Here is a 230,686-nt window from a genome sequence, read left to right on the forward strand (position 1 = left end):
TACGTGAAATTGGCCAAGTACTCGATGTGAGTGAATCTCGAGTAAGCCAAATTCACAGTCAAGCGATGCACCGATTAAAAGCGCGGATGCAATCTTGGCAAAATTAAGAATTGAATTAGTAAAAAACAAACTCTTTCGGAGGGTGCCTTGGATAAAAATATGAAAGTACTTGTTGTTGATGACTTTTCAACAATGAGACGTATTGTAAAAAACTTATTACGTGATTTAGGCTTTACCAATATTCAAGAAGCTGATGACGGCTCAACTGCATTACCTATGCTACAAGGTGGTGACTTTGATTTCGTCGTTACCGATTGGAACATGCCTGGTATGCAGGGTATCGACTTGCTTCGCGCTATTCGCGCAGACGAGAAGCTAGCACATATTCCAGTACTGATGGTGACAGCTGAGGCGAAAAAAGAGCAAATCGTGATGGCGGCGCAAGCTGGTGTCAATGGATACATTGTGAAGCCTTTTACTGCAGCGACGTTAAAAACTAAGCTAGACAAGATTTTTGAGCGCTTAGCGTAATAAACACGACTGAATGTTGGTTAACCTTAGGAGTGTTTAAATGAGCGCTTTAATATCGTTAGAGCAGGCAAAGCAACTTGTTGCCTACTTAGAAGCTGGTCAAAATGACGAAGCGGATAAGCTTATTGCTGATGTTCAAACACCAATCAATACAGAGCTATTTGAAGAGATCGGAAAGCTGACTCGTCAGTTGCATGACTCATTAATGAACTTTCAAATTGATACTCGTCTTAATGATTTAGCAACAGCAGATATCCCCGATGCTAAAGAACGACTAAACTACGTAATAGAGCGCACCGAAGAAGCAGCCAATAAGACCATGGATGCTGTTGAATCGATTTTTCCTGTGCTTGATAAGGTTCAGTCACAGGTAAACACTGTTAAACCTCAATGGCAAAAGTTGATGAAAAACCAGCTAGAACTGGAAGGGTTCAAATCTTTATGCCATGAAATTGACGCTTTATTGGTGACAACCGACAAAGAAGCTGAGCACATTCACGCCTTGATGACGGATGTGTTAATGGCGCAAGACTTTCAAGATTTAACAGGCCAAGTTATTCGTAAAGTCATTGATCTTGTTAGGGAAGTAGAAGATAGTTTAATCAACATGTTAACCATGTTCGGCGTTAATAAAATTGAAGGTCAAGATACTGTCGCTAAACCAAAGGTTGGTGAAAATCTCGTGGAAGGACCTATAGTTAATACTGAAACACGAGATGATGTGGTTTCAGGCCAAGATGATGTTGATGATCTATTATCAAGCTTAGGATTCTAAGGGGAAGTTCGAATTATGTCCTTCGAAGCAGATGAAGAAATACTACAGGACTTTTTAATTGAAGCCGGTGAAATTCTTGAATTGCTCTCCGAGCAACTGGTTGAATTAGAAAACGATCCTGATAATGCGGATTTGCTCAATGCAATTTTCCGTGGTTTTCATACCGTAAAAGGTGGCGCAGGATTTCTGTCGCTAACTAACTTAGTTGATGCCTGTCACGGTGCTGAAAACGTGTTCGATATTTTGCGAACAGGTCAGCGCAAAGTAACCCCTGAATTAATGGACATCATTCTTCAAGCACTTGACACCATCAATGAAATGTTTGCTCAAGTACAAAACCGTGAAGAAATCGATCCAGCTGACCCTGTTTTACTCGAAGAATTACATCGTTTGAGCGCCCCAGAAGGCGCAGAACCAGAAGTTGTCGTTGAAGCAACACCAGAGCCTGAACCAGAGCCAGAACCAGCAGTAAGTGAAGGCTCTTCATCTGATGAAATGACAGAAGATGAGTTTGAAGCGCTTTTGGACCAATTACATGGCTCAGGTGGTGCACCTAAGCCGTCAGATACTGCACCAGCACCATCAGATAGCAGTGTTCAACCATCAGATGAAATTACTGACGATGAATTTGAATCACTACTGGATGAATTACACGGCCAAGGAGCTTTTTCAGCCTCTAATTCGAGTAAGCCTTCAACATCTGCATCGACAAATTCAGATGAAATAAACGATGATGAATTCGAAGCATTACTCGATGAACTGCACGGCAAAGGCCAAGGCCCGAAAGCTGGAGCAACGCCTGTAGCTTCTGCTCCTGTGACTCCGCCACCTGCTGCGGCTAAACCGCAACCGGTAGCCAAGCCTCAGCCGGCAGCAAAACCAGTGGCAGCGCCAGCAGCGCAAAAAGCAGCGGCCCCGGCTAAAGCTGCAGATAAAAAGCCGACGCAAAGCGCCGGCACACAAGGTGAAACAACCGTTAGGGTTGATACTAAGCGACTTGACCAAATTATGAACATGGTGGGTGAGCTAGTATTAGTGCGTAACCGTTTAACCAGCTTAGGTCTTACTAAAGAAGATGAAGAACTCACCAAAGCCGTTTCAAATTTAGACGCTGTTACTACCGACCTTCAAGGTGCGGTAATGAAAACCCGAATGCAGCCGATCAAGAAAGTGTTTGGTCGTTTCCCGCGCGTTGTTCGAGACCTTGCTCGTAGCTTGAAGAAAGAAATTAAGCTTATCTTAGAAGGTGAAGAAACAGATTTAGATAAAAACCTTGTAGAAGCACTAGCTGACCCGCTAGTTCACTTGGTGCGTAACTCTGTTGATCACGGTATTGAAGAGCCTGATAAACGTGAAGCCAATGGCAAACCACGTGAAGGTACCGTTATTTTATCGGCGTCACAAGAGGGTGATCATATTTTGTTAACCATTAAAGACGATGGTGCAGGTATGAATGCTGATAAGCTTAAGGATATCGCGATTGAGCGAGGTGTATTAGATGCTGATGCAGCCGCTCGTATGTCAGAAAAAGAAGCCTTTAACCTGATTTTTGCACCGGGCTTTTCGACGAAAACTGAAATCTCTGAAGTTTCCGGTCGTGGCGTGGGCATGGATGTAGTTAAAACCAAGATCACGCAGCTTAACGGTACCGTTAATATTGATTCTGAACTTGGTAAGGGTACGGTTCTTGAAATCAAAGTACCACTAACACTAGCTATTTTACCGACCTTAATGGTTGTCGTTGGTGAACAAACTTTTGCGTTACCATTAGCCGGCGTTAACGAAATATTCCACTTGGATTTAACCAATACCAATTTGGTCGATGGCCAACTGACGATCATCGTTCGTGAAAAGGCTATCCCGCTGTTCTACTTAGATCAATGGCTAGTTAAAGATATTCAAGACAAACCAAGAGACAAAGGGCACGTTGTTATTGTTCAGCTTGGAACACAGCAGATTGGTTTCGTTGTCGATAGTTTGATTGGTCAAGAGGAAGTGGTCATTAAGCCGCTAGATCGCCTATTACACGGTACACCTGGTATGGCTGGTGCAACGATTACAAGTGATGGTGGTATTGCACTCATCCTTGATGTACCGAATATGCTCAAGTACTACGCGAAAAAGTCACATATTAATAAAAAGCTAGGCGCATAAGTAGAGATAATAAATGGCTTATAAGGTATTAGTCGTTGATGATTCGAGTTTTTTTCGTCGACGGGTGTCAGATATTCTAAATAGTGAAGCAAATTTAGAAGTTATTGATGTCGCTGTAAACGGTAAGGAAGCTGTTGAAAAGGCTAGTACCTTAAAACCAGATGTTATCACTATGGACATTGAAATGCCGGTGCTTAATGGCATTGAAGCTGTTAAGCAAATCATGGCGCAATCACCTACACCTATTTTAATGTTCTCCTCGTTAACACACCAAGGTGCCAAGGCAACACTTGATGCGTTAGACGCGGGCGCATTAGATTTTCTTCCTAAGAAATTTAATGAGATAGCGGCAAATAATGATGATGCTGGTGCTTTATTGCGTCAACGTGTGCAACAGTTAGCTCGTCGTCGTGTCAGTATGCGCCGTACGACAGCACCTGGGATTGTTACAAGAAAATCACAAGCCCAGCAAACACCGCAATCACAATTTGCAACGGCGTCAAAATCTCGACCAATGTCGAATTTGTCCCCAGCCAATCACCGGGTTAAAAGCGATAAAAATTACAAATTGCTTGCCATCGGCACTTCTACTGGTGGCCCGATAGCATTACAAACGATTTTAACAAAACTACCTAAAGACTATCCTTTACCTATTATTCTCGTTCAGCATATGCCGGCAGCCTTCACTGCAGCCTTTGCTAACCGCTTGAATAACCTTTGCCAAATCAGTATCAAAGAAGCAGAAGATGGCGATTTACTCACACCAGGTTGTGCTTATTTAGCGCCAGGTGGTAAACAAATGGTAATCACTGGTACGGAAAATGCTAAGAAACTGAGGATACTAGAAGATGACAGCGAACGGCTGACATACAAACCTAGTGTTGATATTAGTTTCGGCTCGGCCGCAAAAGTTTACCAAGGTGATGTATTAGCGGTAATTTTAACCGGGATGGGCCATGATGGAAGGGAAGGTTCACGTATGTTAAAAAGTAAAGGCGCGACAATTTGGGCGCAAGACGAAGAGTCTTGTGTCGTCTACGGTATGCCACAAGCGGTAACCGCTGCTGGAATATCTGAATTATCATTACCACTGAATGAATTTGCATCAGCAATACTAAAGGAAACAGGCAATGGATAAACTCAGTATTGCTGGGCTTATCATTGCGGTTGTTGCTATATATCTTGGTTTTGCGATTGATGGTGGTTCAATAGCCTCTCTGTTTCAGCTCCCGGCATTTATTATTGTAGTGGGCGGCACGCTCGGTGCTGTTATGTTACAGTCTTCAAAAACAGAATTTGTTCATGCAATAGCCCTACTTAAATGGGTGTTTAAGCCACCAAAATTTGATGTTGACCAAGGGGTCCAAGATATTGTTTCTTGGTCAATTATGTCAAGAGAGTCGGGCTATTTAGCACTTGAAAATATTGCGCTTGATGAAGTTGATCCTTTTGTTAATAAAGGCTTAAACCTGTTGGTTGACGGTGTCGAAGTCGATAACTTCAAAGAGTCATTAGCGCTTGATTTAGATTTGTATCGAGAGCATAACTTACGTGCGGCAAACGTCTTTGAATCGATGGGCGGATACAGTCCTACCATTGGTATTTTGGGTGCTGTACTTGGCTTGATTCATGCGATGTCTAATTTAAGTAATCCTGATTTACTCGGTCACGGTATTGCAACAGCCTTTGTTGCAACCATCTATGGGGTTGGTTTTGCCAACCTAATCTATCTGCCTGTTGCTAACAAACTACGGTCAATTATTCATCAGGAAACCTTGTATCGCGAAATGGTGCTCGAAGGCTTAACCGCGATAGTTTTAGGCGAAAACCCCCATGCTATAGAAAATAAATTGTCAGCATTTAGGTTAGTAAAATGAGACGGTTTCACAGTGAGCGACATGAAGTTAACCACGACAATGTCCATCGCTGGTTGATTTCTTATGCCGATTACATGACGCTATTGTTTGCGTTATTTGTTGTCTTATATGCCATGGCGATTATTCATGAAGAGCCTTTTGAAACGATGACTGACTCTATCGGTCGTGTTTTCCAATCGGAAGACGAAAAGACAAAAAACCGAGGGCAAGGCGAAGATATTTTACCTGTTAATTCGCGAAAATCAGAAACACAGTTATATGGTGATGGTATATTAGAAGAGGCTGGTCCTGAGCTAACTGATGGTGAAAATGAGCTATCAAATATAGAGAAAAGTGAAGTGGGTACCAACTTAGAGTCACTAGAAGATGAGCTTCATACGGCGCTGTACGAGTTGGTCGAAAATGGTTATGCAGAGCTCGAGATCGATGGCGATTGGTTAGAAATAGAATTGAGTAGCGGTTTGTTGTTCCCCAGTGGTAGTGCATCAGCAACCAATAATGCTGAGGTAATACTCTCGGCTATCACCCCATTAATCAAAGATGTGACAAATTATATTCGCATCCGTGGTTATACCGATAATCAACCGATAAATACTGAAATATTTGAATCAAACTGGGAGCTGTCAGTTGCCAGAGCCGTTGCTATACTTAGATTATTAGAAGAACAAGAAATTATTCCTCAACGAATGGCTATTGAGGGCTATGGTCAGTATTCACCTAAAGTAGCCAATGATACAGATGATGGAAGATTACAAAACCGTCGGGTTGTCATAGCAATCTCTAAATATGGTCTTGAGAGAGAAAATGTCTTAGATACGCCTTCGATTAGCGTTAAGGATATTGAAACGATCAAACAAGAAGTTGATTCTGGCAAACAAGGCAATAAAATTAGAATTATTGAATTAGAAAACGGGGGGATTCGCATTACCACCCGTGATGATGAAAATCAGAATAATTAGATACTAGGAACACTTTTGGTCGTCTGGACAGTTGCAAATCAAAAAGGTGGCGTAGGTAAAACCACAACAACCATTACCTTAGGCGGATTATTGGCGTCTATGGGGTACAAGGTGCTGTTGGTAGATACCGATCCTCATGCGTCACTTAGTTATTATTTTGGCATTGAATCTGAAGACTTAGACTTGAGTGTTTATGATTTATTTGTTCAAGACTCAACGAAAGAACAAATCTTACAAAGCCTTTGCCCTACTCAGTATAGTAATATCGATATTTTGCCTGCGACCATGGGCCTTGCGACACTCGATAGAGCCTTGGGAGCTAAAGGTGGAATGGGGCTCGTATTGAAAAAAGCCTTGGCAAAAATATCAACCGAATATGACTTTGTGTTGATGGATTGTCCGCCGATATTAGGGGTTTTGATGGTTAATGCCTTAGCAGCTTCTGAGCGTATTATTGTGCCAGTACAAACCGAGTTTTTGGCATTAAAAGGTTTAGACCGAATGATGCGAACGTTAGAGATGATGGAATCCGAGAAAGAGTCATCCTTCACCTATACCATAGTACCAACCATGTTCGACAAACGTACTAAAGCGTCTATTTTATCTTACAAAAAATTACAAGAAACTTATCCCAATAGTGTCTGGCAAGGGGTGATACCAATAGATACAAACTTTAGAAATGCTAGTCTGGCACAAAAGGTACCGTCAGATTACGCGATGACTAGTCGCGGTGTCCATGCTTATAAAACGCTTTTAAACTACCTTCTGAAACAGACAACAGTGAAGTCATCATGAGTAAATCATTATCTGCTAGTAATAAAATAATGAAGAATTATTTGTCTGAGCTATTAACTGACGTCGCAGAAGAGCAAGCCAGTGTTCAGGCACTTGAGAAACAAGCAAAAGACAAACAGCTCGAATCTTTGCTCGACAAAGTAAACCTAGCAAAGCAAGAAAACGCTGCTATGCCGCTATCACGTCACCCCCATGATGATCGTGAGCCGGAGCCAATAGATGAGCTCCAAATTGCACCAGTAAAAACGCGAAAAAGCAGAGCGGCAGGTCAAACTCATACTAAATCGGTCAACCGAGAGAGTTTCCAAGCAATGTTTTTCGAAGTGGCGGGGCTTACCGTTGCAGTGCCATTGATTGAGCTTGGCGGTATTCATCACATTGAGAAAACCAATACCTTAATGGGTAAACCTAAGTGGTATAAAGGCGTTATGGTACATCGTGAACAAAACATTAATGTTGTTGATACAGCATTATGGGTGATGCCTGAAAAGTGTAATCAAGAACTATTAGATAGTATTAAATATCAATATGTTATCATGCTTAATGATAGTGATTGGGGCTTAGCTGCTGAACATTTAGTTGATACGGTTACACTCCAACACGATGACGTTAAATGGTTAGATAATCCAGCAAAACGCAAATGGCTTGCTGGCCTGGTAAAGGATAAAATGTGCGCCTTACTCGATGTAGATTCATTAATTGAACTACTAGAAAATGGCGTAAATATTAATCATGACTAAACTATAATACATTGATAGAATATCTTTGATGTATAAGACAAATTTTAATTGAGGACGGGTAGTATGTCTGACGAACGACGCACTTCTAATGACGCTGTTGATAACGATGAAGTACTCCAATGGGTAACCTTTAAGTTAGACAGCGAAACTTACGGTATCAATGTGATGCAAGTACAGGAGGTTTTACGCCACACTGAGATTGCCCCCGTGCCAGGCGCTCCGGGTTATGTACTCGGCATTATCAACTTGCGTGGTAACGTGGTCACCGTCATTGATACTCGAGCGAGGTTTGGCCTTGTTGCCGGTGAAGTGACTGATAATACGCGTATCGTGATCATCGAAGCAGAAAAACAGGTTATCGGTATTATGGTTGATAGCGTTGCTGAAGTTGTATACCTCAAAGCCTCAGAGATTGATATTGCGCCAAACGTCGGTAACGACGAGAGTGCTAAGTTTATCCAAGGTGTATCAAATCGAGATGGTGAACTACTTATTTTAGTCGACTTGAATAAACTGCTAACTGATGATGAGTGGGACGAGTTAAAACAGTTCTAATCATTCGTTAGCTTAGATGTTGATAAGAGAGCCGAAAGTAAGAACGTGATGTCTTATGTTATCTATTGAACTCACCTCAATTGCGACACTTGCAGTTCTTTTGGTGCTGCTTTTTGTTTTATTAGTTCGACAAAAAGCAGTTCAGGCAACTATCCAAGATAAACTTAGTGTACAAGAGTCTTTAATTACTCAACAAAGCCAAACAATAGCTGCGCAAGAAATATCTTTGCGTCAATTAGCCGAACTAGAAGCTGAACACTTCAGTGAGAATAGCCAAGTAACTAAGCAGTTAGAACACCGTATTGCAACGCTAAAACAACAGCTTACTGAGCTAGAAAGTCTGTGCCAGTCACTTAACCAACAATCAACAGAAGATAAGTTTTACTCAAGAGCATTAAAGTTAGCGCAAAAGGGCGCTGATGTTGATGAAATTGTCGCGGAGTGTGAAATTCCCCGAGCCGAGGCAGAAATGCTACTCGCGGTCCATCAGAAAAAATCATAGCTCGCTTTAATACCATTTATTTCACTCGGTATTACATGTTAGACTTGCTCGTCATCAAATTACTCGGACGTTAACATGACTAAATTTGAGGCTTTTGTTAAGCGCTCTTTTTCCATTAGTTTTATCATCGCTATATCGTTAGTTAATATCGGTTGTTCTAGTACGCCTGAGCAAAGCAAGCGCATGCCGGCCGCACAAATAAATGATCCATTAGAGTCGATCAACCGGCCTCTTTGGGTCTTTACGTGGGAATATGCCGACAAGTATGTAACAAGACCTGTGACGAATGCATATGTCGCTATTATGCCAGATTTTTTGCGGGCAGGTTTGCTCAATATGGCACAAAACCTCAACGAGCCGTCATCGATGATCAATAACCTACTACAAGGTAAGTTTAAAGCTGCGGGCAATGATGCTGGTCGCTTCGTACTTAATTCAACTGTAGGTTTATTAGGTTTTTATGATCCAGCCAGTGATTTTGACATGATGAGAAGCCAAGAGGAGTTTGGTGAAGTACTTGCAACTTACGGTGTTGGTGACGGTGCTTACTTGATGATCCCTGTTCTCGGCCCATCCTCTATTCGTGAGGAAGTCGGTGATTTTATTGATCACAGCTACTTCCCTATCGGTGATTTCGCGTTTTGGCCAGGTATTTTTAGGCGAGCGATTATCGGCTTAGAAGCTCGAGCAGATTTCGGCGAGCGAGAGCAGATTATTGATAACTCGGTTGATTCATACCAATTTGTCAAAACGAGTTATTACCAAAATATGTTATACCGCGTTTATGACGGTAATCCTCCAATTTTGGTAGATGAGAAAGCCGAAGAAGAGCTTGATGAATATCTAGACTTACTGGAAGAAATCGACGAACAAGACTAATACTAATTGAAATAACTATTTAATTCATTTGGTATAAGAAAAAAAGGTAAGGCCATGGCCTTACCTTTTTTATATTATTATCCGCTGACTAAAAACCACATTGGCGGTTTTGGTTTTTCTCTTTTAACCAAGTATGTAAAGGTGCAAAGTAATCTAGAATAGCTGTTGCGTCCATTTGCTCGCTACCTGTAACTACTTTATAGGCCTCTTGCCACGGTCGACTAGAGCCCATCTCAAGCATTGAATTCAACTTTTCACCTGCTTCTTTACTTTGGTAAATAGAGCAACGGTGAATCGCTTCTGTGTTGCCTGCTAACTCACACAACGAGCGGTGGAACTCAAACTGTTGAATATGAGCAAGGAAGTAACGCGAGTAAGGCGTGTTCGCTGGTACATGATATTTAGCACCGGGATCGAAAGCGTCAGCATCGCGGGCAATTGGCGCACTAACACCTTGATATTTTTCTCTTAATTCCCACCACGCTTGGTTGTAATTTTCCGGTGTTACTTCACCTGAAAATACCTTCCAACGCCATTGATCAACTAATAATCCAAAAGGAATGAAGGCCACTTTGTCTAGTGCCATCTTCATTAATAAGCCAATATCTTTTGATTCATCAGGAATGCTATCAATAAGACCTATTTCCTTTAAGTATTTAGGTGTTACAGATAATGCGATGGTGTCACCAATTGCTTCGTGAAACCCGTCATTAGCACTATTTTGGAATAATACTGACTGGTTTTTGTAAGCGCGTTGATAAAAGTTGTGACCAAGTTCATGGTGAATGGTAGAGAAGTCTTCACCTGTTTTTTGGATACACATTTTAATGCGAATATCGTCTTGGGTATCTAAACTCCAAGCTGATGCATGACACATAACATCTCGATCAGCCGGCTTAGTAAATAGTGAACGAGTCCAGAATGTTTCTGGAAGTGGTTCAAATCCCAACGAAGTAAAGAAGTTCTCTGCTCCTTTAACCATTTTGATTTCGTCGTAATTGTGCTTGGCTAATTGAGTGGTCACATCATAACCCGGATCTGCGTTTTCAGGGGCAACCAGATCGTAAATGTTCCCCCATTGCTGTGCCCACATGTTACCTAATAGGTGAGCGGGAATAGGTCCGTCTTGTGGTACTTTGTCTTCGCCATATTCTTTGCCTAGTTCAGCGCGAACATAACAGTGTAAGTCATCGTAAAGTGGCTTTACTTGTCCCCATAATCTATCGAGCTCATTGGCAAAATCGTCTGGCGTCATATCGTAGTTAGAGCGCCACATTGCACCTAAATCTTTATAGCCTAGGCCTTCAGCACCTTCGTTTGCCAACACCACCTGGCGGCTATATAAAGGTTTCATTGCAGGGCTAACTGTGCGCCAACCTTGCCAAAGTTCCAATAATTCATCGTAATCACGTGAACTGGCCATTTTGGCCGACATATCAACCAAGCTTAATTTTTCACCTGACTTTGTCGTGTAAGTCCCTTTGCCATAAATACTGCCCATATCTGCTGCTAACTTGGCAAGTTCCGCTGATTTTTCAGAATCTTGCGGGGCAGGGATGACAAGGCTCTGTTTTAGGATGTTAAGCTTTCTTCGCTGCTCGTCTGTCACTTCAACATTGTCAAACTTAGCCGCTTCCATTGCGTATTTTACACCAGCTTCAGTGTATTTTTGGTTCTGCTCTGATGCCAATGCACTGGTATCTTCAGTGATAAAGTTTTGATAGATCCATTCAGCGCGTGAGGCATCAATTACCAATGCCGTCATTTGTTTTTCTACTTCAGTTAAAAAAGCTTGCGCATCTTGCTGACTTAATTGTTGATTTGCTACTTGGTTAGCAGTGGCTTTTTTTGGGGGAGTTGTATCGTTACAACCCGAAATAGTGAGTAATAGCGCAGTCGCTATCGCTGAGAGTTTTATTGTTTTTTTCATGGGCTTTCATCTAGTTATTATCGTATCCGCTAGCAGTATAACGCAATGTATTAACTAGCTCTAGCATGAAGATCCCCATAAAAATGAGGTAAAAAAAAGCTCATCAAAGTAGATGAGCTGTCAATAAGGGAGAGTATAACAAAAATTTCTTAAAAGGCGTCGACCTCAATAAGATGACTTCATTGTATTTAAGCTCGCTGTTTTTTACTGTTGTCAATCCGTTAAAAATTGTAATGCTAGAGAAATAGATAAAAAAAAGCTCATCAAAGTTGATGAGCTGTCAATAAGGGAGAGTATAACAAAAATTTCTTAAAAGGCGTCGACCTCAATAAGATGACTTCATAGTATCTAAGCTCGCTGTTTTTTACTGTTGTCAATCAGTTAAAAATTGTAATGCTGGAGAAATAGCTAAAAAAAAGCTCATCAAAGTAGATGAGCCGTTAATAAGGGGAGTATCACAAAAAATCTTCAAAAAGGCTTTGCCTAAATAAGATGGTTTTATCTTAACGATTAAGTATGTTTATTACTGTTGGTAATTGGTTATCAAATGTAATTAATCATTTTGATCTACGTCAGGCAGGCAAAAAAAAAGCTCGAATTAATCGAGCTTCAAAATAAGGGAGTATAACAAGGTATGAAAGTCAAAATTTAAGCGAGGATAAATTAGCTTTCATAACAGTGAAGCGAAAATCTTTAATGCTGATTGACAGATCAGGCATCATAAGGAATACATTCACTGTAAACTAAGAGTGTTACTGTTTTATAAAGTTCAAAATAAATATAAAAAATATTTTTGTTATCCTTTTACTCGACTTTATAACCATATTGTAATAACTAAAACATCTGTTTAAACTAGATGTTTAAAACGCAGTATTATGATTAGAGTAGTTGATGAGTACCAAAGAAAAAATATTGGATGCAGCGGAAAAGCTTTTTTCCGACAATGGTTTCAATGGCACGTCTTTAAGAGAGATAACAAGCCTTGCAGAAGTGAATTTAGCTGCGGTCAATTATCATTTTGGCTCTAAGAAAGAGTTGATTAAAGCGGTAATGTCAAGATACATGAACGAACTTTCACCTCGCTTAATGACCACGTTGAATAGTGTTCAGGCCAAAGACAAGCCAACGTTAATTGAAGTTTTCTCTGCGTTTGTTGAACCTTTACTTGCACTTAATTTATTTAGAGAAAATGGTACTGCAACGTTTCTACAATTACTTGGCCGAGGCTATACTGACTCTCAAGGCTTCTTGCGTTGGTTTCTTACGACTAAATATCCACAGGTTATTGAAAATTTCATTGCCGCTGTCCAAAAAGCATATCCGGAACTCGATGCTGAAGAAATTTTCTGGCGATTACACTTCACCATGGGGACCGTGGTCTTTACCATGTCTTCGAGCGATGCGTTAATAGATATTGCTCAAAGTGATTACAATAATCAAGTTGGGATTGAAGACGTAATCGCCAAGCTAATTCCATATGTAGCAGCAGGTGTTGGAGCACCTATTCAACAGGTTCAATAATATCTGTTTATTTACGCCGTTGATTTAGGCAAAATGCAGTCTTATCAAATTATCCTAAATAGGATAAATTTACTTGAAAGCGATAATGGGTATTGTCGCTTTTTTTTCGTCAAATAATAATAGGAAGGGCCACAATGGGACCTTTAATGATCGATGTGCAGGGCACCCAATTATCTGGTGAAGATAAAGAGCTACTGAAACATCCTTTAGTCGGCGGCATAATTTTGTTTAGCCGAAACTATGAGTCACCTCAACAAGTATCACAGTTAACACAAGCAATCCGTCAAGCGGCGGGACAACCTTTATTAATCGCTGTTGATCACGAAGGCGGCAGAGTTCAGCGTTTTCGCGATCAGTTTACCGCGATTCCGGCGATGTATGACTTGTGGCGTTCAAGTGGTGAATCTTTAGCGACAAGCCAACAATATGCATACGCTTGTGGTTATGTTATGGCGATAGAAGTTATTGCAGTTGGCATTGATATTAGTTTTGCACCAGTACTTGATATTAACAATATTAGTGAGGTCATAGGTAACCGAGCGTTTCATCATGAGCCAACGGCTGTTGCTGATATTGCTAAGTATTTTATCAAAGGTATGCATGATGCTGGAATGAAAGCGACGGGTAAGCATTTTCCAGGGCATGGTAGTGTAAAAGAGGACTCGCATGTCGCCTTACCCATTGATAAAAGGGAGCGTTCAACGATTTTTCAGCATGATATGCTGCCATTTAAACAACTAATCGCTGATGGTAACCTTGATGCGATAATGCCTGCACATGTTATCTACCCAGATGTTGATAAAGATGCTGTTGGTTTTTCTCGGTATTGGCTACATGAAGTTCTGCGCAAATCTTTAGGATTTAATGGCGTTGTTTTTAGCGATGATTTAACTATGGCAGGCGCTCACTACATTGGTGGCTATGTTGAACGAGCAGAAGCGGCACAGCAGGCGGGATGCGATATGTTACTGGTGTGTAATAGCCGCTCAGCAAGTATTGAAATTATCGATAATGCCAATCTCAATATTGATCCGTTATCGCAAACACGATTAGCTAAACTCATTGCAACACAGCAACATCAGTGGACAAAAATGACGACTAATCAAAACTGGCAGCAATATGTTGAAGTGGTGAATCGCGTTCATGAACTTACTCAAAAGTAACAACTTCTATCTTATTTTTGCGCCGTTTGCTGCACTTGGTTTTTATTTTGCGCTAACCTTTGCTGGTTTAGACAGTAAACCAGCAATTGCAGCAAGTATCTCTTTATTAACCGTGATACTTTGGATCAGCGAAGCTATCCCCATCCCGGCAACCTCACTTATCCCATTTGCTTTATTACCACTATTTGGCATTGTTGATCATCGCGCAGTCGCGTCGTCATTAGGTAGCCATGTTATTTTGCTTTTAATGGGGGCATTTATGCTCTCAAAAGCACTTGAGAAAAGTAATGTTCACGAGCGACTGGCTATTTATATGATCAAGCTTGTTGGCTTATCAAGTGGTAAACGCTTGGTGTTTGCATTTATGCTAGCCGCGGCAATTTTGAGTATGTGGATTTCCAATACAGCGACAACCTTGATTATGTTACCTATTGCTTTGGCTATTTTGCGCAATGTTGAAGATCACCGATTGTCGATAGCGTTAGTGCTAGGTATTGCATACGCAGCAAGTTTAGGCGGTGTGGCGACGCCTATAGGTACACCACCCAATGTTATTTTTATGGCGTTATATCAAGAAACTACCGGTCTCGATATGAGCTTTTTATCATGGATGAAGGTAGGTGTACCTGTTGTTGTGATAGCCTTGCCATTAATGGCTTGGTGGTTGACTCGTCATGTTAAAAGTCAGCTGAGCTTGTCTTTACCTGCGTTAAAAGCATGGACTATTGCTGAGCGCAGAGTACTCATTGTTTTTGGCTTAACTGCACTTGCATGGATCACGCGACAAGAGCCGTTTGGTGGTTGGACTGCATTATTTGGCCTTTCGGGTATTGGTGATAGTACGGTCGCCTTAGCTGCTGTGGTTATTATGTTTATCGTACCCGATGGCAAAAAGGGGCGATTGTTAGACTGGCAAACGGCTCAGCAAATTCCTTGGGGAATGCTATTGCTCTTTGCCGGCGGTATTGCCATTGCCAAAGGTTTTGTTGCGTCTGGATTGAGTGACATTCTCGGCAACTGGCTAACATCCTTTGCTGATATCAATGTCTTTCTGTTGATTGTGGTCATTTGTTTAGTGATTACCTATTTGACTGAAATCACCAGTAATACCGCAACAGCCACACTATTACTGCCAATTTTAGGCGTAACGGCAACGTCGATGGGGCATGACCCGTTATTACTGATGGTACCGGCGACCATTTGTGCAAGTTGCGCTTTTATGCTGCCGGTAGCAACTGCGCCTAATGCCATCGTTTACGGCACAGGCAAAGTGAGAATCAAAGAAATGGTCAGAGAAGGCTTTGTCTTGAGTTTAATTACCGTTGCCGTGGTTTCTACGGTCAGTTATTTAATGTTGACTTAAATTTGCTGTTTGGCATTTGCCAATCAAACTCAAATTGATAAAAAAGCACGTTAAGCGTGCTTTTTTATTTTGATTTGTCGCTTATAGCTTTCGATGGATTTTAATCGTACTGGCGGTTACTGTTAACCAAAGTACGCTATAAACTGCAAATACTACCACCATCCATTGTGGCATTGAGTAACCTAAGAACTGCCAACTAATTTTTCCGCAGTCACCGGTTGCAGCAAAAATACTTGGCAACCACTCATGTAAAGGCGCCCAGCTTGGGAAGTTAGGAACAACTTCACAACTAAACAAAAATGACATCGTTGAAGTTTGCATTTCGACGTGCTCGAGCGCAATGATAAGACCCCATATCGCACTCACGCCCCAAGTTGCAAACGCTAGCGTACGGGCAATAATATTATCGCTACCGATGAAGCCTAGGATACCGGCAAACAAAATACCCAATACAGCTACGCGTTGATAAATACACATGATGCATGGCTCTAAATTCAAAATGTACTGAAAGTAAAGTGCGCAACCTTCAAACACTAAGGCGCTAAAAGCGAGTAATAACCAAGCTTGAGGATTGTTATGTAAGTTAGCAAAGAATTTCACGGATCTTCCTGTTGTTCTTGTTGTCGTGAAAAAAGCGCCTATAGCGGCGCTTTTTTGTTTGGTTTGATACTAGTGACCGCTAGGGACTTTATCTACCGCTTCTTCAACGGTGTGGTGATGTATCCACCCTCGTTCATAAAAAGCATTTGTTTCTGACTCTAAAAAGCCAGATGAAATAGTTAATAGCCCAACGATAGTTAATACGATGGTATAAGGGAATGCCATAATCACCATACGACCGTAGGATAACCTAATAAGTGGAGCCAAAGCTGATGTTAGCAAGAATAAAAACGCAGCCTGACCATTTGGCGTGGCAACACTCGGTAAGTTAGTACCTGTATTGATAGCAACAGCAAGTAAGTCGAATTGGTCGCGTGTAATTTGCCCCGCTAGTAACGCTTTCTTCACCTCTGTTATATAAACAGTGCCGACAAATACATTGTCGCTGACCATTGAGAGGAAACCATTGGCAAGGTAGAACATCACCAATTGCATGTTACCTTCAAAGCCAAGTACCCAAGTTATCACTGGTGTAAACAACTTTTGGTCAATAATGACGGCAACCACGGCAAAGAACACAGCAAGTAGTGCTGTAAATGGCAGCGCCTCTTCAAATGCGTGACCAATTTGATGTTCTTCTGTAACGCCAGTAAATGAAGTCGCAAGAATAATAACCGTTAAACCAATTAAGCCAACAGCAGCTAAATGAAGTGCTAATGCAATAATCAACCAAATACCAACGATACCTTGCATAACAAGTTTCACCTTGTCTTGTTTAGTACGGTTTTTTGATTGTTGTCTGTCGTATTGTTTTAATACTTTTAATACATTTTTTGGGATCTCAACACCGTAACCAAACCATTTGAACTTCTCTAAGGCAAAACAAGTAATTAAACCAGCAATGAGAACAGGGAAGGTTACTGGTGCCATACGAATCGCAAATTCAACAAATTGCCAACCCGCTTGGTGGCCAATAATTAAGTTTTGTGGTTCACCAACAATAGTACAAACACCACCTAATGCAGTACCGACACCAGCGTGCATCATAATATTGCGAAGGAAAGCGCGAAACTGTTCTAAATCTTCACGAGAGTACTCTGTTACTTCTTCATCATGGGTGTGATCGTGATCGTGGTGTTGCTGTTTACCCGATGCAACTTTGTGATAAACCGAATAGAAACCAACAGCAACACTGATGATAACGGCAATAACCGTTAATGCGTCCAAGAAAGCCGATAAGAATGCGCTGGCGAAACAAAACAGTAGGGCAACGACTTTTTTCGATCTGACTCTGGTGATAATTTTAGTAAACAAGAACAGCAGCAAGTCTTTCATGAAATAAATGCCTGCTACCATGAATATTAAGAGTAATAATACTTCAATATTTATTTGTATTTCATGCATGACCTGATATGGCGACGTCATACCAATAACAACGGCCTCAAGGGCTAGCAAGCCACCAGGTAGCAATGGGTAACATTTTAATGCCATTGCTAAGGTAAAAATAAATTCTAGCACTAATGCCCAGCCGGCAATGTAAGGGCTGACATAGAAGTAAAGAATAGGGTTTAGGATTAAAAAGAAAATGATCGCGTTTTTATACCAATCTGGCGAGTTGCCAAGAAAGTTTTTGTATAACGCACTCATAAATGATTGCTGCATGTTAGACCTTTATTTATTAGTGTTAGTGCAAACTCAAATTTAAGTCTGACTTTATTATTAAATATATCATACTATTTTCTGCAATATTAATAGTATAAGTAGGAAACAACCTACCACAATTGCAAAATAAGGTTAATAAATTTTATCAAACTTGTTTGAAAGTAATCTTCTGGTACAATCAGTTGAATTGTTAAAGTTATAAGGGTTTGAAATACCGCATGGTAATTAAAGCACAAAGTCCTGCAGGTTTTGCTGAGCAGTGGATAGTTGAATCTATTTGGAATGGGGGCTTCCCGCCAGGTTCTATTTTACCGGCGGAACGAGAATTGTCAGAATTGATCGGTGTAACCCGTACAACACTGCGCGAAGTTTTACAAAGGTTAGCAAGAGATGGTTGGCTAACAATAAAACACGGGAAACCAACAAAAGTTAACGATTTCTGGGAAACATCTAGCCTTAATATATTAGAAACGCTTGCTCAACTCGACCAAGAGGGGATCCCAGACTTGGTTGATAATTTAATGTCGGCTCGTACCAATATCAGTGCGATTTATGTTCGCGGCGCGATTAAGAACAACCCTGAAAAAACTATCGAGCTGCTGAAGTCGTATCAAGATGTTGCCGATGACGGTGAAGCGTTTGCTGAATTTGATTTTCGATTAAATAAAGAGCTCGCTAGTGCTTCAGGTAATCCTATTTATTTACTCATTCTTAATGGTTTTGCAGGATTGTATTCTCGCCTTGGTGGCTTGTACTTTGAAAATCCGAAAGGGCGTGATATTTCACGTAAGTATTATCAAAAATTAATGGAATTAGCAGAAAAAGGTGAATATGACGAAGCCGTATTTGCTGTGCGTAAATATGGTATCGAGTCAGGTCGATTATGGCTTGAATTAAAAGATGACGTGTTAAAAGAGTTATCTGAGTAACCGTACTGTTAGAAAAAAGCGAGCATTAGCTCGCTTTTTTTGTCTCTTTTTCAGGCCATTGTGATAACAGCTGCGGTTCATCGTCGCCATTATCTTCAACGAGTTTGACATCAAATTTCCACAAGTAGTGCAGGTGCTTAAGCACTTCTTGATGTCCGCTAGCAAGTGGCACCTCGTTTTGTGGTATGTAACACAAGGTTAAAGAGCGATCGCCGTTGATATCAGCTTCTGTGATCTGGATATTAGACTCAAGTATACTGAGGTTGTATTGTTGTGATAGTTTACTGCGAATTTCTTTGTAACCGGCTTCATTGTGAATAGCACTTATCTCCACATAACTATTTTGCTGATCATCGTGGATATTAAATAACTTCATATCACGCATCAACTTCGGTGATAAATACTGCAAGATAAAACTTTCATCTTTAAAGTTTTCCATTGCAAAGTGCAGGGTTTTCAACCAGTCGCTACCGGCAATGTCAGGAAACCAGTGCTTGTCTTCGTCTGTCGGCTCTTGGCAAATGCGCTTTATATCCATGAACATATTAAAACCTAGCGCATAAGGGTTGATACCCGAGTAAAATTTGCTGTTGTAACTTGGCTGAGCCACGACGTTAGTATGATTGTGCAGAAATTCCATCATAAATTTGTCGGTGAGTTTTCCTTCGTCGTATAAGTGATTTAATATGGTGTAATGCCAAAAACAAGCCCAGCCCTCATTCATCACTTGAGTCTGCTTTTGTGGATAAAAGTATTGTGATATTTTGCGAACAATACGCACTAATTCGCGTTGCCACGGAGCCAGTAAAGGGGCATTTTTTTCAATAAAATACAAAATGTTTTCTTGTGGCTCACGCGGGAATTTATCAGCCTTTTTTACTTTGCTTTTTTGTTGTTCTGGCAGTGTTCGCCAAAGCAAATTGACTTGGGATTGTAAATATTCTGCTCGTGCTTCCTGCTGCTTTAATTCTTCATCGAGCGAGAGTTTTTGTGGCCGTTTATAGCGGTCTACACCGTGGTTCATTAACGCGTGACAAGCATCAAGGCAAGTTTCTACGTCATCGATACCATATTTTTGTTCGCACTTTGCGACATAACTTTTGGCAAACAGTAAATAGTCTATTATCGAGCTTGCATCTGTCCATGACTTAAATAAGTAGTTATTTTTAAAAAAAGAATTGTGACCATAACAAGCATGTGCCATCACCAGAGCTTGCATGGTCATTGAATTCTCTTCCATTAAGTAGGCAATACAAGGATCTGAATTGATGACTATTTCATAGGCTAGGCCCATAAAACCTCGTTTGTAAGTTTGTTGAGTTTCAATAAACTTTTTGCCAAAGGTCCAATGATTGTAGCCAATTGGCATACCGATACTGGCGTAAGCATCCATCATTTGTTCAGCTGTTATCACCTCTATTTGATTTGGATAGGTACTCAGTTGGTAGTGTTTAGCGACCCGTTCAATTTCATCTTGATATATTTTAAGTAATGGGAAGGTCCAGTCTGGGCCATCATCTAGTGGTATTTGCTTAGCCATGATCAGTCCCCTTAAGCTGCTTGAGCTGATTTTTTGCTAAATAACTCTCTGAAAACCGGGTAGATATCTTCAACCGACTTGATGTGCGCCATGGCAAAGTGTGGCGTTGATTTTTTAACGAGTTCATACTGTTGCCACAACGTTTGATGAGCGCGTTTGGTAATTTCTATGTAACTAAAGTAACGGCATTTAGGCATGAGCTGTTTTTCCATCAACTGACGACAATATGGCGAGTCGTCGGCCCAGTTATCACCATCTGAGGCTTGTGCGCCGTAGATATTCCACTTTGAATCGCTATAGCGCTGTTCAATGATTTGATTCATTAACTCTAAGGCGCTTGATGCAATGGTGCCGCCTGTTTCCTGTGAGTAGAAGAATTCTTGTTCATCAACTTCTTTAGCTTGGGTGTGATGGCGGATGTAAACAACATCGATTGATTGGTATGTTTTAGTCAAAAATAAATAAAGTAAGATATAAAATCGTTTCGCAATATCTTTAGTCGCTTGATCCATTGAACCCGATACGTCCATCAAGCAAAACATAACGGCTTTTGAAGTAGGAACCGCTTGTCTAGCGTAGTTTCGGTAACGTAGATCAAAACTGTCGATAAAAGGCACTTTAGCGATTTTGGCTTTCAACTCGTCAATTTCTTTAATAAGTCGCTGTTTTTCGGCTGTATTATCTATCGGAGACTCAGTGAGTTTGGCGAGTGCGTGTTGTAATTCCGTTAATTTTCGTCGCTTACTGCTGGTCATTGCAATCCTGCGAGCAATAGAACCCTGTAGTGATTTGACAATATCGATATTGGCAGGCACACCTTCAGCACAATAGCCGCTTCTCACGGTTTTAAATTCAACTAATTTATCGAGCTGACTTTTTTCAAGATTGGGTAATTCCAAGTCTTCAAATAAGATATTGAGGTACTCATCTTTAGATATTGAAAAGACAAAATCGTCGTTGCCTTCGCCATCTTTACTTGCGTTACCTTCACCAGCACCCTGACCTTGGCCTCCTTGAGGGCGTGGTATCTTATCTCCAGGGCTGAACTGATCATTGCCCGGGTGAACTTGGTCTCTGACACCGCCCTTACCACGGTGAAATATTGGCTCAGATAAGTCTTTTTTGGTGATTGAGACATCTTCACCAGAGCTTATATCAGTAACACCGCGCTTGTTAATCGCACCTTCAACCGATTGCTTTATCTGATGCTTATAACGTCTAATAAAGCGCTGTCTGTTAACGGTACTTTTGTTTTTGGCATTGAGTCGTCGATCAATAAAATTAGCCATAGCACCTCCTCGCTCTAGGTCGACTTCCGCACCCTTAAATACCACTCAGACAATAGTCTAACTTGTTTTTGGGTATAGCCTTTGTCCATCATCCGCTCAACAAAATTGTCATGTTTTTTCTGATCTTCAGACGAGGTCTTGGTGTTGAAGGAAATAACAGGCAAGAGGTCTTCTGTATTAGAGAACATTTTCTTCTCAATGACCGACTTGAGTTTTTCGTAACTTGTCCAGTTGGGATTTTGACCGTTGTTATTGGCTTTCGCTCGCAAGACAAAATTAACGATTTCATTTCGAAAATCTTTCGGGTTGCTAATACCAGCAGGTTTCTCTATTTTCTCAAGTTCGTTGTTTAAGGCTGCACGGTCAAATAACTGGCCTGTTTCCGTGTCGCGATACTCTTGATCTTGGATCCAAAAGTCAGCGTAAGTGACATAACGGTCGAAAATATTTTGTCCATACTCGGAATACGACTCTAAATATGCCGTTTGGATTTCTTTACCGATAAAGTCAATGTATTCGGGAATTAAGAACTCTTTGATAAAATTTAAATACTTTTCAGCGGTTTCTTGGGGTAATTGTTCACGTTCTATTTGTTGTTCAAGCACATAGAATAAGTGGACAGGATTAGCTGCTACCTCCATATGGTCAAAGTTAAATACACGCGAAAGGATCTTAAACGCAAACCGAGTCGATAAGCCAGACATGCCTTCATCAACCCCTGCAAAATCACGGTACTCTTGATATGACTTAGCCTTAGGATCTGTATCTTTTAAGCTCTCGCCGTCATACACCCGCATCTTAGAATAGATACTTGAGTTTTCTGGTGTTTTTAATCGAGATAAAACACTAAACTTTGCCAATGTTTCAAGTGTATCAGGCGCGCATTGCGCTTGGTTAAGTTCACTGTTTTCAATCAGCTTTTTGTAGATTTTGACCTCTTCGGTGACGCGCATACAATACGGTACTTTGACGATGTAAACGCGGTCGAGGAAGGCTTCGTTGTTCTTGTTGTTGCGAAACGTTTGCCATTCTGATTCGTTTGAGTGAGCGAGAATAATACCGTCAAATGGCAGTGCAGAAAGCCCTTCTGTTGGGTTGTAGTTGCCTTCTTGGGTTGCGGTTAACAAGGGGTGCAGTACTTTAATCGGCGCTTTAAACATTTCGACAAACTCCATCAACCCTTGGTTTGCTCGGCAAAGCGCGCCAGAGTAACTGTAAGCATCGGCATCGTTTTGCGCAAAGTGTTCGAGTTGACGAATGTCAACTTTACCGACTAATGAAGAAATGTCTTGGTTGTTGTCATCCCCTGGCTCGGTTTTGGCGATAGCAATTTGATCGAGGATAGAAGGGTAGACTTTAACCACTTCAAATTGAGCGATATCACCCTTGAATTCGTGTAAACGCTTAGCTGCCCATGGCGACATAATCGTTTTTAAATATCGCTTAGGTACCTTGTACTCTTCCTGCAGTATTTTGCCGTCAGCATCAGCATCGAATAGGCAAAACGGGTGGTCGTTTAACGGACTGCACACGCCATTAGCACTGAGCACGTATATTGGTTCTTGCTGCATCAGGGCTTTTAGCTTTTCAGCCAAAGACGACTTACCACCACCTACTGGGCCGAGCAAATAGAGGATTTGTTTTTGCTCTTCCAAGCCTTGTGAGGCGTGAGTAAGATAAGAAACAATTTGCTCAATTGCCTCCTCCATACCGTAAAACTCAGAGAATGCGGGGTATCTAGCAATGACGCGATTTGAGAAAATTCGACTCAAGCGAGCATCAGTTGAGGTGTCAATCATTTCTGGCTCACCGATGGCGTGCAATAATCGCTGCGCCGCACTCGCATAAGCCATTGGGTTATCGCTACATATATCTAGAAATTGTTGAATGCTGTAACGCTCTTCAAGCGCCTCGTCGTAACGCGTTTTAAAATGTTGAAAAATAGACATATCCCCTCCAACGTTTTTAGCAAAATAGGTTTGACCGTAGCGAGTCGACATGATTACCGCTATCGCGCTAACTATATTTTGCTTAACCCTGGCAACTCATCGTCAGTGACTTATTGAGAAACTAGTGAAAGCTAAACACGCTCTGCTCAACCTAGAAAACAAGAGACCTAATTTAAGCCTAGTTGGTTTAGTCAATTTTTCGAGTGCTTTTGTGAAAATGTTACAAAAGCTTCTGTGAGTTGTTGCACTAGATTAGTAGATAAGTCATTGCGAATTATTGCCATTTACATCATTAACGATCGCTTAACGCTATGTTGTTTAGCGTATTTCACAAAGGCAGTAGAGGATATTTTGATGGCGTGATTTACCACTTTATGCCGTTTATGTGTTTTGAAATATTCTTGACTTTGCAAAGGGCAAGGCCAGTTATTCCATTATTTTTATTAAACTGTCCTATAGTTGTATAAAAAATAAGGCATTTTTTGAGATGTTTCCTAAACTTAAGAAAACATAACTATTTAGCTACCAGGTGAGAAGATAACTTATGAATTGGTTTAGTTCATTATCGATACAAATAAAAATACTCGTCATACCGGTTGTTGGAGCCATCGGGTTTTGTATTTATTTAATGACCAGTTTAGTGACAATGTCACAAACTCAGTCGTTATTGACCAATGCCTACAAGGTCGAGTTTCGGTTGCTAACTGCAGCAGAATCTGCGTTGGTCGGCTTAGATAAGATCAAAGAAACGCTCGCCAATGCTGCGACTATGGGGGAATCAGAGCTCGTTGATAAGGCGCAAGAAACAGCAACCGAAATCAATGATGAGTTGTTAGCCGTCGCGTCACTGGATCCTGACAGTGGACGTTTTGTTAGAGCTTGGTTAGCTGATTTTGACGATTATCTTAAGCAAGCGAGTCAATTGAGTAATCAAATGATTAATGGCACGGCCGATTTTGACAAGTTAGCCGATAATGCTGCGAAAATTAACAACCAATTTGAATCAGTTAAACAAGATGTCAAAAACTTTCAATCTGCGCGTTTGGCATCTTTTAATCAAGCTTTTGAGTCGGTAGTTGATAAAACTGAGTCGACAGCTCAAACGGGGATCGTTATCGGTATTGTCACGATTGCGGTCTTGTTCGCGGTGGCAATCCCTATCTCGTTAATTACCAAGCGTAGTCTAGCTGAACTGATTGCTTCGATGAAAGATATTGCCCAAGAAAATGGCGATCTAACGGTTCGAATAAAAACGCAAAGCCAAGATGAAATTGGCGAACTCGTGCATTGGTTTAATAGCTTCATTGAGAAGTTACAGAAAGTCATCAAGAATGTCGTTGATACAGCTGGTCCAGTTGCCGACACCGCACATCGCATTCAAGGTTTATCAAACCAAACCATAGCATCGTTCGAAAAGCAAAGTAGTGCCGTTGTTCAGTCTCGTCAATCTGTACAGGAAATGAGCCATTCAGTAGCTGATATTACGCGCAATGCTGCAGATGCCGCTGATGCTGCTAACAACGCAAATAACGAGGCGGAACAGGGCCGTGAAGTTGTCCAGCAAACTGTTGATGGTATTAAAGATTTAGAAACTACGGTAACAAGTGCCGCAGAGACTATTAATCAACTCCAAGAAGATACCAACCGCGTAAATGTGGTACTTGACGTGATCAAAGGGATTGCCGAGCAAACTAACTTACTTGCGTTAAACGCCGCGATTGAGGCTGCACGTGCCGGTGAGCAGGGCAGAGGCTTTGCCGTTGTTGCTGATGAAGTTCGCAACTTGGCCTCGAGAACACAAGAGTCAACCGAAGAAATCAACCAAATGCTTGAACAGTTGCAATCTGCAGCGGGTAAAGCAGTAGAAATGATGGATAGCTCACGCTCACGCGTTGAAGCATCTGTTGAAAGTGCGAATCAAGCCGGTGATCGCCTCACCGTGATCACAAGCACGGTTAATACTATTTCAGATATGAACGGTGCAATTGCTGTTGCAACAGAGCAACAAAACACCGTTGCTGGTTTGATGGTTGAACAAGTTGAAGACATTCAACACTGCGCCGACGAAGCGTCGACAGCATCAAATGAAATAGCTTCGGTGTCTAATCAATTAAACGAGCTAGCCGCAGAGTTAGCAGATGTGACCTCTAAATTTAAAGTATAAACTCAATTACATGAAATAACGCCAATTATGGCGGGGAGAGCAAGTATGAAAACAAAATTAAGTGCGCTAGCAATAGCAACACTTATATCGACATCCGCAAATGCTGTCGACATTAATTGGAATGGTTTTGCCTCTATTGTCGCAGGCCAAACCTTATCGAGTGGCGATTCAGTTTACGGTTTTGATGATGATATAAGTTTTGATAAAGGCTCGTTGATTGCATTACAAGCCAGTGCCGATTTAGGTAGTGGCTTAGGGGTAACCGCGCAATTACTAGCAAAAGGTGATAATGATTGGGATCCTGATTTTGCTTGGGCCTATTTAAGTTATGATTTCAATGATAACTTACGTATGTTAGTTGGGCGCCAAAGGGCACCATTTTACATGTATTCAGACTTTTTAGATGTATCTTATGCTTACCCTTGGATTACACCACCAGAAGGCGTTTATAGCTTGCCATTTGATACCTTTGATGGCGTTGGTTTTATCTACACGGCTGCTTTAGGTAGTTTTGATACGACAACTCACTTTACTTATGGCTCCAATGATAATGAAGCTGTTATTGCAGGTGATGTTGTTAAACCTAACTTCGATGACATTGCAGCATTGTCTTTTACTGCTTCAAGAGACTGGTTTACCTTTCGGGTGGCATATGCTGTTGCTACATCGACAATCCCTGTAGCTGGAGTAGATGCATTAGCAGCAGGCTGGAGTCAAACGCCGTTTGCCAGCATTGGCGATCTGTTAAAAGTAGAGAATGACGATGGTAAGTTCTTAGAGGTAGGTTTTCAGATCGATTACAACGACTGGTTAGTTAATGCTGAATATACAGAGATTGATGCTGGCGATAACTTCCTAAATAATAATGACTCATATTACGTTATGCTAGGTAAACGCGTTAATAGCGTGACTTATCACTTTACTGTTGGTAAAGATAATAACGATGGGGTTATTTTAACAAATGATGTTCCTGTTGGGGTTGATCCTACACTCGACTTTTTAATCGCCAATACCAATGGCGCTACGCAGTCGCAAAAAGAAGATACCATGTTCTATACACTTGGAGCTAGATGGGATTTTCACGATTCAGCTGCGTTGAAGTTTGAGTATACAGACTTTTCTGATGATCTTGACTCAAATGGTGATGCGAGCTTATTGCGTATGGCCTTAGTCACGGTATTTTAGGAGGAAGTTATGAATAAATTATTCTCGAGTTTAATCGCTGTTACGCTTGTTTTTTCCTCTAATGTGCTTGCCGAAGTAGCGGTAATTGTTGGCGCATCTAATGGCAATAGCGTTGCTGCAGATGACGTATCTCGGATATTCCTTGGTAAGATGAAAAAATTTGGTGACGGCAGTTCAATTACACCGGTTAACCTTGCTGCTGGCTCAGCAACACGTGATGCCTTTGAAAGCAATGCATTAGGTAAAAGCGCAAGCCAAGTAAAGGCATATTGGTCTAAACAGGTGTTTTCTGGTAAAGGCAAGCCGCCACAAGAGTTAGGCTCTGATGCGGATGTTGTTAGTTTTGTCAGTAGTACACCGGGTGCTATAGGCTATGTTGATGCCGGCAGTGTCGATGGCAGTGTCAAGGTAGTCGCGACTTTCTAAATCACTGCGATTTATCGTTAAAACTAAAACGGGGTTAAAGCGTTGCGCTTTAACCCCGTTTTTACATAGTTATTGGGAAATTAACCTGCGAAGTTTTGCTCAGCAAAATCCCAGTTAGCTAATGCCCAGAATGCTTCCATGTAGCTTGGACGTAGGTTGCGGTAATCGATGTAGTATGCGTGTTCCCATAAATCAACGGTGATTAATGGCGTAACGCCTTCTTCAGTTAATGGCGTAGCAGCGTTTGAAGTATTCACAATCGCTAGGCTACCGTCAGCATTTTTCACTAACCATGTCCAGCTTGAACCAAAGTTGTTGACAGCACTGTCGTTGAATTTAGCTTTGAATTCATCAAAAGAGCCAAACTGCGCATTGATTGCATCAGCTAAAGCACCTTTTGGCTCGCCACCAGCATTTGGTGCTAATGAGTTCCAGTAGAATGTGTGGTTCCAAATTTGAGCAGCATTGTTGAATACGCCACCTTCAGAAGTTTTTACGATGTCTTCTAAAGATTTGCCTGCGAAATCTGTACCTTCGATTAAGCCGTTAAGCTTTACCACGTAGGTGTTGTGGTGCTTACCGTAGTGGTACTCCAAAGTTTCTTTTGAAATGTGTGGCTCAAGTGCATCTTGAGCGTATGGTAACGCTGGTAATTCAATTGCCATTTTTCTCTCCAGGAATGGTTTATGTAATTTTGATCTTGAACAAAAGCAAAGAAACGGTTTGCTTTTGTTAAAAACCTAGTAAAATACTCAAGTTTTTAAAGATAAGCTTATTTTACTCATATTTGTGGGGTTTACCACAGGTTTTATCAAGACTGATTTGTTTTTTTATAGAAGATAAAAAAAATGATCTCGACTTGAAATTACACCGTAGCGTCACGATAACTTAATAAGCTAAACGATAGAGGTTATTATGGATACGATTGAACGTATTAAAGAACAGATTTCTCAAAACGCAATTTTATTGTACATGAAAGGCTCACCAAAATTACCGAGTTGTGGCTTTTCAGCTCAAGCTGCTCAGGCAATGATGTCTATCGGTGAAAAGTTTGCATACGTAGATATTTTACAAAACCCAGATATCCGTGCTGAGTTACCAAAATATGCTGACTGGCCAACGTTTCCACAGTTGTGGATCAACGGTGAATTAATCGGCGGCTGTGATATTATTTTGGAAATGTACCAACAAGGTGAGTTACAAGAGTTGGTGAAAGAAGCGGCTCAAGCCGATAGTGAAAACGCATAAAAATTTACATTGCTGTAGAATTTATTTTTTTAATCCGCATCTTAATGGATAGCTGGTTATTTAACAGTTTACTTTACACATAATATTTAAAAAAATATTGGAGAATAAAATGAGTGTATTAGTTGGTCGTCCTGCACCAGATTTTACCGCTGCTGCAGTGCTAGGTACTGGTGAAATCGTTGATTCGTTTACCCTAAGTGAAGCTATTAAAGGTAAAAAAGCGGTTGTATTTTTCTACCCGTTAGACTTCACTTTCGTTTGTCCTTCAGAGTTACTTGCTTTCGATCACCGCATGGAAGAATTCCAAGCTCGTGGTGTTGAAGTAATTGGTGTTTCTATCGATTCACAATTCTCTCACAATGCATGGCGCAATACGCCAGTTAACGAAGGTGGTATTGGTCCAGTTAAATACACTTTAGTTGCTGACGTTAAACACGAAATCTGTCAAGCATACGATGTTGAGCACCCAGAAGCAGGCGTTGCTTTCCGTGGTTCTTTCCTAATCGACGAAGAAGGCAATGTCCGTCACCAAGTCGTTAACGATTTACCATTAGGTCGTAACGTTGACGAAATGATCCGTATGGTTGACGCACTTCAATTCCACCAAGAGCACGGTGAAGTATGTCCTGCTGGTTGGAACAAAGGTGACGATGGTATGACTGCATCGCCTGAAGGTGTAGCATCTTACTTATCAGACAACGCTGACAAATTATAATTAATAAACATATAACGTAGTTTTTAATTAAAAAATTGTCTAATAAAAAGCCAGCATTATGCTGGCTTTTTTGTTTATTCGACCTAGACTTTTTGTTCGAAATCATACCAATTCATTATTTGAGAAGTTTCAAGATTGAATTGGTATTAAATGGAAGTCTCTTTGATTAAGGAATGATCATGAAATACTTACCAATTATATCTTTTGGTTTTTGTCTTTGGGCGGTGATAACTAACGCTCAAGCTATTGTGCTATTGCTTGCGGTTTTACTTTATTGTTGGGCGAGTGTTACAACAGTAAAGTACCACCTTTTTTATCGAACAAAACACCCGTTTGGCAAGCGCACAGTAAAAGCGCATTTACCCCACCTAATGTACGAATATCTGCCATTTTTTTATGGTTTTGTTGCTTTGACTTTAATTTATATCAGCCAACATGTTGCGATCACGCTATCAGCGATTGGCTTGATCGTGATTGGGTTGCGACATTTGCTATGTCGATTTCACAACCGGGTATTTCAACCCTCGAGGTTTTAGTCGCTGTTTGTGCCGCTGTTTGTTTCGTTGAGGGCATCGGGCATTGGCCAGCCTCCTAAGGCTTGCCACTTGTTAACTATGAAGCAGAAAAGCTCTGCGGTTCGTTCGGTATCATACAGCGCGCTGTGGGCTTCTTTGTTACAAAACTCAATATTTGCGATTTGACAAGCTTTAGCTAACACAGTGTGACCTAAAGCGAGTCCGGCAAGTGTTGCAGTATCAAAGCTGACAAACGGGTGAAATGGACTGCGTTTGATTTTAGTTCTTTCGGTGGCGGCATTGACAAAGCCTAAATCGAATGACGCATTGTGAGCGACCATGATCGCGCGTTGGCAACCTGCTAATTTCATCTTTTTGCGAATTAGCTTAAAAATGGTTTTAAGTGCCTCTGATTCTTCGACATTACCACGTAGTGGGTGGGTTGGGTCAATGCCGGTAAAAGCTAGGGCGGCGGGTTCAAGGTTGGCACCTTCAAACGGCTCTACATTAAAGCTAATACTCTCATCGAGCGACAACTCTCCCGTATCTTCATCCATTGATAAGGTGGTTGCTGCGATTTCTAATAAAGCGTCCGTTTGGGCGTTAAAGCCAGCAGTTTCAACATCGACAACGACCGGAAAATAGCCACGAAAGCGCTGAGCCAATAAAGACTTTGCTTTTTTATGACTGTCAGCATTTGAATCTGTATGATTTTCCGAGTGGGTGCTAGCTTGTGACATGAACTTGAGATAATGCAATAAAATAAAGGTACAATTATCTCAGAAAATTGGCCTGAAGCTAAGGCTTATTTCTATTTTTAAATAAAATTATATTAAAGTTAATGCGCTCTAAGCCGATATAATGACTGACGATTAACGATAGTGACTTGATGATGAAAATATTACCTTTTGCAGTAAGCGCACTAGTAACGGCTTTTTCTAGTCAGGCCATGGTGCGCCATTATGAGGCAGATCTTAACGACTCTAGCTGGCAACTCGCTGAAAATTCAAGGTTAAAATGCACGCTATCACACCAGATCCCAAATTATGGTGAAGCCGTTTTTTCTTCGGTTGCAAACCGACAAATGAATATGCAGTTTGAGCTTGATATGTTGCGTTTACCCGATACATATGGTGTAGCAGAGGTGCGTTCGTTACCACCGCGATGGAAGCCTGGGCATCGAGGTCGAGTGATTGCTCAAATGGATTTACACAAGCAGTTTTCACCGAGTTTAGAGAAGAAAGTTGCTTGGACCATGCTAAGTGAACTTGAGCAAGGCATGAATCCCAAAGTGTTCTATCAAGACTGGTATAACGACAATAACAAAGTAGCGGTTGGTTTATCACCAGCGCGCTTTTCAAAAGCCTATCAAGATTTTGTCGGCTGTCTTGGTAACCTGCTCAATTACAGCTTTGAAGATATAGCCTACACAGTGCTTAATTATGAACTTAACACTGACGAGTTAACGAAACCATCGAAAAAGCGCATTGCGATGATCACTGAGTATTTAGCGCTTGATCCCGAACTCGAGCTAGTGTTAATCGATGCATTTACTGATAGTTACGGTGGTCGTTGGCCAAACTTAAAGCTCGCAGAACGCCGCGCGGCAAAAATCCAGCAGTATTTTGTTGAGGCTGGCATCGACGTCGATCGAATTACTGCAACGGGGTATGGTGAAAAACGTCACATCGCTTCAAACCAAAGCGTCATTGGCCGAGAGCAAAATAGACGTGTAGTCATTAGAATGGATAAACCCTAGATACCTAGAAACACAAAGAATAAACCATAAATCTATTGAACAGGTCTAAAGGTTGTGACAACCTTTAGACCTTTTTATTTGTCGGAGAAAAATCTTGTCTGTTACAAGAATGTTAGTTTTAGTGAGCTTATTGGTCTCTAGTTTAAGTTGGGCACAAGAAGATGCCTATACTTATGCCAATTATCAACAGGTCAAAGTGTCTCACTTATATTTAGATTTGATGGTTGATTTCGACAATAAGCAACTTGATGGATTTGCTGAGTTGTCACTGAATTGGTCAACCAATACCACTAAGGTAATCACCTTGGATACTCGAGATCTAGTGATCAAACATGCGATGGCTAAAACAGCAAATGGTCAATGGCAGTCTGTACCTTTTAGTCTAGGCGAATACGATGATGTTTTAGGGCAAAAGCTAACGCTAACGCCTAGCTTTCAAGCTAAAACAGTACGCATTTACTATCACTCAACCCCAAAAGCTTCAGGGTTACAATGGCTAACCCCTGCACAAACTGCGGGTAAACAGCAGCCGTTTATGTTTAGCCAGTCTCAGGCAATTCACGCACGTTCTTGGATGCCTATTCAAGATACGCCAAGCGTTCGCATGACTTACGACGCTCGCATTCAAACGCCAAAGCACCTATTGGCCGTGATGAGCGCAAATAATGAGCCAAGTACAGAGCGTGACGGTGATTATTATTTCAAAATGCCACAGGCTATCCCGCCTTATTTAATTGCCATTGCTGCCGGTGACTTAACGTTTAAAGCGATGAGTGAGCAAACCGGTATTTATGCCGAGCCAAGCGTTGTTGATTCGGCTGTGGCTGAGTTTGATGACACTCAACAGATGATTGATGAAACTGAGAAGTTATTTGGCAAATATCGTTGGGGTCGCTACGACTTGTTAATTTTACCGCCGAGCTTTCCTTTTGGTGGCATGGAAAATCCAAGACTATCATTTATTACGCCAACGGTGATCGCCGGTGATAAGAGTCTAGTTAACTTAATTGCTCATGAATTAGCCCATTCTTGGTCGGGTAATCTTGTGACCAATGAAACGTGGCGTGATTTGTGGTTAAATGAAGGATTCACAAGTTACGTTGAAAACCGCATTATGGAACAAGTATTTGGCCGTAAGCGGGCTATTATGGAGCAGTCGTTAGACACGCAAAGTTTAGGCTACGAATTAGCTGAACTTGCTCCAGGTGATACTCAGCTCTACATAGACTTAGCTGGACGAGATCCCGACGATGCCTTCTCTGGTGTTCCGTATATTAAAGGCCAACAATTTTTGGTTTATCTAGAGCAGCAATACGGCCGAGAAAAGTTCGACCAGTTTATTAAGCAGTATTTTGATGATCACGCATTTCAAAGTTTAGGTACTAAAGCTTTTGAACAATATCTCCTGAAAAACCTGATCAATAAATACCCAGGCGTGGTGACACAAAAGCAAGTTCACGAATGGATTTATGAACAAGGCCTGCCAGCATTTGCGCAAAAACCAACGAGTGACGCGTTTACCACAATCGATAAACAAATTTTCGATTTACTGAGCAATAAAATGACGCTTGAGCAGCTACCGACTCAAAACTGGACTGTTCATGAGTGGTTGCACTTTATCAATAATCTACCTTTAGACTTATCACTTGATTGGATGACTAAGCTAGATAACACCTATCAGTTAACGACCAGTAGTAACGCAGAGATAGCTCATGCTTGGTATTTGTTGTCTCTACGCGTTGGTTATCAGGAAATTTATCCTGCGATGGAAAACTACCTGATTGGTATTGGTCGCAGAAAACTCATTGTGCCGCTATATAAAACCTTAGCGCAAACACCAGAAGGTAAAGCGTGGGCTGCTAGCGTTTATCAAGTTGCACGACCTGGTTATCACCCGCTAGCCCAAGGTACGGTTGATAGCATATTGAAGTAGGGTTATACCAAGCGTATTAAATAGTAAAAAGCTCAACATCACGTTGAGCTTTTTTATGAGATATGGCCTAGTTTTAAATGCTGGCTCATCATTAACATTTTCGTGTACTTGTGCTTGGGTTTGCTAAATACTTCTTGTGTTGGGCCTTGTTCAACAACTTTCCCATCTTTAAGTACAATCAAATGATCACTGGCGTGGCGGACAATGCCGAGGTTTTGTGAAATCAAGACAAAAGCTAGGCCCATTTGTTGTTGTAAATCGAGCAACAAATTGAGCATTTGTGAGCGCAGCGATGGATCGAGCGCAGCAAGCGCTTCGTCTAAAATTAAGACTTCTGGCTGTAAAATGATAGCTCGTGCTAGTGAAATACGTTGTTTTTGACCACCAGAAAACATGTGCGGATAAAAGTGTAAATGCTCGGGTAACATACCGACTTTTTTTAACGTCTCACGCATCAACTCTGCACGCGCTAGCTCATCGAGTTCGGTATTGAGCTTCAAAGGTTCATCGAGAATTTGTTGAACCGTTAAACTGGGATTTAACGTCGTTCCCGAATCTTGGAAGATCATTCTAATTTTTTGGCAGCGCTGACTAAAATCACCGCTGTGGAGCTCCTCTCCATCGAGATCTATCTTACCCGTGCTTGGGTATTCTGCGCCAACGAGTAGTTTGGCTAACGTTGACTTACCGGAGCCAACCTCACCAACGACAGCCAAGGTTTGATTACTATCGAGGGTGAAGCTGATAGGATCGAGTGCGGTAAAGGTCTTTTTGTTTAACCAATAGCCTGGCAATTTGTAGGTTTTACTTAAATCAGTAACACGTAATAAACGGCTCATTAAGCATTCTCTTTATAGTTAAAGTGACAACTCACCACATGGCCATGATAATTTTTTGCTTTTGGCGCAGTTACGCATTTGCGCTGAGCTTTAGGGCAACGCGGGCCTAGGCGACAGCCGATCGGTAAATGTTGTAAAGCAGGAATACTGCCAGGTAATGCCTTCAATCGTGATTTTGGCGGTAAATCAATATTGGCTGCTGGGCTGCTGTCAACGAGAGCACGAGTATAAGGATGAAGCGGGGTGGTGAAAATTTGTTTTGTCGTGCCAGCTTCTACAAATTGGCCACTGTACATGACGGTAATTGTGTTGGTCCAGTGCGTGACATTTTCTAAGTCGTGGCTGATTAGCAATATCGACATGTTTTTTAGCTGATTTAAACTAGCCAGTAAACGAAATATTTGCCCTTGGTTTCTACTTTCCATTGCTGCCGTAGGCTCATCAGCAATCAATAGCGTTGGCTTTTTCGCAAGGGCTATTGCAATCATTACGCGTTGGCAAAGGGCTTCTGTTAACTCATGAGGATAGCTTGACGTGCAGACTTCGTGGTGTTTAATACCCACTTTGTGCAGAAGGCGAATGGCTTCGGCTTTTCGCGCTTGTCTTCTACGCCAAAATGACACGCCGAGTGCGGCACTATCGATCGCTTCTTCTACTTGTTCACCTATGGTAGTGGTGGGGTCAAGGCTCGACATCGGCTCTTGGAAAATCATCGCAACGTCTTTGGCTATGATCGCTTTACGCTCGTGAGGCGTTAAGTTCATTAAATCTTGGCCTCGCCAATGAAACCTGTCTGCGGTGACCGTCCATTTACTATCTAACACCCCCATAATTGCATGTGCAAGCAGTGATTTCCCCGATCCTGATTCACCCACTAGGCCGCGAACTTCACCTTCTTTCATCGACAGTGATACGCGATCAACTGCTAATATATCTGTGTCGTGAGATTTAAGTGAAATTGATAAATTTCTGATATCAAACAGGTTCATTATTTTTCTTTAACCTCTTTGATTGCATGACGAATGCCTTCACCGACTAAGTTGGTGATTAATACGGCAATAAAAATAGCCATCCCAGGAAAGTAAATTGTCCATGGTGCAATGTAGAATAAGTCGATACCGTCTGACAACATTGCGCCCCACTCAGGCATAGGAATTGGTGCACCTAAGCCTAAGAAACCAAGTGCCGCAATATCGACAATCGCCGCAGACTGGGCAAATGTCGCTTGAGTGACAATCTTTTCTAGAATATTAGGGAAAATCGAGTAAGTGAGAATTCGAACGTTATTTGCGCCATCAAGCTTGGAGGCAAGCACATAATCCTTCTTGTATTCTTCTTTTATTGCATTGCGGGTGACGTGGACAAATTGAGGAATCAATACAATGACAATAGCCCACAACGTATTTTCAATGCCTGGCCCAAGTAATGCGACAATAATGATTGCCAGTAATAATGACGGGATCGATAAAACAACGTCGAGTATATGGTTTAGCAGGCTCGATTTAACACCCTCGGTTAGCGCGGAAAAAGAGCCTATGATAACGCCTATAACCAGTGAAATAACAACCACCACAAAGCTTAATCCGAAGGTCAGTGATGTGCCGTGTAACAATCGAGACAAGATATCACGACCGAGCTGATCAGTGCCTAATAGAAAACTAACATCGCCATTCTTATCCCATGAAGGTGGCATTAATAAACTATCGATATGGCTTTCTGTTGGCGAATAAGGTGCGAGTATTGCAGAGAAAATCGCGATAAACACTAAAATGAGGAAGCTAATAAATGCCACATTAACAATCGACTGCTTTCGAAATTCTAACCAGAATTGAACGACCGGTGATGGGAATTCTTCTTCGATATAAATTTTATCACGAGCCATATTTTTTACCTCGTGCTAATGGATTAAGTGCTGCATATAAAAAGTCAGATAAAATATGTACGACAAAAATAAAGCTCGATAATACCAATAACCCCACTTGAATCGCCGTATAATCGCGTTGATAAATGCTTTCAATTAGCCAACGGCCTATGCCAGGCCAGCTAAAAATCACTTCGGTGATCATGGCAATAGTTATCAAATTTGCAAACTGTAAACCAATGTGGCGAACGATCATGATCAGAGCATTTCGAATGGCATGTGAATAGACTACTTGGGCAAAGCTTAGACCTTTAGCTTTGGCTGCGCGTATATAAGGCGTTTCTAATACTTCTAACATAGCGGTGCGAGCTAAGCGCACAAAAATAGTCGCTGGTGCCAGTGCAACAACACTTGCGGGTAAAATTAAATGCAGTGTGGCGTCTGAAAATGCCTGCCACTTGTAAGTACTTTCACTAAGTAAAATATCAATGATTAAAATGCCATACCGCGACTCAATTTCATATACTGGACTGATTTGGCCTGCTGATGGAAACCAACCCAATTCAATTGAAAAGAGTTGAATGGCCATTAATCCGACCCAGAAAACAGGTAAAGAGTAGCCAACCATGGCGATTGATAAAATCACATTGTCACTATTTTTTCGATGCTTGATCGCCGCGATAAAGCCAAGTGGAATACCAAAGACCATTGCGATAAATAATGCAACCAAGCTCAGTTCGATGGTCGCAGGTAAAAGGCTTAATATGGTGTCCAACAATGAGAGATCGGTCACCATAGAAACGCCAAATTCGCCACTGAAAATATTGCCAATATAAGTAAAGTATTGCGATATTAATCCTTGATCTTTACTGTAAATTTCAGCTAGTTCAGCTAACCGTGTCGGTGTTGGGTTTACCTCTCCGCTAATATTGACCAAGGGATCGCCAGGAAACATAAACGATAAACTAAAGGATAATACGGTTAACAAAAATAGGGTAAAAACGAATAGGTTTAGGCGCCTTAAGGTGAACACTAACATTATTGTTCACCCACTATTTGCTTGTTGACTCGGCTTAAATTAACGCCACCAAAGGCGTCTAGGCTTTTGCCTGTTATATAATTAGCTTTTGCCTGATAACGTTTGGAGTGAGCAATTGGTAATAGTGGGATTTCATCCTTCACGATTGCCATCGCTTGACGGTAAAAGGCTTTGCGTTGATTTGGGTTCGTTGTCGATAATGCCTCACTGAGAATTTCATCAAATGCTTGATTGCACCAAAAGGCACGGTTTGAGCCCGTTTCTGCCGAGGCGCAACTCAACAGCGGCGAGAAAAAATTATCGGGATCAGGGTGATCAGCTGACCATCCTAATAATACGCTTTGATGTTCGCCACGAGACAATTTACGCAAGAAAGTTACCCACTCATAACTGACAATATTCACAGTGATACCGATTTGTTGTAAGTCTGATTGGATCAGCTTTGCCATAGTTAACGCGTCTGGGTTATAGGCGCGTTGCACAGGCATAGCCCACACATCTATGGTTAATCCATCGGGGTAGCCAGCGTCAATTAACAGAGCGCGAGCAAGTGCGGGATCGTATTCGTGTTCAGTTAAGGTTTTGTCGTAAGCCCAAGATGATTGTGGCAGTACAGACTTAGCTTGCTCTGCTCGACCAAAATAAACGGCGTCAATAATCGCTTGTTTGTTAACTGCATGGGCGACTGCCTGCCTGACTTTTTTATCATTAAATGGTGGTTTTGCCGTATTAAAGCCTAAGTAAGCTACGTTCAGCGCAGTAACGGACTCCAGCATAACGTCAGGGAATTCTTGAATTTTCTTGTGTGCTATAGGATAAGCCACGATGTCACATTCACCTGCTAGTAGCTTAGCTAAACGGCCTGAGTTATTCGTGGTGATATCAAATACCACTTGTGTCGCATTATTCGTTTTTTGCCAATAGTGCTCGTGTTGATAATAACGAATTAATGAGCCTGTGCGGTATTCTTTAAATTTATAGGGGCCAGTGCCTATAGGTAATTGGTCGATGAGTTTTTCATCGCCCGTGCGGCTTAGTTGATCGGCATATTCTTTTGATAAAATAACCGAATAAGTTGATGCAAGGTGCGCTAAAAAAGAGGCGTCAGGATAATTAAGACTTATTCTTACGGTGTAGTCGTTGATCTTTTCTATATTTTCAACCAAGCCAGTGAAGTTGACGTTTTGAAAGTAGGGAAAATTACCAGACACGACCTGATGATATGGATTTTTCGGATCCAATATACGATTGAAGCTAAATAACACGTCGTCGGCATTTAAGTTTCGTGTAGGTGTGAAATAATCGGTGTGGTGAAAACGAATGTCTTTACGCAAGTAAAAGGTGACTTTCTTACCGTCGCGAGTTACGTGCCATGATTTAGCTATTGCCGGGATAATTGAGTTGTCTTCGCTATTGAAGGTAATTAAACGATTGTAGAGTTGATTCGCGATCGCGTCTATCGTTGTGCCAGAGGTTACCGTTTGCGGGTTAAAGCTTTCAGGGCTACCCTCGGAGCAGTATATAATACTCTTTTCGCGCAGTGAAACATCTTCATCATTACTACAGCCAGCCATAAGTAGTGTCATTGCCGATACTAAACCGGCAAAATAGCGTTGTAATGTGAATAACTGTTTAGTCTTCTTCATTCATATTACCATCGAGTAAATTGTATTTTTTTAAATACCCTCGAAGTTGATGATAAGTTAGCTCAAGTGCCTCTGCGGTTTTCTTTTGATTAAACTGATTAGCTGCCAATGCCGCATTAATCAATTGTATTTCGTGCTCTTGAGATAGTTTTTTTAATGATACTGGAAACTTATAATCTTGTGGAGCACTTTGTGTAACTTGCACATTTACTGGCTCTACTGGCGTTGGCTCGGTGGTAATAGCCACTGGCTCTGGTGAGTGACTCACTCTGTCATGAGTTTTTACTCGTGATTTCGGGCGATAAGGTGACTCGAACGGATCGATAACTAATTCGTGTACTGGCAAATGTGGGTTATTACAACGATAGACACTGCGTTCTACTACGTTTTTTAATTCGCGAATATTACCCGGCCAATCGTAATCCAACATGGTGCGACGCGCTTTTTCGGTGAAGCCACTAAACAGCTCAAACTCTAATTCACGTGCCATGTTAATAGCAAAGTGTTCAGCTAACACCATAATATCATCCGGCCGCTCTCTTAGCGGCGGTAGGGTAATAACATCGAAGGCAAGGCGATCGAGTAAATCAGCTCTAAACTCACCTTTGTCAGCTAAAGTTGGTAAATCTTCATTGGTTGCGGCGATTAATCGACAATCGGTTTTAATGGTTCTTGAGCCGCCTACGCGTTCAAATTCACCATATTCAACAACTCTTAAGAGTTTTTCTTGGATGAGGCCTGAAGTGTTAGCTATTTCATCGAGAAATAAAGTACCTTGGTGCGCGCGTTCAAAGCGACCTTCATGACGTTTGTTAGCACCGGTAAATGCGCCACTTTCATAGCCGAATAATTCACTTTCTAATAAATTTTCGTTCAGTGCCGCGCAATTGAGCTTGAGGTAAGTCTGCTCCCATCGCTGAGACAAGTAATGCAAACGCGCCGCAATTAGCTCTTTACCAGTACCTCGTTCCCCGATGATCAAGACAGGTTTACTCAGTGGCGCTATCTGTGAAATTTGCTCTAAAACTTCGAGAAAACTATTTGATTGGCCAATTAAATTATCTTGTTGTTGAAAGCGTGCCATCCTAGAACCTAATTATTGGTTTATTTTACTAACAAGTAGTCTATTTGATTAAGTGTTGATAATGAAGAGTTTTTTAATATAAAGTTAAAGTCTAGCAATATCAATGATTTATAGTATTGGTTAATCTTGGCGCAAAATCTGTATAGTAAGTAGCAAGCAAAAATTTAAAAGTTGAAAAGTAGAGGAAGTCGTTATGGGTATTTTTTCACGTTTTACCGATATCATAAATGCTAATATCAATAATTTATTAGATAAGGCAGAAGATCCTGCAAAAATGGTACGTCTGATCATTCAAGAAATGGAAGACACCTTAGTTGAAGTAAGATCATCTTCGGCAAAAACACTTGCTGACAAGAAAGATCTTCAGCGTCAAATTTCTCGCTTCCAGCGAGATGCCGAGCAATGGCAAGAAAAAGCGGAGCTAGCACTAAGCAAAGATAGAGAAGATTTAGCGCGTGCTGCTCTAGTTGAGAAGAATAAATGTAATGATGCAGCTCAAGCGATGACTGATGAGTTAACACACGTTGATGAACACATGGCCAAGTTGCAAGGTGAAATCACGCAATTACAAGAGAAACTCGCCGATGCTAAAGCGCGCCAAAAAGCGATTATCATGCGCGAGAAAACAGCAAGTTCACGCTTGAAAGTGAAAAGTAAAATTGACAGCGATAAAGTCAACGACGCATTAAGCCGCTTTGATCGCTACGAGCGTAAAATTGATGATATTGAAGCACAAGTTGAATCATACGATTTAGGGGCAAAATCATTAGCAGATGAAATTGCTGAATTAGAAACTAGTGAACAGGTTGATGATGAATTAGCACAATTAAAAGCTAAAATGAAATCATCTAAAAAATCTTAATTAATACGCAGATAAGGAGAGCACCATGGAAGAGATCATTATGGCCCCAGTAATCATCTTCATGATTGTCGTGGCACCGATTTGGTTAATTCTACATTATCGCAGTAAGCGTCAAATGAGTCAGGGATTAAGCGAAGAGGAATACCAACAGTTACGCGAACTTTCGGAAATGGCAGATAGTATGGCAGAGCGCATCCATACGCTTGAAGCGATACTAGATGCTGAAACACCAGAGTGGAGAAATAAACATGGCAAATAATCGTCGAGGTGAACTATTTCGTGACCCTAAAAACGGTAAAGTTGCAGGTGTTTGTGCAGGTCTTGCAGATTACTTTGGCTGGGAAACTTGGTTAGTTCGAATTTTCGCAGTGTCAGGTGTTTTGTTAGGTGCGGGTTGGATTATTTTAATCTATGTTGCAGGTTGGTTTATTTTAGATAAAAAGCCAGTTGGCCATGTCAGCAAAACAGTTGGGACCGGTGCTAGTGATAAGCTTCAAGAAGCAAACAAGGAAGACGACATCTTAGATGAGTCAATTAAAGTGAAAACGCGTATTTGGCAAGCTGGCGAGCCGCCTAAGCAAGCATTCTATGATATACGTCGTAAGTACACTAAGCTAGAAGGGCAATTGAGAACCATAGAAGAGTATGTTACTTCACCACAATTTACCGTGAGTAGAGAGATTAATAAGCTCTAATAGCTCTCTTCCCAAAGAAAGCGACTTAGGTCGCTTTCTTTTTTTATCTGTGCACGAACACCACTATCTTCAAGCGCGAAAACTAGCTAGTATGGAGTGCATGTAGATCATTAAATTTGTTAATGAAAATCACCAGCAATGAACAAAGAATCAATCGAAAAAAAGCTGTTAAAAATAAAGGGAAAAGCAGGTGCTATTCTCAATCGAACCTTAGATCAACAGGTCAATATAGCGGTAACGGGATTGAGCCAGTCTGGTAAAACAGCCTTTATTACCTCATTAGTCAACCAACTCATTAGTGAAAATCATCAATCCGAGCTCGCTTTCTTCACACCGATTGTTGAGCAACGATTTATTGCCGCTAAACGCGTACCTCAACAGCACGACTTAGTGCCGCGATTTACCTATGACGAAGGCATCGAAAGACTGAGCCAAAATCCTCCGTGCTTTCCAAAGCCGACTAAGCGAATTAGTGAATTGCGCCTAGCTATTCGATATCAACCCAAAAGTTCACTGCTAAAATTAGCCACCGATGTAGTTACCTTAAATGTAGACTTTATTGACTACCCAGGTGAGTGGTTACTTGACTTACCCATGCTCAATCAAACTTTTGAGGAATGGTCACAGCAGACGATGAAGTTATTGACCCAAGAGCCAAGGTTAAGTGCTGCAACTGATTTTATTGATCAGGTTAACCAACTTGACCCATTTGCCGTGATGGACGAGCAACAGCTTGCCGATATAGCGCAGCAATACACTGAGTTGTTACATACCTTTAGAAATGATCTCGGCCTGTCGGTTATTCAACCGGGACGCTTTATATTACCTGGCGATATGTCCGGCGCGCCCATTTTACAGTTTTTTCCGTTTACCCGTTTCGATTCGTTAGATAAAAATGACTATCAAAATGCCGACGACAATACCATTATTGGCACACTGCGAGCACGCTATATCGCTTATAAAGCCAATGTGGTGAGAAAATTCTATAAGCAGTATTTTGTCAATTTCGACCGACAAATCGTGTTGTGTGATTGTTTATCGGCGCTCAATCACGGCAAAGCGAGTTTTGATGATTTACAATTGGCTATTGCAATGATTCTAGAAAGTTTTGATTACGGTAAATCAAGTTTATTGAAGCGACTATTTTCACCTAAAATAGACAAGTTGCTATTTGCCGCTACTAAAGCGGATCACGTCACCCCTGAACAACATGCTAATTTGGTTAAGCTACTGAATAAAATGGTCTACCAAAAACGCCATGAGTTGCATTATCAATCGGTTGAAGTAAAGACCTTAGCACTGGCGTCAATACGAACCACGCAAGTGGGTAAAAGTCGCTATAAAAATCAACAGATTAATGTTGTAAAGGGCAAGCGAGTTAACGACGATAAAGTGATCACGGTATTCCCGGGCAGTGTGCCAAGTGATGTACCCACAGATAGCACATGGCAAGAAAGCCCATTTAACTTTATACAATTCGCGCCACAACACCCGCTCAAAGCGCACCAAGCATTACCGCACATAAGAATGGATCAAGCGCTAGAATTCTTATTAGGAGATAAAATGCGATGAGCACTGAAAAAGAACAATTTCAACAGCAGATCTTATTTGATGAACAAAACACTGAAGAAGTATACGTTGAGCCATCGTTGACGGATGTACCTGTACAGCAAGTGTATTTCGATAATGATGACTGGCACGCAACAGAAAGTGAGTTGCAAGACATTGAACAACAAATCGAAAGGCGCAGTGAGACAAGCTGGGGTATTCGGTTGGCGATTGTCGTGTTTATGCTGATCGTCGGTATCGAAGCATTCGATTTCTTTAGTACAGGCTTTATTGAGTCACCATTTATTACGTCACTATACGCCATTTTATTTGGTGTGATCACGGCAACAGTAGGTACCTCATTTCTCAAAGAAGTCGCTGGTTTGTCACAGCTGAAAAAACAAATAAAAGTACAGCAAAAAATTGTCGAGCTTAATCAGGGCTATGCTGAAGGCGAAGCTGTTGATGTCTGTAAGAGAATTGCTAAAAAACTGCCATGTGATACCGCTTTACCTGAAGATGATGCTTGGCTAACTAAAGAATACAAACACCTTAGCGATGCTGAAATTATTCAGTTGTTTAATAAGCAAGTGATGCGTGTTGTTGATCAAAAAGCGATGAACGAAATTGCGAAACACGCTAGCGAAACCATGATGATGGTGGCGATTAGTCCGATAGCCTTTATCGATATGTTGATTGTTTTTTGGCGTAATATTGCCATGGTTGACAAAGTCGCTGGTTTGTATGGTATCAAGCTGGGGTACTGGAGTCGGATTAAATTGATCAGAGAAGTGCTGAAAAATATGGTGTTTGCCGGCGCAACAGAAATCATTGCTGATGTTGGCACCGAAATGATTGGCGCAGACTTACTCGGTAAACTGTCGGGGCGGGCAGCGCAAGGCTTAGCTTCCGGTATGCTGACGGCGAGGTTAGGTATCAAAACAGTGCATTTGTGTCGTCCTTTGCCGTTTAATCAAGATACACCAAGCATCAATTCAGTCAGGCAAGTGCTGATTGGCAAGTTAAAACAGTTAGTGCTTAAAAAGCCCTAAGTCTTGATTTTATTGGTCTGTAAATAAGCGATGTAATTAAAAATTTACATTTATTTTGTCTGTTGGAAATTTAACCTTTTTGCAAGGGGTGACCTTATTTAGAGCCTTAGCATAATATTAGGGCAACTAAAGTGGCTTGCCACACAAGATACTTACTGTGAAAGTGAGTACGAAATAATACAAGGTTACAACATGTCAAAGGCAACGAAGTATGTCTCTAAAGCAGCCGATGAAAATGGTTTTATTCATTGGACTGACGAAGAGAACAGTATTTGGCAGGCATTAATTACGCGTCAATTACCACTCATGGTTGGACGCGCCTGTGATGAATTTATTCTTGGCTTAGAGAAACTCAATCTGCCAACCGATCGCGTCCCTCAGTTAGCAGAGGTTAACGAGGTACTATTGGCAACTACCGGTTGGCAATGTGAGCAAGTGCCGGCGTTGATTGGTTTCGAAAAGTTTTTCAGCCTGCTATCGCAAAAGAAATTTCCAGTAGCGACCTTTATTCGCAGTAAGGAAGAGTTTGATTATTTGCAAGAGCCAGACATCTTTCATGAATTGTTTGGCCACTGTGCAATGTTAACTAATCCCGCATTTGCTAACTTTACTCAAGCCTATGGCGAAATTGGTTTAGCAGCGAGTAAAGAAGATCGCGTATTTTTAGCTCGCTTGTACTGGTTTACTGTCGAGTTTGGTTTAATGAAAACTAAAGACGGTTTGAGAATCTACGGTGGTGGAATTTTATCGTCACCAGGTGAAACTAAATACGCATTAGAAGAAGGTAATGCACAGCGCCGCTTTTTAACCAATGAAGAACAGGTTATTGACGTTCTGCGCACGCCTTATCGCATTGATATTATGCAACCTATCTACTTTATGATAGAAAAAATGAGTGATCTAGATGCGATCCGCAATCTAGACTTAATGAGCTTAGTAGCACAAGCGAAAGCACTGGGTTTACACGAGCCTAAATTTCCACCAAAAGAAAAAATAGCCAGTTAAGGAAATACCATGAATTCAACTTTATCAACCCAGCAATGTGAAGCGTGTCACGTTGATGCACCAAAAGTTACCGACGAAGAATTAGCGCAATTTATGTCACAGTTACCAGATTGGGTACCTGAAGTACGCGATGGCGTTATGATGTTAGAGCGAGTGTACAAATTTAAAAACTACAAACAAGCATGGGCTTTCGCCAACAAAGTTTCAGAGCTTGCCGAAGAAGAGTTTCATCACCCAGCTATTTTATTGGAATGGGGTAAAGTGACGGTAACTTGGTGGACTCATGCCATTCGCGGTCTACACAAGAATGACTTTATCTGCGCGGCGAAAACAGACGCCCTTATGTAAAATAAAGCGCTAAATTTTCACTTTTCAGTATTGTAAAATGAAAATTTTCAAAGCCTCCTACACAGGGGGCTTTTTTATTGCGTACAAGATAGTTTACAATAGCGTTAACTAACTATTTAGAGTCCGACATTGATGCGTTTAAAAATCACTTGTGAAGATAGGCTAGGCATTGCACAGCAAGTGCTTGGTGTGTTTGTTGAACACAATATTAATATTAAAGGTATTGATACTGCGAGCGTTGCAGGGCCAATATTTGTCCATATTCCAGATTTAGATTTTTCTGAATTACAAAGCTTTATGCCGCAATTGCGCTTAATAGAAGGGGTTGTCGATGTTCAAACTACCCCGTTTATGCCCTCAGAGCTGGAGCGTAATGAATTATCTACGTTAGTGAAAACTTTTCCCGATCCCTTTATTTCAATTGACTCGCGCGGCAATATCCGAATTTTAAACGATGTTGCTAAAAGCTTATTAAACACCAAAGAACAAAAAGTTATCGGTGAAGGTGTCAGTCATTTTGTCAAAGGTTTTAATTTTTCCAAATGGCTTGAAGGGAAAGAAGTACTTGCTCAAACTCGCCGCTTAAAGATCAGTGATGAGGATTTTGTCGCCGATATATTGCCGATTCATGTTGATGATAGTGAGGGTAATTCGGTGTTAGCTGGTGCGGTTTTAATTTTGAAATCTGAAGCGCGGTTAGGTCAGCAAATGAGTGCCTTCAAGCAATCTGCAGAAAATAGTTTTGCCGGTATTCAAGCCACTAGCGGAAGTATGCGTAAAGTTGTTCGTGAAGCCAAGCGAATGGCGGTTTTAGATTCAACGATGTTAATTTGTGGCGAAACCGGAACGGGTAAAGAGCTGCTTGCGCGATCTTGCCACCAAGCGAGTGAGCGCAGTGAACATCCGTTTATGACGTTAAATTGCGCATCATTACCTGATGAAGCCGCTGAAACTGAGCTTTTTGGCATTGGTGCATCAAAAGCTGAACAAACGAAAAAAGGCCTGTTTGAACGAGTTAATGGCGGCACCTTATTTCTCGATGAAGTAGGTGAAATGTCGCCTAAACTGCAAACTAAACTGCTTCGCGTGATCCAAGATGGTAGTTTTAGACGAGTCGATGATGAAGATGAAATTAAAGTCGATGTTCGTATCATCAGCTCGACCAACAAAGATTTACTCAATATGGTGTCATGTGGCCAATTTCGCGAAGATCTTTACTATCGCATTAACGTATTAGGGCTAAATGTGCCATCACTTAGAGAGCGCCGTAGCGATATTATTCCATTAGCAGAGCACTTTATTGCTAAAGCCAGCTATAACATTGGTCGTTTAAATGTTCGATTATCTGATGATTGTCGTGAATTTATCGAGCACTACCCATGGCCAGGCAATGTTCGTCAGCTCGAAAATGTTTTAATTCGCGCAGTTTCACTAATGGAAGGCGATTTAGTGCAAACCGAGCATTTAGAATTGCCTGCGTACACCAGAGAATACGGCTATTTAGAGCAAGAATTTGAAGGAACGCTCGACGGCGCGGTGAAAAACTTTGAGGCAGATTTATTGCGAAAACTTTATCCTGCCTATCCAAGTACCCGTCAATTAGCCAAGAAACTCGGCTTGAGCCACACCGCGATTGCCAATAAATTACGCGAGTATGGTATCAACAAAAAAACAGTAAAAATTTAACCTAGTCAATTATCGTTACAAGGGTGTAAAGAATTAATAACACAAGCTCTGTGCTTTACACCCTAACGAATCCTCATCGCATACTAGTATTTGTCTTAATAAGTCGTAGAATCAGCTTCAACTATTCGTATTAATAAAAAGATTATTAGGACAGAGCATGAAATTAGCCTCGTTAAAAAATAATACCCGTGACGGTCAATTAGTTGTAGTAAGTAAAGATTTAACTAAAGCAGTAGCTGTGCCGCAAATCGCGATGACAATGCAAGTTGCGATTGATGACTGGGCTAATATTGCGCCGCAACTCGACGAAGTTTACCAAGCGTTAAATACTGGCGATGTTGAAGGCCAAATGGCATTTGATCAAGCCGCTTGTGAGTCGCCGTTACCACGTGCATACCAGTGGGCTGATGGCAGTGCTTATGTCAATCACGTTGAACTTGTCCGCAAAGCGCGTAACGCAGAAATGCCAGAAACGTTCTGGACTGATCCGTTAATGTACCAAGGCGGTTCAGACTCATTTATTGGCCCAAAAGATAACATTGAAGTTATTTCTGAAGATTTTGGTATCGACTTTGAATCAGAAGTAGCGGTTATTACTTCTGACGTCCCTATGGGCGCAACCCCTGAGCAAGCTCAACAGCACATCAAATTATTGATGTTGGTTAATGACGTTTCACTGCGTAACCTCATCCCGGGTGAATTAGCCAAAGGTTTCGGCTTTTTCTGTAGTAAGCCTTCGAGCGCGTTTTCGCCAGTGGCAGTAACGCCAGACGAGCTAGGTCAAGCGTGGGATGGTAAAAAACTACACTTACCACTGACGACTCACCTAAATGAAGAGCTATTTGGTGAGCCAAACTGCGGTGTTGATATGACCTTTGATTTTCCAACAATTGTTGCCCATGCAGCGAAAACGAGACCATTAGGCGCTGGTTGTATCGTTGGTTCAGGTACTATCTCAAACTATGATCGCTCGGCAGGTTCAAGCTGTTTAGCTGAAAAACGCATGCTTGAGATCATTGCTGATGGCAAACCTTCAACTTCATTCATGAAGTTTGGTGATCGCGTACGTATTGAAATGTTTAACGATGCTGGTGAGTCTATTTTTGGTTCAATCGATCAGGTTGTCGTTGAGTACCCTGGAGCGTAATCATGAAGCTTTACGGTTATTGGCGTTCTTCGGCAGCATATCGCGTTCGTATTGCGTTAAACCTTTTGTCGATTGATTGCGAGCTCCTTTCTGTCCATTTATTGAAAAATGGCGGCGAGCAGCATTTTGATGAATACAAGCAAAAGAACCCTCATGAGTTAGTGCCGTGTTTAGTTGACGGTGAGGTTTGCTTAAACCAGTCACTCGCGATTATTGACTATCTCGTGGCGAAAGCGCCTTCAGTTGCTTTATTGCCAAACGACATTGCACAACAGTGTCAGGTTAAAGCGTTTGCTTATGATATCGCGTGTGAAATTCATCCGTTAAATAATTTACGCGTACAGCAGTATTTGGCGAATGAGCTTAAAGTGACTGAAGAGCAGAAAATGCAATGGGTCCACGATTGGATGCATACCGGCTTTAAAGCCATTGAAATTAAACTGCAAACACATGCTGGCAAGTATTGTTTTGGTGATGAGATAACCTTAGCAGACTTGTGTTTAATTCCTCAGGTATACAACGCGTTGCGCTTTAAGGTTGATATGGCTAATTATCCTTTAATTATGTCAGTTTATCAGCAATGTAACACGCATCCTGCGTTTATTAAGGCACAGCCAGAAAATCAAGCTGACGCTCAATAGTCGATAGCTCATAATAATCAATAATGCCAGTTAGGAGTAATACTTCGCTGGCATTATTTGTTTTTATAGCTAGATAAACTGAACTATCAGCTAGTCTTTAGCTCTAAAAGACGAAACACTTAAGATATCAAATACATATTCGATCAAAGAAAAGTGTAAAACACTGTCTGTTTGATTGAATATCTTCAAGTTAACCCATATATTGTAAGTAGTTAATCCTGTTGTGGTAGGACAAATGAGCGAAACAACTAACACTGAAAATTCGACACCCTGGGTAGTGATATTTGTCATTCTTGTGGCAATTTTTGCAGGCGTTGGCTATTGGTTTTTATCGCAAGATAAAGAGCAACACGAACCTGTGGAAACTCCAGAGGAGATCACAGTTACGCCTCAACCTGAAGTTATGCCGGAGCCGCCGGTAGAGAAAGTATCGCCAACGACATTACCTGAAATGCCTGACATTATGGATGTCCCTGAGCCAGAACTTGAGCCAGTTGAAAGCCAAAGCCCGCTTCCTCGACTAGATGAAAGCGACGATTATTTAAAAGCTTCACTACCCGATTTAACTTGGCGTAAAGAGCTTTTAAAATTAGTGATTACTGACGACCTGATTCGTCGTGTTGTGGTTTTCACCGATAACTTTGCTCAAGGTGTACTTGCCTATGAGCACGCACCATTTGTTCAACCGAATGTTAAATTTTCTGCCAAAGAGCAGCTCGATCAAAATGGTGTCTCTACAGGGCAGTGGCAGTGGGATGAAAGTGCAGCTCGTCGCTTTGCGCTTTATGTCGATTTATTGCGTTCTATTGATAGTGAGTCATTAGTTGAACTTTACATCGAAGTAAAACCATTAGTTAATGAAGCCTATGCCGAACTTGGTTATGCCGATCAAGACTTCACTGAAGTGTTACAAGACGCCATTATCAAAGTACTTGATATGGAATTACCAGAGCAAGACATGACGCTTGTTCGCCCGAGTGTCATGTACCAGTTTGAAAACGAAGCGTTAGAAAGCTTACCTGAATCTGATAAATTGTTGTTGCGCATAGGGCGTGAGAATTTGCTCGTGCTAAAATCGGTTTTATTGGAATTTAGTGACAAGCTGGCAAAAGCTGAAGAAAAGTAAAAAAGTCTGATTGTTTAAAATATCAACGAACGGTGCATTGAAACAAAGTATTACTTGCAAGACACAGAAGGATTAGTAATAATCCTTCGCGCCTGATGGCATCATTATGGTGACCCTTTTGGTTCCCTCGCAATGATACTCTGTGAACTCGGCCAGGTCCGGAAGGAAGCAACCGCAGCAGACGACTCATGTGCCGAGGTGTTGGCTGAAAGGGTTGCCACCCAAATCCTCATCGGTAACGTTTACGCTTTACCTTGTGACTCCATAAATTCAAGCGCTTTTTTGATCGCAATATCTACCTTGTTTTCCATCTCAAACCTATCTGAAGCAGGCAAATAGAACGCCATATCAACCTCGTGACGAATATAACGAGCGGGTAGTTGATTCAAAACTACACAGGTTAGATCGGCAATAAAATCTTGATCGTATTTTTCTTCGACCTTTAACAGGCCAAACTGTTGAATGACTAGTTTTTCGTAATAGTTATGAATATCGTCAGAAATTTTCATTCGCGTTCCTTTGTCACCTATACCATTGATCTAATATTCGGATGAAATTGAAAATTTATCAACAAATTAAATAGCATTCACATCAAAAAATACGTTATAACAGTTACGGGATAATAATAACGAAAATAAAATGAACAAACCTATTGAACCTTGCTATTACGGCGACTACTTAAAGCTTGACCAATTTCTCGATGCACAAAAACCCGTTAGCGGAAAGTATGGTGAGCAAGCACATGACGAAACCTTATTTATCATTGTTCACCAAGCTTATGAGCTTTGGTTTAAGCAAATTCTTCACGAGTTATCTTCAGTTATCGATATTTTCAAACAAAAGCATGTCGCTGAACAAGACTTAACTACTGTCGTTCACCGCTTGAAGCGAGTCGTTAAAATTCAGCATCTGATCAATGACCAAATTGATATTATCGAAACCATGACACCTCAGGATTTTCTCGACTTTAGAAACTACCTGGTACCTGCGTCAGGGTTTCAAAGTATTCAGTTTAAAGTGTTGGAAATTAGTCTGGGACTCAAGTCAAAACAGCGCATCGATTTTGATAAGCAGTCTTTCTATAATCGTTTGACCGATGAACACCGCAAATTTCTCGAGGAATTAGAAGGACAAGCTAGTCTATTTGAAGTTGTCGAGCAGTGGTTAGAGCGATTGCCTTTCCTTAACTTCGGTGAATTTAATTTTTGGCAAAACTACCAAGACGCGACACAAGCTATGCTTGATGAAGAAAAGCAAATTATCGAAACAAACGCGATATTAACAGAGCTCGAAAAGCGTCACCAACTCAAAGAGCACGAAAACACCAGAGCAAACTTTAATGCGTTACTCGATGCTAAACGCTACCAAGAAGCTCAAGCAAACGGACGAGTGCGTTTAAGCCAACAAGCGACACTTTCGGCACTGTTTATCTCAATGTATCGCGAGCAGCCATTGATGAATTTGCCGTTTCAATTTCTTACTTTGTTAACTGAAATTGATGAGGCGTTGACCTTATGGCGCTACAAACACATGATGATGGTACAGCGAATGTTGGGCACTAAAATCGGTACTGGTGGTTCATCAGGCCATGATTATTTACGCCGAACAACCGAAAACAATCGGGTGTTCACTGATTTTTATAACCTTGCAACGTTTCTACTACCAAAAACGAAAATGCCAGCGTTGCCAGAGTCAGTGAAAAAAGCCTTGAGTTTTAGCTATTAGGTTTCTCGACTAGTTCGATTTGACGTTCTACTTGAGATATTGCCTTGCGGCAACGCCCCAAACGCTGGTGAAGTGCTAGCACTTCTTCGTTGAGTTGCTGTGATTGGCCTTGGTTGAGCATGCGCTCATTGATCATCTCTTGTAGGCGTCGTTCAAATTCGTGATATTGAGCTAAGGTTTGGTAGAGCTCGTGCGAGCTTTGCATCATCTTTTTTGCCGCTTTTTTAGCAAAGTGCTGTTTGCGGGCATCAACTTTTATCTGCGCTTCATGATGTATTTCACTGTTGGCTTTCAGCGCGTTGGTAAGTGCGTTTATTTGCTGTTCAACGGTGTGTAAAATGTCGTTAGCGAGTTGATGGCTGTTGTGCTGTAACATCGCATTGACCGTGTTTAGCTTCGCCTGTGTTTCAAGCACATAAGGTAAATATTTATCACTATAACTTGAAAACAGATCAGCAGAAAACAAACGTCTATCACTGACATAACGGTGAGCAGGTGTGTCAGCGTTGATGTTATCAAGGCGCTGAGCTTTAATTTTGAGATCTTCGATGATTGGCTTTAGCCTGTCGACAATATTCATTTTACTACCAAGCCCGATACGCTAAGTACAACGACATACCAATAACGACAGTTAAAAATATGGGCTTGATAAATTTATTACCATATTTAATCGCCGAGTGGGCGCCAACCCATGATCCGAACATAATAAATACCCCCATGGTAATACCCAAGGTAAAGTTCACTTGAGCTAAATAGATAAAAGTCGCGAGGGAACATATATTACTGACAAAATTGGTTGATCGTGCAAGGCCACTACTTAACAGGATATTGAGTTTGTATAGCGCGGTACTTGATACGGTCCAAAATGCGCCAGTGCCCGGACCAGCAACGCCATCATAAAAACCCAGTGTAAGACCTTGCAAGCATTGTTTCTTTTTAACCGTTTTATCTTTTTTAGGCAGGTTCCCTTCACTGTTAATCATGTGTTTGTTAAACAAGGTGTAAATAGCAATAACGAAAATAATTATCGGTAACAGTTTTTCGAGCCACTGGGTGTTAATCGTGCTAACAACTAATGTACCCATGATTGCCCCTATTGCCGTAAAGGCAATTGAACGCCACCAAAAAATTGGGTCAAACAAGCGTTTTCGATAGAAAGTCAATGAGGCGGTAAAAGAGCCAAACGAGGCGGCTAGTTTGTTTGTTCCTAGCGCAATATGTGGCGGCAAGCCCGTCGCTAGTAGAGTAGGGATAGTTAATAAACCACCACCACCGGCAATAGCGTCGATAAAGCCCGCAATAAATCCTACTACGGAAAGCAGACCAAGTAGTTCAATGTCAATCATAGAGGTAGGATGAAAACCAAAGTATTGATACTTTAACATATTCATCGATTAAAAGATGAATAAAAAATAGTTGATTTTGCTAGGTATCAAAAATATAACGCTTGTCACTTTTTCTTTACATGATTTAGCCATGCGACGTTTTGTCAATAAAAGTATTTGTTAAAGGATTTATTAAACAAGTCCTGTCTTTTGCTGATGTTGTAAAGTTCTGTTTTTATTGGTTTTATGTTTACTGGTGTGGTGGTGGTGTTAACTGGTGTTTTTTTGGGCTTTCCGACCTTTCAACAAGCTTCAAGCTGTTAATTTAGTTTGTTTTTTATGCGTTGAGCTGCGCTTAGTGGTATCGGTAACCAGATAAGAATGTAAAATTTATCGATAATTTGTAAAGATCTTGGTTGACCCTAGGAGCGAAATGCGTTTACTATCCTATGCGACAGATCAGGTCTAATCGACCCGTATAACAAAAAAGACAACATAGTCTTGAATTTAAAACACTAGTATCACGGAAGTGATCCAGGGAGTACATAATGTATCAAAGTAATAAGCTTAGTAGAGCTGTAAAGCTTGCTATTGCGGCTGGTGCAACAGCAACAGCAATGGCAGCACCAAATGTTTACGCATTTGCAGATGAAGCAAACGCTGAAGAAAGCGTAGAGCGTATTCAAGTAACAGGTTCACGTATCAAACGCCAAGAACTTACAGCTGTAACACCTATTATCGAAGTTGACGCTCAAGAATTCGCAATTTCAGGTAACTTAAACGTTGAGCAAAAGCTTGCTGAATTACCTTCAACGCTTCCAGCGTTTGGTCCTAGCTCAAACAACCCAGGTGACGGTACTGCAACAGTTAACTTACGTGGTTTAGGTACTTCACGTACGTTAGTTATGGTTAACGGTCGTCGTTGGGTTCCTGCTGGTCAAGACGGTGTTGTTGACTTAAACACTATCCCAGCTTCTTTAATTGAAAATGTTGAAATCATCACTGGTGGTGCATCTGCGGTATACGGTTCAGACGCATTAGGTGGTGTTGTTAACTTCAGCATGAAAGACGACTTCGAAGGCGTTGAATTCTCAACTCTTTACGACGTAACTGACCACAACGATGCTGAAAAATTCAACATCGATATGACTATGGGTGGCAACTTCGCTGATGACCGTGGTAATGCTGTACTTTACTTAGGTTACTCAAAGCGTGAAGCGTTATACCAAGGCGACCGCTCATTCTCTAACGTTGCTTTAACTGAAAGTGGCGACCAATTAGTTCCTGGTGGTTCATCAGGTGTTCCTGGTACTCGTTTATTCGCAAGCGACGTAGTTAAAGCTGATGGCACTGTTGTTGGTACTTTTGGTCCAAACGGTGACGGTCAAGCATGGGTTGAGCCTTCAAGCCGTTTCAACTACGCTCCTGATAACTTCTTACAGTTACCACAAGAGCGTTATTCAGCAAGTGCTTTCTCACACTTCTACATTAACGATGAGCACCGTATTTACTCTGAAGTTTCTTTCATCCGTAACTACGTTCCACAAGAGTTAGCACCAACACCAGCATTCACTACTGTTGAAATTAACCCTAACTCTGTATTCTTCGATGCTGCTACACAGCAAGCATTCTTGAACAGCGGTTCATTAAACGACGATGGTAACTACGTTGGTTTCATCGGTCGTCGTATGGTTGAGAATGGTTCACGTCAATCTTTAGATACGCGTGACGCATTCCGCTTAATGGTTGGTATCGACGGTTACATCAATGACGACTGGTCATACGATGTATACTACAGCCGCGCGATGTTAGACCAAACTAACTTATTAAACAACGACGTAGCTGCGTCACGTTTCCGTCAAGCAGTTTTAACAACTGATGATGGTACTGCGTGTCAAGACACTTCTGGTGGCTGTGTTCCAATCAACATCTGGGGTGCTGGTAACATCTCTCAAGAAGCTGTTGATTTCGTAAACGTAGGTGCTGCTAACGTAACTAGCATCACACAAGAAGTATTCATGGCTAACGTTGCGGGTACTACTACATGGCAATTACCAAGTGCTGACGAAGCTGTTGGCTTAGTATTTGGTTACGAGAAGCGTCAAGACGAATCTTCATTCCGTCCAGATGAGTTCTTAGCGGGTGGTGACGTATTAGGTTTCAACGCTGGTGAAGCAACTGTTGGTAAGTACTCTTCAGACGAGATCTTCATGGAAATTAACGTTCCATTAGTATCTGGTGCTGAGTGGGCTGAAGACTTGACGTTCTGGGGTGCGGCACGTTTTGCTGATTACTCTAACATTGGTAACGTTGAATCATTCGCAACGGCATTAAACTGGACGCCATCAGACATGATTTCTGCGCGTTTAGGTTTCCAACAAGCGGTTCGTGCGCCAAACGTAGCTGAGTTATTCCAAGGTTCTGCAAACGGCTTCCCAGGTGCGGTTGATCCATGTTCTGCAGGTGGTTTCGTAGCAGGTACTACTGATGTTGCACTTTGTGAAGCAACAGGTGTTCCAGCTGGTTTAGTTGGTGTATTCGAGCAAGCTAACTCACAAATCGAAGGTTCTTTCGGTGGTAACGAAAACTTAACAGAAGAAACTTCTGATACGTTAACCGTTGGTTTAGTTGTTCAACCAATGGAAGGCTTAGACTTCACTATCGATTACTTCTCAATCGAAATTGAAGATGCAATCGCTTCTTACGGTGTAAACAACACATTAGACGTATGTTACAACGTAGCTAAAGACATCAACGACGTAACGTGTCAAAACATTACACGTCGTGCAGACGGTAACGTTTCTTTAGTTAAGTCATTAAACGAAAACATTGGTTTAATCGAAACAGCGGGTGTTGACTTCAACATCACTTACAACACAGATTTTGACAATGGTTCAAGCTTAAACATTCAGTTCCGTTCTACTTGGTTAGACAAGTTCAACGTAACACCAATTGCAGCGTTACCACAGAATGTTAACGAGTGTGCTGGTTACTTCGGTAACACATGTGGTACTCCACGTGCTGAGTTCCAATCTAATACTCGTATTAACTGGACTAAAGACGACTTAACATTATCTGCATTAATCCGTCACATTGGTTCAACTGAAGATGACCAAATCATGACTGGTTCTGCAACTGCTGATGAGTTAGTTGTTCCTGAGTTAGACACTAAGTTCTACTTAGACGTTTCTGCTAGCTACAACGTAACAGATGCGTTCAAAGTAACTGGTGGTGTTAAGAACATCTTAGATGAAGAACCACAAGCGTTAGGTGATTCACAGCAACAAGCTAACACTTTCCCTGAGTTATACGATGCAATCGGTCCACGTTTATTCGTGAGCGCGACTTACACGTTTAACTAATCGAAAGTTAACGAGTTAATCAAATGGCCAACATGAGTTGGCCATTTTTTTTGCCGTATTTTTTACAAGAATTTTGATATTTGTCATGTTGAAGTGATGGATAAAATGTTACTTTAAAGGGGATGGTTTATCTCGCATTAAGCATGTATTAGCAAAACAATAACAACAAAAACAAATGAATTTAAATTTGCAAAATCAAGTAGCGTCGCTCGCTAATCTACTTAACCAAAAAAATTACCAGCAGGTTATCTCCTCAGCTGATGCTTTATTAAAACAGCACCCTAAAGCGGATGTGTTATTCCATCTTAAAGCGCTAGCGTTAAAAAACAGCGGGAGCCTGGAAGCTGCGGTCTTGAGCTTTCAACAATGCCTTGAATTAAACCCTAAGCAACCGGAGGTATTAAATAACCTAGGTAATACTTATAAATTATTACAGCAATACGATTTAGCTATTGCTAACTATGAGCAAGCGCTTAAGGTTAACCCTAACTTTGTCGAAGCAAAGCGCAACTTGGTTTTGGCCTACCAAGAAGATAATCAATTAATCAAAGCGCTGGCGATTGCTGAAGAAATATTGGCGAGTAACCCGCAAGATGTTTCAGCGCTAACATCAAAAGCAAATTTACTTAAAGCATTAGATCGATATCAAGAAGCGATTAATGTTTATCAGCAAGTACTGACGCTCAACCCTCGCTATGTTAATGCACTACATAATCTAGGCTTAACCTATAAGTTGCTTGAAGATCATCAATCGGCACTTGCCTGTTTTAAACAAGCGAGCCAACTCGCACCACAAGTTGCGGAAATTGACTTTAGTTTGGCAAATACTTACTTCGAGATTAATCAATATCCATTAGCAGAACAAAGCTATTGGGCAGCTATTAATAAAAAACCATTATATGTCGACGTGCACTCAACCTTAAATGAGTTCTATTGGCAATTAGGTAAGCATCAAGAATTCGGTAAAAGTTACCAACTGGTACTCGACAAAATGCCTAACTCACCTGAATTAGTTACTGCATATGTTCAACAGCTGTTTGCCGCCGGTGCTGATCAGCAAGCAAAAGCGGTATTAGCCAAAGCGAGTGACCAAGGCAAGCATTACCAACTAACGGCGCTAGCGGCAAAAGTTGCCATTGTTGATGGCAACGCAGGATTGGCTGCTGATCATTATAAGCATTCGTTAGCACTTAAATTTGATGTCGATAACGCGCTTGATTTTGCAGAATTTCTTATTAAGCAGGGTGAGTATTATCAAGCGCTTGAAATGATTGAGAAGGTCGAGTTAATTCAGCCTTATCATCAACTCAATCTTGGTTTTAAGTCATTGTGTTGGCGTTTACTTGGCGATGAGCGTTACCACTGGTTGTGTGATTATCAACGCTTTATCAAGCCATATCAATTACCGGTACCTCAAGGATATGACAACTTGCCCCAATACTTGGCCGTACTAGAAAACACTTTGTTGTCGATGCACGATAAAGTCCATGAACCTTTAAAGCAAACCTTGAAAAATGGTACTCAAACACCGGGGCGTTTATTACACAAACCGGTGCAGGTTATTCAAGAGCTGAAGCACTCTCTAACTCAGGTAGTTCATCAGTACGTGAGTGAATTGCCTGATGATCCAAACCACCCGTTGTTGAAACGAAAATCAAACAATATCCAATTTAGCGGTTCTTGGTCAGTGAAGCTAAGACCTAATGGCTTTCATGTAAACCACGTTCACCCCGATGGTTGGCTCAGTTCAGCGTTTTATATCAAGGTGCCTGATTTTAGCCAATTCCCGCAAAAGAGTGAGCACGCAGGTGCGATTAAGTTTGGCGAGTCGGGTATCGCACTTGGCGAGCGAGAGGTCGTTGAGCGAATCATTTCCCCTAAAGCAGGACAACTCGTGCTATTTCCATCTTATGTTTGGCACGGTACCTATGGTTTTAATGGTGACGACAGCATCTTTAGAATGACATCACCGTTTGATGTGATTCCGGTATAGGGGGAAATATGAGTAATGCTAATTCATGGACCCATTACTGGCAGCAGGGGCACCTAGAAAGCTGTATCGACAATCAATCACCAGATAACAACGAAATAACGGCATTATGGCAAGTGTTTGCTAACAACTTACGCAAAGATGCAGTCGTTGTTGACCTAGCTACGGGGAATGGCAGTGTCATCAAAAAACTACACGCAATAGTGCCAAATTGCCACTACGTTGGTATTGATTACGCAACAATAGCCCCCCGCTGGGCAGAGCAATACCAACACATTGAATTTATCGGTAATACATCCATTGATAACATACCATTTGAAACGCAATCAGTAGATGCTATTACTAGTCAATTTGGCTTTGAGTACGGTCTTTCACAGCAGAGTATTAGTGAGCTCGCTAGAATCTTAAAACCTAAAGGCTTGCTGCAACTCGTCGTCCATCACAGTGAAAGTGAAATTGTCGAGCCGGCAAAGCTTCGGCTCCAAGAGATCGAGTGGCTTATCGCGCCAAATTCAATAGTAGACAGCCTTGGCGGGTTTGTTGCCGAAACTATTTCAATAGCGGAGCTTGAAGGTATTGGTAAAGCCTATTTAGCCGAGCACGAGAATAAGCTAACGCAATCAATTAGCGGCCAATGTTTTAGTGTGATTAATCAAGTTATTCAGTTAGTTGAAAATGGCATGGCGACATCGGCAGCTGAACTCTTTGAGCGATTGTCAGCGAGTATGCAGCAAGAACAAAAACGTTTGTCACAACTTATCTCGGTTGCGCAGACGGCTCATGCCATCACTGAGTTCGTTGCATCATTAAATGATGCTCAACTGAGTGTAGAAAGTCAGGTGATACGCAGCAATCAAGGAAATCCGCTTGCGTGGTTGATCAAAGGATACAAGCATGGATAAAAATGCCTTATTAAAAGCAGCGGATATAAACTTTGCCAATGCAAATTACCAACAAGCACTCGATAAACTTAGGCAATATTGCCAACTCATGCCAAATGATATTGAGCAATGGTTCAGGTTAGCCACTAGCGAGGAACAAGTCGGCAGTAAACAAGCATGCCAAGAGGCGTACCAGCATTGTATTGAAATCGGCTCGAATTCTGCTCGTTTGTACTTATTTGCCGGGATGTTTTTTCTCAATCAGCAACAACAGCAAAAAGGTTTAGCGTTATTATCACTTGGCTGCGATCTCGACCAAACCATGTTGTATTGGTTTCAAGATGAAAATTTGGACGACCAAATTAGAGGGCGCTCTTATTATGCAGGACTTGCATTACGCAACCATTTTACTGAGTTGTCGAAAATAAAATTAGCTGATAAATCGCAAAATAGTGGCAAGTGTAACGGCGCATTATGGCCACAAACGCATAATGAACCTTGGCAATATAAAACGGACAATCAAAAGCCTCACCTTTTCTATCTGCCTGAATTAACCGCACAGGCCTTTTGGCCCAACCAAGACTTTAGTTGGACTGATAAGTTTCGTGAACAGTTTGATGAACTAAAGCAAGAGTTTGATGCGGTAGCAGATGATATCGAGGTACAAGGTGCTCCTTACGTTGATGCTAATTTTGCCGATAAGAGTTTTGATAAGCTAGCGGGATCAAAAAATTGGACAGCGTTGCACTTGTACCAAAATGGGATTAAGAACGAAGCCTTGGTTGAGCGCTTACCAAAACTACATAAATTATTAATGTCTATTGATCTCTATGGCTTAAACGAACATCCCTACGAAGTGTTTTTCTCACTGTTGAAAGCTGGGCAACATATCGTACCGCACTACGGTTTGTCTAATCACAGTCTTACCGTACACATTCCATTTATTGTCGGTAATAGCGGGGCGTTAACTGTCAACCATATCGCAAAACCATGGCAATGCGGTGAATCGTTAATTTTTGATGACTCTTTTGAGCACGAGGCGATTAACTCTTCTGAGCAAGATCGCATTGTGCTCATTTTTTCTATTTGGCACCCTGAGCTATCTAAGCAAGAGCGACAAGCGATTCAGCAAAGCTTTCAAGCCAGACAAAACTGGCTAGATAGTCGAGAGCAACTGGCTAAGGCTTAATACCAATTGAAATATTTAATTCACTTGCCATAACTCAAGCAGTCATCAGTTAGCTGCGCTCAATGAGCTCGCTATATGTTCGATTAAATTGATTTAATTGAGTTTCGTAGTGTTTGGCAAAACCTATCTTGCTGCGGTTAACAGGTTGTCTTACTTGAGTTTCACTAAAAGTATAACTGGCAACATTTTGCCGATAAAACTCTAGATAGCTTGATTGCCAAGCGATACCCAAGCGCTCAAAGAGTTCAGCGAAGCTCTCTTGTGGTGTTTGAGCCAAATCTTCATAGTTGACATCGATAACTTGCTCAGGGAAAAGTTTTACCCAATGGTCCATTAAGTTATTGGCATGGTAAATAGCGTGAGCAATATCTTCTAAGTCACATGAATAATTATGCTGAGCGTTAAAAAATTGCGAGTAAATCGATAAGGCTAAATCAGTTGGATTACGACGCATTTGAATCACTTTAGCTTGTGGAAATGTAGAGATAATCGCACCGACAAAGCGAAAGTTATGTGGCATTTTATCAACAATCGCGCCTATGGGCATTTTATTAAACTTGCGATAAAAGTCACAGTGCTGTTGCGCATTTTTCTCAAGCCAATTAGCGATATCTTCTACCTTGTTCTTAGTTTTGTATAAGCTGTTTTGGAATAGCGTTGCTACAGCGTTACTCTCACCACAACTCTGCGTATTTTCGAGCTGGCTAAGCACTCGATTGACTAGGGTAGTGCCTGAGCGCGGCATGCCGACAATAAAAAAGTTCTCGGTGTTTTCGCTATTTAGTTGGCATATCGGATAGTTAATTGATTTGATGTAATTGAATGTTTTGCTTTGCGCTTGGCTATCATAAACATTTCCTTGGCTTTGAAACTGCTGTGCTTGCAAGGCGTTTGCCTTGTTAAAAGACTGAAATGCTGCATCGAAATATTGAGCTTTTTGCTGTGCTTTAGCTAAGGTGTATAAATTGTGCTGAAGATCGTAACTGTAGACTTGATTACCTCTTGTAAGCGCTGACAAATCCTCAATACATCGTTGGTTATCTTGAGCGTTACCTAAGTCGTGCAATACTTGCCAAGCAAACTCGGCCTCTGGCTTCAATTCGAGTGCCTTATTGGCGGCAATTAGCGCATTTTCTTTATCGTTTTCTAAACGACATACTTTACACTCAATCTCAAAACGCATTAACGTGCTATCGTTTAATGATATCGCGATATCTAATTGCTCTCGTGCTTTAATTAACTGTTTAGCCATTAAAAATAAATCAGCATATTTTAAGTGTAGCTGACTATTTTGCGTTGAGGCATCGACTACTTTGCCATACGCTTCGATCGCCTCATCGTATTTATCTAGCTTTGCCGCGCAGATTGAAAAAGCTTGTAACAGGGGGACATGTTCAGGGTAACGTTGACACAAGGGTTTTGCCACGCTATAGCCTTCTAAGTACTGCTCTAATGCAATAAAAGCGTTGGCACGGGTTAGTTTACCTTGCGCGGATTCATCAGGTGTAATGGCTAAACAAAGTTCACTAAGGCCAAGTTGTAAGGCGAATTGACCTAGCTGCGTGTTTATATTGATATCATCTGGCGCTAACGCGACGGTGAGCTCAAGTTGACTTGTTGCGCGCTTGTGATCGTGACAAGCAAGTAGGGATAATAAATAGTTGTAATTTATGTCAAATGCATTCGGCTCTTGTGTCAGCGCTTGTTCAAACAATGGTAAGGCTTGATTGTACACTCCTTGTTGGTGATACAAGGTCGCCAAGCCGTAGAGCGCATCAGTATGGGGAGCTTGAGCGAGTACTTGCTGATAAAGTGTTTGCGCTTGATTTAACTGACCTTGTTGATGAGCTAACTCAGCTTGTGCAATTAATTGAGACAACGACATAGAAAAGAATACGACAACGTTTTGATCTATTTTTTTAGATGATACTATAAGGTAACAACTTTATTAATGTTTAATCGTTAAACATTTTACTCTGATAAAAATAAGAACATATGTCATCGTTATCTCTCGAAAAAACAAAGCCATCAACTGACTTAGTAGAATCGTTTAAAGCCAATGGTTTTATTAAAGTAAAGCAGGCATTAACACAAGAGACAGCCCAACTGATTTATCAACAGATAGCTGAGCAACCGCTGTGGAATTTGGTTTTCGATGCCAATGGCAAACACCAAGATCTCAATAGCCAAGAAGTTGCAAAGTGGTCTGAACAACAAAAAGATGATTTACAGCGTATTATTTATCAGCAGGCCCAAAGCGGTTTTCAGTATCATTACGAAACCATCCCTTTGTATGATATTTATCAAAATAATTTAATGCCGGGGCACTTTTTTAACCAAATCATTGAGTTTATCAACCAAGAATCGAGCCTCGATTTTTTTCGCGAACTCTTATCTGCACCTGACATCGCTTTCGCTGATGGTCAAATCACACGATTTAGTGCCGGCCATTTTCTCAACGTCCATAATGATGACGTTGAAAATAAAAACCGCATTGCTGCTTATGTCATTAATTTAACGCCTGAATGGCAAGCAAATTGGGGAGGCGCGTTACATCTACTCGATGACAATGGTGCGATCAAGCAAAGCTTTTTGCCCACATTCAACGAAATCAATATCTTTAAGATCCCTGTTGATCACTATGTTGGGTACGTCAGCCCATTTGCAACTAAACCTCGACTTTCAATCACCGGCTGGTTACGCCGACAATAATCATTGAGAAGTATTCTATGCATATTAATATCGAGACCTTTAATAAAGCCGCTTTAACCAAGCAATTTTCTGAGCGCGGCTTCGTTCGCATTGATAATTTTCTTTCGCTCGATGATGCTGAGCAATTAGCAAAGTACTATCAAAATGAATTGAAATTTACTAATGCGTTTTACACCGACAACCACAACCGAGAAGCAACAGATGAACAAATTGGCGCATTGCCACTTGAAGAAAAGCGTCGCTTGTTTCAGGCTATCCAAAATAATGCGGCTCAAGGTGTTGGTTTTCTCTACGGCAGAAAAAAAGTCGAACTAACCGATGCTGACTTAACAGCGAAATTACTCAAGGCAATGAATAGTGAAGCATTAATTAAGTTGGTCAGTGAAATCACCAGTAAGCCAGAACTTAAGTACGCTGATGGTCAAGCAACAAAATATCGAGTAGGTGATTTTTTAACACGACATATCGACAATTTAGCTGGCGAAACACGACAAATTGCTTATGTTGTTGGTTTAACTAAGCAGTGGCACCCTGACTGGGGCGGACTACTGCAGTTTTTTGAGCCTAGCGGTGAGCCAACCAATAGCCTTGCACCAAGCTTTAATAGCTTAACGTTATTTGATGTTAATAAAGTGCATTCAGTCACGTCTGTGGCTAATTTTGCACCGCGTCAAAGGTTTTCTTTAACAGGCTGGTATCGAAAATAAAATTGTATTATAAATAGTCACTTGAGTGAAAAACATTATATTACATTTGACTTACTACGAAGTAATTAGTAAAACATACAAACGCAAAAATTAGGTTAATGGGAATAGTCGCACGATTTAGTTACTCTAAAATAGAATGTATTGGCTGATAATTAATCACATCAGTTGAATATCTAAACACAAAAAAGCTTGAATTTACTTTTTTTTAGTAAATTAGGCTATCTTTTAATATCTCATATTGACACTTTGCGTGTCGTTTGGGACTATTGCGTGGTTTTATTCTAGAGAAACTAAAACTTAAGGCAGATTATTCTATTTGCATTAACAAAATATTTGTTATCAAAACTAAATAACAATTGGTTGGGAACTATGTCCAAATTAAGTAAAAAAAGCCTTATCGCTTCAACGATAGCTGGCGCGTTAGCACTTACAGTAAGCAACTTTGCTGCTGCAGATGCTCTTAAAGATCTTCAAAAAGCAGAAGAACAAATTGTAAAATCTTCAGCTAAATCTCAAAACAAAATCAACGGCATTTACGAACAGACGCAAGAATTACTTGCTGAGTACCGTAACGTTGTAGACCAAGCAGACGTATTAGAAGGTTATAACGACCACGTACAGCGCATGGTTGACGATCAAAATGCAAACATTGCCTCTTTAGAGCGTCAAATCGCTGGTATCGATAAAATCAAACAAGGCGTTGTTCCTTTAATGTACAAAATGATTGATACATTAGAGAAATTCGTTGAATTGGATGTTCCAGTAAACCTTGAACCACGCAAAGAGCGCATTGCAGGTTTACGTGACGTAATGTCAGATTCAAACGTAACAACATCAGAGCAGTTTCGTTTAGTTTTAGAAGCTTACGAAATTGAAGCTGCATACGGCACTATCTTCGATGCTTACCAAGCTGAGTTAGATTTAGGCGACAAAACGATTACTGCTGACTTTGTTCACATGGGTCGCGTTGCATTAATCGCACAGTCTTTAGACTACAAAAACTCTTGGGTTTGGAATAACCAGTCGCGTTCTTGGGAAGCTTTAGGTGAAGAGTACAACAAAGGTATCACTGATACTATTCGTATGGCTCGTCAACAGTTACCTATGGACTTAACTAAGTTACCAGTTTACGCAGCAGGAGCACAATAATGAAAAAAGTAATGAATTTCGTATTACTTGCTGCATCTTTGTCAGCAGGTTTCACCGCTGTTTCACAAGCAAACGAACTTGACGATTTATTAAAGCAAGTTAAAGCGGACCGCATCTCTGAAGCTAAGCTAGACAAACAACGCGAAGCAGAATTCTTATCTGCGCGTGCTGACAAGCAAGCGTTATTAAAGAAAGCAAAAACGCGTTTAGCAAACGAGCAAGCTCGCAACACTCGTTTAACTAAAGAATACGCTGCTAACGAAATTACGTTAGCGCAAAAAGAAGTTGAATTAGACAACGCACAAGGCACATTAGGTGAAATGTTCGGTGTGAGCCGTGCAGCTGCAGCTGACGCTTACGGTCAAATCACAACTTCAATCGTTAGTGCACAATTCCCAGGTCGCGGTGAAACATTAGATCGCATCGCAAACGCTAAAGAAATTCCAGCGTTAGAAGACTTAGAAGAATTATGGTTTGCATTACAAACTGAAATGACTGAATCAGGTAAAGTGGCTAAGTTCACTGCTGAAGTTGTTCAGTTAGACGGTACTAAAACAACTGAAGAAGTAACGCGTATTGGTAACTTCAACATTGTTTCAGCCAATGGTTTCTTAAACTATAACGATGAAGTTGGTCAAATCCAACCATTAGCTAAGCAACCTGCAGGTTACATTTCTGCAACTGCTTCTAAGTTTTTCAACACAAACTCAGGTTACGCAGGCGTATATCTTGACCCTTCACGTGGCGCAATCTTAGCACTAGAAACTCGTAAGCGTACGCTTATGGAATTCTACCACCAAGGTGACATCGTTGGTTACGGTATTACGGTACTATTAGTTATCGGCCTATTAATTGCTTTAGAGCGTATGATTGTTCTTGGTTCAATGACTTCGAAGATCAAAGCTCAAGAGAAGAACTTAGATACGCCTAATGACAACAACCCACTTGGTCGTTTATTGAAAGTTTACCAAGAAAACAAAGGTGTTGATGCTGAGACATTAGAACTTAAACTTGATGAAGCTATCTTGCGTGAAACGCCTCGCGTTGACCGTGGTATCAACTTAATCAAGATGTTTGCGGCTATCGCTCCTCTTATGGGTCTATTAGGTACAGTTATCGGTATGATCATGACGTTCCAAACAATTACGTTATTCGGTACTGGTGACCCTAAAATCATGGCGGGTAACATCTCATTAGCACTTGTTACTACTGCACTAGGTCTAATTGCGGCACTTCCTCTAATCTTAGTTCACTCAATCGTAGCGGGTAAGAGCAAGTCGGTATTACACAAGTTAGACGAACAATCTGCTGGTTTAATTGCTTCAATCGCAGAGAAGGAGTCTAAATAATGCTTTTCCTGATAGAGTTATTAGATTCTGTCAGGGGCTTTATTGCGCAGGGCGGTAATGTACTTTACATCGTCGCCTTTGCACTCTTTTTGATGTGGATCTTAATGATCGAGAAGTACTGGTATTTAGCCTCTGTATATCCTAAAAAGCGCGATGAAATCATCAAGCGTTGGGATGCACGTACAGATACTACTTCTTGGTATGCACATCGAATCAGAGATAAATGGATCTCCGAAGCGACAGAAGAACTTGAGAGTCGTATGATTACGATTAAAACGTTAGTGGCAATGTGCCCACTAATCGGTCTACTAGGTACAGTGACGGGCATGATTGGCGTTTTCGAAGTTATGGCTCAGCAAGGTACTGGTAATCCACGTCTAATGGCCGCAGGTATCTCTATGGCAACAATCCCGACAATGGCGGGTATGGTTGCAGCGTTATCTGGCGTGTTCTTTAGCTCAAGATTAGATGCAAAAGTTAACTTAGCGAAAGCTAAATTAATTGATAGCTTACCTCACCACTAGAGAGAGATTGGAATGGCACGTAAACGTATTCGTGAAGAGGAAGAAGCAGCGATTGATATGACACCGATGCTAGACATCGTGTTTATCATGCTTATCTTCTTCATCGTTACCACCTCTTTCGTGAAAGAGGCAGGTATCGAAGTAAACAAACCAACGGCTGTAAACCAAACAAAGCATAAAAATGCTAACGTTTTTATCGCGGTAAATGGCAATGGTGAAGTTTGGTTGGATAAGAAAAAAATTGATATCGAACGTGTGACGGCGAAACTTGAAAAGTTATTAGCTGAACAACCAACAGATGTTATTTTCATCCAAGCCGATAAAGAAGCTACTCATAGCAATGTTGTTAAAGTAATGGATGCAATTAAAGCAGCTGGTGTTGACCAGATTTCAATTGCAGCAGCTAAGGGGTAATTATGGTTCGCTTTTTAGTATCAATTATATTTGGCGCAGCAATTACTTTTGGCTTATTTTCATTCATGGCTTTCTTAGTGCAATCGGGTGATCGTGCTGAAGAAGAAGTTCAAGAAAACATTGTTGTTGAAGTTAACAGTACGCCACCGAAGTCGGATGCGCAAACTCGTCAAAGGGTTCCGCCGCCACCGCCGCCGCCGCCTAAAGCTCCACCTAAGCCACAAGCGCCGGAGCCAGAGTCAAGTACTAACAACGCCGGTATGTCATTTGAAATGCCAGCAGTTAATCTTGGCGGTGCCGATACTGGTATGGCAGCACCAGGTGCAGGTTTTGCCCGTGACGGTGATGCAACACCAATCGTTCGTATCGAGCCTAAGTACCCAGTACAAGCAGCTCGTGACGGTAAAGAAGGTTGGGTACGTCTATCGTTCACAATCAACGAGATTGGCGGTGTAGAAGACGTAGAAGTTATCGAAGCAGAGCCCAAGCGTATTTTCGATAAAGAAGCGAAACGCGCACTACGCAAGTGGAAGTACAAGCCAAAAGTTGTTGATGGTAAGCCTCAAAAACAATTTGGTTTAACAGTTCAATTAGACTTTAAAATGGATGGAGGTCAATAATGTTTAAGAAGTTATCAACCTCTTTAGTATTAGCGGCATCAGTTGTCGCTATACAATTACCGATGATCTCTGACGCAACAGCAGCAACTGCCGCTGAAGTGGCAGAGCAGAAAAAAAAGCGTCCAACTAACTTAGTTGGTCCTAATATCGGTAAAAAAATCCAGAAGGCGTTTGAGTTGTACTCAGCAGATGACATCGATGGCTCGATAGCTATCTTGAATGAGATAAGTGCTAAGAAGCCTTATGATGTCGCTTATGTTAACCGCTTTTTAGGTATGATGTACGCATCAAAAGGTGATCATGAGAAAGAATCAATTGATTACCTTAAGAAAGCAGCTGAGCCTGACGTACTTAACTGGGCTGACCAAGCACAAACGTTAAAAACGATCGGCGATTTACAAATGTCTATTCAAGATTATAAAGGTGCGATTTCGCATTATTATGCTTGGATGGAATTTACTGCTGAAGAAGATGCTGATGTTTGGACAAAAATTGCTAATGCTCATTACTCGTTAAAGCAACTTGATAAAGTTATCATGCCTGCTGATAAAGCGATTGCGGCATACGGTGACAAGCACAACCAAAACCCATACGTTTTGAAAGTGACGTCATTCTACGAACGCAAAATGTACCCAGAAGCAGTTGATGTACTTGAAACTGTGATTCAGATTTTCCCTGAAAACAAGCAGTGGTGGACACAGCTAGGTATGTTCTACTTATTAGTAGAAGACTACGCGAAAGCACTTTACACGTTAGATTTAGCTTACAAAAAAGGTTTCTTAGAAAAAGAAGCTCAAATTAAGACGCTAGCGAATTTATTCCAATCTAACGGTGTGCCCTACAAAGCGGCAAAGCTGTTAGAAAAGCATATGAATTCGGGTTTAGTTACTCGTGACGATAAAAATCTTATCGCCCTGGCTAACGCTTACCATGCAGCTCAAGACATTGATGATGCGGCTAAGATTTACAAATGACTAACGATGCGAAGCACTACCGCAAGCAAGGTATGTTGTTAAAGCAAGACGAACAGTTTAAAAATGCGATTGTAGCTTTAAACAAAGCGTTAGAGTTAGGTGTATCAGACAAAGGTCGTGTTCAAATGAGCATTGCTGAGTCTCACTTCTACCTCGAAGACTACAAAAATGCCTACAAAGCGATTAAGTTAGCAATGCAAGATTCTAAGACGCGTAAATCAGCGAAAAGCTGGGAGAGCTTCATTAAGGATACTGCTACCCGCAAAGGTGTAAAAATTTAGTAAAACACTAAATTGAAATATCAAAAAACCAGCCATTGGCTGGTTTTTTTATGCCCGAAATATAGTCAATACTAGTTGTCTGCAATGTCTAGATATCTGTCTAAACACCTCAAAATATCATTGGTATCGTGTAGGTATTTTAATTCGTCAAAAAGTTGTTGGGCGATAGGGTATTGTAGACGAACATATTTGAGCCACTGCTTTAGCCTGCTCGATAAATAATGCGTTTTAACACCTTGGGGTACGTTATGGCAAAAATTGATGATAAATTCGACTAACGCTTTGTTTGATAACGGCGGCTCATTATATTTGATAACATTGGCGAGATTAGGCGTTGCCAATGCGCCTCGACCAAGCATCAAACTCGATGTGTTAGACGCAGTCATGCAACTCAATGCATCACTGCGCTGCCAAATCTCACCGTTGGCTATAACTGGGATAGCAAGGCGTTGACTTGCTTGGCGTATATAGTGCCAGTGAGCAGGTGCTTTATAGCCTTGTTTTTTTGTTCGCGCATGAATCGCCAAGCTACTGGCATTGGCCGAAGCAACAGCATCAATAATTTCCTCAAATTGACTAGTATCTTCCCAGCCTAACCTAATTTTTGCACTGACAGGCAAATCATCAGGTACAGCTTCGCGACATGTCGCAATAATTTGGTAAATAGTTTCAGGTGTCTTTAGCAGCATAGCGCCGCCTTTGCTCTTATTAACCGTTGGTGCTGGACAGCCAAAGTTTAAATCAATACCTGGTGAACCGAGTTCGATAGCGCGTACTGCATTTTCAGCAAGCCATTGTGGATGCTGCCCTAATAGCTGGACTCTTACCGGCGTACCGCTTGCTGTTTTACCATCAGTTAATAGTTCAGGGCATATTCGCTTGTACATGTGTTTGGGAATAAGGCCTTTAACTACACGGACAAATTCTGTTACACAATGATCGTAGTCATTGATTTCAGTTAATAACTCTCGCATGAAGGCATCAATAACACCTTCCATAGGGGCGAGAATGATAGGGTTTTCTTGCAGTATCATTAAGTTAGCAGTAAATTTAAAAGTAGCTGTAGATAAATTTTTGATTGAGATTGAAATTTTATCATAGATACTAAGGTCAATTTAAAGACTATTATTAAAATAGGTAAAACCTAATAAGTTCATTAAGGAAATTTCAATGAGTATTTCGAAGAAATCGTTGGTAAGTGTTGTCTTGTCGTCGTTAGCAATTGCTATGTTATTTACTACGCCAGCTAAAGCTGAGTCTAATCCTTTTGCTGATCAAAGTTTGGTCCAAGTTACTGCGCCTGATGGTCATGCCAATGGTAAGTGTGGTGAAGGCAAATGTGGCGAGTCTAAGGGTAAAGCTAAAGGCAAGTGTGGTGAAGGAAAGTGCGGCGAGTCAAAAGGTAAAGCCTTAGCTAAAGGTAAATGTGGCGAAGGTAAATGTGGTGAAGGAAAGTGTGGCGAAGCCAAAGCTAAAGCAATGGCTAAGGGCAAATGTGGTGAAGGTAAGTGCGGCGAAGGTAAATGCGGTGAAGCCAAAGCCAAATCTATGGCCAAAGGAAAGTGTGGTGAAGGCAAGTGTGGCGAAGCTAAAGCTAAAGGCAAGTGCGGTGAAGGCAAATGCGGCGAGTCAAAGAAAAAAGCTAAAGGTAAATGTGGCGAAGGTAAATGCGGCCAATAGTTAGCTTGATTTTATGAGTTAAAAAAAGTGGCTTATGCCACTTTTTTTGATGACAAAATGAAAAAGTTTAATTGATCTAGATCAAAAAACTGTTCATCTAATGAACATTGCGATAGAATGCGCGCCTGAATTTGCAGTAAGGAAGTAGTACAATGTCGCACAACGAAAATTTCACAGAACAAAGTTCAAAACGTCACCTAGCTTTAGCAATCGTAGCATTAGTTTCTATGCCATTGTTACCTATGCTTATGGGTTGGTACACGTTTTTAGCTTAATCACATTTTTATGCTAAATGTATTAGTTATCGATGATAAAAAGCCCATCATCGACATGATAGAGCGCTTGTTAAGCGCTCATCACATCAATGTAATTTCTGCCAATAATGGTTTAGCAGCGACAGAGCTACTCCATCACCACAGTGTTGAACTGATTATTTGTGATCATTTAATGCCGATCATGAATGGTTTAAAGTTCGTCGAAAATTATTTTTCTCATAATCCCTCGCCTAAACCTGTTATCTTTATGACAACGCAAGATATCAAAGCGGTGGGTCAGCTACCAGAACTCAAGCTCGTTACCGATATTTTTGCCAAACCACTCGATCTTGAGCATCTTGAAATGCGTGTTAAAGAGATTTTATCGTTAAATACAGCCGTTAAAGTGCTATAAAAATAGCGCAAAATCCATTATTCTACGGGTTTTGAAATTTTGACAATCGAACCCATGACTGACAAAAAAATTGCAGTAATCAAGCAAGCTATCCACACAATAGAAAACTATCCTATCGAAGGCGTGATGTTTCGCGACATTACCGGTATTTTAGAAAATGCTGAGGCCTTCAAAACAACCATTGAATTGCTTAAAGAAAAATTTTCTGATCAAGGTTTTACCAAAATTGTCGGTACCGAAGCTCGTGGCTTTTTGTTTGGTGCGCCCCTAGCTATTGAAATGGGGATTGGCTTTGTTCCTGTTCGTAAACCCGGTAAGTTGCCGCGTGCAACGTTTGCTCAAACTTACGATTTAGAGTATGGCCAAGATACCTTAGAGATTCATCAAGACGCCTTATCTGCTGATGACAAAGTGCTAATTATTGACGACTTACTAGCAACGGGTGGCACAATTGAAGCGACAACGAAGTTAATTCGCCAAGTTGGTGCTACAGCTGATTCTGCAGCTTTTGTTATTTCATTACCTGAACTTGGTGGTGAAGAAAAACTTTCTCAATTAGGTTTAAATGTTTATTCTATTCTTCAATACGAAGGTGAGTAGCATTTAATGAGTTATCAAGTTTTAGCGAGAAAATGGCGACCTAAAGACTTTTCACAGTTAATGGGTCAAGAGCATGTTGTAAGTGTACTTTACAATGCGCTTGAGCAAGAGCGATTACATCACGCTTACTTGTTTACTGGCACACGTGGTGTAGGTAAAACAACCATAGCTCGAATTTTCGCTAAAAGCTTGAACTGTGAGCAAGGTATCTCGGCGAATCCTTGTGGTCAATGTGATACCTGTCTCGACATCGATAGTGGCCGCTATATTGATTTATTAGAAATTGACGCAGCCTCGAAAACCAAAGTAGACGACACCCGGGAGATTCTCGATAACGTACAGTATGCGCCTTCTCGCGGACGCTTTAAGGTTTATTTAATCGATGAAGTACACATGCTTTCTCGAAACAGTTTCAACGCCTTATTGAAAACGCTAGAAGAGCCACCTGAGCACGTAAAATTTATTTTAGCGACAACGGATCCCCAAAAACTGCCAATCACCGTGTTATCGCGTTGTTTGCAATTTCATTTAAAAGCGCTAACCGTTGAACAAATAAAACAACAGTTAGCGACAGTATTAGACGCGGAGAATGTTCCTGTAGAGCCAATGGCACTAACGGCTTTAGCTAAAGCTGCGCGTGGCAGTATGCGCGACTGTTTGAGTTTAACCGATCAGGCTATTGCTCAGGGGCGTGGCGCAATAAGCTTTGACAATGTTCAAGCGATGCTTGGTGGTGTCGATCATCAATGGGCGTTTAATATTTTAACTTGTTTGATCAAACAAGATGGACAGGCATTAATGGCGTTATCTCAAGAAATAGCGACCTATGCCCCAAACTACAGCCAAGTGCTGGTCCAGCTTATTCAGTTACTGCATCAAATAGCACTAGCGCAAGTCGTTGGTAATCATTTTGATTATACTGACGAACAAGGTGTATTGTTCGAGAAACTCTGTCAATTGATGAGTGCGGAAGATGTTCAGCTGTTTTATCAAATAGCTTTACAAGGCCGTAAAGACCTATCATTAAGCTTAGATGAGCAAGCTGGTTTTGATATGGTGTTGTTGCGCATGTTAGCGTTTCAACCAATGGCCCGGCCAACGGCTCAGCCTCAAGCCCAACCTATTGATAGTCAAGCTGATATAGCATCATTAAACATGCTAGCAACTCAGGTAGCCAAACCTAATAGCCCTGTACCTCAAGCAACAGCTGAACAGCCAATTGTCGAGCAGGCTGCTTTTGATCAGAAAAGTGTTGAACAAGTAAACAGTGAACAACCTGTAACCGAGTCGTCGGTTGCTAATTCAGATGTAACAGAAAAAGTCGCTACATTAAATTCTGAACAAGCTGAAATACTACAACAGGCAGCGCAACAAGGCTTTGATAGCCAAGTTGAGCAAACTGCCGTTGCAGAAGATCCTGCGCTACAAATACAAAGCGATGAGCCCGCACCATTGGAGAGCGCTCTAGTCACACCAAGCGAATTTACTGATCACGCCGAACAAAGTTTTGAACCAAATAAAGCGCAAAACCAAGAGCCTTCGGAGCTATCAGTATCAGCTCAAAGTACAGCACCTGATACTAATTTATCAGCGGTCACTAGCGAGATCCTTGCGACCCGTAATATGCTACGCAGTCGTAAGAAGGGGTTAGATAAGCCTGAAAAAAAGCTTGATGACGCCAATGAGCGTCAACCAATCCCTGCATTAAATGCGAGTACTGATTTACCTGATGAATCAGCGTTACCTGAGCAGCCTTATTCGCCAGAAATTATTGACCCCGCAACCATTAAAAAAGCTAATCAAGTTGATAAATGGGCTTTTATGATTGATGCGATGGGCTTAAATGGGCGTATCAGGCAGTTGGCAATCAACGCAGTTATCTCTGATAAGTCAGACGATGATAATTTACATTTATTGCTCGATCAAAACACCAAGCATTTACAGAGCGAGTCGGCTCATGAGCAGTTGCAAAGTTTTATCTCTCAGTACTTGAAAAAGCCAGTGACTGTTCATATAGAAGTAATAGAACAAACACAAACTGCGCCGTTTAATATACAAACGGATATTAATGAAAAGCGATTAGACTACGCAATTGAAATCATTAAAAGTGATGAAGTCGTACAACGCTTAACTACAGAATTTCAAGCTCAATTGGATGAAGCGTCAATTCAACCGCGCTAGTTGAGCAATCAATTTTTAAACACAGCGATGCTGTGTCGCTATTTTGGAGAAAGAAAATGATGAAAGGCGGAATGGGCAATTTAATGAAGCAAGCCCAGCAAATGCAAGCGAAGATGCAAAAGGCACAGGAAGAAATTGCTAACATGGAAGTCACTGGTGAAGCTGGTGCCGGTATGGTTAAAGTCACGATGACAGGTAGTCACAGCGTTCGTCGTGTAGAAATTGATGAAAGCCTGATGGAAGACGATAAAGACATGGTTGAAGATCTAGTCGCTGCAGCCTTTAACGACGCTGTTCGCCGTGTTGAAGAAGCCAATAAAGAGAAGATGGGCGCGTTAACGGGCGGTATGCAAATGCCACCTGGTTTTAAAATGCCGTTCTAACTTGTAGTTATATGAAAAAGCCGACTTCTTAGTCGGTTTTTTGTTTTCATTATCTCTTATTCATGAGCAAACGCCGTTTTTAAGTCGCCACTTTTTAAATCTTATTTTCTTATTACTTCATAGCCATAGCGACTAACACGTCGTTAGATCCTCAACGATCCTTGCATGATAAAACACCTGTATATATACTGTACGTGTATACAGGTATTTTATCATGCAACATTTAATAGAAACACTACAAAATAAACAATTGATTTGGCAAGGCAATGCCAAACAAAGCAAGCGCGGTTGTCATTCAACAGGCCATAGTGAGCTCGATAAACAGCTCAATGGCGGCTTTCCTGAATCAGGGATTATTGAGGTTTTATCAGACATTGCTATAGGTGAATTGCGTTTACTCTTACCTACATTAACCGATCAAAGTAACCGGTTATTAGTATTTATAGCGCCACCTGGTGGAGTTAATGGGCACTTTTTATTAAACCAAGGCATAGATCTTAATAAAGTGATTGTCATTTACCCTGAAGATCAAACCAGTGCACTGTGGTCAGCAGAGCAGTGTTTGAAGAGTGGCGCTTGTTATAGTGTGGTCATGTGGGCATATGAAAGCTTAGCGATTCATCAAGTAAAGCGCTTAAAGCTGGCAAGTGAAAAAGGGCAATGCCGACAATTTATGATGCGCCGGCAACGCTGTGAAAGCCTGTCGTTACCGGTTGACTTAAGCATTAGTTTAACTGCTGCTGATAACGGCTTAAATGTTCGAGTAAACAAACAAAAGTTTGCGTGGCCGAGCGCGCTTTTTTCTCTTAGTATGCGGGCAAAGTGGCCCAAGCTTACGAAAACACAGCTTGCCGATAACGTTATTGTCTTTCCTCATACGAAGGTGGGTTAACGTGTATGTCACTGTGGCTTTATTTACATTTTCCTGCGCTACAGCTTGATAGCTTATTTGGCGATGAAACGTTACCGGTAGCGATTGTTGATAGTAAAGCGAGTACGGTTGTTCAATGTAATGTGCTGGCAGTACGCTCTGGTATTAAGTTAGGCATGGGATTAGGTGTTGCGGCGACTCTGTGTCATCAATTACAGGTCCACCCATATCAAGAGCAATATGAGCGAGATAAGTTAAAGCAAATAGCGAACTGGCTGTATTTAGTGACGGCTGATATTAGCTTGTTCGAGCCTGATGGCTTGTTGATAAAAGTGAGCGATATGTTGAGTTTATATCCGAATCTAACAACCTATTGGCAAGCGGTTCAGGAGCATTTAAATAAGCTAGGTGTTCGTTATTATTACGCTAGTGCTTATTCTGTTTATGGTGCTCGTTTATTGGCACGAGCGCATGAAAATAACATCCTAGACGATAAGCAACAGCTAGCTCAGAGTATAGGCAGCTATAGCCTTGAAGCGACTGATTTACCGAGTAAAACGGTCATTAACTTACGGCGAGTTGGCATACAAACAATTGCTGATCTACAGCGTTTAGCGCTAGCTGATATTGGTAAGCGATTTGGTCTAGATATCGTCACTTATATCGGTAAATTAACAGGACAATTAAAGCACCCGGTTGAATATTATCACCCACCTGAGCAGTTCCTGCATTATCTTGAATTACTCTATGAAATGAGTAACCTCGATTGGCTTAAAAAGCCGTTATCGAAAGTGTATAGCTTACTTGAAACTTTTCTGCGTATGCGCAATAAGCACGCAAGAGAGCTTATTGTTACCTTGCATCTACGCGATAAAGCCGACCAAAGCCTTACTGTGGCAGCAGGGCAGGGTGAATATAAAGCGGATAAATGGCTAACCTTAACCTTGTTAAGGTTTGAATCACTAACACTACAAGCCCCAGTTGTTGGTATTACGGTTCAAGCTAAGCACCTGATCCATAGTGTGGTTGAAAAAAATGATTTATTTGTTGGTCGGCAAGGCGAGTTATCAGCTAACGAACTCATCGCTATGCTGCAAGCAAAACTGGGTAACAATCAAGTTCAGGGGGTTAAAGCGATTTATGATCATCGGCCAGAGTATGCCACCAAGCCCTGTCAGCCATTACAAACAAATCGGCCAATTGAGCCTCAATCAGTAGGTGTTCAACCCGGCTTTATTCTACCAACGCCACTGCCTTTACAAGAAAAAGTCGTTATTGAGCATGGGCCATCGCGTATTGCTGCTGGTTGGTGGGACGATAACGAAGTGATCAGAGATTATTTTATTGCCCGTACGGAAAGTGGTCGGTGGCTTTGGGTTTTTCGGACACCAGAGCAGCACTGGTTTGTTCATGGCTTATTTAGTTGAGTTTGGCTGATGAGCTACGCAGAATTATTTTGCCAAAGTAATTTCTCTTTTTTGACCGGCGCTTCGCATCCTGAAGAGTTGATCCATCAAGCCGAGTTCTTGGGTTATCAAGCATTAGCAATTACCGATGAATGCTCGGTTGCTGGCGTAGTAAGAGCTCACAGCGCGATTAAAGAACACCAACTCGGTATTAAACTGATTGTCGGTAGTATGTTTTGGCTAACTGATGAATTACAAGTGGTGCTGTTGTGTCCATCTCGTCATGCTTATGGTGAATTGTGCCGTATTATTACCAATGCTAGGCGACGCAGTGCAAAAGGTCAGTATCAATTAGCCGAGTGGGATTTAATGAGTATTAAACACTGTTTCGTACTTTGGTTACCTCAAGGTCATAAAAAAGATCACGATTGGGGCGAATGGCTTAGACAATATCACAGCAATCGTTTATGGCTTGGTTATCAGCGTCATTTACTCGCTTGTGATGATGATTATTTACAGCATTGTTTGATATTAGCTAAACGCTTTGAAATAGCGATGTGTGCTTGTGGCGGCGTATTGATGCACAACGCAACTCGGCTCCCATTACAACATACGTTAACGGCAATTGCTCAAGGTCGGCCAGTGGCTAAATTAGGCTGTGAATTACTTGCTAATAGTGAGCGTTCACTCCGCTCAATTGGTAAGCTTAATAGGTTGTTTAATGCTACATGGTTAAAAGAAACGGTGAGGATTGCTCAGTGTTGTCAGTTTAATTTGGATGAATTGAAGTACGAATATCCATCTGAACTAGTACCGAAGGGGCAAACAGCTATGGGCTATTTAAAAGCTTTAGTTGCTAAAGGTATTAAAAAGCGTTTTCCCGAAGGTGTTAAGCCGTCTATTCAAGCAACAATAGAAAAAGAACTATCGCTCATTGAAGCGTTAAATTACCCCTATTATTTTTTGACCATTCACGATGTTGTGATGTTTGCTAAAAGCCAAGGGATTTTATTTCAAGGTCGAGGCTCTGCGGCAAACTCTATTGTTTGCTATTGCTTGGAAATCACCTCCGTTGACCCTCGGCAAATTTCAGTGTTATTTGAGCGCTTTATTAGTAAGGAACGCGATGAGCCCCCTGATATTGATGTTGATTTTGAGCATGAACGACGCGAAGAAGTCATTCAATATATCTACCAAAAATATGGCCGTGAACGCACAGCACTTGCCGCTACCGTCATCCGCTATCGATTAAAAAGTGCGATAAGGGAAGTGGGTAAAGCATTGGGTATTGAAGAAACTCAACTCGCTTTCTTTATCAAAAATATAAATCGGCGTGATAAAACATTAAATTGGCAAAGCCAAATTGTCGAGCTAGGACTAGATCCTGAGTCTAAGCAAGGTCAACATTTCATTACCTTAGTCCATGATATTTTAGGGTTCCCACGCCATTTATCGCAGCATGTTGGTGGCTTTGTTATTTCATCAGGCCCTTTATATGAATTAGTCCCCGTTGAAAATGCAGCAATGGCTGAACGAACGGTGATCCAGTGGGATAAAGACGATCTAGAGTCTTTAGGCTTACTCAAAATCGATATACTAGCCCTTGGTATGCTAAGTGCCATTCGCAAATGTTTTGCCTTAGTTGAGCAACATTATCAACGGCAACTCTCTATTGCTCAGATCACTGCGATGCCTGATGATCAAGCGGTATATCAAATGATCCAACAAGCAGATACTGTTGGGGTTTTTCAAATTGAATCGCGCGCGCAAATGAGTATGTTACCGCGCTTAAAGCCTAAGACATATTACGATTTAGTGATCCAAATAGCGATTGTGAGACCTGGCCCAATTCAAGGAGATATGGTTCACCCTTTTTTGAAAAGGCGTAATGGCGAGGAAAGCATTGATTACCCATCTGAGGAAGTTAAGTCGGTACTTGAACGTACGTTAGGCGTGCCAATTTTTCAGGAGCAGGTGATCAAGCTTGCCATGGTGGCTGCCGGCTTTACAGGTGGCGAGGCCGATCAACTACGGCGTGCAATGGCGACCTGGAAGAAAAACGGCGAGCTGATAAAGTTTAAAACCAAATTAACCCAAGGAATGCTAGCACGCGGTTATACAATCGATTTTGCCGAGCGTATTTTTCAACAAATTTGTGGCTTTGGTGAATATGGTTTTCCCGAAAGTCACTCGGCATCGTTTGCCGTACTAGCGTATGTATCTGCTTGGTTGAAATATTATTATCCCGTCGCATTTTATACATCGCTACTCAATAGTTTACCTATGGGTTTTTACAGTGCTTCGCAACTTATTCAAGATGCGAAACGCCACGGTATTGAAGTGTTACCCATTTGCCTTAATCATTCACACCACGATCATATCCTTGAAGATATTCAAACAACTAAAGCACTTAGACTCGGCTTTCGATTAGTAAAAGGCTTATCTGAGCAAGGCATTAAAACCTTAATAGCGCATCGCCCTCAACAAGGTTACTCAAGCATTGGCCAGTTACAGCAACTCAATATCAATGCCCGAGATATGCAGTTGTTGGCCAGTGCCGATGTGCTGAAAGTATTAACCGGTAACCGCTATCAAAGTCGGTGGGCATTAATGACTAATGAAAGTGAGTTACCCCTGTTTGCCAATTTACCCCAAGTGAACGAGCCTAAACAGCAATATTTATTTGCGCCTTCAGACTACGACACATTAATTGAAGACTATGCGGCAACGGGCTTAACCTTAAATCAACATCCTATTAGTTTATTAGACTGTGCAAACCAGTTACCTAGGTTTAGTCGTATGCAAGCACTAACTTCACTGTCGCATAAGTCCTTTGTTACTGTTATTGGTGTTGTTACAGGTAAGCAATCACCGGGAACCGCATCGGGGGTGACCTTTGTTACGCTTGAAGACGATACTGGTAATATCAATGTTGTTGTTTGGGCAGGAACAGCAAGAGCACAAAAAACACCGTTTATGTCGGCGAAGATACTGATGGTTAAAGGGATTTTAGAGCGAGAAGGGGAGGTGGTTCACGTCATTGCTGGCCAGTTAACCGATCTAACCGATAAGCTGGCTAATTTAGCATCACAGTCACGAGAGTTTAAGTAAGTTTTGAGTGTTTAGCGAAGCAATGCTTAACAGTGCTATAGGCAATGAATATTTGCGGGGAAGTGGCGACTGAAATAGGTGAAAACGAGCTAATAACGATTAGCTCGCTCGGGAGAAAGTACTAAAACTATTAGGTGATTAGAACTTATAGGCAACGCCAATTGTAGGGCCTTTTGTTACGGTATCATACTGAAAGTAACCCGGTTCCGAAATTGTTGAGCTATTTTCATAATCAACCCATGTCGCTTTGTAACCAAAGTTTACGTGGACAGCGTCAGTAGCTTGCCATTCAAAGCCTGTGTATAAGGTCGATGTAAAATCACTTTGTAGACCTAAACCACCAATATCAGCTCGGGCGTGGAAGCGCCAATCAGGAGCAAAGCTATACCAGTATCTAGCACCAATAACGGCATCAACCCAGTCTTCCTTGTGCTTAACGCTTGGGTCACTCGGTAGATTGTCTAAGTGCAAACGGGCTGAGATATCGTTATCCCACCAACGGATACCACCAAAGTAATCAATGGTGTGGTTATCAAACTCTTGGCGTTTAAAAGCAAGCCCTTCTAAAACACCTTGGCGAGTGCGAACAGACGCAACACGACCCAGAATCGGTGTTTCAGTTTTGTCGCGTAAATCCATGTAAGCGTAGTCAAGAATGAAACCCCATTGTGTTGCTTTGTTATACGCTTCAAAGTGCACCATTAAAGCGTTATCAAGCTTATCTAAAATATCATCGAACTTGACGTCAACAGGTAAGTCATTCGCTCGGCCAACACCAGCATCGCCTGAAATTGATGTCCCTTGAACATAAAGTTCACCTGTAAACTCCCAGTCAGAGTCTGTTTTATTTGCTTGAGCTTGTGCCGGTAAAGCTAAAACGGTAGAAATCAGGGCTAATGTAGATAGCTGTTTAAGCATGATTACTCCTTCAAATGCTATTTTATTTAAGTAAAATTTTGCATGTAAAGCTAAAAGATGCGTAAAGGATATGTTATCTGGAAGCGATAATCTTAAGATAAGTGTTACTTAAATGAATGAAAGTGTAACGTGTAAGGGTAGCCCACTGTCTTAAATCAATAAGCTACCCATGGGGTTGAGTTATTTTGAGTGGTATTAGAACTGCCATTTTAAGCCTGTGCGTATTAGATCTGTGTAGATTTTACGTTGACGTTTCGTGCTTCGTCCCTTTAAACCACCAACATCGATTAATTGCTTTCGCATCTCTAGCCATTGTGGTGTTCCCCAGAGGTAAGCATTCGCCTTCAATTGATCAAACGCACTGACAAGATCGGCTCTTAACTCATCACCAGCAAAGAAAAAGCCCATTTCGTTATTGTATAAACGAGAGCGATAATCTAGGTTGGTTGTGCCGATAAAACCAATACTATCAGAAAACATAAATTTAGCATGGAGTTTTCCGTAAACACTTTCACCGCCTAAAATATCAGAATCAAGCTTGCCAATTTGGTAAATCTTTATCCTGGGATTACTGATTGCATCTAGGTATGCTTGGCTGTTAATAAAATCAGCATTAAATTCACCTTTGTTCCAGTCATCTTGCCAAACTTTTACCATGTCAGGTGTCATTAATAATCGCGGCGCCATATCTTGGTCAATCATTGCTTGAGTAAAGAAATTATCACTGGTTAATACCGAGTTTGTAATAATTTCAATGGTTCGCTCGGGATCTTCGTCAAGCCAGCGGTATAAATCTTCTCGCTCATCCATAATCACTTTACCGGTTGGCGTTTTATATTCAGCGAGAAATAGATACGGCGACACTATTTTGAGGTGTTTAACTTGCTCACTTTCTTTATCGTTGCGCTTAAGTAATGCGACAATTGAATTGGGATTTGAATTGAGGTTCTCAACGCGATTTTCTACAACATCTGTTGATTCTAAATTGCCGAGTTCATGAGCAAGTCTGACTTGTGCTGGTTTAAAATCTTGCTTGATAAATTCAGGCATTGTTTGATAGTACTTATCAAACAGCTCAAAGCCCTTTAGTTTGCTCAAGGCGTTTTGTGCTTTTATTTGCTCAGCGTAGTAAGGCAGTACTGAGGTTATTTGCTTATTGCCACGATTTAAGTACAAAATGCTCATGTATGCTTGAGATACCGCGCCCAAAGAACTCAAGTCGCTCGGTTTGTAATCGCCAGTTTTAAGTAGTATTTCGAGGTCTTTAAACGTGTCTTTGTTAACTTTTCCGTCAGTTGTTATGCCATAGTAATCAAGTGATACATTACGTCCACCTGTTATAACCATAGCCTTGTCAGGAAACGCGGCATCAACAACCAACATCTTGTCATGCGAGCGACGGTTAACATTGACGAAAACTTTAGATAGTGCGTTGAAAATGACAATCTGAACTCTTGCTTTACGGGTAGTTAACTCGCCATTGCTATTCTTCATATAACCCGCTGACTGTTCACAATTTTTAAGCGCTTTTAATTCGCCATGATTAATCCCGTATGAGCCAATCGAATCAACCATTAAGCGAACATCAACACCGCGTTTAACCGCATTACAAAAAGCACCTAACATAGCATTGCCAATAAGATCTCTTGCGAATATGTAGTAGGTTGCATCGATGGTGTGTTCGGCATTTTCTATCATCCAAATTTTAGTGGCGATTGAGCGAATACTATCTTCGGTTGTCAGGCCTAAAATTTTAGCTTGTGCACTGTTGACTGGTGTTTTTGAATCTAGCGCAAGCTTGATTGGATCAATGCCGCTCTTTTTTAGCTTACTTTGAGAAAAAATGGTACGAACGTAATATAGATCGTCTATTTCAGGTGCGCTGACACTTGGTTCAACTACACACTGTTTACTAGAGGCATCATCTTCACATGTCGACGTTGTACTGCATCCCCCTAATAAAATGCTCAATAATAACGTAAATAAAAATACCTGCTTATTCATGCTTGCACCGCCTTATGCAACGGAAGTTTTTAAAGTTATCGTGGAACGCCGACCATCGTATTTTTGTAGCAGTATTTAACTGTTGTTAGCTTAAATGCCGCTTTAATTTGACTCTTTAATCGACAATAAAACGTCAATTATCGCTTCCTACCGTTAAATTGATCTTGTTGTATGGCAGGTGACAACACGTATCGGCTGACAAGTTACTGTTAACATTGCCATTATCATCTTAGAAAAATCTCTTTATTTTCAATATGTAGATTAGCAGGTAATGCTTTAATTTGTAAATGACTAGGCCTGTGATAGCAGGATCACCAAGGCAAAGACTAAAAACTTTTCAACAATTCATCGTGTTTCGTTAAATAGGTCCAGTGCGTGAGTGGCACCGCTAACCTAAAACAATCGACTTATAAAACACGTTTTTACCGTTTTTAACCTCACTAAAACAACGCTTCATTGGAATTACATATTTACACAATATTAAACACAACAGTCCTATTTTTAATTGGCCATTAATTTAAACTTTACTCAGCTTTAATGAAATGTGAATAAATTGATAATTTGTTGATTTATTTAATATGTTTTACAGATTAACCGACCGTGCAGGTAGGTAACAAATGAAGGAAAATAACCATGGCTTTATTCGGACATGACGAGAAACAAGATCTTAGACTTGATTCGCTAGAGCAACACGTACGCGGTTTGTCACAGCTTGTACAACAAACTCAAATGGATATCGCAAGTTTAAATTTAACAGTAATGAGTATTCAAACTCAGCTAGCTGACAAATTATCAGCGAAGGAACTAGATCCAGCCTTTGAAACACTTAACAACGAGATTAAATCAGCGCGCGTTGAACTTGATCGTGTTAGTGAAGCGGCTTCAGATACTTGGCAACCTCTTCAAGCAGGCGTGAGTGAATCGTTATCGCGTTTACGAGAGCAAGTTGAGCAACTAAAGGCAGACAAGTAAATAACCCCGGAGGCTTATAGCATGACAAAAGATGCATCATTAAGTGAGTTAGAGAAACTACGCGAAGAAGTGGCTGAACTCAAGGCTACGAAACAAGCTGTTGAGCAGTCGCTTGTGCAAGATGCTCCAATAGCTGATGAAGCCGAGCCACCTGTTCAAGCTATGGCACAAGACGCCGTTGAATCACCAACCGAAGAACACAAGGTTACAGACGATAGTGAAAAAGCCGAGCAGCAAGTTACTTCAGATCAGGCACAACTTGAAGAGTTAAAAGCGCTATTAGCGAAAGAGATCAAAGACTTGCCAACGGTAACCACACTAGCTGTGTTTTCTTTAGGGATTTTAATGGGGCGCTACTTGCGCTAGTTAGGAGATAGATATGAACGAACTACTTATGAAAGTAAAAATATTATTTCGCTCTGAAATGATGCTACTGAAGTCTGAGAGCAACCGTCGTGTTAACACGGTGCTATTAAGCGCAATTTCAATTGGTGCGCTATTGATTGGTGTTGTCTTCTTTAACATAGGTCTCTTTTTTAAATTCACTGAGCAAGAGGTGTATTCCTCATCAGCGTTTTGGTTAGCGCTATTAAACTTAGTTATTGCTGCCATTCCTTTATTAATTGCTAAGCAAATTAAGCCGGGTGCACAAGATCAAATGATCGAAGACATTCGAAATATGGCGATGGATGAGCTAACTCAAGATTTTAATAAGGTTAACCAAGAAGTTGAAGAAGTTGGTCAGAGTATTAAAAACGTAAAGTCGAGCATTTCAAATATTGGCTCGGGAAGTTTAACTGGTATGGGTCCATTGCTTGGTTTAGCAATTGATCTTTTGAAGAAAAAGTAATTTAACGGAGAATTTATTATGGCATTTTTATCTGATAGTGTAAGAGCTTCAGGGCAACTTGGAACAGGGTTTGGTATTAGTATTGTAATACTGGGCATTATTTGTTTGATAGCCCCTTTTGTGACAGGCCTAGCAACCACTGCGATGCTTTCTGTACTTATTCTAGCTGCAGGTATTACAACACTTGCCTATGTGTTTAATGCAAAGTCATTTGGTGCAGGTGCATTACAGTTTGTTAGTGGCGCACTAATCACTGCATTGGGTAGTTACATGCTAGCAAACCCAACTGAAAGCTTAGGGGCGTTTACCATTGCCGTTATTGCTTATTTACTTATCGATGGTATTTTAACAGTTGTTACGAGCTTTAAGTTAAAACCAATTAGTGGTTGGGGTTGGACATTAGCAAGCGGTTTAAGTAGCTTATTGCTTGGTGGTTTACTATGGTACCAATGGCCATTGTCAGGTGCTTTTGCCATCGGTATTTTAGTTGGTGTTCGCTTGATTTTTGCAGGCTGGTCGTATGTGATGTTAGGTGCTGTCACTAATCAAGTAGGCAATGAAATCGAAAAAGAAATCGAAAAAGAAATCGATAACGAAACTGAAAAAGCAATAGGCGTGTAAACGCCTGTAAGGATATAAAATGACTGGTTTGGATTATTTTGCTTGGGTTGTGTTTATCACCATTATTGTTGCAGCTTTAGCGATAGTGGTGGCACTGTGTAAAATCCCTGGAAAGATTGCAAAAGATAATAATCACCCACAAGCTGAAGCGATCAATGTTGCTGGTTGGCTTGGGTTGTTACTTTCTTTTGGAGTGATTTGGGTAATCGCGATTATTTGGGCAAAAACCAAGCCAGTAACAACTAATGTCCCTTCGGAAATTGAAGATATCAAAGCATCGATTGCTCAACTTCAAAAGCAGTTGGAAGCAAAACAAGGAGATGATGCATGTTAGTTTTTTGTACGATAATATTTATAGCACTGTTATTTGTCTTAATTAAAATTAATGTACTACCTAATTCATCAAAGACTTGGGCGCTTCTGGTTCCATTTGAGTTCTTCTTGATCCTAGGGTTTTTCATCCCTTTGCAATGGGGCGCACCAGCAGCTGATGTGAGAGCACTAGCCTATACTGTACCAATTACGCCGAACGTTGCCGGTCAAGTAACTGAAGTTTTGGTTGAACCTAATGTTGAAATTCAAAAAGGCCAACCGCTGTTTACTATTGATCCGACGCAGTACGAAGCGGCGCTTGAAGGTTTACAAGCACAGCTTGCCCTAGCTAAGACGCGTTTAAAGCAATCTGAAGAGCTAGCCAAGCAAGACGCGGGCTCAATTTATGAGTTACAAGCTTATCAAGCACAAGTTCAAGGCCTTGAAGCGCAGATCAAAAACGCTCAATGGAACTTAGACGAAACGGTTGTTAAAGCGCCAACCGATGGCATAGTAACAAACTTAGCCTTACGTCCGGGTCAGCGTGTAGTCAATGCACCTAATTATATGGCGATGTCGTTTACTGATACCTCAGAGATTATTCTAGGCTCACAAGTATTGCAAAACTTTAGCCGTAATATTAAGCCCGGCAATATTGTTGAAGTTACCTTCAAAGCTTATCCAGGCAAGGTTTATGCAGGTGAAGTTGTTCATATGATTCCAGCAACAGCTCAAGGTCAATTTGCTAATACAGGGATGAATATTACGCCACAAAGTAATCAAGCAGGCCCGTTCTTTGTTAAGATTAAACTTGACGACGAAGCTTTTCAAAATGAGTTAATACCTGGTTCAATGGGCACGGCTGCTATATATACCGAGAACGTGCAAATGGCACATGTCATCCGCAAGGTGATGATCCGTATGGATGCTATCATGAACTTTGTTAAACCATAAGTTAACGGAGTAGCTGATGAAACTTAACTATATTGTGGCCGTGTTTGCGACCATGTCATTACTTGGCTGTGAGGTTAATCAACCGCCAGTTAAGGAAGATATGTACAAGCAAGTCATGCCTGAAACCAATCAAGCGCCGGCGAGTCAATACAGTGAAATTGCCAATGCCGCGATTGGTGAAGTCCAGGACGGCTGGTTGAAAAACTTTAATGATCCCAAGTTAGAAGCAATTGTTGAAGAGGCTATTCGCAATAACTTAAATTTGCAAGCTGCTGTAGCCAAACTTGATGCCGCTTCGGCTATCGCTGTGCAAGCGGGCGCTGAGTTAAAACCTGTAGTAGGTATTGGTGGTCAATTTGGCAATGATCAACTGTTTTCAAACAGTGGTTACCAAATAGAAAATGACGCAATCGCGTTATCGATGTCGTGGGAATTAGATTTATGGGGGCGTATTCGCTCGCAAAAAGCAGCCGGAGAAGCTGCCTTTGAAGCTACTCAATATCAAGTGATGTGGGCGTATCAGTCGATTGCTGCGCAAACGGCGAAAATCTATTATTTGCTAACCGAAGCGCAAATGCAGCAAGGCTTAGCACAAGAAGCGGTTGAGCTCTACGAAAAAACCTATGACATCGTTGCCGCTAAATTTAAACAAGGGCAAGTTACTCAACGCGAAGTCTCCTTAGCTAGTGCAAATGTTGCGTCAGGTAAAGCGACAGTGCGCAAAGCACAGAGTGCTTTATTACAAGCTTCTCGGGCATTGGAAATTATGTTGGGTCGTTACCCTGCTGCGGAAATGGCTGGTGCAAAAGATCTTAGCGCGAGTTTACCGCCGATCCCTGTGGGTTTGCCATCTGAACTGCTCGAGCGTCGCCCAGATATTAGAGCTGCAGAAAGAGCTGCTGCTGCTCAGTTTTATCAGATTCAGAAAGCTGAGGCGGCCAAATTACCTAAAGTATCACTAACTGCAGGGGTTGGTTCAGTTTCAAATGATTTAACTCAGATCATTTCGTTGGGCAACAACTTTTGGTCAATTGGGACAAATTTCGTTGCCCCAATCTTCACTGGTGGTGCACTAGAGGCTCAAGTTGATATTGAATCTGCAGGGTATCGACAAGCCATGGCCAATTACGGTTTAACCGCGCTTAAAGCATTTAGTGAAGTTGAACAAGGTTTAGCAAATGAAACACTATTGCGTGAGCAACAAGAGTACTTGATGCAAGTGGTTGCAGACTCTAAAGAAGCATTGCGTGTTACCAATACTCAGTTTAATGTCGGTAAAGTTGATTTGCTTTCCGTTATTCAGCAGCAAGGTCAGTTAATTGGCGCCAAAGTCAACTTACTCAATATTAGAGACGCGCGTTTACTGCAGCGTATCGATTTACATCTTGCATTAGGTGGTGACTTTCAAAATACACCTAAAGTAGTGCCAGAGTAAGCCTTACTTAGTTAAAAAAACTAATATAAAACAAAAGCCTTTCCAAAAATAGGAAGGGCTTTTTTATTTCTATAACGGCAAACCTCTCGCTATTAATTTCACGTTTGCTTTTTAACTGACGAAATCCACAATTGGTCGAGAATATTATGATTTACGCTATTCATTGGCTATATTGTCAAGCACATAATAAAAATTATTGGTGTTCACCGAGCATGAAAATTCATGCTTTCAATAGGGAATATATATGTCATTTAAAAAACCTTTAATCGCGATGGCGATTGCCGCTTGTGCAATCTCAAGCCATGCCTTCGCGACAATTGATACCAGTTTATTGGCGGGTTTAAAAGCTCGAAATGTGGGGCCTGCTGCAACTAGTGGCCGTATTTCTGATGTTGAAGCCGTAGTCTCAAACCCTAATATTATCTATGCGGCGGCAGCGTCGGGTGGCATTTGGAAGTCGGTCAATGCGGGCTTAAATTGGCAGCCTATTTTTGATGAACAAGATTATGCATCGATTGGCGCAATTGCCATTAATCAAGCCATTCCAGATATTGTTTGGGTCGGTACTGGCGAGGGTAATGTTCGCAACTCGGTTTCTATCGGTGGTGGCATATATAAAACGCTCGATGGCGGGAAAAACTGGCAAAAACTTGGTTTAGAAAAAACCGAACGGATTAATCGCATTGTGTTACACCCAACCAACCCAGATATTGCTTATGCAGCGGCAATGGGGCAGTTATGGGGTGAAAATGAAGAGCGCGGCATCTACAAAACGATTGATGGCGGGAAAAGCTGGCAAAAGATTTTGTATGTTAACGAAAAAACCGGTGCCACCGATATTCGCATCGATCCAACTAACCCAAATAAGCTGTACGCCTCAATGTGGCAGTACCGTCGTTGGCCATATCGCTTTGAATCGGGCGGTGAAGGCTCTGGCCTCTATATTTCAAACGATGGCGGTGAAACTTGGCAGGAAAAAACAGCCGCAGATGGTTTACCAACAGGTGACTTAGGGCGTATTACGATTGAAGTTGCGCCGAGCCAGCCAAGCACTGTTTACGCATTAGTCGAAGCTGAAAAAAGTGCCTTGTTGCGCTCTGACGATGGCGGTGATAGCTGGCGTACAGTCAACGATGATGTTGGCGTAAGCGACAGACCATTTTACTACGCGGAAATTGAAGTTGATCCAAACGATCCCGATACCATCTATAACATCGCGACATTTTTGCGCCGCTCTATTGATGGCGGTAAAACCTTTACGAAGTTAGATAAGATTGATTGTTGTGCCGCCGGTAATACTATTCACATTGATAATCACTCGGTGTGGATCAACCCTGAGAACTCAAAACACATTATTTTAGGCAATGACGGTGGTGTCCAAATTACCCAAGACAAAGGCGATAGTTGGCGTTTTGTGCAAAATTTGCCTATTTCACAGTTTTATCACGTTCGTGTTGATAACGGTCATCCTTACAATATTTACGGTGGTTTGCAAGACAATGGCTCTTGGCGAGGCCCTGCTGAAATCTGGCAAACAGGCGGTATTCGCAATGTTCACTGGCAAGAAATTGGCTTTGGTGACGGCTTTGATGCGATGGCGTTTCCTGATGATATCACACAAGGCTACAGCCAATCTCAAGGTGGTTACTTGAGCCGTTGGAATTTAACGACAGGTGAAGAAAAGCTGATTCGTCCTAATTCGCCGAGCCCTGATGTAGAGTTACGCTTCAATTGGAATGCCGGTTTAGCACAAGATCCGTTTAATAACGACACGATTTATTACGGCAGCCAGTTTGTTCACAAATCAACAGATCGCGGTGAAACTTGGCAGGTTATTTCTGATGATTTAACGACCAACAAGAAAGAATGGCAGCGATACAAGGATTCAGGCGGTTTAACCCCCGATGTTACTGCTGCGGAAAATTATACGGCGATTATAACGATTGCACCGAGCCCAATTAAACAAGGTGTGATTTGGGTAGGTACCGATGATGGTCGTATTCACGTGACGCAAGACGGTGGTAAATCATGGCAAAGCGTTGAGTCTAAAGCACGTAAAGCACCTGAACATGCCTTTATTCCGCATATTCAGCCATCTAAGCACAAAGCTGATGAAGCCTTTATCGTCTTTGATAATCACCGTAGTGGTGATATGAGACCCTATATTTTTAAAGCGTCTAAGTTTGGTAAAAAGTTCACCGATTTAACCACTAAAAATATTAAAGGCTATGCCTTATCAGTCGTGCAAGATCACGTTGATGAAAATCTATTGTTCTTAGGGACTGAACTGGGTTTATACGCGACCACTAACGGTGGTGATGCTTGGTTCAAATGGACACAAGGCGTGCCAACGGTGTCAGTGATGGATTTAGCCATTCAAGAGCGTGAAAATGATCTTGTTGTCGCCACCCATGGCCGTTCAATTTACGTGATTGATGACTACAGCGCACTGCGTGGCATGAATGACAAAACCTTAACACAAGCGTTGGCATTATTGAGTGTCACCGATGGTCAACAATATGTTGCTAATCGCGCGCCATCAACCCGTTTTTGGGGTGACGCTGCCTATGTTGGCGAAAATGAAGCTTATGGTGTTGTCTTGACAGTCAATGCCGCTGGTGATCACTTACCACATCCAGATAAAGCGCAAGAAAAGGCGCGCTTGGATCGTTTAGCTAAAACTAAAGCCGCTAAAGATAGCGATAAAAAATCAGCAGAAGCGACGGTTGTCGTTACTAATAGGCAAGGTAACGTGGTTCGTACTTTTAGAACGAACCTTCACCAAGGGGTGAATCGTATCGTTTGGGGCATGGAATCTGACGGTGCTAAAGCGATGCCTGGTAGTCCGGCAAGTGATATTCTTAGCCCTGGCCCACAAGTACCACCGGGTGAATATAACTTTACAGTGACGTTAAACGATCAAACGATAACGGCTAAAGCGAACGCGTTAATCGATCCGCGTTTCGATGTGAGTGTGGCTGATCTTGAAGATAACTACCAACAGCAACATCAAGTTGTTGATATGTTATCGCTAGTGGCAACGGCTGCACACAAGCTAGCGGATAGTAAAAAGGACATTGAGCTTATCCAAGCGGTCGCGAATAAGGCACTTAGCGAAGTAAAAGAAAATAAAGAAGAGCACATAGCCAGTAAGTTAAATGAAACCGCTGATAAGTTACTCAAGCAAATTGGCGAGCTTGATAAAGGCTTGCGCTCATTGCCAAATACCAATGGTATTGTTGATGAAAGCTATAAGGTAACGTCGAAAATATATACCGCTTGGGGCTATGTCGGCAGCACTTATGGCAAGCCTTCACCCACGGCGGCGTTCTTTATTGAAGAGGCGAAATTAAGCCTGACGCAAAACGTTGATAAGATAAATCAGTTCTTAACAACAGATCTAGCGACTTTCAAAGCAGATTTTGAAAAATCAGGTATTCAGTTACTGTCAAACAGCGAGGCTATCTCGCTAAATTAACGTAAAAAACGCCCAGCATTGCCTGGGCTTTTTTCTACAAGGATGCAGATTAATTGTGAGCTCTTATGGATAAGCTATTTCACACGTTTATATGTTTAAAATATAAGGTCAAAATAATGAAAAAAGTCCTGCCATTTATTGCCACGGCACTTGCCCTAGCCATTTCTCAAAATAGCGCTATCGCAAAAGACGGCGCGAATGATGCAAGTATTTATGCCAATATTCCAATGCGTAATTTGGGCCCAGGCGTTACCGGCGGTCGCGTAAGTGATTTTGCCGTTAACCCTAACAATTATAGTGAGTATTACGTTGCTACTTCATCGGGTGGGTTGTGGAAAACAACCAATGCCGGTACAACGTGGAGCCCGATTTTTGATAGTCAGGCGAGTTACTCGTTAGGCGATGTGACACTAGATCCCAATAACGCAAATGTTGTTTGGGTCGGTACAGGTGAAAACAATTCACAGCGCTCAGTTGCTTATGGTGACGGGATCTACAAGTCAGTAGATGGCGGAAAAAGCTGGCAAAACATGGGGCTTAAAAACTCAGAGCATATCAGTGAGATTTTAGTCGATCCACGTAATTCAGATGTTGTTTACGCGGCTTCACAAGGCCCGCTGTGGAGTAAAGGTGGTGATCGCGGCTTGTTTAAAACAACTGACGGCGGGCAAACATGGCAAAATGTTTTAAATATTAGTGAACATACAGGGGTTAGTGATATTGCTTTTGACCCACAAAATCCTGATGTTATTTACGCAACCAGTTATCAACGTCGTCGCCATGTCTGGACATTAATTAACGGTGGCCCAGAATCAGCCATTCACAAATCAACCGATGGCGGTAAAACTTGGCAAAAAATTACCAACGGCCTACCAAGTGGTGATTTAGGCCGCATCGGCATAGATGTTGCGCCAAGCTCGCCTAATATTATTTACGCGATTGTTGAGTTGCCAAACGATAAAGGTGGTTTTTATCGCTCAACCGATTATGGTGCAAGTTGGCATAAGCAAAGTAGTTACGTTTCTGGTTCACCACAATATTATCAAGAAATCGTGGTCGATCCGAAAAATCCAAATCGCGTTTATTCGCTCGACACCTACATGATGGTAACCGAAGATGGCGGTAAAACCTTTACCCGTGCGGGTGAAGCGCATAAACACGTTGATAACCACGCACTGTGGATCAACCCCAATAATACTAATCATCTTATTGTCGGCAGTGATGGCGGCGTTTACGAGTCGTTTGACCGAGCGAAAAATTGGCGCTTTTTCGACAATATGCCATTAACTCAGTTTTACCGAGTGACCGTAGATTACGATTTACCGTTTTATAATGTTTTTGGTGGTACGCAAGATAACGCATCGTTAGGCGCGCCGCACAGAACAACGAACACGTCAGGTATTAGAAACTCAGATTGGTTATATACCCAGTTTGGTGACGGCTTTAAAACCGTGATTGATCCAAGCGATCCAAACATTATTTATTCACAATACCAATACGGTGGTCTAGCGCGCTTTGATAAACGCTCGGGTGAGCGCGTGCAAATGCAGCCCGTATCACCAGATGTTAATGAAGCGCAGCGCTTTAACTGGAATTCACCATTATTAATTAGCCCGCATAATAATGAGCGTTTATATTACGCCTCACAGCGAGTGTTTAGCACTAACGATCGCGGTGATACTTGGCAAGCTATTAGCCCCGATTTATCGCGTAATTTAGATCGCAATAAACTCGAGGTGATGGACAAAATTTGGGGAGTGGACACTGTCGCGAAAAACAAGTCGACGTCGTTTTACGGCTCGGTGGTATCACTGACCGAATCACCAGTAAAAGAAGGCGTATTGTTTGCAGGTACTGATGATGGCTTAATTCAAGTGACCGAAAATGGCGGTGAAACTTGGGCTAAAACGAAATGGCCGAAAAAAGTGCCGGAAAATTCATATGTGAGTGACTTAGAAGCATCACTATTTAATGCGTCTACGGTATTTGCTACCTTTGATAATCACAAAAAAGGTGACTTTGCGCCATATGTTTATCGCTCAGACAACTTGGGTAAGAGCTGGAAAAATATCACCGGTAATTTACCTAAGCGCGGCAGCGTTTACACCATTGTGCAAGACCATGTAAATAAAGACTTATTATTTGTGGGTACTGAATTTGGTGTGTTCTTTAGCCAAACCGGTGGTGAAAACTGGACACAATTAAAAGGTAACATGCCAACCATCGCAATTCGCGATTTAGAAATCCAGCGCCGAGAAAACGACTTAGCAATGGCATCTTTTGGTCGCGGTTTCTTTATCTTTGACGATTACACGCCACTTCGTCAATCGGCTAAAGAAGTAAAAGCATCACCAGCAACGTTATTCCCTGTCCGTAAAGCCATTCAGTTTGTTGAATCTGATCCTATGGGCTTGCCGGGTAAATCAATGCAAGGCGCTGATTTCTATTTCGCTGAAAACCCCGCTTATGGCGCGGTATTTAGCTACTACGTCAGTGATGATTTCACAACGTTAAAAGCTAAACGCCAGAAAAAAGAAGCGCAATTACGCAAAGACGATAAGCCGGTTTACTACCCAACTTGGGAAGAGTTAAAAGCAGAAGATCTTGAGCAAGCGGCAAAGTTAGTGTTCACAGTAAAAGATATGGACGGCAATGTCGTTCGTCGTTTAACGGCGCCAGCGCGTAGTGGCTTTAACCGTATTGCGTGGGACTTACGATACCCAGGCTTTGGTGTTATCTCGAAAAACGTCGATAAAGACAGCGGCCCATTTGTTGTACCAGGTACATATCAAGTCTCGTTGTCGAAAGTGGTTAATGGCATAGATACCCCTTATGAGGGTAGCCAAAGCTTTGAAGTTGTTGCCTATGAGAATCGCACCTTCAAGAGTAATGATCGCAATGCCGATTTAGCCTTTGATATGAAAGCAGGTCTACTAGCTTCGGCGATTAACGGTGTTCAAGCACAAGTTAAAGCATTAGCAACGCGCATTGACAATATTGGCTATAGTGCAACTCAAACGCTAAATGCGTCACAAGATATGCACTCTAATGTTGCGCAAATGAAACGCGAATTGGCTGAAATCAAATACCAACTTAACGGCAATAGTGTAATCGCTATGCGCGCAGAGCCAACGCCAACCTCGGTCCAAGGGTACATCGGCTACTTGTTATGGAGCAGAAGTGAAAGTACAGGTCCGGTTTCGGGCCAGCAAAAACTACGTTATAACCGAGCTGCTGAAGGTTTTGATGTGGTTTATCAACGCACTAAAGCACTGACAGAGTTAGTTGAAACACTTGAAGGCCAATTAAAGCAAAGTGGCAGTAATTTTTTACCCAATTCACGCTTTTAACGGCTAAACCAAACTGTGGGGTCAGAGTCAATTGACTCTGACCCCATTTATTTTATACTTAGCCAAATTTTCAAATCTTCCTATGACGACAGCATGAAGTTTAGTCCTCTCGTTCAAGAACTTATCGACTCGTTAAAATGTTTACCAGGTGTTGGCGCTAAAACTGCACAACGCATGGCTTTTCAATTACTTGAACGCAATCGCAGCGGTGGTGAGAAACTTGCGCATTCGCTAGCAAAAGCGATGACTGACGTAGGGCATTGCCAGCAGTGTCGAAATTTCACCGAAAGTGATCTTTGTGAGATTTGTGCAAGCCCGAAACGCCAATTGGCGACTCAACTCTGTATCGTAGAAAGTCCGGCAGATGTTATCGCAATTGAACAAACCGCTGAATTTCAGGGGCGCTATTTTGTTTTGATGGGGCACTTATCACCACTTGATGGTATTGGGCCGAACGATCTTGGCTTAGATATCTTGGAAAACGAGTTGTTAAAGGGACAAATTACCGAGCTTATTTTAGCAACAAATCCAACCGTAGAAGGTGAAGCAACCGCTCATTACATTGCAGAAATGGCAAAGCACTACCAAATCACAATATCTAGAATTGCTCATGGAGTACCGGTTGGTGGCGAGCTTGAATATGTCGACGGCAACACCTTATCACATGCGCTTTCGGGCAGAAAAAATTACAATATCTAGTTCAAACAGATGCAGTTAACATCACTGTCATAGACCGCTGTGTTGTTAAAACGACAAAAATTAAGTTGATTGCCTCAGCCAGTTTATTGATCAGATAAAATTTTCATTTCACTCCTTGAATTGCTTTTTGCTATCCCCATATATTTTTTAACTGTGGTGATATAGCTCACCCAACCTTTTCAATTTACCGATATGCGGTTTAGTTAAGTAATACCAAAGGAGATGTTTCAGATGTCTGAGACGAATAATCAAGAAGTTCATGGCTTTCAAACCGAAGTAAAGCAACTGCTTCAATTAATGATCCACTCTTTATATTCGAACAAAGAAATTTTCTTACGTGAGCTTGTCTCGAACGCTGCAGATGCTGCAGATAAGCTGCGTTTTAAAGCGTTATCTGACGCAAGCCTTTTTGAAGGCGACGGTGAATTGCGTGTGCGAGTGAGTGCCGATAAAGAAGCAAATACCGTGACTATCTCGGATAATGGTATCGGTATGACTAAAGACGAAATCATTACCCATTTAGGTACGATTGCTAAATCAGGTACAGCTGATTTCTTTTCGAAATTATCAGGTGATCAAGCAGCAGACTCGCAATTAATTGGTCAATTCGGTGTTGGTTTTTACTCAGCGTTTATTGTCGCCGATAAAGTCACTGTCCGCTCTCGCGCCGCTGGTGTATCAGCTAGTGAAGGTGTTGAATGGACATCTGCCGGTGAAGGTGAATTCACTACGGCAACCATTGAAAAAGCAAATCGCGGTACTGACATTATCTTGCATTTAAAAGAAGACGAGTCTGAATTTGCCGACGAATGGCGCTTAAAGTCAATTGTGACAAAGTACTCAGATCACATTTCTGTTTCGGTTGAAATGTTAACGCCAGAAGTACCTGCCGTTGAAGCAAAAGAAGAAGTTAAAGACGATGAAGGTAATGTCATCTCACCAGCGGTTGAAGCTCGTGACGCAATCCCTGCAAAATGGGAAGCTGTGAATAAAGCTACCGCTTTGTGGACGAGAGAAAAAGCCGATGTTTCAGAAGACGAATACAAAGAGTTCTACAAGCACGTATCTCATGACTTTGCCGATCCATTGTTATGGGAACACAATAAGGTAGAGGGTAAAACCGAATACACCTCATTATTGTACATTCCGTCAAAAGCACCCTTTGATTTATACAATCGTGAAAAGCAACACGGCTTAAAATTATACGTTCAGCGCGTTTTCATTATGGACGATGCAGAGCAATTCATGCCGACATACTTGCGTTTCGTCAAAGGTTTATTAGATTCAAACGACTTACCACTAAATGTTTCTCGTGAAATTTTACAAGATAACAAGGTGACTCAAGCGATTCGCAAAGGTTGTACTAAACGCGTGCTTAAAATGTTAGAGCGTTTAGGTACGAAAGACGCAGAAAAATACCAAACGTTTTGGAATGAATTTGGCCAAGTCTTAAAAGAAGGGCCTTCTGAAGACATGGCGAACAAAGATGCCATCGCTAAATTATTACGTTTTGCTTCAACTGAAAACGATAGCGATATTCAAAACGTGTCATTAGCGCAGTACATTGAGCGCATGAAAGAAGGTCAGGACAAGATCTACTACGTTGTAGCTGATAGCTATGAAGCTGCTAAGAATAGCCCACACTTAGAGGTATTCCGCAAGAAAGGTATTGAAGTCTTATTGCTCTCTGATCGTATCGATGAGTGGCTGATGTCACACTTAACAGAGTTCGACGAAAAGCAATTGCAGTCAGTAGCTCGCGGAGGTTTAGACTTAAGCAACTTAGATGACGAAGAAACAAAAGAAGCACAAGAAAAGCTTGAAAAAGAATTCGATGATGTTGTTAAGCGCATTAAAGATGCATTAGGTGATCAAGTAAAAGATGTGCGTATCTCAAATCGATTAACCGATTCACCAGCGGTAATCGTAACAGACGATCACGACATGAGCGCGCAGATGATTAAGTTGATGGAGTCTGTTGGTCAAGCAGTTCCTGAAACAAAACCTATTTTTGAAATTAATGCTGAACACGAACTTGTTCGTCACGTTTCTGATGAAAGTGACGAAGATAAATTCAAGCAATGGACGCAAGTGCTATTCGATCAAGCCATGCTAGCAGAACGTGGCAGCTTGAAAGATCCTGCAACTTACGTCGCTAGACTAAACAAGTTAATGCTAAGTTTAACCAAATAGGTTGTCTGAACTCATTGGTTTGCTAAGCGATGTGCGTTAACGTGAGTTATACGTCGCTAATGACACGTTATTAATGTGATAGAGCGCAAAGGTTAATCGTCTAGCGCTCTATAAAGACAACAACTTTATTACGTAAGTCGATCGTGTTAGCGAGAATATTTTTAAAAACCAACAGTGAAATGTTGGTTTTTTGTTCTAAACTAAACTTTAAACCCTATATTTGATTGTTTTTTGTTCGAACAAACATTTATTTAAAAAAAGGTGTTGACTCTTTTTTTAAGATCTCTAAAATGCGCTCTCGTTGTCACGGGGCACTGCTTCGAACAACGCAAAGCGGTCTAACAACGAATGCGATTGTTAGCTCGCGCCGAACAAAACGTTCATCCATGAACGGTTCGGCATACCTACTTCGTGTAGGCATCTTTAACAAATAGTTATCATGCAATTTGTGTGGGCACTCACATTAATAAATTCATATAAAGACCTGACGTTTCGTTAGGCAAATTTATCAATGTTGATGTTCACATAAAAAACTTACATATAAAGTTTTTATGTTTTTGTTTTGCTTTTATTAAAAAGCGATTCAAGAGCAATGTACAACAGAATTCATTGAGCCGTATCGACAGATACACAAACGATTTTAATTGAAGAGTTTGATCATGGCTCAGATTGAACGCTGGCGGCAGGCTTAACACATGCAAGTCGAGCGGAAACGAGAAGTGCTTGCACTTCGGCGTCGAGCGGCGGACGGGTGAGTAATGCTTGGGAATATGCCTTTAGGTGGGGGACAACAGTTGGAAACGACTGCTAATACCGCATAATGTCTACGGACCAAAGGAGGGGATCTTCGGACCTTTCGCCTAGAGATTAGCCCAAGTGAGATTAGCTAGATGGTGGGGTAAAGGCCTACCATGGCGACGATCTCTAGCTGGTTTGAGAGGATGATCAGCCACACTGGGACTGAGACACGGCCCAGACTCCTACGGGAGGCAGCAGTGGGGAATATTGCACAATGGGGGAAACCCTGATGCAGCCATGCCGCGTGTGTGAAGAAGGCCTTCGGGTTGTAAAGCACTTTCAGTCGTGAGGAAAGGGTAGTCGCTAATATCGGCTATCTGTGACGTTAGCGACAGAAGAAGCACCGGCTAACTCCGTGCCAGCAGCCGCGGTAATACGGAGGGTGCGAGCGTTAATCGGAATTACTGGGCGTAAAGCGTGCGTAGGCGGATTGTTAAGCGAGATGTGAAATCCCGGGGCTCAACCTCGGAACTGCATTTCGAACTGGCAGTCTAGAGTATTGTAGAGGGTGGTGGAATTTCCAGTGTAGCGGTGAAATGCGTAGAGATTGGAAGGAACATCAGTGGCGAAGGCGGCCACCTGGACAAATACTGACGCTGAGGCACGAAAGCGTGGGGAGCGAACAGGATTAGATACCCTGGTAGTCCACGCCGTAAACGATGTCAACTAGCTGTCTGTGAACTTGATTCGTGGGTAGCGTAGCTAACGCGCTAAGTTGACCGCCTGGGGAGTACGGCCGCAAGGTTAAAACTCAAATGAATTGACGGGGGCCCGCACAAGCGGTGGAGCATGTGGTTTAATTCGATGCAACGCGAAGAACCTTACCATCCCTTGACATCCAGAGAATTTTCTAGAGATAGAATAGTGCCTTCGGGAACTCTGAGACAGGTGCTGCATGGCTGTCGTCAGCTCGTGTTGTGAAATGTTGGGTTAAGTCCCGCAACGAGCGCAACCCCTATCCTTACTTGCCAGCGGATGATGCCGGGAACTTTAAGGAGACTGCCGGTGATAAACCGGAGGAAGGTGGGGACGACGTCAAGTCATCATGGCCCTTACGGGATGGGCTACACACGTGCTACAATGGCGTATACAGAGGGCAGCGAGACCGCGAGGTGGAGCGAATCCCAGAAAGTACGTCGTAGTCCGGATTGGAGTCTGCAACTCGACTCCATGAAGTCGGAATCGCTAGTAATCGTGAATCAGAATGTCACGGTGAATACGTTCCCGGGCCTTGTACACACCGCCCGTCACACCATGGGAGTGGGTTGCAAAAGAAGTGGCTAGTTTAACCTTCGGGAGGACGGTCACCACTTTGTGATTCATGACTGGGGTGAAGTCGTAACAAGGTAACCCTAGGGGAACCTGGGGTTGGATCACCTCCTTATCTTGAAGAGTTTATCGTGTTGAGTGTTCACACAAATTGCATTGATAACGAAAGTGTTTAAGATGAAGCCTTTGGGGCTATAGCTCAGCTGGGAGAGCGCCTGCCTTGCACGCAGGAGGTCAGCAGTTCGATCCTGCTTAGCTCCACCACTTACTTCGTTGAGAAATTAAACATAAAAACTTAAGCGTAAGCTTTTATGTTTAGTTTCTGCTAAAGAAACACTGCTCTTTAACAATTTGGAAAGCTGATATATATCCTTAAACAAGAAATTGTTTAAAACCTCTTAATTAAGTGTCGCGCTTAATTAAGAATTCTAATTCAAGATACTCTATTGAGTACGTGAAAATGTCAGATACAACTTAAGTTGTTGCTTGAAAGCTGTAAAGCTTTAAGGCGATAACGCTACATCAAGTTTGTCACGCGGTGTAGTTAAGTGTTTTACGTTAACGCCTTATGGCCTTAACGCTTAAGACTTCTTGGGGTTGTATGGTTAAGTGACTAAGCGTATGTGGTGGATGCCTTGGCAGTTAGAGGCGATGAAAGACGTGTTAATCTGCGATAAGTCTAGGTAAGGTGATAAAAACCGTTATAGCCTAGAATCTCTGAATGGGGAAACCCAGTGCCATAAGGCACTATCTTTACCTGAATACATAGGGTAAAGAGGCGAACCGGGAGAACTGAAACATCTAAGTACCCCGAGGAAAAGAAATCAACCGAGATTTCGTTAGTAGCGGCGAGCGAACGCGAATTAGCCCTTAAGCTTGTGGGCGTTAGTGGAATGTTCTGGAAAGGACAACGATACAGGGTGATAGTCCCGTACACGAAGACAAACACAAGTGAAATCGAGTAGGTCGGCACACGTGAAATGTTGACTGAATATGGGGGGACCATCCTCCAAGGCTAAATACTCCTAACTGACCGATAGTGAACCAGTACCGTGAGGGAAAGGCGAAAAGAACCCCTGTGAGGGGAGTGAAATAGAACCTGAAACCGCATACGTACAAGCAGTGGAAGCCTTCGGGTGACTGCGTACCTTTTGTATAATGGGTCAGCGACTTATATTTAGTAGCAAGGTTAACCGATTAGGGGAGCCGTAGCGAAAGCGAGTGTTAACTGCGCGTTCAGTTGCTAGGTATAGACCCGAAACCCGGCGATCTACCCATGGGCAGGTTGAAGGTTGAGTAACATCAACTGGAGGACCGAACACACGTATGTTGAAAAATGCGGTGATGACTTGTGGGTCGGAGTGAAAGGCTAATCAAGCCGGGAGATAGCTGGTTCTCCCCGAAATCTATTTAGGTAGAGCCTCGGACGAACACCACTGGGGGTAGAGCACTGTTAAGGCTAGGGGGTCATCCCGACTTACCAACCCTTTGCAAACTCCGAATACCAGTGAGTGATATCCGGGAGACACACTATGGGTGCTAACGTCCGTAGTGAAGAGGGAAACAACCCAGACCGCCAGCTAAGGTCCCAAAGTACTAGTTAAGTGGGAAACGATGTGGGAAGGCTTAGACAGCTAGGAGGTTGGCTTAGAAGCAGCCACCCTTTAAAGAAAGCGTAATAGCTCACTAGTCGAGTCGGCCTGCGCGGAAGATGTAACGGGGCTAAACTAGTCACCGAAGCTGCGGATTCACACTATGTGTGAGTGGTAGGGGAGCGTTCTGTAAGCCGTTGAAGGTGTGTTGTAAAGCATGCTGGAGGTATCAGAAGTGCGAATGCTGACATGAGTAACGATAAAGGGGGTGAAAAACCCCCTCGCCGAAAGACCAAGGTTTCCTGTCCCATGTTAATCAGGGCAGGGTAAGTCGGCCCCTAAGGTGAGACCGAAAGGTGTAATCGATGGGAAACAGATTAATATTTCTGTACTTCTATATAATGCGATGGAGGGACGGAGCAGGCTAGGCAAGCATGGCGTTGGTTGTCCATGTGAAAGTAAGTAGGCTGAGAACTTAGGCAAATCCGGGTTCTTAAGGCTGAGATACGAGACGATGCTCTACGGAGCAGAAGTTGTTGATGCCATACTTCCAGGAAAATCTTCTAAGCTTCAGTTATATAGGAACCGTACCCCAAACCGACACAGGTGGTTAGGTAGAGAATACTAAGGCGCTTGAGAGAACTCGGGTGAAGGAACTAGGCAAAATAGTACCGTAACTTCGGGAGAAGGTACGCTCTCTAATGTGAATGACTTGCTCAGTAAGCATAGGAGAGTCGAAGTAACCAGGTGGCTGGAACTGTTTATTAAAAACACAGCACTGTGCAAAATCGAAAGATGACGTATACGGTGTGACGCCTGCCCGGTGCCGGAAGGTTAATTGATTGGGTTAGCATTTGCGAAGCTCATGATCGAAGCCCCGGTAAACGGCGGCCGTAACTATAACGGTCCTAAGGTAGCGAAATTCCTTGTCGGGTAAGTTCCGACCTGCACGAATGGCGTAATCATGGCCACACTGTCTCCACCCGAGACTCAGTGAAATTGAAATTGCGGTTAAGATGCCGTATACCCGCGGCTAGACGGAAAGACCCCGTGAACCTTTACTATAGCTTGACAGTGAACATTGCTCCTACATGTGTAGGATAGGTGGGAGGCTTTGAAGCATGCACGCCAGTGTGTGTGGAGCCATCCTTGAAATACCACCCTTGTATGCGTGATGTTCTAACCTAGGGCCCTTAGCGGGCTTGGGGACACTGTCTGGTGGGTAGTTTGACTGGGGCGGTCTCCTCCCAAAGCGTAACGGAGGAGCACGAAGGTTGGCTAAGTACGGTCGGACATCGTACGGTTAGTGCAATGGCATAAGCCAGCTTAACTGCGAGACAGACACGTCGAGCAGGTGCGAAAGCAGGTCATAGTGATCCGGTGGTTCTGTATGGAAGGGCCATCGCTCAACGGATAAAAGGTACTCCGGGGATAACAGGCTGATACCGCCCAAGAGTTCATATCGACGGCGGTGTTTGGCACCTCGATGTCGGCTCATCACATCCTGGGGCTGAAGTCGGTCCCAAGGGTATGGCTGTTCGCCATTTAAAGTGGTACGCGAGCTGGGTTTAGAACGTCGTGAGACAGTTCGGTCCCTATCTGCCGTGGGCGTTTGAGAATTGAAGAGGGCTGCTCCTAGTACGAGAGGACCGGAGTGGACGAACCTCTGGTGTTCCGGTTGTTATGCCAATAGCATTGCCGGGTAGCTACGTTCGGAACTGATAACCGCTGAAAGCATCTAAGCGGGAAGCAGGCTTTAAGATGAGTTCTCACTGGAGATTTAATCTCCCTAAAGGGTCGTTGGAGACTACAACGTTGATAGGCTGGGTGTGGAAGCGCTGTGAGGCGTTGAGCTAACCAGTACTAATTGCCCGTGAGGCTTAACCATACAACACCCAAGTGGTTTTACACCATGTTGTATGAAGACAAGTCACGTACTCAGAACTTGAATAGAATTAGATATCAGATTTCCAGATTGTAACGTTTTTAGTCTAGCGACAATAGCGTTGTGGTACCACCTGATCCCATGCCGAACTCAGAAGTGAAACGCAACTGCGCCGATGGTAGTGTGGGAGGTCCCATGTGAGAGTAGGTCATTGCTAGACACCTATTAAAAGAAAGGACCCAGCTACGGCTGGGTTTTTTCGTTTAACAGCATTGAATATACATGACCTACTCTCGAGTAGAGGAAAAACGGAAATTATCAAAGACAACAATTTGTCTTTGTACCGTTTTTTCACAGTAAGCTCTGCGCACTGTTAGCCAATTGCTAGACACCCATTCCAAAAACCCGCTTAATGAGCGGGTTTTTTCGTTATTGAGATTTGAACTTTTAGGTGAGCGACAATAGTGTTGTGATATCACCTGATCCCATGCGCTCATACCAAAGAAAAGCAGAAGTGGCCGTTCCTTGCCATCCCTGGCTCCACGGCATTAGTGCATCCATGCACGTCAAACGCAACTGCGCCGATGGTAGTGTGGGAGGTCCCATGTGACTAAATTGTCTGGAACAATTTAGAACGCGAAGCGACCCAAAGGGTGGAGTACAGGACGTACGGAATAAAGTAGGTCACCGAAAACTGCGTCCATGCGTTTTCGGCATTAACCACATCCATGTGGCTTATTGCTAGACACCTATTAAAAGAAAGAACCCAGCTACGGCTGGGTTTTTTCGTTTAACAGCATTTAATATACATGACCTACTCTCGAGTAGAGGAAAAACGGAAATTATCAAAGACAACAATTTGTCTTTGTACCGTTTTTTCACAGTAAGCTCTGCGCACTGTCAGCCAATTGCTAGACATCCAATCAGAAAACCCGCTCTTTGAGCGAGCTTTTTTCGTTTTGCTTATTTGTTTTGGGTACAGAGTCCATTACTCTGAACCACTTTCAGTGTTGTAATAAAAAAGGTCAGCAATTGCTGACCTTTGTTCTTTAGGTTGTTTTTTAGCGTCTACCAGCTAGGCTTTTTTAGCGTTAATGTATTCGTTAACTAGCTCTTCCAAAACGTTTAACGGTACAGGACCGTTTTTGAGTATTACGTCGTGGTATTCGCGAATATCAAACTGATCACCTAATGCTTTTTTGGCATGTTCGCGCAGTTCAATAATCTTTATCATGCCGATTTTGTATGCGGTTGCTTGAGAAGGCATGACGATATGGCGTTCTACCATTTTAACTGCATCGGAAATGGCATTTGGTGTGTTTGATGAATAGTATTCGATACCTTGCTCACGCGTCCACTTTTTCGCATGAATACCTGTATCAACGACTAAACGACAAGCTCGCCATAATTCCATTGCTAAACGGCCAAAGTCTGAGTATGGGTCTTGGTATAAACCAATCTCCTTTGGAATTAACTCAGAGTATAACCCCCAGCCTTCGGTATGAGCCGTGTAGCCACCAAATTTACGGAATAATGGAATACCTTCAAGCTCTTGCTTAATGGCAATTTGCATATGGTGACCTGGGATACCTTCGTGGTAAGCAAGTGCTGCCATTTGGTAAGTTGGCATGGCTTCCATTTTGTATAGGTTTGCATAGTAAATGCCCGGACGAGAACCATCTGGCGCTGGCTGCTGATAGAATGCTTTACCTGCTGATTTTTCACGGAAAGCTTCAACGCGCTTAACGATCATATCGGCTTTAGGCTTCGTTAAGAATAACGAGTCTAAACGGCCTTTCATATCATCGATTAACGCAACCGCTTCATCTATGTACTGCTGACGTCCTTCTTCGGTGTCGTCGTAGTAGAATTGTTTGTCGTTGCGCATAAACTCGAAGAATTCAGCCAAGGTACCTTCAAACTCAACCTGTTTCATGATTTCGCGCATTTCATTGTGAATACGCGCGACTTCACTCAACCCAATTTCGTGGATTTCGTCGGCTGTTAGGTCGGTAGTTGTTGTGCGTTTTAATGCGTTGTTGAAGAACGCTTCGCCATCAGGGAATTTCCAAGCGCCATCTTTAGTATCAGCCTTAGTCTCCAATTGAGTTAAGTATGCAACTAAACTGTCGTAAGCTGGTTTTAGGTGTGATACAAGCACTCCTTCAAGTTCTGAGATTAATGCGTTCTTTTGGTCTTCAGAGATATCAAGTTTACTAACCTTACCAGTGAAATCTGCCAGTAACGTGCTGTCTTCACCTTCAGCAAATGGAGCACCAACTAGGATGTTTTTTGAGTCGCGAATAACGTGCGGAAAAACGAATTTAGGCGCAATAATGCCTTTAGCTTCACGTAACTTCAATTCTTCAACAAGTTGACCAATTAATATTTCACTGCCTTTAACACGAGAAATATACGCTTGTGCTTCTACAACATTGCTAATTGAATGTTGGTTAATTAAAAAGGCCGGTACTTGAGAGTGAATACCGAACATTTGGTTAACCGGGTAATTGTGGAATCGCCATTGGTAATCAGCAATTTCATTTTCTAAGCGCTGTACTAACAGACGATGACTAATAGCTGTTTGATAATCTAACTTACTTACGTCAATAGCTTTTATTTTTGCTAAATTGGCTTTACTAATTTCAAGTTCTTTTGCTTTGTTGGCCTGTGAGATATCATCCCACTTATCGTAGTCTGTTTTCATCCCCAAATAGGTTTGCATCATTGGACTGCGTTTTACGCCTTCATTGAAAAGCTGATCAAATAATTGATTTGCTTTGTCAGACTCAGACATAGCGACAGTTTCGTTAGCTTGTTTGACGGGTTCAGCTGGTTTTGTCGTTTGCGCTTCTTTATTACACGCGCTCAGCAAGGTTGTGCTGATGGCTATCGCCAATAGAGATTTCTTGAAAGACATGTTACTTCCTATGTTAGTATTTTAATGCAGTCTCACTAATTACAGTGATATTTGCAAATTTAGCAAGACCAATGGGTTTAATTCTACGATTAACGGCGGCTTTATTAAGGTATTTATTTTGACTCAGTTGTTATCTCTTCGTAAAGCGTTGCCAACAGATAGACGTTTTCTACTTAATTTAAGAAAAGTAACCATGACTGAGCACTTAGCCAAAGCAGGCATTGTCATGGACGATGTACGCCATTTGGCACGTATCGACGAGTTTTTTAGCGACTCAATGATCATTGAATATAAAAACGTATCGATTGGTGTTATTAAGCTTGGTAAGTTTTCCGATCGCTTGCATATTCGCCAGTTACAAATTATGCCGAAATATCAAGGCAAAGGCGTTGGGGCTAAAGTAATCCAACAAGTGATAAAACGGGCTGTTGCACTAAACTTACCGGTCAGTTTATACGTACTAAAACAAAACCCAGCTAAACGTCTTTATCAACGGTTAGGCTTTGTCATTGAGAGTGAAACAGATCTTGAATATTTCATGAAGTTATCAATCGACTGTTGACAACTTGAGATAAACATCAAAAAATAGTTTGGCATGGAGGCAGTTACACAAATAAGGAGATAGCGTGACATCGGCATTCATCGAGGCAAAACAATTAACGCTTGCCTTAAATCGCATTCCACAAAACACTAGCGTTACTCTGACAGTGTTAGCCAAATGTCGGGCGATTGCCAGTTACCAAGAAAACCCGATTGCGACAAGTGGTACACAAGCACTCGATCTGTTTGTTAATTCACTAACGCCGCTTCTCAAGGACGTTAATGCGAAATTACTTTATCAGTCGAGCCATTGTTTAAACATCAGCGGTGATGAACACACTAATTGGGATTATCAATTTATTATTACCTTTGATAATATTTCAGCCGTTACCTCACTTCTTAGCCTTGAAGCACTGCACCAAATTTTGCCTCATTTTTATGCCAGCTGTTCCACTTATGAAACGGTTATTAGTTATTAGCGAGTCTAAAATTGAAATTCGATATAACAATGAGTAATGCTTGAGATAAGTTATAACAATAAGCCTTTATAACTTTACGTGATACTATTTGTTTAGTTGATTTTTCTTATTTATTTTGGAAGTTTGTCGCCATGTCTTTTCAATCTTTTATTCCACCACAGCGCACATTAATGGGGCCAGGGCCATCTGATGTTAGCCCTCGTGTACTAAACGCGTTATCGAGACCAACCGTTGGTCATTTAGATCCAACATTTATTGGCATGATGGATGAGGTTAAGCAATTACTGCAATATGCCTTTCAAACGGAAAACAAATTTACTATTGCACTTTCTGCTCCTGGTTCAGCGGGTATGGAAGCGTGTTTTGTTAATTTAGTTGAGCCACAAGATACTGTCATTGTTTGTCGCAATGGTGTGTTTGGTCAGCGTATGCTCGAAAATGTTAACCGCCTAGGTGCGAAGGCTGTTGTCGTTGATTCACCATGGGGCCGAGCGGTTGAAATCGAAAAAGTAGAAGCTGCATTAAAGGCGCATCCCGAAGCAAAATTTGTCGCTTTTGTTCATGCAGAAACCTCAACTGGCGCGGTATCAGATGCTAAGGCGCTATGTGCGTTAGCAAAGGCTCACAATTGTTTAACCATTGTGGATGCAGTGACCTCATTAGGCGGCATCGAACTCAAGGTGGATGAATGGCAAATTGATGCAATTTATTCAGGTAGCCAGAAGTGTTTATCTTGTGTACCGGGGTTATCGCCAATTAGCTTTAGTGGCAATGCACTCAAGGTAATTGAAAGCCGCTCAAGCGCTATTCCAAGTTGGTTTTTAGATCAGTCACTTGTCGTCAACTATTGGTCGGGTGAAGGCAAGCGAGCCTATCATCACACCGCTCCGGTAAATTCACTATATGCATTGCACGAATCGCTCGTTATGTTGCATAGCGAAGGGATTGAAAATAGCTGGCAACGTCATCGCGACATGCATAAGAAATTAGCCCTAGGGTTAGCCGAGCTTGGTTTAGCGTTTATTGTGCCGGAAAATGAGCGATTGCCGCAATTAAATACTGTGAAAATTCCAGACGGTGTTGATGACGCTCAAGTACGCAATTATCTACTCGAGCAGTACAATTTGGAAATTGGCGCTGGCTTAGGTGATTTTGCCGGTAAGGCATGGCGTATTGGTTTAATGGGCTATGCCGCTCGTAATGAGAATGTTGCTCTCTGTTTAGCTGCACTTAAAGACGCTTTAGCTAAATTTACCAAATAGGCATTAACGTAAAAGGCCAGCATTGTTTATGCGCTGGCCTTTGCTTTAGTGTCAATCTAACGATTTAAGTTCACCAAGAGCCGGTATTTTCCATACTTGCCCAAGGCTCTTGCGGTTCAAGTTGACCGTCTTGCAGTAATTCAATTGAAATGCCATCTGGCGATAATACAAACGCCATATGGCCATCTCTTGGTGGACGGTTAATAACAACTCCAGCATCCATTAATTTTTGGCAAGTATCGTAAATATTTTCAACGCGAAATGCTAAATGGCCAAAGTTAGTGCCATTCGAATATGGCTCGCATTGCTCCCAGTTATGGGTTAGCTCTACTTCTGGCTCACCTTCTTCAGTAGCGAGATAAATTAAAGAGAACTTACCTTGTGGATAGTCTTTTCTTCTTATTTCCTTGAGGCCGAGTAAATCGCAGTAAAAGTGCATAGAGGCGTCGAGATCAATAACTCGAACCATAGCGTGTAAATATTTCATGAAAATCTCAATGACTAGTTAGCTTTTAGATGTAGGCAAATTATAGCCATAAATAAGCTGGAAAAACCAGTGATGCAAATTTGTTGTCACTAAATAGAGTAGCGATTTTACTGCTTTTTTCGAGTTGTCTTCTAATCGCTTTTAACGCTTCTTTTAATCGCATTTAACAATTTTCGTATCTCAAATAATTCAACTAAGCTTAATGCAAGTTTAGTTAAGTAATATGGTTAACTTTGTTACAGCGTTGGTGTTAATTGATATAAGTCAATTACCACCAACTTATTGTTTTATTTTTATTTACTTTAACTATGGCGAGATAGTAATAATAAATTTTTTCTAATATGGAGTGTGAAATGACAACAGGTAAATGCCCAGTAATGCATGGCAGCTCAACGCAAAGTGGTACATCAAATACAAGCTGGTGGCCAAAGTCACTTAACTTAGATATTTTGCATCAACACGATAGTAAAACGAACCCAATGGCAAGTGATTTTGACTACCAAGAGGCGGTAAAAACGCTTGATTTTGCGGCGTTAAAAAAAGATCTTATTGCATTAATGACAGATAGCCAATCATGGTGGCCAGCTGACTGGGGACATTACGGTGGCTTAATGATTCGTATGTCATGGCATGCAGCTGGAACCTATCGAACCGCAGATGGCCGCGGCGGTGCCGGTACCGGTAATTTGCGCTTTGCGCCCCTTAATTCATGGCCTGATAACGCCAACTTAGATAAAGCTCGCCGTCTACTTTGGCCAATCAAGAAGAAATATGGCAACAAACTGAGTTGGGCCGATTTACTCGCTTATGCAGGAACTATCGCTTATGAATCCATGGGCTTAAAAACTTTTGGTTTCGGTTTTGGTCGTGAAGATATTTGGCACCCCGAAAAAGACACCTATTGGGGCTCTGAAAAAGAGTGGTTAGCACCAACAGGTAGTGAGGGGAGTCGTTATTCAGGTGAACGTGATTTGGCAAACCCGCTAGCCGCAGTAATGATGGGTTTAATTTACGTTAACCCTGAAGGCGTTGATGGTAAGCCTGATCCGATAAAAACAGCTCATGATGTTCGAGTTACGTTCGAACGCATGGCGATGAATGATGAAGAAACCGTTGCCCTTACCGCCGGTGGTCATACCGTAGGTAAGTGTCATGGTAATGGTGATGCTAGTCTACTTGGGCCTGAGCCTGAAGGCGGAGATCTTGAAGATCAAGGTTTTGGCTGGTTGAATAAAACCAAGCGTGGTGTTGGTAAAGATGCGGTAACGAGTGGTCTTGAAGGGGCTTGGACCACTAACCCAACGCAGTGGGATAACGGGTATTTCCAATTACTGCTTAATTACGATTGGGAGTTAAAGAAAAGTCCAGCTGGTGCATGGCAATGGGAACCGATCGACATTAAAGAAGAAGACAAGCCTGTTGATGTTGAAGATCCGTCGGTGCGTCATAACCCAGTGATGACAGATGCTGACATGGCGATGAAAATGGATCCTCAGTACCGTAAAATCTCTGAGCGCTTTTATAATGATCCGGCCTACTTCTCAGAAGTATTTGCCAGAGCTTGGTTCAAGTTAACTCACCGAGATATGGGGCCAAAAGCTCGTTATATTGGGCCAGAAGTGCCACAAGAAGATTTAATTTGGCAAGATCCTGTGCCAGCAGGTAATACCGATTACAATGTTGATGCTGTAAAAGAGAAAATTATCGCAAGTGGTTTATCAGTTAGCGACTTGGTAACAACGGCATGGAACAGTGCTCGAACATATCGAGACTCAGATAAGCGCGGTGGTGCGAATGGTGCGAGAATTCGTCTAGCGCCACAAAAAGACTGGGCAGGCAATGAACCTAAGCGGATAGCAAAAATATTGCCCGTACTTGAAAGTATAGCTGAACAAACCGGCGCAAGTGTAGCTGATGTTATTGTATTAGCGGGTAATGTCGGTATTGAGCAAGCAGCACAAGCTGCAGGTGTTACTGTAAGTGTACCGTTTTCAGCAGGTAGAGGCGATGCCACAGCTGATATGACAGATGAAAATTCGTTTGAAGTGCTAGAGCCGTTACACGATGGTTTTAGAAATTGGCTGAAAGAAAAATATGCTGTTAGTCCTGAAGAAATGCTGCTAGATCGCGCTCAATTAATGAACTTAACTGCGCATGAAATGACGGTATTACTTGGCGGGATGCGAGTTATTGGCGCCAATTATGGCGATAGTAAACACGGTGTTTTCACCGATAATGAAGGCGCGTTAACTAACGACTTTTTTGTTAATTTAACCGATATGCAGTACAGCTGGGATCCGGTTGCAGACAATTTATATGAAATCCGCGAACGCGAAACCGGTCAGGTGAAATGGACAGCGACACGCGTTGATTTAGTGTTTGGCTCAAACTCTATTTTGCGTGCTTATGCTGAAGTGTACGCGCAAGATGATAATAAAGAGAAGTTTGTTCACGACTTTGTTACTGCTTGGACAAAAGTGATGAATGCCGATAGGTTTTAATCGCCAGTAAAACTGATAAAAAAGCGCTTTACTTAGAGTAAAGCGCTTTTTGTAACTACAGGGTAGTCGCCTTGATACTGTCCCAACACAGACTTACTTTTTCTTCTTTTTAGCTTGTTCTTTTAGCACTTCATTGATAAAGCTTTTCCGACCGAATTGACGGGTAATAATACATTTATTCAAATCAAAGCCGCGAGCAGGGCAGTATTCTCTGCCGTAATAAATAATTTGTAAGTGCAAGTCATTCCAACGCTCTTTGGGAAATAGTCGTTTTCCGTCGCGCTCTGTTTGTTCAACGCTTTTACCATTTGAAAGGCCCCAGCGATACATCAATCGATGAATGTGAGTATCAACGGGAAAGGCCGGTACATTGAACGCTTGTGCCATAACCACCGATGCTGTTTTATGGCCGACACCTGGCATCGCTTCTAACGCTTCAAAATCTTGCGGCACTTCACCATTGTGTTGGTTGATGATCATCTCAGATAAATGCCAAATGCCTTTTGATTTCATTGGTGATAAGCCGCAGGGTTTGATGATCGCTTGAATTTCTTCAATCGTCATTTTAACCATGTCATATGGGTTATCGGCGCGCGCAAAAAGCTTTGGCGTAATTTGGTTTACGCGCTCATCAGTACATTGAGCCGAGAGTAATACAGCAACTAATAGGGTGTAGGGGTCTTTGTGATCTAACGGGATGGGCACTTCAGGGTATAGTTCATCAAGAATTTCAATGATGCGTGCTACTTTTGCTTTTTTGGTAATTTGCTCAGTCATAGTTGTTATTATCTTAGGCGAAATTTTTATTGTATTAGTAGTGCTCAAGTATGTAATTAGCTATCAAAGTTTACCCGAACGCGTTCAATACTCTCTTTTGCTGGCGCGTTTTGTTGTTGCTTTTGTTTTTGTTTTTCATCTATTGCATTTTTTATCGCGATCAAAAAGCCCATCGCGATAAATGCGCCTGGCGGCAGGATTGCCAGCAAGAATTTATTATCTAAATGCAATACATCAATGCGTAAGCTACTAGCCCATTCACCTAAGAGTAATTCAGCACCATCAAAAAGTGTTCCCTGACCAAGCACTTCTCTGATTGCACCTAACACAATCAGTACTAATGCAAAGCCTAAGCCCATCATCAAACCATCAAAGGCCGCTTGTTTTACCGGGTTTTTGCTTGCATAAGCCTCTGCTCGGCCAATAATCGCGCAGTTGGTCACGATTAGTGGTAAGAAAATCCCCAGTGATTGATAAATTCCATAGGTAAAGGCATTCATTAATAGTTGAATAGCGGTCACAAACGCGGCAATGATCAAAACAAACACCGGAATGCGAATTTCTTTTGGTACCCATTGGCGAATTAACGACACAGTGACGTTAGAGCCAATTAACACTAATAAGGTCGCTAAACCTAAGCCAAGCGCATTAGTGACAGTTGCCGTTACTGCGAGAAGCGGACACAAGCCCAATAGCTGGACTAGGCCGGGATTGTTCTTCCACAACCCTTGAACGGCGAGCTCTTTATATTCTTCGTTGAATTTCATCACTAACCTCGACAAGATGTTGCGCTATTAAACAAAGCGTCTTTGTTGGCATTAAAATACAGGTTGGTATTTTTCACTGCTTTTACCACAGCACGTGGCGTGATTGTTGCGCCGGTAAATTGATCGAACATACCGCCATCTTTTTTTACGTTCCAACGAGAGTCTGATGCTTTTTCGATGCGTTTGCCATCAAAGCTCTTGATCCAGTCACTGCGCTTTAATTCGATTTTGTCGCCTAAACCGGGAGTTTCATTGTGTTTAAGTGTTCTAACGCCAGTGATTTTTCCATCGTAGCTAAAACCAACTAATAAAAAGATTTTACCGTTATAGCCATCTGGTGCTGTAGTTGTGATTGCCGCGGCAATCGGCTTGTTATCAAAGCGTCCTAAATAAGCCGTTTGACTCTTACCGCTGCCAAGTAGTGGATCACTAATAACCGTGCAATCTTGATACAAGTCATTGTTAATCGCACTTTCGTCGATAATTGCGTGTAGTGTTTTGAGTAGTTGTGCTTGTTCTTGTTTGGCGATTGTCGGCTTAGTTAGCTCACTAATAAGGCCAACAACCAAAGTACAAACAATGGCAAATAAAGCGAGTAACTGCGCGTTTTTATTGATGGCTTGTTTCATGCTATTTACCTACCTGATGCCCGTAAGTTCTCGGGCGCGTATACTGATCGATAAGCGGCGCCGCCATATTGCAAAGTAACACTGCAAAGGCAACTCCGTCAGGGTAACCGCCAAATTGACGAATAATAAAGACTAGAAATCCAGCGAGAGCGGCGTACACAATTCGGCCTTTGACACTAGTCGCACTTGATACGGGATCCGTTAATATAAAGAAAGCTCCTAGCATGGTTGCGCCGCTAAGCCAGTGAAACATAGTTGACGACGAGCTATCTGGCGATACGACATAAGCGATAAAGCTACAGATTAATAAACTTACTAAAAAGCTAACCGGTGTTACCCAAGGAATGGCCTTTTTGTAAATTAAGATGGTGCCACCGATTAAAAAACCAAGGTTTATCCATTCCCAACCCAATGCAAAGTGCTGACCAAAAACAACTTCTTGGCTACTCTCAACCACGGTTTTACCGAGTGTTAAGTTAGTTTTTAGCGTATCTAACGGCGTAGCCATGGTATACCCGTCGATATGGGTGCGCAGTTGCTCAATCGAGAAACCATCGGGTGTAAAACCTGTAAATATTACGCTCAAGGTTTGAGAAAAGTTAAGGCTAAATTGCATTAACTCTAATGGTGGTTGCCACGATGTCATTTGTAGTGGAAATGATACCAATAGCATCACGTAAGCGGCCATCGCCGGGTTAAATGGATTGTGGCCAATACCGCCGTATAATTGCTTGACGATAACGATGGCAAATGCCGCGCCAATCACACTAATCCACCAAGGTGCAATCGCTGGCAGACTTATACCGATAAGTACGGCGGTTAATATCCCACTACTATCGAGTAGCTCGGGTTTGATTTCGCGCTTGCGCATCGACAAAACACAAAATTCGCAGACCATGGCAGTAGCGATGGCGATAGCGATATGAATGAGGTTACCCCAGCCAAAGAAATACCATTGAGCAAAAATGCCCGGTAAGGTGGCAAGTATTACCAAGCGCATCAAAGCGCCGGTGCTTGATTGCGTGTGGTTATGTGGAGAACTGGCGATCCAATAGGTCATAGGTTATTTATTTTCTGCTTGTTGTTTCTTGGCTTTTGCTTTGGCAATCGCGGCGGCAATACGGGCTTTTTTATCGTCAGCCGGCGTAGCTGACACTTGACTATCTTGCTCATTAACTTGCTGTTTAGGCGCTGGAATACTCTCACTGGTTTGGCTTTGTTGCGCGAGCTTTTTCGCTTTTGCTTTCGCAATTGCTGCGGCAACTCTTGCTTTTTTATCGTCTTGTGTCGTGTTTGTTTCTGGCGCTTGAGCTGGCTTTACAGCTTCTTCAACCTTAGTTTCAGAGGCTTGCGCATCAATGCTTTTTACATCAACTTTTGCATCAGCGGTGGTTGTCTCAGCTTTTTGAACTGTTGATTCGGCAGCGAGCTTCTTAGCTTTTGCTTTGGCAACTGCCGCTGCAACCCTAGATTTTTTATCGTCTGCTGGTGCTTTATTGGGTTCATCGACTGCTTGTTCGGCTTGTTCTTTGGCAAGCTTTTTCGCCTTAGCACGCGCTACAGCATCAGCTACAAGGGCTTTATCGTCAGCTTTGTTCTGTACTGAATCAGTTGTCGTCGTTTCAGCTTGCTGTGCTTGTTGGGCCGCCTTTTTTGCTTTTGCTCTTGCAACTGCTGCCGCTACGGCTGATTTTTGTTCGGTTTTAGCCGTGTTGCTGTCATCAACTACTGTGCCTGCTTTTTTAGCTTTTACTCGTGCTAACGCGGCTGCTACGGCTGACTTTGCATTACTAGCTTCTTCTGTATTGGCATTCATTTTCGCACGGCGAGCTTCCGCAGCTTTGCGGTGTTTTTCTTCTCGCGCAATTTTCTCACGCTCAAGGCGTTGTTTTCGCGCTTCAAAACGAGATTTAGCTTTTTCCGCTTTGAGCTCTTGTACTTGTTGAAAGCGGATTTCAGCCTTGGCAACGCGATAGTATTGAACGAGTGGAATTTGGCTTGGGCAGACAAAAGCACAGGCACCACAATCAATACAATCAAACAGATTTAACTTTTTGAGTTGATCGTAATCTTTGGCTTTTGCGCTCCATTGCAATTCTTGTGGCAATAGTTGGCTTGGGCAAACTTCCGCACATTGACCGCAACGAATACACTCTTGCTCTTGTTGTGCGATCGGAATTTCGGTATTACTCGGTGCTAAAATACAGTTTGAGGTTTTAATGATCGGCACTTGTGGTGAAGGCATGGTAAAGCCCATCATAGGCCCACCCATGATCAACATACTGTTGTCATTGGCTTGATAACCACATTGTTCAAGCAGAAACTCAACAGGCGTGCCTAACAATGCCCAAACGTTTTGTGGTTTCTCTAGGCTTTGGCCGGTTACGGTAACAACGCGTTTGATCAGTGGCGTATCGTTAATCACGGCATCTGCAATCGCGTAACAGGTTGCGACGTTTTGCATCACAATGCCCATTTGACCGGGAATAACCCCCGATGGTACTTCTTTACCGGTTAATGCTTTTATTAACTGTTTTTCACCACCGGTTGGATACTTGGTTGGCAATACGCAAATTTTGACTTTATCAAAGCCTTGGGTCGCTGTTTCCAGCGCTTTGATCGCCTCGGGCTTGTTATCTTCAATACCAATCAGAATGTGCTCAGGTAGGAGTAAGTGATCGAGAATTTTAATACCGTCAACAATACTCGGGCTGTGCTCGCGCATCAGTAAATCATCAGAGGTGATATATGGCTCACATTCTGCAGCGTTGATGATCAGAAAATCAATAACAGGCTTGTTATTTACTTTAATGTGAGTAGGGAAGCCTGCTCCACCCATGCCGGCAATACCTGCATTGGCTATTTTGGCGATAATATGCTCGCGCGAAAGCGCGTAAAAATCGTCACATACTTCACGCTTAATCCATTGGTCTTTACCGTCGGGTTTGAGAAAAATACACGGCTCTTGCATCGCCGATGGATGTGGAATGGTCGCGCGTTCAATTTTCTCGATAGTACCGCTTGTTGGTGCGTGTATTGGCACCGCCATAGGATTGTGATTTTGCGTTAATGGCTGACCTTTTAAAACGTAATCGCCAGATTCGACGATAGCTTTTGCCGGCACACCGATATGTTGCTGCATTGGAATACACAGCATATCAGGTAAATCTAATGGGCGGATTGGTTTGTCATTTGACAGCCATTTTTGCTCCGGCGGATGAATACCGCCATGAAATTGCCAAAATTTTCCGCTACTAATTCTTTCGATAATGGATTCCACGATAACCTCGACTACTCAACTTGGGTGACGGGAATGTTATTAAGGTCCCAACGCCAATTTTGCGGCGTTTCTTCAATAGGACGCATTTCAATACAGTCGACAGGACATGGAGCAACACATAAATCACAGCCGGTACACTCATCGGCGATAATCGTATGCATTTGTTTTGCCGCACCGATAATGGCATCAACTGGGCAGGCTTGGATACACTTGGTACAGCCAATGCAGTCTTCTTCAATAATAAATGCGACTTTTGGCGTGTTGTCGGTTGCATGGCTCTCATCCATGGCTATAGGTTCAACACCCATTAAATCAGCGATTTTTTTAATTGTGTCTTCACCACCTGGTGCACATTTATTGATGGCTTCACCATTGGCAACCGCTTCTGCGTAGGGTTTACAGCCTGGGTAGCCACATTGACCACACTGAGTTTGTGGTAATAACGCGTCAAGTTGATCAACTAATGGATCACCTTCTACTTTGAATTTCACCGAGGCAAAACCAAGTAAGCCGCCAAAAAACGCAGCTAAGGCACCGATGACTAAAATAGCGATTAGGGTCGTCATATTATTTTACTAACCCCGTAAAACCAAGGAAGGCTAATGACATCAGGCCGGCGGTAATCATAGCTATTGCTGAACCTTTAAATGGCGCAGGTACGTCGGCATTGGCTAAGCGTTCACGCATCGCCGAAAACATGATTAATACCGCTGAAAAACCAAGTGCTGCGCCAAAGCCGTAGATAACTGATTCGAAAAAGTTGTGTTGCTCGTAAATGTTGAGCAGGGCAACGCCAAGCACGGCACAGTTGGTTGTGATCAAGGGTAAGAAAATACCGAGTAAACGATACAAATTTGCGCTGGTTTTATGTACCACCATCTCAGTAAATTGAACGACCACAGCGATAACTAAAATAAACGCCATAGTCTCGAGAAACTCAAGTGAAAGCGGCACTAATATATAGGCATTAATTAGGTAACTAAGTGTCGACGCCAGCGTCATCACGAAAGTGGTGGCAAATGACATACCGATGGCCGTTTCGGTTTTTGAAGACACGCCCATAAAAGGACACAGCCCTAGAAACTTGACTAGAACAAAGTTGTTTACCAGTACTGTGCTTACTAAAAGAAGAAAATATTCGGTCATTCTAGCTGTTTAGATCGAAAAAATTGGCTCTATTATCCTTGTTTATCGAAGAGATAACAACCGGATAACAATTATGGCTTTTAATTTAATACGCTGATTTTAATTAACTCGATCCAAATAAGCAAAATGGCGCCTGAGCGCCATTTTTTTACTGTGGAAATTTCAGCTTACATCTGTTCCGGTTTGCCTATGTAAAAGCCTTGGCAACCATCGACAAAAAGTTTTTCTAGTGTGTGCTTTTCTTCTTGGGTTTCAACATTTTCTGCTAACACATTAATGCTTAAACGATGGGCTAAATCGACCATTACCCGCAAGAAGTACTGGTTGTTTTTATCTTCATCGATATCTCGCGTGTAGGTACTGTCCATTTTTATATAGTCAGGTTTAAGCTCTTTAAAGAACTTAAACGAGGTTAGGCCAACCCCAAATCGCTCGACGGTAACACGTGAGCCAACGCGATGGATCATATCGATAAATCGCTTACTGGTTTGTACGTTTTGCTGTAAACCATATTCGGTAATTTCAAAAATAAGATTAGGTGCAATCGAGCTTTCTCTTAATAATCTGCGCTCTAGCCAAATTAAGAAATGTTCATCGTGAATACTGCGCGAGCTAATGTTAATGCCGAACTGACTACCTTGCAGGTTTTTCTGGCTGATTTCGGTGAGCGCTTGCTCGATGATCATTCGATCAACAGCAACAATTTTATCGAGTTTTTCTGCCATTGCGATAAATGATGCTGTCGGCAAGGTTTCGTTTTTAGCGTTTTTAAAGCGCGCTAAAATTTCACCGTACATCTTAGTGTTTTTAGTCGATGGTTTGATTGGTTGGATTAACAATGCAACGCGTTGTGCAGCGAGCACGCTATCAATTTCTTGACGCCAATTTTGGTTGCCATAATGGTTCGATGGGCTATTAGTGTCACCTTCTTTTTGTGCATACCAACCATTGATGCTCTGTGTTTGGGCAACGCTAATTGCGGTATCTGCAAGCGCTAAAATTTCACCTAACGGCTCGGCATCGGTAAAGGCAACAACGCCTGAGTAAGCGACTGAATCTAAATCAGCAGATTGTTGGTATTGATTGAATTTATCCGTCAGTGCTTGCGCATATTTCTCCGCTTCTTTCATCGTAACGTTAGGTAAAATGGTTGAGAAATCAGAACTGTTAAGCCTAAATAGCTGGCCGCCTTGATACTTTTCAATCTCGCTTTTTAAAATGTCGGATACTTTACAGATATAATTGTCACCCTCTTTGTAACCACTAATCTGGTTAATCGTTTGTAGCTCACTACACCGAGTGATTAACAGCACGCCAAATTTAATTTCATGTAATTCTGTTACTTTGCTTTCGAAATATTGAACAAAGCGGTTGCGGTTAGGGAGCTGAGTTAACGTCTCTGTGTAGGCTTCTTTTTCCAACTGATTGGAATTCGCTTTTTGGTTTTCAATCAGCGATTGTAAACTCGTTAAGCCTTTTCGTAGCTCTGGCAATTCCACCGTAGCTTTCGTCTTGTAATGAATCTCGTCGTCAGCGGAGGGCATAAACGAAGTAATTTCATTGCGAATTTGTTCGTTAATGGTATTAAAAAATGCGCGATACGATTTTAAACTGACAATACTCGAAATAATCACAAACGCCGCTGTAGATAAAACAATAGCCAGATAAATGTTAATGAGTTTGTCGATAAAGATATCGTCAGCTAGGGCATAGGTGACTTTTAAACTATGGCTATTGAGCCAAACCTCTTGGTTAGCTGGTGCAATAAATTTAGAAATTAGATGTTGTTGGCTACCTTGATGCTTCATTAAGTTTTTATTTTCATCATTAGTGATGAGCAGTAATCGATAGTCGTTTGCACCTTTAATTGTTTTAACAATGGTCTGAATACTTGCTTGTTGATCAAGCGCACCGGCCATAGCGATTAATGAACCTTCAAATTTTTCGTGGCGCTCTTGCAGCAAGGTTTGACCAAACCAAGTGCACAGGGCAATTAAACCAACGCTAAAAATTAATCCCATCAGAGTATTTCGCGCTATTAACTGACTAAATGTATACATAGAGTGTCGTTTTTTACTATTGTTATGGTTGTTAATATTGCTCTTATAACATGAAAGTATTCAACTTTCTAACTCATCGGTGAGTGCAAAGCGATTTGTATTCAACAAAAATTTGCCCGGTTAAATCATTTCCAGATTATTTCGTTTAAATATTGATTAGCTCTTGCTTAAAGCGTGGGGTGAGGATATAATTTCGCCGTCTGAAATACATAGCGCTTTTACTGACGAATCTAGCTTGGATTAAAGAGCTTAGGTTGGAGCGAGTGTATGAATTGAACGTACAGACTTAAGTTCGATTCGAGATATGGGTTCAGTGGTAAAGGCCCCAATGTTGGGGTTTTTTTATAGTTGAATTTAACGCAACTATAATAACAGCATGACTTTATTCGCTGGGCTATATGCCCTTTTTTTGTTTTTGGAGAATGTGATTGGCTAAATTTGAACATCAACTAACTGAAATGTTACGCCCTGCGGTTGAAGAAACTGGCAAAGAATTATTGGGGCTAGAGTTTATCTCGGCTGGTAACAACTCTGTCTTACGTCTGTTTATTGATCATGAAAAAGGTATCGATGTAGATGACTGCGCGGAAGTTAGCCGACAAGTTAGCGCTATTCTTGATGTAGAAGATCCAATTAGCAGTGAATACAACCTTGAAGTGTCGTCACCTGGCGTAGATCGCCCACTATTTGAGCTTGCGCATTACCAAGCGGTGATCGGTGAGACCATTCAAGTCAAGTTAGCAATTCCTTTAAATGGACGTCGTAAATTTAAGGGGATTTTAGAAAGTATTGAAAACGACACATTGCATGTTGTGGTTGACGGTGAAGCGTATCCGTTGGTTTTCGGCAACATTGACAAGGGCAACCTTGTCGCACAGTTTTAAGCATAAAATAGATTAAAGGCTAGGTAACATGAGTAAGGAAGTATTACTAGTTGTTGATGCAGTTTCTAATGAAAAAGCATTACCACGTGAAAGTATTTTTCAGGCGATGGAAACTGCTTTAGAAACAGCAACAAAGAAAAAGTACGAAGGTGACATTCTAGTACGCGTTAGCATTGATCGTAAAACCGGTGAATTCGATACATTCCGTCGCTGGTTAGTTGTTGCAGAAGACCACGAAACTGAAAACCCCTATGCGGAAATCAGTTTAGCTGCAGCACAATATGAAGATGAATCTTTAAATGTAGGTGATTTCGTTGAAGAACAAATCGAATCAGTAAAATTTGACCGAATCACCACACAAACGGCTAAACAAGTTATCGTACAAAAAGTACGCGAAGCTGAGCGTCGTTTAATCGTTGATGCATATCAAGATCAAGTAGGTGAGTTAATCACTGGTGTAGTGAAAAAGGCTTCTCGCGACAGCGTCATTTTAGATTTAGGCAATAACGCAGAAGCAATTATTTACCGTGACGATATGTTGCCGCGCGAAGTATTTCGTCCAGGTGACCGCGTTCGTGGTTTACTATACGCAATTAAACCTGAAGCTCGTGGCGCACAATTATTTGTTAGCCGCACAAAACCAGAAATGTTGGTTGAGCTATTCCGCGTGGAAGTACCAGAAATTGGTGAAGAAATGTTGGAAATCAAAGGCGCTGCTCGCGATCCTGGTTCTCGTGCAAAAATCGCTGTTAAGAGCAACGACAAGCGTTTAGATCCTGTTGGTGCCTGTGTCGGTATGCGTGGTTCACGTGTTCAAGCTGTTTCAGGTGAGTTAGGCGGCGAGCGTGTTGATATCGTGTTATACGACGACAACCCAGCGCAATTTGTTATCAATGCAATGGCACCTGCTGAAGTTGCCTCAATCATCGTTGATGAAGACCAGCGTACTATGGATATCGCGGTTGAAGAAGGTAACTTAGCCATGGCGATTGGCCGCAGTGGTCAAAACGTACGCTTAGCCAGCCAGTTAACCGGTTGGGAGTTAAACGTCATGACAGTTGCTGACATGAACGAGAAGCACCAAGCTGAAAACGACAAAGTCATCACGCTATTTACTGAAAAATTAGATATCGATGACGACTTTGCTACCATTTTAGTTGAAGAAGGTTTCTCTTCGTTAGAGGAAATCGCTTACGTTCCTGTTGCTGAATTACTCGAAATTGACGGCATGAACGAAGAAATCGTGGAAGAGTTACGCGAACGTGCAAAAGCTGCGTTAACAACGCAAGCATTAGCGACTGAAGAATCGTTAGAAGGCGCTGAGCCAGCTGAAGATTTATTAGCGCTTGAAGGCTTAGACAAGCACTTAGCTTATGTTTTAGCAAGTAAAGGCGTATGCACATTAGAAGATTTAGCTGAGCAAGGCGTTGATGATCTTATTGAAATTGAAGAATTAGATGAAACCAAAGCGGGTGAGCTAATTATGGCTGCACGTAACATTTGTTGGTTTAGTGAAGAATAGGTAACGCCGGGAGAAATTTATAAATGGCAGAAGTAACAGTTGAACAACTTGCCAAAGAAATCGGAACACCGGCGGAACGTTTGGTGAGCCAATTAGCTGAAGCGGGCATTAATAAAAGTGTGTCTGACTCAGTAACGGAGCAAGAAAAAGAAGCTTTGCTTGAGCATCTTAAAAAGCAGCATGGTGATGATTCATCAGCGCAGCCGAGTAAGATGACGTTAAGTCGTAAAAAGAAAACGACTTTATCGGTTGGCTCAGGCAGCAAAGCAAAGTCAGTGCAAGTGGAAGTGCGCAAAAAGCGTACCTACGTAAAACGCAGTGAATTAGAAGAGCAGCAAATCGCTGAAGCGGAAGCAAAAGCGAAAGCAGAAGCTGAAGCTCAAGCAGCTGCGGAAGCAGAAGCGCAAGCAAAAGCAGAGGCTGAAGCTAAAGCCAAAGCTGAAGCTCAAGCAAAAGCAGCGGCAGAAGCAAAAGCTAAAGCCGACGCAGAAGCAAAAGCAGTAGCTGATGCAAAAGCGAAAGAAGCAGCTAAAGCGAAAGCTAAAGCAATTGAAGAGTCTGCCGCGAAAACTGAAGAAAAAGAAGTTGAAAGTGATGAAGCGAAGAAAATTCGTTTAGCACAAGAAGCGGAAGCCAAAGCTAAAGCTGAAGAAGAAGCCCGTAAATCTGCAGAAGAAGCTCGTCGACTTGCAGAAGAAAACGAAGCGCGCTGGAAGGCACAAGAAGAAGAGCGCAAGGCACATGAAGATGACGTAGTTCACTTAACTTCTTCTAAGTTTGCCCAAGAAGCAGAAGACAAAGAAGATTCTGCTGAAGAAGGCCGTCGTCGTCGCAAGAAGAAAAAGCCTGCAGAGAAAAATCAACGCGGTGGAAGAAGCCCTCGTGGTAAGCAAACACTTTCTGCACCTCAAAGCTTAAAGCACGGCTTCCAAAAACCAGCGGAAACTAAGTTACAAGACGTCCGTATTGGTGAAACTATCTCAGTTGCCGATTTAGCTAACAAAATGTCAGTTAAAGGCGCTGAAGTCGTTAAAGTGATGTTCAAGATGGGCGCAATGGCGACTATCAACCAAGTGATTGACCAAGAAACAGCAGCATTAGTTGCTGAAGAAATGGGCCGTAACGTGGTGCTAGTTAAAGAAAACGCATTAGAAGAAGCGGTATTATCGGATCGCGGTGAAGCCGGTGACGAAATTACGCGTGCGCCAGTTGTTACTATTATGGGTCACGTTGACCACGGTAAAACATCTTTGCTTGATTATATCCGTGAAGCGAAAGTTGCCGCAGGCGAAGCGGGTGGTATTACCCAGCATATCGGTGCTTACCACGTAGAAACTGGCCACGGTATGGTCACTTTCTTAGATACCCCAGGTCACGCCGCGTTTACCGCAATGCGTTCACGTGGTGCTAAAGCTACCGATATCGTTATTATCGTTGTTGCGGCAGATGATGGCGTAATGCCACAAACAATTGAAGCTATCCAGCATGCTAAAGCCGCTGAAGCACCAATTGTTATTGCAGTAAACAAAATCGATAAAGAAACGGCTGATCCAGATCGCGTGAAAAACGAATTATCACAGCACGATGTTATCCCTGAAGATTGGGGTGGTGACACTCAGTTTGTTCACGTGTCAGCAAAAACAGGTGAAGGTATTGATGAATTACTCGATGCGGTTTTATTACAAGCGGAAGTTTTAGAGCTTAAAGCGGTTGTTGATAAAATGGCAAGTGGTGTTGTTGTTGAATCTAAACTTGATAAAGGTCGTGGTCCTGTTGCAACAATTCTTGTTCAAGAAGGTACCTTAAACCAAGGTGATATCGTACTGTGTGGTTTAGAATACGGTCGTGTTCGTGCTATGCGCGACGAGTTAGGCCGTCAAATTAAATCAGCCGGTCCGTCAATCCCTGTCGAGATCCTAGGTCTTTCTGGTGTACCGCAGTCTGGTGATGAAGCTACCGTTGTTAAAGATGAGCGTAAAGCGCGTGAAGTTGCGTTATACCGTCAAGGTAAATTCCGTGATGTTAAGCTTGCTCGTCAACAAAAAGCTAAGCTTGAGAACATGTTCTCAGACATGGCTGAAGGTGATATTTCTGAAGTTAACGTAGTACTTAAATCAGATGTACAAGGTTCACTTGAAGCGATTTCTGACGCGTTAGTTAAACTTTCTACTGACGAAGTTAAAGTGAAAATTATCGGCTCTGGTGTTGGTGGTATTACTGAAACCGACGCATCATTAGCCGCAGCATCAAACGCTATTGTTGTGGGTTTCAACGTTCGTGCCGATGCGGCAGCGCGTAAAGTCATTGAATCTGAAGGTGTTGATTTACGTTACTACAGCGTTATCTACTCACTGATCGATGAAGTTAAACAAGCGATGAGTGGTTTACTTGCGCCAGAATTCAAGCAAGAAATTATTGGTCTTGCTGAAGTACGTGACGTATTTAAATCACCTAAGCTTGGTGCAATCGCTGGTTGTATGGTGACTGAAGGTATCGTTAAGCGCAGCGCGCCAATTCGTGTATTACGTGAAAACGTCGTAATTTACGAAGGTGAGTTAGAATCACTTCGCCGCTTTAAAGATGACGTGCAAGAAGTTCGTAACGGTACCGAGTGTGGTGTTGGTGTTAAGAACTACAACGACGTACGTGTTGGCGACCAGATCGAAGTTTTCGAAACGGTAGAAGTTAAGAGAACACTATAGTGTTCATTTGAATTACCACTTTAGTTCAATTGTTAAACGTCATCCCGGCATATTTTTAGCCGGGATCTCAAACCAACAAGCAGAGTACATAAAAGGTACGGCAATTGGTTTAAAAGATTCCCGCCTCCGCGGGAATGACGAATTAACCCCTTATCTGGTAAGTTAAATGTCTAAGTGGACAATTAAAACATCAGTTGAGTTAGTTGACTAAATTTAGTGGTGTTTAGTATTTATAAAATGGGGGCTATGCCCCCGTTTTTATCTTGAGATTAAAGTTATAGGAGTTTCTATGGCTAGAGAGTTTTCTCGTACTGACCGTGTTGGTCAGGAAATCCAAAAAGAAGTTGCGATGATCATCCAGCGTGAAGTTAAAGATCCGCGTTTGGGAATGGTGACAGTAAACGCGGTTGAAGTAACTCGCGATTTAGCATACGCAAAAGTGTTTGTGACCTTTTTAACGATTGGTGAGCAAACAGAAGAACAATCGGTCGAGGTACTTAACGAAGCATCAGGCTATATTCGCACGTTACTTGCTAAGCGTATTAAAGCGCGCATTATGCCTGAATTGCGTTTCGTTTATGATAAATCAATGGCTGAAGGTGTTCGCATGACATCGCTCGTTAACAAAGCGATTGAAGAAGATGAGCGCAGAGCCGGCAAAAGTTCTTCAATCGAAGGTGAGGACGAATAGCACATGGCGAAGCGAAGAAAAGGCCGTCCGGTAAATGGTGTTGTATTACTCGACAAACCTTATGATATTTCTTCAAACTCGGCACTGCAGCGTGTTAAACGTATCTACTTTGCACAAAAAGCAGGGCATACCGGGGCACTCGATCCGTTAGCAACGGGTATGTTGCCAATTTGTTTGGGCGAGGGAACTAAGTTCTCACAGTTTCTGCTAGATACAGATAAAACCTATCAAGTAACGGCAAAGTTAGGTGTGCGAACGACAACAAGTGATGTTGACGGCGATATCGTGAGTGAAAAGCCTGTTGATGTTTCTCAAGCACAACTTTTTGAAGCGTTAGCGCATTTTCGCGGTGATTCGAAACAAGTACCGTCGATGTTTTCAGCCCTAAAGTATCAAGGAAAACCGTTATACACCTATGCTCGAGAGGGAATAGAGATTGAGCGTGAAGCTCGTGATATCACTGTATATCGCCTTGATGTTCTTCGCTTTGAAGGCGATGAAGTCGATATGGAAATTCATTGCTCAAAAGGGACGTATATTCGCACCATCGTTGATGATTTGGGTGAACGCTTAGGCTGTGGTGCTCATGTCAGTGCTTTACGTCGCGTTGGTGTAGGTAGTTATGACCGAAAGGATATGGTGACCCTCGAGCAACTTGATGCGCTATTAGCGCAGGCAAACGAGCAAGATGTAGCGCCATCGACATTACTAGATCCGCTACTGTTGCCAATGAATACAGCGCTAGTCGGTATGCCAAGTGTTAATATTGATGATGAATCGGCACGTTTTTTACGCTTAGGTAACCCAGTTAATGCTGCTGGCTTACCATTAGACGGTTTTGTCCAAGTTTATATTGAGCGAACTGAAAACGAAGAACCTGAGTTTATTGGCGTTGGTATTGTCGATGACAATGGCATGCTAGCACCGAAACGGATCACCGTAAAAGAGATGTTAGAATGTTAAAAGGTAGTAAAGTTGGAAAATATACATGTAAACCTTCCAACTTTGTGACCTTTAAAGCTTGCTTTTCTATTATCGGCTGATAGAATAGCGCCTCCTTCATCTATGCTGAATTAGTGATCGGCTAGATGTGTTTTTAAAATTCTAACTTTTTATAGGAATTATTATGTCGCTAAATGCAGAGCAAAAAGCAGCTATCGTTGCAGAATACGCAGTTAAAGAAGGTGATACAGGTTCACCTGAAGTACAAGTTGCTTTATTAACTACGCAAATAAACCACCTTCAAGGTCACTTCAAAGAGCACATCCATGATCACCACTCACGTCGTGGTTTATTACGCATGGTTAGCCAACGTCGTAAGTTATTAGACTACTTGAAGCGTAAAGATGTAGCGCGTTACACTGCGTTAATCGGTAAGTTAGGTTTACGTCGTTAATCGATACGAATCTAGAGAAAAGGAGCCTTATGGCTCCTTTTTGCTTTTTGGGCTATATGGCTTTAAGGCTTGAATGCTTTAAGGTAATTTTCCTTACCGCCATACCGCCATACCGCCATACCTCCTTACCGCGTTCCAGCATTTCTCTAGCTATGCTCCGCCAACCAATCGGTTGCCAGTGGCCAGAGTGATTTACGCTTACTGGAGAAAAACTTCATGTGGCCAATATCTTTTACATCATGATCGCTCGGCGTTAACGTTTTCGTTTGCGCATGATGCTTCATCTTGCCAAAAACTGAGATCATATCACTAACATTGTCATTAATTGCTATCTCATCGTCAGTTGCGTTGACCCATAAAGACGGAACGTCAAGCTCGTCGTAATAATGCTCAAAGACCGTTTTACCAAAAGCTGTTTTTACATAGCCCTGGCCATTGCACCACTGGCGCCATTGTGCTGCGACTTTTTTCGGTAAGGGTTCACCCATGCCAACCCATTGAGACTTGGTGTGGCCAAAAATCATATTAGACATTGGAATAAAGGTGTTCATAAAGTAATGCGCCTTGAGTTTATAAGGCATTGCCATATTTTTTAAACGACCCGATGAACAGGCATAATTAAATACCGAAGAGAGTTTATCACTATTAGGCATCAAACCGATCAATTGTCCTCCGGCACTATGACCAATTAAGTGGTAGCTCGTCTGTGGAAATACTTTGATCAGAACGTCGAGCACCGCCGTTGCATCCAGTTCTCCCCAACATTGAAGTGAAGCTTGCGAGCTAGAAACCTTGCCGTGTAATGATTTGCCAATACCGCGGTTATCGTATGTCATTACCGCAAAGCCCTGTTCAGCCAAATAGCTGGCAAACTTAGCGTAAAAGCCTTGTTTAATACCTGTTGCTGGGGCAATCATAACAGCACCCCTTAAATCAACTTCTGGCCTAAAAAGCTGACCGATAATTATGGTGTTGTCTCGGCAAGTGACTTCAATAGGATGAGGTTTAATGTTCATAGGTAAATATCTATTGATGTTTTAACGTTATGATACATAAATTGAGCAAGTGGTCAAACCAGATGGTGGCATCCGTAAATCATTGAAAATACGGTCTTCTAAGTGATGCCTAGGTCATGAGAATGCGTTTTTCGAGAATAACCTATCAGCTTTGGCAGAAAATTTTTAGCATTCTTAATTAAATTATCTATGGACACGCTAGTAAATCAGTGTTTTGTCAGTATAATTAGCGGGCAAAATTAAATGAAAGAAAAAAGAGCTGATTTAAATAGGTAGATCAGTGTCGAAAATAAGGAATAAAGTTAATGTTTACTCCGGTAACTAAAACATTTCAATACGGTCAACATACCGTAACTCTAGAAACAGGTGTTATTGCACGTCAAGCAACAGCAGCTGTTATGGCATCAATGGACGACACGAGCGTATTAGTTTCTGTTGTGGCGAAAAAAGATGCTGTAGAAGGTCAAGATTTCTTCCCATTAACGGTCAACTATCAAGAAAAAACATACGCTGCAGGTAAAATCCCTGGTGGTTTCTTCAAACGTGAAGGTCGTCCATCTGAAGAAGAAACGTTAATTGCACGTTTAATTGACCGTCCAATTCGTCCGTTATTCCCTGAAGGTTTCACGAACGAAGTACAAGTTATTATTACGGTAGTTTCTGCTAACCCAGAAATTGCCCCTGATATCATTTCTTTATTAGGTACGTCTGCTGCATTAGCCATTACTGGTGCACCATTTAACGGTCCAGTAGGTGCAGCACGTGTTGGTTACAAAGACGGCCAATACTTATTAAACCCATTACAATCTGAATTAGAAACTAGCCAGTTAGATTTAGTTGTAGCAGGTACTGAATCAGCTGTATTAATGGTTGAATCAGAAGCGCAAGTGTTATCAGAAGACGTTATGTTAGGCGCTGTTGTTTACGGTCACGAGCAATCACAAGCCGCTATCAAAGCGATTCAAGAATTCGCAGCTGAAGTAAACAACCCTTCATGGGATTGGGTTGCACCTGAGAAGAATGCTGAGTTAATCGCGAAAATTGACGAGTTAGCTGCAGACAAAGTAAACGAAGCGTACCAAATTACTGAAAAAGCAGCTCGTTACGAGCGCGTTGCTGAAATTCGTACAGAAGTATTAGCTGCTTTAACTGAACAGTTAGGTGAAGAGCTAAACGAGCAAGAAGCGAAAGACTTATTCCACGATTTAGAGAAGAAAGTTGTTCGCGGTCGCATTACTTCAGGTATGCCGCGTATCGACGGTCGTGATCCTGAAATGATTCGTGCATTAGACGTGATGACAGGTATATTACCACGTACTCACGGCTCTTCATTATTCACCCGTGGTGAAACACAAGCATTAGTAACTGCTACCTTAGGTACAGCGCGCGATGCACAAAAAGTTGAAACTATCTTAGGTGAAAAGACAGACAACTTCATGTTGCACTACAACTTCCCGCCATACTGTGTTGGTGAAACGGGTTTCATTGGTTCACCTAAGCGTCGTGAAATTGGTCACGGTCGTTTAGCTAAGCGCGGTATCTTAGCCGTAATGCCAACTATTGAAGAATTCCCATACGCAGTTCGAGTGGTATCGGAAATCACTGAATCAAATGGTTCATCTTCAATGGCGTCTGTTTGTGGTACATCATTAGCGTTAATGGACGCGGGTGTTCCGATTAAGTCTTCAGTTGCCGGTATTGCAATGGGCTTAGTTAAAGAGGGCGACAGCCACGTTGTACTTTCAGATATCTTAGGTGACGAAGATCACTTAGGCGATATGGACTTTAAAGTAGCGGGTACTACCGAAGGTATTACTGCACTTCAAATGGACATTAAGATTGAAGGTATTACTAAAGATATTATGCAAACTGCGCTTAACCAAGCAAAAGGTGCACGTATTCATATCTTAAAAGTCATGGACGAAGCGATTGCTGGTGCGCGTGATGATATCTCTGAGTTTGCTCCGCGCATTCACACGATGAAGATCAACGCTGACAAGATCCGTGACGTTATTGGTAAAGGTGGCGCAACGATTCGTCAACTTACTGAAGAAACGGGTACAACAATCGAAATCGAAGACGACGGTACCGTTAAAATTGCGGCAACTGATGGCAAACAAGCAGAAGATGCAATTGCTCGTATCGAAGCGATCACTGCTGAAATCGAAGTAGGTAAAATCTACACCGGTAAAGTAGTACGTATCGTAGATTTCGGTGCGTTCGTTAACGTATTACCAGGTAAAGACGGCTTAGTTCACATTTCACAAATCTCTGAAGAGCGTGTAAATGCGGTAACTGACGTATTATCTGAAGGCCAAGAAGTGACGGTTAAAGTATTAGAAGTTGACCGCCAAGGCCGTGTTCGTTTAAGCATTAAAGAAGCTGCTCAAAAGAGTGCTGAAGAAACAGCTCCTGAAGCGCCTGCTGAATAATGATTTAAACAAAGAAGATTGAAAAAGGAGACGCATAAGTCTCCTTTTTTGTATCTGTTACAAGATGAAACGGTGGCAAGACACACATTTATTTATCACAGTCGCTACTATATACTGAAGAAAAAGAAAATTGATGAGAACTTTGTGAAACCAATATCCTATTTATCTGCTATTGTTTTAGCCTTTTCCTTACAAGCCTGCTCTAGTTTATCGACCTCGTCAACACAGGCTGTTGAACAATTAGTTATTGCAGAGCCATTGACGGTTCATTACAAAAGTGAAATAGCCTTAGCGCGTTTATCCGAAGTGTTAACTCGTGCAGATATTACCGATGACCAACGAGCGCAATTATTTTACGACCGCGGTGTAATTTATGATAGTGTCGGTTTGCGTTCGCTTGCGCGCCTTGACTTCACCCGTGCATTGCGATTAAAAAACGATTTAGTGGATGCCTATAATTTTCTGGGGATCCACCTAACGCAAAACCAAGAGTTTATTCAAGCCTATGATCAGTTTGATTCGGCAATCGAGTTAGCACCGGATCACGATTATGCGTATTTAAATCGCGGTATTGCACTTTATTACGGTGGCCGTGCAGAGCTTGCTAAAGAAGATCTTACTACTTTTCATCAGCAACAAGTTAATGATCCTTATCGTATTTTATGGCTTTATTTGGCTGAACGTAATGTTGATCCAAAAACTGCATTAGCAAATTTAAAATTGCGTGCAACACAAGTCGATGACGACGTTTGGGGTAAAGAGATTATTCGACTGTATGCTGAAGAAATTTCTCAAAGTGCCTTTATTGATACGCTAACTGTAGGTGTTTCTAGCTCGAGAGAGTTAGCCGATAGGCTTTGTGAAGGTTACTTTTACCTGGCAAAATATCAACAGTTCAGCGGTAATAACAATGCCGCGGCGAATTACTTTAAACTGGCGTTAAGTACAAATGTTTACGAGTTTGTTGAGCATCGTTACGCTAAGCTTGAGTTACAATTAATGCGTGAGACACTGGTCAACTCACCGCAAAGTTAAACGGATTCTGTGAAGTTTTTTCGACTCGTTATTTTATTGAGCTTGTTGACGTTATTGTCAGCAAGCTCTTTTTTATTAGCCCCGTACTTACAAAGTGCATTAACGAGTGATGATAACCAAACCAGTGACGCCGAAAAGACTAATCAAGCACTTGTTGCTTTAGGGGTAAAACACCGGCAGATAATTGCACTCGAGCTTGCTCGCGATCATCAAGCAGTCGGGACTAACCAGTGGTTATCACTGAGTCAGCAATTGGCACGGCAAACCCCTAGTCACGCACTTGAGCTCGCTGACTATTACCTTGATAATCATGATGTGACGAGTGCAATGCTGTGGTTAAAGCCTCAACTAGCCCAAAAGTCCCCCAAGTGACGCTGGCTTATGCCAAAATGTTGTTGTTAAAGGGGCATAATCAACAGGCTTTTGAATTACTCATTTCTAACCAAACACTACGATATCACGATGTAACTTTTGGACTAGCAATAGAGCTTGGCAATCTAGATTATATGCTAAGTACAATTAAGCAACGATCTAGCGAAGCCGATTTAGCTAATTTCATTGCCTTGCTTCAAGCTGTGTATTTCGATGAGTTGCCTATTGAGGAATTGGATAAACATCGCAGTTTGTTTAGCGCACAGCGCATTTCTTATTTTCAGGTAAAGCCAGCGCAGAGCTGCAAGCGTACCATTACATTTTTAGCCACAACAATTGATGATATTGAACGGCTCAGTAATCGATTAACAGCTCTAAGTGATCACCCAATCACACAGGTTGTTTGTCCTGTCGAGGTTCGATATCTGCCGATAAGTTGGTTAGATTGCCAAGCCAATAGTGGTGAGCCGATTATGTGTGATGAACAAGTTTTCAATGCTTTTACCAAGCTGGTTAATACGGATTATCTCGGTGTGCTATTACCTGAAGGGGGAGCTAATGTTCACGGTGGTATTCTTTATCTTGATCGTGAAGATAGTGCTGAGGTCATCGCCCATGAATTGGGCCATCTGGCAGGCTTTATTGATGAATATCCTTTGCGTGAAAACCATTTGGCTTGCCAGCAAGCCAATCAAGTGATCGGGCGAAATGTGGTGACATTATCCCTTGACAATAATTCAACTAGAGAGCAACTCTTACAATTGCTTCCATGGCGAGCGCAGATCAAAGAAACAACGCCATTATTCACAGTGTTTGATGGTGAAAGAAAGGTCGGAACCCCAATCAGCCACCAAGCAGAAGTGGGTATTTTTTTAAGTGAGACATGTCAAAAAAACGCCTTAATAAATGCCTACAAGCCGATTAAAAAACCTAACTTTATGCGTTATTTTGAATTACCCATGCCTGAGCCCTATATTGAGATGCTTGACGAAATGATCAAAGAGCCAGCCAGTCATACGTTTTTTCAGCCCGGCTTTCGGAATAATCTCAACTAATTGACCCAAGCACTGAGCTTTAATACCAAATGCACAACCATATAATTCACTTGCTATCAGTGCTTTTCATCTAGCATAACAAGCGATGTATTCGGTTCATCCTCCGCTGATTTATTCCTCAGTTTGATTGACGACAAAGCATACTTCACCTGATAACTATTAACTTGAGCTATCGGCCACGTCAGTGAGTCAGTGGTAAACTTTGGTGAGATTGTTGGGCTGGATTGTTGTTTTCCATGTTGATTTTTATTAAACCATGAATAGAGTGCCATACTGCCTTACCCTTATGAGAAGACTCATCTTTAGTTATAGCTTTAATTCACCATTTTCGCGAACTAAAAAACCGTTTAATTAAGGAAAAACTACCAATATCCTCAGCGAAATCTTAGGTATAATATGCGCACTTTATGACAATATGACGACATTGATGAGCCAATTACAAAACTTTAGAGATCAATTTCCGTTGCTTGAGCAACAGGTTAACGGTAAGCCACTTATTTATTTTGATAATGGTGCTACAACGCAAAAGCCATCATCAGTTATTGCGGCTAGTGGTCAGTTTTATCAAAGTCAAAATGCCAATGTTCATCGGGCCTCGCATGCTATCAGTACCAGAGCTACACAAGCGTTTGAGGAGACGCGTAGGCAGGTACAAGCGTTTATTGGCGCGCAATACTCTCATGAAGTTATTTGGACCTCAGGGACTACCCATGCAATCAATTTAATCGCTCAGTGTTGGGCGCTTGAAAACTTGACTGCAGGCGATGAGATAATTATTTCAGTCGCAGAGCATCACGCCAATATCGTGCCATGGCAAGTCGTCGCTGAGCAAACAGGTGCAAGGCTTGTTGCCGTTGGCTTAACGGATAAAGGTATTGTCGATTTAGCTGACTTTGAAACATGCCTAACTCATCGTACTAAGCTCGTTGCTGTTAATCACATTGCAAACGTTACAGGTATGATAAACCCAATCGAAGCTATTATTGCACGGGCTAAAGAAGTCGGTGCCAAAACACTGATTGATGGCGCTCAAGCGATTGCTCATTTGCCAATTAACGTTACTGAGCTTGATTGCGATTTTTATGTTTTCTCGGCGCATAAAATGTATGGTCCCACTGGTCTAGGTGTGCTCTATGCAAAGCAAGCGCTACTCATGCAAATGAAACCCTACCAATATGGTGGTGAGATGATCAAAACTGTTAGCTTAAAAACAGGCACAGTGTTTAATGAGCTACCGTTTAAGTTTGAAGCGGGTACGCCCAATATTGTTGGCGTGGTTGCCTTTGCTAAGGCGATAGAGCTAATCAAAGACAACTTTGATTTTATTCATCAGCAAGATGCCGCGTTAAGCCAATATTTATTTGATAAACTCACAGACACTGACGGCGTTGAATTGGTATTTAGTAGACAGGCTGATATACCCCTTTATGCCTTTGTGGTGAATAACCATCACAACCAAGATGTAAGTAGCTATTTGGATAGTCAAGGTATTGCCATAAGGGCAGGGCATCACTGTGCAATGCCGCTGATGGAATCCTTGCATATGAATGGTTGTTTAAGAGTCTCGCTTGCACCTTATAACACGATGGCTGAAATCGATATTTTTATTGATAAATTAACAGTGTTTATCAAAGGCGAAACAGACAGTTGCCTAGATACCGGTTCAGGCAATGAGTTAGCAACAAGCATTCGATCTGAATCAATGGAAATGAACGAGATCATCGAGCGCTTCACTCAGGCAAAAAGTTGGGATCAAAAGCATCGAGAAATTATGCTATTAGGAAAGTCGTTTGAGCGTATGGATAAAACATTAAGAAGCGCTCAGTCACTAATTTCTGGCTGTGAAAGCCAAGCTTGGCTCGTGGCGATAAAGCAAGGAGAAACGTTTTACTTTTATGCCGATAGTGATGCCAAGATCGTTCGTGGATTACTGCGGATAACGCTAGCCGCTTATCAACACAAAACTGCCGCACAGATTCAAGCCTTCGACATCAATGCATATTTTGAAAAGTTAGGGTTATTGAGTCATTTAAGCCCATCACGAGGCAATGGGCTATTGGCGATTGTTGAAAAAATTAAAGCGTTAGCGCTTTCTTGATCAGTTTTTTCAAGACTACAGAGGTTGCAAAAAAAGCAAAACTAGCCGTCACATGGGTGATGGCGCCAAAGCCGCCACTGCAATCTAGGCGCATCGCACCGTCGTTTGACTGTTTTGCATGGCAAACTTCACCATCGTCAGTAGGATAAACTAACTGCTCAGTTGAATAGATAGCATCTATCCGAAATTTGCGTTTAGTATTTTTAGGGAAATTATAATCTCGGCGCAATTGGTTTCGCACCTTTGCTAATAACGGATCTTGATAGGTCCGACTCAAGTCGTCAACTTTTATTTGTGTCGGATCAATTTGTCCACCGGCACCGCCAATGGTGACTATCGGCAACTTAATGCGTTTGGCTCGGGCGATAATTGCTGTTTTAATTTTGACCGAGTCAATAGCATCGACGAGATAATCGTAGCGTTCATCGATATGTTGATAGAGATTTTCCTCAGTAATAAAATCTTCAATTTCATTGACGATACAATCAGGGTTAATGTCTTTGACTCTATTCGCCATGATTTCAACTTTGCTCTCACCAACCGTTGAGCTCATGGCGTGAATTTGACGATTAGTGTTGGTGGTACAAATATCGTCTAGGTCAATTAACGTTATTTGATTAACACCACTGCGTGCTAGAGCTTCAGCAACCCATGAACCGACGCCGCCAATCCCGATAACACAGATATGTGCCGCTTTTATTACATTAGCGCCTTGCTTGCCATAAAGTCGTTCAATACCGCCAAAACGCAATTGATAGTCAGTCATAGGAGAATCTCATAACGTTAAAAAAACGGCGCATTATACCATTATACCAAGTGAATTAAATATTTGGTCACTCAGCGAGATTTAAAAGGCTTTTAGACACAGGTTGTAAGTTCCAGACACAACCTAAGTACCTACATCCATGTAGGCAACGCTTTGATTGCCGATAATGGTTATTCTCGACAACTGCGTCCTGCGTTGTTCTAATGCCCCACGTCCATGTGGGAACCTTACTAAAATCAGTAAAGACAATGTGCTCCTGCTTTGTCACCTTACCCCACTTCCATGTGGGGCAACGAAGTATAAAAGTCTTTTAAACTCGCCCTTGGGAGCTCGTCAGAAAAGTGATAATTTTGCAAATTTATTTGATGGAGAATGCTACATTGGCATAAATTTCCTTTATTCTAACTTCCCTGACGTAGCTCTGAGTCGGTCAAATATTTATTTCAATTGGTATTAGTCGTATGAACAGCGCGGCGGTGCTGGTGAACAAAGTTGTATTGAATAATTATTCAAAAGTTATTTTGGTCGTTGAAAATATCAAATATCGCCATAGAACATGGAAGTTAAATAAAATGTGGCGAAAATAAAAAAGGTAGCTCGCAAGCTACCTTTTTTGTTTTAAATATTTCAGCTATTTAAAGCGGAAAGTTATCTGTCTTTTAACGGCGTAAATTCGCGGTCAATCTCACCTGTGTATAGTTGGCGAGGACGGCCAATTTTCTGACCTGGTTGAGATAACATCTCATCCCAGTGTGAAATCCAACCAACCGTGCGAGACATCGCGAAGATAACGGTAAACATGCTTGTAGGAATGCCTAACGCTTTCAAAATAATACCTGAGTAGAAGTCTACATTCGGGTATAGTTTCTTCTCGATGAAGTACGGATCTTCTAAAGCAACTTTTTCTAATGCCATAGCGACGTCAAGTAGTGGATCAGTCACACCTAAATCAGCTAAAACTTCATGACACGTTTCACGCATTACTGTTGCACGTGGGTCGAAGTTTTTGTAGACACGGTGACCAAAGCCCATTAAGCGGAATGGATCAGACTTGTCTTTTGCTTTTGCAACGAACTCATCAACGCGAGATACATCACCAATTTCTTCTAACATGTTTAAACATGCTTCATTAGCACCGCCGTGAGCGGGGCCCCATAAAGATGCAACACCCGCTGCAATACAAGCGTATGGGTTAGCACCTGATGAACCAGCTAAACGCACTGTTGATGTAGAAGCGTTTTGCTCGTGATCCGCGTGAAGTGTAAAGATACGGTCCATTGCGCGCGCAGCTACTGGGCTTACATTGTATTCCTCTGCAGGCACAGAGAACATCATGTGCAAGAAGTTTTCAGCGTAAGTTAAGTCGTTGCGTGGGTAAACGAATGGTTGGCCAATACTGTACTTGTATGCCATTGCAGCAATAGTCGGCATTTTCGCAATTAAGCGGTGGGCACTGCGCATGCGTTGGTCTGGCTTATCGATGTCTAAATCACTGTGGTAGAACGATGATAACGCACCAACCACACCACAAAGCATTGCCATTGGGTGAGCATCAGGTAAGAAACCTTGGAAGAAATGTGCGAGCTTTTCGTGCACCATGGTGTGCTTGGTAATAATCGATTTGAAGTCGTCGTATTCTGCTTTAGTTGGCGCATTACCGTTTAATAATAAGTAGCAAACTTCAAGAAAGTCAGCTTCTTTCGCTAAGCTAGCGATAGGGTAACCACGATGCTGTAAAACACCATTGCCGCCATCGATGTAAGTGATTGCTGATTCACAAGATGCAGTTGCTAAGAAACCTGGGTCATATGTGAAATAACCAGCACCACCAAGTGTACGGATATCAATAACGTCTTGACCCGCTGTACCTGATAAAATTGGTAGTTCAGCGATCACTTTACCGTCAATACTTAGAGAGGCTTTAGAGTCAGCCATACGTATATCCCCTATGATTTAATTTTAGTTAGTTCCATTTTTTCAAGGCTGCGAGCGAGCGATGAAAAAATACTCAAATTTTATGAATATAAAACTGGTGCCGTATTCTAATGCAAGATCCCCCTTAAAGTCAATGCAATTGTGAAAATGTGTACGATTAGATCAAGATAGTTGCCATTCACATCACTTATGTTGATTAAAATTTAAACGCAACTTATTAGTAGTCAACGAAAATTGTATTTCTTACGTATCAACTATATAATCAGTTCGATCTGTGAATATGCTTGCTATATTTGTAATCAATTGTAGTTCAGATTCGCTGATTGCTTGGGGGACTATTCAATATTTATTATTTATTGAGTGGTTTAAGAGGAACGAAAAAAAGTAGAAGGCTCATAAAGAGCTCTTTAGGCAATATCGTGAAAAAACAACGTCCTGTAAACCTAGATTTAACTACTATCAAAATGCATCCTGCCGCTAATGCATCAATTTTACACCGTATTTCTGGTGTTATCATGGTGTTTGCCGTAGGCATTTTGTTATGTCTTTTATCTCTGTCATTATCATCTGCCGAAGGATTCGCTGAAGTTGAAGCTATGCTCGATGGCTTGTTCTTTAAGTTAATTATCTTAGGCATCGTATCAGCAATTATTTACCACTTCTTAGCGGGTGTGCGTCACTTGATGATGGACTTAGGCCACTTTGAAGAGAAAGTTTCTGGTAATACAAGTGCTAAAGTGGTTATCGCCCTTTGGATTATCTTAACAATTTTCGCTGGAGTTAAGTTATGGTAAGCAATGCTGCAACTGTAGGCCGTAGTGGCGTACATGACTTTATTTTATTAAGAGCGAGTGCTGTAATTCTCGCTGCTTATTCGCTATTTTTAGCGTACTTTTTCTTGACCACTCCAGACGTTACGTATGACATTTGGACGGGCTTGTTTTCAGGCTTGGGTGTTAAAGTATTTACTATTCTTGCCTTATTCGCGGTGCTAATCCACGCGTGGATTGGTATTTGGCAAGTATTGTCAGATTACGTAAAACCTGCGTTTATTCGCGGTGCTTTACAATTTATTTTTTCAGTAACCTTAGTAGCGTACTTCGTTGCAGGTTTAATCACTGTGTGGGGTGTGTAAGTGAGCGTTCCAGTTCGTGAATTTGACGCCATTGTAATTGGCGCAGGCGGCGCGGGTATGCGCGCTGCATTAGCAATTTCTGAATCAGGCAAATCTTGTGCACTGATTTCTAAAGTATTCCCAACGCGTTCGCATACGGTATCTGCCCAAGGTGGTATTACCGTAGCACTTGGTAACGCCCATGATGATAACTGGGAATTCCATATGTACGATACCGTTAAAGGTTCTGATTACATTGGTGATCAGGATGCAATTGAGTACATGTGTAAAACAGGTCCTGAGGCCATTATCGAAATGGAGAACATGGGGTTACCATTCTCTCGTTTCGAAAACGGTAAAGTATACCAACGTCCATTCGGTGGTCAGTCTAAAAACTTCGGTGGTGAGCAAGCTGCTCGTACTGCTGCGGCTGCTGACCGAACAGGTCACGCGTTGTTACACTGTCTATACCAACAAAACGTTAAAAATAAAACTAACGTTTTCTCTGAGTGGTACGCATTAGACTTAGTGAAAAACGAAGACGGTCACGTTGTTGGTGCTACTGCGATTGACATCGAGTCAGGTGAAGTCTGTTACTTTAAAGCTCGTGCTACGGTTTTAGCAACAGGTGGTGCCGGCCGTATCTTCGCATCAACCACTAATGCTCACATCAATACAGGTGATGGCGTCGGTATGTCACTGCGTGCTGGTGTTCAAATGCAAGATATGGAAATGTGGCAGTTCCACCCAACAGGTATTGCGGGTGCTGGTACATTAGTAACAGAGGGCTGTCGTGGTGAAGGTGGTTACCTACTAAACAAAGATGGCGAACGTTTCATGGAGCGTTACGCACCAAATGCTAAAGACTTGGCTGGTCGTGATGTTGTTGCTCGTTCAATGATGACTGAAATCCGCGAAGGTCGTGGCTGTGACCATCCTCAATACGGACCTCACATCAAGTTAAAATTAGACCACTTAGGTCGCGAAACACTAATGCAGCGTTTACCAGGGGTATGTGAGTTATCAGAAACATTCGCACACGTTCACCCTGCAGACGAGCCGATTCCAGTAATTCCTACGTGTCACTACCAAATGGGTGGTGTACCTTGTAACGTCAATGGTCAAGCGATCCACTTTGACCCTGCAACGGGCAAAGACACTATCATTGAAGGTTTATTCGCCGTAGGTGAAATTGCTAACGTGTCTGTTCACGGCGCAAACCGCTTAGGTGGTAACTCATTACTTGACTTAGTTGTTTTTGGTCGTGCGGCAGGTAATTTCTTAGGTGAATACTTAGCGGGTACGCAAAACGGTAAAGATGCGTCTGAATCAGATTTAGAGGCTGCATTAGCTCGCTACAACCGTTGGGAATCATCAACTGGTGGTGAAGACCCAGTTCAAATCAAGAAAGACTTACAACAGTGTATGCAGATGAACTTCTCGGTATTCCGTGAAGGTAAAGCGATGGCTGAAGGCATGAAAGAATTAACTGAAATTCGTGAGCGCCTGAAAAATGCACACCTAAAAGATAAGTCTCGTGAATTCAACACTGAGCGTATTGAGTGTCTTGAATTAGACAACTTAATGGAAACTGCTTTTAGTACAGCAAAAGCTGCTAACTATCGTACTGAGTCTCGCGGTGCACACTCACGTGAAGACTTCTTAGACCGTGATGATGAAAACTGGTTATGTCACACAATTTACACACCTGAAACAGAAGAAATGTCTAAGCGTGATGTAAACATGAAACCCGTTCATCGTGAAGCTTTCCCACCGAAAGTAAGAACGTACTAAGGAGCATTGTATGAAACAGTTATTTTCAGTTTACCGTTACAACCCTGATGTTGATAATGCGCCTTACATGAAAGACTACGAGCTTGAAATCCAAGAAGGCTCAGATATGATGGTGTTAGATGCCTTGATCTTGTTAAAAGAGCAAGACCCGACGTTATCATTCCGTCGTTCATGTCGTGAAGGTGTTTGTGGTTCAGACGGCTTAAACATGAATGGTAAAAATGGCTTAGCGTGTATCACGCCATTATCGGAACTAAAAGCGAGCAAAATCGTTATACGTCCATTGCCAGGTTTGCCAGTAATTCGTGACTTAGTAATTGATATGTCTCAATTCTACAGTCAATATGAAAAAATTAAGCCATACTTGATTAACGATGGTAAAGAGCAGCCAGCTCGTGAACATATTCAGTCAATTGAAGAGCGTGATAAGTTAGACGGTCTTTACGAGTGTATATTATGTGCATGTTGTTCAACCTCTTGTCCGTCGTTTTGGTGGAACCCTGACAAGTTCATCGGCCCAGCAGGTTTATTACACGCCTACCGCTTCTTAATCGATAGCCGTGATACTGCTACTGAAGAGCGTTTAGATGGGTTACAAGATGCATACAGCGTATTCCGTTGTCATGGCATCATGAACTGTGTTGACGTTTGTCCGAAAGGATTAAACCCAACTAAAGCTATCGGCCATATCAAGTCGATGCTATTAAAAAGAGCGGTTTAACTGCTGATTAAATAGGGTAGCGATAACGCTACCCTTTGCTGTTAAATTGTATATCTGTTGCTTAATACCATTTTTAGGAACTAGCAATGCCCGAAGGTGCAATGAAGGCTTGGTTAGAGTCTTCCCATTTAAGCGGCTCAAATGCTGCGTATATTGAAGAACTGTACGAATCATTTTTAGATAACTCACAATCTGTGCCTGCACAGTGGCGTGAAATATTTGAAAACCTACCAAAAATTGAGGGTGCTGATGTTGAATACAAGCACTCTGAAATTCGTGACGAATTTAAAGAACTCGCTAAACAGCCCGCTCGCGTTGTGGTATCAGGCGGTTCAGACGGCAAGCAAGTTAAGGTTTTACAGCTGATCAATGCTTACCGTTTTCGCGGTCATCAAAATGCCAACTTAGATCCATTAGGGATTTGGCAGCGCGATCGCGTTAGAGATCTCCAATTATCTCATCACGACTTGTCTAAAAACGATTTCGATAAAGAATTTAACGTTGGCTCATATGCTGATGGCGATGAGACAATGAAGCTTGGTGACTTATATAAATCACTGCGCAAAACCTACTGTGGTTCTATTGGTGCAGAATATATGCACATGACGTCAACAGAGGAAAAGCGCTGGATTCAATCGCGCTTAGAATCTGTTCAATCACAAGCACAATTATCGACGGCTGAAAAAGAAGAAATTCTCAAAGGCCTAATTGCTGCCGATGGCTTAGAAAAGTACCTAGGTGCCAAGTTCCCTGGTGCAAAGCGTTTCTCACTTGAAGGTGGTGATGCGTTAATTCCAATGCTGAAGGAATTAATTACTCGTGCTGGTACCCATGGCACCAAAGAAGTGGTTATGGGCATGGCCCACCGTGGTCGTTTAAATGTATTAGTTAACGTACTAGGTAAAAACCCATCTAAGTTGTTTGACGAATTCGCTGGTAAGCACGACGATTTAGTCGGCTCTGGTGATGTTAAATATCACATGGGTTACTCTTCAGACTTTGTTACACCTGGTGGTAATGTTCACTTAGCGCTAGCCTTTAACCCTTCTCACTTAGAGATTGTTAACCCTGTGGTTATGGGGTCAGTACGCGCTCGTCAAGATCGTCGTGATTGTGACAATGGTGACCTAGTACTACCTATTACCATTCACGGTGATTCAGCAATTGCCGGTCAAGGTGTTGTCCAAGAAACTTTTAACATGTCGCAAGCGCGCGCGTTCAAAGTTGGTGGTTCGATTCGCATCGTGGTCAATAACCAAGTGGGCTTCACAACTTCTAAAGCTGAAGATACACGTAGTGGTGAGTACTGTACTGAAATAGCTAAGATGGTTCAGGCACCAATTTTCCACGTCAATGGTGATGATCCAGAAGCGGTTGTGTTAGCTACACAAATCGCCTTAGATTTCCGCAATAAATTTAAGCGCGATGTCGTTATTGATTTAGTGTGTTACCGTCGCCACGGCCACAACGAAGCCGATGAGCCAAATGCTACGCAACCTTTGATGTACCAAAAGGTGAAAAAGCATCCTACACCGCGTCAGTTATATGCTAACAAGCTAGATGCAGAAGGGACTATTCGCTTAGAAAAAGCCAATGAAATGGCTGAGTACTACCGTAAACTATTAGACGAAGGTCAATGTACTGTTGAACAATGGCGCCCAATGACTGAGCACTCAGTGGATTGGACACCTTACATTGGTCACGACTGGGATGATAAATACGATGCTGCAATTGACTTAGACAAGTTAAAAGCGTTAGCCAATAGTATTTCAAGCTACCCAGAGTCGCACCCAGTACACTCTCGCGTTAAGAAAATTTACGACGATCGCAAGAAAATGGCCAAAGGTGAGAAATTACTCGACTGGGGCTTTGCTGAAAGCTTAGCTTATGCGGCTATCGTTGATGCTGGTAATCGCGTGCGCATTACTGGTCAAGATGCCGGTCGTGGTACTTTCTTCCACCGTCATGCGGTATTGCACAATCAAAAAGATGCGTCGACCTATTTACCACTACAAAACGTGCGTGAAGGCCAAGGACCATTTGAAGTCCACGACTCTGTACTTTCTGAGGTTTCAGTACTGGCCTTTGAATATGGTTACACAACTGCTGAACCTAAAGGCTTAACCATTTGGGAAGCACAGTTTGGTGACTTTGCTAACTGTGCCCAGGTAGTCTTTGACCAATTTATTTCATCAGGTGAGCAAAAGTGGGGTCGTTTATGTGGCTTAACTATGCTGTTACCGCACGGTTACGAAGGTCAAGGCCCAGAGCACTCTTCAGCCCGTTTAGAGCGCTTCTTGCAGCTTTGTGCTGATCACAACATGCAAGTATGTGTGCCATCTACACCTGCGCAAGTATTCAACATGTTACGCCGTCAAGTGGTTCGTCCAATGCGTCGTCCATTGATTGTGATGTCACCAAAATCATTGTTGCGTCATCCATTAGCTGTTTCTTCACTAGAAGAATTAGCGCAAGGTGAATACAAAAATGTTATTGGTGAGATTGATGATATCAATCCAAAAGATGTTGAACGCGTTGTTATGTGTTCGGGTAAAGTTTACTACGAACTATTAGAGCAACGTCGCAAGCAAGAATTAAACAACATTGCCATCGTTCGCGTTGAGCAATTATACCCATTCCCAGAAGCAGAATTGCAGAAGGTGTTAGAGCCATATCAGCACGTTAAGCAATTTGTTTGGTGTCAGGAAGAGCCGCAGAACCAAGGTGCTTGGTATTGTTCACAGCATCATTTCCGCGCGATCATCCCTGAAGGTACGTATTTGACTTATGCCGGTCGTAAGGCTTCAGCAGCACCCGCTGTAGGTTATATGTCAGTTCATGTTAAAGAACAACAGGCGCTAGTAGCTCAAGCGCTAACTGTTGAATAAACCGTTATTGGTTAAAAGTGTAAGTAAGGAATAAGTTAAATGACAACCGAAATTAAGGTTCCTGTATTACCAGAATCAGTTGCAGATGCAACCGTAGCAACTTGGCACGTTCAAGTAGGCGATTCTGTAACTCGTGATCAAGTTTTAGTAGAAATCGAAACTGATAAAGTTGTTTTAGAAGTACCAGCAACCGCTGACGGTGTAATGACTGCTATCAATGAAGCAGAAGGCGCAACGGTGTTAGGCGAGCAAGTCATTGGTACATTCGCCGAAGGCGAAGCGGCAGCTGCAGCACCAGCGGAAAAAGCTGAAGAAACACCGGTAGCAAGCACTGGTGGTGAAACAGTTGATATTTTAGTACCTGTGTTACCTGAGTCAGTAGCAGATGCGACGGTAGCAACATGGCACGTTGCCGAAGGCGAAGCCGTATCACGCGACCAAGTCATTGTTGAAATTGAAACAGATAAAGTTGTTTTAGAAGTACCAGCTACCGCTGACGGTGTAATGGGTAAAATCTTACATGCTGAAGGTGATACAGTATTAGGTCAGCAAAAGATTGGTGAAATGTCTGCAGGTGCTTCAGCAGCTGCAGCGCCAGCACAAGCTCCTGCCACAGAAGAAGCATCGGGTGACGGTGTAGCATCTCCTTCAGTACGTCGTTTAATGACAGAAAAAGGCTTAACTGAAGCTGATGTGAAGGGCACAGGTAAGGGTGGTCGTATCACTAAAGAGGACGTTGAAGCAGCATCTAAGCCTGCGGCAGCACCAGCAGCGCCAGCGAAAGCGGCGGCAGCACCTGTTGCAGCACAAGGCGAGCGCAGCCAAAAACGCGTACCTATGACGCGTTTACGCAAAACTATCGCTAATCGTTTATTAGAAGCTAAGAACTCAACAGCAATGTTAACTACGTTTAACGAAGTTAACATGAAGCCGATTATGGATCTTCGCAAGCAGTACCAAGACGTATTTGAGAAAACTCATGATACGCGTTTAGGTTTTATGTCATTCTATGTTAAAGCGGTAACTGAAGCATTAAAACGCTACCCAGCAGTTAATGCATCAATTGACGGTGATGACATTGTTTACCACAACTTCTTCGATATCTCGATTGCGGTTTCTACACCACGTGGTTTAGTAACACCAGTTTTACGCGATGCAGATCAACTAAGCATGGCGGGTATCGAAAAAGGTATTAAGGATTTAGCGATTAAAGGTCGTGATGGCAAGTTAACTATGGACGAGATGCAAGGTGGTAACTTCACAATTACCAACGGTGGTGTCTTTGGTTCATTGTTATCAACACCAATCTTAAACATGCCACAAACTGCTATTTTAGGTATGCATAAGATCCAAGACCGCCCAATGGCAGTCAACGGCAAAGTTGAAATCTTACCTATGATGTACTTAGCGCTATCATACGATCACAGACTGATTGATGGTAAAGAGTCAGTAGGTTTCCTAGTAGCTGTTAAAGAGTTGCTAGAAGATCCGACGCGCTTATTGCTAGACATCTAATTATAAGATTGTCATTCCGTATTTAGTGCGGAATCTAAAAAATCAAAAGCCCCGCAGTAGCGGGGCTTTTTGTTTGTGAGTTTTTAGTGGAAACGCTAAATCCAAGACCGCACTCCTATGGGCAGTCAACGGCAAAGTTGAAATCTTACCTATGATGTACTTAGCGCTATCATACGATCACAGACTGATTGATGGTAAAGAGTCAGTAGGTTTCCTAGTAGCTGTTAAAGAGCTGCTAGAAGACCCGACACGCTTATTGCTAGACATCTAATCATAAGATTGTCATTCCGTACTTAGTGCGGAATCTAAAAAATCAAAAGCCCCGCAGTAGCGGGGCTTTTTGTTTGTGAGTTTTTAGTGGAAACGCTAAATCCAAGACCGCACTCCTATGGGCAATCAATGGTAAAGTTGAAATCTTACCTATGATGTACTTAGCGCTATCATACGATCACAGACTGATTGATGGTAAAGAGTCAGTAGGTTTCCTAGTAGCTGTTAAAGAGCTGCTAGAAGACCCGACACGCTTATTGCTAGACATCTAATCATAAGATTGTCATTCCGTACTTAGTGCGGAATCTAAAAAATCAAAAGCCCCGCAGTAGCGGGGCTTTTTGTTTGTGAGTTTTTAGGGTAAATGGCAAATCCAAGAACGCGCGCTAAAATCATTATGGGGTTAGAGTCAATTGACTCTCGCCCCATAATAACGTTTGAGGTTAGCTAAAGATTTACTGTCAATTGGACGAATGTCTAACTGCGGCAAAGTTGCGTTTCTATTCACTTTTTATGATAAATGTAACGTGACGTAACTAAATGCAAATTTAAGGCTTTAATCTGCCGTCTATAATCGATATAATTCGAGCCAATTTACAAACGGGTTAGTGTTTTTACTCAACTGGTTCGGGTTGAATAGATAGCTAATTTCACTTCAAAATAAAATGATTGGGAAACGCCATGAATTTGCATGAGTATCAAGCGAAACAATTATTCGCTGAATATGGTCTACCAGTTTCTAAGGGTTATGCTTGCGATACACCTAAAGAAGCTGCCGAAGCTGCCGACAAAATTGGCGGCAATATGTGGGTTGTTAAAGCACAGGTTCACGCAGGTGGCCGTGGTAAAGCTGGCGGTGTTAAGCTAGTAAAATCTAAAGATGAAATCAAAGAGTTTGCACAAAACTGGTTAGGTAAAAATTTAGTCACTTACCAAACAGACGCAAATGGTCAGCCAGTAGCTAAAATCTTAGTTGAGAGCTGCACAGATATCGCTAACGAATTATACCTTGGCGCGGTTGTTGACCGTGGTACTCGTCGTGTTGTCTTCATGGCATCAACTGAAGGTGGTGTAGACATCGAAACAGTTGCTGAAGAAACTCCTCACTTAATTCACAAAGCAGCAATCGACCCATTAGTAGGTCCTCAAGCTTACCAAGCACGTGAATTAGGTTTCAAACTTGGCTTAAACCCAACTCAAATGAAGCAATTCGTTAAGATCTTCATGGGCTTAGGTAACATGTTTATCGACCACGATTTCGCATTACTAGAAATCAACCCATTAGTTATCACTGATGAAGGTAACTTACACTGTTTAGACGGTAAAATCGGCGTTGACTCAAATGCGTTATACCGCCAACCAAAAATCCGCGCGATGCACGATCCTTCACAAGAAGACGAGCGTGAAGCTCACGCGGCACAATGGGAATTAAACTACGTTGCATTAGACGGTAACGTGGGTTGTATGGTTAACGGTGCTGGCCTTGCAATGGGTACAATGGATATCGTTAACTTACACGGCGGCAAGCCAGCTAACTTCTTAGATGTTGGTGGCGGAGCTACTAAAGAGCGTGTATCTGAAGCATTCAAGATCATTTTATCTGACGATAACGTTAAAGCAGTATTAGTAAACATCTTCGGTGGTATCGTACGTTGTGACATGATCGCTGAAGGTATTATCGGTGCTGTTAAAGAGGTAGGTGTTGAAGTACCAGTAGTTGTACGTTTAGAAGGTACTAACGCTGAAGCAGGTCGTGAAGTTCTAGCTAACTCAGGCTTAGACATCATCGCTGCTGAATCATTAACTGACGCTGCAACGAAAGTAGTAGCTGCTGCGGAGGGCAAATAATGTCTGTATTAATTAACAAAGATACTAAAGTTATCTGTCAAGGTTTCACTGGTGGTCAAGGTACTTTCCACTCAGAGCAAGCTATCGCATACGGTACGCAAATGGTTGGTGGTGTATCACCAGGCAAAGGCGGCCAAGAGCACTTAGGTTTACCAGTTTTCAATACAGTTCGTGAAGCTGTTGAAGCAACAGGTGCTACTGCGACTGTTATCTACGTTCCTGCTCCTTTCTGTAAAGATGCTATTTTAGAAGCAATCGATGCAGGTATCGAGTTAATCGTAACGATTACCGAAGGTATCCCGACGTTAGACATGCTTGATGTTAAAGTTAAGCTTGAAGAAACTGGCGTTCGCATGATTGGTCCTAACTGTCCGGGCGTTATCACACCGGGTGAATGTAAGATTGGTATCATGCCAGGTCACATCCACAAGCCAGGTAAAGTAGGTATCGTATCTCGTTCAGGTACATTAACTTACGAAGCAGTTAAGCAAACAACTGATGCTGGTTTTGGTCAATCAACGTGTGTTGGTATTGGTGGTGACCCAATCCCTGGTACAAACTTCATTGACGTTTTAGAAATGTTCCAAAACGATCCGCAAACTGAAGCTATCGTTATGATCGGTGAGATTGGTGGTACAGCTGAAGAAGAAGCTGCTGAGTACATTAAAGAAAATGTGACTAAGCCGGTAGTTTCTTACATTGCTGGTGTTACTGCTCCTCCAGGTAAGCGTATGGGCCACGCTGGCGCTATTATCGCTGGTGGTAAAGGTACAGCTGACGAGAAGTTTGCGGCATTAGAAGCAGCTGGTGTTAAAACCGTTCGCTCATTAGCCGATATCGGCGTAGCTTTAAAAGAAAAAGCTGGTTGGTAATCTAAACTAACAAGTCATTCCGGCGCCGGCCGGAATCTAAACATGATAAAAGCACTAGCCTCTCACTAGTGCTTTTTTGTGCCAGTGGTAAATCTACAGCTGACGGCTAATACCAAAAATCGGCGGCATTAGAAGCAGCTGGTGTTAAAACCGTTCGCTCATTAGCCGATATCGGCGTAGCTTTAAAAGAAAAAGCTGGTTGGTAATAACGAGCATAGCTCGTAGCGAAAAACCGGTAACGTTTTAAGGCTATAACGTTGAAAGGCTAAATATGTTGACATATTTAGCCTTTTTTAATGCTTGCTTGCCAAGCATTCAAGCATTCAAGCATTCAAGCATTCAAGTATTCAAGCATTCAAGCATTCAAGCATTCAAGCATTCAAGCATTTGGTGTGACCCCATAATAATGGACACATTTAACTTGCTCGTAAGTATCGAGCTAATGGTACTTCTCCATGAGTGCCATGCACTCTAAATCGGTTATAAATATTTTCAATATAACCCGTAACCCTTTGACTCATGTATTTCAATGGCTGTACCCCTTGTGGGTGTAGCCATTGTTGTTTCATGAGTGAGAAAAAGCTTTCAACACAAGCATTATCCCAACAGTTTCCCTTACGAGACATACTAATTATAGCACCTTGAGCATTTAGCCACCGAACGATCAAGTCACTTTTATATTGAGAGCCTTGGTCTGAATGACAAAGAACACCATTTAAGTTACTGAGCTTACTAAAACGCTTTGCATTCAAATACGCCTTTTTAACTAAATCCGAAGTTGCTGCGCGCCCTTGACTGTAACCAAGCACAGCTCGAGAATATAAATCGATAATGACGCAAACATACAGCCAACCTTCACGACAATAAACTTGCGTAATATCCGTCGCCCAAACTTGATTTACTGATTTAGGTAAAAACTCTCGGTTTAATAAATTGGGCCGTGTGTTAATACGGCTAACCTTAGGGTAGCGCTTTTGTTTTCGAGACATAACAGCACGATAGTGCTGTGCCTGTAATAGGCGTTGAACCCTATTAGGGCTTGCTTGATAGCCTTCAGCAAGTAATTGCTCATGAATCTGCCGGTAGCCAAATGCCCCTTCAGATATTTGAATTATCTTGTCTATTGCACGTAATAACTCAGCGTTGCTTGCATCTCTTTTCGATGTGCCACGCTTAAAGTACGCATAAAAACCAGAGCTTGATACATCTAGCAGTTTACACAAGTGAAGAGTATCTCCAGGCGTTCGAATTTGCTCTATGAACTCGAATTTTTCTGCCGTTTTTCCTTGAAGAACTCTTCCGCCTTTTTTAGGATTTCAATATCTTCATTCGCACGTTCAAGTTGTTTCTTTAAACGTTCATTTTCTTTTTCAAGTTGTTTGTAGCTTTTATCAGGACCTTTCAATTTTTTTAACTCCACTGGAACTATTGGATCTGATGAAAGGTATTTTTTACGCCACCGCTGTATCATGTGAACATTTATGCCAACTCGCTTGGCAAACTCTGGGAGAGTTTCAATGCTTTCAACAGATTGTCTTACAACATCCATCTTATAGCATTCACTGTATTGTTTTCGAGATTTGTATCGCATAGACACCTCTAAATATTAAATTTAAAAAGGTGTCCACTAAAACGGGGTCACTCTAATTCAAGCATTCAAGCATTACCGCCTTCACACCTTCCAACCTTCCAACCGCCAAACTCTCCAACATTCACCTAACCAATTTCCAAGCTCTGTCACTTCTAGTAAAATACTCCCTGTAATCAATTCATCAAAGGCTTATAATGAAACGCGTTGTTTTATATATTTCAGATAAATGCCCACATTGTCGAGAGGCGAAAAAGTATTTGGATGACAATGGCATTCAATATCGTTTAACTAATGCCAAAATGCAACGAGGTCGAAAAGAGTTAGACGCGATTGGTGCGCGCTCAGTACCAGTGCTAAAAATTGGCAATGAAGTGATGATCGGCTGGAATGTAAAGAACTTTAAAAAGCTTTATGGAGCAGGCTGAATTCAACTAGCAAAAATAAAGCGCCATATGGCGCTTTATTTTTATTGAATGCGTTAAAAGGGCAGTGGTATTTGTACGTCATTGACCTTTAATATACGATCTACGATATCAAATTTTGCTTGATAGCCACTATCGGTTTTTACGATAAACCCCTGTTGAATAAAGGTTTGCAGTAAAAACGGCGCTTGTTGCTTTGCGATACTCGCTATTTCTTCCTCAGTCATGCTAGCTGCGTTTGGATCTGCCTTAATTTGAGATGCTACTTGGTTAACAGCAAAGCGCTCGATAACCGCCTTGTCACCTTGAAATTCACCATTAGCGACGAGGTGGTTTAGCCAAAACATTGGGTTCTCTGTAATATTTGGCATAGCCTTTACCCCTTTAATACGTGTATTTAACTGACTCATTACAGTGCCATCGTTAAACGTTGCAGTTAAGGCTGTAATATTAAATTCTGGCTCAGCTTCTAATAGAGTAAGCAGGTTATCGTCAACAAAGGTTATTATATTTGCTTGAATTTCTTCCTCAGTGCCTTGAGTAAAAATATGCTGGTTTTGCTTATAGGCTTCAATAAATTTGTCGCTCAAGTGGTTAATTTCAATATTGAAGGCAATATCTTGGATATGCTCATTTTCAGTTTTAATACTTTTTACATTATAACCAACGACCATATTAGCCGTACGATTTTCACGGTTAAGCTCAGAAACAATATCCACTGCGACGTTATCTATTTCGGCAATTGTTTTGTCTTCTTCATCAGCTGCGGTAATTGACGCTATCTTGAACAGGGCATTAGAGTCATGCATTTTACCCTGAAAAATTTCAGCGAGTGTTGCCTTAGCTGTCATTTCAAATGACATACCTGACATTGCTACGTTATTATCTTCCCCTGTAACTAGCAGGGGCTCAGATATGCCGTGATAATGAATTACACCATCAATATTGGATCCTGTGCCAGAGTAACCTTTATAGTCAACAGAGGTATTGTTTGGTTCATCATTAAACGTAAATGGTGCAACACTGTCGCTGAAGTGCGTTTTACCCGTTAAATCTGTATACATACTTGCGTGATAAATTGGCACATCGGCTTGCCAATCTATATGCTGTCTAAGCTCACCGTCTTCCATTCTAATCGCTAGATCAATTAAGCCAAAATTGTGTTTCGAGAGCAGAATAGGACCATGAGAAGCATCTATAGCAATATCGACATAGAGATCTTCGAGGTCTTCTGCATCGCTATCTATGCCTAATTCGGCAAGATCTACCGAGATGCGAACACTTGCTTGTGTATTAAACCAATTGCTGTGTAAGTCGTTAATTTCAGCCTGATAGCCGTAGGCTAAGTTAACGTTTTCGACGGCAGTTGTGATCTGATCAGCTACTTTAGTTGAAATAAACTTAGGGGTAATTATGGCGACAGCTACAACGGCAGCTGCTGTCGTCAGGGCAAACTTATTCATATATTAATTCCTTGTCTCATTTGTTGTTATTTTCCCTACCGCGCCATTAAAGCACAGTCGGCTTAGAGATGGAATCAGTGAAACGAATCGAGTGACGCAAAAAAGCATATGTGCATTGCAAATTGCAAATATCAGGGCGTTTTAATCTTATACTAGAAACTGTATTGACAATGTAAAAGCATTAAAAAACAAATTAAAACAATGAGTAACGTTTTTTTTAAGCAGTTTGGTATTACACCTGCATTACTGTGTGTGAAGTTCGTTATCCAATAGTGAGGTGTTGTATGGATGGTAGTAGCTTTGATAGCCCAGCTGAAAGCACACTTTCTTCTGAGCGAGAAATGCGCTTTGGTCGCGCAAACCACCGAACGTTTCTCAACATTCGAGATTGTGTCTTGAGAGAAATTCCAATTGATAAAATAGACGAGGTAATAAACGAAGAATCATCATCCTATATATTGGGAACTAACTAACTTTCTTTGACGACAGTCAAACAAAGAATATCAAAAACACAAAAGCCGCTAGGAGCGGCTTTTGTGTTTTATTAAGAAAAAGGTTTTATCGATAATCAGCCCAAGGATCTAGTTTGGTATTGGTGTCTGCTTTCGCCGATTGCGTCGATGCTCTCACTGCCTTAGTTGCAGTTCTCGATTTCTGTCTTTTATTAGCCTGCTTGTGATGTTCGGCTTTTTCCTGCCTTTTTTTACGCAAAATCGCTGCATCGGTAAAGCTTAACTCTGCAGGTGCTTGAGGAGTAACGCCGTCTGGAATTATTCGCTCACGCGGCGGTTTTTCAAATTCGCTAGCACTAGCACGTGGTAAGTTCTTATATTGATACAAGTAAAATGATTCGACTTTTTCTCTTGCCCACTGTGTTTTTTTCAAAAATTTCAAACTTGCCGCGATACTTGGATTTTTATTAAAACAATTAATGTTTAAATAAGCGTACAAAATAGCAAAGCCATAGTGATCGACAAGCTCATTTAACACGGTCGATAAACTGGTGCCGTGTAGAGGGTTATTTTCATATAGTTTGTTATCAGTCACGTGTGATGTTATCGGCAAGGAATGGGTAACGGCTATTATAAGCGATAGTCGACTACAGAGGGATTATTTTTATAATTTTCGTTAGTGTCATAAACTTGTCATAAAAATATGTTAGGGGGATTCTTTGCTTGTTTGCTAATATCAAAAGGTAAGTACGTCAAGGAGGTTATACATGATCAAATCAACTCTTGTGGTAGTTGCCGTCTTAAGTTTCTCTCAACTTACATTTGCAGATGACAAGACAAACATCTGGCAATGTATTGATGCACAAGCCAAGGCGATCGATGCTAACTGTATGGCTCAAACGATTGAGCAAGACACTAAGCATGATGCGTTTTATGCAAGGCTAGCGAGTAAACCTATCTTGGTCGATCAAAATGTACTCGCAACCATTGAATATTTTCCCGAACAGCAAGGTATTGCAATCAAAGCTCCAATCGATGATAGCAAGTACCTGCTAGCTATTAGTAAATAGACAGTTCTTTAAAACCGTGTAGCCACAGTGTGTTAATAGCCTGTGGTTTTTTCATCACGATAATACCAATCCGTACAAGAATATGATCTACTCAGAGCTACGTCAGCAGTTCGAGTGCAATCAGAATTTGTGACAATGTAGTTAATCTACATTGAGCAAATTATGGGCAGTAATCGGGCTACTGACGAGCTCCCGAAGGGCTTGGCTAAAAGTCACTACTACTTTGTTGCATGCTATTTGAAATAGAACAACTATGTCTAAACAACATGCGCCTCGTATTAGCAACTTTTATCGCAAGCTGAGCGATCATTTATTTGTACGGATTGGTATAAACGCTTTGCAAATTACTCAGATCTTTTATAATGCCGCTAACTTAGTTTATTTGGACAACTTCTATGAACCCAATCATCGCGTTATTGAAAGACAATCATATTTCAGATGAACAGATCAAAACCATTTTTACTGAACTGACTCAAAACCCGCTAATGGCTATGGCGACCATTGGCAGTTTGGGGATCCCCCAAGAACAATTGCAACCGGTTATGATGCAAGTGATGACTAACCCGAGCTTAATTAAAGAGGCTGTAGCAGAGTTAGGTTTAGATATGGCAGCATTAGAGCAGGCTAAAGCACAGTTGGATCAACAAACTAACTGAACCTGATATTTGTGGCAATACAGCTGATAGTCACACTTTTGCCTCCTTAACCTGTAAAAGCAGCTCCTATTGACTGTTTTGCAATAGATAGTGCTATAGTTAACTTCAGTGAAGTTAAATAGAAGCCCTATATGAAGTTTTTATCTAGTGCAGTTTTCTGGATTCTATATCTTACTGTCACTTTTAGCCCTTTGGTTCAAAGTGCTGACTATGAGTTTGCCTCAATTGAGCTGCTCGTAGAGCAAGAAGTTGGTCGACGAGTTTTACCGCAAATCTATAAAAATATTGGGATCACCATTGATATTGATCCCTTACCCGCACCTCGCGCTCAGCAAGCAGCATCGACAGGAGCAAAAGCAGGTGAAATTATGCGTATTTGGACTTATGGCCAAGAAACCCCGAATACGATACGCGTTCCTACGCCATACTATTATCTAGAAACTATGCCCTTTATCGTTAAAGGCAGTGGTGTGGTGATTAACAGCCAAGCTGATCTCGCTAAGTACCAACTATCAAAGGTTCGCGGAGTCAAACACACTGATAATATTACCCGTGGCTTAAATAACTTTTATGAGGTCAATAGCACCAAACGCATGTTTACTATGCTAAGAAGTTACAGAGTTGATGCGGTATTAACCAATACGTTAGACGGTGAATTAATATTAACTAAACTAGGTTATGACAATATTGAAGCGACCGGTGTACCACTTGCTCGGCTCGACCTATATCACTATATCCACAAAGATTATCAACATTTAGTCCCCCTTGTTGACGAGGAAATTAAACGTTTAACAGCAAATGGTGAGTTAGCACAGATGATTGATAGCGCTGAGCAATATGTTATTCGCCAAGCGCTAAGAAGGTAAGAGAACTATAAATTATCGGTGTTTACCTCTCTCAAGTTTTTTGATCTGCTGATAGCTGAGATAAACGCAGGCTAAAATGTTTAATAACGTTCCCGTCTTTACCTTTTAAGCCCATGTCTATTACCGGATCGGCTTGTTGCCAATCAACTTCAATAAAACCGTAATTCACCACATTAACGCCTTTGCCTATACGATGTTTATTAGGGCTAACTTCTTTCCATTTTTCACTCAAGCCTGAACTTGTGATCTCCCAGAGTGCGTAAGGTAAGTCTTTACTTACTTTAGAGATATCGCCAAAGTGGGTGTCTCCTGAAATAAATAGCACACCACTAATTTTCTCTTTGGCAATAAACTCGAGCAAGCGTTTGCGTTCATGTGGAAAGTTAGCCCACGTTTCCCAGCCTGAAAACTCATTGAGTAGCTGAATGCCTGAGCCAATAATTTTGATTGTCGCCGGTTTTTTAAGCTCGGCTTCTAACCATTGCCATTGCGTATCACCAAGTAATTGGTCACTGGGGTTTGTAGAGGGTATGTAAGGCCCCATAAATTTAGGTTGGCGTTCGGTCTCATAGGTTGCTTTGTCAACTGAATATAGGTTGTCTCGGTTCCATCTCAGGTCGGGTAAAATTACTCTGATAGTTTGTTCGCCTTCGCCATACAGATAAGAGGTGTAAATGCCGTCTTGGTGATAACGTGGTGAATCTTTTGGCTCTCGCCAAAAATCGAGCATATATTTACGGCTTTTTTCCTTGTCTTTAAAATACTTACCACCGTCACCTTGGCCATAGTCATGATCGTCCCAAATGGCGATAACTTCACTTTGAGCGCGCAGCTTTTTAAAACCTTTATGCCCACCAAGTTGTTGATATTGTTTGGGCATTTGTGAAATATCGAAATAAGAGCTGTAAACATTATCGCCCAAGAAAACAAACACATCCGGCTTATCTTGGTTAATAGCATCAAAAATCGGCAGTGGCTTATGTTGCTTAGCACAAGAGCCAAAATAAATTTTTTCAACGGGCGCTGCAAATAAGCTCAATGGGCTTGCTAATAGCGTGATTAAAACGAAAATGCGAAGCATAAATTTCCTTTTATATGTGTCAGTTAAAAAATTAAAGATAAAGCCAGAATTCCATCGCAAGATTAACATAATATTCAGTTTTAATGACTATATCCGTTGACTAAGTGTTGTTATAATGCCGGATTACTAAAAATCATATTTCACATTTTTGAGGTTGCGTGGATGTCGGAAGCTGAAAACCGTCCAACAAATTTTATTCGTCAAATTATTGATGCCGATCTTGCAAGTGGCAAGCACACGGGAGTGCAAACGCGTTTCCCTCCTGAGCCCAATGGTTATTTGCATATTGGTCATGCAAAGTCGATTTGCTTGAACTTTGGTATTGCGCAAGATTATCAGGGCTTATGTAACCTGCGTTTTGACGATACTAATCCAGAAAAAGAAGATATCGATTACGTTAACTCAATCCAAGAAGATGTGAAATGGTTAGGCTTTCAATGGGCTGGCGATATTCGCTATTCTTCTGATTATTTTGATCAACTTTACGCTTATGCTGTTGAGTTGATTGAAAAAGGGTTGGCATATGTGTGTTTCTTAAACGGTGAAGAAATGCGTGAATACCGTGGCACATTGAAGCAACCGGGTAAAAACAGTCCTTATCGCGATACGCCAGTAGCAGAAAACTTAGCGTTATTTGAAAAAATGAAGAACGGTGAGTTCAAAGAAGGTGAGTGTTCACTTCGCGCAAAAATTGACATGGCATCAAGCTTCATGTGTATGCGCGATCCAGTTATTTATCGCGTTAAGTTTGCTCATCATCATCAAACCGGTGATAAGTGGTGCATCTATCCAATGTATGACTTTACTCACTGTATTTCTGATGCGATTGAAAATATCACGCATTCATTGTGTACACTTGAATTCCAAGACAACCGTCGTTTATACGACTGGGTTATTGACAATATTTCGATTGAGTCGCGCCCTCGTCAGTATGAGTTTTCGCGTTTGAACCTTGAATATACTGTAATGAGTAAACGCAAACTCAACGCACTAGTAGAAGAAAAACTCGTTAATGGCTGGGACGATCCTCGTATGCCTACCATTGCTGGCTTTAGACGTCGTGGTTACACACCGGCTTCTATTCGCGAGTTCGCTAAGCGTATTGGTGTGACTAAAATGGATAATACCGTTGAAATGGGCGTGTTAGAAGCCTGTATTCGTGAAGATTTAAATGACAATGCGCCGCGCGCGATGGCAGTATTAGATCCAATCAAACTAGTGATTGAAAACTACGACGACGCGAAAGTTGAAGAGCTCACGGTGAAAAACCACCCAAGTGATGATAGCCAAGGCACGCGCATTGTGCCATTCTCGAAAGAGCTATATATCGAAGCTGAAGACTTTAGAGAAGAAGCCAACAAAAAGTATAAGCGCTTAGTCTTAGGTAAAGCTGTGCGTTTGCGTGGCGCTTACGTGGTAACCGCAACAGGTTGTGACAAAGATGCTGACGGTAATGTTACAACGGTTTACGCAACTTACGATCCAAATACTTTAGGTAAAAATCCTGAAGATGGCACCAAGCCAAAAGGTGTGATCCATTGGGTTAGTGCAGGCCAAGCTGTTGATGCTGAAATACGTTTATACGATCGGTTATTTACTGTAGAAAACCCTGCCGCAGCAGAAGACTTCCACAGTGTGATTAACCCTGAATCACTAGTTGTTATCAATAATGCTAAAGTAGAGCCTTATCTTGCCAGCGCGAAAGCAGAGCAAGCGTTCCAATTTGAACGTCAAGGATATTTTTGTTTAGACAACAAAGATGCAACCCCTGAACACTTAGTGTTCAACCGCACGGTAGGTTTGCGCGATACCTGGGCAAAAATTTCAGGCTAAAAAGCATTTGGGGTCAGAGTCAATTGACTCTGACCCCAAACGTTAGATAAAAAAAAGGCGCTTTATGCGCCTGTTTTTTTGTTCGTTTACTGGTGGTTTTGACGATATGCCTCACATGCATCTTCGTCTTCACACTCACCATATAGGTATAAGCTGTGGTTTGTTAGTTTGATATTGTGTGACTTAGCAATATCTAATTGACGAGTTTCAATTACGTCATCTTCAAACTCAACGACTTTGCCGCACTTTAAGCAGACTAAGTGGTCGTGATGTTTTTTGTGAGATAATTCGAAGACCGATTTACCACCTTCAAAGTGATGACGAGTAACAATACCGGCATCATCAAATTGGTTTAATACGCGATATACGGTAGCCAAACCGATTTCTTCATTTTGCTCTAGTAAGATTTTATAGACATCTTCTGCGCTGATGTGTTGGTTATCAGGCGATTGTAAAATGCCTAGGATCTTGACTCTCGGTAAGGTGATTTTCAGGCCGGCGCGTTTAAGTTCTTCGTTTTGATCAGGCATAAATACTTTTTAGTAATTGAAATTCTGCTGAAAATTATAGAATTTTATCGGCAATGATGAAAGCCCTAGTTAATTACTCAGGTAATATTTTTTTGTTAATTCCTTAATGATGTGGATTAAGCTTTGCTTTTAAGTATAAAAATCTGGGATAATCAACTGGTACGATGAGTTATTAGGGATTTTTATGAATTTGATGTTTTCCAAAGCCTGGGTGTTTAAATTGTTTATTAACTTTTGGCCGCCGATGTTTTTTTCACGAATCAAGCTAGTCGAAATATCAGATGATTTTCGCCAAGCACGAGCATCGATGAAACTCAGTGCTTGGAATCGCAATGGCGTTGGCAGTATTTTTGGTGGCGCCTTATTTTCGTTAACTGATCCATTTTATATGATGATGCTAATGGCGCGCCTTGGTAAAGATTATATTATTTGGGACAAATACGCAGATATCGATTTTATTAAACCGGGGCGCGGTAAAGTCTATGCCGATTTTGTGTTAACTGATGAGCTATTAGCGGATATTGCAAAACATACAGCCGATGGCAGTAAGTATTTACCTGAGTTAACAGTTTATATCAAAGACGAGCAGGGCGAGATTGTCGCAAAGGTGATGCGTACCTTGTATATCCGTAAGAAAAAGCCTAAAAACAAAAATATCTAGAAACAAAAAAGGCTAGGTGTTTTTACCTAGCCTTTGCTTATCATTTCAAGACAAATGTTAGTCAGCTAACTCAGCTAAACACATTTCGTCATAAATTTGGTTAACCCACTTATCAACGCGCTCTTCTGTTAGTTCTGGTTGACGATCTTCGTCGATACACAAGCCAATAAATGTGTTCTCATCAACGAGTGCTTTAGAGGCTTCAAACTCGTAACCTTCAGTTGGCCAGTTACCAACAATAATCGCGCCTTTAGATTCGGCGATATCACGTAATGGCTGCATTGCATCACAGAAGTACTCAGCGTAGTCTTCTTGATCACCTAAACCAAAAATTGCCACTAACTTGTCTGTGAAGTCAATTTCTTCTAGATCTGGTAAAAAGTCGTCCCAGTCACATTGGTTTTCGCCGTAGTACCAAGTTGGGATACCCAAGATAAGCAGATCAAATTCTGCGATTTCTTCTTTTGTACTTTTTGCAATATCTTTAACTTCAACTAGCTTTTTACCCAATTTCTTTTGGATCATTTTGCTTACAGCTTCAGTGTTACCTGTATCGCTACCAAAGAATAAACCTACAATTGCCATTAAGTTTTACCTTTTAAACTAAAATTTTAACATTCATCTATCGACAGCGTTTTCGCTAATATCGACTCGATTAACTCACCACGACTAATATTTTGCTCTTGTGCCATCGCATCAAGCTTTTCAAATAAACTTTGGTGCATTTTAAACTCAACGCGTTTTAAACCGCGTTGTTTGTCACGCTTTACTTGATTGCGTTTATTGATTTTTACTTGCACACTGCGAGAGTGCGGGTTAGTTCTCGGACGGCCAGGGCGTTTTTCGTCTGAAAACAGGTCAATTGTTGTTACGTCTGAAATTTCTTTTGCCATGAACTACTAACCGATCCCTTGGCTTTCCCAGAAAAACTGGATAAGGCCTTTCGCAATAAAACCTACGCACCCGAGCACAAGTACGAAGTAAACAACCATCTGGCCCATTTTCGGGACATCGTTTTTTTTCATTACGTCGTGAATAGATAACCCTATGAAAATAAAGATAAAAGCAAAAAATAAATTCAAGCCTATGGCTTCAATAACTTCTAAATATTCTGCTAACATAGTGCCACCTAAAAAAATTCACGGCGCACTATAGCACAAGGGCCGTATAAACACAGCAATTGAGGACAAATTTTTGTCTTATTTTGCCAAGAAATCGCGAACGATTTTGTTAAACGCTGTGGTTTTTTCGGCGTGAAGCCAATGGCCCGCACCCTGAATAATCTTAGCGGCGACGTTAGGGAAAAGCTGGTTGATGCGCTCGCGGTGTTCGGCGGTAATATAATTAGAATTACCACCTTTAATGAATAAGGTTTCACCAAGAAATTGATTGTCGCCATCATAGCCCGTCATAATTTGGCTGTAGCAGTTATCAATGTATTCAAGGGCACATTTAAAGAAGTACTGACCGTCATTCACACCTAAATTGCGTAATAAGAATGCACGTACCGAGGGCTCTTCTACGAACGCTGCAAGTTGTTCATCGGCATCTTTTCGACTGTTAACTCGGCTAAAGTCGATAGCTTTTAAGCCATTGATAATTTGCTGATGATGCGCAGGGTATTGCACAGGTGAAATGTCGGCAATGACCAATTTGTTGACTCGCTCTGGATAGCTTAAAGCAACTTCCATCGCGACTTTACCACCCATTGAATGCCCCAAAATGTGAGCTTTACTTATTGATAGTTGATCCATTAATTCGATGATGTCGCGTGCTAAACTCGGGTAGGCCATGTCATTTTTGTGAAAAGAATCACCGTGATTTCTAACATCGACACTGGTTACGCGGTATTCATCAACTAAGCCCTTGGCGACCATATTGAGGTTTTCCATCGAGCCAAATAGGCCGTGAATTAAAATAATATCTTGTCCGCTACCGGTTTGTTTGTAGTTAAGCACGTCGCCGCCTGTTGATTGTTATATCGCTTTGAGTTGTGGCGAAGATTCTCCACAAATCATCGAGCTAATTCAACTTTTGTTGAGTAAATGTTCTATGATAAATCCTCTCTTGGTGAATAAATGCGCAGTTAAATGAAATTATTTAACTTATTGCCCGCATCGCTAGCACCTTTTTTTGTTGCCACGTATAATCGAGCAGAATCTCGAGCAACATTGTCTAGGCATTACATGAAAACAATAGAAATTGAAGACGATTTATATCAATACATTTTAAGTAATACGCAATATATTGGTGAAAGTGCTTCATCGATTTTAAAGCGATTGCTAGCGTTATCGCCACAAGACATTGCCGCAGCGCAGTTAGTACAAGAAAAGTCTGACATCTCACAACCAGAAGAAAAAGAAGCGTTAGTTCAAGATAAGACGGTTAGTTCAGCGCCAGTGAGCGAAGGTGAGAGTGTATTTAATTACATCAATAAACAAGAGTTAGCTCACCAGCGAGGTGCTGTCGGGCGATTTTTACTGATTTTAGCGGCGCTTTATCGCGTTCACCAAAGCCAATTTTCTGTTGTTAACGATATTCGCGGTCGCGACCGTTTATATTTTGCAACAAGTGAAGAAGAGTTAGCGGAAAGTGGGAGCAGTACTAAGCCTCGTCAAATTCCAGACAGCCCGTTTTGGGTGATTACTAACTCAAACACCACGCGTAAAAAGATGATGTTAACTGAAGTGGCAATTGCCCTAGGTTATAACGTCCAACAAGCCGAAGAAATTAGAGAATTACTGTAACGTTAATCAAGGATAAAGGGTAGGGAATATATGGCTGTTCATCCACATGCTGGCAAAACTGCAAGACCAGAAGATCGCATTAATATCGGCCGCTTGGTCAGTGATTATTATTTGTTGAATCCCGACGTTAATAACGTTGCGCAAAAAGTAACATTTGGCACTTCAGGTCACCGAGGTACTGCCTCAAAAGTCAGTTTTAATGAGCGTCATATTCTGGCGATCTGCCAAGCGGTTTGTGATTATCGAAAACAAGCCGGTATTTCTGGCCCGTTGTACTTAGGTAAAGATACCCATGCGTTATCTGAACCGGCCTTTAGTTCAGCCATTAGTGTATTAATTGCTAACGGCGTTAACGTGGTTGTTCAGCAAGATTTAGGGTTTACACCAACACCGGTCATTTCTCGGATGATCATCGATCACAATCGCAAAAACAGCGACCTAGCTGATGGCTTGATTATCACGCCATCACACAATCCGCCATCAGACGGTGGTATCAAATACAATCCGCCGCATGGTGGTCCAGCGGAAGGCGAAATTACTAAGCAAATCGAAAGCCACGCTAACGCATTAATTCAAGCAAGCTTAGTTGATGTCAAACAAAGCGATATTGCCAGTGCGATGGCGTCATCATTGTTGAATAAACAAGATTTTATTGAGCAGTACGTTAGCCAGTTAGGTCGTGTTGTTGATATGGCCGCGATTGCCAAAGCTAACATCAAACTAGGTGTCGATCCGCTTGGTGGCTCAGGTATCGCCTACTGGCCTGAAATAGCTAAACAATACCAGCTTGATTTAACTGTGGTTAATCAAGTAGTCGATGCAAGTTTTGCATTTATGCCACTTGATAAAGATGGCAAGATTCGCATGGACTGCTCATCACCTTATGCAATGGCGGGCTTGATTGCGATGAAAGACGACTTTGATATCGCAGTGGGTAACGATCCCGATTTTGATCGTCACGGTATTGTCACTAAAACCGGTGGCTTGATGAATCCAAATCATTTCCTTGCGGTCGCTATCCATTATTTGATGACGCATAGAAACTGGCCAAAAACAGCAAAAATAGGCAAAACTTTAGTATCAAGCTCAATGATTGATCGCGTGGCTAAACATATTAACAGGCCAATGTCTGAAGTGCCGGTGGGTTTCAAATGGTTTGTCGATGGCTTAAAAACTGGCGAGTACGCATTTGGTGGTGAAGAGAGTGCTGGCGCATCGTTTATCGAAAAAGATGGCAGTTGTTGGACAACCGATAAAGACGGTTTTGTGATGACGCTATTAGCTGCTGAAATATTAGCGGTAACCGGCAAAGATCCGCATCAGTATTATCAAGAATTAGCCAAAGAGCTAGGTGAGCCATGCTATGGTCGCAAAGAAGCCGTTGCTAGCCTTGAACAAAAAGCGGTGTTAACTGGATTATCACCAGACGATGTTAAAGCGCAGAGCTTAGCGGGCGAACCTATCCTGCAGAAACTTAGCCATGCGCCGGGCAATAATGCCGCCATTGGTGGGTTAAAAGTGACGACGGAAAACGGCTGGTTTGCTGCCCGCCCATCAGGCACAGAAGATATATATAAAATTTATGCCGAAAGCTTTATTAGCGAAACGCATCTTGAGCAAATTTTTACTGAAGCTCAAACGATAGTGAATGACTTGTTTAAACAAGCAAACGTATGATCACTATTGCCTTTAAAAAAGTCACCGCGTGTGGCTTTTTTATTATCTAAAATAAGTTAAACAACAAGTAGCGCTGCTAAAATAAAATAAAATAAAATAAAATAAAAAACGCAGCTTTTTACTCGAGAGAACAAACATTTATGGCTAACACAGCAGCACAATTAAAAGCATCATTAATCAAAACCGGTGATTTTTTATCACTAACACGTCAGCATGAATGGCATATGCCAGCGTTTGATTTCGTTATTGAATCAACTGACTATCCAACCAAAGTATCGGTACTTGATACGGGCATTATCGTGTTTGAACCACAAACCAAAACCCAAAAAGATATCGTGTTATCTTGTGCGGTCCACGGCAATGAAACGGCGCCGATTGAAATTTGTGCAGAGCTTGTTCAACAGGCGATTTTAGGTCAAGTTACGTTAACCGAGCGCGTGTTGTTTTTATTTGGTAATCCTGCGGCCATGAATATTGCTGAGCGCTTTGTTGAGGAAAACCTAAACCGTTTGTTTTCTGGTGCCCACAGCCAAGATGGTGGTTTAAAGAACAAAGAGCGTGTGCGCGCAAAAGTGTTAGAAGATGCCGTGCGTGACTTCTTTGAGGCAACGAACAGTAACGGTAGTGAGCGAGAGCGCAAGCATTACGATTTACACACGGCAATTCGCGAATCGAAAAACGATAAATTTGCCGTTTACCCGTTCAGACATGGCAAGCCTTGGAAAACCTCTGAACTATCGTTTTTACAAGCCTGTGGCGTGAGCACCATTTTGTTATCGCATTCACCAACTACCACCTTTAGTTATTTTTCATCGAACAATTTTGGCGCCGATGCGTTTACCGTTGAACTGGGTAAAGTAAGACCGTTTGGTGAAAATGATATGTCGCAGTTTAGCGATGTGAAAAAAACACTAAAGGCATTAATTACCGGTAAAGACCTTAACCTTAAACCGTTTGATGAAGCTGAATTTAGTATCTTTGAAATCGATCAAACGATTAATCGCACCCGAGAAAACTTTGTTCTCCATTTCCCAGATGATGCGAAAAACTTCACCGATTATCCTGTTGACTACTTACTAGCGAGTGATGGTGATATTGAGTACCGCGTGCGCACTGAGGGTGAGGCGATTATTTTCCCTAATGCTAACGTCGCACTGGGACAACGCGCTTTACTAACCGTAAAACCAACTAAATTGTAGTATTAAGGCGATAAGGTTTAAGCGCTTAAAAGCCTTATCGCATTCCCACCAAACCGCATTTCTTTTTCAGGTGTAAACATTTCTTAGCATCTTCGTCAGCGTTTTACGCCAAGCACTTCGCCGATTTCTTGAAACTCTATTTACGCACAGGTAAAGTCTGCGCGTTACAACAAGTAAATAATAAATATCTACACGATTTAAATCCGCTTCCTATACTGATTTAAATAGCGTTGGTAGAGGCCAAATGAGTTTGGCTTAACATAAAGAGAATATTATGAGCACTGAAATATATAATGAAGGGCCGGTAGTTCACGAGCCTGCATTTATTGATGGGCATTCAGTAGAAATTCCTACCCTGAAAATTCTTAACCAAGACGGTGATGTATATCCTGGTGCCGCAATGCCAGAGATTGATGAAGCATTAGCTTTGCGAACGTATAAAGCGCTAGCCTTTCACCGCGTATTAGACGAGCGAATGATCGCCGCTCAGCGTCAAGGTCGTATTAGCTTTTACATGGCAGCATTAGGTGAAGAAGCGACAAGTGTTGGCGCCGCTGCTGCATTAAAAGATACAGACATGTTTATGGGCCAATACCGTGAGCAAGGTGCGTTGATTTTCAGAGGATTTGCCTTAGAAGATTTCATGAACCAAATGTTCTCTAATGAGAAAGATTTAGGTAAAGGTCGTCAAATGCCGATCCATTACGGTTCAAATGCCTTAAATTACATGACGATTTCAAGCCCGCTTGGCACCCAAATTCCGCAAGCAGCTGGCTATGCTTATGGCCAAAAGCTTCAAGGTAAAGACGAAGTGACTATTTGTTTCTTCGGTGAAGGCGCCGCAAGTGAAGGTGATTTCCACGCAGGCCTTAACATGGCAGCGGTACATGAAGCACCGTGCATTTTCTTCTGTCGTAACAACGGTTATGCAATTTCAACACCAGCAGACGAGCAATTTCGAGGTAATGGTATTGCTTCGCGTGGTGTTGGTTATGGCATAAAAACCATTCGTATCGACGGTAACGATATCTTAGCTGTTATTAAAGCAGTTCAATGGGCAAGAGCGTATGCGCTTGAAAATAGTGCGCCGGTGATCATTGAAGCCATGTCATATCGATTAGGTGCTCACTCAACGTCTGACGATCCATCGGGCTACCGCACCAAAGAAGAAGAAGCGAAGTGGCACGAACACGATCCAATTTCTCGCATGAAAAACTGGATGCTTAAGCAAAACTGGTGGAGCGAAGAACAAGAAACAGCGTTATTCGACAAACTGCGCGAAGAAGTGTTAGCCGCGGTAAAAGTCGCTGAAAAAATTGATAAGCCACCGGTAGAAGACCTAGTGACTGATGTTTACGACACAGTACCAACACATCTTCAAAAACAATTAGAGCAATTAAAAACACACATTAAGAAGTACCCAGACGCATATCCGTTTACTGCAGGGAGAATCAAATAATGGCACAAATGAATTTACTACAAGCTATTAATAATGCGCTTGATATCGCCATGGCAGAAGACGACTCAACCTTGTGTTTTGGTGAAGATGTTGGCCATTTTGGTGGTGTGTTTCGCGCAACCTCTGGCTTACAAGAAAAGTACGGTAAAAACCGTTGTTTTAACACGCCGCTAGTTGAGCAGGGCATTATTGGTTTTGCCAATGGCTTAGCTGCTCAAGGCTCACGTCCAATCGCTGAAATTCAATTTGCCGATTACATTTTCCCAGCGTTTGACCAAATCGTAAACGAGTCAGCAAAGTTTAGATACCGCAGTGGTAACGAGTTCAACGTTGGTCGTTTAACGATTCGCACACCATACGGCGGTGGTATTGCTGGTGGCTTGTATCACAGTCAATCACCTGAAGCGTATTTTGCCCACACGCCAGGTTTAAAAGTTGTTGTGCCACGTAATCCGTATCAAGCCAAGGGTTTATTACTCGCGTCAATTCGCGACGATAACCCCGTGGTATTTTTTGAACCAAAACGTCTATACCGCGCATCAATTGGTGAAGTGCCAGAAGAAGATTACCAATTGCCATTAGGCAAAGCGGAAGTGACGCAACAAGGTAATGATATTTCATTATTAGCTTGGGGCGCACAAATGGAAATTATAGATAAAGCAGCTGAAATGGCGCAAGCCGATGGTATTTCATGTGAAATTATCGATTTGCGTACGATTTTACCTTGGGATGTTGAAACCGTTGCTAATTCAGTGCGCAAAACAGGTCGTTTGTTAATTAGTCACGAAGCGCCAATTACCGCAGGTTTTGCTGGTGAGATTGCCGCGCAAATTCAAAGCGAGTGTTTCTTATCGCTTGAGTCGCCAATTGCCCGTGTTTGTGGTGTTGATACACCTTACCCATTAGCGCTAGAGAAAGAGCACATGGCCGATCATTTGAAGGTCTATGAAGCCATTAAAGCGTCAGTAAATTACTAGGAGCCATGTCATGAGTATTGATTTTATTTTACCTGATATTGGTGAGGGTATTGTCGAGTGTGAAATCGTTGAATGGCTTGTAGCTGAAGGCGATATCATTGAAGAAGATCAGCCAATTGCTGACGTGATGACTGATAAAGCCTTAGTGCAAATTCCAGCAATGCACGCGGGTAAAGTCGACAAGCTTTATTACGAAAAAGGCGATATTGCGAAAGTTCACGCGCCATTATTTGCCATGACACCTGCAGGTGAAACGGCGCAAACCGCTGAGCCCGTTGCCCAAGTTGAAGCGCCTGCACCTGCAACAAGCCAAGCGCCAGCAAGTTCAGGTACGATTATCGAAGATTTCATTTTACCGGATATTGGTGAAGGTATCGTTGAATGTGAAATCGTTGAATGGTTAGTTGCTGAAGGCGACGATATTGTTGAAGATCAGCCGGTAGCTGACGTAATGACAGATAAAGCGCTTGTGCAAATTCCAGCCATGCACAACGGTAAAGTCGTTAAACTGCATTACGCTAAAGGCGATATTGCGAAAGTTCACGCGCCGCTATTTGCGATTGAGCGCGCGGGCGAGGGTGGAACAAGCACAGCGACTGCACCTGCTGCGGAAAAAGTTGAAGCGCCAACTCAAGCTCCTGCAAAAGCTGTAGAGGCGACAGCACCTAGTGCTCCTGCGACAACAGAACGTGTGCTTGCGAAATCCGTTAATGGCAAAGCGCTAGCAAGCCCTGCAGTACGTCGTGTTGCACGTGAATTAAACGTCAACATTCACGAAGTACCTGGTAGCGGTAAAAAAGGTCGCGTATACAAAGAAGACGTGATGGCCTTTGTCGATGGTCAAAAACAAGGTGCGACGGCTAATGTAACGGCAACAGCGCCAACTGTTGGCGGTACGCGCACAGAGCCAATTCGCGGTGTAAAAGCGGCAATGGCGAAAGCTATGGTGGCTTCTGTTTCAACAATTCCTCATTTTACTTATTGTGAAGAAATCGACTTAACCGCGTTAATTGCTTTGCGTTTATCGTTAAAAGAAGAGTACGCCAAGCAAGATATCAAATTAACCATGATGCCATTTTTCATGAAAGCGATGTCGTTAGCGTTAAAAGAATTCCCGTTGGTTAATGCACGTGCTAACGATGAGTGTACCGAATTAACCTTCTTTGACGATCACAATATCGGCATGGCAGTTGATTCAAAAGTGGGTTTATTAGTGCCCAATGTTAAGCAAGTCCAAACTAAATCGATTGTCGATTTAGCACAAGATATTACTCGCTTAACCAATGATGCGCGTTCAGGTCGTGTTTCACCCGACGACTTAAAAGGTGGCACGATTTCAATCTCTAATATTGGCGCGATTGGCGGTACGGTGGCAACACCTATTATCAACAAGCCAGAATCGGCGATTGTTGCGTTAGGCAAAGTGCAAACATTACCTCGCTTTAACGCTCAGGGAGAGGTTGAAGCTCGCAGCATAATGCAAGTGAGTTGGTCTGGCGATCACCGTATTATTGACGGCGGCACCATTGCTCGGTTCTCAAACCTTTGGAAGGCCTTCCTTGAAGAGCCAACTAAAATGTTGATGCATATGAGCTAATAGACAAATAGCAAGTGTAAAGGCCAGGTTTTTTAACGTGGCCTTTTTTATGCCTAGAAATTTAATTCAGGTAAAAAAAATCCCCTACTATTGTTTAAAATAATAGGGGGGCCTGAGGAGGGTAATAAACAAAAACGTTGGGAACATGTCAAATGTATTCAGTGAATACAGGCGTTAAGATAAGCTAGTTACATGACAATAGTGTGACCGTAAGAATAATATTCTCTAGCGTTTTGTCATAAATCAGAAGAATTAACGTTTTATTGGTTAAATATCTATTTCATCATTTGAGAACAGGTTAAATAGTTCACCATGTAACACTCGAATAGGGAAGTTAACGTACCGCGATATACTTAAATTATATTGAACACTGTTGATTAAATAAGTGGTAACTTGATGTTTCACCTTCAATTACTAGGGGGAAATCAAATCTGAGATTAGCATAGGTGACAAATGTAGCGATTGCTCCTAAAGGAATCGTCATCCTTTTGTAGATCGAGATCTTGTGTGGTTTGTAAGTGAATTTGTCAGGCTAGATTGTGGCAGCTACAGACATTAATTATGTCAAGTCACCTATAGTCATTTTGGCGTTAAGCTACCAAAGAGCTCATTCCAAAGGATATATAACTCTATAGTGATGTTTTTTTATTGAAAATAACTATATGTTATGGATTTTTTTCGTTAACAGATACAAAAAAGCACCAATCATTACCATTGATGCTGTTTTGTTTTAATAAAAAGAAACTACTAAGATTGTTTCTTAAACCGACGTGATGCTAAACCAATTATTCCCAATGCTAAAATAGCGAGTGTAGATGGTTCTGATGCTTTGATTGGGCTTGCAAAATATTGTATGGTTTCTCCTTCATTTACAAAGCCTAGCCATGCATTACCAATTCCATTTATCGTTTGAAATTGAGAATACATATTATAGGCGCCAGAATTCCCACCTTGCATATAGAGTTGAACATATGTGCCTGTGCCATTTGAACCATTAAACCCTATTTGCGGATCTGTATGTTTAAATGTCATCGCTAATTTTCCATCGACCAAAGAAAACATGTCGAAAGCAGCATTACAATTGGGCCAGCAATTGTTTAATAAGTTAGGTTGTTCAACTTTAGTGGTATTTCCAACCTGTAAATTAAATTGAATACCTAAAATATCACTTATGAAAACATTGTTAAAATCTGTTGAGTTTGCGAACTCAACTGTTAAGGAATCGCCAACTTGAAAATTACTGTTTGTTTGCCATTTAGACAAATCATCAAAAACAAATGTATGGATAATTCCAGCTTTCGCACTCATGCTTACCGAAAGCATTACCCCAACAAACATAATTGCCAAAAATTTGAACTTCACCTTAAATATCTCCTTCCATTTAATTAAATTTACTTTAACGTTAAAACTTAAAATTTAGTCAGGTCGAGTAAGCAAAAAACAAACCTTTAAAAAAAATATTATAAATTACAGTGGATTAATTCCTTTTGGGGATTAAGTTCTAAACGAATTGTAAAATAACCCGACATTAAAAGAGCTCATCAATCCGTTAAATTATACCGTCACATACACAGTGAATATTGGGGAGTTACTGGAACATTTACATATTGCTCAATACGTGAAGTTGCACTGACTTGAGACACTAATAACTATTAATAATTCAATGGATAAATAATCATAATATAACGTCCACATTAGCTTCTTGCCGATCGCCCACTGATACGAACATAGGGGCCTTTTAAATGCTGAATAAAACTGTCGTTCTAAACCGTTGTAGGGTCAAATAAGCGCAATTAAAGTTTATTACTTTTGAAACTATGCGTAGACCGAAGTTAACGGCTCCGCTATACTGCGCGCCAACAAATTTGGCGTTATTAATCTGGTAATGATTCATGGTTGAATATTTCTTGATCGCACTAGCGGTTTTAGCTCTTTTGTCGATTGTTTTTGAAGAACTCACCCACATCAATAAAGCGAAAACCACGCTTTTTTTTGGTTGTCTTGCATGGATCACCCTATTTATCTCCAATAGTGGTGGCGATCACCATGCCCTCAACCATCACCTCGAAGAGAATCTATTAGAAATAGCTGTTTTGTGGTTGTTTTTAATGTCGACCATGACTTTTGTTGCCTACCTTAATGCCAAGGGCATTATCCAAATGGCGGTTCAGCGGTTGTTTCCAGCCGAAGCCTCGGTCAAAGTGATCATGTTGTTGTTAGCACTATTTTCTCTGTTGTTGTCAGCCATTTGTGACAACGTAACCGCAACATTGGTGTCGCTAACCTTGTTGCAAAGTTTTAATGTTGAGAAACGCATTAAGCTACGAATGGCTATTTTGATAGTCTTTGCTGTCAATTCTGGTGGCGTAGCCTTGATTACTGGTGATGTGACAACCCTGATGATTTATCTCGATGGTCATGTACAAATAAGCCAACTGTTTTTGCTATTAATTCCTGCTGCCGTTAGCGTCTTATTTTTAGCCTTTGCTTTATCATTTCGTCTCAAAGGCACGGTATTTACTCTCCCTGCCAAAAAAGATTATGAAACGGTCGATATTTTAATTGCTATCATATTTTTCACGACTATCTTAATGACGATGTTGCTCAACGTCGCCTATAGCATTCCACCCGTGTTAACGTTTCTAACGGGGTTGTCGATTATGTTTCTGGTTGGGCGATTGTATCGGTCTGACAAGCAAGAATTGGAGATATTAGAGTACATTCGACAAATAGAATATGACACTTTATTGTTTTTCTTGGGGATTTTGTTGTTAGTAGGCATGCTTAAAGAAATAGGGACATTGCACCTAGTGACAGATCTCTACGCGCAATATAACCCTACGGTGTCGAGTTACTTCGCTGGGATTGCATCTGCCTTATTAGATAATGTACCGCTAACCGCCGCTTTGCTCAAAGCCGAGCCTTCATTAACCTCTCCGCAGTGGCTTGAACTCACCTATGCCGTTGGTGTCGGTGGCTCATTATTAGTGATAGGTTCAGCCTCTGGTATTGTAGCGATGAGTAAAATGAAAGAGCTAACTTTTATTTCCTATTCTCGCTATATTCCAATGCTATTGGTCGCATACACGTTGGGTTATGCTGTGACTATTGTGCTGGCACAATATTATTACGGTTAAGTTACTCAAGGTCTTGGCTCTTAATATCGTTAAGTACGGGGATAAGGGCCAATCAGTGGTAAGTTGCTATACATTAGTGGCGAAAATGAAACCGTAAAAATAAGATTTTCTTAACTTTTGTCACAAAGCAGGGGATTTCAAGCGTAAACTTCCTCATAATAGAACGAAATAAATAACCAAACGAATTTCATTGTGAGTGAGAAAAAACTCCAGCATTTTTATATCGCAGAAGAGCAATCGATTTACCTGCTTAGCCACAAAGATGCCGAAAAACTCAAGCAGTGGGTTAAGTTGTGTGAAACGCAACTTAATGCCTTGGGTTACTCTAATGTTGCTTTGTTAGGTAAGGGCGCCTATGGCTTTGTCTTTAACGCATTTGATGCTCATAATCATCCCGTCGTCTTTAAATTTTCTCGGGTAACCTTACCCCAGCATGTTCAAGATAGGCTTGCCGAAGAAGCCGATATTCAGCGCGAACTTAAACATCCCGCAATTCCCTCTGTACAAGAGTTTCATCGCATTAGGCGCCAGTGCATTTTACAAATGTCGCGCGCCCCAGGTATTGATTTAGAAAAATACTCGCATCAGGTTGGCCCATTGCCGCCTGAGCTTATTGTTAAAATTGCTATTTCAATCGCTGAAATATTGGGTTATCTGCGTAATAGCAAGGCGCACCTCAAAGGTAAGCCGATCGTTCACGGTGATATTAAACCGTCAAATATCGTCTTCGATCCTGACACTGGCCAAATCAGCTTAATTGACTGGGGGTCTGCGGTTTATGCCCAGTTAGATGTCAAAGGACAATCGACAGCCAACAATGTCATGGATTTGATGAGTAGTGATCTACAGCATACCAATGCTCGCTTAGGTGATGTTTATTTTATTGGGCCTGAACAAATATCGGGTGGTTTATCGTCGCCGCGTTTTGATGAACAAGGATTAGCCGCAACGCTTTATGCTTTGGCATCTGGCCAATCGTGTCGTTATGGTGTCAATGTTATTACGCCAAATTCACTTGGCTTACCTAAAGCGTTGGCGAATATCTTAACGGGTATGCTTAGTAGCAATGAGCAAACTCGTCGTGAAGCGGGAGATTACTTCTTTAACCATCTCACGTTGTTGAAAAATACTGTGTTGGCAGATAAACCAACAGTCTACCCGATTGAACCGGTCATCCCTGTTTGGCTCAGGAAAAAAGAGCAAACAGCTATTGATACGGTCGTTTACGGTTCACGTAAGTCATTCTTAAGGGAGTCTACCGATAGTGATGAGCTCGACAAAGTCGATGATGTGCAATTAGAAAAGTATTACAAAAATTACCTCATCGGTATGGGCGATACCGAAAAGGCGTTTATTGCTGCGGTGAGTAGATTAGGTGATTTCCCTGTTGTTGGTGGTCTAGCGGTGCGTTGGGAAAAAGATGGCGTTTATATCGACTCCAACCTAACGCTATTTGACGAAACGCTTCGCCACTCATTCCAAAGTGCGGTTAATAACATGGTTTATCTAGCACAAGGCATCTTTCGCATCGGTATGTTTAAAAGTTGTTTGTTTGACGCAAGAAACACTTTACATATTTATCGAGATGATGAAAGCCAATCATTTAATGCGCCGCAGGATATGTTTATTCCTTTTGAAGTTAGTGCGGTAGCAGAAGTAGACGATGTCAGTCGGTTGCACTCGTATTTTGAAGACGGTAAAGATCCTGATGAATATCTTTACTTACCTGATGAGTTAATGGCGGTGCTGGCCAAGCTCAATTTAATTCATCATACTGGGTGTATCATTTTTGAAGTTTTGCCAACTCATTTGAAGATCCACAGTTATTTAATGTTGTTAGATCACCCAAAACGCGATGCATTCACTCAATGTTTAGCGCAAATTATCGAACTGCTACCACTGATTGATGGCTTGGGAATTTCAGGCTTTATGAAGCTCCCGTATAAAGATACCCGCTTTTTTGAGCATATTTCCAAACTACCAGACAAGTTTTATCCCAGAAATCCCAAAATCAGTTAATCTTTAGTGATAACAATGAAGGTTTTTTAAGTGGGTTGGTTATGTCAGATAAAAAAGTCGGTGATTTTGCGTGGCTAGATATTAGTGTTGAGAATGCGCCACAACTAAGAGATTTTTACCAAAAAGTCATTGGTTGGCAGGTAGAAGAAGTCTCGATGGGAAATTATAGTGATTATTCGATGGTCAACCCGAATACCAAAGAACCGGTTAGCGGTATTTGTCATGCGACTGGGTACAACGCCAATATGCCAGCGATGTGGCTGCCATACTTTCTTGTAGAAAATGCTGAACAGGCACTCAATGACGCGTTAGCAATGGGGGCTCAACAACTTGATGAGCTTAAAACCATGGGGGCAGATCGTTTTGTTGTCATTAAAGATCCCGCTGGTGCCTGTTGTGCTTTGTACCAGCGAGGGGCATAAATTAGCGGTTCGACTCATAAAAACCCTGGCTCATGCTCGGAGCGAATAGCGTGCGGTATAAGCGCGTTGCGTAATCATCAGTCATACCTGCAACATAATCAGAGATAACACGATAAGGGTTCTCTTGATTGTATTGGGCTTCAGTGTATCGCTTGAGCGTGTTTTTTGGCAGTAGTCGCTGCGGATCACTCGCTAAGGCTTCAAATAGTTCCATCACAATTTGTTGTCCGCGATACTCTATGCGCTGAATGTGTGGCTGCTTGATGACACACTTGAAAACAAAGTCTTTAAAAATTTTCAGTACTTTATTTGGTGTTACTGGTAGCACTGCATTATAGCGCAGCAGCGGCTCAGCAAAGTTAGTTTGTTTAGCGCTATTAAGATCTTCAATCACAATGTGAGTGATCAAATAGTTGACTAATGAACCTATGGCATCCTTTTGCCGATAGTGTTCATCACTAAATAAATTGTCGGCTAAATCTCGAGCTATGCTCAAAACCCATTCGTCATCTATCGACAGTAGTGGCTGTACAACGTGATCAATAAAGTCGCGTTTATTAACCACGCCGGTGACAATGGCATCTTCCATATCGTGAATACCGTAGGCAATGTCGTCTGCTAATTCCATAATAGAGCAGTCGATCGACTTATATAACGTCTTATCATGACCCACGGATTTTTCTTGGGTACTACTAAATAGACGTTTGTCATCAATAGCTAGTGGCGCAAGTAACCAATCCATTACATCTTGATCATCGCTGTAATAGCCTTTAGGTGGGTGCCACTGGCTCGCTTTTAACTGTCTAAAATTTGCCACGGCTGGCGGTGTGTCGTTATGAGATAAATGACATAAGGTATTAGGGTATTTAATTAACCCTAATAAGGTGCGGCGTGATAAATTCATACCGTTTTTTTCACTAAAAGGTTCTAGCTTAGCAACAATTCGCAACGTTTGGCCGTTTCCTTCAAATCCACCGTGCTCTCGCATCATGTAGTGCAGAGCAACTTCACCACCATGACCGAACGGCGGGTGACCAATATCATGCGCTAAACAAATAGACTCAATTAGCGCGTCATCATTGATCGCAAGAAAGTCGCATTCGTCGGCAAATTTAGAGCGAAGTTGAGCAGTGATCCCTGAGCCTATTTGCGCGGCCTCTAACGAATGAGTTAGGCGCGTTCTAAAAAAGTCACTTTGTCCACTGCCCATAACTTGAGTTTTTGATTGTAGTCGGCGAAAGGCTGCTGAGTGCAAAATTCGCGCACGGTCGCGTTGAAATGAACTGCGGTGATCGTCTTGGCGCTTTGATACTTTGATAAACTGTCGTTGGTGCCATGGGTTATTCATTTAATCGTCCGTTTTTTAATCTATTGCTAGTGATTTGTTACAAAGTCGTTTAATAAAAGTGCGTTAATTTACGAAGATTTTACATTTCATTGTAAAATTGTTTGCTAAACTTAAGGCGACCGTTAATAACAATATAAAAACTAGGATTGCTCGCCAAGTCAATTGTTATTATTGAATTTCTACATGGAAGAAGCTGTGAACTATTTAACTATCATTCTCTTTATTCTTTTTTCGATAACCTCAACAACAACATTTAGTAACGATAAATCTCCAAGTGAGCTCGAACTCGTGACCGGTTTAGCAAAGCCGCCATTTATCTTAGAAAATCTATCGAGTGGTTTGCAGCTCGATCTCATTACTGAAATATTAGCCTCACAAAATATCGATGTGAGCTATATTCCTATGCCACTTGGCCGTAATATTACGGGTTTCCAGCGTGGTAATGTTGATGGTGTAATCACCATCCCGCCGAATTATAAATATCCAAGTATGTATATATCTGAGCCGTATATTTATTATCAAAATGTCGCGGTGAGCTTATCTGATAGCCACATACAGTTGAAAAATATAAAAGATTTAAGTTCTTACAGTATTATCGCTTTTCAAAACGCCAAGAAATTTTTGGGTGAAGAGTTTGCCAATGTTGCAGCTTACTCAATTGATTATCGAGAGCTAGCTAATCAAAAACAACAAATCGAAATGCTGTTCTCTCGCCGTGTTGAAGTGATTGTGCTTGATATTAATATTTTTAAATACTTTGTTCGAGATAACATTAGCAAAGTCGGTGGTATGCCGTTTGAAGTGCATTATCTGTTTCCCGAGCGAGGCTATTCGGTAGGCTTTAAAAAAGAAGCGCACATGAAGCTTTTTAATGCGGGGCTAGAGACGATAAAAGCCAATGGCACTTATCAAATGATCCAAGATAATTACTTACTATAGAGAACTTGGTATCCCCCTTTAATTGTGCTCTGTTAAGCTTAACTAAAGGGGGGATAACGTATTCATTACCATTATTTAAGCGTTGGCGATAAAAATCGCTCTTTTAGGTGCGGGGTAACCTTCAATGGTTTTATTGGGGTCGTCTTTATCGAGGAAGTCTTGCAGCGACTCGGTATCTATCCATGGGGTTTTTCGCTGCTCTTCAAAGGCGGTTTGATCGGTATTAACCCATCTAACGTTACTAAAGCCACAACGTTCTAACCACGCACACATGGCTTTGCCACTCGGTAAAAACCAAACATTGCGCATTTTTGCATAACGCTCGCCTGGTATTAATACGGTGTGCTCATCACCATCGACAATTAATGTTTCTAAGACCAGCTCGCCGCCTTTGTTAAGTTGGCTTTTTAACTGATAAATGAAATCAATTGGCGAGCGGCGATGGTAAAGTACCCCCATGGCAAAGACGGTATCAAACGCCTTTAACTCGGGTAACTGTTCAACACCAAGCGGCAACAGGTTTACGGCGTCGTCTTTAACAAAGTGTTGAATAGCTTGAAACTGCATTAAAAACAACTGAGTAGGATCGATACCGACGACAAATTTTGCACCAGCGCCGCGCATTCGCCACAAGTGATAACCACTGCCACAACCAATATCTAATACATAACGATTAGTCAAATCGCTGATATGATCTTTTAACCGATCCCATTTAAAATCTGAGCGCCATTCGGTATCAACGTGTAGGCCGTGAATATGATATGGACCTTTGCGCCAAGGTTTGAGTTTCATCAACAAATGTTCGAGTTTCTTGCGCTCACCATCACTCATCTCCTCAGCCAAGCCAGCTTGTACTTTCTGGGATAACTCAACCGTTGTTTGTTCAGGGCTCGGTAAATTGTCTATCGCTTTATACCACTGCGAAAACTCACCGTGTAGATGGTTTCTATTCCAATCATCTAGTTGTTGAGGCAGCGTTAATAACCAGTGATTTAGGCGGTTTCCGGCAATTTGTTGGTAAAAAGAGTTGAACGAGATCATTTAATTGCCACCATTGACGTAAAGTTGAAGCATTGAAACCACTGAGTTGCGTGAGAAAATCCAGCGTTTTTTAGGCGCTCAAGTTGTACTTCTAAGCTATCGGTTTTCATCACATTTTCTAAGGCCGTGCGCTTTTGTGCGATTTCTAGTTCGCTATAGCCATTTGCGCGTTTAAAGTCGTGGTGTAAATCAATGAGCAGATCGCGGCACACTTCGTTTTCGTGATTAATTTTTTCTGATAACACTAAAATACCGCCGGGCACTAGCGCTTGCGCTATTGTATTGATCAATGCTTGGCGTTTAGAGCGCTCGATAAATTGCAAGGTAAAATTGAGTACGATCATCGATGCATTTTCTAGTTTAGCGGTTAAAATATCTTGTTCGATTATCGTGACTGGCGTGTCCCCCTTAAATGCCGCAACGTGACGTTGGCAACGTTCAACCATTGCACTTGAGGTGTCCATACCAATGATTTGGCAATTACTTGCCGTAATGGCTTTGCGCATCGCGAGCGTTGCAGCGCCTAACGAGCAACCCAAATCGTAGATGTTGGTATTGGCTTGCACGTATTGTTGGCTCAATCGGCCGATGGTATCAATAATAGTGTTATAGCCAGGTACAGATCGAGAGATCATATCAGGAAATACTTCAACAACCTGTTCGTCAAAGTTAAAGTCTTTTACCTTGGCATGAGGATTAGAATAAATGATATCGGTATCAGAAGTGTGCATGTGTTGGTTGTCATTGAAAATTATTGTAATATTTTAAACTAAAATAAAAGAGAGCGAAAATACCTTCGGGAAATTATTCGTATAAAGGCACGGGATGCTTGTTGTTAACCAAAATAAGGTAGGATTTATTTGAAATATGTAATCGGCTTGCTAGTGTGGATAGGGTCGTTATGTTGGGTATTCCCTGCTTGGTCTCAAGCACCGTCAGAACAGGCGTTTAGGTCTGATATTAAATCGGTCACGATTGCGGTCAATACATCTTCTTATCCATATCATTTTAAAAATCAACAAGGTCAACCCGATGGTTTGATCATTGATTATTGGCGCAAGTGGGCAGAAAAAACCAATATCGCAATTGACTTTCAGTTTATGGAATGGAGTCAGACCATTGACCGTGTTGCCAATGGCGAAATCGACATTCACGCGGGATTGGCATCGTCAGTAAAGCGTTCTCGCTATTTAGACTTTACCGATAAATTCTTCGATTCCAATAGTTATATCTTTTTGCGGGCAGATTTAGCTAATATCAATAATTTAAATCAGCTTAGCCCTTATACCGTAGGCGTCGTTAAAAATTCCGCGCATGTTGAGGTGTTAAACAAGTTATGGCCCAACTTAACGCTCAGACTCTATGACTCGCGCTATCAGTTATACCAAGCTGCACTAGATGGCGAGATTATGGCTATTGCCGGTGTTGATCAACTCTCCAAGCAGTTTGATAAACACAGTGAACTGATTAGTATTTTTCCTGCGCACAAGCGTATTGAGTATTATAAAAACGCCTTTGTTGGTGCAGTTAAAAAAGGCAACACTAAATTGCTTAATACCATTAACCAAGGCTTTGCGTTATTTGATATTGATGAACGAAATGTCATCGAGCGCAAGTGGTTTGGTGTCGAGAAAAATCGCGATGTCTTAAAGCTTGCCTTTTCAAATAATTTACCTCCGTATATGGCAACGTCGCCAACCGGTAAACCGCAAGGGATGTTTATTGATATCTGGCGTCTTTGGTCGAAGTATTCCGGCGAAAAAATAGAATTTATCGGCGATGAACAATCAGCCGCGGTCGATTTAGTTAAAAATGGCTTAGCTGATATACACATTGCTTTTCCCGAAAACTTATTAGCACCCAGTGGTCTTACGGCAGCCTATGAATTATACGGTGTCACTTCAACAGTTTTTGTTAAGAGTATGTTCGACTTTACTCGTTTAGAAGATATGTCGGGTATGCGTGTTGCCGTGTTCACAACCGCACCTTATCTGCCCAAGCTGCGTCACACCTACCCGAATATCGAGTTCGTTTTATTTACTAATCATCAAGATATGATTAATGCTGCTGAGCGAAATGAAGTGAGTGGCATGATTAGCTCATACGAAAATATGATGGCTCACCTAATTCGCCAACATTTACAAAATAGCTATTACGTGCTCGATGAACCTTTATTTACCGCTAAAGTATTTTCATTGATCAGCCCGTTTAACGATGCATTGATGACACGTATTCAAGAAGGCTTTGCACTTATTCCCATCGAAGAGTTGATTCGTTTAGAAAATGTATGGTCTCAGCAAAAAGGGTTTAGTTATTTCGACCAAGTGTCTAAAAAAGTAAAACTCACACCTCAAGAGCAAGCTTGGTTACTCGAGCACCCGATAGTCAAAGTTGGTGTAGAAACAGATTTCGCGCCATTTGAGCGCTTAACTGAAACGGGTCAACCTGAAGGAATAAATATCGACTTTTACCGGTTGTTGCAAGAGCGAACAGGGCTTGAATTTAATTTTACTTACTATAAGTCTTGGCAAGATACCTTTGATAGTTTGGTTAACGGTGAGGTTGATCTAATTGCCGGTATTACCGAAACACCAGAACGACGAAAAGATCTTTTATTTACTGAGCAATACTGGGATATGCCATGGGTTGCGTTATACCCCAACCGTTTGGGTAATAAAAAGACCATGAACGACTTTAAAGGTCAGCGTATCGCTATTACAAAGGGTTACTATTTAACGTCTTATTTGCGAGAAAATTATACAGATATTAATATTCTTGTCGTTGATCACCCCGAAGAGGGTTACTTAGCGATGCAACAAAATAAAGCTGATGCTTTATTACAACCCTTGGCATCGGCAGCGGAATTTTATAAGCGAGAAACCTTGAGTTTAATTTCAATGTCGGTCATGGAAGATTTGCCACTCGATAATTCAAGCTTTGCCACGAGAAAAAACAACGAGATATTACATGCTATTGTCAATAAAGCGTTGGCTACCATCACTAGCACGGAAAAAGATGATATTTATGAGCGCTGGTTTGATATTCAAATAACGACGGGCTTAGATAAAAACTATGTCGTTCGTGTCGCGTCACAAATCGGCGGCTTTGTGATTATCGTGATCATTATCATTATTTTTTGGAACCGACGTTTATACGTTGAAATAAGGCGTCGTGAGGCGTTAGAAAAAGAAATGAAGCACCTGGCGACACATGATTCATTAACCGGGTTACCTAACCGTAATTTGCTAAAAGATCGCATTACTCAGGCAATAGCCATTCACCAAAGACAAAATAAGTTAATGGCAGTGTTGTTTATCGATCTAGATGGCTTCAAGAACATCAATGATACGCACGGTCACGATGTTGGCGATGAATTGTTGATTACCTTAGGGCATCGACTAAGTAGCTGTGTGCGCAAGTCTGATACCTTAGCGCGCTTTGGCGGAGATGAATTCGTGCTTTTATTAACGGGCCTAAACAGTAGAGATGAGGCCGGCTTTATCGCTGAAAAAATCCTTAAAATTACTCAGCAACCGTTTAACTTATCGTCAGGGCAATCGTTTGTTGGCTGCAGTATTGGCATTGCTATGTATCCAGAAGATGGCACAGATGAGGTTGAGTTATTAAAAATCGCCGATACCTTGATGTATCGGGTCAAAGCTAACGGTAAAAATCACTATCAATTTAACACACCCTAGGTGACATTAGCACTCATTGCTTTATAATGTCGGGCATTTTTAACGCACACGTTATGGTCGCTACCCTTTAGGTATGAAAAGGCGGCCGTTATTTTTGCAGGAATTTTAAATGCGAACTCTTTATTGTGGTGAGGTTAACGAATCTCACATTGGCCAAGAAATTACTTTAACTGGTTGGGTAAACCGTCGTCGTGACTTAGGTGCCGTGATTTTTCTTGATTTACGTGATCGCGAGGGTTTAGTACAGGTTGTTTATGATCCAGATTTACCTGAAGTGTTGGAAAAAGCCAACACCTTACGCAACGAGTTTTGTGTTCAGGTTAAAGGTAAAGTGCGCGCTCGTCCTGAAGGCCAAGTAAATAAAGATATGGCAACCGGAGCGATTGAGGTCTTGGGTTTAGATTTAACTATCCTCAATAAATCAGCGCCATTACCGCTTGATTTTAATCAAGAAAACTCTGAAGAAAATCGCCTTAAATACCGCTATTTAGACCTACGCCGCGTTGAAATGACAGAGCGTTTAAAGTTCCGCGCTAAAGTCACTTCTGCTGTTCGTCAATCACTAGAAGCACAGGGCTTCCTTGATATCGAAACGCCAATCTTAACGGCCGCAACACCAGAAGGTGCACGTGACTACTTAGTACCGAGTCGCACTCACAAGGGTAAATTCTTTGCATTACCGCAATCACCACAATTGTTTAAACAATTGCTGATGATGTCAGGCATGGATCGTTATTATCAAATCGTAAAGTGTTTCCGCGACGAAGATTTACGTGCTGATCGCCAACCAGAATTTACTCAAATCGATATTGAAACCTCATTTATGTCTGCTGAGCAGGTGATGGGGGTTGCTGAAACCATGATCCGCGAATTATTCATAAAGTTAATGGATGTGGATTTAGGCGAGTTTCCACGCATGACCTACGCTGAAGCGATGCAGCGCTTTGGTTCAGATAAGCCTGATTTGCGTAACCCTTTAGAAATTGTCGATGTAGCTGACATTTTAAAGGATGTTGAATTTAAAGTATTCTCGGGCCCAGCCAACGATGATAAAGGTCGCGTATCTGTCATTTGTGTGCCTGACGGCGCCGCAAAATTCTCGCGTAAAAACATAGACGATTTAACTAAGTTTGTTGGTATTTACGGCGCCAAAGGCATGCCGTGGATGAAGGTTAACGATATAGATGCTGGTTTAGAAGGCCTACAGTCACCTATTTTAAAATTCTTAAACGAAGCAGCGGTTTCTGCGTTACTTAGCCGTGTGAATGCGAAATCTGGTGATATTATTTTCTTCGGCTCAGACACATACAATGTTGTGACAGAATCACTTGGCGCACTGCGTTTGAAATTAGGTGAAGATCTTGGTCTTGTATCAGACGAGTGGAAACCGTTATGGGTTGTCGACTTCCCGATGTTTGAAGAAGTAGACGGCCACTTACATGCTATTCATCACCCGTTTACTGCGCCGAGCAATATGACACCGGCTCAGTTGGCTGAAAACCCAGTTGGCGCGCTATCAGACGCCTACGATATGGTTTTAAACGGTTGTGAATTAGGTGGTGGCTCTGTTCGTATTTTTGATCAAGAAATGCAGGCAACAGTCTTTAGAATTTTAGGCATCAGCGATGAAGAAGCAAAAGAGAAATTCGGCTTCTTACTTGAAGCATTAGAATACGGTGCGCCACCACATGCTGGCTTAGCATTTGGTTTAGATCGCCTAGTCATGCTAATGACGGGTGCTAGTTCTATTCGCGATGTTATGGCATTCCCGAAAACAACTACCGCGGCGTGTCCATTAACCAATGCGCCAGGTGTTGCAAACCCAACGCAACTAGCTGAACTAAACATTACCAGCACAGTCGAGAGCGATACTGAAGACGCGTAATTATATTGCTGTGAAGTTCATTAAAAACGCGCCGCAGGCGCGTTTTTGCTATTTAGCCAACAAATTAATAAAGTAAGCTTGAAATAAAAATAAGTAGTAGGACAAAATTTGACCATTATCTTAGGAATAGATCCCGGCTCTCGTTTCACTGGTTATGGCGTTATTAAACAAGAAGGGCGCCACTTTACTTATTTAGGCAGTGGCTGTATTAAAGCAATTGCCCAAGGTGATGATTTAGGTACGCGACTACAAACGATATTCGCAGGCGTTTCAGAGCTTATTGTTCAATTCAAGCCAGATAGATTTGCCATTGAACAAGTTTTTATGGCGAAAAACCCTGACTCAGCGTTAAAGCTTGGTCAGGCTCGAGGCGCGGCGATCGTCGCAGCGACAAATGCCGGCTTAGTCATTGCCGAATATTCGGCGCGGCAAATTAAACAATCAGTTGTCGGGACAGGTGGTGCCAACAAAGAACAAGTCCAACACATGGTTACGTCAATTTTAAAGTTACCCGGTACGCCGCAAGCCGATGCCGCTGATGCTTTGGCGGTGGCGCTTTGTCACGCCCACTCACACGATTCAATTACTAAACTACAAGGACAAGCGACTAAAACCGTGCGTCGTCGTCTGCGCTAGCTGTTATCAGAGTAAAGCACTTTACTGTATAAAAACATAGTGGTATTGTGCGCAGTATCTTAGTTGACGATACCACATATAATAAAAAACCTATGATCGGACGATTACGCGGCATTCTTGTCGAGAAAACAGCACCTGATATTGTGATAGAATGCCAGGGCGTTGGTTACGAAGTTTCAATGCCTATGACGAGCATTTATGCCTTACCGGAGGTTAACGAGGAAGCGATTATTTATACTCACTTTGTTGTCCGGGAAGACGCACAGCTACTTTATGGTTTTGCCAATAAAACCGAGCGTAAATTATTTCGCCTGTTAATCAAGGTTAATGGGGTCGGGCCAAAGCTAGCACTTGCCATTTTATCAGGTATGTCAGCAAACCAGTTTGTTAGCTGTGTTGCGCATGATGATGTGACGACCATAGTGAAAATTCCGGGGGTTGGTAAAAAAACTGCCGAGCGCTTACTGATCGAAATGCGTGACAAGTTAAAAGACTGGCAAACCGAAAGCACGACACCGTTTACCGATGCTGCGCCACTACTTGAGTCAAACGATTCAACTTTTGTTACCACAGATAATAAAGGTGATGCGATTAACGCGTTAATCTCTTTAGGGTATACTCAAGGCCAAGCAGATAAAGCTGTTAAGGCAGTATTTAGCGAAGATAAGTCATCTGAAGAACTAATTCGCGATTCATTAAAAGCAATGCTTTAAGGTTAATTCATGATTGAAGCCGATAGACTGATCCAACCCATTGCCACCCCTGAAGAAGAAGGTGTCGATCGCGCGATTCGCCCTAAATTGCTTGCCGATTATAAAGGCCAAGATCACGTCAAATCTCAAATGGAAATCTTTATTCCAGCTGCCAAAAAACGCGACGAAGCGTTAGATCATTTATTGATCTTTGGTCCGCCGGGGTTAGGTAAAACCACATTGGCTAATATCGTTGCCAATGAAATGGGCGTGAGTATTCGCACAACCTCTGGCCCTGTGCTGGAAAAGGCCGGTGATTTAGCCGCGTTGTTGACTAACCTTGAGGAAGGCGATGTCTTGTTTATTGATGAAATTCATCGTTTAAGCCCTGTGGTTGAAGAGGTGCTTTATCCGGCGATGGAAGACTACCAACTCGATATTATGATCGGCGAGGGGCCTGCGGCGCGATCGATTAAACTTGATTTACCACCATTTACGTTAATTGGCGCGACCACCCGTGCTGGCGCGTTAACTTCTCCGCTAAGAGATCGCTTTGGTATTGTTCAGCGTCTTGAGTTTTATAAAGTTGAAGACTTAACCGATATTGTTACTCGCAGTGCGCACTTTCTTAATCTGACCATAGACCACGGCGGTGCATTAGAAGTTGCCCGTCGTTCACGCGGTACACCGCGAATCGCCAACCGCTTGTTACGACGTGTGCGCGATTATGCCGATGTAAAAACCGGTGGTGTGGTTAACCAAGCTTGTGCTGCTAAAGCGCTTAATATGTTAGAGATCGATACCGAAGGATTCGATCTTATGGACAGGAAATTACTCGAAGCCATCATAGATAAATTTATGGGTGGGCCGGTAGGCTTAGACAATATTGCCGCAGCCATTGGTGAAGAACGTGAAACAATAGAAGACGTTATCGAGCCATTTTTAATTCAACAAGGCTTTTTACAAAGAACGCCACGGGGACGTATTGCAACTGATCGCGCATATCAACATTTTGGCATTGATAAGCCGGTATAAGCCGGCAAGGCGGCAAGGCGGCAAGGCGGGAGGGTTAGAAAGTAGGAAGGTTATAAAGTAGGAAGGTTATAAAGTAGGAAGGTTATAAAGTAGGAAGGTTATAAAGTAGGAAGGTTATAAAGTAGGAAGGTTATAAAGTAGGAAGGTTATAAAGTAGGAAGGTTATAAAGTAGGAAGGTTATAAGGCTGTAAGGTGGTGTAGCGCAGGCGCATTATTGATCAAAAGCATGAGCGTTAACGAACGAAAAGTTCGTCTTTCCCGAGCGTTGTTATCGGGAATCTCCTGCACATTTCTCAATATTTGTCGATTTGCTAGAGCAACGTTTGGTGTGACCCCATAATAATGGACACATTTAACTTGCTCGTAAGTATCGAGCTAATGGTACTTCTCCATGAGTGCCATGCACTCTAAATCGGTTATAAATATTTTCAATATAACCCGTAACCCTTTGACTCATGTATTTCAATGGCTGTACCCCTTGTGGGTGTAGCCATTGTTGTTTCATGAGTGAGAAAAAGCTTTCAACACAAGCATTATCCCAACAGTTTCCCTTACGAGACATACTAATTATAGCACCTTGAGCATTTAGCCACCGAACGATCAAGTCACTTTTATATTGAGAGCCTTGGTCTGAATGACAAAGAACACCATTTAAGTTACTGAGCTTACTAAAACGCTTTGCATTCAAATACGCCTTTTTAACTAAATCCGAAGTTGCTGCGCGCCCTTGACTGTAACCAAGCACAGCTCGAGAATATAAATCGATAATGACGCAAACATACAGCCAACCTTCACGACAATAAACTTGCGTAATATCCGTCGCCCAAACTTGATTTACTGATTTAGGTAAAAACTCTCGGTTTAATAAATTGGGCCGTGTGTTAATACGGCTAACCTTAGGGTAGCGCTTTTGTTTTCGAGACATAACAGCACGATAGTGCTGTGCCTGTAATAGGCGTTGAACCCTATTAGGGCTTGCTTGATAGCCTTCAGCAAGTAATTGCTCATGAATCTGCCGGTAGCCAAATGCCCCTTCAGATATTTGAATTATCTTGTCTATTGCACGTAATAACTCAGCGTTGCTTGCATCTCTTTTCGATGTGCCACGCTTAAAGTACGCATAAAAACCAGAGCTTGATACATCTAGCAGTTTACACAAGTGAAGAGTATCTCCAGGCGTTCGAATTTGCTCTATGAACTCGAATTTTTCTGCCGTTTTTCCTTGAAGAACTCTTCCGCCTTTTTTAGGATTTCAATATCTTCATTCGCACGTTCAAGTTGTTTCTTTAAACGTTCATTTTCTTTTTCAAGTTGTTTGTAGCTTTTATCAGGACCTTTCAATTTTTTTAACTCCACTGGAACTATTGGATCTGATGAAAGGTATTTTTTACGCCACCGCTGTATCATGTGAACATTTATGCCAACTCGCTTGGCAAACTCTGGGAGAGTTTCAATGCTTTCAACAGATTGTCTTACAACATCCATCTTATAGCATTCACTGTATTGTTTTCGAGATTTGTATCGCATAGACACCTCTAAATATTAAATTTAAAAAGGTGTCCACTAAAACGGGGTCACTCTAGTTCCAACAATCAAGCTTTCCAGCTTTCGAGCTTTCCAGCTTTCCAACCTTCAAACATTCCAACCTTCAAACATTCCAACCTTCAAACATTCCAACATTCCAACATTCCAACATTCCAACCCTCACCATTTCTCTAGGCAAAAAAAAACCGCATTTAAAAAATGCGGTTCAACTAATCAAGTTGTAGAAGGAAATAAAATTCCAGGAAACATGTCAGAGAGAAGAGATAATTACTCATTATCTATTCAATAAAGTATCTGGCTATTGGTCGTCAGACCAGTGCGCTAGCTCAGAAGATGTGTGTATTATAGTAGCGTTTTAACATTCGACAAGAAAAAAAAATTGTCAATTCGCATTAGAAAAACTAATGTATAAAGTGTTGTTTGGCGCACTCGGAAATAAAAGTGAATAAATATGCGTTGTTTTGGTCAAACATCCGTTAAATACGCATCAATAGCTGCATAATCATGACAAGTCGAGACAGTGTGTGAAGGCTCCTAATGCTAACGTTTGGTGAAAAATTACCTAATAAACTGATGAAAATAATTTTATTTGTTACTTTTTGATGCAATATTTCACTAATGCTTGTCGATGATATAGCTAATCTATTAAGATAGGCGTCACTTGAATAATAACTATAACTGTTGATGTCTGATTCCTGTTTTCAATTCCCTATCAGAGTGTATTACGAAGACACTGACGCGGGTGGGATTGTCTATTACGCTAACTATTTAAAATTTTGTGAAAGGGCGCGCACTGAATGGCTGCGTGCGCTAGGTGTAAACCAAATAAAGTTTTTAGAACAAAACATAGGTTTTGTTGTCACAAAAGTAGCGATGAATAATATTGCATCTGCGCGACTGGACGATTTATTAACAGTGACGACTCAAATTAAGCAACTAAAACGCGCTTCGATTATTTTTACACAGCAAATTATCAATCAAAACGACACAAAGCTGTGTGAAGTCGAAGTAAATGTCGCCTGTGTTGACTTTAATAAAAATAAGCCTGTTGCAATTCCATCTTTTATCTTAGGAGCTTTAGAAAGTGTCAGCTGAACTGTCAATTTTTGATCTGTTTTTACAAGCCAGTTTATTAGTTAAAACCGTTATGCTTATTTTATTAGGCTTTTCTGTGGTGTGCTGGGCGATGATCTTTCAACGCCGAGCGGCGCTAAACAAAGCGCAAGCCAAGCTTCACGAATTTGAAGATACTTTTTGGAGTGGTGCTGATCTCAGTAAGTTATACAGCGAAGTGAGTTCAAAACAGGACATTCAGGGCATTGAAAGTCTATTTGTTGCCGGCTTTAAAGAGTTTGTTCGCTTGCGCAAGTCTAATAGCAAGACACCAAGCTTGATTGTCGATGGTACGCATAGATCTATGCGAGTAGCGTTATCACGTGAAGTGGACCAATTAGAAAAGCATTTACCGTTTATGGCAACCGTTGGCTCGATTAGCCCGTACATCGGCTTATTCGGCACAGTCTGGGGTATCATGAATTCATTTATTGCCTTAGGTGCGGTAAAGCAAGCAACCTTAGCCATGGTTGCCCCCGGTATTGCCGAAGCCTTAGTTGCTACTGCAATGGGCTTATTTGCCGCTATTCCAGCAGTAATGGCCTACAACCGCTTTAGCCATAAAGTAGAAAAGCTTGAAAATTCATACGCAAACTTTATGGAAGAATTCTCAAGTATTCTACAACGTCAAGTGATGACCGACGAGTAGGGCGTAACAATGTACCAAAGAGTAAGACGACGCAAAGTCGCAGAAATCAACGTAGTACCATACATTGATGTTATGTTGGTACTTTTGATTATCTTTATGGTGACGGCGCCTTTAATTACACAAGGCGTCAAAGTTGATTTGCCAAAGGCTGAAGCTGAACCTTTAGATAAAGACAGCAAAACCCCACTAGTTGCATCAGTTGATGCTGATGGTAATTATTATTTAGCGAACGGCGTAGGTGAAAATATCCCTATGTCGGTGCAGGAGTTAGCAGAAGAAGTCGCTGCTCGACTTGTGGTTGAACCCGATCGCCCAGTTGTAGTAAACGGAGATGGCAACGTCAGTTATGATGCAGTCGTTCAACTGATGGTGATGTTGCAAAAACAAGCCGGTGTGCCATCGGTGGGTTTAATGACAGATACGCCGGAGAAATAACGTCATTATGAAGTACTCTACTGCGTTAGTGATTAGTCTGGTATTGCACCTTGTATTAGCCGTTGTGTTGTTTTTTGGCGACTTTTCAATGTCACATGACAAACCAACACCAACAATACAAGCCTCAGCGGTCGAGCAAAATCAAGATAAGATCGAGCCGATCAAAGCGGTAACGGTTGATAAAGCAAAGCTCGAAGCTCGGGTAAAGGAAATTCGCAAGCAAAAAGCTGACGAGCAAGCCGCACAAGATAAGCGTATTCGCGATCTAGAGCGCCGAGCCGCCGATGCGCAAAAGAAACGCGCCAAAGAGCAAGCACGTATTAAAGCTTTAGAAGAGCAGCGCAAACAAAAAGAGCAAGATAAAAAACGCGCCGACGAAGCGGCGAGAAAAGCTAAGGCGAAAGCCGACCAAGCAGAAAAACTGCGTCAAGCGAAAGAGCAAGAGCAAAAGCGTGCTGAAGAAGCTGCCGCTGCCGCCAAAGCCAAGCGCATAAAAGAAGAAGCAGAAGCGAAAAAAGCGGAAGAATCACGCAAGCAAAAAGAAGAAGAGCGCAAGCGCAAAGAGCGTGAAGCGAAAGAGCGAGCGTTACAAGAGCAGATGCTTGCCGAGCAAATGGCGCAAGAAATGGCCCAGCGAGAGCAAGCAAGACGGGCCCAAATGCAGACTGAATTACAAAAATATCAAGCGTTAATCTACCAGACTATTGACAGGAACTTCATAAAAGATAGAGCAACTATGGAAGGAAAGTCTTGTAAATTAAAGATTAGTCTTGCAACATCAGGCTTTGTAACTAACGTTCAAATATTGTCTGGTGATGCAGCCGTTTGTAATGCGGCTAGAACAGCTGTATACAAGGCAGGTACCTTACCTGTTTCGCAAGACCCTGATGTTTTCAATGAAATGAAAAACATAAACTTAATTTTTGAACCTAAATTTTAACTTGTGAAATAAACGAAATAGAGAGTATTTTATAAAAACGTTATGAAGCATTTATATCGACTCGTTGTCTTAATCGCGGTGCTTGTGTCTACCCAGGCACGTGCAACACTTGAAATTATTATTACCGAAGGGATTGATAGCGCACGCCCAATTGCGGTTTTGCCGTTTAAATACACTGGTATTAACCCGCTACCAGAAAACATTGCTGATGTCGTTAGCTTTGATTTGTTAGTCAGTGGTAAATTTAGCCCTATCGATGCGTCAAAGTATCCTCAATTGCCATCAAAAGACAGCGAAGTTGATTATGCCGCTTGGGCATCAACCGGGGTTGAAGCCATTGTTATTGGCGAAATTCAAGAAACGACAATCGGCCGATACCAAGTTGATTTTCAATTAGTTGACGTAATTAGAGGCCAAGTAACTGGCGGTGAAACACAAATGTTATCTGGCGGTAAATTAATCGCTTCAGAAGATCACATTCTGGCTGAGTCACGTGTCGAAATAGGCGCTGATCAATTCAGACGTTACGCCCATACCATTTCAAATAAAGTCTACCAGCAGCTAACGGGGACACGTGGCGCGTTTTTAACTAAAATTGCTTATGTTATTGTTCGCGATGAAGGTGAATTTCCCTACCAATTAGTGATTGCAGATTACGACGGCGCTAATGAGCACGTGTTATTGAGCTCGAAAGAGCCGCTGATGTCGCCTAATTGGCACCCTAATGGCGAGCAATTAGCCTTTGTTACTTTTGAGAATCATCAGGCACAAATATTTACCATTGATATCTACACTGGCCAACGTCAGCTGATCAGTTCGTTTAAAGGCATTAACAGCGCCCCCATCTTTTCACCAGACGGCACTAAGCTCGCTATGGTCCTGTCAAAAGACGGCAATCCAGAAATTTATATCATGGATGTGGCGACTAAGCGTTTGCGCCGTGTAACTCGTCATCGTGCGATAGATACAGAGCCAAGTTGGTCACCAGATGGCAAATCATTAGTATTTACTTCAGAACGGGGTGGAAAAGCGCAGCTATATCGCGTAAATTTACTCGATGGAAAAATTCGTCGTTTAACATTCGACGGAGAAATGAACTTAGGTGGTTCAATTACCCCAGACGGTCGCCAATTAATTATGGTTAACCGTACTCAGGGACAATACCACTTAGCAAAACAAGAATTTGATACGGGTGTATTCCAAGTTTTAACAAAAACAAGACTAGATGAATCACCGAGTGTGTCGCCTAACGGTGGCATTATTATTTACTCAACCTTGCACAATAATCGTCAGGTGTTGAGTTTAGTGTCTGTTGATGGTCGCTTCAAAGCGCGTTTACCTGCATTAAATGGTCAAGTAAAATCACCATCATGGTCGCCATTTTTATAATTAACAGTTAATTTTAAAATTAATAAAAAAGGAAAATGAAATGCGCTTAAACAAAACGGTTAAAGCCCTTGCAATCGCTCTGCCTATGTTCACATTAGCTGCATGTAGCTCAAATGATGAAACACAAACGCAAAGCACAGTCGATACTAATGCCGAAGCTCAAGCACAAGCTCAAGCAGAACGCGAAGCTGAAGCAGTGCGCATTGCTGCTGCAAAACGCGCGGCTGAAATTGAAGAGCAAAAGCGTCAAGAACTTGCAAAGTTGCGCTCTGAGCATATCGTATACTTCGATTTTGATAAGTCGACAGTTAGCTCAACGTTTGCTGCTGTGCTAGAAGCTCACGCACAATTTTTATCAGCAAATCCAAATACTACGGTATTAATTGAAGGACATGCTGATGAGCGTGGTACGCCAGAGTACAACATCGCGTTAGGTGAACGTCGTGCAAAAGCAGTAGCGACTTACTTAGAAACGTTAGGCGTATCTTCTTCGCAAATTAACATCGTTAGCTACGGTGAAGAAAAGCCTATGGTTAAAGATCGCAGCGAAAGCGCGTTTGCTAAAAACCGTCGTGCAGTATTAGTTTACTAATCAGGTTAATCAATGAATCTTAATAAAATCGTATTAGGTGTTTCATTGGCAGTTAGCGCAAACGCGCTAGCTGCACCGCCAGCGCCGGTAATTGACGCTAGTGGACAATCATCTACGTCGTCATCATCGAGTTACTCATCGCTATCAGTTGAGCAGCGATTACAAAACCTTGAGCGTCAGCTTAGTGTTCGTAATAAAACTCAAGTGATGATGCAACAACAACTTAATGAATTGCAAAATGAAGTTAACGAACTTCGTGGTGTCACCGAGTTACATTCGCATAAGCTTAATCAAATTCTTGAACGTCAACGCGACTTATATCAAGAGTTAGATAAACGCGTATCTGCAGCGATGCAACCGGCTACTCCTCCTGCCGTTATCACAGCGCCAGAGGCCAGTGCGCCAGCGATAAATTACAGCTCAGACTTAACCGAGAATGAAGCTTATGATCGCGCAGTAAATATGGTGCTTAAAGACAAGCGCTACGATGAAGCAATTCCTGAATTTGAAGCCTTTAATAACAAGTACCCGAATTCTACCTATGCGCCCAATGCCCATTATTGGTTAGGTCAGTTATTATTTAATAAAGGTGAGCTAGAAAGAGCGAAAACTGAGTTTTCGATTGTCGTAAACCAGCATGAAGGGTCAAGTAAGCGCAGCGATGCATTACTTAAACTCGGTATGGTGGCACAAAAGCAAAACGACAATGCTAGAGCCGTGGTTTTATATCAGCAATTATTGTCTGAATATCCAAACTCATCAGCTGCTCAATTAGCCAAACCACGACTAGAAAGTTTGCAGTAATTAGCTATTATTGTTGATATTGTAATCAGTTTGTGGTCTTTTTGTGCGAACGCATGATTAAATTCAAAAAAAGCGAATTTTATTGTTGCACTGAAGGAAATTATCAGTATCATATGCCTCGCTTTGAACGAGTAGGGCAAAGCAAGATGGATATCGGTCGTTAGCTCAGTTGGTAGAGCAGTTGGCTTTTAACCAATTTGTCGAAGGTTCAAATCCTTCACGACCGACCACTTCCACCAAGTAGTTGGTTTCCATCAAAAAGTAATTAGTAATCGGTCGTTAGCTCAGTTGGTAGAGCAGTTGGCTTTTAACCAATTTGTCGAAGGTTCAAATCCTTCACGACCGACCACTTTCTTCAACTAATTACTCTTACAATATATATCGGTCGTTAGCTCAGTTGGTAGAGCAGTTGGCTTTTAACCAATTTGTCGAAGGTTCAAATCCTTCACGACCGACCACCTTTTCTTAACATCAAAATATCTCAAGTAATAACTACTAGTCAGGCAGAACCTGAGAAGAAGGTTCACAAAATTGTCTGGAACAATTTTGAACGCGCTTGCGCGGCCCGCAGGGTGAAGTACAGGATGTACGGAATAAATCCTTCACGACCGACCACCTTTCTAAAAGGTTTTAAGGTTTGAAAGTTATAAGGTTTTAAGGTTGACACACCAATAACACCTATTGAAAGTAGCAACATTCCAACATTCCGACATTCCAACCTAGCTTTCATTAAAGCTGATTATTGATAGACGAATATATACACTTTATACAACTGATCACGTATAATTGGCGCCGTTTCATTTCCATGTGGTAGTTAGTTTTATGAGCCAGAGCAATTTAGCTGTTAATATCGACTTTCAATTCCCGGCAAAGCCTGCGACTTTGTCAGCTGATGAAAAAGTAGCGTACAAGTCACGTATCAAATCGCTACTAAAAGAAAAAAATGCTGTTTTGATTGCTCACTATTACACCGATCCTGAAATTCAAGCACTTGCAGAAGAGACCGGCGGCTGTGTTGCCGACTCTCTAGAAATGGCTCGCTTTGGTAATCAGCATGAAGCCGATGTGTTAATCATCGCTGGTGTTAAGTTTATGGGTGAAACCGCAAAGGTATTAACGCCGGAAAAAACCGTAGTTATGCCAACGCTTGAAGCGACCTGTTCACTTGATTTAGGCTGTCCTATTGAACAGTTTGACGCATTTTGTAATGAACACCCTGATCGCACCGTTGTCGTTTATGCCAATACTTCACCTGCTGTAAAAGCTCGTGCTGACTGGATTGTGACTTCATCATGTGCACTGGAAATTGTTGAACACTTGGATGAGCAAGGTGAAAAGATTTTGTGGGGGCCTGATCGCCATTTAGGTCATTACATTCAGAAGCAAACGGGTGCCGATATGTTAATGTGGCAGGGCGCTTGTATTGTTCATGATGAATTTAAAACCAAAGCGCTAATCGATATGAAGAAGCTTCATCCTGATGCCGCTGTGTTAGTTCACCCTGAATCACCAGCAGAAATTGTTGAACTCGCAGATGCGGTTGGCTCTACTTCTATGCTTATTAAGGCTGCACAAGAATTACCCCATAACAAGTTTATCGTCGCAACCGATCGCGGTATCTTTTATAAGATGCAACAACTTTGCCCTGAGAAAGAGTTTTTTGAAGCGCCAACCGCTGGCGAGGGGGCTACTTGTCGCAGCTGTGCACATTGTCCTTGGATGGCAATGAATGGCCTTAAGGCGATTGAAGAAGCGCTTATCGATCCAAAGGGTAAAGAAGTCTTTGTTAGCGATGAAGTAAGAATTGGCGCGCTTAAATCAACCAATCGCATGTTGGCGTTTACCGCGTCATTGAAAAAATAACCAAATCAACTTATTGATAGAATAAAGCCTTGCTTAGCCAAGGCTTTTTTTTTACCATAGCCGCCCTGTAAAGCTGTAAAGTTTTTATATTTGACCTTATAGCGTTATAGCCTTATCGCACTAATACTGTATTGCAATATATTCTGGTGAGTTGGCTGAGTGGTTGAAGGCGCACGACTGGAACTCGTGTAAGGGTTTATAGCCCTTCGAGGATTCGAATTCCTCACTCACCGCCATATCTTAAAAGCCCATGTAATTTTTACATGGGCTTTTTTATCGGTGAACAAAAAGGAATGAGAATCAGATTCGACAAAAATGTCTGGAACATTTTTGAACGCGCTTGCGCGGCCCCAAAAGGGTGGAGGGCAGGACGCCCGGCATACAAAAATGTCTGGAACATTTTTGAACGCGCTTGCGCGGCCCCAAAAGGGTGGAGGGCAGGACGCCCGGCATACAAAAATGTCTGGAACATTTTTGAACGCGCTTGCGCGGCCCCAAAAGGGTGGAGGGCAGGACGCCCGGCATACAAAAATGTCTGGAACATTTTTGAACGCGCTTGCGCGGCCCCAAAAGGGTGGAGGGCAGGACGCCCGGCATACAAAAATGTCTGGAACATTTTTGAACGCGCTTGCGCGGCCCCAAAAGGGTGGAGGGCAGGACGCCCGGCATAATTCCTCACTCACCGCCATATTAAAAGCCCGTGCAAATATTACGCGGGCTTTTTTGTTGGCAACTCGGTAGAATGAGAACTAGGCTAACCACTGCAGCTTACTCAAGATTAACAGGATTATATTCGCTACAAACCTCTAGTACGAGCTCTCTGATCCAGCGGTTTGATTTCAAGTGTTCAACACTCCAATGCCAGTTGATATAGGCATGCGTTTTATCGAGTTTAAACGGAGGTTTAAACCAAATGTAATCGCTTTGATTATTCAGTGTTTTGATCGTAATCCCCGGAACAATACACAAATGATCAGTCGCTTTAACGATATCAACAATATTGTCGAAATTTGAACTGGTATATTTTATCTCTCTGTCGAGCGTCATTTCTTTTATTGCGTATTGAATTGGGTAAACATTATTTTCTCTAGGTCTTAATACTGCATGTGTTTCACCGAGAAAATCAGATAGGGTTATATGAGACTTACCAGCAAGTCTAGGGTGATCTTTACGGGCAAGAATATACATATCGTCGGTAAACAAGATTTTGTGATAACAGTCCTCTGATTCAATAGGCACATAGTCCAGGTGCAAATCATATTCCTTTTCTCGCAGTGCTCTTTCTGGGTGGGTTAATACATCATTGCTAATCGTTAAGGAAGCATGAGGTGCTAATTGTGCAACTTTAACTGCTAACTGTCTTAAAAAATAAGAATTTTCGACACCCGTAATATTTAATTTGTAATTAAGTTTTGCTTTATTTGGATCAAATGTATGCATGTCGGGCAAAGTTAAAGAGACATTATTAAGCATGTCTTCAATAACCGGGGCTATTGCCATGGCTTTCAACGTCGGCATCATTTGGCCTGACTTTCTTTCAAATAACGGGTCGTTGTATACCGAGCGCAGGCGCTTTAAGGCTTGCGATACCGCAGGTTGAGACATTCCTAAGTTTTCAGCTGCATGGCTTAAGTTTCGCTCGTGCATTAGTGCCGTAAAAATAGACAATAAATTTAAATCTATATTTCTTAAGTATTGTTTCATAAATGTAACATTTAAACTTTATTATAAGCTTGGCTTATAGTACTGGTATTTTAATTGATTTCAAAGTCGATTTTTTCTGACTTAATATTTGCTCCAGTTATTTAGTTGAAATCAAATTGAAAGGGGCTTTTATGTCTTTTAGTTCAGCATTATCAAAAGTTGCAATGGCATTCGGCGTGGTTTCTGTGTCAATGTCTGCAATGGCAACAACCAATCCAGACAAACCAAACATCCTTGCTATTTGGGGTGACGATATTGGTATTTATAACATCAGTGCCTATAACCACGGTATGATGGGCTATCAAACACCAAACATCGACCGTTTAGCAAATGAAGGTGCATTATTTACCGATCACTACGCCCAACAAAGTTGTACGGCGGGCCGTGCATCTTTCATCTTAGGTCAAGAGCCATTTCGCACAGGATTAATGACCATCGGTATGCCAGGCTCTAGTCACGGTATTCCTGACTGGGCACCTACACTGGGCGATGTTGCAAAACACAACGGTTATATGACGGGCCAATTTGGTAAAAACCACTTAGGTGATCAAGATGAGCACTTACCTACTAAGCACGGATTTGACGAGTTCTTTGGTAACTTATATCACCTAAATGCTGAGGAAGAGCCAGAAACTTACTACTACCCACAAGATCCAGAGTTTGCACAGAAATACGGCCCACGCGGCGTACTTCATGCCTATGCTGATGGTCGTGTTGAAGATACGGGTCCATTAACACGTAAGCGCATGGAAACAGCTGATGAAGAATTTTTAGCGGCAACGTTAAAGTTCATCGACAAAGCACACAAAGCGGATAAGCCTTTCTTTATTTGGTACAACAGTACTCGTATGCACATCCACACCCGTTTACAAGAGAAGTGGAAAGGTAAATCGGGCGTAAGTATCTACGCTGATGGTATGTTAGAGCACGATGAGCATATTGGTGTATTACTTGATAAATTAGATGAGTTAAAGATCGCTGACAATACGATTGTTATCTATACAACTGATAACGGTGCAGAGACTTTTACTTGGCCTGACGGCGGTAATACGCCTTTCCACGGTGAAAAAGGTACAACATACGAAGGCGGTATGCGCGTCCCTCAGCTAGTGAGATGGCCGGGTACCATCAAGCCAGGTACTAAAGAAAATGCCATGATGTCACACCTTGACTGGATGCCAACACTTGCTGCTGCGATGGGTGATAAGAACCTAGTTGATGACTTAAAGGTTGGTCGCAAGGTTAACGATAAAAAATGGCGCGTACACTTAGATGGTCATAACTTCAAACCTTACTTTGAAGGCAAAGAAGAAACATCACCACGTGATACGCTAATGTACTTCAGTCAAACAGGTCAGCTAAACGCGATTCGTTGGAACGACTGGAAAGCAAGTTTTGCCTTAGTTAAAGGTGACATGGCAAGTGGCGTACGTGAAGTACCAGCATGGCCACAACTAGTTAACTTACGTGCTGACCCATTTGAAAAAGCACCTGTTGAATCGGCTATGTATGTTCGTTGGATGATTGACAACATGTGGGCATTCGTACCAGTAAGCAACAAAGTTCAAGAATTCATGGACTCGTTACAAGGCTATCCAATGCAATCAGGCAAAAGCTTTGGCGCCGCAGACATTGATTACACTACGCTTCAAATGCAAGCGTTTGTAGACAAAGTTCAAACGGAATTGAAAAAATAATAAACTCTTTGGTAAATCCAATAACTCAATAAATCACTTTGGTAAATCCAAAAACTCAATAAATCACTTTAGCCACATCAATTGATGTGGCTTTTTTTATTTGCCACACAAGTAAAGTTAAAATGTCTAAGCCACTTTTTTGATTGGTTTTTATCTATTAATTTTTAGCTATTAGTTTAGTTGATAGTTTAGGTAATAGTTCTAAGAACAATCAGTCACCTAAACAAATGGTGAATTCGTCAACGTCATCTCGGTTGGGGTGACTTTTAGCCAAGCACCTTGTTCGTACCAGTCGCCCAAGACGATTCGTTTTGCTGCTTTGCCATTGGCTTGATGTTGATGAATGTCAGGTCTGTGAGTATGGCCGTGGATCAATAATTGGCATTGATGCGCTTCAAGCTCCTTCACCACTTCACTTGGTGTTACATCCATAATATCGAGCGATTTCATTTGCTGCGCGCTTTTGCTCTTTTCGCGATAGCCTTCAGCTAAGCGCTTGCGATACCACAGTGGCAAGTTCGTGACTAAGCCCATCCACCACCAAGTACGCGATTTTTTGCGAAACTTTTGATAATCAACATCACGGGTACAAAGGGTATCGCCATGCATGATCAAGGCCTTTTGGCCGTATAAATCAATCGTTGTTTTTTCGGGAAGTAACTGCATTGATGAACGCTTGGCGTAATCTTTACCTAAAACAAAGTCACGATTACCGTGAATAAAGAATATCTCGGTACCTGTATTAGCTAGTTGTGTTAAGGCATTGGCAATATCATCGTTTAACGGTGATTGAAAGTCGTCGCCAAACCAAAGCTCAAACAAATCGCCAAGGATATAAAGTTTCTCAGCCAAGATTGCATCGTTTTTTAAAAACGATAAAAAACAGGCCGTAATATCAGGCCTGTTTTGCGCTAAATGCAAGTCAGCGATAAAGTAGGTGACTTGCTGTTTAACTGCTTTTGTCATCTAAATTATTCAACAATCGTGTTGTTAATAATGATTTCGTCTTTTGGTACATCGTCGTGGAAACCAAAACGACCTGTTTCTACTAGTGTCATTTTGTCGACAATATCCATACCTTCAACGACTTGACCAAATACACAGTAGCCCCAGCCATGCATATCTTCAGATTTGAAGTTTAAGAAGTCGTTATCAACTAAGTTGATGAAAAATTGTGCCGATGCAGAGTGAGGCGCTTGAGTGCGAGCCATTGCTAATGTGCCGCGTTTGTTTTCTAAGCCGTTATTGGCTTCGTTTTGAATTGGATCACGGGTATCTTTTTCTTCCATACCAGAAGCAAAACCGCCACCTTGCGCCATAAAGCCTTTAATAACACGGTGGAAAATCGTACCGTTGTAGAAGCCGTCTTTTGCGTATTGTGCGAAGTTTTCCGCAGTAATTGGTGCTTTTTCAAAATCTAATTCAATTTTGATGTCACCTAAGTTTGTTTGAAAAGTAATCATTTTAATTTCTCACACTAAATAGTTGCAAGAATTGTAACTTAAAACATCGAAGTGTAAAGGGAAGTGGTGACCGAATTCATTTGTTCGGGTACAATGCGTCCCCTAATTTATCGAGATATTCGAGTTTTTATTTAACCAGTCGACGGAAAAGCAACTGATGTTACAAATTTATAATACCCTGACACGAAAGAAAGAAGCATTTAAACCCCTTGTTGAAGGCAAGGTGGGTTTATACGTTTGTGGTGTGACGGTTTACGATTTGTGTCATATCGGCCATGCGAGAACATATATTGGTTTTGACAACATTGTTCGCTATTTGCGCTTTTCAGGTTACGACGTGACTTACGTTCGTAATATCACGGATGTAGAAGATAAAATCATCAAGCGCGCTAATGAAAATGGCGAAGATCCTATGGCATTAGTTGAGCGTAATATTAGTGAAATGTATCACGACTTTGATACTTTGAGTTTGTTACACCCTGATATCGAGCCACGTGTAACAACCCATATGCAAGAAATCATCGATATGATTGTCACCTTGGTTGAAAAAGAGCACGCCTATGTCGCTTCAAGTGGCGATGTATTATTTGATGTTACCAGCTTTAAAGAATACGGTCAGTTAAGTGGTCAAAACCTTAAACAATTGCAAGCTGGCTCGCGTGTTGAAGTAGATGATACCAAACGCAACCCGCTTGATTTCGTATTGTGGAAAATGGCAAAACCAGGTGAGCCAAGCTGGACGTCGCCATGGGGTGAAGGTCGCCCAGGCTGGCATATCGAATGTTCAGCAATGAACGCAAAAGAGCTAGGTGCCCATTTTGATATTCACGGTGGTGGCTCTGACTTAGCCTTTCCACACCATGAAAATGAAGTAGCACAAAGCTGTTGTGCACTTGATACGCCATACGTGAATTACTGGATCCACACGGGCATGGTACAGGTTGATCAAGAAAAAATGTCTAAGTCATTAGGTAATTTCTTTACCATTCGCGAGGTATTACAAAAATACGATGCGGAAACGACGCGTTATTTCTTAACCTCTGGTCAATACCGTAGCCAGCTGAACTACTCAACAGATAATTTAGATCAGGCTAAATCATCGTTAGAGCGCATTTATACCGCGTTACGTGATGTCGAAGTTGCAGAAGATTTTGCTTTAGATAAAGAAAACCCATTTGTTGTTGAGTTTTGTAAAGCAATGGATGACGATTTCAACACACCACAAGCTTTATCTGTCTTGTTTGAGGTTGCTAAACAGCTCAATGTTGCCAAACAAGAACAAACAGACAATATCGCTGAACTTGCCGGTACACTAAAAGCACTAGGTGGCTTATTAGGGCTGTTACAACAATCACCTGAGAGCTTTTTACAAGGCGCTGGCGATAGTGATGAAGTTGCCGAAATTGAAGCGTTAATAGCACAACGTAACCAAGCACGCGCAGATAAAAACTGGGCGCTAGCTGATGAAGCCCGTGATAAGTTAAACGCGATGAATATTGTTTTAGAAGACAGCGCTGGCAAAACAACCTGGCGTAAGAAGTAAGTTCTCCGCTTTGGAACGAGTAAGGGCTAAGTCTAACTTAGCCCTTTTTTTATCCTTGAAAATTAACCTCAGTGACGCCATCAATTAATTAATACCAAAGTTAACCATAGTCATGGATCGATTATTGTGAATCGAATAGTTCTCAACGTTATTTTATCAATTTATTTCCTCTGGCAAGGCGTTGCGTTAGCGATTGCAGACGAGCTTACACTAAGTAAAACCGAGATAAATAATACCGTAATGCAAATTGCTCAAACCATTGAGCAACAATATTACGACGAGGATAAAGCCACTGTTATTGCGAGAAATCTATTAAATACCCTAGATAAGGGGGATTTCTACGCGAGCTATCGACAAGATGAATTGATAACTCTGATAAATAGCGTATTTGCCTCACCTGATGGCGATGGCTTTATCAGTTTAAATGAGCAGGCATTAGATGATAGTTTTACGCTGTCTAGTGGGCAAAGTGCTGATGTTGGTTATCAAATTGAATACCAAAAACTAGATAACAATATTGGCTATATTCACTTTTCAGGTAATTTTCAAAATATCTCAAGCATTGAACAGTTAACACTGATCTTAGCAAAACTTGACGGCTCAAGTGCTTATATAATAGATACGCTAGATGCAAGCGACGCCAGTTTTACCGTCATTCATCACTTTATCAGTTGTTTTGTTAAACCAGATATCCACCTTGCCAATTTAAAACGTACCGATAGTGAAAACTTAACGCCTGTATTGTCCCTAAGTTCACCGCAAACACCTCAAACTATCAATAGCAACTCTATCAGCACTAAATCGCTTGTGATTTTACAATCTGCATTTGCTCAACAAGCATGGGAGTTTTTTAATCTTGCCTTGCAGCAACAAGGCGCTTTGATCATTGGCGAAGAATCAATTGGTAATGCAAGTTTGAACAAGACATTTATTATCGATAAATATTTTGAATTAAGTGTCCCGTTCGCGTTATTTCAAGCACCGGATAGTGATAGAAGTTGGAAAAATAGTGGAATTACACCTGACTATTTTGCATCGGAGGCTGATGCGTTAGCGCTGGCGAAAGAAAAGATTCAGTTATTGAAAACAGGTCACTATCAGTTGAAAAATTAAATTATTGCTGACCTTTTACTTATATTTAGTGGTATAAAAATCAAACATAAGAACAATAATTAAGGTGAATATGTGGCTGAACTTTATATCGAGTATGAGTATGCCATCGCAGCATTTCAGTTAATTTGTGCGATGTTGGGTATGGGAGCAACACTAACGCTTGATGATTTCAAAGATCTTGCACGAGAGCCTAAGGCGGTATTTACGGGAACTTGTATACAGTTTTTACTACCACCATTACTTGCTTATTTTTTTATTACAGCGTTAGCGCTCAATATCGGAGTTGCCATCGGCCTTGCGTTAATTGCTGCTATTCCTGGCGGTACAACCTCTAATGTTTTTACCCATTTTGCTAAAGGCAATGTACCTTTGTCGATTTCAATAACTGGAGTAACAACAATCGCGTGTCTATTCTTTACCCCTTTTATTCTTGGTCTACTTATTATTGATTATTTACCGGAAGATTTTGTCATGCCAACAGCTAGGATCATTAGTGACATTAGCTTCACGCTATTACTGCCACTGATTATTGGTATGCTGCTCCACAAGTATTTATCTCAGATTGCTCAGGTGTTATCTGCGTGGTTTATCCGCGCGTCACTTGTCGGTATTTTGCTCATCGTCATTGGTAGTGCGAGTGCTGGGCGTTTAGATATCGCCGCGTTTGGTCAAGATAATCTGGTTATTGTGCTGGCGTTTATTATCAGTTTATGGGCTCTAACGGCATTAATTACTGAAGTATTGAAGTTAAAGAAAGCAGATAAAACTGCCATAGAAATCGAAGTGGTGGTGAGAAACATAAATTTAGCTGTACTGATCAAAGTTTCGTTATTTCCGGCAGCACTAGGTGTTAATCAATCGATTGGCGATATGGTGTTATTTTGCGCCCTGTTATTTGGAGGGGTTCAGATGTTGATTGCCTTTTTCATTATTTCTTTCAGAAGAAAGACTACAAAGAGCGTTGTGGTATAGCAATAAAAAAGCCCTCAACAATGAGGGCTTAATGAGGTAGTGCTTAATCGTTAAATATCGTTAAACTCTTCACAAGCAATTAACGTATTTTCAATTAAACTTGCTACTGTCATTGGGCCTACACCACCTGGAACGGGTGTAATGTAGCTGGCTCTGTCTTTTGCGATGTCAAATTCAACGTCACCGACAAGCTTGCCCGTGTCTAAGCGATTAATACCTACATCAATCACAATCGCACCTTCTTTAATCCACTCACCCGGAATAAATTCTGGTTTACCAACCGCAACGACAATTAAGTCTGCTTGGCGCACTTTACTCTCTAGGTCTTTAGTGAAGCGATGTGTTGTAGTCGTTGTACAACCGGCAAGTAATAGCTCTAAAGTCATTGGTCGGCCAACGATATTTGATGCGCCAACAACAAGCGCATCTAAGCCATGAGTTTTTACACCGGTTGACTCGATTAACGAGATAATACCTTTAGGCGTGCAAGGGCGTAACCCCGGTTGACGCAGTGCGAGCTTACCAACGTTTGAAGGATGAAAGCCATCAACGTCTTTATTCGGGTTGATGTGCTCGATCACAAGATTGGCATTTAACCCTTCAGGCAAAGGTAGTTGCACTAAAATACCATCAACGTCGTTGTCGTTGTTTAACTCATCGATAAGTTCAAGCAGTTGTTGTTCGGTAGTATCTGCTGGCAAATCGTATGATTTAGAGATGAAGCCGACTTCTTCACAGGCTTTTCTTTTACTACCGACATAAACTTGTGAAGCCGGATCACTGCCGACTAATACTACGGCTAATCCCGGTGCTCTTTTACCTGCTTCAATGCGTTTTGCAACGCGCTCTTTTACTGAGTTACGGATCTGTTGGGCGATTGCTTTACCATCAATAAGTTGTGCTGTCATAATCTCGTGAAATGTTGTCAATGAATCGCGGCTATTTTCTCACAAATAAAACTTAGCTTGTAGCTTTTATCACGTAATCTTGGTAAAAATAATGAAATTGAGGTGATCTAAATTCACTTGGTTTACCTACTGATAGATAAGCAAGCCATAGATGATGTTCAAACGGCTGATTTTTACCCGAAAGTGCGCTAATTTGAGCAAGGTGGTGTAAAAGTGAGCGAACAAACATTTTTTTATAAAAAAGGTTTGACGAGTAGGGTGCAACTCGGTAATATCCGCATCCGTTGAAACGACGCACTGTTTCAACATTTGTGTCGGTGATTAGCGCAGCTTGGTAGCGCACTTGGTTTGGGTCCAAGGGGTCGTAGGTTCAAATCCTACATCACCGACCACTTTCTTTCTAGTTTGAAAGAAGCACCTTGTAGGTAATGTGCGCCCTTAGCTCAGCTGGATAGAGCAACGGCCTTCTAAGCCGTGGGTCGCAGGTTCAAATCCTGCAGGGCGTGCCATTTCTGTGGTGGCTATAGCTCAGTTGGTAGAGCCCCGGATTGTGATTCCGGTTGTCGTGGGTTCAAGTCCCATTAGCCACCCCATCTTTCGTCGGTGATTAGCGCAGCTTGGTAGCGCACTTGGTTTGGGTCCAAGGGGTCGTAGGTTCAAATCCTACATCACCGACCACTTTCTCTAAAAATATATGCTACAAAGCTATAACGATTTAATGCTAGAACGTTGTCACAATTAATGTGAAGGCGAAGGATGCTTCGTCATTCCCGAATGTTTCTATCGGGAATCTCCTGATATCTACTGATGACTTGTTGACTTGAAGAAAATACTTGGCAACCATCTTACAGCATTACAGCATTACAGCATTACAGCATTACAGCATTACAGCATTACAGCATTACAGCATTACAGCATTACAGCATTACAGCATTACAGCATTACAGCATTACAGCATTACAGCATTACAGCATTACAGCATTACAGCATTACAGCATTACAGCATTACAGCATTACAGCATTACAGCATTACAGCATTACAGCATTACAGCATTACAGCCTTCATCCCCAACCCCTCATAAAACCCATTAAAACTAACGCACCCAAGCAAATTTTCTTTTATTCCATTTTTATACTCGACTCTTGTCCAAAGCATGGCTATAATTCGGCGTCATTATTTTAAACTAACCATCGTTTTATGGTTTTTATATGTACAAAAATAATGCGCTGAACGGGCTTGAAAGTTGGTTTTAGTGTCCCTATCTAGGTTGTACATATAAAGCATAAGTATTAGATGCGTTAATCGACGCGTATAAACGCAAATTTTTGAGGTATATAAATGCAAGTTTCAGTTGAGACTACAGAAGGTTTGGAACGTCGCCTTACAATTACAGTTCCTGCCGAAACTGTTGACGTAGAAGTTAAGAACCGTTTACGCCAAATTGGTAAAACGCAACGTATTAATGGTTTCCGCCCGGGTAAAGTTCCACCAACAGTTCTTCAAAAGCGTTATGGCAAGTCTGTACGTCAAGAAGTTGCTGGCGAATTAATGCAACGCAACTTCTTCGAAGCGATTATGGCTGAGAAATTAAATCCAGCAGGTCGCCCTGAATTCATCGCAAAAAGCAATGAAGAAGGTAAAGAGTTAGAGTTTGAAGCCGTTTTCGAAATCTACCCTGAAGTAGAAGTAAAAGACATCGAAAAAATTACGGTTGAAGCGCCAAAAGCTGAAGTAACAGAAGCTGACTTAGACGAAATGTTTGTTACTTTACAAAACCAACACAAAACGTGGAAAGAGAACAAGCGTAAGACCAAGAAAGGCGATAAGTTAACAATCGATTTCTTAGGCCGTGTTGATGGCGAAGAATTCGAAGGCGGCAAAGCTGAAGGTTTCGAATTAGAGCTTGGTTCTGGTCGCATGATCCCTGGTTTCGAAAAAGAAATTACAGGCATGAAAGTTGGTGAAGAGAAAACTATTACAGTAACTTTCCCTGAAGACTACCACGCAGAAAACCTTAAAGGTAAAGAAGCTGAGTTCGACATTAAAGTGCACAAAACTGAAGGTCCAGTATTGCCAGAAATCGATGAAGAATTCGCTAAATTATTCGGTATCGAAGAAGGCGGTGTTGACGCACTACGTGAAGAAGTAAGCAAAAACATGAGCCGTGAGTTAAACCAAGCGGTTAAAGCTAAGATCAAAGATCAAGTTATCGAAGCGTTATTAGAAGCTAACGAAGTTGATTTACCTAAAGCGTTAATCAGCCAAGAAGTTGATGTATTACGTCAACAAGCGCTACAGCGCTTTGGTGGTCAAATTGATCCGAAGAACATGCCTAACCTGCCTGCAGAAATGTTCGAAGAGCAAGCTAAGCGTCGCGTAAAAGTTGGTTTATTACTTGGTGAAGTGATCAAAGTAAACGAAATCAAAGTTGACGATGCAAAAGTTCAAGAGTTAATTGAAACAGCTGCTTCTGCTTATGAAGATCCACAAGAAGTGATCAATTACTACAACAGCAACAAAGAAATGCTTCAACAAATGCAAAACGTTGCATTAGAAGAGCAAGCTGTTGAGTTTGTTTTAGACAAAGCAAAAGTTAAAAACAAAAAAGCTAGCTTTAAAGAAATCATGAATCCAGAAGCTAAGTAAGCTTTTTGATTGACATTAACTAGTTCAGTAGCTTAAATGGCTTATATGTTTTCATATAAGCCATTTTTATTTTAAAAGGAACCGCTGTTGTTTAATTCTCATCCAAAAATGTCAGATATTACCAGTATGACTGAAAATGCGTTAGTACCTATGGTTGTTGAGCAAACTGCTAAAGGTGAGCGCTCATACGATATTTATTCTCGTTTACTTAAAGAGCGTGTTATTTTCTTATGCGGTCAAGTTGAAGACCATATGGCGAACTTGATTGTTGCTCAAATGCTATTTTTAGAATCAGAGAACCCAGAAAAAGATATTTATCTTTATATCAATTCTCCAGGCGGTTCAGTAACAGCTGGTATGGCAATTTACGATACCATGAAATTTATCAAGCCAAATGTAAGTACTGTTTGTATTGGCCAAGCGGCAAGTATGGGCGCGTTCTTATTATCAGGTGGCGAAAAGGGTAAGCGCTACTGTTTGCCTAACGCTCGTGTGATGATCCATCAACCATTAGGTGGTTTCCAAGGTCAAGCATCAGACTTTGAAATTCACGCTAAAGAAATTTTACATATTAAAGAAAAACTTAATACCTTGATTGCTGAACACACGGGTCAGCCAATTGAAAAGGTCACTGAAGATACTGATCGCGATAACTTCTTGAGTGCACAAGCTGCCGTGGAATATGGTTTAGTCGACTCAATTTTAGAGAAACGTGTCGATCAATAAGCTATAGTTATCATAGATTGACTTAGCGAAGGCGTTAATCGCCTTCCATTGCCAGAAAAAGCTTTTGCTCTAAGAGTGAAAATTAAGTTTAAAAGATAGTTAGAGGTACCCTATGACCGATATTACAAAGGGTGACGGCGATAACGGCAAATTACTATATTGCTCGTTTTGCGGTAAAAGCCAGCACGAAGTGCGCAAGTTAATTGCTGGCCCTTCGGTTTATGTATGTGACGAATGTGTTGAGCTATGTAACGACATTATTCGCGAAGAAATCAAAGAGATTTCACCAAAAGAAGAAAAAGAAGCGCTACCAACACCTATCGAAATTCGCGAGAGTTTAGATGATTACGTTATTGGCCAAGAGCATGCCAAAAAGGTGTTGTCGGTAGCGGTTTACAATCACTACAAGCGTTTGCGAAATGGCGACTCTCACAACGGTGTTGAATTAAGTAAAAGTAACATTTTGCTCATTGGCCCAACGGGTAGTGGTAAAACCTTACTTGCGGAAACGTTAGCCCGTCTATTAGATGTGCCATTTACCATGGCTGATGCCACAACATTAACTGAAGCCGGTTATGTTGGTGAAGACGTTGAAAACATTATTCAAAAGTTACTGCAAAAATGTGATTACGACGTAGAAAAAGCACAACGCGGTATTGTTTATATTGATGAGATTGACAAGATTTCACGTAAATCTGATAACCCATCAATTACGCGTGATGTATCAGGTGAAGGTGTACAGCAAGCACTATTAAAGTTGATTGAAGGTACTGTCGCGTCAGTGCCACCTCAAGGTGGACGTAAGCACCCGCAACAAGAATTTTTGCAAGTAGATACGTCAAAAATCTTATTCATTTGTGGTGGTGCATTCGCAGGTTTAGATAAAGTTATTGAGCAACGCTGTGCAACAGGTACAGGCATTGGTTTTGGCGCAGAAGTGCGTTCAGACGAGTCAAATAAATCATTAACGGAGCGCTTCCAAGAAGTTGAACCTGAAGATTTAGTGAAATACGGCTTAATCCCTGAATTCATTGGTCGTTTACCTGTAGTGGCAACACTAAGTGAGCTTGATGAGTCAGCACTTATTCAGATCTTGCAAGAGCCTAAAAATGCATTGACTAAGCAATTTACGGCATTGTTTGATATGGAAGGCGTTGAACTAGAGTTTAGGGAAGATGCATTAATCGCAATCGCCAAGAAGGCGATGGAGCGTAAAACGGGTGCCCGTGGCTTGCGTTCAATCGTTGAAGCTGTGTTACTTGATACCATGTACGAATTACCATCGATGGAAAATGTAGCCAAAGTGGTGATTGACGAAACAGTGATCAAAGGCGAATCTAAGCCGATTATTATTTATCAAGCGACCAGTGATAAAGCGGCTTCTGAAGGCTAGTTAGCAACAGATAAAGCTAAAGTGAAGTTAGCTTTATATAGCGTTAAAATCGCTAAAGTGCTAATTGAATACCGAGCAAAATACCGACGTAATGTCGGTATTTTTTTGTCCGTATGTTGGATGAATATCATTATGCTTGAGCTTTAAATAGAACGTCATATCCGAAAAGGAGATTCCCGCTAACAACATGCGGGAATGACGGGAAAAACCGAGCACTAAATAATAAATCGTCATACCCGATTAGTCAGGTATCTATCAATAGTAACGTCATACCCGAGCAGTCGGGTATCTCTATGCCGCATATCCCCCACAGGGAGATTCCCGCTAACAGCATGCGGGAATGACGGGAAAAACCGAGCACTAAATAATAAATCGTCATACCCGAGTAGTCGGGTATCTCTATGCCGTATATCCCCCGCAGGGAGATTCCCGCTAACAGCATGCGGGAATGACGCGAAAAACCGAGCACTACATAATAAATCGTCATACCCGAGTAGTCGGGTATCTTTAACATAGCATCTCAATCAGTTGTTTAAAAAAGAGCCGATTAAGCTCTTTTTTTGATCCCTTTGTTGAATCCTAAACTATTATCCCCATATACTTTTTAAATACATAATGACAACAGCTCATTTGAAGTTGTTCGCATGTCCCATTGATTCGAATTCATGAAGAGAGTACCTATGAGCAAAACGCTATCTGGTGTTGTTGAGATCCCGGTTCTTGCCTTAAGAGATGTCGTAGTTTATCCGCAAATGGTTATTCCATTATTTGTTGGTCGTGAAAAGTCTATCCGTTGTTTAGACATCGCCATGGAGCAAGACAAACAAATATTTTTAGTCGCCCAAAAAGATGCTGCGGTTGATGATCCAACGGCTGAAGATGTTTATCAAACAGGTACCGTTGCTACCATCTTACAAATGCTCAAACTACCCGACGGTACAGTTAAAGTACTTGTTGAAGGTGTCCAGCGGGCAAATATTAAAGAGTTTGTTGAAACCGATCCGCAATTTATCGCTAGTATTGAGTACTTATCATCACTGCCAGCTGATCAAGACAGTGAAGAAGTCTTGGTGCGCTCTGCGATTTCTCAATTTGAAGGCTACGTTAAACTCAACAAAAAAATCCCGCCAGAGGTATTAACCTCAGTATCGGGCATCGATGATGCGGAGCAACTTGCTGATACTATGGCTGCTCATATGCCATTAAAGCTTGTTGATAAGCAAAAAGTACTCGAGATAAACGATATTACTGAGCGTTTAGAGTTTTTAATGGCACAAATGGAAGGCGAGATTGACCTACTTCAGGTCGAGAAGAAAATCCGTGGCCGTGTTAAAAAGCAAATGGAAAAAAGCCAACGCGAATACTATTTGAATGAGCAAATGAAAGCCATTCAAAAAGAATTGGGTGAAATGGATGAAGTGCCAGATGAAGCTGAGCAAATCACCAAAAAGATTGAAGACGCTAAAATGCCTGCTGAGGCTAAAGAAAAGACCTTGGCTGAGTTGCAAAAATTAAAAATGATGTCGCCAATGTCGGCTGAAGCAACGGTTGTTCGCTCATACATCGATTGGATGACGAGTGTACCGTGGAAAAAACGCAGCAAGTTAAAGAAAAACTTGAAATTAGCCGAAGAAGTACTGAACAAAGATCACTACGGCTTAGACAAAGTCAAAGAGCGCATTATTGAATACCTCGCAGTACAACAACGAGTAAGCCAATTAAAAGGGCCGATCCTTTGTTTAGTTGGGCCTCCTGGTGTGGGTAAAACCTCTCTTGGTCAGTCAATAGCTAAATCAACCGGTCGTAAGTACGTCCGTATGGCACTTGGTGGCGTGCGTGATGAAGCTGAAATTCGCGGTCATCGCCGTACTTATATCGGCTCATTGCCGGGTAAGCTGATTCAGAAAATGGCGAAAGTGGGTGTTAAAAACCCATTATTCCTATTAGATGAAATCGACAAAATGTCGTCAGATATGCGTGGTGATCCAGCATCGGCATTACTTGAAGTACTCGACCCTGAGCAAAATACTAGCTTTAACGATCACTACTTAGAAGTCGATTACGATTTATCAGATGTGATGTTCGTTGCTACGTCAAACTCAATGGATATTCCTGGACCGTTATTAGACCGTATGGAAGTGATCCGCTTATCGGGCTATACCGAAGATGAAAAGCTAAACATCGCTAAGCAACATTTAGTGACCAAGCAAATTGGTCGCAATGGCTTAAAAGAGCATGAGATAGAAATCGACGATAGCGCCATTATCGGTATTATTCGTTACTACACACGTGAAGCTGGTGTTCGTGGTTTAGAGCGTGAAATTTCTAAACTGTGCCGCAAAGCCGTGAAAGCGATTTTACTCGATAAAGATCTCAAGAAAGTCGTGATCAACCAAGATAACTTATCAGAATACTTAGGTGTTCAGCGCCATGACTACGGTAAAGCTGATGATGAAAATCGCGTTGGTTTAGTTACTGGCCTTGCTTGGACGCAAGTCGGTGGTGAATTGCTCACCATTGAAACAGCATCAGTGCCAGGCAAAGGCAAGTTAACTTATACCGGCTCACTCGGTGATGTGATGCAAGAGTCAATACAAGCAGCGATGACTGTTGTTCGCAGTCGCACGGAAAAATTGCGTATTAATGATGATTTTCATGAAAAACGCGATATTCATGTACACGTGCCAGAAGGCGCGACACCAAAAGACGGCCCAAGTGCCGGTATTGGGATGTGTACAGCGCTAGTATCGAGCTTAACGGGTAACCCGGTCAAAGCTGATGTGGCAATGACAGGTGAAATTACCTTAAGAGGTGAAGTATTGGCTATTGGTGGTTTAAAAGAAAAACTACTAGCGGCCCATCGAGGTGGTATTAAAACTGTCGTTATTCCAAAAGACAACGAACGTGATTTAGCCGAAATCCCTGATAATGTGAAAGCAGATTTAGCGATTCATCCGGTCAAGTGGATTGATGAAGTACTACAAATCGCCCTCGAACATCCGTTTGAAAAATGGTCAATTACCAAGTAAAACCGGCTTTTAGCGGAAAAATATCAAAAAAAAGCAAAAAATTCGCAAAAAAGTGAATTTTTTGCTTTTCAAACGCTGAAACTGTGGTAAGTTAAGTACGACTAAAGCGCTAGAGCTCAATATAAATAGGGCTTCTAGTAAAGATAAGAATAATTATCTTAATTTATTTTTCTTAACAACAGCGCTTGATGTTCTAAAAGAAGCTTGATATAAAAATGTTTCCAAGGAACGCTAACAAATAATAAATGATAGCGCTGAATAATAACAAATGAAGGGGAAGACACTGTGAATAAGTCTCAACTAATCGAGAAAATTGCTGCTGGTGCTGATATTTCTAAAGCTGCTGCTGGTCGCGCATTAGATTCATTCATCGAAGCTGTAACTGAAGAATTAAAAGCTGGTGAGCAAGTTGCGTTAGTTGGTTTTGGTACATTCTCTGTACGTGACCGTGCTGCACGCACTGGCCGTAACCCACAAACTGGTGCCACAATCGAAATCGCTGCTGCAAAGATCCCATCTTTCAAAGCAGGTAAAGCATTAAAAGACGCTTGTAACTAATCACAGTTTAAGTAGTTTTGTAAAAAGCCACCTTAGGGTGGTTTTTTTGTTATCAAATCTGCCATTTTACGATTTGATAACTATCATCAACGAGTCTATTTCTGGTAGAATCGCGCGTAAGGAAAACCTATTAACAAACAAATAGGGTAAAATACGTAATCGTGTTAAAGAGAATAAGATGTTAGAAAGAATTAGAGAAAACGCTCAAGGAATGACAGCGAAGATTATCCTTGGCTTCATTATCTTAACCTTTGCTATTGCCGGTATTGGTAGTTACACCAATAACGTAGATACTTCGGTAGCAGAAGTTAACGGTGAAAAGATTTCGCTACAAGAATTTGAGCAAGCCTATCAAGCTCAACGCAACAGAATGGCACAACAATTTGGTGATATGTTTGATACCTTGGCATCAAATCCAGCCTACCTTGCTAACCTGAGAAACGGCGTTTTAGATAACTTAATTAATGAAAAGTTATTAGATCAAGCTGCACGTGATTTGGCGATTCGTATTTCAGATGAAAAGCTCAAAGAAACTATCCGTAATATGACCGAATTCCAAGTCGACGGTCAGTTTGATAACAACCGATATTTAGCCGTTATCAACCAAAGCGGTTTCTACCAATCAAGTGACTTTCGCGATTATTTGCGCGTAGAAATGGCCCGTCGTCAATTAGGTATGGCATTGGTCTCTGGTGAGTTTGGCTTGCCATACCAAGCCGAGCAACAAGAAAAGCTTCGCAACCAAACACGTGACATTAAATACGCGATTGTTGATACCGAGCAGTTTAAGTCGCAAGTAGAAGTTACTGATGAAGAGATTACTGCGTTCTATCAAGACAACGAAGATCGCTTCCAAACACAAGAAAAAGTTAAAGTAGATTACGTGCTACTTGACGTTTTCGATATCGCACGCGAAATCGAAGTGACGGAAGCAGACGCTAAAGCTTACTACGATGAAAACATCGCTAGCTTCACAAAAGACGAGCAACGCCGTATTTCACATATCTTAATTGAATTTGGTGATGACAAAGGTGCTGCCGAACAAGAAATTCGCACGTTAGCAAACCGTATTGCCGGTGGTGATGACTTTGCTGAGTTAGCAAAAGAGTTTTCAGCTGACACCTTCAGTGGTGAAAATGGCGGTGATCTTGAGTACCTTGAGTTAGGTGTAATGGATGAAGCGTTTGAAGAAGCTGCACTAGCACTTGAAAATGTTAATGACGTGACTGATGTGGTTGAGTCAGAGTTTGGTTATCACTTAATCAAATTAACCGAATTAAAAGCGGCTGAAACACAAGCCTTTGACGATGTTAAAGAAGAGTTGATGGCGCAAGTAAGTGAAAGCGAAGCACAAAACAAGTTCTATGAGCTTCAACAAGAACTTGCGCGCTTGAGCTTTGAATTTCCTGATTCTCTAGAAGATGCGGCGGGTGCGGTAAACGCACAAGTGAAAACGTCTGACTGGTTAGGTCGTAATAATCAACAGCCTCCTTTCAATGAAGCGAGTGTTATTGACGCGATGTTCTCAGATATCGTGTTAAAAGAGAATTTAAACTCAGACATTATCGAAGTAAACGAAAACTTAGCTATGGTTGTTCGTTTGAACGAGTACCAAGAAGCTAAAACTCGCCCGTTAGCTGAGGTTTCTGAAACGATCAAAGCACAACTTGTTGCTCAAAAAGCCTCTGAAAAAGCAGAAGAAGCTGTAGCTGCAATTTTAGCAAGTTACAAATCAGGTGAAGATGTTACTGAGCAAGCAACGGCATTAGGCGCAAGCTTTATTGAAAAAGAGGCTATCACACGCTTTAGCGCTGATGTTGATAGCGCGATTTCTCGTTTAGCCTTTACTTTACCTCATCCTGTTGAAGGTAAAGTTTCTGCTGACACAGTAGCATTGCGCAATGGTCAAGTAGCGGTTGTTGAGGTTACAGGTGTTTATGAAGGCCTAGTTAGCCCAGCATTAGACAATATGATTGAACAACAAGGCGCGAGCTTATCACAAGCATCGTATATCGCTTATGTTGAATCGTTACGAGCGAAAGCAAAAATTACGCGTAAAACGCTGACTGAGCCAGCCAACGTATTCTAATCGCTGGTTAATGGTATATTAAAACGCCGCTTTTAAAGCGGCGTTTTTTTTAGCTAAATTACGTTGTTATTTAATATCTAACGGGGTCAAATTTAGTTAAAGCTACCCCAATTATAATGCCATTGAGCGTCATTCATAGAAGCAGTTAAAAAAGTGGAATAGGGAATGGAAAGATAACCTAATATCTAGTGTTAATCCTGATTGGCGTGATTTATATCTAGATATTCTGTAGATACTTCCTAGAGATACCCGACTGCTCGGGTATGACGCGTTCAATTTACAGTCATTACCGCGTATGCCTACATGGATGTAGGTAAGTAAAATAATGCAGGAGCAATTATCGAGGCGGCAATCTCTGACCCTTCACCGTCATTGCCGCGAAGGCGGTAATCTCTGTGTTGGTATAACGTAACCTTAAAAAAGATACCCGACTTCTCGGGTATGACGCGTTCAATTTACAGTCATTATCGCGTATGCCTACATGGATGTAGGTAAGTAGAATAATGCAGGAGCAATTATCGAGGCGGCAATCTCTGACCTATTAACAGTTCGATTATGCTTCTTTATTCAACGCGCTTTGTCTTTCAAATTGCTTGATCGCTCCATCTAAGTGCTTATCAATAAACCAGAAAGAAACGGGGCGCATAATGAAAAAGTAACCTATTAATAACGCGAATACCGGTAGTAGTAACCACCAACTATCGATACGGGCGAGGGCGATAAACGGAGGAATTAAGATAAGTAATTTTAAGAGGTTAATAACCAGCTTTTCTGGGGCTTGCAGTTTGTTATTAGCCATTTCAATAATCATGCGTCGCTCTGCTAAGGTATAAGGCTGTAGTTTTTCAATTTGTGCAGTTGAGAAATAGATGGTCATGAATAAAATTGTATCAAGGTTAAAGGTACACAGTTTAAAGGAGGTAGTTGTTGACGTGTTGAGTTTGATCCTTACAACGTTACCACATTCCAACCTTAAAACTTTTTTCATATCATACCGAAAAAAACGACTAATATTAACTTTTAACCGCAGTTATTGAATTAAATGATTATTAACTATGGTATTACTTGCGTTTTATTTTGATAAACGTGTATCGAAAATCACAACTCTTTGGTAGAATTGCGGCAATTTTTTTTATAGGTATTTTACACATGAAAGTCATTGAAGGTTCATTTGTTGCCACTGGCAAAAAGTTTGCAATCGTAGTTTCTCGCTTTAACAGCTTTATCGTAGAAAGCTTATTAGAAGGCGCAGTTGATGCATTAAAACGCCATGGTAACGTATCTGAAGACGACATCACGGTAATTCGTGTTCCAGGTGCATATGAATTACCTGTAGCGGCTAAACGCATCGCACAAAAAGGCGAGTACGATGCAATTATTGCCATTGGTGCTGTTATTCGCGGTGGTACACCTCACTTTGATTTTGTTGCTGGCGAATGTAACAAAGGCTTAGCGCAAGTAGCTATGGAATACACAACACCCGTTGCTTTTGGTGTGATCACAACAGACTCTATCGAACAAGCAATTGAGCGTGCAGGCACGAAAGCAGGCAATAAAGGCGGTGAAGCTGCACTTAGTGCCTTAGAAATGGTTAATGTATTAGACCAACTATAATCAGGAATTTTTTGTGAAACCATCTGCAAGAAGAAAAGCTCGTGAATTTGCTACACAGGCAATTTATTCATGGCAAATCAGCGGCAACAATGTCGCTGATATTGAAGCACACTTTTTAACTGAGAATGCGAAGCGCCGCTTCGATATAGAATATTTTCAAACGCTATTTCGCGGCGTAACCGCTTCTGTGGCAGAGCTCGACCTAGCGATTGAGCCGCATGTTGATCGCCCTCTAGACGATATTGATCAAGTCGAAAAGGCGATTTTACGCATGGCAATGTTTGAATTAAGCCACAATCAGGAAGTGCCTTACAAAGTTGTTATTAACGAAGCAATTGAACTTGGTAAAGCATTTGGCGCAGATGACAGCCACAAATTTATCAATGGCGTACTTGATAAAGCGGTTAAATTAATTCGTCCACAAGATTAAGCGACTCCAATGAAAGAGTTTGAATTAATCAAACGCTACTTTACCGAGCAAGTAGTCAAACGCAAAGAGGTGACACTAGGGATAGGCGACGATTGTGCGCTTATCCTGCCACCTCAAAATCAAGAAATTGCGATAACCACAGACACCCTTGTTAGTGGCGTTCACTTCCCTGAAAATACTTCTCCTCGTGCTATTGGCCATAAAGCGATAGCAGTAAATTTATCTGATCTTGCTGCGATGGGCGCAGAGCCTAGTTGGGTTTCGATTGCTATCACCTTGCCGACAATTGACCAAGCTTGGGTTGAAGAGTTCTGTCAAGGCGTGTTTGAGTTATGTGAATATTTCAACGTGCAACTTATCGGCGGGGATACCACCCAAGGACCATTGAGTATTACAGTAACAGCACAAGGGCTATGCCCAGAAGGCAATGCGTTAAAAAGAAGTGGAGCAGCGCCTGGGCAGTGGATATATGTAACAGGTCAAATTGGTGATGCCGCATTAGCACTTAAGCATATAAAGGGTGAAGTCGTCATTGAACCAGCTTTTAGAGAAAGTATTTTAGAACGCTTAGAGTACCCAAAACCTCGTGTGTTAGCAGGTCAAACAATTAGACTTTACGCCTCAGCGGCCATTGATATTTCTGATGGTTTACTTGCTGATTTAACCCATATCTGCGAACAATCAAATGTTGGTGCAAATATCGTTTTAGAAAACATACCTTTATCCAAAGGGATGCTAGCAACTATGGGCGATGAAGCCGCTAATCTTGCGCTTAATGGCGGTGATGATTATGAACTGCTATTTGTTGTCGCTGAAGCAAACAAGGGCGGGATGGAAACTGCCTTGCAGCAACTTGGTATCCCTTTTAGCTGTATTGGCCAAACTAATCACACTAATAAAGTAACAACAACAATCAATGAGCAAGCGATAGATATTAAATCGGCTGGCTTCGAGCATTTTAGTTAATTTGAGGGAATGTTATGTCAGGTAAGTTCAAAATAAGTGATCCCGTACAATTCCTCGCTTTGGGGTTTGGCACTGGCTTAGCGCCTAAAGCGCCTGGTACGTTCGGTACGCTCGCGGCTATTCCTATATTTATCTTAATTGCCGATTTACCTTTGTCACAATATTTAGCTGTACTATCGGTGATGGCACTATTTGGCGTTCATATTTGTGGTTATGCAGCTAAAGCAGTAGGTGTTAAAGATCACCCAGCAATCGTTTGGGATGAGATCGTGGGTTACATGATCACCATGATTATGATGCCGATTAATGCTACTACGATTATTGTTGGCTTTTTACTGTTTAGATTCTTTGATGTCTTAAAACCTTGGCCTATCTCTGCAGTTGATAAAAAGCTTCACAGCGGCCTTGGCATTATGCTCGATGATATGATTGCCGGGCTAATGGCATTTGCGGTAATGCAGCTTATCTTTAACGTAAACTGGTAATATACCTATTGGAAAATCAAAAGCCGTCGTTTCCAGAGTTTACGTCATTACCGCGAATACCTACATGGATGTAGCTAAGTAGAATCATGCAGGGAGCAATTATCGAGGCGGTAATATCTGACCCTTCACCGTCATTACCGCGGAGGCGGTAATCTCAAAACAAGGCACTAAACGCTTAAAGATACCCGACTTCTCGGGTATGACGTGTTTAATTTCCCGTCATTACCGCGGAGGCGGTAATCTCAAAACAAGGCACTAAACGCTTAAAAATACCCGACTTCTCGGGTATGACGTGTTTAATTTCCCGTCATTACCGCGGAGGCGGTAATCTCAAAAGCAAGGCGCTAAACGCATAAAGATACCCGACTTCTCGGGTATGACGTGTTTAATTTCCCGTCATTACCGCGGAGGCGGTAATCTCAAAAGCAAGGCGCTAAACGCATAAAGATACCCGACTTCTCGATGTATGGACTCCCTCCCTCTGGGGGAGTAACGTAATAAGTGCCTAAACTTTTACCTTGGAGTCCATACAAATGAATAATAACGTTATTGCCATCGATTTAGCAAAGTCTTCTTTTCATGCCTGTGTTATAACAGATAAAAACAAAGTGCTCACAGATAGAAGTTTTACTAGGGCATCATTAACTAATTGGTTAATTAAGCAGAAACCAGCGACCGTTGTCATGGAAGCCTGTGGCTCTTCACATTACTGGGCTAGATTTGCAGAGCAACACGGTCACAAGGCAAAAATCATCCCGACCAAATCCGTTACCCCCTTTCGCCAGGGCCATAAAACCGATAAGAACGACGCCTTGGCAATAGGCGTAGCTTCAAAACAACCGAGAGTAAAGTCTGTAGCCATCAAAACCGTTGAGCAACAAGGTTTACAGTCGATAGAAAGAATGCGTCAACATCTGAGTGACCAGTTAACAGCAATGAGTAATATGCTTAGGGCGTTAATATCTGAATTTGGCATCACCATCCCCAAAGGTATTTCGGCATTTAAAAAGCGCATTCCTGAAATACTCGAGGATGGAGAAAACGAGCTGCCTTTTGCTTTTCGAGAGCAAATAAGCAATATGTATCAACTGTATTTAGTTATCGAAGCGCAAGAGCAACACATTGAAAAACAACTAGGCTTACTGATTAAACAGCAAGCGCAATGCCAGTCTCTAATGGCACTAGAAGGTGTCGGGCCGGTTAATGCGCTTGGCCTTTATATTGCCCTTGGAAATCAAGGTAGTAGTTTTAAAAATGGGCGAGAAGCCTCGGCTTGTATAGGCCTTACACCGAAGCAATATAGTACCGGAGGAAATATTGTACTCGGTACCATAGGTAAAAAGTGTGGTAACAAACGGCTACGCTCAACGTTAATCCAAGGTGCTTTGGCTTATGTGAAAGTCGTGGATAAACGGCAACCTAAAAACAACAAAGAAATATGGATTAAACAGTTGATAGCAAAAGGTAGTCTTAAAAAAGCGGCGGTAGCATTAGCCAACAAAACGGTTCGAACCGCTTGGGCGATGTTAAGCCATGATAGTCAATATCAAAAACCAGCTGAGCTACACCACTAAATTAGACAACCCATCAATTAAGTTATAGGAAATTACATCTTTATTTAATGCGATTAAAAAATAGGTAAGACCGACCTCCAAGAGCCTGCTCATTCCCTCGGTATAAAATACCGTCACCTCGATGAGGCATGGAGGTGCGAATACATCAGGGGCCAGAGTTCGCTACTCAAATAGAGCCCGAATATACGGACGCACCTTTCCTACTTAACATTGCAAAAAATAGGTTGTAATTATCCGGGAGTCCATATACGGGAATGACGTGTTTAATTTCCCGTTATTACCGCGGAGGCGGTAATCTCAAAAACAAGGCACTAAAGGCTTAAAGATACCCGATTGCTCGGGTATGACTCACAAATAGGAAAGATACCCGACCTCTCGGGTATAACACCGGGCTTACTCAGGCGGTAACTAGTGCAAAATACGAGCGCGAATAGTGCCGTCGATTTGTTTTAACTTAGCCAGTGCTTTTTCACTGTTTTCGGTTTCTACATCAATAACAACATAACCAATTTTATCGTCTGTTTGTAGATACTGAGCAGCAATGTTGACATCATTCTCAGCAAAGATGGTATTGATTTGCGTAATAATACCTGGTCTGTTGGCGTGGATGTGTAACAGGCGGCTTGTGCCAGCGTGTTCCGGTAAAGATACTTCAGGGAAGTTTACTGCAGATAACGTAGAGCCGTTATCTGAGTATTTGGCCATTTTACTAGCGACTTCCAGGCCGATATTTTCTTGTGCTTCTTTAGTAGAGCCGCCAATGTGTGGTGTCAAAATCACATTGTCAAAGGCGCGAAGTGGTGACGTGAACTCTTCATCATTACTCTTAGGCTCTACAGGGAATACGTCAATGGCAGCACCACCAACTTTCTTACTCTCTAATGCACCTGCTAAAGCATCGATATCTACTACCGTGCCGCGAGATGCATTAATAAATATGGCGCCGTCTTTCATTGCATCAAATTCAGCAACGCCAATCATGTTTTGTGTTTGAGCAGTTTCAGGTACATGCAGGCTGATAACATCGGCTTCTTTGAAAAGTTGGCTCAAGCTATCTGCTTGGCTAGCGTTACCTAGTGGTAGCTTTGTTTCGATATCGTAAAAGCGAATTTTCATACCGATGGTTTCAGCTAGAATTCCTAGTTGAGTCCCAATATGGCCGTAGCCAATAATACCAAGGGTTTTACCACGAGCTTCTACACTGCCAGCTGCTGATTTGTTCCAGACGCCTCTGTGTGCCTGAGCGTTTTTTTCAGGAATACCACGTAACAATAATAAGATTTCACCTAAAACTAGTTCAGCAACTGAACGGGTATTTGAAAACGGTGCATTAAATACTGGAATACCTAGAACTTGTGCGGCAGGTAATTCGACTTGGTTAGTTCCAATACAAAAACAGCCTATGGCAACGAGCTTCGATGCATGTGCTAGCACACGCTCAGTTAATTGAGTACGAGAGCGGATACCAATAAAGTGAACATCTTTGATTTTTTTGATCAAATCTTGCTCACTCAAAGAGGTTTTTAAATACTCAATATTGGTATAGCCTTTTGACTTTAACTCTTCTACTGCGCTTTGATGAACGCCTTCAAGCAATAAGATTTTAATTTTTTCTTTTGCCAGTGATACTTTGCTCATGTTTTGACTAACTTCTTGTTTGGATGGCTAGAATGCTAACTTAGCATATAGTGTTAAAACTCTAAAGTTGTTTTTTTACACGATTGTAAAAAATAAACCTAGTGCAGAGTTATAGTCGAAATTTAAACAATTGAGAATTACTAGTTACTACAAGATTGCGGCCTTCGCCGCAATGACGGGAGGTAGGTATGGATTCTACCGTCATTAACGCGTATACCTATATGGCTATAGGTAAGTAGAATAATGCAGGAGCAATTATCGAGGCGGCAATCTCCAGACCTTACCGTCATTACCGCGTAGGCGGTAATCTCCTCTTTTACAGCACAAAGATACCCGACTACTCGGGTATGACTCACTTATCAGCGCACAAAGATACCCGACTACTCGGGTATGACTCATTTATCAGCGCACAAAGATACCCGACTACTCGGGTATGACTCACTTATCAGCGCACAAAGATACCCGACTACTCGGGTATGACTCACTTTTTAGGGCACAAAGATACCCGACTACTCGGGTATGACTCATTTATCAGCGCACAAAGATACCCGACTACTCGGGTATGACTCACTTATCAGCGCACAAAGATACCCGACTACTCGGGTATGACTCACTTTTTAGGGCACAAAGATACCCGACTACTCGGGTATGACTCACTTATCAGCGCACAAAGATACCCGACTACTCGGGTATGACTCACTTTTTTGGATACAAAGATACCCGACTACTCGGGTACGACTCACTTTTTAGGACACAAAAATACCCGATTGCTCGGGTATGACTAAAATATTATTACCAGCGAATACCTGTATGAATGCAGGGAAGTAAAACAATCTAGGAGCAACTGTCGAGGCGGGTATCTATTGCTTAAGTTATTTAGGAACTAGCTAATAACCTTTGCGCCTTCTGGCGTACCTAATATCAATACGTCTGCACCACGGCAGGCGAATAAACCATTAGTTACCACGCCAACAATGGCGTTAATATCAATTTCAAGTTGTTTCGGGTTGAGGATCTTTAAATTGTGAACATCTAAAATTACATTGCCGTTATCAGTAATAACCCCTTCTCGATAGACCGGATCACCACCTAGTTTTACTAACTCTCGGGCAACATAGCTTCGCGCCATAGGGATCACTTCGACAGGGAGCGGGAAGTCACCTAATACGCCAACTTGTTTCGAACTGTCAGCGATACAAATAAACTCTTTCGCCACCGCTGCGACAATTTTTTCACGCGTTAATGCCGCACCACCGCCTTTGATCATTGCAAAATGCTCGGTAATTTCATCGGCGCCGTCAACATATACATCAAGGCTATCAACTGAGTTTAAATCAAATACCTCGATACCGTGCGCTTCTAGGCGCTTAGTCGACGCATCAGAGCTTGAAACTGCACCAACAATTTGATGTTTAATCGTCGCTAGTGCATCGATAAAGTGGTTAACAGTCGAGCCAGTGCCAACACCAACAATTGTATCAGGCTTGATAAATTCCAGTGCTTTGAGCGCCGCGGCTTTTTTCATTTCATCTTGAGTCATAGGAAGTCCTGTCGCAAATCTTTCTGTAATCTTGTATTGGGCGCTATTATAGCCATAGATTGGATGTTAAACGAGCCCAATTTACTGGCAATTTATTCGCTGAGTTGGTGTGATAATTTGCGATAAAGGAATATCCCATGGCTCAGTCGGAATCGACTCTACTTGCTGGCAATCGTGTGCCAAACCAATCACTTGTGTATGAGCATTGTTCAGATGTGCAAGCGTTCTATCGTAAAAGCCTCCGCCCATACCCATGCGATTGCCCATGGCATCAAAGGCGACTAATGGTGTAAACAATACATCTAATTGCGTTGGCGCTATCACTTGCTGTACGTTAAGCATCGGTTCGCGAATGCCGAACCTATTAGTTTGCATTTCGGTTTCAGGACTATAGTGTAAAAACAATAAATGATGTTTGCTAAATGGGTGGATAACCGGCAAGTAAACATTAACGTTATGTTGCCAACACCACGAGATAAATGCATCGGTTTGCAACTCTCCGTCATTAGCCAAATAAATAGCCACTGATTTAACTTGATGTTGAGTACAGTAGGATGAAAGTTGCGAGAGTAATTGTTGTTCAGCTTTTATTTGAAAAGCTCTTGAGAGGTCGTTACGACGTTGCCTTATCGAGCTGCGCAATTTTTGTCGTTGTTGTGTTTGATAAAGGCTCATAGGCTCAAATAAAAATGGGGTCAGAGTAAATTTACTCTGACCCCATTTATTAAATCAAGTACTAATTACTTAGTACGCTCTTCTTGCATACCTTCGTGAGTACCCGTAACTGCCATTTCTTCTTCTAAACGGCCGTCCAAATCTTGTGGGTGTGAATCTTCAGCGCCGTGCATCCAGTCAACTAGCTTGTCGCTCATTAACCATAAAATGATACCTGCGATAAACGCCATAATTGCTACACCACCAAATGTTGATAGTGGGCCTGCTTCACCTACTAACTTGCCGATTTCAGCCGCTGCTTTGTTACCTAAACCTGAGAATAGGAACCAAACACCCATCAGTAATGAAGAGTATTTCAATGGTGCTAGCTTAGATACCATAGATAAACCGATTGGCGATAAACATAATTCACCCATCGTATGGAAAATATAGGCCATTACTAACCAAATGACGTGTGCTTTAAGGTTAGGATCGTCACCGATTTGAAGTGCCGCACCAACCATAGACACGAAGCCTAGGCCCAAGAAGAACATACCTAAGGCAAACTTCTTCGGCGAATTAGGCTCAGCCTCACCCATACGTAACCAAAGCGCAGCAAACATTGGCGCCATGATAATAATAAATAATGGGTTTACTGATTGTAACCAAGATGCCGGCATTTCCCAGCCAAAGAACACTAAGTCAGTTTTGTACTTAGCGAATAAGTTCATTGAACCCGCCGCTTGTTCAAAACCAGCCCAGAATACAATCGTGAAGAACGACATAATTAAAATAACTTTAACGCGGTCGCGCTCTTCTGGCGTTAGCGGCTTATTAGAAGCAATTTCGTCACCAGACTGTTGCTTGGCAGAAGGCTCAACACCGATGTCACCTAAGTATTTGTTTGACATCGCAAGTTGTAAAATAACACCTGCTAGCATACCAACACCTGCGGCTAAGAAACCGTATTGGTAATCAACTTTCTCACCAATGGTACCAACAACCATGTAGCCCAAGATTGAACCTAAGTTGATACCCATGTAGAAGATGGTAAATGCCGCATCACGACGTTTGTCACCGTCTTCGTATAAGTCACCAACCATCGTTGAAATGTTTGGCTTGAAGAAACCGTTACCCACAATCATTAGGCCTAAACCTAACCATAAGAAAGTAACTTCTAGGCCTTTGATCATGTCATGCGGTGTACCTAGGGCAAATTGACCTAGCATCATTAATACACCACCAACGATAATTGATTTACGCTGGCCCCAGTAGTTGTCAGCTACCCAACCACCAATGACTGGTGTGATATAAACTAACATTGCATAAGTACCTAAAATACCTAATGCGTTTGATTGTAGTGCTTTTGAGTAATCGTCAGCAGCAGTTGGTGACGTAGGGTCAATACCGAAGTACGACATATCCCAACCAAAATTGCTTGCAAAGGCTACTAAGTAAAGAACGAAAATACCACGCATACCGTAGTAACTCATACGTTCCCACATTTCAGTACCAAATAAGAGGAAGAGTCCTTTCGGGTGACCAAGCATGGTTCCCGTCGCAGGTTTATTCATGTAATTATCCTTTCCAGTATTCTTGAAAATTGTAGTTAAATTTTTTTTACCACCCGTGTTATACCTGCGCCATTAGGTAAAGGCAAGCTAATTGCGGTTAGGATATGTAATTGCGCGCCCAAGTGCGTGTAAATTAATCAGTGCATTTTACTTAAATTGAATTATTTTTGAGCAACGAAAGAAATAGCACAGGTTTAAGTGGTTAATATGTTGCAAAACTGTAATTTAGACGGTTAAATAGTGACATTATTTAAATATTATCACCTAATTGGAACTTCATTAGCATGCACGCTTCGTTAACAAATTTAAAAATAGGTATTATTGGCTTAGGCTACGTTGGTTTGCCACTTGCAGTTGAATTTGGAAAGAAATATAAAACACTAGGCTTTGACATCAATCAAAAAAGGGTTGAAGAACTTAAAGCCGGTGAGGACTTCACCCTTGAAGTTTCGAAAGAAGAACTCGCAGATTCTCCGTTAATTGAATATTCATGTAATGTTGACGACTTAAAGTCGTGTAATTTTTATATCGTTACTGTGCCAACACCAATTGATGAATATAAGCAGCCTGATTTAACACCGCTGATTAAAGCAAGCCAAATGTTAGGTAGTGTGGTTTCACAAGGTGATATTATCGTTTACGAGTCAACGGTTTACCCAGGTGCAACAGAAGAAGCTTGTTTACCAGAAGTTGAAAAAGTATCTGGCTTAACGTTTAACCAAGACTTTTTTGCAGGTTACAGCCCTGAACGAATTAACCCAGGTGATAAAGAGCACAGAGTAACGAATATTTTAAAAGTAACCTCTGGCTCAAATGAAGAAATCGCTGAATTTATTGACTCAGTGTATGCGTCAATTATTACAGCAGGTACCTACAAAGCCTCATCAATTAAGGTAGCAGAGGCTGCCAAAGTCATTGAAAATACCCAACGTGATTTAAATATTGCACTCGTTAACGAATTAGCCGTAATTTTCAATAAACTGGGTATAGATACCGAAGAAGTATTAAAAGCGGCAGGTACTAAATGGAATTTCTTGCCATTCCGCCCTGGCTTAGTTGGTGGCCACTGTATTGGTGTTGACCCATACTATTTAACCCATAAAGCGCAAGCCATTGGTTACAACCCTGAAGTTATTTTAGCGGGTCGCCGTATCAATGACGCCATGGGCGAATATGTGGTATCGCAGCTCACCAAAGCGATGATCAAGAAAAAGATTCAGGTAAACGACGCCAACGTACTGGTTATGGGATTAACCTTTAAAGAAAACTGCCCTGATGTTCGCAACACTAAAGTTGTGGATATTTTAACTGAACTTGCCGATTACGATATCAATGCTCACGTTTACGATCCTTGGGTAAACCCAGAAGAGGCGATGCATGAGTATGGTGTATCACTTATTGAAAAGCCTGAAGTAAATAAGTACGACGCAGTGATTTTTGCCGTTGCTCATAACGAATTTAAAGCAATGACTATTGAAGAAATCAAAGCATTGATGAAACCACAACATGTTATTTATGATTTGAAATACATGTTAGATCAAAGCGCGGCTGATATTCGGTTGTAAACTCTGAATCTATTGTCATTCCCGCGAATGCCTACATGGATGTAGGTAAGTAGAATAATGCAGGAGCAATTATCGAGGCGGGAATCTCTGAACCCTTATCGTCATTGCCGCGCAGGCGGGAATCTCTGACCCCTTGTCGTCATTGCCGCGCAGGCGGTAATCTCCTCTTTCACAATATAAAGATACCCGACTACTAGGGTATGACTCGTAACATCATTACCACGTATTCATCCACGACTGTCATTACCGCGAAGGCGGTAATCTCCTCTTTCACAATATAAAGATACCCGACTACTCGGGTATGACTCACTTATCAGCGCACAAAGATACCCGACTACTCAGGTGCGGCTCGTAACGTTAGTTCAACAAAATGTTAATACGGTCATTGACCTAAGCAAATCCTAGCCATTAAACTAATAAACACCGTATGGATATCAAGTCCAATTGTCTGACAATTATTTAACCGAAGCATTTACAATGACCCGTTACCAAGAAGTAAAACAACAACTTTTATCGACTCAATATACATGGCTTGTTACAGGCTGCGCTGGCTTTATCGGCTCAAATTTACTTGAACATTTATTAAAGCTAAATCAAAAGGTTATCGGGCTTGATAACTTCGCTACAGGGTATCAAAAAAACCTTGACGAAGTGCAAGGTGAAGTCACTGGCGAGCAATGGAATAACTTCACCTTTTATCAAGGTGATATTCGCAACTACGATGATTGTGTTAAAGCCATCGCAGGCGTTGATTTTATTTTACATCAAGCGGCTTTGGGTAGTGTGCCGCGTTCAATCGCTGATCCCATTACCTCAAACAGTGCTAACGTTACAGGCTTTTTAAATATGTTAACGGCCGCGAAAGAAGCACAAGTTAAAACCTTTGTTTATGCGGCTTCTAGCTCTACTTATGGCGATCATCCTGCGCTGCCCAAAGTAGAAGAAAACATTGGTAAACCATTATCACCCTATGCGGTAACAAAATACGTTAACGAATTATACGCCGATGTGTTTGCTAAAACCTATGGTATGAAATCAGTTGGTTTACGTTACTTTAATGTCTTTGGTAAACGACAAGATCCAGACGGCGCTTACGCTGCAGTAATTCCTAAGTGGACAGCTGCAATGATCAAAAATGAAGATTTATTCATTAACGGAGACGGTGAAACGAGCCGAGATTTTTGCTTTATTGAAAATGCAGTACAAGCCAATATTTTAGCTGCAATGGCCGATGAAGATGCCAAAAACAACGTTTTCAATGTTGCAGTAGGTGACAGAACAACCTTAAATACGTTGTTTTCAAGTATTCAATCAGCCCTTGCTGAAAATGTTATTGAATATAGTAAAGAAGCTATTTATCGCGACTTTAGAGCTGGTGATGTTAGACACTCACAAGCCGATATCTCAAAGATAAACTCATTACTCGGTTATGAACCTGAATACCGAATCCTTGATGGTATCTCTAAAGCTATGCCTTGGTATGTCAACTCGTTAAACAACTAAACAAGAGTTCTCTGTAATAATAATGTAATTTAATTACGCTTTTTTTCGTACAAACTGTTCATTTGGTTATAAAAACGGGCTATAATAAGGCCCGTTAACCTATACAACTGATATTTTATCACTAAAGCATGCTCAAAGGAGTTGAAGTAATGGCTTTAAAAATAACTGATTATTTTTCTGCTCAAGATACATCTCAGGTTGTTATTTTCCCAAGTTTATTTTGTATTTAAGGTGTAGTTAAGATGGAGCTTAATCAGCTTTTACCAATAGTCTTTACCTCTTTTATCTGTGCCCTTTTGTCGATCAAAATTATGGAGCCTCTGGCTGAAGGCTTTGGCTTAGTTGATAAACCGTGTTCGCGCAAAAAACACAGTGGTCATATTCCCCTTATCGGTGGTCTTTCAATTTATGTTGCCGTACTTGTTTGTAGCTCTGTTTGGTTACAAGAATCTAGAACACTTCAACTTTATTTAATCGCCTCTACGCTCACCGTTTTTATCGGCATGATTGATGATAAATACGATCTAAGCGTTAGAGTGCGTATTTTTGGTCAAGTGATCATCGCTAGTATTATTGTTAACGGGGCAGGGGTGAATATATCTCAGCTCGGGAATTTATTTGGTTGGGGTGATATTGAACTTGGTGTACTTGGTATTTTATTTACCTACCTAGCCGTTATGGTATTAATGAACGCCTTTAACATGATCGACGGCATAGATGGCTTATTAGGGATGTTATCGCTTAATACGTTTTTAGCTATTGCTATATTGTTTTATTTAAATGGGCAATATCAAAACGTTACTTTCCCTCTTATTGTTTGTGTTGCTCTATTACCGTATTTAGCGTTTAACATGAAATTGTTAAAACACAAAGCCAATAAAATATACATGGGCGATGCTGGCAGCATGTTTATAGGCCTTACCATTATCGTTTTATTATCTTTAGGAACACAAGAGCCAGGCGCAGCATTTCACCCTGTTACAGCATTATGGATAGTCGCAGTACCGCTTATGGATATGCTAGCGATTATCATTCGTCGCGTTAAAAAAGGTAACTCACCCTTTAAACCTGATAGAGATCATTTACACCATATTTTATTAAAAGCCGGGTTATCATCAACCCAAGCGCTCGTTACTATTACGCTAATCTCAGTTGTATTTTGTATTATTGGCATACTCGGCCAGGTAAATCAGTGGCCAGAGTCAGTTATGTTGTGGGCTTTCATTTTTCTCTTCATCGTTTATAGTAGAGTGTTGAAGTTTGTCAGCCCTAAAGTTAATAAGCGCCGAGTTAATCTGAAAAAATAATAATGAGCAAAATTAAATTTTTATCGACTATTTGTACGGCTATTTTAATCAGTGCCTGTTCAAGTAAACCTCCGGTAGTATATTCA

The 230,686-nt window shown here is 41.7% G+C and carries 202 protein-coding genes, 9 tRNA genes, 3 rRNA genes, 1 other RNA gene and 2 pseudogenes (2 of these 217 cut by a window edge); 157 read left to right on the forward strand and 60 right to left on the reverse strand.

From position 1 onward, the window contains the following. The 12 genes from LP316_RS07405 to LP316_RS07460 all read left to right on the forward strand — a co-directional run. Nucleotides 1-107, forward strand: the end of a protein-coding gene (locus LP316_RS07405; protein ID WP_193023679.1) for an RNA polymerase sigma factor FliA. It extends 613 nt beyond the left edge of the window; only the last 107 of its 720 coding nucleotides appear in the window; its start codon lies beyond the left edge, outside the window; it ends in the stop codon at nucleotides 105-107. A gap of 40 nt (nucleotides 108-147) precedes the next feature. Further along, entirely contained in the window at nucleotides 148-531 is a 384-nt protein-coding gene (cheY, locus tag LP316_RS07410; RefSeq protein ID WP_193023680.1) for a chemotaxis response regulator CheY, read from the forward strand. A gap of 40 nt (nucleotides 532-571) precedes the next feature. Further along, nucleotides 572-1,306, forward strand: coding sequence for a protein phosphatase CheZ (locus LP316_RS07415; protein WP_193023681.1), 735 nt, complete (start codon nucleotides 572-574; stop codon nucleotides 1,304-1,306). A gap of 15 nt (nucleotides 1,307-1,321) precedes the next feature. Further along, nucleotides 1,322-3,460, forward strand: coding sequence for a chemotaxis protein CheA (locus LP316_RS07420; protein WP_193023682.1), 2,139 nt, complete (start codon nucleotides 1,322-1,324; stop codon nucleotides 3,458-3,460). A gap of 13 nt (nucleotides 3,461-3,473) precedes the next feature. Then, nucleotides 3,474-4,598, forward strand: coding sequence for a protein-glutamate methylesterase/protein-glutamine glutaminase (locus LP316_RS07425; RefSeq protein ID WP_193023683.1), 1,125 nt, complete (start codon nucleotides 3,474-3,476; stop codon nucleotides 4,596-4,598). Then, entirely contained in the window at nucleotides 4,591-5,337 is a 747-nt protein-coding gene (locus LP316_RS07430; protein WP_193023684.1) for a flagellar motor protein, read from the forward strand. Before LP316_RS07425 ends, LP316_RS07430 begins: the two co-directional genes overlap by 8 nt. After that, nucleotides 5,334-6,296, forward strand: coding sequence for a flagellar motor protein MotB (locus LP316_RS07435; protein ID WP_193023685.1), 963 nt, complete (start codon nucleotides 5,334-5,336; stop codon nucleotides 6,294-6,296). The genes LP316_RS07430 and LP316_RS07435 overlap by 4 nt, the downstream gene beginning before the upstream one ends. 15 nt (nucleotides 6,297-6,311) lie before the next feature. Further along, the gene (locus LP316_RS07440) at nucleotides 6,312-7,091 is read left to right on the forward strand and encodes a ParA family protein (protein WP_193023686.1); all 780 of its coding nucleotides are present in this window, start codon (nucleotides 6,312-6,314) and stop codon (nucleotides 7,089-7,091) included. Then, nucleotides 7,088-7,831 (forward strand): chemotaxis protein CheW, encoded by a 744-nt coding sequence (locus LP316_RS07445; RefSeq protein ID WP_226960827.1) that lies wholly within the window; start codon nucleotides 7,088-7,090, stop codon nucleotides 7,829-7,831. The genes LP316_RS07440 and LP316_RS07445 overlap by 4 nt, the downstream gene beginning before the upstream one ends. Before the next feature lie 63 nt (nucleotides 7,832-7,894). Beyond that, nucleotides 7,895-8,386, forward strand: coding sequence for a chemotaxis protein CheW (locus tag LP316_RS07450; protein WP_193023687.1), 492 nt, complete (start codon nucleotides 7,895-7,897; stop codon nucleotides 8,384-8,386). Nucleotides 8,387-8,441: 55 nt separating this feature from the next. Then, the gene (locus LP316_RS07455; protein ID WP_193023688.1) at nucleotides 8,442-8,888 is read left to right on the forward strand and encodes a DUF2802 domain-containing protein; all 447 of its coding nucleotides are present in this window, start codon (nucleotides 8,442-8,444) and stop codon (nucleotides 8,886-8,888) included. Between the two features lie 75 nt (nucleotides 8,889-8,963). Beyond that, nucleotides 8,964-9,767: a VacJ family lipoprotein gene (locus tag LP316_RS07460; RefSeq protein ID WP_193023689.1), complete on the forward strand. Its 804-nt coding sequence runs from the start codon at nucleotides 8,964-8,966 to the stop codon at nucleotides 9,765-9,767. Between the two features lie 88 nt (nucleotides 9,768-9,855). Here LP316_RS07460 and LP316_RS07465 read toward each other — a convergent pair whose 3' ends face one another. Further along, nucleotides 9,856-11,697 carry a M2 family metallopeptidase gene (locus tag LP316_RS07465; RefSeq protein ID WP_193023690.1) on the reverse strand — a complete coding sequence of 614 codons (1,842 nt, stop codon included), beginning with the start codon at nucleotides 11,695-11,697 and terminating at the stop codon, nucleotides 9,856-9,858. An 891-nt stretch (nucleotides 11,698-12,588) separates the two neighbouring features. On the opposite strand from LP316_RS07465, the gene LP316_RS07470 reads away from it, so the two are divergent. From LP316_RS07470 to LP316_RS07480, 3 genes are all read left to right on the forward strand, one after another. Further along, nucleotides 12,589-13,218: a TetR/AcrR family transcriptional regulator gene (locus tag LP316_RS07470; protein WP_193023691.1), complete on the forward strand. Its 630-nt coding sequence runs from the start codon at nucleotides 12,589-12,591 to the stop codon at nucleotides 13,216-13,218. 134 nt (nucleotides 13,219-13,352) lie between these two features. After that, nucleotides 13,353-14,381, forward strand: coding sequence for a beta-N-acetylhexosaminidase (gene nagZ / locus LP316_RS07475; RefSeq protein ID WP_193023692.1), 1,029 nt, complete (start codon nucleotides 13,353-13,355; stop codon nucleotides 14,379-14,381). Further along, nucleotides 14,362-15,744: an SLC13 family permease gene (locus LP316_RS07480; protein WP_193023693.1), complete on the forward strand. Its 1,383-nt coding sequence runs from the start codon at nucleotides 14,362-14,364 to the stop codon at nucleotides 15,742-15,744. Before nagZ ends, LP316_RS07480 begins: the two co-directional genes overlap by 20 nt. An 81-nt stretch (nucleotides 15,745-15,825) precedes the next feature. On the opposite strand, the gene dsbB is transcribed toward LP316_RS07480, so the two are convergent. Beyond that, nucleotides 15,826-16,344: a disulfide bond formation protein DsbB gene (gene dsbB / locus LP316_RS07485; RefSeq protein ID WP_193023694.1), complete on the reverse strand. Its 519-nt coding sequence runs from the start codon at nucleotides 16,342-16,344 to the stop codon at nucleotides 15,826-15,828. A 69-nt stretch (nucleotides 16,345-16,413) separates the two neighbouring features. Further along, complete coding sequence (nhaB, locus tag LP316_RS07490) at nucleotides 16,414-18,006, reverse strand: sodium/proton antiporter NhaB (protein ID WP_193023695.1); 1,593 nt, start codon at nucleotides 18,004-18,006, stop codon at nucleotides 16,414-16,416. A gap of 218 nt (nucleotides 18,007-18,224) precedes the next feature. On the opposite strand from nhaB, the gene fadR reads away from it, so the two are divergent. Further along, nucleotides 18,225-18,935, forward strand: a complete 711-nt coding sequence (fadR, locus tag LP316_RS07495) for a fatty acid metabolism transcriptional regulator FadR (protein ID WP_193023696.1) — start codon at nucleotides 18,225-18,227, stop codon at nucleotides 18,933-18,935. A gap of 25 nt (nucleotides 18,936-18,960) precedes the next feature. Here the strand turns inward: fadR and LP316_RS07500 are convergent, their stop codons facing one another. Genes LP316_RS07500 through LP316_RS07510 form a run of 3 tightly spaced genes read right to left on the reverse strand, consistent with a single transcriptional unit; the run spans nucleotide 18,961 to nucleotide 23,713 of the window. Then, complete coding sequence (locus LP316_RS07500) at nucleotides 18,961-20,475, reverse strand: SpoVR family protein (protein WP_193023697.1); 1,515 nt, start codon at nucleotides 20,473-20,475, stop codon at nucleotides 18,961-18,963. An 11-nt stretch (nucleotides 20,476-20,486) separates the two neighbouring features. After that, the gene (locus LP316_RS07505) at nucleotides 20,487-21,764 is read right to left on the reverse strand and encodes a YeaH/YhbH family protein (protein WP_193023698.1); all 1,278 of its coding nucleotides are present in this window, start codon (nucleotides 21,762-21,764) and stop codon (nucleotides 20,487-20,489) included. A 14-nt stretch (nucleotides 21,765-21,778) separates the two neighbouring features. Further along, complete coding sequence (locus LP316_RS07510; protein ID WP_193023699.1) at nucleotides 21,779-23,713, reverse strand: PrkA family serine protein kinase; 1,935 nt, start codon at nucleotides 23,711-23,713, stop codon at nucleotides 21,779-21,781. Between the two features lie 544 nt (nucleotides 23,714-24,257). Here LP316_RS07510 and LP316_RS07515 point away from each other — a divergent pair. The 3 genes from LP316_RS07515 to LP316_RS07525 are packed head-to-tail and all read left to right on the forward strand — an operon-like array spanning nucleotide 24,258 to nucleotide 27,488. Further along, on the forward strand, nucleotides 24,258-25,877 hold the full coding sequence (locus LP316_RS07515) for a methyl-accepting chemotaxis protein (RefSeq protein WP_193023700.1): 1,620 nt from the start codon (nucleotides 24,258-24,260) through the stop codon (nucleotides 25,875-25,877). A 45-nt stretch (nucleotides 25,878-25,922) separates the two neighbouring features. Further along, nucleotides 25,923-27,062 (forward strand): hypothetical protein, encoded by a 1,140-nt coding sequence (locus LP316_RS07520; protein ID WP_193023701.1) that lies wholly within the window; start codon nucleotides 25,923-25,925, stop codon nucleotides 27,060-27,062. A 9-nt stretch (nucleotides 27,063-27,071) separates the two neighbouring features. Continuing rightward, the gene (locus tag LP316_RS07525; RefSeq protein WP_193023702.1) at nucleotides 27,072-27,488 is read left to right on the forward strand and encodes a substrate-binding domain-containing protein; all 417 of its coding nucleotides are present in this window, start codon (nucleotides 27,072-27,074) and stop codon (nucleotides 27,486-27,488) included. 80 nt (nucleotides 27,489-27,568) lie between these two features. On the opposite strand, the gene sodB is transcribed toward LP316_RS07525, so the two are convergent. Continuing rightward, nucleotides 27,569-28,153: a superoxide dismutase [Fe] gene (sodB, locus tag LP316_RS07530; RefSeq protein WP_193023703.1), complete on the reverse strand. Its 585-nt coding sequence runs from the start codon at nucleotides 28,151-28,153 to the stop codon at nucleotides 27,569-27,571. Between the two features lie 250 nt (nucleotides 28,154-28,403). Between sodB and grxD the strand changes: the two genes are divergently transcribed. Next, nucleotides 28,404-28,736: a Grx4 family monothiol glutaredoxin gene (gene grxD, locus LP316_RS07535; protein ID WP_319020989.1), complete on the forward strand. Its 333-nt coding sequence runs from the start codon at nucleotides 28,404-28,406 to the stop codon at nucleotides 28,734-28,736. Nucleotides 28,737-28,845: 109 nt separating this feature from the next. Beyond that, on the forward strand, nucleotides 28,846-29,451 hold the full coding sequence (locus tag LP316_RS07540; RefSeq protein ID WP_193023704.1) for a peroxiredoxin: 606 nt from the start codon (nucleotides 28,846-28,848) through the stop codon (nucleotides 29,449-29,451). A gap of 532 nt (nucleotides 29,452-29,983) precedes the next feature. Here LP316_RS07540 and rnt read toward each other — a convergent pair. Then, entirely contained in the window at nucleotides 29,984-30,706 is a 723-nt protein-coding gene (gene rnt, locus LP316_RS07545; protein ID WP_193023705.1) for a ribonuclease T, read from the reverse strand. A 149-nt stretch (nucleotides 30,707-30,855) separates the two neighbouring features. On the opposite strand from rnt, the gene LP316_RS07550 reads away from it, so the two are divergent. Together LP316_RS07550 and LP316_RS07555 are read left to right on the forward strand one after the other, a co-directional pair. Further along, on the forward strand, nucleotides 30,856-31,725 hold the full coding sequence (locus LP316_RS07550) for a flagellar protein MotY (RefSeq protein ID WP_319020990.1): 870 nt from the start codon (nucleotides 30,856-30,858) through the stop codon (nucleotides 31,723-31,725). 109 nt (nucleotides 31,726-31,834) lie between these two features. Next, on the forward strand, nucleotides 31,835-33,658 hold the full coding sequence (locus LP316_RS07555) for a M1 family metallopeptidase (RefSeq protein ID WP_193023844.1): 1,824 nt from the start codon (nucleotides 31,835-31,837) through the stop codon (nucleotides 33,656-33,658). A gap of 53 nt (nucleotides 33,659-33,711) precedes the next feature. Here the strand turns inward: LP316_RS07555 and LP316_RS07560 are convergent, their stop codons facing one another. The 6 genes from LP316_RS07560 to pspF are packed head-to-tail and all read right to left on the reverse strand — an operon-like array spanning nucleotide 33,712 to nucleotide 40,127. After that, the gene (locus LP316_RS07560; protein WP_193023706.1) at nucleotides 33,712-34,497 is read right to left on the reverse strand and encodes an ATP-binding cassette domain-containing protein; all 786 of its coding nucleotides are present in this window, start codon (nucleotides 34,495-34,497) and stop codon (nucleotides 33,712-33,714) included. Continuing rightward, nucleotides 34,497-35,486, reverse strand: a complete 990-nt coding sequence (locus LP316_RS07565; RefSeq protein ID WP_193023707.1) for an oligopeptide/dipeptide ABC transporter ATP-binding protein — start codon at nucleotides 35,484-35,486, stop codon at nucleotides 34,497-34,499. Before LP316_RS07565 ends, LP316_RS07560 begins: the two co-directional genes overlap by 1 nt. Further along, nucleotides 35,486-36,379 (reverse strand): ABC transporter permease subunit, encoded by an 894-nt coding sequence (locus tag LP316_RS07570; RefSeq protein WP_193023708.1) that lies wholly within the window; start codon nucleotides 36,377-36,379, stop codon nucleotides 35,486-35,488. The genes LP316_RS07565 and LP316_RS07570 overlap by 1 nt, the downstream gene beginning before the upstream one ends. Next, nucleotides 36,369-37,397 (reverse strand): ABC transporter permease, encoded by a 1,029-nt coding sequence (locus tag LP316_RS07575; RefSeq protein ID WP_193023709.1) that lies wholly within the window; start codon nucleotides 37,395-37,397, stop codon nucleotides 36,369-36,371. Before LP316_RS07575 ends, LP316_RS07570 begins: the two co-directional genes overlap by 11 nt. Further along, nucleotides 37,397-39,043: an ABC transporter substrate-binding protein gene (locus tag LP316_RS07580; RefSeq protein ID WP_193023710.1), complete on the reverse strand. Its 1,647-nt coding sequence runs from the start codon at nucleotides 39,041-39,043 to the stop codon at nucleotides 37,397-37,399. The genes LP316_RS07575 and LP316_RS07580 overlap by 1 nt, the downstream gene beginning before the upstream one ends. Then, nucleotides 39,030-40,127, reverse strand: coding sequence for a phage shock protein operon transcriptional activator (gene pspF / locus LP316_RS07585; RefSeq protein ID WP_193023711.1), 1,098 nt, complete (start codon nucleotides 40,125-40,127; stop codon nucleotides 39,030-39,032). The genes LP316_RS07580 and pspF overlap by 14 nt, the downstream gene beginning before the upstream one ends. 193 nt (nucleotides 40,128-40,320) lie before the next feature. Here pspF and pspA point away from each other — a divergent pair, with 193 nt between their 5' ends. From pspA to ffs, 12 genes are all read left to right on the forward strand, one after another. Further along, nucleotides 40,321-40,989 (forward strand): phage shock protein PspA, encoded by a 669-nt coding sequence (pspA, locus tag LP316_RS07590; protein ID WP_193023712.1) that lies wholly within the window; start codon nucleotides 40,321-40,323, stop codon nucleotides 40,987-40,989. A gap of 25 nt (nucleotides 40,990-41,014) precedes the next feature. Then, complete coding sequence (pspB, locus tag LP316_RS07595) at nucleotides 41,015-41,248, forward strand: envelope stress response membrane protein PspB (protein WP_193023713.1); 234 nt, start codon at nucleotides 41,015-41,017, stop codon at nucleotides 41,246-41,248. Further along, a complete protein-coding gene (gene pspC, locus LP316_RS07600; RefSeq protein ID WP_193023714.1) occupies nucleotides 41,238-41,684 on the forward strand; it encodes an envelope stress response membrane protein PspC in 447 nt (148 codons plus the stop codon). The genes pspB and pspC overlap by 11 nt, the downstream gene beginning before the upstream one ends. Nucleotides 41,685-41,822: 138 nt before the next feature. After that, on the forward strand, nucleotides 41,823-43,256 hold the full coding sequence (locus LP316_RS07605; protein WP_193023715.1) for a YcjX family protein: 1,434 nt from the start codon (nucleotides 41,823-41,825) through the stop codon (nucleotides 43,254-43,256). After that, on the forward strand, nucleotides 43,253-44,284 hold the full coding sequence (locus LP316_RS07610; protein ID WP_193023716.1) for a YcjF family protein: 1,032 nt from the start codon (nucleotides 43,253-43,255) through the stop codon (nucleotides 44,282-44,284). The genes LP316_RS07605 and LP316_RS07610 overlap by 4 nt, the downstream gene beginning before the upstream one ends. Before the next feature lie 192 nt (nucleotides 44,285-44,476). Continuing rightward, on the forward strand, nucleotides 44,477-45,289 hold the full coding sequence (gene phhA, locus LP316_RS07615; RefSeq protein WP_193023717.1) for a phenylalanine 4-monooxygenase: 813 nt from the start codon (nucleotides 44,477-44,479) through the stop codon (nucleotides 45,287-45,289). Between the two features lie 9 nt (nucleotides 45,290-45,298). Continuing rightward, a complete protein-coding gene (locus LP316_RS07620) occupies nucleotides 45,299-45,637 on the forward strand; it encodes a 4a-hydroxytetrahydrobiopterin dehydratase (protein WP_193023718.1) in 339 nt (112 codons plus the stop codon). Nucleotides 45,638-45,769: 132 nt separating this feature from the next. Then, nucleotides 45,770-47,323, forward strand: a complete 1,554-nt coding sequence (tyrR, locus tag LP316_RS07625; protein ID WP_193023719.1) for a transcriptional regulator TyrR — start codon at nucleotides 45,770-45,772, stop codon at nucleotides 47,321-47,323. A 157-nt stretch (nucleotides 47,324-47,480) separates the two neighbouring features. Next, complete coding sequence (locus tag LP316_RS07630) at nucleotides 47,481-48,470, forward strand: fumarylacetoacetate hydrolase family protein (RefSeq protein ID WP_193023720.1); 990 nt, start codon at nucleotides 47,481-47,483, stop codon at nucleotides 48,468-48,470. A 2-nt stretch (nucleotides 48,471-48,472) separates the two neighbouring features. Next, nucleotides 48,473-49,111 carry a maleylacetoacetate isomerase gene (gene maiA / locus LP316_RS07635; protein WP_193023721.1) on the forward strand — a complete coding sequence of 213 codons (639 nt, stop codon included), beginning with the start codon at nucleotides 48,473-48,475 and terminating at the stop codon, nucleotides 49,109-49,111. A gap of 235 nt (nucleotides 49,112-49,346) precedes the next feature. Continuing rightward, complete coding sequence (locus LP316_RS07640) at nucleotides 49,347-50,237, forward strand: DUF3014 domain-containing protein (protein ID WP_193023722.1); 891 nt, start codon at nucleotides 49,347-49,349, stop codon at nucleotides 50,235-50,237. Nucleotides 50,238-50,353: 116 nt separating this feature from the next. Beyond that, nucleotides 50,354-50,451, forward strand: an RNA gene (gene ffs, locus LP316_RS07645) — signal recognition particle sRNA small type. A gap of 28 nt (nucleotides 50,452-50,479) precedes the next feature. Here ffs and LP316_RS07650 read toward each other — a convergent pair. Next, entirely contained in the window at nucleotides 50,480-50,746 is a 267-nt protein-coding gene (locus tag LP316_RS07650) for a late competence development ComFB family protein (protein WP_193023723.1), read from the reverse strand. 130 nt (nucleotides 50,747-50,876) lie between these two features. On the opposite strand from LP316_RS07650, the gene LP316_RS07655 reads away from it, so the two are divergent. Further along, nucleotides 50,877-51,962, forward strand: a complete 1,086-nt coding sequence (locus LP316_RS07655; RefSeq protein ID WP_193023724.1) for a tryptophan 2,3-dioxygenase family protein — start codon at nucleotides 50,877-50,879, stop codon at nucleotides 51,960-51,962. On the opposite strand, the gene priC is transcribed toward LP316_RS07655, so the two are convergent. Both priC and LP316_RS07665 read right to left on the reverse strand, forming a co-directional pair. Next, nucleotides 51,952-52,542 carry a primosomal replication protein PriC gene (gene priC / locus LP316_RS07660; protein ID WP_193023725.1) on the reverse strand — a complete coding sequence of 197 codons (591 nt, stop codon included), beginning with the start codon at nucleotides 52,540-52,542 and terminating at the stop codon, nucleotides 51,952-51,954. The genes LP316_RS07655 and priC overlap by 11 nt on opposite strands. A gap of 4 nt (nucleotides 52,543-52,546) precedes the next feature. After that, complete coding sequence (locus LP316_RS07665; RefSeq protein ID WP_193023845.1) at nucleotides 52,547-53,308, reverse strand: TSUP family transporter; 762 nt, start codon at nucleotides 53,306-53,308, stop codon at nucleotides 52,547-52,549. A 527-nt stretch (nucleotides 53,309-53,835) separates the two neighbouring features. On the opposite strand from LP316_RS07665, the gene LP316_RS07670 reads away from it, so the two are divergent. The 4 genes from LP316_RS07670 to LP316_RS07685 all read left to right on the forward strand — a co-directional run bounded on the left by LP316_RS07670 (nucleotide 53,836) and on the right by LP316_RS07685 (nucleotide 60,709). Beyond that, on the forward strand, nucleotides 53,836-56,649 hold the full coding sequence (locus tag LP316_RS07670) for a TonB-dependent receptor plug domain-containing protein (RefSeq protein WP_193023726.1): 2,814 nt from the start codon (nucleotides 53,836-53,838) through the stop codon (nucleotides 56,647-56,649). A 175-nt stretch (nucleotides 56,650-56,824) separates the two neighbouring features. Beyond that, complete coding sequence (locus tag LP316_RS07675) at nucleotides 56,825-58,642, forward strand: 2OG-Fe(II) oxygenase family protein (protein ID WP_193023727.1); 1,818 nt, start codon at nucleotides 56,825-56,827, stop codon at nucleotides 58,640-58,642. A gap of 8 nt (nucleotides 58,643-58,650) precedes the next feature. Further along, on the forward strand, nucleotides 58,651-59,541 hold the full coding sequence (locus LP316_RS07680) for a class I SAM-dependent methyltransferase (RefSeq protein WP_193023728.1): 891 nt from the start codon (nucleotides 58,651-58,653) through the stop codon (nucleotides 59,539-59,541). Further along, a complete protein-coding gene (locus tag LP316_RS07685; RefSeq protein ID WP_193023729.1) occupies nucleotides 59,534-60,709 on the forward strand; it encodes an aspartyl/asparaginyl beta-hydroxylase domain-containing protein in 1,176 nt (391 codons plus the stop codon). The genes LP316_RS07680 and LP316_RS07685 overlap by 8 nt, the downstream gene beginning before the upstream one ends. 49 nt (nucleotides 60,710-60,758) lie before the next feature. Here the strand turns inward: LP316_RS07685 and LP316_RS07690 are convergent, their stop codons facing one another. After that, the gene (locus LP316_RS07690; RefSeq protein ID WP_193023730.1) at nucleotides 60,759-62,594 is read right to left on the reverse strand and encodes a tetratricopeptide repeat-containing sulfotransferase family protein; all 1,836 of its coding nucleotides are present in this window, start codon (nucleotides 62,592-62,594) and stop codon (nucleotides 60,759-60,761) included. A 110-nt stretch (nucleotides 62,595-62,704) separates the two neighbouring features. Here LP316_RS07690 and LP316_RS07695 point away from each other — a divergent pair, with 110 nt between their 5' ends. From LP316_RS07695 to LP316_RS16015, 9 genes are all read left to right on the forward strand, one after another. Continuing rightward, complete coding sequence (locus LP316_RS07695; RefSeq protein ID WP_193023731.1) at nucleotides 62,705-63,421, forward strand: 2OG-Fe(II) oxygenase; 717 nt, start codon at nucleotides 62,705-62,707, stop codon at nucleotides 63,419-63,421. A 17-nt stretch (nucleotides 63,422-63,438) separates the two neighbouring features. Next, nucleotides 63,439-64,128, forward strand: coding sequence for a 2OG-Fe(II) oxygenase (locus tag LP316_RS07700; protein WP_193023732.1), 690 nt, complete (start codon nucleotides 63,439-63,441; stop codon nucleotides 64,126-64,128). Between the two features lie 369 nt (nucleotides 64,129-64,497). Further along, nucleotides 64,498-65,277, forward strand: coding sequence for a DUF3450 domain-containing protein (locus LP316_RS07705; protein WP_193023733.1), 780 nt, complete (start codon nucleotides 64,498-64,500; stop codon nucleotides 65,275-65,277). After that, on the forward strand, nucleotides 65,277-66,626 hold the full coding sequence (locus tag LP316_RS07710) for a MotA/TolQ/ExbB proton channel family protein (protein WP_193023734.1): 1,350 nt from the start codon (nucleotides 65,277-65,279) through the stop codon (nucleotides 66,624-66,626). Before LP316_RS07705 ends, LP316_RS07710 begins: the two co-directional genes overlap by 1 nt. Next, nucleotides 66,626-67,150, forward strand: coding sequence for a MotA/TolQ/ExbB proton channel family protein (locus LP316_RS07715; RefSeq protein WP_193023735.1), 525 nt, complete (start codon nucleotides 66,626-66,628; stop codon nucleotides 67,148-67,150). Before LP316_RS07710 ends, LP316_RS07715 begins: the two co-directional genes overlap by 1 nt. 12 nt (nucleotides 67,151-67,162) lie before the next feature. Then, the gene (locus LP316_RS07720) at nucleotides 67,163-67,564 is read left to right on the forward strand and encodes an ExbD/TolR family protein (RefSeq protein WP_193023736.1); all 402 of its coding nucleotides are present in this window, start codon (nucleotides 67,163-67,165) and stop codon (nucleotides 67,562-67,564) included. 2 nt (nucleotides 67,565-67,566) lie between these two features. Further along, the gene (locus LP316_RS07725; RefSeq protein WP_193023737.1) at nucleotides 67,567-68,184 is read left to right on the forward strand and encodes an energy transducer TonB; all 618 of its coding nucleotides are present in this window, start codon (nucleotides 67,567-67,569) and stop codon (nucleotides 68,182-68,184) included. Then, the gene (locus tag LP316_RS07730) at nucleotides 68,184-69,158 is read left to right on the forward strand and encodes a tetratricopeptide repeat protein (RefSeq protein ID WP_226960828.1); all 975 of its coding nucleotides are present in this window, start codon (nucleotides 68,184-68,186) and stop codon (nucleotides 69,156-69,158) included. The genes LP316_RS07725 and LP316_RS07730 overlap by 1 nt, the downstream gene beginning before the upstream one ends. Beyond that, nucleotides 69,155-69,439: a hypothetical protein gene (locus LP316_RS16015; RefSeq protein ID WP_226960829.1), complete on the forward strand. Its 285-nt coding sequence runs from the start codon at nucleotides 69,155-69,157 to the stop codon at nucleotides 69,437-69,439. Before LP316_RS07730 ends, LP316_RS16015 begins: the two co-directional genes overlap by 4 nt. 71 nt (nucleotides 69,440-69,510) lie before the next feature. On the opposite strand, the gene LP316_RS07735 is transcribed toward LP316_RS16015, so the two are convergent. Then, entirely contained in the window at nucleotides 69,511-70,473 is a 963-nt protein-coding gene (locus LP316_RS07735) for a tRNA-dihydrouridine synthase (RefSeq protein ID WP_193023738.1), read from the reverse strand. Between the two features lie 136 nt (nucleotides 70,474-70,609). On the opposite strand from LP316_RS07735, the gene LP316_RS07740 reads away from it, so the two are divergent. The 9 genes from LP316_RS07740 (at nucleotide 70,610) to LP316_RS07775 (ending at nucleotide 80,340) form a co-directional block, all read left to right on the forward strand. Next, complete coding sequence (locus LP316_RS07740) at nucleotides 70,610-71,119, forward strand: hypothetical protein (protein WP_193023739.1); 510 nt, start codon at nucleotides 70,610-70,612, stop codon at nucleotides 71,117-71,119. A gap of 152 nt (nucleotides 71,120-71,271) precedes the next feature. Further along, complete coding sequence (locus tag LP316_RS16075; RefSeq protein ID WP_264298969.1) at nucleotides 71,272-71,394, forward strand: hypothetical protein; 123 nt, start codon at nucleotides 71,272-71,274, stop codon at nucleotides 71,392-71,394. Between the two features lie 10 nt (nucleotides 71,395-71,404). Beyond that, complete coding sequence (locus tag LP316_RS07745; protein WP_193023740.1) at nucleotides 71,405-71,788, forward strand: two-component system response regulator; 384 nt, start codon at nucleotides 71,405-71,407, stop codon at nucleotides 71,786-71,788. 54 nt (nucleotides 71,789-71,842) lie between these two features. After that, a complete protein-coding gene (apt, locus tag LP316_RS07750; protein ID WP_193023741.1) occupies nucleotides 71,843-72,388 on the forward strand; it encodes an adenine phosphoribosyltransferase in 546 nt (181 codons plus the stop codon). Between the two features lie 6 nt (nucleotides 72,389-72,394). Further along, the gene (gene dnaX, locus LP316_RS07755) at nucleotides 72,395-74,569 is read left to right on the forward strand and encodes a DNA polymerase III subunit gamma/tau (RefSeq protein ID WP_193023742.1); all 2,175 of its coding nucleotides are present in this window, start codon (nucleotides 72,395-72,397) and stop codon (nucleotides 74,567-74,569) included. A gap of 56 nt (nucleotides 74,570-74,625) precedes the next feature. After that, nucleotides 74,626-74,952 (forward strand): YbaB/EbfC family nucleoid-associated protein, encoded by a 327-nt coding sequence (locus tag LP316_RS07760; protein WP_193023743.1) that lies wholly within the window; start codon nucleotides 74,626-74,628, stop codon nucleotides 74,950-74,952. 214 nt (nucleotides 74,953-75,166) lie between these two features. Further along, a complete protein-coding gene (imuA, locus tag LP316_RS07765) occupies nucleotides 75,167-75,844 on the forward strand; it encodes a translesion DNA synthesis-associated protein ImuA (RefSeq protein ID WP_193023744.1) in 678 nt (225 codons plus the stop codon). Nucleotides 75,845-75,849: 5 nt separating this feature from the next. Beyond that, the gene (locus LP316_RS07770; RefSeq protein WP_193023745.1) at nucleotides 75,850-77,250 is read left to right on the forward strand and encodes a Y-family DNA polymerase; all 1,401 of its coding nucleotides are present in this window, start codon (nucleotides 75,850-75,852) and stop codon (nucleotides 77,248-77,250) included. A 9-nt stretch (nucleotides 77,251-77,259) separates the two neighbouring features. After that, nucleotides 77,260-80,340: an error-prone DNA polymerase gene (locus LP316_RS07775; protein ID WP_193023746.1), complete on the forward strand. Its 3,081-nt coding sequence runs from the start codon at nucleotides 77,260-77,262 to the stop codon at nucleotides 80,338-80,340. A 138-nt stretch (nucleotides 80,341-80,478) separates the two neighbouring features. Here the strand turns inward: LP316_RS07775 and LP316_RS07780 are convergent, their stop codons facing one another. Further along, nucleotides 80,479-81,258, reverse strand: coding sequence for a hypothetical protein (locus tag LP316_RS07780; RefSeq protein WP_193023747.1), 780 nt, complete (start codon nucleotides 81,256-81,258; stop codon nucleotides 80,479-80,481). A 195-nt stretch (nucleotides 81,259-81,453) separates the two neighbouring features. Next, complete coding sequence (locus LP316_RS07785; RefSeq protein WP_193023748.1) at nucleotides 81,454-83,262, reverse strand: phospholipase D-like domain-containing protein; 1,809 nt, start codon at nucleotides 83,260-83,262, stop codon at nucleotides 81,454-81,456. 633 nt (nucleotides 83,263-83,895) lie between these two features. Between LP316_RS07785 and LP316_RS07790 the strand changes: the two genes are divergently transcribed. The 15 genes from LP316_RS07790 (at nucleotide 83,896) to rrf (ending at nucleotide 103,890) form a co-directional block, all read left to right on the forward strand. Continuing rightward, the gene (locus LP316_RS07790) at nucleotides 83,896-84,234 is read left to right on the forward strand and encodes a hypothetical protein (RefSeq protein ID WP_193023749.1); all 339 of its coding nucleotides are present in this window, start codon (nucleotides 83,896-83,898) and stop codon (nucleotides 84,232-84,234) included. A gap of 21 nt (nucleotides 84,235-84,255) precedes the next feature. After that, nucleotides 84,256-84,600 carry a hypothetical protein gene (locus LP316_RS07795; protein ID WP_193023750.1) on the forward strand — a complete coding sequence of 115 codons (345 nt, stop codon included), beginning with the start codon at nucleotides 84,256-84,258 and terminating at the stop codon, nucleotides 84,598-84,600. Nucleotides 84,601-84,613: 13 nt separating this feature from the next. Beyond that, nucleotides 84,614-85,084 (forward strand): hypothetical protein, encoded by a 471-nt coding sequence (locus tag LP316_RS07800; protein ID WP_193023751.1) that lies wholly within the window; start codon nucleotides 84,614-84,616, stop codon nucleotides 85,082-85,084. 18 nt (nucleotides 85,085-85,102) lie between these two features. Beyond that, entirely contained in the window at nucleotides 85,103-85,705 is a 603-nt protein-coding gene (locus LP316_RS07805) for an HdeD family acid-resistance protein (protein WP_193023752.1), read from the forward strand. 19 nt (nucleotides 85,706-85,724) lie between these two features. Further along, nucleotides 85,725-86,039 (forward strand): DUF3302 domain-containing protein, encoded by a 315-nt coding sequence (locus tag LP316_RS07810; protein ID WP_193023753.1) that lies wholly within the window; start codon nucleotides 85,725-85,727, stop codon nucleotides 86,037-86,039. Next, nucleotides 86,033-86,971, forward strand: a complete 939-nt coding sequence (locus LP316_RS07815) for an HlyD family secretion protein (protein ID WP_193023754.1) — start codon at nucleotides 86,033-86,035, stop codon at nucleotides 86,969-86,971. Before LP316_RS07810 ends, LP316_RS07815 begins: the two co-directional genes overlap by 7 nt. 16 nt (nucleotides 86,972-86,987) lie before the next feature. After that, nucleotides 86,988-88,406, forward strand: a complete 1,419-nt coding sequence (locus LP316_RS07820; RefSeq protein WP_193023755.1) for an efflux transporter outer membrane subunit — start codon at nucleotides 86,988-86,990, stop codon at nucleotides 88,404-88,406. Nucleotides 88,407-88,650: 244 nt separating this feature from the next. Further along, nucleotides 88,651-91,884 carry a VPS10 domain-containing protein gene (locus LP316_RS07825; protein ID WP_193023756.1) on the forward strand — a complete coding sequence of 1,078 codons (3,234 nt, stop codon included), beginning with the start codon at nucleotides 88,651-88,653 and terminating at the stop codon, nucleotides 91,882-91,884. Between the two features lie 116 nt (nucleotides 91,885-92,000). After that, nucleotides 92,001-95,234 carry a VPS10 domain-containing protein gene (locus tag LP316_RS07830; protein WP_193023757.1) on the forward strand — a complete coding sequence of 1,078 codons (3,234 nt, stop codon included), beginning with the start codon at nucleotides 92,001-92,003 and terminating at the stop codon, nucleotides 95,232-95,234. A 93-nt stretch (nucleotides 95,235-95,327) separates the two neighbouring features. Then, complete coding sequence (gene recR / locus LP316_RS07835; RefSeq protein WP_193023758.1) at nucleotides 95,328-95,933, forward strand: recombination mediator RecR; 606 nt, start codon at nucleotides 95,328-95,330, stop codon at nucleotides 95,931-95,933. Between the two features lie 231 nt (nucleotides 95,934-96,164). After that, nucleotides 96,165-98,126, forward strand: a complete 1,962-nt coding sequence (gene htpG / locus LP316_RS07840) for a molecular chaperone HtpG (protein ID WP_193023759.1) — start codon at nucleotides 96,165-96,167, stop codon at nucleotides 98,124-98,126. Between the two features lie 641 nt (nucleotides 98,127-98,767). Continuing rightward, a 16S ribosomal RNA gene (locus LP316_RS07845) occupies nucleotides 98,768-100,308 on the forward strand. Nucleotides 100,309-100,381: 73 nt separating this feature from the next. Continuing rightward, a tRNA-Ala gene (locus tag LP316_RS07850) sits at nucleotides 100,382-100,457 on the forward strand. A 339-nt stretch (nucleotides 100,458-100,796) separates the two neighbouring features. Further along, nucleotides 100,797-103,673: ribosomal RNA gene (locus LP316_RS07855) — 23S ribosomal RNA — on the forward strand. Between the two features lie 102 nt (nucleotides 103,674-103,775). Further along, a 5S ribosomal RNA gene (gene rrf, locus LP316_RS07860) occupies nucleotides 103,776-103,890 on the forward strand. The 16S, 23S and 5S rRNA genes sit together here with 1 tRNA gene alongside, the layout of an rRNA operon. 855 nt (nucleotides 103,891-104,745) lie before the next feature. On the opposite strand, the gene LP316_RS07865 is transcribed toward rrf, so the two are convergent. Then, nucleotides 104,746-106,590, reverse strand: a complete 1,845-nt coding sequence (locus LP316_RS07865) for a DUF885 domain-containing protein (RefSeq protein WP_193020475.1) — start codon at nucleotides 106,588-106,590, stop codon at nucleotides 104,746-104,748. A 193-nt stretch (nucleotides 106,591-106,783) separates the two neighbouring features. Here LP316_RS07865 and LP316_RS07870 point away from each other — a divergent pair, with 193 nt between their 5' ends. The 3 genes from LP316_RS07870 (at nucleotide 106,784) to LP316_RS07880 (ending at nucleotide 108,871) form a co-directional block, all read left to right on the forward strand. Beyond that, nucleotides 106,784-107,152, forward strand: coding sequence for a GNAT family N-acetyltransferase (locus LP316_RS07870; protein ID WP_193020476.1), 369 nt, complete (start codon nucleotides 106,784-106,786; stop codon nucleotides 107,150-107,152). Between the two features lie 64 nt (nucleotides 107,153-107,216). Beyond that, the gene (locus LP316_RS07875; RefSeq protein ID WP_193020477.1) at nucleotides 107,217-107,609 is read left to right on the forward strand and encodes a hypothetical protein; all 393 of its coding nucleotides are present in this window, start codon (nucleotides 107,217-107,219) and stop codon (nucleotides 107,607-107,609) included. 131 nt (nucleotides 107,610-107,740) lie between these two features. Further along, on the forward strand, nucleotides 107,741-108,871 hold the full coding sequence (locus tag LP316_RS07880) for a pyridoxal-phosphate-dependent aminotransferase family protein (RefSeq protein ID WP_193020478.1): 1,131 nt from the start codon (nucleotides 107,741-107,743) through the stop codon (nucleotides 108,869-108,871). A 70-nt stretch (nucleotides 108,872-108,941) separates the two neighbouring features. On the opposite strand, the gene LP316_RS07885 is transcribed toward LP316_RS07880, so the two are convergent. Next, nucleotides 108,942-109,358, reverse strand: a complete 417-nt coding sequence (locus LP316_RS07885; protein WP_193020479.1) for a VOC family protein — start codon at nucleotides 109,356-109,358, stop codon at nucleotides 108,942-108,944. A gap of 353 nt (nucleotides 109,359-109,711) precedes the next feature. Between LP316_RS07885 and katG the strand changes: the two genes are divergently transcribed. Further along, nucleotides 109,712-111,859, forward strand: a complete 2,148-nt coding sequence (gene katG / locus LP316_RS07890; protein ID WP_193020480.1) for a catalase/peroxidase HPI — start codon at nucleotides 109,712-109,714, stop codon at nucleotides 111,857-111,859. A gap of 93 nt (nucleotides 111,860-111,952) precedes the next feature. Here the strand turns inward: katG and nth are convergent, their stop codons facing one another. The 8 genes from nth to LP316_RS07930 form a co-directional block, all read right to left on the reverse strand. Further along, nucleotides 111,953-112,636, reverse strand: a complete 684-nt coding sequence (gene nth, locus LP316_RS07895) for an endonuclease III (protein WP_193020481.1) — start codon at nucleotides 112,634-112,636, stop codon at nucleotides 111,953-111,955. Between the two features lie 56 nt (nucleotides 112,637-112,692). Next, nucleotides 112,693-113,403, reverse strand: coding sequence for an electron transport complex subunit E (locus tag LP316_RS07900; RefSeq protein WP_193020482.1), 711 nt, complete (start codon nucleotides 113,401-113,403; stop codon nucleotides 112,693-112,695). 2 nt (nucleotides 113,404-113,405) lie between these two features. Further along, nucleotides 113,406-114,032, reverse strand: coding sequence for an electron transport complex subunit RsxG (gene rsxG, locus LP316_RS07905; RefSeq protein ID WP_193020483.1), 627 nt, complete (start codon nucleotides 114,030-114,032; stop codon nucleotides 113,406-113,408). A 1-nt stretch (nucleotide 114,033) separates the two neighbouring features. Further along, nucleotides 114,034-115,092: an electron transport complex subunit RsxD gene (gene rsxD, locus LP316_RS07910; protein WP_193020484.1), complete on the reverse strand. Its 1,059-nt coding sequence runs from the start codon at nucleotides 115,090-115,092 to the stop codon at nucleotides 114,034-114,036. 3 nt (nucleotides 115,093-115,095) lie between these two features. Then, nucleotides 115,096-117,312 (reverse strand): electron transport complex subunit RsxC, encoded by a 2,217-nt coding sequence (rsxC, locus tag LP316_RS07915; RefSeq protein ID WP_193020485.1) that lies wholly within the window; start codon nucleotides 117,310-117,312, stop codon nucleotides 115,096-115,098. 11 nt (nucleotides 117,313-117,323) lie between these two features. Then, nucleotides 117,324-117,878: an electron transport complex subunit RsxB gene (gene rsxB, locus LP316_RS07920; RefSeq protein ID WP_193020486.1), complete on the reverse strand. Its 555-nt coding sequence runs from the start codon at nucleotides 117,876-117,878 to the stop codon at nucleotides 117,324-117,326. Between the two features lies 1 nt (nucleotide 117,879). After that, the gene (gene rsxA / locus LP316_RS07925; protein WP_193020487.1) at nucleotides 117,880-118,458 is read right to left on the reverse strand and encodes an electron transport complex subunit RsxA; all 579 of its coding nucleotides are present in this window, start codon (nucleotides 118,456-118,458) and stop codon (nucleotides 117,880-117,882) included. Between the two features lie 167 nt (nucleotides 118,459-118,625). Then, nucleotides 118,626-120,479, reverse strand: a complete 1,854-nt coding sequence (locus LP316_RS07930) for an EAL domain-containing protein (RefSeq protein ID WP_226960696.1) — start codon at nucleotides 120,477-120,479, stop codon at nucleotides 118,626-118,628. Between the two features lie 467 nt (nucleotides 120,480-120,946). Between LP316_RS07930 and rimP the strand changes: the two genes are divergently transcribed. The 6 genes from rimP to rpsO all read left to right on the forward strand — a co-directional run bounded on the left by rimP (nucleotide 120,947) and on the right by rpsO (nucleotide 127,713). After that, nucleotides 120,947-121,402 (forward strand): ribosome maturation factor RimP, encoded by a 456-nt coding sequence (gene rimP / locus LP316_RS07935; RefSeq protein ID WP_193020489.1) that lies wholly within the window; start codon nucleotides 120,947-120,949, stop codon nucleotides 121,400-121,402. 28 nt (nucleotides 121,403-121,430) lie between these two features. Then, nucleotides 121,431-122,924 (forward strand): transcription termination factor NusA, encoded by a 1,494-nt coding sequence (gene nusA / locus LP316_RS07940; RefSeq protein ID WP_193020490.1) that lies wholly within the window; start codon nucleotides 121,431-121,433, stop codon nucleotides 122,922-122,924. 23 nt (nucleotides 122,925-122,947) lie between these two features. Next, nucleotides 122,948-125,626, forward strand: a complete 2,679-nt coding sequence (infB, locus tag LP316_RS07945; protein WP_193020491.1) for a translation initiation factor IF-2 — start codon at nucleotides 122,948-122,950, stop codon at nucleotides 125,624-125,626. Between the two features lie 289 nt (nucleotides 125,627-125,915). Then, nucleotides 125,916-126,317 (forward strand): 30S ribosome-binding factor RbfA, encoded by a 402-nt coding sequence (gene rbfA / locus LP316_RS07950; RefSeq protein ID WP_193020492.1) that lies wholly within the window; start codon nucleotides 125,916-125,918, stop codon nucleotides 126,315-126,317. Nucleotides 126,318-126,320: 3 nt separating this feature from the next. Further along, on the forward strand, nucleotides 126,321-127,280 hold the full coding sequence (gene truB / locus LP316_RS07955; protein WP_193020493.1) for a tRNA pseudouridine(55) synthase TruB: 960 nt from the start codon (nucleotides 126,321-126,323) through the stop codon (nucleotides 127,278-127,280). 163 nt (nucleotides 127,281-127,443) lie between these two features. Further along, complete coding sequence (rpsO, locus tag LP316_RS07960) at nucleotides 127,444-127,713, forward strand: 30S ribosomal protein S15 (protein WP_193020494.1); 270 nt, start codon at nucleotides 127,444-127,446, stop codon at nucleotides 127,711-127,713. 146 nt (nucleotides 127,714-127,859) lie between these two features. Here rpsO and LP316_RS07965 read toward each other — a convergent pair whose 3' ends face one another. Next, entirely contained in the window at nucleotides 127,860-128,729 is an 870-nt protein-coding gene (locus LP316_RS07965; protein ID WP_193020495.1) for an alpha/beta fold hydrolase, read from the reverse strand. Nucleotides 128,730-129,034: 305 nt separating this feature from the next. On the opposite strand from LP316_RS07965, the gene pnp reads away from it, so the two are divergent. The 5 genes from pnp to LP316_RS07990 all read left to right on the forward strand — a co-directional run bounded on the left by pnp (nucleotide 129,035) and on the right by LP316_RS07990 (nucleotide 135,721). Beyond that, nucleotides 129,035-131,161: a polyribonucleotide nucleotidyltransferase gene (gene pnp / locus LP316_RS07970; RefSeq protein WP_193020496.1), complete on the forward strand. Its 2,127-nt coding sequence runs from the start codon at nucleotides 129,035-129,037 to the stop codon at nucleotides 131,159-131,161. Nucleotides 131,162-131,305: 144 nt separating this feature from the next. Beyond that, complete coding sequence (gene nlpI, locus LP316_RS07975) at nucleotides 131,306-132,196, forward strand: lipoprotein NlpI (RefSeq protein ID WP_193020497.1); 891 nt, start codon at nucleotides 131,306-131,308, stop codon at nucleotides 132,194-132,196. A 9-nt stretch (nucleotides 132,197-132,205) separates the two neighbouring features. Then, nucleotides 132,206-132,568, forward strand: coding sequence for a hypothetical protein (locus LP316_RS07980; protein WP_193020498.1), 363 nt, complete (start codon nucleotides 132,206-132,208; stop codon nucleotides 132,566-132,568). Next, nucleotides 132,529-133,623 carry a hypothetical protein gene (locus tag LP316_RS07985; protein ID WP_193020499.1) on the forward strand — a complete coding sequence of 365 codons (1,095 nt, stop codon included), beginning with the start codon at nucleotides 132,529-132,531 and terminating at the stop codon, nucleotides 133,621-133,623. The genes LP316_RS07980 and LP316_RS07985 overlap by 40 nt, the downstream gene beginning before the upstream one ends. Before the next feature lie 427 nt (nucleotides 133,624-134,050). After that, a complete protein-coding gene (locus LP316_RS07990; protein ID WP_193020500.1) occupies nucleotides 134,051-135,721 on the forward strand; it encodes a SufS family cysteine desulfurase in 1,671 nt (556 codons plus the stop codon). Here LP316_RS07990 and tcdA read toward each other — a convergent pair. Both tcdA and LP316_RS08000 read right to left on the reverse strand, forming a co-directional pair. Next, complete coding sequence (tcdA, locus tag LP316_RS07995) at nucleotides 135,699-136,487, reverse strand: tRNA cyclic N6-threonylcarbamoyladenosine(37) synthase TcdA (protein WP_193020501.1); 789 nt, start codon at nucleotides 136,485-136,487, stop codon at nucleotides 135,699-135,701. The genes LP316_RS07990 and tcdA overlap by 23 nt on opposite strands. Before the next feature lie 648 nt (nucleotides 136,488-137,135). Further along, entirely contained in the window at nucleotides 137,136-138,422 is a 1,287-nt protein-coding gene (locus LP316_RS08000; RefSeq protein WP_193020502.1) for a citrate synthase, read from the reverse strand. Between the two features lie 419 nt (nucleotides 138,423-138,841). Between LP316_RS08000 and sdhC the strand changes: the two genes are divergently transcribed. The 11 genes and pseudogenes from sdhC to LP316_RS08055 all read left to right on the forward strand — a co-directional run. Further along, nucleotides 138,842-139,216 (forward strand): succinate dehydrogenase, cytochrome b556 subunit, encoded by a 375-nt coding sequence (gene sdhC, locus LP316_RS08005; RefSeq protein ID WP_193020503.1) that lies wholly within the window; start codon nucleotides 138,842-138,844, stop codon nucleotides 139,214-139,216. Then, complete coding sequence (sdhD, locus tag LP316_RS08010) at nucleotides 139,210-139,557, forward strand: succinate dehydrogenase, hydrophobic membrane anchor protein (protein ID WP_193020504.1); 348 nt, start codon at nucleotides 139,210-139,212, stop codon at nucleotides 139,555-139,557. Before sdhC ends, sdhD begins: the two co-directional genes overlap by 7 nt. Beyond that, nucleotides 139,558-141,330 carry a succinate dehydrogenase flavoprotein subunit gene (sdhA, locus tag LP316_RS08015; RefSeq protein ID WP_193020505.1) on the forward strand — a complete coding sequence of 591 codons (1,773 nt, stop codon included), beginning with the start codon at nucleotides 139,558-139,560 and terminating at the stop codon, nucleotides 141,328-141,330. A 10-nt stretch (nucleotides 141,331-141,340) separates the two neighbouring features. Continuing rightward, nucleotides 141,341-142,051: a succinate dehydrogenase iron-sulfur subunit gene (locus LP316_RS08020; protein ID WP_193020506.1), complete on the forward strand. Its 711-nt coding sequence runs from the start codon at nucleotides 141,341-141,343 to the stop codon at nucleotides 142,049-142,051. Nucleotides 142,052-142,137: 86 nt separating this feature from the next. Further along, nucleotides 142,138-144,939 carry a 2-oxoglutarate dehydrogenase E1 component gene (locus tag LP316_RS08025; protein WP_193020507.1) on the forward strand — a complete coding sequence of 934 codons (2,802 nt, stop codon included), beginning with the start codon at nucleotides 142,138-142,140 and terminating at the stop codon, nucleotides 144,937-144,939. A 39-nt stretch (nucleotides 144,940-144,978) separates the two neighbouring features. After that, entirely contained in the window at nucleotides 144,979-146,454 is a 1,476-nt protein-coding gene (gene odhB / locus LP316_RS08030) for a 2-oxoglutarate dehydrogenase complex dihydrolipoyllysine-residue succinyltransferase (RefSeq protein WP_193020508.1), read from the forward strand. A gap of 121 nt (nucleotides 146,455-146,575) precedes the next feature. After that, nucleotides 146,576-146,725, forward strand: a pseudogene (locus LP316_RS08035) (2-oxo acid dehydrogenase subunit E2); the annotation flags it as partial. Between the two features lie 124 nt (nucleotides 146,726-146,849). Continuing rightward, the gene (locus tag LP316_RS08040; RefSeq protein WP_226960842.1) at nucleotides 146,850-146,996 is read left to right on the forward strand and encodes a 2-oxo acid dehydrogenase subunit E2; all 147 of its coding nucleotides are present in this window, start codon (nucleotides 146,850-146,852) and stop codon (nucleotides 146,994-146,996) included. Between the two features lie 409 nt (nucleotides 146,997-147,405). Continuing rightward, nucleotides 147,406-148,572, forward strand: a complete 1,167-nt coding sequence (sucC, locus tag LP316_RS08045) for an ADP-forming succinate--CoA ligase subunit beta (RefSeq protein ID WP_193020509.1) — start codon at nucleotides 147,406-147,408, stop codon at nucleotides 148,570-148,572. Then, nucleotides 148,572-149,444, forward strand: coding sequence for a succinate--CoA ligase subunit alpha (gene sucD / locus LP316_RS08050; RefSeq protein WP_193020510.1), 873 nt, complete (start codon nucleotides 148,572-148,574; stop codon nucleotides 149,442-149,444). The genes sucC and sucD overlap by 1 nt, the downstream gene beginning before the upstream one ends. A 116-nt stretch (nucleotides 149,445-149,560) precedes the next feature. After that, a pseudogene (locus LP316_RS08055) lies at nucleotides 149,561-149,650 on the forward strand (succinate--CoA ligase subunit alpha); the annotation flags it as partial. Nucleotides 149,651-149,860: 210 nt separating this feature from the next. On the opposite strand, the gene LP316_RS08060 reads toward LP316_RS08055, so the two are convergent. After that, nucleotides 149,861-150,703 (reverse strand): IS3 family transposase, encoded by an 843-nt coding sequence (locus tag LP316_RS08060; protein WP_226960843.1) that lies wholly within the window; start codon nucleotides 150,701-150,703, stop codon nucleotides 149,861-149,863. Beyond that, nucleotides 150,700-151,035, reverse strand: a complete 336-nt coding sequence (locus LP316_RS08065; protein ID WP_193020511.1) for a transposase — start codon at nucleotides 151,033-151,035, stop codon at nucleotides 150,700-150,702. The genes LP316_RS08060 and LP316_RS08065 overlap by 4 nt, the downstream gene beginning before the upstream one ends. Nucleotides 151,036-151,229: 194 nt before the next feature. Between LP316_RS08065 and LP316_RS08070 the strand changes: the two genes are divergently transcribed. Continuing rightward, on the forward strand, nucleotides 151,230-151,460 hold the full coding sequence (locus tag LP316_RS08070) for a glutaredoxin family protein (protein ID WP_193020512.1): 231 nt from the start codon (nucleotides 151,230-151,232) through the stop codon (nucleotides 151,458-151,460). Nucleotides 151,461-151,513: 53 nt separating this feature from the next. Here LP316_RS08070 and LP316_RS08075 read toward each other — a convergent pair whose 3' ends face one another. After that, a complete protein-coding gene (locus LP316_RS08075; protein ID WP_193020513.1) occupies nucleotides 151,514-152,920 on the reverse strand; it encodes a DUF945 family protein in 1,407 nt (468 codons plus the stop codon). A gap of 284 nt (nucleotides 152,921-153,204) precedes the next feature. Between LP316_RS08075 and LP316_RS08080 the strand changes: the two genes are divergently transcribed. Beyond that, nucleotides 153,205-153,393: a hypothetical protein gene (locus LP316_RS08080; protein ID WP_193020514.1), complete on the forward strand. Its 189-nt coding sequence runs from the start codon at nucleotides 153,205-153,207 to the stop codon at nucleotides 153,391-153,393. An 85-nt stretch (nucleotides 153,394-153,478) separates the two neighbouring features. Here LP316_RS08080 and LP316_RS08085 read toward each other — a convergent pair whose 3' ends face one another. Beyond that, the gene (locus LP316_RS08085) at nucleotides 153,479-153,967 is read right to left on the reverse strand and encodes a VF530 family DNA-binding protein (protein ID WP_193020515.1); all 489 of its coding nucleotides are present in this window, start codon (nucleotides 153,965-153,967) and stop codon (nucleotides 153,479-153,481) included. 172 nt (nucleotides 153,968-154,139) lie between these two features. Here LP316_RS08085 and LP316_RS08090 point away from each other — a divergent pair, with 172 nt between their 5' ends. The 3 genes from LP316_RS08090 to LP316_RS08100 all read left to right on the forward strand — a co-directional run bounded on the left by LP316_RS08090 (nucleotide 154,140) and on the right by LP316_RS08100 (nucleotide 155,964). Beyond that, on the forward strand, nucleotides 154,140-154,442 hold the full coding sequence (locus tag LP316_RS08090; RefSeq protein WP_193020516.1) for a hypothetical protein: 303 nt from the start codon (nucleotides 154,140-154,142) through the stop codon (nucleotides 154,440-154,442). Nucleotides 154,443-154,837: 395 nt separating this feature from the next. Then, the gene (locus LP316_RS08095) at nucleotides 154,838-155,098 is read left to right on the forward strand and encodes a DUF2999 family protein (protein ID WP_193020517.1); all 261 of its coding nucleotides are present in this window, start codon (nucleotides 154,838-154,840) and stop codon (nucleotides 155,096-155,098) included. A gap of 131 nt (nucleotides 155,099-155,229) precedes the next feature. Continuing rightward, entirely contained in the window at nucleotides 155,230-155,964 is a 735-nt protein-coding gene (locus tag LP316_RS08100) for a substrate-binding periplasmic protein (RefSeq protein WP_193020518.1), read from the forward strand. A gap of 31 nt (nucleotides 155,965-155,995) precedes the next feature. Here the strand turns inward: LP316_RS08100 and LP316_RS08105 are convergent, their stop codons facing one another. After that, nucleotides 155,996-157,045 (reverse strand): alkaline phosphatase D family protein, encoded by a 1,050-nt coding sequence (locus LP316_RS08105; RefSeq protein WP_193020519.1) that lies wholly within the window; start codon nucleotides 157,043-157,045, stop codon nucleotides 155,996-155,998. 162 nt (nucleotides 157,046-157,207) lie between these two features. Here LP316_RS08105 and glnS point away from each other — a divergent pair, with 162 nt between their 5' ends. Next, on the forward strand, nucleotides 157,208-158,878 hold the full coding sequence (gene glnS, locus LP316_RS08110; protein ID WP_193020520.1) for a glutamine--tRNA ligase: 1,671 nt from the start codon (nucleotides 157,208-157,210) through the stop codon (nucleotides 158,876-158,878). An 86-nt stretch (nucleotides 158,879-158,964) separates the two neighbouring features. Here the strand turns inward: glnS and fur are convergent, their stop codons facing one another. Further along, entirely contained in the window at nucleotides 158,965-159,408 is a 444-nt protein-coding gene (gene fur, locus LP316_RS08115; protein ID WP_193020521.1) for a ferric iron uptake transcriptional regulator, read from the reverse strand. Nucleotides 159,409-159,592: 184 nt separating this feature from the next. Between fur and LP316_RS08120 the strand changes: the two genes are divergently transcribed. Next, entirely contained in the window at nucleotides 159,593-160,069 is a 477-nt protein-coding gene (locus tag LP316_RS08120) for a DUF4442 domain-containing protein (RefSeq protein ID WP_193020522.1), read from the forward strand. Between the two features lie 57 nt (nucleotides 160,070-160,126). Here the strand turns inward: LP316_RS08120 and fldA are convergent, their stop codons facing one another. The 4 genes from fldA to LP316_RS08140 form a co-directional block, all read right to left on the reverse strand. Further along, complete coding sequence (gene fldA, locus LP316_RS08125) at nucleotides 160,127-160,654, reverse strand: flavodoxin FldA (RefSeq protein ID WP_193020523.1); 528 nt, start codon at nucleotides 160,652-160,654, stop codon at nucleotides 160,127-160,129. A gap of 26 nt (nucleotides 160,655-160,680) precedes the next feature. Beyond that, nucleotides 160,681-160,962 (reverse strand): LexA regulated protein, encoded by a 282-nt coding sequence (ybfE, locus tag LP316_RS08130; RefSeq protein WP_193020524.1) that lies wholly within the window; start codon nucleotides 160,960-160,962, stop codon nucleotides 160,681-160,683. A gap of 6 nt (nucleotides 160,963-160,968) precedes the next feature. After that, a complete protein-coding gene (locus LP316_RS08135; RefSeq protein WP_193020525.1) occupies nucleotides 160,969-161,190 on the reverse strand; it encodes a DUF2788 domain-containing protein in 222 nt (73 codons plus the stop codon). Between the two features lie 78 nt (nucleotides 161,191-161,268). Further along, nucleotides 161,269-162,027 (reverse strand): alpha/beta fold hydrolase, encoded by a 759-nt coding sequence (locus LP316_RS08140; RefSeq protein WP_226960697.1) that lies wholly within the window; start codon nucleotides 162,025-162,027, stop codon nucleotides 161,269-161,271. 228 nt (nucleotides 162,028-162,255) lie between these two features. Between LP316_RS08140 and seqA the strand changes: the two genes are divergently transcribed. The 6 genes from seqA to LP316_RS08170 all read left to right on the forward strand — a co-directional run bounded on the left by seqA (nucleotide 162,256) and on the right by LP316_RS08170 (nucleotide 169,725). Further along, nucleotides 162,256-162,816: a replication initiation negative regulator SeqA gene (seqA, locus tag LP316_RS08145; protein WP_193020526.1), complete on the forward strand. Its 561-nt coding sequence runs from the start codon at nucleotides 162,256-162,258 to the stop codon at nucleotides 162,814-162,816. A 30-nt stretch (nucleotides 162,817-162,846) separates the two neighbouring features. Next, entirely contained in the window at nucleotides 162,847-164,493 is a 1,647-nt protein-coding gene (gene pgm, locus LP316_RS08150) for a phosphoglucomutase (alpha-D-glucose-1,6-bisphosphate-dependent) (protein ID WP_193020527.1), read from the forward strand. A 140-nt stretch (nucleotides 164,494-164,633) separates the two neighbouring features. Beyond that, nucleotides 164,634-165,692 carry a succinylglutamate desuccinylase gene (gene astE, locus LP316_RS08155; protein ID WP_193020528.1) on the forward strand — a complete coding sequence of 353 codons (1,059 nt, stop codon included), beginning with the start codon at nucleotides 164,634-164,636 and terminating at the stop codon, nucleotides 165,690-165,692. 274 nt (nucleotides 165,693-165,966) lie between these two features. Beyond that, nucleotides 165,967-167,151, forward strand: coding sequence for a thiamine pyrophosphate-dependent dehydrogenase E1 component subunit alpha (locus LP316_RS08160; protein ID WP_193020529.1), 1,185 nt, complete (start codon nucleotides 165,967-165,969; stop codon nucleotides 167,149-167,151). Continuing rightward, on the forward strand, nucleotides 167,151-168,128 hold the full coding sequence (locus LP316_RS08165) for an alpha-ketoacid dehydrogenase subunit beta (protein WP_193020530.1): 978 nt from the start codon (nucleotides 167,151-167,153) through the stop codon (nucleotides 168,126-168,128). The genes LP316_RS08160 and LP316_RS08165 overlap by 1 nt, the downstream gene beginning before the upstream one ends. Nucleotides 168,129-168,138: 10 nt before the next feature. Then, the gene (locus tag LP316_RS08170) at nucleotides 168,139-169,725 is read left to right on the forward strand and encodes a dihydrolipoyllysine-residue acetyltransferase (protein WP_193020531.1); all 1,587 of its coding nucleotides are present in this window, start codon (nucleotides 168,139-168,141) and stop codon (nucleotides 169,723-169,725) included. 747 nt (nucleotides 169,726-170,472) lie between these two features. Here the strand turns inward: LP316_RS08170 and LP316_RS16020 are convergent. Beyond that, entirely contained in the window at nucleotides 170,473-171,087 is a 615-nt protein-coding gene (locus tag LP316_RS16020) for a PEP-CTERM sorting domain-containing protein (protein WP_226960698.1), read from the reverse strand. A 530-nt stretch (nucleotides 171,088-171,617) separates the two neighbouring features. On the opposite strand from LP316_RS16020, the gene nhaD reads away from it, so the two are divergent. The 3 genes from nhaD (at nucleotide 171,618) to LP316_RS08190 (ending at nucleotide 175,303) form a co-directional block, all read left to right on the forward strand. Then, nucleotides 171,618-172,862: a sodium:proton antiporter NhaD gene (nhaD, locus tag LP316_RS08180; RefSeq protein WP_193020532.1), complete on the forward strand. Its 1,245-nt coding sequence runs from the start codon at nucleotides 171,618-171,620 to the stop codon at nucleotides 172,860-172,862. A 189-nt stretch (nucleotides 172,863-173,051) separates the two neighbouring features. Further along, complete coding sequence (locus LP316_RS08185) at nucleotides 173,052-174,881, forward strand: protein kinase domain-containing protein (protein WP_193023847.1); 1,830 nt, start codon at nucleotides 173,052-173,054, stop codon at nucleotides 174,879-174,881. A gap of 41 nt (nucleotides 174,882-174,922) precedes the next feature. After that, nucleotides 174,923-175,303, forward strand: coding sequence for a VOC family protein (locus tag LP316_RS08190; RefSeq protein ID WP_193020533.1), 381 nt, complete (start codon nucleotides 174,923-174,925; stop codon nucleotides 175,301-175,303). Nucleotide 175,304: 1 nt separating this feature from the next. On the opposite strand, the gene LP316_RS08195 is transcribed toward LP316_RS08190, so the two are convergent. After that, nucleotides 175,305-176,651, reverse strand: a complete 1,347-nt coding sequence (locus LP316_RS08195) for an anti-phage deoxyguanosine triphosphatase (protein ID WP_193020534.1) — start codon at nucleotides 176,649-176,651, stop codon at nucleotides 175,305-175,307. A 195-nt stretch (nucleotides 176,652-176,846) separates the two neighbouring features. On the opposite strand from LP316_RS08195, the gene LP316_RS08200 reads away from it, so the two are divergent. Next, entirely contained in the window at nucleotides 176,847-177,590 is a 744-nt protein-coding gene (locus tag LP316_RS08200) for a substrate-binding periplasmic protein (RefSeq protein WP_193020535.1), read from the forward strand. A gap of 75 nt (nucleotides 177,591-177,665) precedes the next feature. Here LP316_RS08200 and cmoB read toward each other — a convergent pair whose 3' ends face one another. After that, nucleotides 177,666-178,631, reverse strand: coding sequence for a tRNA 5-methoxyuridine(34)/uridine 5-oxyacetic acid(34) synthase CmoB (cmoB, locus tag LP316_RS08205; RefSeq protein WP_193020536.1), 966 nt, complete (start codon nucleotides 178,629-178,631; stop codon nucleotides 177,666-177,668). Continuing rightward, a complete protein-coding gene (gene cmoA / locus LP316_RS08210; protein WP_193020537.1) occupies nucleotides 178,628-179,362 on the reverse strand; it encodes a carboxy-S-adenosyl-L-methionine synthase CmoA in 735 nt (244 codons plus the stop codon). Before cmoA ends, cmoB begins: the two co-directional genes overlap by 4 nt. Before the next feature lie 129 nt (nucleotides 179,363-179,491). On the opposite strand from cmoA, the gene LP316_RS08215 reads away from it, so the two are divergent. The 5 genes from LP316_RS08215 (at nucleotide 179,492) to ruvB (ending at nucleotide 186,577) form a co-directional block, all read left to right on the forward strand. Then, entirely contained in the window at nucleotides 179,492-182,329 is a 2,838-nt protein-coding gene (locus tag LP316_RS08215) for a transporter substrate-binding domain-containing protein (protein WP_193020538.1), read from the forward strand. A gap of 109 nt (nucleotides 182,330-182,438) precedes the next feature. After that, nucleotides 182,439-184,214 (forward strand): aspartate--tRNA ligase, encoded by a 1,776-nt coding sequence (gene aspS, locus LP316_RS08220; RefSeq protein WP_193020539.1) that lies wholly within the window; start codon nucleotides 182,439-182,441, stop codon nucleotides 184,212-184,214. Nucleotides 184,215-184,322: 108 nt separating this feature from the next. Further along, nucleotides 184,323-184,850, forward strand: a complete 528-nt coding sequence (gene ruvC, locus LP316_RS08225) for a crossover junction endodeoxyribonuclease RuvC (RefSeq protein ID WP_193020540.1) — start codon at nucleotides 184,323-184,325, stop codon at nucleotides 184,848-184,850. A gap of 92 nt (nucleotides 184,851-184,942) precedes the next feature. Then, nucleotides 184,943-185,563 carry a Holliday junction branch migration protein RuvA gene (ruvA, locus tag LP316_RS08230; RefSeq protein ID WP_193023848.1) on the forward strand — a complete coding sequence of 207 codons (621 nt, stop codon included), beginning with the start codon at nucleotides 184,943-184,945 and terminating at the stop codon, nucleotides 185,561-185,563. A 9-nt stretch (nucleotides 185,564-185,572) separates the two neighbouring features. Then, on the forward strand, nucleotides 185,573-186,577 hold the full coding sequence (gene ruvB, locus LP316_RS08235) for a Holliday junction branch migration DNA helicase RuvB (protein ID WP_193020541.1): 1,005 nt from the start codon (nucleotides 185,573-185,575) through the stop codon (nucleotides 186,575-186,577). Nucleotides 186,578-186,930: 353 nt separating this feature from the next. Here ruvB and LP316_RS08240 read toward each other — a convergent pair whose 3' ends face one another. Together LP316_RS08240 and LP316_RS08245 are read right to left on the reverse strand one after the other, a co-directional pair. Further along, entirely contained in the window at nucleotides 186,931-187,773 is an 843-nt protein-coding gene (locus LP316_RS08240; RefSeq protein ID WP_226960843.1) for an IS3 family transposase, read from the reverse strand. Continuing rightward, entirely contained in the window at nucleotides 187,770-188,105 is a 336-nt protein-coding gene (locus LP316_RS08245) for a transposase (RefSeq protein WP_193020511.1), read from the reverse strand. The genes LP316_RS08240 and LP316_RS08245 overlap by 4 nt, the downstream gene beginning before the upstream one ends. Nucleotides 188,106-188,807: 702 nt before the next feature. Between LP316_RS08245 and ybgC the strand changes: the two genes are divergently transcribed. The 12 genes from ybgC to LP316_RS08305 all read left to right on the forward strand — a co-directional run bounded on the left by ybgC (nucleotide 188,808) and on the right by LP316_RS08305 (nucleotide 196,144). Next, the gene (ybgC, locus tag LP316_RS08250) at nucleotides 188,808-189,218 is read left to right on the forward strand and encodes a tol-pal system-associated acyl-CoA thioesterase (protein WP_193020542.1); all 411 of its coding nucleotides are present in this window, start codon (nucleotides 188,808-188,810) and stop codon (nucleotides 189,216-189,218) included. Then, nucleotides 189,208-189,885 carry a protein TolQ gene (gene tolQ, locus LP316_RS08255; RefSeq protein ID WP_193020543.1) on the forward strand — a complete coding sequence of 226 codons (678 nt, stop codon included), beginning with the start codon at nucleotides 189,208-189,210 and terminating at the stop codon, nucleotides 189,883-189,885. Before ybgC ends, tolQ begins: the two co-directional genes overlap by 11 nt. 9 nt (nucleotides 189,886-189,894) lie before the next feature. After that, nucleotides 189,895-190,320 carry a protein TolR gene (gene tolR, locus LP316_RS08260; RefSeq protein ID WP_193020544.1) on the forward strand — a complete coding sequence of 142 codons (426 nt, stop codon included), beginning with the start codon at nucleotides 189,895-189,897 and terminating at the stop codon, nucleotides 190,318-190,320. A 7-nt stretch (nucleotides 190,321-190,327) separates the two neighbouring features. After that, on the forward strand, nucleotides 190,328-191,260 hold the full coding sequence (tolA, locus tag LP316_RS08265; protein WP_193020545.1) for a cell envelope integrity protein TolA: 933 nt from the start codon (nucleotides 190,328-190,330) through the stop codon (nucleotides 191,258-191,260). A gap of 42 nt (nucleotides 191,261-191,302) precedes the next feature. Then, a complete protein-coding gene (tolB, locus tag LP316_RS08270) occupies nucleotides 191,303-192,649 on the forward strand; it encodes a Tol-Pal system beta propeller repeat protein TolB (RefSeq protein WP_193020546.1) in 1,347 nt (448 codons plus the stop codon). Nucleotides 192,650-192,689: 40 nt separating this feature from the next. Continuing rightward, nucleotides 192,690-193,241: a peptidoglycan-associated lipoprotein Pal gene (pal, locus tag LP316_RS08275; protein WP_193020547.1), complete on the forward strand. Its 552-nt coding sequence runs from the start codon at nucleotides 192,690-192,692 to the stop codon at nucleotides 193,239-193,241. A gap of 12 nt (nucleotides 193,242-193,253) precedes the next feature. Next, entirely contained in the window at nucleotides 193,254-194,045 is a 792-nt protein-coding gene (ybgF, locus tag LP316_RS08280; protein ID WP_193020548.1) for a tol-pal system protein YbgF, read from the forward strand. Nucleotides 194,046-194,199: 154 nt separating this feature from the next. Next, nucleotides 194,200-194,275, forward strand: a tRNA-Lys gene (locus LP316_RS08285). A 43-nt stretch (nucleotides 194,276-194,318) separates the two neighbouring features. Next, nucleotides 194,319-194,394, forward strand: a tRNA-Lys gene (locus tag LP316_RS08290). A gap of 33 nt (nucleotides 194,395-194,427) precedes the next feature. Next, a tRNA-Lys gene (locus LP316_RS08295) sits at nucleotides 194,428-194,503 on the forward strand. 364 nt (nucleotides 194,504-194,867) lie between these two features. Then, complete coding sequence (nadA, locus tag LP316_RS08300; RefSeq protein ID WP_193020549.1) at nucleotides 194,868-195,908, forward strand: quinolinate synthase NadA; 1,041 nt, start codon at nucleotides 194,868-194,870, stop codon at nucleotides 195,906-195,908. A 145-nt stretch (nucleotides 195,909-196,053) separates the two neighbouring features. After that, nucleotides 196,054-196,144 (forward strand) — tRNA-Ser (locus LP316_RS08305). A 23-nt stretch (nucleotides 196,145-196,167) separates the two neighbouring features. Here the strand turns inward: LP316_RS08305 and LP316_RS08310 are convergent. Continuing rightward, nucleotides 196,168-196,524, reverse strand: coding sequence for a hypothetical protein (locus LP316_RS08310; protein WP_193020550.1), 357 nt, complete (start codon nucleotides 196,522-196,524; stop codon nucleotides 196,168-196,170). 152 nt (nucleotides 196,525-196,676) lie between these two features. After that, complete coding sequence (locus LP316_RS08315) at nucleotides 196,677-197,612, reverse strand: LysR substrate-binding domain-containing protein (protein WP_193020551.1); 936 nt, start codon at nucleotides 197,610-197,612, stop codon at nucleotides 196,677-196,679. A 131-nt stretch (nucleotides 197,613-197,743) separates the two neighbouring features. On the opposite strand from LP316_RS08315, the gene LP316_RS08320 reads away from it, so the two are divergent. Beyond that, nucleotides 197,744-199,309, forward strand: a complete 1,566-nt coding sequence (locus tag LP316_RS08320; RefSeq protein WP_193020552.1) for an arylsulfatase — start codon at nucleotides 197,744-197,746, stop codon at nucleotides 199,307-199,309. A gap of 219 nt (nucleotides 199,310-199,528) precedes the next feature. Here the strand turns inward: LP316_RS08320 and lpxH are convergent, their stop codons facing one another. Next, complete coding sequence (lpxH, locus tag LP316_RS08325) at nucleotides 199,529-200,275, reverse strand: UDP-2,3-diacylglucosamine diphosphatase (RefSeq protein WP_193020553.1); 747 nt, start codon at nucleotides 200,273-200,275, stop codon at nucleotides 199,529-199,531. Between the two features lie 5 nt (nucleotides 200,276-200,280). Then, on the reverse strand, nucleotides 200,281-200,772 hold the full coding sequence (locus LP316_RS08330; protein WP_193020554.1) for a peptidylprolyl isomerase: 492 nt from the start codon (nucleotides 200,770-200,772) through the stop codon (nucleotides 200,281-200,283). 157 nt (nucleotides 200,773-200,929) lie between these two features. Between LP316_RS08330 and cysS the strand changes: the two genes are divergently transcribed. The 3 genes from cysS (at nucleotide 200,930) to LP316_RS08345 (ending at nucleotide 204,400) form a co-directional block, all read left to right on the forward strand. Continuing rightward, a complete protein-coding gene (cysS, locus tag LP316_RS08335) occupies nucleotides 200,930-202,315 on the forward strand; it encodes a cysteine--tRNA ligase (protein ID WP_193020555.1) in 1,386 nt (461 codons plus the stop codon). Between the two features lie 126 nt (nucleotides 202,316-202,441). Continuing rightward, the gene (locus tag LP316_RS08340) at nucleotides 202,442-203,428 is read left to right on the forward strand and encodes a S41 family peptidase (RefSeq protein ID WP_193020556.1); all 987 of its coding nucleotides are present in this window, start codon (nucleotides 202,442-202,444) and stop codon (nucleotides 203,426-203,428) included. 72 nt (nucleotides 203,429-203,500) lie between these two features. Further along, on the forward strand, nucleotides 203,501-204,400 hold the full coding sequence (locus LP316_RS08345) for a bile acid:sodium symporter family protein (RefSeq protein ID WP_193020557.1): 900 nt from the start codon (nucleotides 203,501-203,503) through the stop codon (nucleotides 204,398-204,400). Nucleotides 204,401-204,450: 50 nt separating this feature from the next. Here the strand turns inward: LP316_RS08345 and folD are convergent, their stop codons facing one another. After that, nucleotides 204,451-205,308, reverse strand: coding sequence for a bifunctional methylenetetrahydrofolate dehydrogenase/methenyltetrahydrofolate cyclohydrolase FolD (gene folD, locus LP316_RS08350; RefSeq protein WP_193020558.1), 858 nt, complete (start codon nucleotides 205,306-205,308; stop codon nucleotides 204,451-204,453). A gap of 315 nt (nucleotides 205,309-205,623) precedes the next feature. Between folD and LP316_RS08355 the strand changes: the two genes are divergently transcribed. From LP316_RS08355 to LP316_RS08405, 11 genes are all read left to right on the forward strand, one after another. Then, nucleotides 205,624-205,700: transfer RNA gene (locus LP316_RS08355), tRNA-Pro, on the forward strand. A gap of 40 nt (nucleotides 205,701-205,740) precedes the next feature. After that, nucleotides 205,741-205,817, forward strand: a tRNA-Arg gene (locus LP316_RS08360). 8 nt (nucleotides 205,818-205,825) lie between these two features. Continuing rightward, nucleotides 205,826-205,901, forward strand: a tRNA-His gene (locus LP316_RS08365). A gap of 8 nt (nucleotides 205,902-205,909) precedes the next feature. Next, nucleotides 205,910-205,986, forward strand: a tRNA-Pro gene (locus LP316_RS08370). A 155-nt stretch (nucleotides 205,987-206,141) separates the two neighbouring features. Beyond that, on the forward strand, nucleotides 206,142-206,390 hold the full coding sequence (locus tag LP316_RS08375) for a hypothetical protein (RefSeq protein WP_193020559.1): 249 nt from the start codon (nucleotides 206,142-206,144) through the stop codon (nucleotides 206,388-206,390). Nucleotides 206,391-206,647: 257 nt separating this feature from the next. After that, complete coding sequence (gene tig / locus LP316_RS08380) at nucleotides 206,648-207,955, forward strand: trigger factor (RefSeq protein ID WP_193020560.1); 1,308 nt, start codon at nucleotides 206,648-206,650, stop codon at nucleotides 207,953-207,955. 108 nt (nucleotides 207,956-208,063) lie between these two features. Continuing rightward, nucleotides 208,064-208,681: an ATP-dependent Clp endopeptidase proteolytic subunit ClpP gene (gene clpP, locus LP316_RS08385; protein ID WP_193023849.1), complete on the forward strand. Its 618-nt coding sequence runs from the start codon at nucleotides 208,064-208,066 to the stop codon at nucleotides 208,679-208,681. A 112-nt stretch (nucleotides 208,682-208,793) separates the two neighbouring features. Next, nucleotides 208,794-210,074: an ATP-dependent protease ATP-binding subunit ClpX gene (gene clpX / locus LP316_RS08390; protein WP_193020561.1), complete on the forward strand. Its 1,281-nt coding sequence runs from the start codon at nucleotides 208,794-208,796 to the stop codon at nucleotides 210,072-210,074. Nucleotides 210,075-210,754: 680 nt separating this feature from the next. Continuing rightward, nucleotides 210,755-213,103 carry an endopeptidase La gene (lon, locus tag LP316_RS08395; protein WP_193020562.1) on the forward strand — a complete coding sequence of 783 codons (2,349 nt, stop codon included), beginning with the start codon at nucleotides 210,755-210,757 and terminating at the stop codon, nucleotides 213,101-213,103. A gap of 285 nt (nucleotides 213,104-213,388) precedes the next feature. Continuing rightward, the gene (gene hupB, locus LP316_RS08400; RefSeq protein WP_193020563.1) at nucleotides 213,389-213,661 is read left to right on the forward strand and encodes a nucleoid-associated protein HU-beta; all 273 of its coding nucleotides are present in this window, start codon (nucleotides 213,389-213,391) and stop codon (nucleotides 213,659-213,661) included. Between the two features lie 178 nt (nucleotides 213,662-213,839). Next, the gene (locus tag LP316_RS08405) at nucleotides 213,840-215,750 is read left to right on the forward strand and encodes a SurA N-terminal domain-containing protein (protein WP_193020564.1); all 1,911 of its coding nucleotides are present in this window, start codon (nucleotides 213,840-213,842) and stop codon (nucleotides 215,748-215,750) included. Nucleotides 215,751-216,303: 553 nt separating this feature from the next. Here LP316_RS08405 and LP316_RS08410 read toward each other — a convergent pair. Further along, a complete protein-coding gene (locus LP316_RS08410) occupies nucleotides 216,304-216,738 on the reverse strand; it encodes a DUF6170 family protein (protein WP_193020565.1) in 435 nt (144 codons plus the stop codon). Nucleotides 216,739-216,899: 161 nt separating this feature from the next. Between LP316_RS08410 and ribE the strand changes: the two genes are divergently transcribed. The 5 genes from ribE (at nucleotide 216,900) to LP316_RS08435 (ending at nucleotide 220,819) form a co-directional block, all read left to right on the forward strand. Beyond that, the gene (gene ribE / locus LP316_RS08415; RefSeq protein ID WP_193020566.1) at nucleotides 216,900-217,364 is read left to right on the forward strand and encodes a 6,7-dimethyl-8-ribityllumazine synthase; all 465 of its coding nucleotides are present in this window, start codon (nucleotides 216,900-216,902) and stop codon (nucleotides 217,362-217,364) included. A gap of 13 nt (nucleotides 217,365-217,377) precedes the next feature. Beyond that, nucleotides 217,378-217,794: a transcription antitermination factor NusB gene (gene nusB / locus LP316_RS08420; protein WP_193020567.1), complete on the forward strand. Its 417-nt coding sequence runs from the start codon at nucleotides 217,378-217,380 to the stop codon at nucleotides 217,792-217,794. Nucleotides 217,795-217,803: 9 nt separating this feature from the next. Beyond that, nucleotides 217,804-218,760 carry a thiamine-phosphate kinase gene (gene thiL, locus LP316_RS08425; protein ID WP_193020568.1) on the forward strand — a complete coding sequence of 319 codons (957 nt, stop codon included), beginning with the start codon at nucleotides 217,804-217,806 and terminating at the stop codon, nucleotides 218,758-218,760. A gap of 14 nt (nucleotides 218,761-218,774) precedes the next feature. Continuing rightward, nucleotides 218,775-219,245 (forward strand): phosphatidylglycerophosphatase A, encoded by a 471-nt coding sequence (locus tag LP316_RS08430; protein WP_193020569.1) that lies wholly within the window; start codon nucleotides 218,775-218,777, stop codon nucleotides 219,243-219,245. 533 nt (nucleotides 219,246-219,778) lie between these two features. After that, on the forward strand, nucleotides 219,779-220,819 hold the full coding sequence (locus LP316_RS08435; RefSeq protein ID WP_193020570.1) for an IS110 family transposase: 1,041 nt from the start codon (nucleotides 219,779-219,781) through the stop codon (nucleotides 220,817-220,819). A gap of 408 nt (nucleotides 220,820-221,227) precedes the next feature. Here LP316_RS08435 and serA read toward each other — a convergent pair whose 3' ends face one another. The 4 genes from serA to LP316_RS08455 form a co-directional block, all read right to left on the reverse strand. Next, a complete protein-coding gene (gene serA, locus LP316_RS08440) occupies nucleotides 221,228-222,457 on the reverse strand; it encodes a phosphoglycerate dehydrogenase (RefSeq protein ID WP_193020571.1) in 1,230 nt (409 codons plus the stop codon). A gap of 883 nt (nucleotides 222,458-223,340) precedes the next feature. Continuing rightward, nucleotides 223,341-223,997 carry a ribose-5-phosphate isomerase RpiA gene (gene rpiA / locus LP316_RS08445; RefSeq protein WP_193020572.1) on the reverse strand — a complete coding sequence of 219 codons (657 nt, stop codon included), beginning with the start codon at nucleotides 223,995-223,997 and terminating at the stop codon, nucleotides 223,341-223,343. A gap of 81 nt (nucleotides 223,998-224,078) precedes the next feature. Further along, nucleotides 224,079-224,672, reverse strand: coding sequence for a 5-formyltetrahydrofolate cyclo-ligase (locus tag LP316_RS08450; RefSeq protein WP_193020573.1), 594 nt, complete (start codon nucleotides 224,670-224,672; stop codon nucleotides 224,079-224,081). A gap of 65 nt (nucleotides 224,673-224,737) precedes the next feature. Beyond that, nucleotides 224,738-226,225, reverse strand: coding sequence for a peptide MFS transporter (locus LP316_RS08455; RefSeq protein WP_193020574.1), 1,488 nt, complete (start codon nucleotides 226,223-226,225; stop codon nucleotides 224,738-224,740). A 284-nt stretch (nucleotides 226,226-226,509) separates the two neighbouring features. Between LP316_RS08455 and tviB the strand changes: the two genes are divergently transcribed. The 4 genes from tviB to LP316_RS08475 form a co-directional block, all read left to right on the forward strand. Beyond that, nucleotides 226,510-227,790 (forward strand): Vi polysaccharide biosynthesis UDP-N-acetylglucosamine C-6 dehydrogenase TviB, encoded by a 1,281-nt coding sequence (gene tviB / locus LP316_RS08460; protein ID WP_193020575.1) that lies wholly within the window; start codon nucleotides 226,510-226,512, stop codon nucleotides 227,788-227,790. A 477-nt stretch (nucleotides 227,791-228,267) separates the two neighbouring features. Then, nucleotides 228,268-229,293 (forward strand): NAD-dependent epimerase/dehydratase family protein, encoded by a 1,026-nt coding sequence (locus LP316_RS08465; protein ID WP_193023850.1) that lies wholly within the window; start codon nucleotides 228,268-228,270, stop codon nucleotides 229,291-229,293. A 242-nt stretch (nucleotides 229,294-229,535) separates the two neighbouring features. Then, nucleotides 229,536-230,600 carry a UDP-N-acetylglucosamine--undecaprenyl-phosphate N-acetylglucosaminephosphotransferase gene (gene wecA, locus LP316_RS08470; RefSeq protein WP_193020576.1) on the forward strand — a complete coding sequence of 355 codons (1,065 nt, stop codon included), beginning with the start codon at nucleotides 229,536-229,538 and terminating at the stop codon, nucleotides 230,598-230,600. 2 nt (nucleotides 230,601-230,602) lie between these two features. Next, nucleotides 230,603-230,686 carry the 5' end (the start) of a DVU3141 family protein gene (locus tag LP316_RS08475; RefSeq protein WP_193020577.1) on the forward strand. It continues 303 nt past the right edge of the window, so the window shows 84 of its 387 coding nt (coding positions 1-84); the start codon lies at nucleotides 230,603-230,605; its stop codon lies beyond the right edge, outside the window.

The organism is Thalassotalea sp. LPB0316, assembly GCF_014898095.1.
Taxonomy (GTDB): Bacteria; Pseudomonadota; Gammaproteobacteria; order Enterobacterales; family Alteromonadaceae; genus Thalassotalea_G.

Bases quoted from the DNA above. Each gene is read 5' to 3' on its own strand.
- LP316_RS07415 (WP_193023681.1), top strand. From the start codon at position 572: ATGAGCGCTTTAATATCGTTAGAGCAGGCAAAGCAACTTGTTGCCTAC.
- LP316_RS07420 (WP_193023682.1), top strand. From the start codon at position 1,322: ATGTCCTTCGAAGCAGATGAAGAAATACTACAGGACTTTTTAATTGAA.
- LP316_RS07425 (WP_193023683.1), top strand. From the start codon at position 3,474: ATGGCTTATAAGGTATTAGTCGTTGATGATTCGAGTTTTTTTCGTCGA.
- LP316_RS07430 (WP_193023684.1), top strand. From the start codon at position 4,591: ATGGATAAACTCAGTATTGCTGGGCTTATCATTGCGGTTGTTGCTATA.
- LP316_RS07435 (WP_193023685.1), top strand. From the start codon at position 5,334: ATGAGACGGTTTCACAGTGAGCGACATGAAGTTAACCACGACAATGTC.
- LP316_RS07445 (WP_226960827.1), top strand. From the start codon at position 7,088: ATGAGTAAATCATTATCTGCTAGTAATAAAATAATGAAGAATTATTTG.
- LP316_RS07450 (WP_193023687.1), top strand. From the start codon at position 7,895: ATGTCTGACGAACGACGCACTTCTAATGACGCTGTTGATAACGATGAA.
- LP316_RS07455 (WP_193023688.1), top strand. From the start codon at position 8,442: ATGTTATCTATTGAACTCACCTCAATTGCGACACTTGCAGTTCTTTTG.
- LP316_RS07460 (WP_193023689.1), top strand. From the start codon at position 8,964: ATGACTAAATTTGAGGCTTTTGTTAAGCGCTCTTTTTCCATTAGTTTT.
- LP316_RS07465 (WP_193023690.1), bottom strand. From the start codon at position 11,697: ATGAAAAAAACAATAAAACTCTCAGCGATAGCGACTGCGCTATTACTC.
- LP316_RS07470 (WP_193023691.1), top strand. From the start codon at position 12,589: ATGAGTACCAAAGAAAAAATATTGGATGCAGCGGAAAAGCTTTTTTCC.
- nagZ (WP_193023692.1), top strand. From the start codon at position 13,353: ATGGGACCTTTAATGATCGATGTGCAGGGCACCCAATTATCTGGTGAA.
- LP316_RS07480 (WP_193023693.1), top strand. From the start codon at position 14,362: ATGAACTTACTCAAAAGTAACAACTTCTATCTTATTTTTGCGCCGTTT.
- nhaB (WP_193023695.1), bottom strand. From the start codon at position 18,006: ATGCAGCAATCATTTATGAGTGCGTTATACAAAAACTTTCTTGGCAAC.
- fadR (WP_193023696.1), top strand. From the start codon at position 18,225: ATGGTAATTAAAGCACAAAGTCCTGCAGGTTTTGCTGAGCAGTGGATA.
- LP316_RS07500 (WP_193023697.1), bottom strand. From the start codon at position 20,475: ATGGCTAAGCAAATACCACTAGATGATGGCCCAGACTGGACCTTCCCA.
- LP316_RS07505 (WP_193023698.1), bottom strand. From the start codon at position 21,764: ATGGCTAATTTTATTGATCGACGACTCAATGCCAAAAACAAAAGTACC.
- LP316_RS07510 (WP_193023699.1), bottom strand. From the start codon at position 23,713: ATGTCTATTTTTCAACATTTTAAAACGCGTTACGACGAGGCGCTTGAA.
- LP316_RS07515 (WP_193023700.1), top strand. From the start codon at position 24,258: ATGAATTGGTTTAGTTCATTATCGATACAAATAAAAATACTCGTCATA.
- LP316_RS07520 (WP_193023701.1), top strand. From the start codon at position 25,923: ATGAAAACAAAATTAAGTGCGCTAGCAATAGCAACACTTATATCGACA.
- LP316_RS07525 (WP_193023702.1), top strand. From the start codon at position 27,072: ATGAATAAATTATTCTCGAGTTTAATCGCTGTTACGCTTGTTTTTTCC.
- sodB (WP_193023703.1), bottom strand. From the start codon at position 28,153: ATGGCAATTGAATTACCAGCGTTACCATACGCTCAAGATGCACTTGAG.
- grxD (WP_319020989.1), top strand. From the start codon at position 28,404: ATGGATACGATTGAACGTATTAAAGAACAGATTTCTCAAAACGCAATT.
- LP316_RS07540 (WP_193023704.1), top strand. From the start codon at position 28,846: ATGAGTGTATTAGTTGGTCGTCCTGCACCAGATTTTACCGCTGCTGCA.
- rnt (WP_193023705.1), bottom strand. From the start codon at position 30,706: ATGTCACAAGCTAGCACCCACTCGGAAAATCATACAGATTCAAATGCT.
- LP316_RS07550 (WP_319020990.1), top strand. From the start codon at position 30,856: ATGATGAAAATATTACCTTTTGCAGTAAGCGCACTAGTAACGGCTTTT.
- LP316_RS07555 (WP_193023844.1), top strand. From the start codon at position 31,835: ATGTTAGTTTTAGTGAGCTTATTGGTCTCTAGTTTAAGTTGGGCACAA.
- LP316_RS07560 (WP_193023706.1), bottom strand. From the start codon at position 34,497: ATGAGCCGTTTATTACGTGTTACTGATTTAAGTAAAACCTACAAATTG.
- LP316_RS07565 (WP_193023707.1), bottom strand. From the start codon at position 35,486: ATGAACCTGTTTGATATCAGAAATTTATCAATTTCACTTAAATCTCAC.
- LP316_RS07570 (WP_193023708.1), bottom strand. From the start codon at position 36,379: ATGGCTCGTGATAAAATTTATATCGAAGAAGAATTCCCATCACCGGTC.
- LP316_RS07575 (WP_193023709.1), bottom strand. From the start codon at position 37,397: ATGTTAGTGTTCACCTTAAGGCGCCTAAACCTATTCGTTTTTACCCTA.
- LP316_RS07580 (WP_193023710.1), bottom strand. From the start codon at position 39,043: ATGAAGAAGACTAAACAGTTATTCACATTACAACGCTATTTTGCCGGT.
- pspF (WP_193023711.1), bottom strand. From the start codon at position 40,127: ATGGCACGCTTTCAACAACAAGATAATTTAATTGGCCAATCAAATAGT.
- pspA (WP_193023712.1), top strand. From the start codon at position 40,321: ATGGGTATTTTTTCACGTTTTACCGATATCATAAATGCTAATATCAAT.
- pspB (WP_193023713.1), top strand. From the start codon at position 41,015: ATGGAAGAGATCATTATGGCCCCAGTAATCATCTTCATGATTGTCGTG.
- pspC (WP_193023714.1), top strand. From the start codon at position 41,238: ATGGCAAATAATCGTCGAGGTGAACTATTTCGTGACCCTAAAAACGGT.
- LP316_RS07605 (WP_193023715.1), top strand. From the start codon at position 41,823: ATGAACAAAGAATCAATCGAAAAAAAGCTGTTAAAAATAAAGGGAAAA.
- LP316_RS07610 (WP_193023716.1), top strand. From the start codon at position 43,253: ATGAGCACTGAAAAAGAACAATTTCAACAGCAGATCTTATTTGATGAA.
- phhA (WP_193023717.1), top strand. From the start codon at position 44,477: ATGTCAAAGGCAACGAAGTATGTCTCTAAAGCAGCCGATGAAAATGGT.
- LP316_RS07620 (WP_193023718.1), top strand. From the start codon at position 45,299: ATGAATTCAACTTTATCAACCCAGCAATGTGAAGCGTGTCACGTTGAT.
- tyrR (WP_193023719.1), top strand. From the start codon at position 45,770: ATGCGTTTAAAAATCACTTGTGAAGATAGGCTAGGCATTGCACAGCAA.
- LP316_RS07630 (WP_193023720.1), top strand. From the start codon at position 47,481: ATGAAATTAGCCTCGTTAAAAAATAATACCCGTGACGGTCAATTAGTT.
- maiA (WP_193023721.1), top strand. From the start codon at position 48,473: ATGAAGCTTTACGGTTATTGGCGTTCTTCGGCAGCATATCGCGTTCGT.
- LP316_RS07640 (WP_193023722.1), top strand. From the start codon at position 49,347: ATGAGCGAAACAACTAACACTGAAAATTCGACACCCTGGGTAGTGATA.
- LP316_RS07650 (WP_193023723.1), bottom strand. From the start codon at position 50,746: ATGAAAATTTCTGACGATATTCATAACTATTACGAAAAACTAGTCATT.
- LP316_RS07655 (WP_193023724.1), top strand. From the start codon at position 50,877: ATGAACAAACCTATTGAACCTTGCTATTACGGCGACTACTTAAAGCTT.
- priC (WP_193023725.1), bottom strand. From the start codon at position 52,542: ATGAATATTGTCGACAGGCTAAAGCCAATCATCGAAGATCTCAAAATT.
- LP316_RS07665 (WP_193023845.1), bottom strand. From the start codon at position 53,308: ATGATTGACATTGAACTACTTGGTCTGCTTTCCGTAGTAGGATTTATT.
- LP316_RS07670 (WP_193023726.1), top strand. From the start codon at position 53,836: ATGTATCAAAGTAATAAGCTTAGTAGAGCTGTAAAGCTTGCTATTGCG.
- LP316_RS07675 (WP_193023727.1), top strand. From the start codon at position 56,825: ATGAATTTAAATTTGCAAAATCAAGTAGCGTCGCTCGCTAATCTACTT.
- LP316_RS07680 (WP_193023728.1), top strand. From the start codon at position 58,651: ATGAGTAATGCTAATTCATGGACCCATTACTGGCAGCAGGGGCACCTA.
- LP316_RS07685 (WP_193023729.1), top strand. From the start codon at position 59,534: ATGGATAAAAATGCCTTATTAAAAGCAGCGGATATAAACTTTGCCAAT.
- LP316_RS07690 (WP_193023730.1), bottom strand. From the start codon at position 62,594: ATGTCGTTGTCTCAATTAATTGCACAAGCTGAGTTAGCTCATCAACAA.
- LP316_RS07695 (WP_193023731.1), top strand. From the start codon at position 62,705: ATGTCATCGTTATCTCTCGAAAAAACAAAGCCATCAACTGACTTAGTA.
- LP316_RS07700 (WP_193023732.1), top strand. From the start codon at position 63,439: ATGCATATTAATATCGAGACCTTTAATAAAGCCGCTTTAACCAAGCAA.
- LP316_RS07705 (WP_193023733.1), top strand. From the start codon at position 64,498: ATGTCCAAATTAAGTAAAAAAAGCCTTATCGCTTCAACGATAGCTGGC.
- LP316_RS07710 (WP_193023734.1), top strand. From the start codon at position 65,277: ATGAAAAAAGTAATGAATTTCGTATTACTTGCTGCATCTTTGTCAGCA.
- LP316_RS07715 (WP_193023735.1), top strand. From the start codon at position 66,626: ATGCTTTTCCTGATAGAGTTATTAGATTCTGTCAGGGGCTTTATTGCG.
- LP316_RS07720 (WP_193023736.1), top strand. From the start codon at position 67,163: ATGGCACGTAAACGTATTCGTGAAGAGGAAGAAGCAGCGATTGATATG.
- LP316_RS07725 (WP_193023737.1), top strand. From the start codon at position 67,567: ATGGTTCGCTTTTTAGTATCAATTATATTTGGCGCAGCAATTACTTTT.
- LP316_RS07730 (WP_226960828.1), top strand. From the start codon at position 68,184: ATGTTTAAGAAGTTATCAACCTCTTTAGTATTAGCGGCATCAGTTGTC.
- LP316_RS16015 (WP_226960829.1), top strand. From the start codon at position 69,155: ATGACTAACGATGCGAAGCACTACCGCAAGCAAGGTATGTTGTTAAAG.
- LP316_RS07735 (WP_193023738.1), bottom strand. From the start codon at position 70,473: ATGATACTGCAAGAAAACCCTATCATTCTCGCCCCTATGGAAGGTGTT.
- LP316_RS07740 (WP_193023739.1), top strand. From the start codon at position 70,610: ATGAGTATTTCGAAGAAATCGTTGGTAAGTGTTGTCTTGTCGTCGTTA.
- LP316_RS16075 (WP_264298969.1), top strand. From the start codon at position 71,272: ATGTCGCACAACGAAAATTTCACAGAACAAAGTTCAAAACGTCACCTA.
- LP316_RS07745 (WP_193023740.1), top strand. From the start codon at position 71,405: ATGCTAAATGTATTAGTTATCGATGATAAAAAGCCCATCATCGACATG.
- apt (WP_193023741.1), top strand. From the start codon at position 71,843: ATGACTGACAAAAAAATTGCAGTAATCAAGCAAGCTATCCACACAATA.
- dnaX (WP_193023742.1), top strand. From the start codon at position 72,395: ATGAGTTATCAAGTTTTAGCGAGAAAATGGCGACCTAAAGACTTTTCA.
- LP316_RS07760 (WP_193023743.1), top strand. From the start codon at position 74,626: ATGATGAAAGGCGGAATGGGCAATTTAATGAAGCAAGCCCAGCAAATG.
- imuA (WP_193023744.1), top strand. From the start codon at position 75,167: ATGCAACATTTAATAGAAACACTACAAAATAAACAATTGATTTGGCAA.
- LP316_RS07770 (WP_193023745.1), top strand. From the start codon at position 75,850: ATGTCACTGTGGCTTTATTTACATTTTCCTGCGCTACAGCTTGATAGC.
- LP316_RS07775 (WP_193023746.1), top strand. From the start codon at position 77,260: ATGAGCTACGCAGAATTATTTTGCCAAAGTAATTTCTCTTTTTTGACC.
- LP316_RS07780 (WP_193023747.1), bottom strand. From the start codon at position 81,258: ATGCTTAAACAGCTATCTACATTAGCCCTGATTTCTACCGTTTTAGCT.
- LP316_RS07785 (WP_193023748.1), bottom strand. From the start codon at position 83,262: ATGAATAAGCAGGTATTTTTATTTACGTTATTATTGAGCATTTTATTA.
- LP316_RS07790 (WP_193023749.1), top strand. From the start codon at position 83,896: ATGGCTTTATTCGGACATGACGAGAAACAAGATCTTAGACTTGATTCG.
- LP316_RS07795 (WP_193023750.1), top strand. From the start codon at position 84,256: ATGACAAAAGATGCATCATTAAGTGAGTTAGAGAAACTACGCGAAGAA.
- LP316_RS07800 (WP_193023751.1), top strand. From the start codon at position 84,614: ATGAACGAACTACTTATGAAAGTAAAAATATTATTTCGCTCTGAAATG.
- LP316_RS07805 (WP_193023752.1), top strand. From the start codon at position 85,103: ATGGCATTTTTATCTGATAGTGTAAGAGCTTCAGGGCAACTTGGAACA.
- LP316_RS07810 (WP_193023753.1), top strand. From the start codon at position 85,725: ATGACTGGTTTGGATTATTTTGCTTGGGTTGTGTTTATCACCATTATT.
- LP316_RS07815 (WP_193023754.1), top strand. From the start codon at position 86,033: ATGTTAGTTTTTTGTACGATAATATTTATAGCACTGTTATTTGTCTTA.
- LP316_RS07820 (WP_193023755.1), top strand. From the start codon at position 86,988: ATGAAACTTAACTATATTGTGGCCGTGTTTGCGACCATGTCATTACTT.
- LP316_RS07825 (WP_193023756.1), top strand. From the start codon at position 88,651: ATGTCATTTAAAAAACCTTTAATCGCGATGGCGATTGCCGCTTGTGCA.
- LP316_RS07830 (WP_193023757.1), top strand. From the start codon at position 92,001: ATGAAAAAAGTCCTGCCATTTATTGCCACGGCACTTGCCCTAGCCATT.
- recR (WP_193023758.1), top strand. From the start codon at position 95,328: ATGAAGTTTAGTCCTCTCGTTCAAGAACTTATCGACTCGTTAAAATGT.
- htpG (WP_193023759.1), top strand. From the start codon at position 96,165: ATGTCTGAGACGAATAATCAAGAAGTTCATGGCTTTCAAACCGAAGTA.
- LP316_RS07865 (WP_193020475.1), bottom strand. From the start codon at position 106,590: ATGTCTTTCAAGAAATCTCTATTGGCGATAGCCATCAGCACAACCTTG.
- LP316_RS07870 (WP_193020476.1), top strand. From the start codon at position 106,784: ATGACTGAGCACTTAGCCAAAGCAGGCATTGTCATGGACGATGTACGC.
- LP316_RS07880 (WP_193020478.1), top strand. From the start codon at position 107,741: ATGTCTTTTCAATCTTTTATTCCACCACAGCGCACATTAATGGGGCCA.
- LP316_RS07885 (WP_193020479.1), bottom strand. From the start codon at position 109,358: ATGAAATATTTACACGCTATGGTTCGAGTTATTGATCTCGACGCCTCT.
- katG (WP_193020480.1), top strand. From the start codon at position 109,712: ATGACAACAGGTAAATGCCCAGTAATGCATGGCAGCTCAACGCAAAGT.
- nth (WP_193020481.1), bottom strand. From the start codon at position 112,636: ATGACTGAGCAAATTACCAAAAAAGCAAAAGTAGCACGCATCATTGAA.
- LP316_RS07900 (WP_193020482.1), bottom strand. From the start codon at position 113,403: ATGAAATTCAACGAAGAATATAAAGAGCTCGCCGTTCAAGGGTTGTGG.
- rsxG (WP_193020483.1), bottom strand. From the start codon at position 114,032: ATGAAACAAGCCATCAATAAAAACGCGCAGTTACTCGCTTTATTTGCC.
- rsxD (WP_193020484.1), bottom strand. From the start codon at position 115,092: ATGACCTATTGGATCGCCAGTTCTCCACATAACCACACGCAATCAAGC.
- rsxB (WP_193020486.1), bottom strand. From the start codon at position 117,878: ATGACGACCCTAATCGCTATTTTAGTCATCGGTGCCTTAGCTGCGTTT.
- rsxA (WP_193020487.1), bottom strand. From the start codon at position 118,458: ATGACCGAATATTTTCTTCTTTTAGTAAGCACAGTACTGGTAAACAAC.
- LP316_RS07930 (WP_226960696.1), bottom strand. From the start codon at position 120,479: ATGGGATTAATTTTTAGCGTTGGTTTAATTGCCCTGTGCACTTGGTTT.
- nusA (WP_193020490.1), top strand. From the start codon at position 121,431: ATGAGTAAGGAAGTATTACTAGTTGTTGATGCAGTTTCTAATGAAAAA.
- infB (WP_193020491.1), top strand. From the start codon at position 122,948: ATGGCAGAAGTAACAGTTGAACAACTTGCCAAAGAAATCGGAACACCG.
- rbfA (WP_193020492.1), top strand. From the start codon at position 125,916: ATGGCTAGAGAGTTTTCTCGTACTGACCGTGTTGGTCAGGAAATCCAA.
- truB (WP_193020493.1), top strand. From the start codon at position 126,321: ATGGCGAAGCGAAGAAAAGGCCGTCCGGTAAATGGTGTTGTATTACTC.
- rpsO (WP_193020494.1), top strand. From the start codon at position 127,444: ATGTCGCTAAATGCAGAGCAAAAAGCAGCTATCGTTGCAGAATACGCA.
- LP316_RS07965 (WP_193020495.1), bottom strand. From the start codon at position 128,729: ATGAACATTAAACCTCATCCTATTGAAGTCACTTGCCGAGACAACACC.
- pnp (WP_193020496.1), top strand. From the start codon at position 129,035: ATGTTTACTCCGGTAACTAAAACATTTCAATACGGTCAACATACCGTA.
- LP316_RS07990 (WP_193020500.1), top strand. From the start codon at position 134,051: ATGAGCCAATTACAAAACTTTAGAGATCAATTTCCGTTGCTTGAGCAA.
- tcdA (WP_193020501.1), bottom strand. From the start codon at position 136,487: ATGACTGACTATCAATTGCGTTTTGGCGGTATTGAACGACTTTATGGC.
- LP316_RS08000 (WP_193020502.1), bottom strand. From the start codon at position 138,422: ATGGCTGACTCTAAAGCCTCTCTAAGTATTGACGGTAAAGTGATCGCT.
- sdhD (WP_193020504.1), top strand. From the start codon at position 139,210: ATGGTAAGCAATGCTGCAACTGTAGGCCGTAGTGGCGTACATGACTTT.
- LP316_RS08020 (WP_193020506.1), top strand. From the start codon at position 141,341: ATGAAACAGTTATTTTCAGTTTACCGTTACAACCCTGATGTTGATAAT.
- LP316_RS08025 (WP_193020507.1), top strand. From the start codon at position 142,138: ATGCCCGAAGGTGCAATGAAGGCTTGGTTAGAGTCTTCCCATTTAAGC.
- odhB (WP_193020508.1), top strand. From the start codon at position 144,979: ATGACAACCGAAATTAAGGTTCCTGTATTACCAGAATCAGTTGCAGAT.
- sucC (WP_193020509.1), top strand. From the start codon at position 147,406: ATGAATTTGCATGAGTATCAAGCGAAACAATTATTCGCTGAATATGGT.
- sucD (WP_193020510.1), top strand. From the start codon at position 148,572: ATGTCTGTATTAATTAACAAAGATACTAAAGTTATCTGTCAAGGTTTC.
- LP316_RS08065 (WP_193020511.1), bottom strand. From the start codon at position 151,035: ATGCGATACAAATCTCGAAAACAATACAGTGAATGCTATAAGATGGAT.
- LP316_RS08070 (WP_193020512.1), top strand. From the start codon at position 151,230: ATGAAACGCGTTGTTTTATATATTTCAGATAAATGCCCACATTGTCGA.
- LP316_RS08075 (WP_193020513.1), bottom strand. From the start codon at position 152,920: ATGAATAAGTTTGCCCTGACGACAGCAGCTGCCGTTGTAGCTGTCGCC.
- LP316_RS08080 (WP_193020514.1), top strand. From the start codon at position 153,205: ATGGATGGTAGTAGCTTTGATAGCCCAGCTGAAAGCACACTTTCTTCT.
- LP316_RS08090 (WP_193020516.1), top strand. From the start codon at position 154,140: ATGATCAAATCAACTCTTGTGGTAGTTGCCGTCTTAAGTTTCTCTCAA.
- LP316_RS08095 (WP_193020517.1), top strand. From the start codon at position 154,838: ATGAACCCAATCATCGCGTTATTGAAAGACAATCATATTTCAGATGAA.
- LP316_RS08100 (WP_193020518.1), top strand. From the start codon at position 155,230: ATGAAGTTTTTATCTAGTGCAGTTTTCTGGATTCTATATCTTACTGTC.
- LP316_RS08105 (WP_193020519.1), bottom strand. From the start codon at position 157,045: ATGCTTCGCATTTTCGTTTTAATCACGCTATTAGCAAGCCCATTGAGC.
- glnS (WP_193020520.1), top strand. From the start codon at position 157,208: ATGTCGGAAGCTGAAAACCGTCCAACAAATTTTATTCGTCAAATTATT.
- fur (WP_193020521.1), bottom strand. From the start codon at position 159,408: ATGCCTGATCAAAACGAAGAACTTAAACGCGCCGGCCTGAAAATCACC.
- LP316_RS08120 (WP_193020522.1), top strand. From the start codon at position 159,593: ATGAATTTGATGTTTTCCAAAGCCTGGGTGTTTAAATTGTTTATTAAC.
- fldA (WP_193020523.1), bottom strand. From the start codon at position 160,654: ATGGCAATTGTAGGTTTATTCTTTGGTAGCGATACAGGTAACACTGAA.
- ybfE (WP_193020524.1), bottom strand. From the start codon at position 160,962: ATGGCAAAAGAAATTTCAGACGTAACAACAATTGACCTGTTTTCAGAC.
- LP316_RS08135 (WP_193020525.1), bottom strand. From the start codon at position 161,190: ATGTTAGCAGAATATTTAGAAGTTATTGAAGCCATAGGCTTGAATTTA.
- seqA (WP_193020526.1), top strand. From the start codon at position 162,256: ATGAAAACAATAGAAATTGAAGACGATTTATATCAATACATTTTAAGT.
- pgm (WP_193020527.1), top strand. From the start codon at position 162,847: ATGGCTGTTCATCCACATGCTGGCAAAACTGCAAGACCAGAAGATCGC.
- astE (WP_193020528.1), top strand. From the start codon at position 164,634: ATGGCTAACACAGCAGCACAATTAAAAGCATCATTAATCAAAACCGGT.
- LP316_RS08160 (WP_193020529.1), top strand. From the start codon at position 165,967: ATGAGCACTGAAATATATAATGAAGGGCCGGTAGTTCACGAGCCTGCA.
- LP316_RS08165 (WP_193020530.1), top strand. From the start codon at position 167,151: ATGGCACAAATGAATTTACTACAAGCTATTAATAATGCGCTTGATATC.
- LP316_RS08170 (WP_193020531.1), top strand. From the start codon at position 168,139: ATGAGTATTGATTTTATTTTACCTGATATTGGTGAGGGTATTGTCGAG.
- nhaD (WP_193020532.1), top strand. From the start codon at position 171,618: ATGGTTGAATATTTCTTGATCGCACTAGCGGTTTTAGCTCTTTTGTCG.
- LP316_RS08190 (WP_193020533.1), top strand. From the start codon at position 174,923: ATGTCAGATAAAAAAGTCGGTGATTTTGCGTGGCTAGATATTAGTGTT.
- LP316_RS08195 (WP_193020534.1), bottom strand. From the start codon at position 176,651: ATGAATAACCCATGGCACCAACGACAGTTTATCAAAGTATCAAAGCGC.
- cmoB (WP_193020536.1), bottom strand. From the start codon at position 178,631: ATGATCTCGTTCAACTCTTTTTACCAACAAATTGCCGGAAACCGCCTA.
- cmoA (WP_193020537.1), bottom strand. From the start codon at position 179,362: ATGCACACTTCTGATACCGATATCATTTATTCTAATCCTCATGCCAAG.
- aspS (WP_193020539.1), top strand. From the start codon at position 182,439: ATGCGAACTCTTTATTGTGGTGAGGTTAACGAATCTCACATTGGCCAA.
- ruvA (WP_193023848.1), top strand. From the start codon at position 184,943: ATGATCGGACGATTACGCGGCATTCTTGTCGAGAAAACAGCACCTGAT.
- ruvB (WP_193020541.1), top strand. From the start codon at position 185,573: ATGATTGAAGCCGATAGACTGATCCAACCCATTGCCACCCCTGAAGAA.
- LP316_RS08245 (WP_193020511.1), bottom strand. From the start codon at position 188,105: ATGCGATACAAATCTCGAAAACAATACAGTGAATGCTATAAGATGGAT.
- ybgC (WP_193020542.1), top strand. From the start codon at position 188,808: ATGTCTGATTCCTGTTTTCAATTCCCTATCAGAGTGTATTACGAAGAC.
- tolR (WP_193020544.1), top strand. From the start codon at position 189,895: ATGTACCAAAGAGTAAGACGACGCAAAGTCGCAGAAATCAACGTAGTA.
- tolA (WP_193020545.1), top strand. From the start codon at position 190,328: ATGAAGTACTCTACTGCGTTAGTGATTAGTCTGGTATTGCACCTTGTA.
- tolB (WP_193020546.1), top strand. From the start codon at position 191,303: ATGAAGCATTTATATCGACTCGTTGTCTTAATCGCGGTGCTTGTGTCT.
- pal (WP_193020547.1), top strand. From the start codon at position 192,690: ATGCGCTTAAACAAAACGGTTAAAGCCCTTGCAATCGCTCTGCCTATG.
- ybgF (WP_193020548.1), top strand. From the start codon at position 193,254: ATGAATCTTAATAAAATCGTATTAGGTGTTTCATTGGCAGTTAGCGCA.
- nadA (WP_193020549.1), top strand. From the start codon at position 194,868: ATGAGCCAGAGCAATTTAGCTGTTAATATCGACTTTCAATTCCCGGCA.
- LP316_RS08310 (WP_193020550.1), bottom strand. From the start codon at position 196,524: ATGTTCCAGACATTTTTGTATGCCGGGCGTCCTGCCCTCCACCCTTTT.
- LP316_RS08315 (WP_193020551.1), bottom strand. From the start codon at position 197,612: ATGAAACAATACTTAAGAAATATAGATTTAAATTTATTGTCTATTTTT.
- LP316_RS08320 (WP_193020552.1), top strand. From the start codon at position 197,744: ATGTCTTTTAGTTCAGCATTATCAAAAGTTGCAATGGCATTCGGCGTG.
- lpxH (WP_193020553.1), bottom strand. From the start codon at position 200,275: ATGACAAAAGCAGTTAAACAGCAAGTCACCTACTTTATCGCTGACTTG.
- LP316_RS08330 (WP_193020554.1), bottom strand. From the start codon at position 200,772: ATGATTACTTTTCAAACAAACTTAGGTGACATCAAAATTGAATTAGAT.
- cysS (WP_193020555.1), top strand. From the start codon at position 200,930: ATGTTACAAATTTATAATACCCTGACACGAAAGAAAGAAGCATTTAAA.
- folD (WP_193020558.1), bottom strand. From the start codon at position 205,308: ATGACAGCACAACTTATTGATGGTAAAGCAATCGCCCAACAGATCCGT.
- tig (WP_193020560.1), top strand. From the start codon at position 206,648: ATGCAAGTTTCAGTTGAGACTACAGAAGGTTTGGAACGTCGCCTTACA.
- clpP (WP_193023849.1), top strand. From the start codon at position 208,064: ATGTCAGATATTACCAGTATGACTGAAAATGCGTTAGTACCTATGGTT.
- clpX (WP_193020561.1), top strand. From the start codon at position 208,794: ATGACCGATATTACAAAGGGTGACGGCGATAACGGCAAATTACTATAT.
- lon (WP_193020562.1), top strand. From the start codon at position 210,755: ATGAGCAAAACGCTATCTGGTGTTGTTGAGATCCCGGTTCTTGCCTTA.
- LP316_RS08405 (WP_193020564.1), top strand. From the start codon at position 213,840: ATGTTAGAAAGAATTAGAGAAAACGCTCAAGGAATGACAGCGAAGATT.
- LP316_RS08410 (WP_193020565.1), bottom strand. From the start codon at position 216,738: ATGAAAAAAGTTTTAAGGTTGGAATGTGGTAACGTTGTAAGGATCAAA.
- ribE (WP_193020566.1), top strand. From the start codon at position 216,900: ATGAAAGTCATTGAAGGTTCATTTGTTGCCACTGGCAAAAAGTTTGCA.
- thiL (WP_193020568.1), top strand. From the start codon at position 217,804: ATGAAAGAGTTTGAATTAATCAAACGCTACTTTACCGAGCAAGTAGTC.
- LP316_RS08430 (WP_193020569.1), top strand. From the start codon at position 218,775: ATGTCAGGTAAGTTCAAAATAAGTGATCCCGTACAATTCCTCGCTTTG.
- LP316_RS08435 (WP_193020570.1), top strand. From the start codon at position 219,779: ATGAATAATAACGTTATTGCCATCGATTTAGCAAAGTCTTCTTTTCAT.
- serA (WP_193020571.1), bottom strand. From the start codon at position 222,457: ATGAGCAAAGTATCACTGGCAAAAGAAAAAATTAAAATCTTATTGCTT.
- rpiA (WP_193020572.1), bottom strand. From the start codon at position 223,997: ATGACTCAAGATGAAATGAAAAAAGCCGCGGCGCTCAAAGCACTGGAA.
- LP316_RS08450 (WP_193020573.1), bottom strand. From the start codon at position 224,672: ATGAGCCTTTATCAAACACAACAACGACAAAAATTGCGCAGCTCGATA.
- LP316_RS08455 (WP_193020574.1), bottom strand. From the start codon at position 226,225: ATGAATAAACCTGCGACGGGAACCATGCTTGGTCACCCGAAAGGACTC.
- tviB (WP_193020575.1), top strand. From the start codon at position 226,510: ATGCACGCTTCGTTAACAAATTTAAAAATAGGTATTATTGGCTTAGGC.
- LP316_RS08465 (WP_193023850.1), top strand. From the start codon at position 228,268: ATGACCCGTTACCAAGAAGTAAAACAACAACTTTTATCGACTCAATAT.
- wecA (WP_193020576.1), top strand. From the start codon at position 229,536: ATGGAGCTTAATCAGCTTTTACCAATAGTCTTTACCTCTTTTATCTGT.